We start from the raw sequence: 172,901 nt of genomic DNA, 5'->3' as shown, positions 1-172,901 counted from the left end.
ACAGTGGGAACACCCGGAGGTATTCAACGTCGTTGGTCCCCGGTATCTAGAGCAAACCCGAAAGCTTGTCAACACCGTTTTGCATTTTCTTGTTCTTCGGCAAACCCGAAACCAGAAAACCCGAACCAGCAAATAACCCTGCCCGCTCAGTCCCTTACCGCAGTGCGCCGCGCCGGTGGGCGCCTCGCTCTGCAGCGGTGATCGGGGATATAAGCGACCCCATCCCAACCGTCAACACGCTAAATGACAAAACTGTCGTGCCGGTTCCCCGCTGTGGAAAACTCTAGTGCAGGTAGCCGCCCAGTGGCTCGTCAGGCTGCTTGCCGGTGCCATTCCTTGCTAGGCCCACCCGCTCTCCTAGTTTCGCCGCAATTTTTGCCGACTGGAGGTGGTGCCTGCTATAGCTTCAGGAAAGGCCGATTTGGCATTGGCTGCTTTGCGTAGGGCTTTAGATGATCAAGCACCAAGGGATGGGGCGTTGAACGCCACACATAACAGCCGGCATGCGGCACTGCTCAAGGCAACCGGGTTTGAAGACAGCCCGGCCCTCACGGTGCAGTCAACCGAGGGCGAAATTCCGCATGGCCGTGAGCTGAGCTTTGCCTGGCTAACCGGCACGGTGATGACCGGGTTGACCAGCGTGCTGCTGATGGGCGCTGCACTATATGTCTCCTTTCAAGGGCAAGACACCTTTTCCACCGCCTATGAGGCACTACAGCTCGCCCCCTCCAAGCGCGACGATGTTACCCCCACCGACACCTCAGCCAAGTCAGCCCGTGTCCGGCCAGTGGCAGCCACCCGTTCCGATCTTGAAGTGATCGAAGCCTCGATCCGCCAAAGCGTGGATGGGCGCGACATCATCCGCAATCAGCCTTTCGTCCGGATTCGCGCGACGCTTGCCACCGCAGCCACCGCACTGTCTTCCGATGTTCCCGATTACGATCCAGTCGCGATCCTCGAGGCCACCCAGCCCATCACTGCCGATACCGACGCTCCCGAAATCAACACCGATGTTTATGGGGCCGAGGTCGAGGGGGAAGTGGCCGTCAGGCTGGCAGCCATGCCCGTTACCTTTGTACCGCCCCGCGCCATCAATGATCAGGCAGCAGCCGAGTTCGTGCGCGCCCTGGCCAGTTCCAACTTCTTTGACGAAGGCTCCCCCACCCTCGCCTATGCCAATCTAAGCGCTTCGGTGCGCGATCTCGGCGCCGCCAGTGATCCCGGCACGCTGAGCGGGGTGGCCGAGAACGTCACCCTCGTGCCCAAGACAGTCTTGTTATCGGAAGGCGGGCTCGGTCGCACGGAACGTTTCCTGACCATCCGGGAAAAAGGCCCACTCGGTGAAACCCTGGCCAAGAACGGCTTCACGGCGACGCAAATCGCCATGGTTGAAAACACGCTGCAGAACCTCGTGCCCGCTTCGGGCATGCCGGCGGGTATCCGCTTGCGTATTCTTTACGGTCCGCTGACGCGCGAGTCCAAAAGCCTTGTGCCGTATCGCATGAGCATATATCGCCCCGCCGGCGGCAAGGAAGGCATCAGCCCTCATATTGCTACCGTAGCGCTGACCGATACCGGCCAATATGTCGTGGGCCTCGAGCCCGATTTTGTCGAGTTTCCCGAGGAAGACGCTGAAGAGATCAACGTCGCCAACCTGCCCAGCGTCTACCGCTCGATCTGGGAAACCGGCCGCAAGCACGATCTGGACGACCCCACGATTGCCCGCATCATCGGCATGTTCGCCTATGACGTCGACATGAACAAGAAGATCAGTGCAGGAGACGGGATCGAGATCCTCAAGAGCGCGCCGGACGCCGAAGGGCGCACTGAACTGCTTTATGTCGGCCTCACTCTCGGAAGCACGACGCGCCAGCTCTACCGGTTCATGACGGGGGACGGTGTCGTGGATTTTTATGACCCCACCGGAGAAACCGGCAAGCGCTTCTTGTCCCGACGGCCGCTTGAAGGCGGCGGCACCTTGCGGTCGCGCTTTGGTTATCGCGTTCACCCGATCTTCAAGAGCCGCCGTCTGCACACCGGCGTCGATCTTGCCGCCCGCTCGGGCACCCCGATCTATGCGGCGGGTGATGGCGTTATCGAGTATGCCAAATGGCAATCGGGCTATGGCAACAAGGTTGAGATCAAGCATGTGAATGGCTATGAAACCGCCTATGGCCACATGTCGCGCTTTGCCGATGGCATGAAGCCGGGCGTGAGGGTGCGCCAGGGACAGGTCATCGGCTTTGTCGGATCGACCGGCAATTCCACTGGGCCGCATTTGCACTTCGAGATCCTGATCAACGGCAATCTGGTGGACCCTCTCAGCGTCAAGCTCCCCCGGGAAAATACGCTGCCAAGCCAGTTTGAAGCGGAGTTCCAGCAGACCATTGCCCAGATCAACGATCTAATGGCGCGTGAACCGGCACCGGTAACGGTCGCAGCGGTGAACTGATCCCGCCGACGCGGCGCCTCACTCCGGCCGTACGACCCAGACGGCCATTTCATTGCCTCCCGGTTCACGGAAGTGAAAGCGCCGTCCGCCAGGAAAGTCGAAAGGAGCGCGAGTGATGGTTCCGCCCGCAGCCCGCACTCGGGCTTCGGCCGCATCGAGATCATCGGTGCGAACAATCGCCATTGTTGAGGCAGAGCGCTCGGGAGCTTGATCCACTCCACCCTCGATCCCCGCATCCTGCAGGGCGGCATAGTCGGAACCAAAAGCCAGGCTGCCCCACCCAAATGCCGCCTGAAAAAAGGCGGTAGTGGCGGCGCGATTGGAAGTCGGAAACTCGATGTAGTCGATGTGGTCGGTCATCGTGCGGCCCCCGTTCAGTTTCCATTATGGTCGCAGCCGGGACAAACGCAAAGGCCGGTCTCTCGACCGGCCTTTACCGCTTTTAGGTTGCTCACGCGGCCGCTTCGGTTGCGGGTTCACCGCCCGGCAGCAAGTGAATACCCTCATCATCCGCATCCACCACTACCCGGTCGCCATCATTGATCCGGCCGGCGAGGATTTCGTCGGCTAGCGGATCTTGCACGGCACGCTGGATCACCCGCTTCAACGGGCGCGCCCCATAGGCGGGCTCGTACCCTTCCCAAGCAAGCCAATCACGAGCACGCGGCGTAAGCTCAAGATCGATGTCACGGTCCTTGACCAGCTTCTTAAGCCGCGCGAACTGGATATCGACAATGGCGCCCATATGCTCACGCCCCAGCCGGTGGAACAGCAGGATCTCGTCCAGCCGGTTCAGGAATTCGGGCTTGAACGTATCCTTGACCCGATCAAGGACGCGTCCGCGAACTAGGTCGACGGGATCGCCATCCTCCAGATCGTTGACCAGGATATCGGCTCCGATATTGGAGGTGAGAATGATTACCGTGTTGCGGAAATCCACGGTACGGCCCTGCCCGTCTGTCAGGCGCCCGTCATCGAGCACCTGCAGCAGCACGTTGAACACATCGCCATGAGCCTTTTCGATCTCATCGAACAGGATCACCTGATATGGCCGGCGCCGTACGGCTTCGGTTAGCACCCCGCCTTCATCATAGCCGACATAGCCCGGAGGAGCGCCAATCAACCGCGCCACCGAGTGCTTTTCCATGAACTCGCTCATGTCGAGACGAACCATTGCGGTTTCGTCATCGAACAGGAACTGGGCCAGGGATTTGGTCAGCTCGGTTTTGCCCACGCCGGTCGGCCCGAGGAACATGAACGAGCCGATCGGCCGGTTGGCATCCTGCAATCCAGCGCGAGCCCGCCGTACCGCCCGCGATACGGCTGCCACCGCTTCAGCCTGCCCGATCACTCGAGCACCCAGGGCTTCTTCCATATGCAGCAGCTTTTCGCGTTCACCTTCCAGCATCCTGTCCACCGGAATGCCGGTCCAGCGGGAGACGACCTGCGCGATATGGTTGGGGGTCACCACCTCCTGAGCCATCACGGCGTCGGGTTGGCCATCCCCATTGCTGTCCTCGGCAAGCTTGATGCGCTTTTCCAGGTCCGGAATAACGCCATAGGCCAGCTCGCCTGCCCGGGCGAGGTCACCCTGACGCTGGGCAATCTCGAGTTGGCTGCGGGCGCTATCGAGCTCCTCCTTGAGCTTTTGGGAGACCTGGAGCCGATCCTTTTCGCTCAGCCACTTGGCCGAAAGCGTTTGGGCCTGTTCCTCCAGCCCACTCAGCTCCTGCTCGAGGCGTTCAAGCCGCAGCTTAGAGGCATCATCCGTTTCCTTGCGCAGCGCTTCCCGCTCGATCTTGAGCTGCATGATGCGCCGATCCAGCTCGTCGAGGGCCTCAGGCTTGGAATCCACCGCCATGCGCAGGCGCGCGGCGGCCTCGTCCATCAGGTCGATGGCTTTATCAGGCAAGAACCGATCGGTTATATAGCGGTTCGACAAGGTTGCCGCGCTCACCAAGGCAGAGTCCGAAATGCGAATGCCGTGGTGCAGCTCGTATTTCTCCTTGAGCCCGCGCAGAATGGAGATCGTGTCCTCCACGGTGGGCTCGTCCACAAATACGGGCTGGAAGCGGCGAGCGAGGGCGGCGTCTTTTTCCACATGCTTGCGGTATTCATCGAGCGTCGTCGCGCCAATGCAGTGCAGTTCACCACGCGCCAAGGCGGGCTTGAGCAGGTTGGAGGCGTCCATCGCGCCATCGGCCTTGCCCGCGCCCACCAGGGTGTGCATTTCGTCGATGAACAGGACGATCTTGCCTTCCGCAGCGGTTACCTCACTGAGCACTCCCTTGAGGCGCTCCTCGAACTCGCCGCGATATTTGGCGCCGGCAATCAGCGCACCCATGTCGAGCGACATCAACGATTTGTTCTTTAGCGACTCCGGCACGTCCCCATTGACGATTCGAATGGCGAGGCCTTCCACGATCGCGGTCTTGCCCACGCCGGGTTCGCCAATCAGCACCGGGTTGTTCTTGGTCCGGCGGCTCAGGACCTGGATCGTGCGACGGATCTCCTCGTCACGGCCGATCACCGGATCGAGCCGGCCTTCGCGCACATCCGCTGTCACATCACGGGCATATTTCTTTAGCGCCTCATAGGCATTCTCCGCTGAGGCGGAGTCAGCGGTGCGGCCCTTGCGGATTTCCTCGATGGCGGCATTCAGGGTCTGCGGCGTGACGCCGGCCGAGGACAGGATCTTGCCCGCCTCATTGTCTTTTTCCACCACCAAGGCGAGCAGCAGGCGCTCGACGGTCACATAGGAGTCGCCAGCCTTTTGGGCAGCGCTTTCTGCGGTATCAAAAACGCGAGCAAGCTCGCGGCTGAGATATAGCTGTCCGGCATCACCGGAAACCTGTGGGATTTTGGCCAGGGCTGCTTCAACGCCTGCCCGTGCCGATTTTGGGTTGCCACCGGCGCGCTCAATGAGACCTGTGGCCATTCCCTCTTCGTCATCCAGCAAGACCTTGAGCAAGTGCAAGGGGGTAAACTGCTGGTGGCCTCTGCCTAGCGCGAGGGTCTGCGCGCTCTGGATAAAGCCACGTGTCCGCTCGGTATATTTCTCGATGTTCATGCAACTCTCCTCTTAAACGTCCGACATTCCTCTGGTGGAGCCTGGCCCAGAAGAAGCGTCGTACGTCAGTGTGCGCCGGCTCCCTGAGGGCAGCGCCATTTCACCAAGGGATATAGGAAGGCCCGCGGCGGGAAAAAGGGGCAGGCGCAAGCTTGGGAGCGGCTTTGGATCAGTGAGCCTTAATGCACTTCATCACGGTCAAATAAAAAGGCCGGGTAAAAACCCGGCCTTTTGATCTTAATGCGCCTTACTCAGCAGGCGTTGGCGTTCCGCCGGTCAGAAACGCGGGGAGTTCCCCGACGCTGCCTTCTTCGGCGCCGCCCGAGGCCTCAGCTCCCGCATCTCCACCGACTGGCCGGCGGCGGCGCGGCCGGCGTTCACGCGGCTTACGCGCCTCGCCTTCGTTTTCTTGAGCCACAACGGGCGCTGCCGGCTCTTCGGTAGGGGTCTCGCTCGCAACCGTCGCGGCTGGCTCAATTGCCGGCTCAGTCCGCTCCACATTCTCAGGCCGGCGCTGGCGCTGCTGACGATCAGGACGATCACCCCGTTCCTGGCGTTCCCCCCGCTCCTGTCGCTCGGGGCGCTCTGCCCGTTCCTGGCGTTCGGGCCGGTCTTGGCGTTCACCGGTTTCGGGTGCGTCTTCGTTCTCGACCTGCTGAGGCTGTGCCGGCTGGGGCGAGGAAAAGCGCGAGTTGATCTCGGGCATATCGTCGTCGTAATCGTCGCTTTCCTGGCCCTGCTGGTCCGGGCGGAAGCTGCTCTGCTGCTGTGCTGCCGCGACGATGCGGAAATAATGCTCGGCATGCTGGAGATAGTTTTCCGCCATGACAGAGTCGCCGGACGACTGCGCGTCACGAGCTAGCTGCATGTATTTTTCCGCGATATGGGCCGCGTTGCCGCGCACCTTTACGTCGGGTCCCGTGCTCTCGAAGTTACGAGAGAGGGGATTCACATGCTTGCGTCCACCGTTGCGGCCGCGCGGACGGTTCTTGTTGTTATTCTGATTGTTGTTGGGTCTCATTGGTCGCTGTTCTAACTCTAGAAGTTAAGCGTCACATTCATGGCGGACCGGCTGCGCCAGGTCAGGCCAAGTCCCCGTTGAAGCCCAAGCTTCGTCTTTGGGGGTTCATCTGGCTTCATGAAAACCGAAAGCCGTCAAGCGGCGGCGCCATCTTGCCCTGGATCACCATGCGTCGCTCCAGCAATCCGCTGGAACCGCGCTGCGCCCTGCAGCTACAATGATCAGGTGGCTATCGCCGCGGCGCCCATGATGCGCCACTGACAACACCAATAAGCTAGCCTGTTTGGCCCGTATTTGCCAGCGCTAATTTGCGCCGTCACAGAGCCGTGCAAGCCTTATCGCCTAGATGGTGCCCGCTTACCACACGATCAAGCCCCGCCAGATCCTTGTGAACTGCCACGTCAACATAGCCGGCGCTACGCAATATTTGAGCGACGGCTTCTCCCTGAGTGGAGCCGATTTCCAGCAGCAAATTACCGCCCGGCTTCAGCCAGTCCTGCGCCCCCGCCGCAAGGATCGGGTACGGTGTCAGGCCGTCATGCCCTCCGTCCAATGCCAGAACAGGGTCATGCTCACGTACTTCGCGCGAGAGCTTGGCTAATTCAGCTGTTTCGATATAGGGCGGGTTGGATACAACGAGGTCAAACTTGCCCCTGCCGTTTTGATTGGCTGCCGCCAGTGGCTCGAACCATGAGCCCTGCAGCAGATCAAGCCGCTCAGCCACTCCATGTCGTTCTGCATTGCCGCGGGCGGCCTCGAGCGCCTCGGGGCTAAGGTCAATCGCCGTGCCTCTCGCATCGGGCCGGGTATGCAGTACGGCAATGGGGATGCAGCCGGTTCCGGTGCCAAGGTCCAATATGGTGCCGTTCCCGGGCAACAGCCCAAGCGCCAGATCCACCAGCAACTCAGTGTCGGCCCGTGGCTCAAGGGTCGCGCGGTTGAGACGGAAAACGAGGCCATAGAACTCGCGTTCGCCCATGATCCGGCCAACAGGCTCTCCGGCAAGTCGCCGCTCCATCACAGCCCCAACGCGCGCAACATCCTCCGGCGCCACGGGCTCTCGCTCGCGTGTCGCGAGGTTGAGGGCGGAAAGGTTTAGTACCCATCCCACCAGCAGCTTGGCATCGATTTGCGCGTTGTCCATCCCTGCAGCAGCCAGGAGGTCACGCCACTGGCGCCAAAGCGTGCCGACTGTCGGGGAGGCGCTCAGCTGTTGTCCTCAAGCGCCGCCAGTTGTCCGGCCTGGTTCTCGGTGATCAAGGCTTCGATCAACTCGTCCAGCGCTTCACCGGCCAGGATCTTGTCTAGCTTATAAAGTGTCAGGTTGATCCGGTGATCGGTTACGCGACCCTGCGGGAAGTTATAAGTGCGGATGCGCTCGGAGCGGTCACCCGACCCCACCTGCCCTTTGCGCTCAGCGGAACGGGCGCTGTCGCGCTCTTCGCGCTGCATCTCGTAAAGGCGCGAGCGGAGCACGATCATGGCCTGTGCACGGTTCTGATGCTGACTCTTCATCGCGGAAGTAACCACCAAACCGGTGGGCAGATGGGTAATACGAACCGCCGAGTCCGTGGTGTTGACGTGCTGGCCGCCGGCGCCTGAAGCGCGCATCGTGTCGATGCGGATGTCCTCGGCCCGAATATCGATATCGATGTCCTCGACTTCCGGCAGAACTGCAACCGTAGCGGCCGACGTATGGATGCGTCCTGAGCCTTCCGTGGCCGGCACGCGCTGGACGCGGTGCACGCCGCTTTCGAATTTCATGCGCGCATAAACGCCCTTGCCACTGACATTGGCGATGATTTCCTTGAAGCCGCCCGCTTCCCCCGGGCTTTCTTCCATGATGGTCACCTTCCACCCGTGGCCGGCTGCATAGCGCTCATACATGCGGAACAGATCGCCAGCGAACAGCGCCGCTTCGTCGCCCCCGGTGCCACCGCGAATTTCGAGGATGACGGATTTTTCGTCGGCCTCGTCCTTGGGCAGCAGCAAAACTCGGATGGCTTGAAACAACTCTTCGATCCGCTCTTCGAGCGGGCCGATCTCGGCCTCGGCCATTTCGGCCATGTCCTTGTCGCTGGACTGGGCAAGCTCGCGCGCCTCCGCCAAGTCCTTGCGGGCTTTCTTGTAGGCGGTGATCTCGCCCACGATAGGCGCGAGTTCCGCATGCTCTTTGGAGAACTTGACGAACTCGTCCGGTCCCGCGCCGCCCGAAAGGGCCGCTTCCACATACTGGAACCGCGTTTCGAGCGCGTCGAGCTTGTCCTGAGGAAGAGAAGGCATGGTAATCCGCGGCTGGTGGCGAGAACCTGCCCGTTACACCGGCAGGTTCTGCTTGTCGATCCACTCCTTGATGAGGTCGCGGATCACAATCCCTTCTGCACCGTCACTTAGGGCTGCCGCAACCGACATGCGGATTGGCTTGAGATCGAGATTGAGTACCAGTTCCTTGATCGGTCCGATCGAGGCCGGGCCCATGGACAGCCGCGTCATGCCGATCGCCATAAGAGCCAGCGCTTCGACCGGTTTTCCGGCCAGCTCGCCACACATGGTCACCGGAATATTGTGCCGACGGGCCGCGTCCACCACCGTGCGGATCGCCCGCAGCCGCGGCAGCCCGACAGGATCATAGTTCTTGGCGACACGGGGATTCCCCCGGTCGGAAGCAGTCAGAAATTGTACCAGGTCATTGGAGCCGATCGAGACGAAGTCGGCCTCGGGGAGCAATTGGTCCAGTTCGAACAACAGGGAGGGCACCTCAACCATGGCCCCGAGCTCAAGGCGCGACGGCGTTGGCTTTCCCGCGCGACGCAGCCGATCAATCTCGCGATGCACGACGAGCCGCACCTGCCGAAACTCGAAGGTCTCGGTCACCATCGGCACCAAGATCTTGAGCGGCCGCCCCTCCGCAGCCAACAATAGCGCCCGAACCTGGGTGCGCAGCAAGCCGGGCCGGTCCAATCCCAATCGGATCGAGCGATAACCCATGGCCGGGTTTTCCTCGGCCATGGAGCGCATATAGGGGATGACCTTGTCGCCCCCGATATCGAGGAGCCGGAACACGACTGGACGCTCGCCGGCAATCGCCATGGCTTGGGAATAAAGCTCAACCTGCTCGTGCAAGCGCGGCAGCTTGGACGCGATCATGAACTGCAGTTCGGTCCGGAACAGCCCCACGCCCGCAGCGCCGGTCTCGTCCAGCATTGGCAGATCGGCGACGAGCCCCGAATTGTGCAAAAGGGTGATCTCAACGCCATCCCTCGTAATCGAGGGCTTGTCGCGTAGCGCGGCATAATGGGCGCGTCGGCGAGCCGACACCCGAACCTTGTCGATATAGGCCTGCTCGATATCGGGCGTGGGCCGGAGATACACAGCGCCAGCTGGGCCATCGATGATGATGTCATCGCCCGTTTCACACATGGACACGATCGATTGCGCCTGCCCAACCGCCACCATCCCTAGCGAGCGGGCGACAATTGCCACATGGGCGGTAGCGCCGCCCTCTTCGAGCACAAGGCCCCGCAACTTGGTGCGGTCATATTCCAGCAGCTCGGCCGGACCCATATTGCGCGCAACCAGGATGGCATTGTCGGGCAACTCCTTGCCCCCCATCGCGGGTCCATCCCCGGTCAGCACCCGCAGCAAGCGGTTGGCCAGATCGTCGAGGTCATGCAGCCGATCGCGGATGTAGGGATCGGTCTGGCGCATCATCCGCGCGCGGGTATCGTTCTGCACCCGCTCCACCGCCGCCTCCGCCGACAAGCCATTATCGATGGCTTCGGACAAACGATGCACCCACCCACGGTCATTGGCGAACATGCGGTAGGTTTCGAGAATTTCGCGATGATCCGAGCTCGGCTGCATGTCGCCATGATCGAGCATCGCATCGATCGAAACGCGCATCTGCTCGAGCGCATGCTCGAGGCGCCGCTGCTCCTGCTCGGTGTCTTCGGCGATGAAGTTGGTCACGACCACCCGTGGGTCGTGCAACACCACGGTTCCTAGGGCCACCCCTTCGGTCAGACTCACTCCGGTGAACATGCGCGGCCGCCTCAGATCGATATCCGATCCTGGCTTGATCAGATTGTCGAAATCGGAAGTAGCAATCATTTCGGCCAGGATCGTGGCCGTGGTGAGCATGGCTTCGGTTTCGTCTTCGCCGTAGTGGCGGCGCTCAGCATTCTGAACGACCAGCACCCCCAAGGTCTGGCCCGCCCGGAGCACGGGAACGCCCAAAAACGCATAATAGGGATCTTCCCCGGTCTCTGGGCGATAAGCAAAGCCGGGGTGACTGGGAGCGTCATCGAGGCTAAGGGGCTCGGCCTGGGCCGCAATCAGCCCTACGAGGCCTTCCCCGAGCCGAAGCGTGGTCATGTGGACCGATTCGGGTGCCAGTCCCTTGGTGGCAAACAGCTCGAGCGCGCCGTCGTCGCGCAGAACATAAAACGAGCAGACATCGGCCCGCATGTTTTCGGCGATCAGGGATACAATCTTGTCGAGGCGCTCCTGGCTGCCGAGCGGCTCGGCCATGCAGGCGCGCAATTGCCGCAGCAGCACGCGTGGCCCGCCAATCGAATTGCCCATATCAGCCCGACGGCCCAAGCCGCCCCTCTTGTACAGGAGCGGCCAAGGCCTCCTCCGTGGCCTCAGGCGTCCTTCTTATCCAATCCGTAATACGTATGGAGCGCCCGAACCGCAAGCTCGGCATATTGCTCGTCGATCAACACCGAGGTCTTGATTTCCGATGTGGTGATGAGCTGGATGTTGATGCCCTTGTCGGCCAGGGCCTTGAACATCGACGAAGCCACGCCCGCATGGGAGCGCATGCCAACTCCGATCACCGAGATCTTGGCGCTGCCCTTGGAGCCAGAAACCTTGGCATAGGCGATCCGCTCGCCGGCATTTTCGAGCGTCTTGAGCGCCTTGTCATATTCGCTGTCGGGAACGGTGAAGGTGATGTCGGTGGTCGCGCCATCGTCAGAAATGTTCTGGACGATCATGTCAACGACAATCCCCGCATCGGCCAGGGCGCCGAAAATGGCCGCAGCCACGCCCGGATGATCCTTGACATCGCGCAGGGTAATCTTGGCTTCGGCCTTGGCGAGCGTCACGCCCGAAACGATCTGCTTTTCCACTATCTCATCCTCATCGCAAACAAGCGTGCCTGGCACCCCCGGCGTGCCATCGGGCGCCAGCTGGGGCGCATCGGGGTCATCGAAAGTGGAGCGGACCAGGAGCGGCACCTTGTGCGCCATGGCCATCTCGACCGAGCGGATCATCAACACCTTGGCGCCGAGCGAGGCCATCTCCAGCATCTCTTCAAACGAGATCTTGGACAGGCGCTGCGCTTTGGGCACGATGCGTGGATCGGTTGTGTAAACACCGTCCACATCAGTATAGATATCACAGCGATCGGCCTTCACCGCAGCAGCTACGGCGACCGCACTGGTATCCGAGCCACCCCGCCCAAGTGTCGTAATCCGGCCGCGCGGGGAAATACCCTGGAAGCCGGTGATCACCGGCACGACCCCGTCGGCCAGATAGGACTCGAGGCGCGTTGGGTCGATCCCTATAATGCGGGCAGCGCCATGCGCGTCATCGGTCTGGATCGGCACCTGCCAGCCAGCAAAGGAGCGCGAGGGAATGCCCATTTCCGCGAGCACAATGGCCATCAACCCTGCGGTCACCTGCTCGCCCGAGGCCACGACGGCATCATATTCACGCGCATCGTGGAGTTTCGAGGCCTCGCTGACCCAGCCCACCAGTTCATTGGTCTTGCCCGACATGGCCGACACGACAACGCAGACCTGGTTGCCGGCTTCCACCTCACGCTTGACGTGGCGGGCGGCCTGGCGAATGCGCTCCACATTGGCAACTGATGTGCCACCGAACTTTACGACGATGCGGGCCAATGAGATCCCCGAGACTGTGCCGAACCCGGCGGTACGCTTCTGATCGGGGGCCGACATGCCACAAAGGGGCGAAGCAATCAACTACGCACATCCCGCCCTGCCGCCCCCGCCCCTGGAATGGGGGCAAGCTTGGATGGGTCTCTCACGCGCCAAGAACCGTCGGTCTTGCCTCCGCCATCTTCCCGAGGCCATATGGGCGACAAAGCGGAGCCAGCCATGACCGACACTACCATCAACAATGCCGAGGTCGCCAAGTTTACCGCGATGGCCGAGGAATGGTGGAACCCGGCTGGCAAGTTCAAGCCCATCCACAAGTTCAATCCGGTACGATTGGGCTTTATCCGCGAGCACGTGCTCTCCCATTTCGGCCGGGATGGCACCTCTGTTCGCCCCTTCGAGGGGCTGCGCATTCTTGATGTCGGCTGTGGCGGCGGCCTTCTCTGCGAGCCTCTGGCCCGGCTTGGCGCCGCGGTGACAGGTATTGATGCTGCCGAGCGCAACATTGCCATTGCCCGGCTGCATGCCGAGCAATCCGGCCTCGACATCGATTATCGCGCCACCACCAGCGAGGCGCTCGCCGCACAAGGTGAGAGCTTCGACATGGTGCTCAACATGGAAGTGGTCGAGCATGTCGACAATGTGCCGCTCTACATGAAGAGCTGCGCCGACCTGGTCCGGCCCGGCGGCATGATGCTGACGGCCACCATCAATCGCACCGCACGCGCCTATGCGCTTGCCGTATTCGGTGCTGAATATGTGCTGGGCTGGCTGCCGCGGGGCACCCATGACTGGAAAAAATTCCTGACGCCCGAGGAGATCCGCACCCTGCTGGTCCGCAACGGCCTTCGCGTCACCGCTGAAACCGGCGTGGTTTACCATCCGATCGGCGATGAATGGCGCCGCTCGCGGGACATGGGCATCAACTACATGATCCTTGCCGAACGCCCGGCCTAGCTTCGCAGGAAGTTCTCGATGATTGTTTGAATTTACCTAGAGGCTTCATATGCGCTCCGCTTCAGCCTTCTCTGCTTTGGCACTGACCTTGCTCTTGGCCGTACCGGCTTTCGCGCAAAGTGAGGAAGCCGTGTTCGAGAGGATCGAAACGATTCAGGGCGACGCAGAGGGTTTTGGCGAGGCATTCGCTACGCTACAGGAAGCATTTCTGATGGGGGATCCGGCGCAAACCCTTGCCGAATTGGCTAACTACCCGTTCGAGATCGCTGCCAATGGCGAACTCTACGACATCTTTGCGCCCGAGGACCTGGTGGACAACTTCGATACGCTGATCAGTGAAGATACCCGCGGCGCTCTCGCCAGTCAGGATTACGCCGATCTGATCGTCACCAGCGAGGGCGTCGGGTTCGGCGATGGCGTGCTGTGGATGGCCAACATCTGCACTGACGAGTCCTGCGACGAGACCTACTGGGCGATCACCCGCATCAACAACTAGCCCATGGCTGCGTCTCCACCGCCTCCAACAGCCACAGCAAGGGGCGTACCGTACGGTACGGTTCACCTTGATCCCGCCTTGGAATGGGTCTATGAAGCGGAAAACCGCCGGGATTAGACGCGCCGGCGCAGCTTTCCGAGGACCGTGATCATGCCCGCTTACCGCTCCCGCACGACTACCCATGGCCGCAACATGGCCGGCGCCCGCGGCCTTTGGCGCGCGACGGGCATGAAGGATGGCGATTTCGGCAAGCCCATCATTGCCGTCGTCAACAGCTTCACCCAGTTCGTGCCGGGTCACGTCCACCTCAAGGACCTCGGCCAATTGGTGGCTCGCGAGATCGAGGCAGCCGGCGGGGTCGCCAAGGAATTCAACACCATCGCGGTGGATGACGGCATCGCCATGGGCCATGACGGCATGCTGTATTCCCTGCCCAGCCGCGACATCATCGCCGATTCCGTCGAATACATGGTCAACGCCCACTGCGCCGACGCCATGGTGTGCATCTCCAACTGCGACAAGATCACGCCCGGCATGCTCAATGCCGCCATGCGCCTCAATATCCCGGTGGTCTTTGTGTCGGGCGGGCCGATGGAAGCGGGCAAGGCCATGCTCAAGGGCAAGCTGCAGGCGCTTGACCTGGTCGACGCCATGGTGATGGCTGCCGACGATCACTATAGCGACGAGGAAGTACAGGCCGTCGAAGAAGCCGCCTGCCCCACCTGCGGCTCATGCTCGGGCATGTTCACGGCCAATTCCATGAACTGCCTGACCGAAGCGCTGGGTCTGTCGCTCCCAGGCAACGGCTCGACGCTCGCCACCCATGCGGACCGCAAGCGCCTCTTCCAGGAAGCGGGCCATCTCATTGTCGATCTCGCCCGCCGCTATTACGAGCAAGACGACGAGACGGTCCTGCCCCGCTCGATCGCGACCAAGGAAGCCTTCGCTAACGCCATGTCACTCGATATTGCCATGGGCGGCTCCACCAATACCGTGCTCCACATCCTCGCCGCCGCTCATGAGGGAGGCGTGGATTTCACCATGGACGACATCGACAACTTGTCGCGCAAGGTGCCGGTGCTGTCCAAGGTGGCGCCGGCCAAGAGCGATGTTCACATGGAAGACGTGCACCGCGCCGGCGGGATCTTCGCCATTCTGGGCCAACTCGACCGCGCCGGCCTCATCAACCGCAGCGAACCCACCGTGCATGCTGCGACCATGGGCGATGCGCTCGACAAATGGGATATCTCGCGCACCAATTCCGATGCCGTGCGCAACTTCTTCCTGGCCGCACCTGGCGGCGTGCGCACCACCCAGGCTTTCTCGCAGGCCAATCGCTGGACTGAACTCGATCTTGATCGCCAGAACGGCGTGATCCGCTCGGCGGAAAACGCCTTCTCCAAGGATGGTGGCCTGGCCGTGCTCAAGGGCAATATCGCGCTTGATGGCTGCATCGTCAAAACCGCTGGCGTGGACGAGTCCATCCTCAAGTTCACCGGGCCAGCCCGGGTGTTTGAGTCCCAGGACATGACCGTCAAGGCGATCCTGTCCAACGAGATCCGCGAGGGCGACGTCATCGTCATCCGCTACGAAGGTCCCCGTGGCGGCCCGGGTATGCAGGAAATGCTCTACCCAACGAGCTATCTGAAGTCCAAGGGGCTCGGCAAAGCCTGTGCCCTCCTGACCGATGGGCGCTTCTCGGGTGGCACGTCGGGGCTCTCCATCGGCCACGCCTCCCCTGAAGCTGCCGAAGGCGGCGCGATCGGGCTGGTTCGCGAAGGCGACATAATCGAGATCGATATCCCCAACCGCACGGTCAATGTGCTGGTGAGCGATGCCGAACTGGCGGCCCGCCGCGTTGAGCAGGACCAGCTCGGCTGGAAACCAGCCCAGCCGCGCAACCGCAAAGTATCCACTGCCCTCAAGGCCTATGCGGCCTTTGTGACGTCCGCGTCCAAGGGCGCAGTTCGCGACGTTGACGCCATCAACAAATTGATGGACTAGGGCCGCATTGCTGACCCCACTCTGCGCCTTCGTTTAGCGCCGCGGTATTATGAATATGGGGTGACAAGGCTGCGCCCCCGGTGCTAACACCCCCTCAGCCATCCAGTCTTCTGCCAAGAGGGCTGTTTGGTCAGGTTCGATGGCGGGGATTCCACCCTCCCCATCGAACCGCTTAATTCCCCCACATCGACAGCAAAAAGCCCCCGCCCCTTGTGGGAGCGAAGGCTTGAATGCGACAGCGGCGCGAGCGCTACTTGCCTTGGCCCACCGCGTCGAGGGTGGCGTAATCCTCGTCGCTGAGCTGGATCGACGCGGCGGCTACATTATCCTCGAGATGCTTGACCTTGCCGGTGCCCGGAATGGGCAGCATCACCGGCGAGCGCTTCAACAGCCAGGCCAAAGCAATCTGGCTGGCGGAGGCGCCATGCTTTTCAATGATCGCGCGGGTCTGCGGATTGCCCTCAACAAGCTTGCCGCCCGCCAGGGGGTACCAAGGGATAAAGCCGATGCCGTTGGCTTCGCAATATTCCAGTACCTCCTCACTCTGCCGGTTGGCGAAGTTGTAGTGGTTCTGGACTGTCGCGACGTTGAAGTACTGCTGGGCTTCCTTGATCTGCGCCACGCTGACTTCGCTCAAGCCGGCATGCCGGATGATGCCTTCCTGTTGCAGCTTGGCGATCTCGCCGAATTGGTCGGCGCTGGGGACCTTGGCGTCAATGCGGTGCAACTGCCACAGATCGATGACCTCGATCTTCAGGCGGCGCAGGCTCAAAATCGCGCCCTGTCGCAAGAACTCAGGCCGGCCGAGTGGCGGCCAGACATCTGGGCCGGTGCGGGTCAAGCCGCTCTTGGTCGCTACGATCGTACCCTTGTCATAGGGCGCCAGCACCTCTCCGATCAGCTCTTCGCTGATATAGGGTCCGTAGCTTTCGGCCGTATCGATGAAGTTGACGCCGATCTCGGGCAGTCGCCGCAAGGTTGCCTTTGCCTCCTGCGGATCCTCGGGCGGGCCCCAGATCCCCTTGCCGGTGATGCGCATGGCGCCAAAGCCCAAGCGATTGACCTCGAGGTCTCCGCCAATGGCAAAGCTGCCCGATTGGGCTGCGTCGAGTGTAGTCATGTTGTGATCTCCGTTGTCGCTGCGCCGGAATGGCGCCGGAATTCTTGCGGCTGATCGACAACGCAGCGAGGCGTGACCTAGTTCTGTTTTTCGGGCAACTCGGGCAACGGCATGAACTCGATACCCTCTTCATGCAGGCTGATGACTTCCTCGCGCGTCGCCTCGCCATAGATCCCGCGCGGCTCGACTTCCTCGAAGTGAATCTTGCGCGCTTCCTCGGCAAAGTGATCACCCACATAGTCGGCTTCGCTCGTCACCTTTTGCCGGAACTGGCGCAGCATCTCCCTGAAGCGCACCATATCGGGGCGCATGCTCGACACCACGACTTTGTCGCTGCCCGCACGGGACACCGCGGGCGCCATCAGCGCTTTGGAGACTTGGGTGGATCCACAAACGGCGCAGCCGACAATGCCGCGCTCCTGCTGCTCGTCAAAGGCAGCCGCGCTCTTGAACCAGGCCTCAAACTGATGGCCCTGTTCACACTGAAGAGAATACTGGATCAATGCTGGTTCCTGGCCCGCAGAAATGCGGCCCTTTCGTTCAAGGATATAGGTTAGCACCGGCCGCGGGCAATCCGCTGCCGACAACAAAGTCTCGGGCGTTCTGCAGCGCCGGAACGCGCCGGCGCGCGTCCTTGACCTGCTCAAGCGCAATCTCGGCCACTGCAACGCCCGGCTGGTCATGCGCCAGTTCAACGAGGATCTTGCCCCATGGGTCGATAATCATCGAGTGCCCGTAAGTGGCGCGCCCATTCTCGTGCTGCCCGCCTTGCGCGGCGGCAATAACATAGGAGCCCGTTTCAATGGCGCGCGCCCGCAGCAGCACTTCCCAATGGGCTTGCCCTGTTGGCACCGTAAAGGCTGCCGGGACCGCAAGCAGATTGGCTCCGGCATTGGCCAGAGCATTGTAGAGCCGGGGAAAGCGCATATCGTAGCAGATCGAAAAACCGAGCGTAAACTCGCCCAGCGGCGCCGTCACCGCCTGCTCGCCCCCCTTGTAGGTAGCGCTTTCGCGATAAGCATTGAGCCCCACGATATCGGCGTCAAAAAGATGGATCTTGTCGTATTGCGCCACCACCTTGCCATCCGGGCTGAACAGCACTGAGCGATTGGCAAAGCGTCCGTCCTCAAGCGGAATAGGCAGCGAGCCGATATGAACATGAATGGCGTGCTTGCGCGCCAATTCGCCCACGCGCGCCAGTTGCGGGTGGCCCTCATAGGGCGCAGCCACTGAACGCAGTTGATCCCGGCTTTCGGGAAAGATCAGCGTGACTTCCGGTGTCAGTGCATATTGCGCACCGGCCTGAACCGCCTCGGACAGAAGCGGTTCGAGCGCAGCAAGATTGGCATCCGGGTCAAGCCCGGACTGCATCTGAATGGCGGCAATTTTCATGATCACTGGGCCAGCAGAGGATCGAGGCCGCCTTGACGATCGAGCGCGGCCATATCGTCATAGCCGCCCACATGGGTTTCCCCGATAAAGATCTGCGGCACGGTCCGGCGGCCATGCGCCCGCTCGGTCATCTTGGCGCGCAGGTCGGGATCGAGCACCGTGATCTCGGTGAACTCGGCGCCCTTTTCACGCAGCAGCGACTTGGCAGCGTGGCAATACGGGCAGGTCGGGGTGGTATAAATTTCAATCTTGGCCATGGGCTCTGGCTCCTAGAATAGTTTCTGTCACCCTTATATGGGCTCTTCCTCGCCAACAACAACGCGTGCGAAGGTGATCACATCCGCCTGCTCGACCCCGGCGCGCAGCAAGACCCGCGTAACCGCTTTGGTCGTGGCTCCGGTGGTATAAACATCGTCCACCAGCACCACACGGCGTCCCGCGAGCCGGACCGGCAGGTCTGGATGAACGGCAAATGCCCCCTGGACGTTGCGCAGCCGCCCAGTGCTGGATAGGCCCACCTGTTGGCGCGTCGGCTTGATGCGGCTGACAAGGCTGAGATCAGCTACAACGCCGGTGAGCCGCGACAAGTGCAGCGCCAGCTCTGCGGATTGATTATAGCGCCGCTCGCGCTGGCGCCGCCGATGCAGCGGCACCGGCACCAGCACTGCTGGCTTCCCCGCCCAGAGTTCGTGCCCGGCACTGGCCATCAGCCGCGCGCAGAATTTTGCCAACTCCGGCCGGTCACCATATTTAAGGCGCGATACCAGCGTGCGCGCCACCTCGTTATAGACTACCGCTGCACGGGCTCGCTCAAAGGGTGGGGGGTCGGCGAGCGCTTCGGCTGAAACTGCGTCGGCGCCGAGGGAAAACTCAAACGGAATTCCGAGCCGCGGGCAAAGCGGCGCGCTGATCGGGCGCAGTTGGGCAAAGCATCCTGCACAAAGGCCATCGCTGTGCGCCGTTGGCGCCTCGCATCGCAGGCAAACGGGCGGGTAGAGCTGATCCAGCACGGCAAGGCCGAGCCAACGCATGCCGGCAACGGCACCTCGCGCCAGCCATTGGCTTTTGACACTGGGCTCCTGGCTCTCCATATAGGCTAGTAGTGCCCCTTCCCGCTCCGGCTGCAAGACCCTCCATGCAAGCGCCTCCGCAGATTTTTGACCCAGGGCTGATCCGTCTGCATCTGGATCGCCGGAACAGCACCGAACCGGACTTCGTCACCACCTTGGTTCTGGGTGACCTGGAGGATCGCCTGGCGACACTGCTGCGCCCGTTCAGCCGGGCCCTCATCATCGGTCCAGATCCTGACAAGCTCCCGGCGTTCGGGCAAAGCGGGCAAGGCAGTTTTTCCTTCCAGCGCTTGCCTGCTTTCACATCAGCCGGAGAGTTGCCCGAAATAGAGGGGGACAACTACGACCTGATCGTTTCGCTGCTGCATCTGCAGTGCGTCAACGACGTGCCGGGATATCTGGCGCGCCTGCGGGCCAAGCTGGCGCCCGATGGCTTGCTGCTGGCTGCCGCGCTGGGCGGGGAAACCCTGACTGAGTTGCGCGAAGCCTTTTTGTCGGCTGACGCCAGCGTGCAGGGCGGCGCCTCTGCCCGAGTAGCGCCGTTCGTCCAGGTGCGTGATGCCGGAGCATTGTTGCAGCGGGCCGGGCTGGCCTTGCCCGTCGCCGATGTGGAAACCCACATTGTGCGCTACCCCCATGCCTTGGCCCTGATGGCCGAGCTCAAGGGCCTCGGTGCCAGCAACCCCCTTGCCGATCGCTCCCGCCTGCCCGCCACCCGAACCCTTTTGGCTGCAGCGGCCGAAGCTTATGCCAGCCGTGATGCCGACCCGGACGGCCGGATCCGGGCGACGCTTGAAATCATCTGGCTTTCCGGTTGGGCTCCGCACGCGTCCCAGCAACAGCCGCTCAAACCCGGCAGTGCGACCACCAAGCTCCGCGACGTCCTCGCCGGGGGAAAATAGCTGCCTAAACAAAAAAGGGCCAGCGCTGGCGCCGACCCTTTCAACTCCAACGCTGCGGCGGATTACGCGGCAGCTTCCTCGTCGCTCGCGTCGGCCGCGTCGCCTGCATCAGCAGCGTCGGCCTTGGTGCGCTTGGGCGACTTGGCAAGATTCTTTTCGATCAGCTGCACCGCTTCGGTCAGTGTCAGGCGGTTCACGGCACTGATTTCACGGCTCATGCGATCCATGGCCTGTTCAAACAGCTGGCGTTCCGAATAGCTCTGCTCGGGCTGTTCTTCGGAGCGATACAGGTCGCGCACCACTTCGGAAATGGCGATCAGATCACCCGAATTGATCTTCGCTTCATATTCCTGGGCGCGACGCGACCACATGGTGCGCTTGACACGGGCCCGGCCGGTTACGGTATGAAGGGCCTGATTGACCATGTCCTCTTCGGCCAGCTTGCGCATGCCAACGGACTTGATCTTGGCTACGGGAACGCGCAAGGTAAGCTTGTCCTGCTCGAAGCTGATGACGAACAACTCGAGAGTGAGACCAGCAACTTCTTGTTCTTCGATCGACACGATCATGCCGACGCCATGTGCGGGATAAACGACATACTCGCCGGTCTTGAACCCCAGCCGCTGCTGTGACTTCTTGGCTACCATATGGTGGAACTCCTTGTTGACGCCCCAGTGGACAGTTCCCGGCGGGAAGGACCGTCCACATTAACTCTGCTTGCCCGCGGCGCAGGCGCTGCAGCAGTCGAGCTCCACGATCGTTCCGGTCCGCTTTGCCGGAACGCCATGCCTCTAGCGATGTAGCCAGAAGTCGTGCCCGCGGGCACGGTTGAAGATGAGCTCAACTGCAGACAAGCAACACCCTAGCACAAAAATTCGGCAAAATCAAAAAGAACGAATCAGTGCGGCAACTAAGCCGCATTGCTTTGTCGATTACCATGTGGCCGAGGGTTGGGACCGTCAGTCGCCTTCGCCGGGCGCTTCAGAAAAGTACTTCTCGAACTTGCCAGCTTCACCGTCATGCTGCTTGGCATCCGCAGGCGGATCGCGGCGTTCCGAGAGGTTCGGCCAGATTGCAGAGAATTTGGTGTTGATCTCGAGCCAGGCGTCCAAGCCACTTTCAGTGTCCGGCTTGATGGCTTCGGCGGGACATTCCGGCTCGCACACGCCGCAATCAATGCACTCGTCGGGATGGATGACGAGCATGTTCTCGCCCTCGTAGAAGCAGTCAACCGGACACACTTCGACGCAGTCGGTATATTTGCACTTAATGCAGTTGTCAGTGACGATATAGGTCATGGAGGCGGGCTTTTCGGAGCGGACACAAGGGTCAACGGAGATCGCCGGCAGGCGTTGCGCCGGTGCTAAACGCTTTTTCCCTACATCGCAAGGTTGGAGGAGAGCAGCCAATTGCCGCTTCCTGGGTGAGCGCGCAAAGCTGTTCCTTTTATTCGTCGGGGTCCTCGATCAGCCGATGGGTATCGCGACGTTCTTTCTTGGTGGGTCGCCCCGAGCCGGCCACCCGCTCTCCCACCGCCCGCTCGAAGGGCGATAGTGCCTCCCGCGGCAACGGGGGAGGCGACAGGTCTTGGTAAAGCTCTGCAGCTTCGCTGGCCGGTCCCCGCCGCTCACCCACATCAAGAATCTTCCAGATCATGATGCGGCCATGCAGGGTCATGGTCAAAACGTCACCCACGCCCACCCGGTGATCACTGCTCAAGGTGCGCTCGGAATTGACCCGCACGGCGCCCGCCTCGATAGTTTTCTGCGCGAGGGTGCGCGACTTAAGGGCGCGCGCAAAAAACAGGAACTTATCGAGCCGCTCCTTGCGGACGGCTGGCTCGATCGGCCCCGCCAAGCGCTAGTCCTTCTTGTTGCGCAACGCCGCCAGCGCTGCGAACGGGCTGTCGGGGTCGAAGGCAACTTCGCGCTTTTCGCGCACGGGCTTGTCAACGCGTGGCGCATCGCTGCGCGGCTTGTCGAAGCGCCTGCCTTCGGGTTTTGGCTTGAGATGCTGGGCCTTGGACAAGTCCTGCACTTCGCCCGCTGGACGACGCTTGGACAAATCCTGGACTTCCCCTTCGGGGCGGCGTCGGGACGGTTGACGCTGACGATCCTGACGTGGCCGGCTCTCCGCTTCCCCACCTTCGGCACCACCGCGACGGCCACCTTGCTGGCGGCGGTTGTCGGGGCGCTTGCCGCCGGGGAACCAGACTTCATCCCATTCAGGCTCGGCAGGAGCGGCATTTTCGGTGTTTGCAGCTTCAGCGATGGGGGCGGCAATTTCGTCGCCCACCGGTGCCGTGGCCTCGATGATGGTGGTATCAGGAATGTCGAGCGCCAGGGGCTCGGGCACGAGCTCAACGGCAGGTTCGGACGACTCGCCGCTAGGTTCCACTTCGCTGGGATTGTCGGCGAGTGTCTGCTCGAGGGCCGGCGCTTCCGCGCTGGCCTCGGCTGGCGTTGCGCTTTCCGTAGGCGCTGCTTCTGGAGCCGCGACCGGCTTGAGCGTCCGGCGCAGGCGATAACCAAGCGACTGCAGGATCGAGGCAAAGTCCTCGCCCGAACAGCCCAGCAGCGAGGTCATTTCGACGGTCACGCGGAAGCCATTGCCTTCCGCCGCGCCGACAGGAACTTCACCCTGGTAATGGCCGGGGTCGATCGCGATCAGCGGGCGGATGATGTCGGCAAGCCGCTCGAGGATGTCGATACGAACGGCGCGCTTGCCCGCGACCTTGAAACCCGCCACCTCGTACAGGCGCGTATCGACTTCCGGGTCCACCAGAAAGGAGGTGCGACCCGACAGCACGATATGCGGGATGTCCGAAACGCCCGGCTGCCTGACGCCGCCATGCTTGAGCGCATAAAGGATCAGCGCCAGCTCCCGTGGAGCAGGCTTGAGCGAAAGCGGCAGGTAAAGGTGATAAGCACCAAACTTGATGCCCAGCTTGCGCAGCTTGCCGCGGACGTCCTGATCAAGCCCCTTGACCTCGTCGCTTACGGCGGAGCGGGGCAGGATGCCGAGATTTTCGAACAGCTGGAAGGCAATGCCGCGGGCGGCGCCTTCAAGATCAGGGGGCGCTTCAAGCGCCATTACGCCTTCAAGCACGGTATTGATGTGGTGACGCAGCCAAAGGTTGAGCCGATCCTGCACACGCTCAAGATCGGGGCCGGTCAGTGTTTCATCGGCCAGCAGCAGGATACGCGGCCGCAGCAGGCTGTCGCCTTCAAGTAATTCGGCGACTAGATCGCCCTTCCAGCGCAGCCGGCCATCCGTGGCCAGCACGATTTCCTCGTTTGGCGCGCCCGCAAGCCGATCGGCACGATTGCGAATTTCGGGCGCCACGGCGTGATCCGCCGCGGCGCGCAGGCCCTTGGCGTCAACATCCCCGTCATTGCGCGCCAGGGTAAAGCGGAAGCCTTCCAGGGTGCCGATCAGGTGGCCTTCAAGGCGCACTTCGCCTCGGTCATTGATCTCGGGAGATACCATGCGTTTGTCTTTCAGATGGCGGAGCAGCACGCTAGTGCGGCGGTCGACGAACCGCTGGGTCAGACGCTCATGGAGAGCGTCGCTCAGCCGATCCTCGATATCACGGGTCTTTTCGCGCCAATGAGCCGGGTCTGCAAGCCAGTTTTTGCGGTTCGCGACAAAGGTCCAGGTCCGGATCTGCTTGATGCGGTTGGAAAGCGTGTCGATATCGCCGCTGGCATTGTCGCAAAACCGGACCTGTTCGGCCAGCCAATCGGCGTTGACGGCGCCGCGGCGCATCAGGTCCGAATAGATCCGCGTGACGATTTCCCCATGCGCCGCCGGAGAAATCCCTTGGTAATCCGGGATTTGGCAGCACTCCCACAGCAGCCGGGCCCCATCGAGCCCTCGCGCCAGCTGCCCCGCCTCGTTGCGCGCGACGAACTCAAGCGCATGCTGGTCGGTGGCTACCGGTACCCGGGTAAGGCTGCGGTGCTCGGGCGCCATTTCGAGGCTATCCCGGAGCGCGGCGATCGATGAGAAATCCAGCCGATTGTTGCGCCATTGCAGCACTTTGATGGGGTCGAAGTCGTGCGTTTCGAGCGCAACGATCATTTCTTCCTCAAATGGCTCGGTGCCGCCGGTGACGCCGAAGGTGCCATTGCGGGCGTGGCGACCGGCCCGGCCGGCGATCTGACCGAGCTCGGCGGCGGTCAGCGGGCGGCTCTGGTGACCATCGAATTTGGTGTCGTCGGCAAAGGCAACATGGTGGATATCGAGATTGAGCCCCATGCCGATGGCGTCGGTGGCGACCAGGAAATCCACATCGCCATTCTGGTACATGTCGACCTGGGCGTTGCGGGTGCGCGGGGACAGCGCACCCATCACCACCGCGGCGCCACCGCGCTCGCGCCGGATCAATTCGGCGATGGCGTAAACCTGTCGGGCCGAGAAGGCGACAATGGCGGAGCGCGTCGGTTGGCGCGAGATCTTCTTGGAGCCGGCATAGGTCAGCTGGGAAAAGCGTGGGCGGTCGATGATCTCGGCATTGGGCAAGAGCTTGCGGATCACTGGCGCCATGGTGGCGGCACCCAGCAGCAGCGTTTCGTGGGTGCCCCGGGCATTGAGGATGCGATCGGTGAACACATGACCGCGGTCGAAGTCCATCGCTGTCTGGATTTCGTCGATGGCGACGCAATCCACGCGGATATCGGTGGGCATCGCCTCGACGGTGCAAACCCAGAAGCGTGGCTTGGCCGGAACGATGCGCTCCTCGCCGGTCACCAGCGCCACGGCCTGCACGCCGACGCGCTCAACGACACGCGTATACACCTCCCGCGCGAGCAAGCGCAGGGGCAGGCCGATCATCCCGGTGGGATGGGCCAGCATGCGTTCGATGGCGAAATAGGTCTTGCCCGTATTGGTGGGGCCGAGAATCGCTTTGAGCGAGGAGGAGGATGAAAAGCTCATTGCCCTGCTATGTAGGGTCTCGCATCGGCGGTTGCGAGGGGTGGGCGCGTGTCCCAATCGGGGACAGGATCGGGCGCGGTTCTAGCCTAGTTTTCGGCTTTCGAACAGTGCGGGAACGAACCGGGCCCGAATCGGCGCGAACGGGGGAATGCGGGTTTGTTCCACACCAGAGCTGGTGGGGATAACTTATCGGGACCCACAAGTGAGATCGGCGGCGGCGCCCAAGTTGCCACAAAGCGTACACAAAGATGAACGGATTATGAACGCGTCCTGAACCGGGGCGGAAGTGACCCGCTCGTTAAGCTCGGCGGGACTAAGAAACTTATCCCCGTAACCATTGGACAGGCGCATTCTGGGCCGTGTGAAAGCCGGCGTTAAGCCTTGGCGCCATTGACTGTCCCAGATTGGGACGGCGTGGGGCAAGGTGCCTGGGGAGATGGAATGTTGGAGAACAATGGCGGGTGGAAAATCGGCGCTGTCCCGATCTGGGACGTTTCGGCGGGGTTTGGACTGGCGGCGCAAGGTGTGAACCATAGCGTGAACGAACAGGGGGAGAATCGCAGCAAAGGCGCGAATCCCGGTTTGTTCACCCCAAGCTATAGACGCTCGGGGCTGGCGGGACACAAGAGTGCGTCGGCACCGGCGAAAAGGATGCTGAATGCCTCAAAAGCGGTTCACCAGTGCTGCTGAGGGGTTAACGGGCTGCAGGAATTGGGGAGTCTTGCGCGATCGTTGCTGCATTTTTTCGCGGAGCGGTGGTGATGTTTACCATTGCGCCCAGGTGGGACGGGCCGGCGGGGAGCAGCTGTTAAGGAAAAAACCGTTGACCGTGCCAGGGCGGGACTGGGCGGCAGGGTGACATGGGCAAGGCTTGGCGAGGGTTCCACCACCTCCCCCCGGTCTAGGATCTCGTGGATGAACCCGGGCTCAAGGCCGGGGTTTACAATCTGGGGTGTGGGAGTGCTGATGGCTTGCCAGGGGCAGCTATACGAGCGGGAGGGGACTAGGGACTGGACCGTACAGGGTGTGAGTGGTGGGGCTGCAGGGGTGAGAGGCGCGGCTTACGCGACTAGCCGGTGCACTTGCCCCCTAGTCCGCCTCCCCAGACGGTGTCGCTCCCGCTTTTGAGCCGGGATCCAGCTTGAGGTGGTGGTTTTGTGCACGGTTGCTGTGGCCGCAATCCACGATCTAGCGGCGCAGTGAGGCATTTCGGGATGGGCCCCGGCTCGAGGCCGGGGTGACAGTGGGGGGCGGAAGGGTTGGTGCACCCATGCCACCGCCAAATGCTGGCCCGCCCGCGTCAGTGGCAGCGGTGCCGTTGCCTTGGCTTAGAAGCGCATGCCGGTGAGGACCATGGAGAGATCGCCCATATTGGTGCCGAGCAGCACGCGATAAGGGATGAAATAGCCGGTGGCGCCGAGGGGAGCGTACCAGATGACGATGCGGCCGTTCTCGGCGAGGTAATTGGTGATCTCGGACGTAGTGAAATGGCCCGAGATGGGAATATAGCGCACGCTGCAGAGCACGACCGGCCCTTGATAGCCGGTACGCGGGGAGGTTGCTTCGTCGGTGCCAGCCGGGGTCATCGCAATATCGAAGCGCTCGACGCCCGTGAAGATGCCGGTACGTCGCTGGCACAGGCTTTTGTCGAGTGTGCCGCCCTTGATCACAAAGGCGGAGAGAAAATCGCCCACACCGCCGAGATGGCTGCGCTCGATCGGGATACGGTCATAGTTGTCGACAATGGCCGGGTTGACCTTGAACGCGGCGACAGCGCCCCGCGCAAAGGAGACATCGACATTGAACAGCTCGCCATTGGCCCGGGTTTCAAGGGCGAACTTGTCCGAGCTCAATTGCGGGCTTGTCGAGCGGCCGGCTGAACTGGCTGTGGCGGTGCCGCTGGCAACGAGCGAGCCCAGGCCGGCGACATTGGCCTTGAGATCAAGGCTGTAGCGGGCACCATCATCGAGCAGGTCGACATCCATCGCGGCGATATTGATGCCTCCCAGCGTCAGCACATAGCTGGCGCGGGCATCCACGGACTGCGACTGCGCCAGGGCGGGCATAGAAAGGACAGCAGACAGGCCAGCAACAACAAGGCCACGAGTGAAGCGAGACAGAAACACGCTGATTAACTCTCCAAGCAGGCATTGCGCCAGCAGCGCAGCGAATCAACACAGGAGTGCAAACTGCCGTGCCCGGGGATGAGGTGCAAGGCGCTCGCGCCGGGTTGAGCCGCGCTTGCCTTGACGCCGGGGGCCCTTTTCTCTAAAGAACCCGCAGATTTCCCGACAATCGAGGCCCGTTGCGGACTGTTCCGCCACGCAGGACCTTTACACAAACAGGATATATCAAATGGCACGTCGCTGTGAACTGACCGGCAAGGGCGTAATGACCGGAAACAATGTTTCCCACGCCCTTAACCGTACCCGCCGCCGCTTTCTCCCCAATCTGCTCAATGTGACGTTGCTGTCCGAAGCACTGGGTCGCCCGGTCAAGCTGCGCATCTGCGCTGCAGCCCTGCGCACCGTCGAGCACCGCGGTGGGCTGGATGCATTCCTGCTCAAGCAGGCCGATGCCGATCTGTCGCCGCTGGCGCTGGGCATCAAGAAGGAAATTCGCGCGAGCCTCGCGGCCGCCTGAGCTTTCGAGCCGAACTGAATTTTTGAACCGCGTCGGGTAAACCCCGGCGCGGTTTTTTGTTGTTTTTGACTTTTGTTCTGCCGGGTGCCTTGCAGCCGTGAGGTTGGGCCGGAGTGACCAAGTGCGCGATGCGCACCTCCCCCTTGACGGGGGAGGATGGGTGGAGGTGCGAGAGGCACCGTACCGGGGCCAACCGCCCCCCTCCCTTGATCCCTCCCCGCGAGGGGGAGGGTGTTGACTGCGAGATCGGTGTTCTCCGCAATTAGTGTTTGGCGCTAGATTTCGCCGCTGGGCCTCCCTCCCCCTTGAGGGGAGGGCTGGGGTGGGGGTCGGTCGGTGCTTGAACCGCATCACCCCCTCCCTTGGTCCCTCCCCTCAAGGGGGAGGGAAGGCCTGACTACGCACGCCAGTTTTAATCGTAGCGATCGAAACGGGCACAAACTGGCCAGGCGCGGGATGCAGCGCCTCCCGCTCGACGGGGGAGGATAGGTGGGGGTGTGGAAGCCGCCTTGCCCGGGCCAGCCGCCCCCCTCCCTTGATCCCTCCCCGCGAGGGGGGAGGGTGTCGACTGCGATGGCCGGTGCAAATCAAGCTCGACTGTTTTTCGGGGTGGCACCGCGGGCTCGGAGGAGGTAGACAGCGCCCTGCCCCGGTCTGTTGCCGGTCAGCGGTTTTTTGAGGTGCATTCCATGCGTGCTCGTTTCTTGGCGGCTGTGGCCGCCATGGTGGCGGTTGTCGCCGCGTCCAATATCCTTGTGCAATATCCCGTCGGGTTCGAGATCGGCTCGGTCAATCTGGGCGATATCCTGACCTGGGGTGCCTTCACCTATCCAGTGGCATTCCTGGTCACCGACCTCACCAACCGCGCCTTTGGCCCGGCGAGGGCGCGGGTTGCGGTGGTCGCCGGCTTTGCAGTGGCGGTGATCCTCTCGATCTATCTTGCCACGCCACGCATCGCCATTGCTTCGGGCACGGCGTTCCTGCTGGCACAGTTTCTCGACATTTCCATCTTCGATCGCCTGCGCAATGGCGCCTGGTGGCAGGCGCCCATCTTCTCCTCGTTGGTGAGCTCGGCACTCGACACGATGATCTTTTTCACCCTGGCGATGAGCCCGGCCTTTGCCGTGCTCGACACGATGTTTGGCCGCGAAGACGGCTCGCTGGGCTTCGGGGCACCGCTGCTCGGCGTCGGGACCGAAGTGCCGCTCTGGGTGTCGCTGGGCCTCGGGGACTTTTTGGTCAAGCTCATCCTCGCGCTGCTGCTGCTCGCGCCCTACAAGACGCTGCGCGGTTGGCTGGCCGGGCGGAGCACGGCGCTGGCTTAAGATACGCACCCGCCGACGAGCAGGGCACCAAGACATCCTCCCCACAGCTGTCATCCCGGCCTTGAGCCGGGATCCATCCTGAGGTGGCGGGCACGGGCAGCTGGCGGCGTGGGGAGAAATCTCGAGATGGGCCCCGGCTCAAGGCCGGGGTGACACCGGGGGTGGGGTGGCGTTGGTGCCCATTTGGGCGAATGGCCGGGCGAAGCTCCGCCTATTCGGGCACGCCGAATTCCAAGAGCAGGGTGCGCTGCCAGTCGTTGAAATTGTTGTCCGAGCCGATGAGGATGCGGGTTTCCCCGTCTGGGGCAGTGTGGACAGCAAGGGCTTCCATGTTGTCGATGGTGCCGCCGCTGGCTTCGAGGATCAGCTCACCCTGCATGACGCTGCCCGGGCGCACCAGTTCGGCCGGGATGCGGCGCAGGCCCATGGTGAAGGCGATAAAGGCAATCCCGCGCTCGAGCACCAGAAGGTCGCCATTAGGCAGAAAGGCACAATCGGTGGGCACGCGGCCGGGGGTGGGGACCAGCGAAAGCGAACCCTTGTCGGTTTGCCCCAAAAGCTCGGCGCGGTGATTGCCCGCCTCATCCATGATGGCTTCGGTGATGAGGAGCGTCGAGCCGGCCACGGGTGACGATGTGGGCGCGATGCACACCGATTCCAGCGTTTCATTGGACCGATTATCGCTGAGCCACTGGGGAATGGTGACTTCCCGCGCCGGCCCGTCGGGGACGCCATCGGTGAGGGCGAAATCGGCGACGCGGGTCAGGTGTTCAAAACTGACGCGCACCGCCACGGGCGCGCCGTCGCGATGCACGGTTTCGACCGATTCCGCATCCCGGGCATATTGGCGGGGCAGCGGCGCGCCGCTGGAATTTTGCATCGGCGCAACCTGCACACCGAGCAGGCCGAGCAGGCGATTGTGGTCGTCATAGGCGAGCTGGCCCGACACGAACTGGCCGCGATCAGACACAAACACCACATGCTGATCGGGGCTGGTGAAGGTGACGCCAGACAGGCCGCCGAAATCGTCGTGCTGGCTAACAAGGGCAATGCCGCCCCGCCAGATCAGCTTGCCGGCAGGCTGGTCGAGTGCGGAATTGCCGAACTGGGCGATCTGCACCGCCCCCACCGTGGTGGATTCCGCAGCCTGGCCCGGTGAGCAGGCCAGCAGCAGCAAGCCAAGCAGCAGTGCCAGGCCTACCCTCAACCCCGGCCCCGGCGGCGGGTTTGGGTGGGCAGTTCCTCGTCAAACAGCGCCGCAAGCTCATCGGTGAGCGCGCCGGCTAGTTCCTCGGCATCGAGCAGGGTGACGGCCCGGCGATAATAGCGCGTCACGTCATGGCCGATGCCCACGGCAACGAGCTGGATGGGCGAGCGCGTTTCGATGTCCTCGATCACCTGGCGCAAATGGGCTTCGAGGTAATTGCCGGCGTTGACCGACTGGGTCGAGTCATCAACCGGCGCGCCATCGGAAATGACCATGAGGATGCGGCGGGCTTCCGGGCGGGCCATCAGGCGCTTGCGGGCCCATTCGAGCGCCTCGCCATCGATATTTTCTTTGAGCAGCCCCTCGCGCATCATCAGCCCGAGATTGCGCCGGGCATGGCGCCAGGGCTCGTCGGCGGCCTTGTAGATGATGTGCCGGATATCGTTGACGCGGCCGGGATTGGCGGGGCGACCAGCTTCGAGCCAGGCTTCACGCGACTTGCCGCCCTTCCAGGCGCGGGTGGTGAACCCCAGGATCTCGACCTTGACGCCGCAGCGCTCGAGCGTGCGCGCGAGAATGTCGCCGCAGATAGCGGCGATGGTGATCGGCCGGCCGCGCATGGAGCCGGAATTATCGATGAGGAGGGTGACCACCGTGTCGCGGAAATCGGTGTCGTTCTCGACCTTGAAGCTCAGCGCCTGCATGGGATCGGTGACGACGCGGGTGAGGCGGGCGGTATCGAGCACGCCTTCCTCAAGGTCGAACTGCCAGGAGCGATTCTGCTTGGCCATGAGGCGGCGCTGCAGCTTGTTGGCGAGGCGCGCGACGGCACCGGCGAGGTTTTCGAGCTGCTTGTCCAGAAGGGCACGCAGTTGGTCGAGCTCGTCGGGCGGGCAGAGTTCGGCCGCCTTGACGATCTCGTCATATTTGGTGGTGAAGACCTTGTAGTTGAACTGATTGGTCAGCTGGGTGCCGGCGTCCTTGCCGGGGGGCGGCATGGGGGCGTCCTCGCCGGCCTGGGCGGCAGCGTCCTCGTCGACGTCGGCCATATCCGATTCAAGGCCCTCAACATCGCCGGTTTCTTCCGATTCCCCGGCAGCCTCTTCCTGCTGGCTGTCGGTCTGCTCGTTTTCGCCTTCGCCCTGTTCGGGCGATTCATCGGAACCCTGGGCCTGGTCGGGCTGGCCCTCGTCTTCGCCGCTCTCGTCGGCGTCGCTGGGGTCTTCCACTTCGCTTTCGGGCACGAGATTGAGGTCGCGCAGCAGCGCCTTGGCGGCCTTGCCGAACTCGTTCTGGTCCTCAAAGCGGGTGAGGAGCGTCGCGAGCGAGGTGCCCGCCTTGCTTTCGATCTCGCTGCGCCACAGATCGACCAGCGCATGGCCCGAGGGCGGCACGGGCACGCCGGCGAGCTTTTCGCGCAGCAAGAGGCCCAGGGCCTCGGCAATGGGGGCATCGTCGCGGGCGGTGACTTCGGCGAAATTGGCGCGGAACAGGCGATCCTCGAGCATTTCCCCGATATTGCCGACCATGCCGGGCATGCGCACGCAGCCCAGCGCCTCGACGCGCGCCTGCTCGAGCGCATCAAAGGCGGCGCGGGCCTGCGGGTCCATGGGGGAGCGCTTGCGGTGCGCTTCGGGATCGTGGCTCGCGAGCCGCATCGCCATGGCATCGCCCTGCCCGCGGGCAATGGCAATGTCGCGCCGGGTCGGCAGGCGGGGCAGATTGGCGAGACGCGCCTTGTCGGCCGTCAGCAGCGGGCGGTCGGCGGTGAAGGTGACCTCAAGATCGCTCTTCCCCCCGATGGCGCGCACGGTGGCGCCCATGGCCGTCTTGAACGCCAGGGTTTGATCGGGCTTGTTGGCTTTGCTGCGGGGCGATTGTGCCATGCTGGTTGCTCGTGGGTTACGGCTGGCGCGGTCGTGTTTGCCACCAAGGTCTGGATTCGGCGCCCTTCCCTAGCCGGCGGGAGGGTGGGGGTGGTTCGGCGATCACCGATGGACCCCCACCCCCGGCCCCTCCCCTCAAGGGGGAGGGGAGCAATCACGGACCCGACGGCAGCCGTCCGGCAGAAAAATCAGGCCGTGACGGCCAGGTTCGCGGAGCTTTCGGGCAGGTCTTCGCCAAACACGCGCTGGTAGAACTCGGCGACCACGGGGCGTTCGAGCTCGTCGCATTTATTGAGGAAGGTGAGGCGGAAGGCAAAGCCGACATCGCCGCCGAAGATCTGGGTGTTTTCGGCCCAGGTGATGACGGTACGCGGGCTCATCACCGTGGACAGATCGCCATTGATGAAGGCCTGGCGCGTGAGGTCAGCGAGGCGCACCATGTTGGACACGAGCTTTTTGCCGCGATCGTTTTCGGCATAGGTTTTGTTCTTGGCCAGAACAATGCCAACTTCCTTGTCATGGGGCAGATAGTTGAGCGTCGTCACAAGGCTCCAGCGGTCCATCTGGCCCTGATTGATCTGCTGGGTGCCGTGGTAAAGGCCCGAAGTGTCGCCCAGACCAATGGTGTTGGTGGTCGCAAACAGCCGGAATGCCGGATGGGGCACGATCACGCGGTTCTGATCGAGCAGGGTGAGGCGACCCGCGACTTCGAGCACGCGCTGGATCACGAACATCACGTCGGGGCGGCCCGCGTCATATTCGTCGAATACGAGAGCGACATTGTTCTGCACCGCCCAGGGGAGGATGCCGTCGCGGAACTCGGTGATCTGCTTGCCGTCCTTGAGCACGATCGCGTCCTTGCCGACGAGATCGATACGCGAAACGTGGCTATCGAGGTTGACGCGCACCAGCGGCCAGTTGAGGCGGGCCGCGACCTGCTCGATATGGGTGGATTTGCCGGTGCCGTGATAGCCCTGCACCATGACGCGGCGATTAAAGGCAAAGCCAGCCAGGATCGCGAGCGTGGTGTTGCGATCAAACAGGTAATCGGGATCAACCGGTGGCACATGCTCGGTGCGCTGGGCGTAACCGGGCACGGTCAGGTCGGTGTCGATGCCGAAAAGATCCCGGGCCTGGTATTGGGTGTCCGGCAGGTTGGTGAATTCACTCATGGCGGGCTCTTGGGCAGATGGAACGGCAAAGGAAGGATGCGGCGGCTCTATAGCAGCATTGTGCCCGAGGCGGTAGCCCGAGCCATGGCGAACTACTTGGCGACGAACCCCGATTTCTTGAGATGGGAATAGGCCGCGATAATGGTGCGCAGCCGCTCTTCGGAGGACTTGTCGCCACCATTGGCATCGGGATGGTGGATCTTGACCAGGGTCTTGTAGGCCCGCTTGATTTCTTCGGATTTGGGCGGACCGATGATCCCCAGGGTTTCAAGGGCGCGCTTGTCGAGCTCATTGGTGGGCTTGACGCGTTCGGCCGCCGGGGTCTGGGCCTGGCGGTGGCGATAACGGGCAAAAACCCCGAACGGGTCGCCATATTTGTCGCCGGGGCGGATACCGGCCGCGCTGGCAGCGCGCGATCCGCGCACACCGGGCTGGCCGGTGGCAAAGCTCGAGCGGCTTTCCGCCTTGGGCGGGGTATGGAGCGCTTCTTCCAGCGCGTCCTTTTCCATGCCGGCAAAAAAGTTGAAGGCCGTGTTGTAGTGACGGACATGCTGCAGGCAGAAATGGTGGTACTGCCCTTCAGCACCATGGCCCTTGGGGGCCTTGTGGGTGCCGGGTTCCTCGCAGCCTTCCCAATCGCAGAGCTGGGCCACGGGTTCGGGCTTGGCTTCGCGACGCGGCCGGATGCGGATGGGGTCGAAGAGCTTGGATTGCGATTTCATTGCGCCTAGTTACTTTGCTTCAAACCAATGGAAACCTCAGCCCGATGTCCTTTAAAGACACCATAACAGCCAAGCTTACCGACCGCTTTTCACCCGAATTCCTCGAAGTGATCGACGAATCCAACAAGCATCGCGGTCATGCCGGTTGGCTGGAGGGGGGTGAAACCCATTTTCGTGTCAGAATCGCGACCCGGCAGTTTGACGGGAAGCCTCGCGTGGCGCAACACCGCGCCGTTATGGAAGCGCTGGATGCCGAGCTCAAGAGCCGGGTCCATGCGCTGGCCATCGAAGTGCTGCCCAGTGATGGAAATCACAAGGGCTAGCATTGTAGCGGGAGGACCCTCCATATGGAAAGGGTTCTTGCGTTTTGAAAGAGCGCTTTGGGGCAAAAGCGCAGCTTTTAGCTTGGAAGTCCCCTCCCCGTCCCTCCCCACAAGGGGAGGGTGAGGGCCAGTGCGCTTGGCACCGGAACGCCCAGCGTTCCGCCGCAACCGGCCACAGCAAACGGGACGCCTCAGCCCCGCATATCGTCCAAAAACTGCGCCACGGCAGCTGGATCAACATTTCGTTCAATGAAGGCCTGGCCGATGCCGCGGGTCAGGATAAAGGTCAAAGCGCCGCGTGAGACCTTTTTGTCCTGCGCGATCGCGGCCATCAGTGTTTCGGTGGAGCCGACGCCCCCGGCGATATCGGCCAAGCGCGTCGGCAGGCCCGCGGACTGCAGATGCGCCTGTACCCGGCCGGTGTCCTGCGACGGCGCGAGGCCCAAACGGGCAGAAAAGGCGTGCGCCAACACCATGCCGATGGCGACCCCTTCGCCATGCAGCAGCCGATCCCCAAAGCCGGTGTCCTTTTCCAGCGCATGGCCGAACGTGTGCCCCAGATTGAGCAGCGCCCGAACGGCCTGCTCGCGCTCGTCCTCGATGACGACGCGGGCCTTGTGCCGGCAGCAGCGCGCGATAGCTTCACCCCGGGCCGCTCCGCCGGCGAAAATTTCGGCGCGGTTGGCTTCGAGCCAGAAAAAGAAGTCTTCGTCGTCGATCAGCCCGTATTTGACGACTTCCGCATAACCGGCGGCAAATTGCCGGGGCGCGAGGGTATCGAGGGTGGAGAGATCGGCGAGCACCAGGCGAGGCTGATGAAAGGCGCCGATCAGGTTCTTGCCGTGGGGCGAATTGATCCCGGTCTTGCCCCCGACCGAGCTATCGACCTGGGCGAGGAGCGAAGTGGGCATCTGGATCAAGTCCATGCCGCGTCGGGCGATGGAGGCGGCAAAGCCCGCGAGATCCCCGATCACCCCGCCGCCAAGGGCGATCACCGCATCGCCCCGCTCGAGCCGGGCGGCAAGAATGGCTTCGGTGACATATTGGAGCTGAGTCCAGGATTTGCTGCCCTCGCCCGCCGGCACGATGATGGGGGTGTGAAGGAGACCCGCTGCATCAAGGCTGCGCTGCAGGCGCGGCAGCTGCGCCTGGGCGACCGTGGCGTCGGTGACGATACCAAAGCGGCGCCCGGCAAAACGCTCGGCGAGAATGGCGCCGGCATCCTCGAGCAGGCGATCCCCGATCAGGATATCATAGGCACGCTCGCCCAGGGCGACATGAACGGTATGGGCGATGGCGGGCATGGCTATGGCTTTTCCTGCAGATAGGCGAGCACGGCTTCCACGAGGTCGCTGGCTACGGTTTCCTGGGGCACATCGCGCGATACCACGGTCACATCGGCCTCGGCATAGATGGGGTAGCGCTCCTCGACGAGCCGCTCCAATGTTTCACGTGGATTGGCGGTTTGCAGCAGCGGGCGGTTGGAGCGGCGCGACACGCGCTGGAACAACAGGTCCGTATCGGCCTTGATCCAGACCGAAACCGCTTCGCTTTTGAGCACGGCCCGGGTTTCGGGATGCACAAAAGCCCCACCGCCCGTGGCCAGCACCAGGTCGGGATGCTTGAGCACCCGGGAAATCACCCTGGTTTCCCCGGCGCGAAATTCGGCTTCCCCGCGTTGGGCAAAAATCTCGGGGATGCTCATTTGCGCGGCTTTTTCGATTTCCTCGTCGCTATCGAGGAACTGGCGGCCCATGCGATTGGCGAGGCGCCGGCCGACAGTGGTCTTGCCTGCGCCCATCATGCCTACGAGAGCCAGGGGCCTGCCATCCAGCAGCTCGACAAGAAGTTGGGCTTGGGCCTGCCGGTTGGCCGCAGTGGATCGGGACAAAAGGGGCTCCCCATGTGGTGGTCGCTATCAAGCGGGCGAGACGGCCGCTGTCAAGAAGCGAGCAACGCTCCCAACCAGATCGAAAGCATTTGCCGGTATTTTCATGTACTGTGCCCGCGCCCAGAACAGATTCCGGACAACCATGCCCACCCTGATCCGCCTCCTTGTTACCCTGCTCATCCTGGTTGGCCTTGCTTATGCAGGCATGTTCGCGCTGGTCCTCAGCGTCAAGCCGGCACCCAAGGAAACCACGATCCGCATTCCCACCAATGAGCTGCTGGGCGAAAGCGCGCCCGGCCTGCCGGGGCAAACCCGCGCACCAGCTCCCGCCCCAGCCGCCGAGCCCGCCCCTGCTGCACCGGCGGATGCTGCACCGGCCGAGGCTGCACCGGCCGAGGCCCCGGCCAGCCCATGAGCGGCACCCATCTGATCGGCGCGTTTCTCGAAATGATGAGCGCCGAGCGGGGCGCGGCACCAAACACGATCGATGCCTATCGGCGCGACCTGTCCGACTATGCCGGCTTTCTGGCCGGCAAGGGCAAGACGCTGCTGACGGGGGAGCGCGAAGAAGTCGCCGCTTATCTCGATCATCTCAAGCAAAGTGGGCTGTCGGCGTCCTCGAGCGCACGGCGCCTATCGGCCATTCGCCAGTTCCACCGCTTCTTGTGCGCCGACAATCTGCGGGCCGACGACCCCACCCGCATTATCGCCAGCCCCAAAAGCCGGCGCGCCCTGCCCAAAGTGCTGTCGATCGCCGAGATCGACAAGCTTCTGACCTTGGCTGAAGCGGAAGCCAACACCGAGGCGTCCGCGCCCAAGCAGGCCGCGGCCCTGCGGCTTTATGTGCTGCTGGAGCTGCTTTACGCCACCGGCATGCGCGTGAGCGAACTGGTGAGTTTGAAGCGCGCGGCGGTGATGCGCGACGCCAGCTTTTTGACCGTGCGCGGCAAGGGCAACAAGGAGCGCGTCGTGCCGCTCAATGATCGCGCACGCGATGCGATCAAGGCTTACCTCAAGACCATTGAGCCGGGCGTGTTCCTGTTTCCTGCGAGCGGCGCCGAGGGATATTTGTCGCGCCAGGTGTTCGCGCGCGATCTCAAGGGGCTGGCAGCGCGGGCCGGGATCAGCGCCAGCCGGGTAGCGCCCCATGTGCTGCGGCACGCCTTTGCCAGCCATCTGCTGGCGGGTGGCGCCGATCTGCGCGTGGTGCAGATGCTGCTGGGCCATGCCGATATTTCAACCACCCAGATCTATACCCATGTGCTGGACGAAAAACTGCGCCATCTGGTGGAAACCCACCACCCAATGGCAGACGGATCGTAAACCTTTCACGGCGTTCCGAGCGGCCCCCTGCTGCGAAGGCGCTTGACTCAGACAGACGCCCTCGCCACTTTCCGGCCACTTTGGGGCGCAACAGCAGCGGCCCATTGGCATGGGTCAAAGATTGACCCCTAACGGGCAGGTTGGATGCAGACTTATCTCGATTTTGAAAAGCCGGTCGCCGACCTCGAGGCAAAGATTGCCGAACTCAAGAATTTGGCAGCGGGCGATCAGGCCGTTTCCATCGACGAGGAAGTGTCGCGCCTGTCGGCTCGCGCCGAAGAAGCGCTGCTCGACATCTACAAGCGCCTGACGCCCTGGCAAAAAACGCAGATCGCGCGCCACCCGCAGCGTCCGCATTTTTCCGATTATACCCGCAGCCTCATCACCGAATGGACCCCGCTGGCGGGCGACCGCAAGTTCGCCGAGGATCCCGCGATCCAGGCCGGGTTCGGGCGCTTCAACGGCCAGCCCGTTGCGGTCATGGGCCAGGAAAAGGGCAACTCCACCGATAGCCGCATCAAGCACAATTTCGGCATGGCGCGCCCTGAAGGCTATCGCAAGGCCGTGCGCATCATGGAAATGGCTGACCGGTTCAACATTCCGCTGATTTCGTTCGTGGATACGGCCGGCGCTTATCCCGGCATCGGCGCCGAGGAACGCGGGCAAGCCGAGGCCATTGCCCGCTCCACCGAAAAATCGCTCGAACTGGGCGTGCCCAACCTCGCCATCATCATCGGTGAAGGCGGCTCGGGCGGGGCCATCGCCATCGCCACGGCCAACCGGGTGCTGATGCTCGAGCATTCGATTTATTCGGTGATCTCGCCGGAAGGGGGCGCTTCGATCCTGTGGCGCGATGCCGCCAAGGCGCAGGACGCGGCCACCAATATGAAGATCACCGCGACGGATCTGTTGGGCTTTGGCGTGATCGACGCCATCGTTCCTGAACCGGCGGGCGGCGCGCACCGCAACCCGGCGGCAGTGATGGATGCGACCCGCACCGCCATCAGCACTTTCCTCAATGATTTCAGCGGTCGCAGCCGTTTGGAAGTGCGCGAACACCGGCGCGAAAAGTTCCTCGCCATCGGCACCGCCCTGTAAGGGGACGATCACGCCGACTTGACCGCAGAGGGCCCCTGTTCGGGCCCTTTGCGGGCGTGGTAAGAACGGGTTAACCATGATTTCTTACCGCGCGGTAACCAAGCAGGCCTAAGGCTAGCCCCGTGTTCCGCTGTATGGGCTGCCTGCTGTGACCGCCAATTTTCTGCGCAAATTCTGCTCCGTCGTGGTGCTGCTCTGGGTGGGTCTCGCGCTCGCCGGCTGCGGCTTCATCAAGGGCGACAACCGCCACAACCAGCCCCTCGCTGCTGCCACCGTCACCGCGCTACGCGCCATAGGCTCCTCGCCCGGCGAAGCCATGGTGGTGCGCATCTTCAAGCAGGAACGTACGCTCGAGGTGTGGAAGCGCACCAATACCGGCCAGTTCGCCTTGTTCAAAAGCTACGAGATCTGCACCTATTCGGGCGATCTGGGGCCCAAGTTCAAGGAAGGCGACCGCCAAAGCCCCGAAGGCTTCTATACGGTCACGCCCGGCCAGATGAACCCGAAATCGGCCTACTACCTTGCGTTCAATACCGGCTTTCCCAACAAGTTCGACCGCGCGCTTGGGCGTAGCGGCTCCAATCTGATGGTGCATGGCGATTGCAAGTCGGTGGGCTGCTACGCCATGACCGATGGCAACATGGCCGAGATCTATGCCCTGGCGCGCGAAAGCTTCAAGGGCGGCAATCCCGCCTTCCAGGTGCAGATCTTCCCGTTCAAGATGACGGCGGCCAACCTGGCCAAGCAGGCCACCAACCAGCACCTGCCCTTCTGGAAGAACATCAAGGAAGGCTATGACTTCTTTGAGTTCAACAAGACGCCCCCATCCTGGGATGTGTGCGAACAGCGCTATGTGTTCAATGCCATGACCAGCGGCCCGCTCGATCCGCTCGGCCCCTGCCCGGTGCTCACCACCCACCCCACCCTGGTGGCCGAACAGCAGGCGGCCGACGCCAAGATCAATGATGCGCTGGCGCTGATCGACAAGCAAGCCGCCGAAAAAGCCGCCATTGCGGCGCGCGGCGAGGCCATTGGCGGCGCCGTGACCGGCTTTTTCGGCGGGGTCGGCAGTGTGCTGGGCGGCGGGGCGGCACCGGCCCAGCCGGCGATTTCGGGCGCTGCGGCACCAGCTCCGCTGACCAAGCCCGCCGGCGTCTAGGCCCCGGCGGGAGCGTGACGCTCCCGTCATGTTTTGGGCACGCTCTTGGCGCATGCCCCGAAGCGATGGGCCACGAAGGATAAGTTACTTGCACGACGATGTTGCCACCCCCGAGCCCGCCGAGCGGCCCCTGCCGCCGGTCCCCGCGCGCCAACGCTTTGGCGGGGAGCGCCTGCTGAGCTTTGTGGCAGGCCTTGTGGCCGTGGGCGCCATCGCCGCCTCCGCCTGGGTTTACACCGATACCCAGCGCGACATCAGGCGCATGTCGAGCGACATCGCCCAGATCCGGGTGAGCCTGGAGCTCTTCAACCAGCAACTGGCCAGCCCGCCGGCGGCTGCAGCAGCCTCGGGGGAAGACCCCTTGGTTGAACTGTCCAACCGGCTGGCGATCCTGGAAGAAGACTGGCGCAACCAAAGCGCGAACACGCCTCCGGCTGGCGCCCTGCCGCCGCTGCCCGACGCCGCGCCCGCCGCCGCCACTGCTGCCTCAGGGGGCGATTGCATGCCCGCGGGCACGCGCTTTTTGGTCACGGGCGGGGACAACTACCCCATTTGCGGCAATGGCGCCGAGGTCAATGTTGCCGCCGTGGAAGCGGGCTATGTGGCGCTGGCGGACGGCACCACCATTCCCAATGGCGGCAATGCCCTGTTGCGCGGCACCACCTGCACCGTCGCGGTGGTGTCCTCGGGCGCCGGTGGCATGACCGGCTACGCCGAATTGCGCGTCAACTGCTGAACTCAGGCTCGGCACGGGTAAAGTCGACGCCGCGAAAGCAGGCTTCGATATTGTTGCCATCGGGATCGAGCACAAAGGCGCCGTAATATTCCCCTGCGCCCTGGCGTGGACCGGGCGGGCCGTGGTCGGTACCGCCGGCGGCAAGGGCCGCGCGATAAAACGCATCCACCATTGCGGGGCTGCGCGCGCGGAAGGCAAAATGCATCTGGTTGAGCCCGGGGCGCGAGCCCTCGGCCCAGTATGACGGCCGGCTGGTGCCGATCCAGAGATAGGGAATGGGCTCCTGCGCGCTCTTGCCGAGCAGGAACGCATTGGGGCCGTTGTCGATGGTGCCCAGCTCAAGCGCCCGGGCGATCGCATCATAAAAGCGCCTGCTGCGGGCAAGGTCGGCAACAACAAAGCCGGAATGGTCGAGCATGGCAAACACTCCTGAGGCTGACAGGCGCGCAAACGCGGTTTTTCGACCGAAGTTCCGGGGATGTGGTGGATGTCTCGGCCCGAGGGCCCCGGCTTCGCATGTGCGGAGAAGCCTGAACCCCCACCCTTGATCCCTCCCCTCAAGGGGGAGGGTGTCGACTGCGGGGGCGGTGCGAGGGTTGAGCGGCCTTTCTGGTGCATGACCCGACGACCCCCTCCCCGGCCCTCCCCTCAAGGGGGAGGGAGGGCGAGAGCCGAGGGGGTGAACTCCGATGGCCCTCTCCACAGATGCATCAGTGTCTTGCCAGTGTAACAACATTACGTTACGTGCGTTATGTTGTAACAGAACAGGAGATAGCGCATGCGTCCATTTTCATTTCTGCTGGCGGGACTGCTGGCTACCGTTTCGTTGCCGGTGCTGGCACAGACCGAGAGCCATTGGCGCTTGTTTGTGGCCGACCATGCCGAACCGAAAATCGCGGTGATCGATATGGCCGATGGCGAAGTGCTGGCAAACTTCGCGGTTGAGGGACCGGCAAGCCTTTATGCCACCGGCAGCAAGGCCGGCGTGTTTGCGGTGCAGGGCAGCGCCGACAGAGTTGCCGCGATCCGCAGCGGCATTGCCCTTGAGGACCATGGTGACCATGGCGACATCGCGGTGGAAGCCCCGGCGCTGGTGCAAGCGCGGGTGACCGGCGACAAGCCGTCCCACTTCGTGGAGCATCACGGCCAGATCGCCCTCTTTTTTGACGAAGAGGGTATGGTGCGCGTGCTCGATGAAGGCGCCTGGCTGGACGGAAAGCCGCAGGCCCGGGAATACAAGGTTGCGGCGCCCCATCACGGGTTGGCCGTGCAGATGGGGGATTATCTGCTGGTCTCTGCCTCCAACCCCGACGATCCCGACAAGCGGCGGACGGGCCTGCTGGTCGTCGATGGGCAAGGCAGCCAAGTGGGTGAGCTACACGACTGCCCCGACCTGCACGGCGAAGCAACATCAGGGAATCTGCTGGCTGTTGGCTGTGCAACGGGCCTGTTGATCGCCAAGGACGCCGCAACGGGGCCAGTGGTCGAGTTCCTGCCCTATAGCGATGCTCTGCCCGAAGGCAAAGCCACTACGCTGCTTGGGGGTGTCGGCCTGCAGTATTTCCTCGGCAATTATGGTGCCGACCAGGTGGTGCTGATCGATCCCAGTGCCGGTGAGGATGCTTTCCGCCTCGTGGACCTGCCGACCCGCCGCGTGCATTTTGCCGTCAATCCAGGCACGCCCAAATTCGCCTATATCTTCACCGAAGACGGGCAGCTGCGCGAACTGGACGTGGTATCGGGCGAGCTGACGCGGTCGCTGCAGCTGACTGAGCCATATTCCATGGATGGGGAATGGGATCTGCCGCGCCCGCGCATTGCCGTGGCAGGCGGTGAAATCGCGGTGACCGATCCGCTGGCCGGCAGCATCCATGTCGTGGATGCCGAGAGCTTCACGCTTGAGCTCGATATCGAGCTCGAAGGGGCACCGTTCAACATCGTGGCGGTGGGCGGTTCAGGCCACACCCACTAGGGCCGACGCAGACGCCGTGAACGAAAAAGGCCCGGACTTGCGTCCGGGCCTTTGGCTTAGAAAGCGCCGTGGCAGTGTTTGAATTTCTTGCCCGAACCGCAGGGGCAAGGGGCATTGCGGGAGACGCCGACCATGAGGGCGGGGTCGAGGGGCTTGAGCGAGGGATCCTCGCCGGTGGCCCCGAGGGAATCATCAAAGGTGTCGTCGCCATCGGCGTCGTTTTCGCCGGTCAGCGGATCGATATGGGTTTCGCGCAAGCCACTCAGATCAGGCGCCGAGACGGGCGGGCGGATCTGCAGCTCGACATGGGAAAGCTGGGTGGTCACCAGTTCGCGCAGATTGGTCAGGAGCGCCTGGAACAGCTCATAGGCTTCCTGCTTGTATTCGTTGAGCGGATCGCGCTGGGCCATGCCGCGCCAGCCCACGACCTTGGAGAGGTGATCGAGGGTGACGAGGTGCTCGCGCCAGAGCCCATCGATGGACTGCAGCAGAATGGACTTTTCGACCTGCCGCATCACGGTCGGATTGGGGGTGCCGGCCGCTTCCATGGCTTCGAGCGTGCGCTGCTCCTTGGCGTCAAAGAAGTCGTCGGCAGCCTTGATCAGGCGCTCGGTGACCGTTTCGGCGTCGATGCCTTCTTCCTCGGCCCATTGGGCGATCGGTGCATCGATGTTGAGATAGGTCTTGGCCGCGGCGGTCAGCTGCTCGACATTCCACTGCTCGGGATAGGAGCGCGGGGGAATGGCCTTGGCGACAATGGCTTCCACCACATCGTGGCGCATGTCGCGCACGGTATCGCTGACATCCTCGGCATCCATCATCTCGAGACGCTGCTCGAAGATCACCTTGCGCTGATCATTCATCACGTCGTCATATTTGAGAATGTTCTTGCGGATGTCGAAGTTGCGCGCTTCGACCTTGCCCTGGGCACGCTCGATGGCCTTGGTGACCCAGGGATGGGTGATGCTTTCGCCCTGTTCGAGCCCGAGCTTGCCCAGCATGGAATCCATGGAATCCACCGGGAAGATGCGCATCAGATCGTCCTGCAGCGACAGGAAGAAGGCGGAATGGCCAGGGTCGCCCTGACGGCCCGAACGGCCGCGCAGCTGGTTGTCGATGCGGCGCGACTCGTGGCGCTCGGTGCCGATCACCATGAGCCCGCCCGCGGCAATGGCTTTGGCCTTGTCTTCGGCGATCTTGGCCTTGATCTCGGCGATCTTGGCTTCGCGCTCGGCCCCTTCGAGACCCTCGGCTTCCTTTTCGATGCGCATTTCCAGGTTGCCGCCGAGCTGGATGTCGGTGCCGCGGCCCGCCATATTGGTGGCAATGGTGATGGCGCCGGGCATGCCGGCATCGGCCACGATCTGAGCTTCCTGCTCGTGGTGGCGCGCGTTCAGCACGTTCATGGCGCCGACATTTTTCTGGCGCAGCAGTTCGGCCAGCATTTCCGATTTTTCGATCGAGGTCGTGCCCACGAGGACGGGCTGGCCGCGCTCCTGGCACTGCTTGATCATATCGGCAATGGCGTCGAACTTTTCGGCCGCGGTGCGATAAATGGCGTCTTCGTCGTCCTGGCGCTGCACCGGCAGATTGGTGGGGACGGTCACCACATCGAGCTTGTAGATATCAGCGAATTCTTCCGCTTCGGTGGCGGCCGTACCGGTCATGCCGGCGAGCTTTTCGTACAGGCGGAAATAGTTCTGGAAGGTGATCGAGGCCAGGGTCTGGTTTTCCGGCTGGATCTTGACGTGTTCCTTGGCTTCGAGCGCCTGGTGCAGGCCTTCCGAATACCGCCGGCCAGGCATCATGCGGCCCGAGAACTCGTCGATGATGACGACTTCATCATTGCGAACGATGTAGTCCTTGTCCTTGCGGAAGAGCTTGTGCGCGCGCAGGGCCGAGTTGGCGTGGTGCACCAGGGCGACGTTTTCCACGTCGTAAAGAGATTCAGATTTCAGCAGTCCGACTTCAGCCAACCGGGCTTCGAGCTTTTCGATGCCGGCATCGGTGAAGGTGGCGGAGCGCTGCTTTTCGTCGAGCTCGAAATCGTCCTCCCCGATCAGCTCCATCATCTCGTCGATCTGGACGTAGAGATTGGAGCGGTCTTCGGAGGGACCCGAGATGATGAGCGGGGTGCGCGCCTCATCGATCAGGATGGAGTCCACTTCGTCGACGATCCCATAGGCATGGCCGCGCTGCACCATCTGGGCGCGCGTATATTTCATGTTGTCGCGCAGGTAATCGAAGCCAAATTCGTTGTTGGTGCCGTAGGTGATGTCGGCGGCATAAGCGGCCTTGCGCTCGGCATCGGTCAGGCCATGCACGATAATGCCGTAGGAGAGACCAAGGAAATTGTAGATCTGGCCCATCCAGGCGGCGTCGCGGCGGGCAAGGTAGTCGTTGACCGTGACCACATGCACGCCCCGGCCGGTCAGCGCATTGAGGTAGACGGGAAGCGTTGCCACCAGCGTCTTGCCTTCACCGGTGCGCATTTCGGCGATGGAGCGGTCATTGAGCACCATGCCGCCGATCAGCTGCACATCGAAGTGGCGCATGCCGAGCACGCGCTTGGAGGCTTCGCGCACGGTAGCAAAGGCGGGCACGATCAGGTCATCGAGATCGGCGCCATTCTGGAGCTGGGTCTTGAACTGCTCGGTGCGCGCGCGCAGCGCCTCATCGGAAAGTCCCGCCAGTTCGGATTCCAGTGCATTGATGGCAGCGACATTGGGATGAAACCGCTTCACATGCCGATCGGACGCGGTACCGAAAAGCCGCCGGGCAAGTGCAGCAAGAGCCATCTAGATCGTCCTTTGTTTGATCATCGTGGCGCGAAGGGCCGTTTGCGGTCCGCGCAGGGGCAAGAAGATCATCTTTTGCCTCTATAGCACGATGTGGAGCCAGCTGGCCCCGAGGGTTTCGCGCATGCGTCATCAGCCATTCTGGCCACCGAAAGCATGCCGTAAAATGCGGCTGAGATGTAAGAGCGCCCCCTTGCCTTGTCAACTTCGGCGAAATCGGCCACATCTGCGCGCGGCTCAGTAAAAACGGGTCCGTCATGGAGCCTTAACCATCCCCGACGCTTCCCCCTTGGGCGGCACATTTTGGCCGCTAAGCCATGACAGGCAGGCGCGCGCCTGATCGGGGCGCCCCCATTGCCGACCACCAGCGGCCATGCCCATGGCATGCGCCCGTCAAGGAGAACCACGCTATGCTGTTTTCATCCAAGCGCCTCGGGCGCACCGTAAGTGCCTTGGCGCTGGTTCTGGCCGCGGGGCTGCCCGCCCTGGCCCAGGACGCGGCTCCCGCGGCTCCAACGACCGAGACTGCCCCCGCTGCCGAGCCGGCTACCCCGGCCCCTGACGCGGTTGTCGCAACAGTGGGTGGCGAGCCCATCACCGAGGCTGACCTCAGCTTTGCGGCCGAGGACCTGACCCAGGAACTGAGCCAGATGCCTCCCGAACAGCGCAAGGCCTTCCTGCTGCGCGTGCTGATTGACATGAAAGTGATGGCCGGCGCCGCCAAGGAAGCGGGCATGGACGCCACGCCCCTGTTCCAGCAGCGGCTGGATTACCTGGAAGAGCGCGCCCTGCGCCGCGCTTATTTTGCCGATGTGATCGCGGCGGCCGTGACCGAAGAAGCTGTGCGGGCCGAATACGACAAATATGTCGCGGAGTTCGAGCCGGCCGACGAGATCCATGCCAGCCACATCCTGGTGCAGACCGAAGACGAGGCCAAGGCGGTCAAGGCCGAGCTCGATGGCGGCGCCGATTTTGCTGAAGTGGCCAAGGAAAAGTCGATCGACCCCGGTGCAGCCAATGGCGGCGATCTCGGCTTTTTCAGCGCCGGCATGATGGTGCCGCAGTTCGAAGAGGCGGCCTTTGCCCTGACCGAGCCCGGCCAGATCAGCGATCCCGTGCAGTCCCAGTTCGGCTGGCACGTCATCCGGCTGGAGGAAAAGCGCAAGTCGAGCCCCGCGCCCATCGAGCAGGTCGCCGGCCAGTTGCAGCAGCAGCTGCTGATGAACGCGTTTGATGCCGAAGTCGCCAAGCTGATGGAAGGCGTCGAGATCGAGATTCCCGATCCCGCGCTGGCCGCAGCTGTCGAAGCCCAGACCGAGCCGGCGGAAGCTGCAGAAGCTGCCGAAGCGGGCGAAGAGGAAGCTGCTCCGGAAGCCGCACCAGAAGCTGCCCCCGCGCAGTAAGCAACCAATCAGGCGCCGGGGGCGAGCAGCCCCCGGACCATCTGCCGGGCCAGTTTGGCGAATTGCTCGGGGTCGCATTCGACCCGGCCCGTCAGCAGCCGGTGCCACACAAAGCCGGCCAGCGCATCGGCGGCAAGGCCCACATCGGTATCGGCCGCGAGCTCGCCCCGCGCCACGCCCCGCTCGAAAATCGCCCCAGTCTGGATCCGCCGCTGCGCCGCATAAGCGCGTAGCGACTGCGCGGCCTGTTCGTCGCGCTGGGCTTCCGCGATCACGAAGCGAAACACATTGCCCGCGCCGGTTTCCCCCCAATGGGTGAAGATACCGGTGAGGAATGCCAGCACATCTCCTTCGGTGCTGCCGGTATCGGTATGCACCGCCGCCGGCTTGTGGCGGTGATAAACATCAAGCAGCAGCGCGGTTTTGCCGGGCCACCACTTGTAGATGGTGGGCTTGCCGGCCCGGGCGCGCTTGGCCACCGCTTCGATGGAAAAGCCGGCGATCCCCTCTTCGGCCATGATGGCTTCGGCCGCCTCAAGGATCGCTTGTTCGGTTTCCGGATTGCGCCGGGCACCGATGGAGCGGCGTCGATCATCGGCCTCGTCTGCTGGGGAAATGCTCATGACGCTAATATGAGCCAGCTCAACCATAAAGAAAAGACTTGATCGAAACGGCGCGTTTCATTATAGAACGAAACGTACCGTTCTGTTGGAGCAGACAAATGCCTTCTTCCCTCGCTTCGCGCCTGCGCATGGCGCTGGTCATGACGCCGGCGGTTTATCCCATCGTCACGCTTTATCTTTACCTGCTGACGCCCCTCACCGTTGGCTGGGACATCTGGCAGCGCAGCCTCGTGCTCGTGCCATTCATGGCCAGCACGATCGTGCTAGTGGTCGTGCCTTTGATCGGCCGGCATTTCGGCGGTTTTATTGCCGGCAGGAAGCGGGCCGCCAGCTAAGGCGGGAAAACCGGCGGGGACGGCGGGCTACCGCGGCCCGGCCGTCTTGCGAATGGGCCATGTTTGAGGCACACCCGGAGCCAGCTTTCCTTGTTCAAAGGCGTTTAGGCATGGCCCATCCGGTTTCCCCGCTTGCCCCTCAATCCTATCCGGAACTGCCGGCCGTCGCCGGAGTGCGCTTTGCCACCGCCGAAGCGGGCATCAAGTACAAGAACCGCACCGATGTGCTGCTGGTGAGCCTTGCCGAGGGGACGACCGTTGCCGGCGTGGTCACGCGTTCGCTGTGCTCGTCAGCGGCGGTGGATTGGTGCAAGGCCAATCTGCCGGCGGGTGTGGCGCGCGGGCTTGTGGTCAATTCAGGCAATGCCAATGCCTTCACCGGCGCCAAGGGGCGCGACAGCGTGGCAGCGACTGCTGATTTTGCCGCCAAGGCATTGGGCTGCGCCCCAAGCGAAGTCTTCCTGGCGTCCACGGGCGTTATCGGCGAGCCGCTCGATCCCAGCAAGTTTGCTGGGGTGCTCGAGGATGCAGCCACCCGGCTGGGCGAGACGCCCTGGATGGAGCCGGCCAAGGCCATCATGACCACCGACACCTTCCCCAAGCTTGCGGGTGCAACGCTCGACCTTGACGGCAGCGCGATCACCATCAACGGCATTGCCAAGGGCTCGGGCATGATCGCGCCTGACATGGCGACGATGCTGAGCTTTGTGTTCACCGACGCGCCGATCGCCGCCGATGTGCTGCAGGCGCTGCTGAGCCAGCATGTGCGCACCACCTTCAATGCCGTAACGGTCGACAGCGATACCTCCACTTCCGACACGCTGCTGGTATTCGCAACGGGACAGGTACCCGGCGTCGAGCCGATCACCAGCCTCGAGGACCCGCGCGCCGAGATCTTCGGCACCGCCCTGCATGACGTGCTGTTCGACCTGGCCATCCAGGTGGTCCGCGACGGCGAAGGGGCTACCAAGCAGGTGAGCGTGCATGTGCAAGGCGCCACCAGCGACGAGAGCGCATTTCGGATCGCCAAGTCCATTGCCGATAGCCCGCTGGTCAAGACGGCGATTGCCGGCGAGGACGCCAATTGGGGTCGCGTCGTGATGGCGGTGGGCAAGGCCGGCGAGCCGGCTGACCGCGACAAGCTGTCGATCCGCTTTGGCGACTTGGTGGTCGCCCAGGCCGGGGAACGCGCGGCGGTCTACGACGAAGCCGCGACCTCCGCTTACATGAAGGGGACCGAGCTGGAAGTGACCGTCGATATCGGGCTCGGCCAGGGACGCGCCACGGTTTACACCTGCGACCTGACCCATGGCTATATCGACATCAATGGCAGCTATCGGAGCTGAAATGGTGCTGCCCGGCGTCCTCGAACTGGAAGAGGCCGGGCTGCAGGCCTGGCCGGGTGTGGAAACCGAATATGACGGCGGCTGGATCCGGCGCGCCGCAAATGGCTTCACCAAGCGCGCCAATTCGGTGCAATGCCTTGACCCCGCAGATGGGACAAACGCCGTGGGGCGGGTTGCAGCGAGCCGCGCCTGGCTCGAACAACGGGGCTTGCCCCCCGTGTTCCGGCTGACGCCGCTGGCGAGCCCTGAGCTTATTGCCGCGCTCGATGCCGGTGGGTGGCGCAGCATCGAGCTGTCCCATGTTTATGCGGCAAGGCTCGGCGCGGTGACGCCTGACAAGCGGGCGCAAGCGACCGACCCGCTCGACCCGGCCTTTCTCGCAGCCCAGGCCCGGCTCCAACCCTATGATGGGCCAACAACCGACAAGTTCATCGCCCTCCTCAAGGCGATGCGCGTGCCCGCCCGGGGCGTCGTGGTTTATGCCGGCAATGGCGAGCCTGCAGCTTCGGCCTTGTTCGCGCTGGCCGGCGATATTGTTGTTGCGGGCAATGTCGTCACCGACCCCGGGCAGCGGCGGCAGGGCTTTGGCCAGGCGGCGATGCAAAGCGGGCTTTATTGGGCCCAACATGCCGGCGCCACGATCGCGGCGCTCAATGTTGCGGGCGACAACCTGGCCGCCAAGGCACTCTACCAGCGCCTCGGCTTTGCGCACCAATATGATTACACCTACCGGATTGTTCCCAGCCCATGAGCGCATACCCCACACTGCTTGTTGTTGCCTGTGCGCTGGTGGATGCGGACCGGCGGGTGCTGATCGCCCAGCGGCCCGAGGGCAAGTCGCTGGCGGGGCTGTGGGAGTTTCCGGGCGGCAAGGTCGAGCCGGGCGAATCACCCGAAGCCGCCCTGATCCGCGAGCTGGAAGAGGAGCTTGGCGTATCCACCAAAACCGCCTGTCTCGCGCCGCTGAGCTTTGCCAGCCACCCTTACGAAACTTTTCACCTGTTGATGCCACTTTATGTGTGCCGGAAATGGCAGGGCCAGCCGCAGGCCAAGGAACATGCCGCTCTTAAATGGGTGCGCCCGCAGGCCCTGCGCGATTATCCCATGCCCCCGGCCGACGAGCCATTGATCGCCGCCCTGTGCGATCTGCTCTAGGGAGCAAGGAGGCGCAGCGCCGATGCCGACCCGGATAGTTCATCGGTTTTTCGCCGAGGAGCGCGGCGCCACCGCCATCGAATATGGCCTGATTGCCGCCCTGATTGCAGTGGCCCTGATCACGAGCCTCGTGGCGCTGGGCGACAATGTCACTGTCTTGTTCGGCGACGGGGTCGGCGGGGCGTCCCGCGCGATCGAGGACGCCATGGAGAGGACGCGCTGACGCCAACGGCGCGGCATCAGCCCCGACGGGGGCGCGCTAGTGCAGCGCGACCACCTTGTATTTTTCCCCGACCCGGATCGGATCGCCGGGGAACAGATCATTGATGATGTAAAACAGCTCGGTGCCGCGATTGAGCCCGGCCATCTGGCGCGCCAGCGATTCACTGGTGTCGCCCGGCTTGGCCGTGACGATCCGCACCGCGACGCGTCGGATATCGGCAAGGTCGGCGGTCGTCGTGCGCCGGAAGCTCTTGAGCGTGGCTTCAGCGCCAGCCGCAAAGCGGGCACTGTCGGACTTGGCCGCAAAGATGAAGCGGTAAACCTGGCCATCAAGCCGCATCACCGACACGCGGAAGAACCACTGATCGGTTTGCGCCAGGCCCGAGGCCATTTCGATGCCGTTGAAGCTCTGCGTGCTAACGGTTTCGCCCTTGAGCCCGGCGATCCAGCCGGACTTGAGATAATCGGCCAAGGGCATGCTGGCATTGACCTCGGCACTGTCGAAGCGCACCGCCTCGCCATCGCCGGCAACGCCCACCACCGCGCTTTGCGAGTTCTGCAGCGTATAGCCCTGCGGCACGGTGAAGGTGAACTTGCTGGCCGGATGCACGAAGCGCCGGCCGATGATCGAGCCTTGCGCCGGGCTGTCGCCGAAGGTCAGGCCCGTGATGCTGGCCAGATATTCCTCGCGCCCGACCTCGCCAATGCCGGCCTGGCCGAACATGGTGGTTGCCGTATCCATCGCCTTCTGGATGCGGGCGGGGGTCGATGGGTGGGAGGACAGGAACCCCTCGCCGGCATTTTCGCCGGCCGAGAAGCTGGCGAACCGGCTCATCACGCCCAGGAACCGCGCAGCGGCGGAGGGGTCATAGCCGGCCTTGCCGGCAAATTTGATGCCTTCGCGATCCGCTTCCAGCTCCTGGCTTTGGCCGAAAGCGGCCATGGATTCGCGCGAACGGTTGGACAATTGATCGGTCGAGCTGTCGCCGCCGAATACGCCCGTGATCACCCGGTCGACAATGGCCGTGGTGCGGGTGCGATCGGTCCGGGCGCGCGCATGGCGCAGCGTCACGTGAGCGATTTCGTGTGCGAGGACCGCAGCGAGTTCGCTGGTGTCGGACGCCAGCGCGAGAATGCCTCTGGTGACATAGATATAGCCACCCGGCAGGGCAAAGGCATTGACCTCGGCACTATCGAGAATGGTGACCTGGAACTGGGCATTGGGCTGGTTGGCCGCAGCCAGCAGCCGGCCGACAATGCGCGCCACCATGATTTCGGCGGGGCGATCGGAATACACCCCACCATAGGCGGCGATGATGCGCGGATGTTCGCGCCGGCCGATCACCACATCCTCTGGATCGGTGCCTTCGGGCACGACCAGGGGAGCGGGATTATCGCCCGTCTGGGTCACCGCAATATGGGTGCCGCTCATTGTGGTGCAGGCCGAAACCACCAGCAACGCGCTCGCGAGCAATGCGAGCCGGACCGGCCGAGCCTTACGCAGATACCCCGTCATTGTGTGGCTAAAACCTCGATCTGCTCGGGATGGGTTACTTCGATGCGTGGACCATCCCGATCATCCACCCATCCTCTGATCCGGACCAGGGCGCCTTCCAGCGCCATTGGATCAAAGCCATCTTCGGCAAACAGCCGCAATGCGGATGCCTCGATAACGGCGGTGAAGTCTTGCTTCCAAAACCGGCCGAAATTGAGATAGACCCGCCCGCCGCTGCGATCGGCCAGCAACACCCGCCCTTCCACCAGTTCATAGTGGCCGGCGCGCGCGAGCAATTCTTCAGGCCGATCTGCCGCCCGCACGCTGTAATAGGGATCGGACCAGATGCCAAGCCCGGCCGCCCGGGCCCGCCCTTCCGCGGCGAGCAATAAATCAAGGCACGCCCGGTTGTCGGGAAAGGAATATACCCGCGCCAGCCCTTGGGCGATCATCGCCTGCTGGGCCCATTGTTCTCCCTCTGGCCCCTCGACAAAGAGGTGGGCCAGGGCGCGCTCATAGCGATCCACTTCCTCCCCGCCGTAGCCCAGCCGCACGGGGCGGTTGAGCGCGAGGGTTTCGAGCGCCGCCTTGGCTTGCGGCGCCAGCGGCCAGGTGGGAAAACCCTCGCGCCCCAAGGGCAGCTTGGGCGCCTGGGTGCCGATCAGGCGCACGACGAGCCCCGAATCAAGCACCACCGTGTCGCCATCGGTGACCTGGACAACCGTGCCGCCGGGCACCATGCGCAGAGCTTCGCACGCCATCGCCGCGGCCGAAACGCTGGACAGCGCTGCAAGCGTGGCGAGCCGAACAAAGCTGGTCTTGAACACGGGGCCGACCTCGGTAAGATTCGGTTCACCATAACGGCAAAGCCTGCAACAAAACCTTACCGAGCCAGTTCACGGCCCCACGAAGCGCACCAGTGAGGCTTTAGCGCAACACCGCACGCTGCGGGTTTTCCCCTAGCTGCTCCTGAAGCGAAAAAGCACGGTCGTTTCGCGCGTTTGCACCCGCCCGCCAGGTTCTGTATAACCCCAAACCGTGTGGTCTCGTAGCTCAGCAGGATAGAGCACAGGATTCCTAATCCTGGGGTCGTGGGTTCGAATCCCGCCGGGATCACCATTTCGCCGCCCGCGCCGCTGTGCAATTTACCCGCGGCATTCACTGGCTTGATTTCGGTCAAGGCCGGCGCGGCGACAGCACCCTAGTTTCGTTCTGACTCAACGCAGTGAGGAACGCATGGACCAGGATTTCAAAGGCAAGGCCGCATTGGTGACCGGGGCAGCGTCGGGGATCGGGGCAGCCATTGCCCATGAACTTGCGGCCCGTGGCGCTTCGGTGATGGTTGCCGATCTCAATCAGGAGGGTGCCGACGATGTCGTCCTGGCCATCCGCGCTGCGGGTGGAACCGCCCAGGCTTACGCGCTGGATGTGGGCTCGGCTCTTGAAGTGGAGGCGCTGGTCGACAATGTCAAACGCAGCTTTGGCGCGCTGCATTACGCCGTCAACAATGCCGGGATCAGCGGCCCGGCGGCCCGCACCGGGGAATACCCGCTGAACGGCTGGGCGAGGGTCATCGACGTCAACCTCAACAGCGTGTTTTACGGCCTGCGCTACCAATTGCCGGCGATCCAGGCTTCGGGCGGCGGGGCGATCGTCAACATGGCATCCATTCTGGGCACGGTCGGCTTTGCCAATTCACCGGCCTATGTGGCGGCCAAGCATGGCGTGGTAGGGCTGACCAAGGCGGCCGCAGCCGAATATGCCGAGCACAATATCCGCATCAATGCGGTTGGCCCTGGGTTCATCGACACCCCGCTGATTTCGGACACGCTTGACGCGCAAACCCTGGCCGGCTTGCGCAATCTGCATCCGATCGGCCGGTTGGGCACCCCGCAGGAAGTTGCGGCGCTCACCGTGTTCCTGTTGTCCCCCGCTGCCAGCTTCATCACTGGCAGCTACCACCTCGTGGATGGCGGCTACACCGCCGTTTGATCGAGAGCGCCGGGCCGTCACTTGCCCGCCAGCTGTCCAGCTGGCGCGGATGGTCGCAACTTGACGGCCATCAAGTCGGGCCGCCGCCAGCGGGATACAACAGCCACCAAGATCCACGGGGGCCAAGCCAAGATGAAGCAGCGGACCACCTATCTGCTGTTGGCGCTGGCCCTGGTCGGGCTCCTCGCGGGCCTTTTGGTCATGTGGCAAGGGCCGGTAAACTGGGCCCACGTCATCTGGACCGCGGCAACCCTGCCCGTGCTGGGTGCCCTGCTGGTCCAGATCTGGACCTCACTGCGGCGTGGGGATGTGGGGCTCGACGTGGTGGCGGCGCTGTCCATGTCGGCAGCCCTCGTTTTCGGGGAACCGCTGGCCGGCAATGTGGTCGCCCTGATGTATGCCGGCGGGCAACTGCTGGAAAGCTACGCCCAGGGCCGTGCGCAACAGGAGATGACCGCCCTGCTGGGCCGAGTTGCCCGCACCGCCATGCGGTTCGAGGGCGAGCACCTCGTGGAAGTGCCGATCGATGAGGTCGCTCCGGGCGACCACCTGCTGATCCGGCAGGGCGAGGTGGTGCCGGTGGACGGCAGCCCGCTTGATGGCGATGCGGTGCTCGATGTCTCGGCGCTGACGGGAGAAGCCAATCCCGCCCGCGTGGCCGCCGGCGGCGAGGTGATGAGCGGCTCGACCTCGCTGGGCCCAGCCTTCACCCTTCTTGCCACTAACCTCGCACGAGACAGCACCTATGCCGGCATTGTCCGGATGGTGGAAGCGGCCCAGCGCAGCAAGCCGCCCATGGTGCGCATGGCCGATCGATATGCGATCTGGTTTCTGGTGCTGACGCTCGCAATGGCCGGCCTCGCCTGGGGCCTGAGCCACGAACCGGTGCGCGCCCTGGCCGTGCTGGTGGCGGCAACCCCCTGCCCGCTGATTCTGGCCGTGCCGGTGGCCCTGATTTCGGGCATGTCGCGCGCCGCCAGGATTGGCGTGATGATCAAGAATGGCGGCGTGTTCGAAACCATGGCACGGATCAAGGTGGTGATCCTCGACAAGACGGGCACGCTCACCTATGGCCGCGCCGCCGTGACGCAGATCACCACCATGGCAGGCCACACCGAAACCGATGTGCTCGGGCCCGCCGCCAGCCTCGAACAAGCTTCCAACCATGTTGTGGCCGAAGCGCTGATTGATGCCGCCGCCGAGCGCAAGCTGCAACTTTCCGCCCCCAGCCACGTCACGGAAACGCCGGGCACCGGCCTTGTCGGCACGGTGGAAGGGCAGCGCGTCGTGGTCGGCGCACCCGATTGGGTGCTGGCGCAAATACCGCCACCGACAGTGCCGCCAGCCCAGCTTGCCACCCCCGAAGAGGCCATGGCCGTGGCCGTCGCCATCAACGACGAGCTTGCGGGGCTCATCATCCTTGCCGATCGGCTGCGCGAGGATGCCGGCCAGGTCCTGCAGGCACTCCGTGCCGCCGGAGTGGACCGGATCGTACTGGCTTCAGGCGACCGGACTGCGGTGGCCCAGGCAGTGGGCGACCGCCTCGGGGTTGACGCTGTGCGGGGGGATCTGAAGCCGGGCGACAAGGTGGCAGCCGTGCGCTCCGAACATGGGTCAGGCTATACGATGATGGTGGGGGACGGGGTCAATGATGCCCCAGCGCTCGCCGCCGCCGATGTGGGCGTTGCCATGGGCGCGCGGGGTGCGGCCGCGTCCTCGGAAGCGGCGGGGGTCGTGGTGCTGGTGGACCAGCTTGCCCCGCTGGCCGAAGCCATCGGCATTGCCCAGCGCTCGCGGGTCATTGCCCTGCAAAGCGTTACGGTCGGGCTTAGCCTTTCGGTGCTGGCGATGACTGCCGCTGCCTTCGGCTTCTTGCCTCCTGTCCAGGGCGCGCTGATACAGGAAGCGATCGATGTTGCCGTGATCCTCAACGCCATGCGGGCGCTGCGCTGATCCGACGCATGCGCCGGACCCCACCATACCCATCAGCGTTGACGGTGATCAAGAAGGGCCAGTGAGCCGATCCTATAGTGGCAGCCAGCCCAGGAGATTCCCGATATGCCGACGCCAGGTGGCTATCCCCTTGAACCGCGGCCTCGACCCACGAAACGCCCTGGGTCCGCGAACCGTGAAACGGCACTTCCCGACCGCCCGTTCTTGCAGGAAACCAGCAAGCTCAGGCGCGCTCTCGATGCGGCCGGGGTGGCGCTTTGGTCATGGTCGCCCGAAACCGACGCTTTCATCATGGACGAACTCGGCTTCGATCTATGGGGCTTGCCGCGCCGCAGCAGGGTGACGCTGGAGGACCTTTCCTCGCGCGTCTACCCGGCCGACCTTGAAATGGTACGGGCCAATCTGCGGGCCACGCGCGCCATCAAGGGCACCTATGAGATCGATTTCCGCATCCTCGTGAACAAGCAGGTGCGCTGGGTGTCGGTCCGGGGCCTCGGGGAAGACGAGCGGCTGCATGACGGGCAGATGGTGGGGGTGTTCCTGGATGTGACCCGACGCCGGCAGGCCGAGGAAAACAACGCATTGCTGGCGGGCGAAATGAGCCATCGGGTCAAGAACCTGCTGGCCATTGCCGAGGGGCTGGTCGACCTGTCGTCGCGCTCGAGCACCAGCGTTGCCGAGATGACCGCCGAGCTCAAGGGGCGGCTGCAGGCCTTGCGCCGTGCCCATGATTTTGTCCGCTCCCTCCCCGGTCATGCGGCGGGCAGCGCTGCGCTCGAGGACCTGATCAGCGTGATCCTGGCGCCCTATGATGCTTCGGGGGATTTCAACCGGATTTATGTCGATGTGCCCCCGATGGAGATCGGCGAGCAATCGGCCACCACCCTGGCCCTGGTGATCCATGAACTGGCGACCAATTCGGTCAAATATGGCGCGCTGTCCGTGGGATCGGGCCTGCTGGTTATTTCGGGGAGCCTTACCCCCGACGAGCTATGCCTGATATGGACGGAACGCGGGGGACCCCGGGTCAAGCCGCCGACCGACCAAGGCTATGGGGGCAAGCTGCTCAACCGCAGCGTCACGGGCCAGCTGGGCGGCTCGATCCAGACCGACTGGTCCGACGAGGGGATCGTCGTCACCCTTTGGGCCAACACCCACCAACTGGCAGTTTGACGCCAGCTGTCCCTTCGGACCCTGGCCGGGCAGGCGACTGCAGGAGTGGGGTTTGGCTGCTTGCCCGATTGGGGCAGCGATGGGGCCTGTCAGCCCCATCTGCTTGCCGGGCGCTCAAAGCCCGGGGCGGAGCGCGCGGGCGGTGACAGCCACATTGCCTTCGGGGCGGGAGGTATGGCCGGGGACGATCACGCCCATTTCGTCGAGCTCGCGCAGCACGAACTCGGGGAGCGAGCTGCAGGAGCAGGCGGCCTCGTGCCTCAGGTGCCAGCCCAGCAATGCCGAGCGCGGAAACAGCGGGCGCGGGTTGTCACGGTGCCATCTTGTGTTGAGCATGGTGCCCTCCAAACCAGGGCCAGGCATTCAACCTGGAGAGTTGTGTCGGTGGTGGTCCCTGATGGCGACGGGCCGACCGGGAACGAACAAAGCGTTTCCCCATCCAAGTCGCATCAGCGGGTCAGGGCGCGGGATCGCTTGCCCCAGCGCTATTGCGGCTATTGGCTTCCAGCTCACCGTCGCGCCGGGAGGCTCCTTCGGGGTGCAAGGGCAGATCAGCCGCGTCCGAGCCTGAGCCCGGATCGAGCGGGGCCGCATTGGCTTTGCCCGCGCCTGTCAAGGGTGCCGCAGAGCGCAAGGCGCTTTGCCGGAACCGAACCCTCGCCGGCACCGCCCGGAAGGAGCGCGTGCGCCGGAAGGGGAGCGTTGTCGCCTGGTGCCGGCAGCTGCCGGGCGCGGGATTGTTCATCAAACCCGCCGATTTCAACCGCAGTCCATCGAGGAACGCTCTGACCTTGCCCGCGAACTGGGCAATGATCGGCGTGGGAGCCGGATCGGGCACACCGCCCCATGATCGTGCGGCCTCGTGCAGCGCCACGCTGGTCTGGGCGGTGTCACCACGCAGTTCGAACTCGAAATCATCGATGATGGGCTGGGTACCAATGCTGTCTTTCACTTGTTTCTCCTTTCCGATCGGGCGCCTTGCGCGTCACCTTGGAGACTAAGAGCTCCGAACTCAGAGGCCTTGACGGGGGTCAAATCTGCTTCATGCCCGCAGATGGCCTCGAGCGTGGCCCGGTCCAAAATCTCGATGGAATGAATGTCGGGGACGCGGATCAGGCCCTGGTCGCGGAACCGGCGCAGGATGCGCGACACGGTTTCAAAACTGACCCCGAGATAGTCGGCAATATCGTTGCGGGCCATGGGCAACTCGATGCGCGAGCCTGCGCCCTGGCGGGCGGCGAGATCGCACAGAAAGGCCGCCAACCGCTCATCGACAATGGTTTTGCCCAGCACCAGCAGATGCTCCTGGAAGCGTGTCAGGCTTTGCACCACCAGCGGAAAAAGCTTGGCTGCCGCCTCGGCATCACGGTTGGGCCGCAACACGCGGATGCCGGTGACCCCGACCGCTTCGGCAAAGAAGCGATGCTCGCGCCCGCACTCCCAGCCAAACACATCGCCGCCAAAGGAAAAGCCGCAAACCTGCCGCTTGCCTTCGGGCGTGAGGCGGCCGATGCGCACACATCCGAACTCAACTGCATAGATCGGGCCGGCAAGTTCTCCCTGGCCATAAATCTCGGATCCAGCCCCATAGGTGGACAGCGCATCCTGGGCCGTTTCCGCCAAGTACATTGCCGGGCCTGACATGGCAGGGGCCGGCTGTAGCAGCATGGTCTGGAAGGTCATGCAGTTCTCCCCGTATCCTGGTTGATCCCTGTCGATGCACCTGATTTCCAACAGTGCCGATGCGAGGTCGCTGGTCGGACATTCCCGCCAGCTATGGGCCTCGCCCGCTTCAAGGAGGGTAGGGAATTGGGCGACGGGCTCGTTGATGGAAATCAAGCACCGGGTTTTATCGGAGATCAAAAAAGCCGGCGGCATCCCCCGGCACCAACAGCGCCGCAACCAAAGGGACCGCCTGTTGCACCCGAAAAAGGCGAGGCCATAGGCGATGGGGGGAAGGAGGAAACACCGGCGTTTTTCGCTCGCCGGTGCTCAGGCACGGGCGTTATCGCGACATCAGCACCGGCACATCACATTTGCTGAGCAGCGCCCGGGTGACGCCGCCGAGCACGCGTTCGCGCAGGCGCGAGCGGCCATAAGCGCCCGCCACCACGAGATCGGCGCCGGATAGCCGCGCTTCGCTCAGCAAGGCCTCGGCGGCGGAACGCCATCCGGCCAGTTCCTTGATTTCGGCATGGATATCGTGGCGGCTGAGATAGCGCGCGATATCGGCGCCCGACGAGGTCTGGGCCTGCTCTTCGGGCTCATCGGTGACCACGGCCAGCACAACTTGCTGGGCCTTTTTCAGGATCGGCAAGGCGTCCTTGATCGCCCGCGCCGCTTCGCGCTGGTTCTTCCAGGCTACCAGCACGTTTTCGAGCTGGAACGATGCCGGTTTCTGGGGCGGCAGGAACAATGCAGGCCCGCCCGAGCCGAACAGCACCCCCTCCTCGTCGCGATAGTTCTTGTCGGGATCACCATATGGACGGGTGCCAATAAAGAGATCCGAGGCCCGCGCTTCGGCCGCGAGCCCCTCCCCCACGGTGTCGGTGACCCCCGAAACGATGCGCAAATCGTTGGGCACAACCATCAGTGCAAAGCGGGCGGCGAGCACCTCCCGGCGCTGTCGCGTCAACGCAGCCGCTTCGTCCATCAAGGTCGGGAGCACATCGGCATAAATGAGGCCAGGCGAGGCGACCAGTTCGGGCTCAAGATGCACCAGCAGCCCCGTCAGATGGGCATCAAACACCCCAGCCAGGGTTTCGGCATAATCGAGGCGCACCCGATCTTCATCTGAGCCGGTGAGGTGAACGACAATATCCTTGATCATGGCGGGCGCTCACTTGCCTTGGGGGTTGGGTTTGTGCTGCGGGGCGGGCTGCAGGGTACCGAGCGCCAGAAAGAAAAAAGAATAGCGCGACGGCCAGCGGAGCGGGCCAGGGGCTTGGTTGGGGTTTAACATGGCGGCTCCTTTTGTTCCCGCGAGCTTCCCACCTCCAGCCCGCCGCGCTTTGACGGAGGTCAAAACCGGCAACAAGCGCACGCCCACCGCTCGGCCCACGGAATGCCCGTCTCTTGATTCCCGTCAACGCAGCTCGGGCAAGGGGGCGTATCCTCCTTGCACGAGGTAAGCAGGACAGGGCGGATGAAGCCGATCTGGATCGCCGTTGCCATCATTTTGCTGGTCTTCGCCGCGATGGGCGCCGCGATCTACCAGACCAGCCCCTGCCAGCGCATGCTGGGCTTTTCGGCGGCAGCATGGCGCGGCCAGATCGTGGTTTGCTCGAGCGTGTCCGAAACCCGGATCGCCGCCCTTCGCGGGAGCGGTTTGGAGCCTGCCGGAGGCTCACTTCCCTACCGGCAGGCGGCCGGCTGATCCTGCGCGTTAGGAGTCGGGAATGTGCTCGAAAAGCCCGGTTGACGGGCGCTCCGGACGCCCAATCGCACCGTTCCTTGACTTTGGTCACCGCGCCATTTGGTCCGCGATTGTAGCCTTGCTGGCATCCTGAGGGATGCAATCGGAAAGGACCAGACCATGACCATGACTGATAAAACGCCTGCGACCACCAACGGCAATGGCCGGATGCCAGCTTCCACGGGCGAGCATCGGCAGATTGACGCGCTTCGCGACCGCATCGAGGAGTTTTTTTATGCCCTGACCCCAGGTTTTCCAACCTCGCTCAGCAGCAGGATGCGCGGCTTCCTCCCCGATGCCGAGTTGCGGCAAACCGATTCCGGTCTGATGCTGTCGCTCGAACTACCCGGGATGAGCGACGAGGACGTCAAGATCACGGTTCAGGATCGCACCGTGACGGTCAGCGGGGAAAAGCGGGAAACCACCGAGTCCCAGGAGGGCTCGGTTTATCGCAGCGAGCGCAGCTATGGCTCGTTCAACCGCACCTTTACAGCACCCTTCGCTGTTGATCCCGAGAGCGTCAACGCCAAGTTCGAGAACGGCGTGCTGACGCTGACCATTCCCAAGCCGGCGGGATATTCCGATACCCCCAAGGAAATTCCCATCCACCATTGACCATGAGATAAGGCCCACCGTGGGGGCGGGCACCTGCGCAGTTTATCGGGTTGGCGGCGTCCCCCGCCAACCCCCGAGCGGCCGAGGTTATCGGCAGTCTCAGCCCTTTCGGCCCTCGCCGGCCCCAGCAGGCACCGGGTCGCCTTGCTCGGGCCATTGCCCAGCATCATTGCTCGCGAGGAGCTCGAAATGAGTGATCAATCCACAGAGCACAAACGCTATGGCGCCTATGTCCTGCTTGCCCGCAGTGCAATCATGCTGGCAGCCGGGATTTATGGCCTCAATGACCCCGAAGCGGCCCTTCGGCTTCTCGTGGTGATTTCCGCGATGCTGCTGGTGGCGGACGGCATGCTTGGGCTGCTGGCCGACATTTTCCGCACCCCCACCATCAACCTGCAATTCAACGATGTCGTGCGCAACGTCCTCGAGATCCTGGCCGGCATCCTGATCTTCAGCAGCCAATATGTCAGCCCGGAAGTGACGCCCAAATTCATCATCACCGTGGTGGGTCTTCTCGGCATTTGCGCTGGGCTGGTGGAACTCTACATCGTTTACAAATATCGCAGCACAGTGGATCGGTTCTGGCCATCGGTGTTCACGGCGCTGGCTCATCTTGGCGTCGGGATCGTGCTGCTGGCGATGCCATCGCAAAGCGCTCTTCAACTGATCAACATCGTTTCCATCCTGCTGATCGTTTATGCCTGCGCCCTGCTGGCGGTCGCCTGGTATATGCTGCGCTCACGCCAGCCCGCAGCGCCGCGCCAGGCTCCGGCCCCCCGACAATAAGCGGCGGGCTAGAAACGCTTTTGGGGGGCGAAGCCCCCCTTTTTTTCGGATACTGATCGGGATGGTGGTCCTGGCCCCTGTGGCCTGAACCCTCGCGCCAGGGGCGAGCTGAGCCTTAGCTGGTCGCCCCAATGGTCCGGTGCGCCATCGCGGGGGCAGTGCCGATCCGCCTTTCATTGGCGAGCCGCGCCCGCTCGCGCGCTGGCGACAGCACCCCCGCGCGCGCGGTGTAGCGCTCGAAGGTCATCGAAAGCACCGCTTCCAGGGTGAAATAATAGCGCAGCATGCGGAAGGCGATATAGGCGGGCAGCTGCAGCAAGTCGCCAGGGCGAAGATTGACGAGAATGGCGATAACTGCGTTGAGCAATGGGGCGCCCATCAGAATGGCCAGCAGCGAGGTGGCGCTGGCCGTGCTTCTGGGATCGGCATGAAGCAGCAGGAAGTTGATCGCGAAAAACAGCAGCGGCCAGCCCATGGCGCGCCGCCCCGTATTCATCAGCATGAAGGGCAGCACGATCTTGCCACGCACCGAGGGGGTAAAACCTGCCAGCAATTGGCGGTTCCGGGCCGCCACATGATAAAGCGAGCGATACCAGCGCTGCCGCTGTTCGCGCAGATGCGCAAAGCTGCGTGGCACCTCGGAGATGAACCGCAGCTGTGGATCAACGATCAGCCGATACCCGGCTTCCCCGATCCGCAGCGCGGCGTCGGTATCCTCGCCGTTCAAGCCATTGGCGAACCCGCCAACCTCCCGCACAACCGCGGTGCGGTAGCAGGCGAACATACCGGGAATGCCGATGATCACGTCCGCAGCGCCGAAGGCGACCTGATCATAGCCCGACTTGAGCAACACCTCGATCTGGCGCGGCCCATCAAAGGCTCCGCCACCTGGCGGCATGGGCATGCCACCGACACAGCCGACATAGGGATGGGCGAAGTGCGCGAGACAATCCGCCAGCAGCTGCGGATGGAGCAGCGTATCGGCATCGAGGCGGGCAAAGAACTCGGTTTGCACCGCCGCAAGGCCCCGGTTCAAGGCACGCGACTTGCCCGGCGTGGGCTCACGCAGCAACTGCCCCGTCACATGCTCGCAGCGCGCAAAGGCTGCCTCGGCCGCCGCCGGCGTATCGTCGCTGGAGTTGTTGTCCACAACGATCAGCGTCACGGCGCCGGCATAATTGCCTGCCGCAATATCGGCCGCCGCGATGGCGGCGGCGATGTTGTGGCTTTCGTTATGGGCCGGAATGAGCAGGGTTATGTCGGGGGCAAAATTCTTGCGGCCCCGGAACAGGTTCTGAAACGCAGCCAGGATGTTGAGAAGAAAGAAAATCAGCGGCACGAACATGAACAGGCCGACGGCGACGCCCCCCAGCAGCGACATCTCGCGCAGCCGGTAAACAATGGGCAGATCAAGCCGCATCACCCAGACGGACACCGCCGCCGAAATCACGATGGTGCTGGCAAGGGTCAGCAGAGAGCCCAGCTTGAACCGCAAGTTGAGCGGAGCATCGTCGCGCTCGGGCATATCGGCGCAGGACAGCATGGTGAGCGAAAAGATGTAAAAGCCCGCGAGACCGGTGATGATGCTGATCGCCTGCAGGGGCAGGCTCGCGCCGGTCAGCGCCAACAACACGCCATTGCAAAGATCGAGCGTGGCACAGAACAGGGCAAAAGGCAGCACCAGCTCCAAGCCAAACAGCAGCCGCGCCCAGCCTGGCGCCTGGATCGTGGTGGCGAAGGCCAGATAGAAGCTCAACACGAAGATGCGCAGCGGCACGGCATAATTGCCGTCATATTGCGAGAAATAAAGGTCGCCGTCCGGGAATATCGCCCGGAGTGCCGGTTGCCGTTCGACCAGGATCAGCAGCACGAACGAGATCAGCGTAGCCAGCGCCAGCACCTGTGGGGCACTGGTGCTGGCTACGGGGCGGGAAAGCAGCGGCGGCGCCGAATCATGGGATCTGTATTGATCCGGCTGCAGCCGATGCTGGAGTGCCTGGCGTTGGGGTGTTTCTACCATGATACAAACAGCGCACCGGGTTGAACAGGATCGGCAGTCCCGCGGTCGCGCCACTCGTCCAAGGGCCAGACGGCAACGCCATCAGGGTCCTGGCCTTCATGGGCAACAACAAGAAAGCCCTGGGAAGCATCGTTGTCGCGCAGCGCCTGGAGCGCGGGCTCGTCCAGCATCTGGATGCTGACCGGCTTTTCCTCGAGGAACGAGGCCGGCACATCGAGGGGCAGGATCAGGTCAAGCAGGCGCTGGGTCTGCAATGTCGCGCCCTGGTCGGCGCTGGCGGGACCGGCAACAAAGACTCCGCCCGAGCCGGCCAGCGCGGACACGAGGACCTGCTTGGCCCCTTCGGGGGTCTGGACGGGATCGAGATAGCTTTCGGGCAGCAATTGCGCGGCAGCTTCGGGCCCGGCCCGGCAGATGCCCTGGTTGGGGGAATTGTCTACCAGGACGATCGCCAGCTGGTTGGACAGGAACTGGGACTGGGCGGGCAATGGCACATCGAGGGTGATGGCGCCATCGGTGCCGGGATGATTGGCGGCATGAACGAGATTGCCATTGAGCAGCACCCGCAGCGACCACTGGTTTGGCTCGACGAGTTGACTCGTCTTGAGCGCTAGATGGAGGCGTGCTGGCGCGAGCCCATCGGGCAGGTCGGCGAGCTTGTAATCGAGCAGCCAGCGGCTCGAGCCGCGGAAGGTATGCGCCGCCAGATCGGGGGTAAGCGCATTGATGGGCAGCGGCCATTGGGCCTCGTAACTGGCGGGCAATGTAGCCCCCTTGATCCGTGCGACCATGTCGAGGGCCTCCGTTCCGGCAAGCGTGATTTGACCGGCGTCGTTCATGCTCAGGGGCTCGGCGGCCTCGGCCACGAGCGAAAAAGATCCGTTCTGGTCCAGGGGGCGCGCTTGGGCCGGAACACCCTGGCGCGACAACCACTGCGTGGCCCAGGCCTGCATCGCCGGCTGGTCGGGCGCCCACAATCCGATCGGCTCGGAGGCGAGCGCGATCCTGGTTTCCACATCGCTGCGGGGCGCATCGAGCTGCAGGGCCAGCCCACTGCTTTCGAGCACCGCGATGGCAGCACCCAGATTGGCGGCATTGGTGGGACAGATCTGGCCCCAATTGGTGGTGCCATTGGCATCGAGGGTGACGAGGATTTCTCCCGCCGCCAAATCTGCCGGCAGCAAGGGATAAGTCAGCTGCAGCGTGGTCGTGCCGCGCATGAGCACAATGGCATCGCGTTCGGTGCCGTTGACGAGGACGGTCAATAATCCATCGCCCTGCTCGACCAGCTCGCTTTGCAGATCCAGCTGCACCTGGCCCTCAACAATGTTGACGCCTTCGGGCAAGGGGAAACGCAGGGTAGTCTGGGCGGGGAAACCCGCCAGACCCATCCAGACGCCGGGCTGTGCCCGAGGAATGCGCACGACTGCCTCGCCCGCGGTCAAGCGGGCCGGAGCTGCCTGTTGTCGACCGGTAGCGGCTGGAGCCGCTTCGGCTTGCGCCGCCGCCGCAGGGGCCGCCGCTTGGCCCTGGGCTGGGGGAGCCCCGGCCGGCGGGCTGTCAGCCTGCGCAAGTTGGATGGGTGCTGCCTCGCCTCCTTCCGAGAAGCCGAGGCGCTCGGTGAGATTGGCGGCAAAGCCGGGGTCGCTGAACAACACGGACAGTGTCGTTACCCCAAAGATGATCACGGCGAACATGACGAGGCGGAGGGCATCACGCATGGCTCAAACTCACTCTTTCACAAGGCCGGGGCGATGGTTTCGGGTCCACAAGGAGCGGGCCGCCACCATTTTGGGGTTGTAGCGCGACTTGAAGCGCTCCACGATTTCCATGGTTTCGCCGAACAGCTGTTCACGCAGCAGGATCGGATCGAGCCCTAAAGATCGGAAAGCCGCATTGGACATGAGCAGATCGTTTTCGGCGTCTTCATTGCGGGGATTGTCGACATAGGCGATGCGCGCGCCGGTCATGGCGGCGATCATCTCGGCCAGGTCCCGCACCCGTTTGGTTTCGGCGACCTGGTTGAAGATCTTGACCCGATCGCCGGGCTGGGGCGGATTGTCGATGGCGAGCTGGACGCAGCGCACCGTGTCCTGGATGTTGATAAAGGCGCGCGTCTGCCCTCCGGTGCCATGCACGGTCAGGGCATGGCCCACCACGGCCTGCATCAGGAAGCGATTGAGCACCGTGCCGTAATCGCCATCATAATCGAAGCGGTTCACGAGCCCGTCGTGCTGGCGGGTTTCCTCGGTCTGCGTGCCCCAAACAATGCCCTGGTGCAGATCGGTGATCGGCAGGCGATCATTGTGGGCGTAGTATTGGAAGATCAGCTGATCCATCGACTTGGTCAGGTGGTAGACCGAGCCGGGACTGGTGGGGAACAGGATCGAGCGCTTCACAAAATCATTGTCGTGGGCCTTGATCAGGACATCGAGATAGCCTTCGGGGATTTCGACCCCGGCGCTGGCATAACCATAAACGCCGGTCGTCCCCAGATGGACGACGTGAATAGACTTGGCAAGATCAACAATGGCCGCCAGCAAGTTGTGCGTGCCACCAATATTGTTCTCCATCGTATAGCGCTTGTGACTTGAATTGGTCATCGAGTAAGGGGCGGAGCGTTGTTCAGCAAAGTGGACGACGGTATCGGGCGCAAATATCTCGATGGCGTCGCGCAGGCTGTGGAAGTCGCGGGCGACGTCGATAAAGAAGTAGTCGATCTGCTGGCCCGATATATCCCGCCAGATGTCGAGCCGCTCCCGAATGGAGGTGATCGGGCTAAGGCTGCCCGCGCCCATTTCGTCATCGATGTGGCGGCGCGACAGATTGTCGATGATGCCAACCCGGTAGCCGCGGGCCGAAAGGTGCAAGGCTGTGGGCCAGCCGCAAAAGCCGTCCCCGCCAAGAACGAGTACCGATCGCATTTTCAACTCCGCACTGGGACATGCATCCGGGAGGACGCTCCTGATAGCGGGGGATCATAGGGGGCACATCGAACAGCTTATTGACATTGGTCAAGATTGCGGAATTGTTCCGGTACAAAGAAGACAATCCGGAACAATAAAGTTAGAGACTTATTCCACTATTTGCTCGCGTGTATTTCAGACTGTCACACAATCTAAATTGCCACGATCGCAGTTCTTCTATGAATCAAAATCCAAGTACTATGGCAACGGAACTAAATATTGCCTCGACGTATTTTGATTTTTGTCAGGACGGCGGTGAAGCTTCTTCAGTTCACGTACCGGCGGACACACTTGATTTTCAAGGAGATGGCAAGGTGAGTGACCTAATAGCGATATCGTTTGACGACGTGAATGAAGCCGACCGCGTGCTCCACGAACTCAATCAACTCCAAAAGGAGTACCTGATTGATCTCGACGATGCCGTGGTGGTGATCCGCCGCCACGACGGCAAGATCAATCTCAAGCAGAGTTACAATGTGGCCGGCGCGGGCGCCGCCTATGGTGGGCTTTCGGGCATCGCCTGGGGCACCCTTGTCGGCCTGTTGTTTCTCAATCCGCTCGCCGGCCTGGCCATAGGCGGACTGCTTGGCGCTGCCACTGGCGCCATTTCGGGGTCGCTCGTCGATTATGGGCTGGATGACACCTTTGTCCGCTCCGTGGCGGAAAAGCTCACGCCCGGCACCTCGGCCTTGTTCATCCTCGTGCGCAAGGCGCAACCGGAAAAGGTTATCGCCGAGCTGTCCAAGTTCAATGGCACGATCCTGAAAAGCTCGCTTTCGCCCGACCAGGAGAAAAAGCTGCACGAGGCAATCATGCGCGCTCGCCAGCAAGACAATCCGGTCGCAGCCTAAGGAGCCATGCCATGCATCTTGCTGCCCCAGACTGACGACCCTCCCGATCAGCAGCGCAATGAACCCTTAGGAGCCAGGCATGAGCCAACATGTTAAGACCTCCAGTGCCGAGGCACCTATCTCCATCTACAGCAATGGCATGAAGATCTACCGGCAAGGGGACCCTTCGGGGTCCCTGTACTCGGTACAGTTCGGGTGCGTCCTCCTGGCCCGCGTGACCTATGGCGGCAATCGCCAGGTCGGCGGGTTCTTTTTTCCCAACGAAGTGTTTGGCTGGGAAAGCGAAAGCGAACACTGTTTCTCCGCTGAATCGGCAGGAACCACCGGTATTCGGGTGTTCGGGCCCACCAAGGACCCCAATGCCGCCGAATGGCGCCACAAGCAACTCCTGCCCAGCCTCACCCGCCTGCGCGAACAATTGTTGATCGTTTCGCTGGGAACGGCCGATGCGCGGCTCGCGGCGTTCTTTTGCGACCTCGTCGAGCGCAACGGCAACAATCTCCTGGCGCTTCCCATGCACCGGCTCGACATCGCCGCTTATCTTGGCATCAGCCCCGAAACGGTTTCGCGGGTCCTGCGGCGGTTCAAGGATGCCGGGATCGTCAGCGTGCCCAGCACCCACTACATCAAAGTGCTGAACCTGCCCGCACTCCAGCAGATTCAGTGATCGGATAGCTCCCGCCCCCTCCCCGCTGGGGGAGGGCGGGCCAGAGCGCCTCAGTGCACCACCAGGCCCTTGGGACACAACCGTCTAAGCAGGCACGGCGCTAGCGGGCCATCAGCACCGGAATATCGGCATGGGTCAGCACATAGCGGGTGGCCCCGCCCAGCACCCAGTCCATGAATTTGGAATGGCCATAGCCGCCCATCACCAGCAGATTGGCCCCGGTGCGCCCGACCTCGTCCAGCAAGGCTTCCCCAGAACCTTCGGTATCGGTGTCGAGCGTCCTGACCTCGGCCGAGATGCCGTGGCGCCGCAGATGGCGGGCAAGATCACCAGCGGACAGGGCGTCCTCATCCTGGCGCAGTGACACGATGATGACCTGGCTGGCTTGCTCAAGAAAGGGCATGGCTTCGGTAATGGCGCGCACCGCCTCGCGGCTGCCATCCCAGGCGACCGTCACCCTATTGAAGCCATTGGTGTGCCGGCCATTCTGGGGCACGAACAAGCACGCCCGTCCCGAGCCGAACAACACGGACACTTCCATGTTCACGTCCTCAGCCGGATCCTCTTCGGGCCGGGCTGCCACAAAAAGGTCGGCGACGCGGGCGCGCGCAGCCATGGCCTGCCCCGCAGCGCCCGACGACACATCGAGCCGGCGCACATCATGGGGGATGCCCAAATCGTCGAACCGGGTTTTGAGCTTTTTGAAGCTTTCATCGGCGCGCGCAGCGGACTGCTCGAACCAGGGTTCCATCCCGGCCATCACGATGGGGTCGAGATCGGAGGTTTCGGGCAGGATATGCACGTAAAGCCCCGTCAGATGGGCATCGAAGCGGTTGCCAATGGATTCGGCTACCCCCAGGCGCGCTTGGTCCTGGTCTGAACCGGTGAGATGAACCACGATGTTCTTGATCATTTTGCAGCCCTTTTCGCCTTAGGATTGATGCGCATCGAGCGCCCCGGCCAGGGGGCGCAATTGCTTTTCCAGCACAACCACTGTGGGATCGCCCGGGCAGGCCCGGGAGGTGAAACCCATCTCCTTTTCGAGACTGATGGCCGACAGATTGGAGCGGTCCTCGATCGACTCGAGCCGCCCAACGCCCCTGGCCTGGGCAAAGCGGCTCACATAGCCCAGCAGCTCCCAGCTCACGCCGCGGCTCTTGAAGTCCTGCCGGATGGAGATGGCGACTTCCCCCACCGCCATGGCGGGATCGCAGGCCAGCATGGCCGTCGCGATCACTGCGTCCGTCTCGGGGTCGATGGCCACGAAATTTTCAGTGCGCTGATGGTCGACCTCGGTCATGGCCCGGAGGCGATCCTGACCCACCTTCTTGACCGTGCTGAGGAACCGGAAGCGCAGATCCTCGGGCGAGACATGCCCGAAGAATTCCTGCAGCGCCGCCGCGTCATCCCCCCGAACAGGCCGGACATGAAAGGTAAAGCCGGTGCGGGTGGTGAGGTCGGTCTCCCATTGAGCCATGGCGGTGGCGCTCCTGCTCGCGCCGACCGGCTTTGCGCCGGGCGGTGGCCCGCACCATGCCCCATTCCCGCAGCAAGGTTTTGACGCTTATCAATTCCCGCGCGTCCTGGCGGGCCGGTTTGCCGAGCGAATGCGCGTGGGGTTTACGACCTCGTTAAGCCCATGCGGGCAAAACCGGGAACATCGCGCCCAACCGCTTCGTTTGCCTGCAAATCGCCCGCCCGCGGGGACCCAGGAAAATCAATCATGTCCGACATCATTTACATTCCCCAGCGCACGCTGGTGGTGGTCGCTGATGGGCACCAGGCCGTGCTACTGCGCACCCATGGGATCAGGGCAAATCTGAGCCTGACCGAAGAACAGCGCCTCACCCCACAGAACCTTGACCGCGAAGGCCCGTCCGGGGTCCGCCCCGAAGAGCAAACGCCCCGCCAGACCGACGAGGCGACCTTCGCCAAGCAACTGGCCGAAGCCCTTTACACAATGAAGCAGGCCAACAAGTTCGAGCATCTCGTGCTCGCGGCCGATCCGCAGACCCTGGGTCAGCTGCGCCAAACCATGCACAAGACCGTTTCGGCCAGCATCATGCTGGAGCTGCCCAAGGAACTCACCAATCGCACAACCACGGAAATCGCCGCCGCCGTCCGCGACGCGGCCGGCTGACGCCGACCGCCTTGTTTTAAGCGCCGCTAGTGCGTCGAGCGCTGGACGGCGACATTGCGGACCGCCTGCAGCAATGCGGCCCGGGTAAAGGGCTTGGCCAGCAGCGGAACATCGGCTGGCCGGCGAGCGACGTCTTCCAGATCGGCGTAGCCGCTGATGATGACGGCCGGCCATAGCGGCCGCTGCGCCCGCGCGGCTGTGATCAGGTCAAGTCCGGACATGTTGGGCATGGCATAATCGGTGACAATGACGTCGAAGCGGTCCGCCCCGCCCCGGATCAACTCCAGCGCCTCGGTGCCGCTCGCCGCGCAAGTGACCGCATAACCGGCATCGCTCAGATGCATCTGGGTAAGATCGCGCAAACCCACCGCGTCATCGACCAGCAAAATCGTTTGCCCGGCGGTGACAGCCAGTTCCGGCTCGCTGATCGCGTCCGAGATCAGGCTGGGGGCGATCTCGGCGCAGCGCGGCAACCAGACCTCCATAACCGTGCCCGCCCCCACAACGCTTGAAGTGAGCAGCGTTCCCCCCGACTGCTGGGCAAAGCCCAGCACGGAGCTTAAGCCCAGGCCTGTGCCCTTGCCGGCATCCTTGGTGGTAAAAAAGGGCTCAAGCACCCGCTCCAGCAGTTCGGGCGGAATGCCGGTGCCGGTATCGGCGACCGACAGCACAACGTAATCGCCGGCCTTGAGGTCCCCTCTGGCAACCGGCAGGTGCCGGTTAACGCCAGTGATGGTCACCGTGCCGCCCGTCGGCATGGCATCGCGCGCATTGATCACGAGATTCATCAGCGCCAGCTCAAGCTCGCCCCCGTCCACAAAGGCGGGCCAAAGCGCCGCCTCGAGTTCCCAGCTCAGCGTCACGAGCCCGCCCAGCACCGGCGCCAGCAGGCCATCAAGCGCCTGCGCCACCGCCTCGATCCGGATCACCTCGGGCTGCAGGTTCTGCCGGCGCGAAAAGGTCAGCATGCGATTAACCAGATGCGCGCCTTGCTGGGCGGCATGGCGCATCATGCCCAAAACCTTGCGACCGCGTTCATCAAGTTCGCTGCGCCGCTCAAGGAGGCCAATCCCGCTCAGCACGGAAGCGAGGAGATTGTTGAAGTCGTGCGCGATCCCGCCGGTCAGCTTGCCGATCGCATCGAGCTTTTGCGATTGCAGCAATTGGTCCTGGAGCCGGCGCTGTTCGGTGATGTCGCGCAGCGTGCCGACATGAATGCCATCCCGCCCGGAAACCGGCACCCTTTGATCCACGAACACGCGATAAGAGCCGTCGCGATGCTGCCAGCGATACTCGCCCGGCTTGAAGGCCTCGCCTGCCGCGTCAGTGCCCCCGTCGCGATCGTCGGGGTGGATGCGCCCGAGCCAAAGCCTTGCGTCCTCGGCAAAGGCCTCGGGGGAAAACCCGGTCAGGCTCTCGATATCGCCGGCAATGAAGCTGGGCGCCCCGGCCCCGGCCTCGACCTGATAAACCGCAAGCGGCAGGGAGCGCAGCAGCAGGGCCTGGCGCTCTTCGGCTTCACGCAGCGCCTGGTCCGTGCGCAGCTTTTCGGCCTGGGCGCGCAGCGCCTGGTGCAGCAGCACCTGCTCGCGCTCGGCATTACGCTCGATCTCGCGGGTTTTTTCAAACAGGCTGACAAAAATCTGCACCTTGGAGCGCAGGATGGTGGGATCGAACGGCTTGAACACGAAGTCCACCGCGCCGCTGTCATAGCCGCGCATCAGATGGGCATCTTCCTTGTTGATCGCGGTCAGGAAGATGATCGGGATGTCGCGCGACTGCTCGCGCATGCGCACGAGCTTGGCCGTTTCATAGCCATCGATCCCGGGCATCAGCACATCGAGCAGGATCACCGCGAACTGCTCCTTGAGCAGGAATCGCAGCGCTTCGGTGCCCGAGGACGCGGTGACGATTTCGGCTACATCCTGGAGCACTTCGCTCAGCGCCAGGAGATTGCGCGGATCATCATCCACCACCAGCACGCGCGGACGCGGCGCCGCCCCGGCCAGGCCGTCGCCAGGGCGGCCCAGTTCCATTCCGCTCAGCTCGGTCAAACCCGCGGTCATGCGCGCGTCGCAGTCATGCCCAATGCCGCGCTCCGTTCCCGCGAACGCGCGACCCAGACCCGCAGCAGGGCCAGCAACAAATCAAGATCCACCGGCTTGGCAATGTAATCGGACGCTCCTGCATCGAGGCATTTCTGCCGGTCCCCCTTCATCGCCTTGGCGGTGACCGAGATCAGCGGAATATGCGCCAGGGCCAGGCGGCCCCGGATCGTGCGCATGGTTTCGTAGCCATCCATTTCGGGCATCATGATGTCGACCAGGGCAATATGGGTGTCGGGATTTTGCTCGAGGATGGCGATGCCCTCGCGCCCGCTTTCAGCATGCAGCACCTCGATGCCGCAGGTTTCGAGCATGCTGGTGAGCGAATAAATGTTGCGGATGTCATCGTCGATGATCAGCACCTTGGTGCCCACCAGATCCTGGGTGGCAGCGCGATCGCTTTCGCCCGGGCCGGACGCTGGCTGGCGCGCGACGAGCTCGGTCAGCTGGGACAGGCTTTCGGCGCGCGGCAGGCCGGCAAGGGCGCTGTTTGCCGCCGAGCCCAGCAGCGCTTCGGCATTGGCGCCAAAGATCACCGTCTTGCCCAGAACTGCGCTCCCGTGGCTGCCAAGCCGCCCAAGAGCGGCCTGGTCGTCCTTGGCGGAGCGGCCAATCGCGACCACGACGTGATCATAGCCATCCAGCGCCGCCTCATCGCTATTGGCCGGCAGCAGCGCCACGGCGGTGACGGCGGTCAGCCCGTCCCGAATCGCCTCGGTGGTGGCCAGGCGCCGCTCGGCGTCGGCGTCTACCACGAGCACACGGCGATGATTGCGCTCCGGATTGCTGCTGATCGCCTCGAACACGGCCGTCAGCTGCTGCGGATCAACCGGCTTGAGCATCACGCTGGCCGCGCCCTTGGCGGTCAGCTCCGCCGCATGCTCGGCGCCCGAAATCACGTGGATCGGGATCGATGCGGTCTTGGGATCGTGCTGCAACAGGTCAAACAGCACCCAGCCATCGATGTCGCTGAGCCCAAGATCAAGCGTGATCGCGTCGGGCATGGTCTTGCGTGCCAATGACAACGTGCCCGAGCCGGCATTGGACAGTACGCCCTTGAGCCCGGCGGAACGGGCGACATCCAGCAGCACCCGGCCAAAGGTCGGGTCGTCCTCGACGATCAGGATCACCTTGTCGCCGGGCTGGATCGTGTTGCGATCGTCGCCATCGGGCGCCTCCCCCGGGCTGGCTGGGCTCGCGGGACTGGGCTCGACCGCAGCGGGGCTATGCTGCAGGCCCAGCGTTTCGGGGCCATCAAGGGGCACGACAAGGGTGAAAGTCGAGCCCTGGCCGGGCGTGCTCTGCACCTTGAGTTCGCCCCCCAGGAGATTGGCGATCTCGCGGCTAATCGAGAGCCCAAGCCCAGTGCCGCCGTATTTGCGGCTGGTCGTGCCATCGGCCTGCTGGAAGGCTTCAAAGATCAGCTTCTGCTTTTCCTCGGGAATGCCGATGCCGGTATCGCTGACGGCGACAGCGAGCATGCGACTCCCGCCTTGGCCGTGCGCATCCACCGCTTCGAGGCCGAAGCGGAGTTTGACCTGCCCTTGTGCGGTGAACTTGAAGGCGTTCGATAGGAGGTTCAGCACCACCTGCTGCAGCCGCTTTTCGTCGGTGCGCATGGTTTCGGGCAGCGCCGGATCGATGTCGATGGCAAAGTTCAGCCCCTTGTCGGTGGCGAGCTGGCGGAAGGTGCGCTCCATATGCTGGCGCAGCTGGGTCAGCTTCACATGACCGATATCGATGGAAACTGTGCCGGACTCGATCTTGGAGAGATCGAGAATGTCGTTGATGAGGTTGAGCAGGTCCGTGCCCGCCGCATTGATGGTGCGGGCGAATTCCACCTGCTTGTCGTTCAGGTTCCCCTGCTGGTTGGAGGCGAGGAGCTTGGACAGGATCAGCAGCGAATTGAGCGGCGTGCGCAGCTCGTGGGACATATTGGCCAGGAACTCGGACTTGTATTTGGAGGTCAGCGCCAGCTGTTCGGCCTTTTCCTCGAGCGCCCGGCGGGCCATTTCGATTTCGAGATTCTTGTTCTCGACCTGCTTTTTCTCGTTTTCGAGCAGTTGTGCCTTTTCCTGCAGCTCCTCGTTGGTGGCGTGCAGCTCTTCCTGCTTTTTCGTGAGTTCGGACTGGCGCGACTGCAGCTCGGCGGTCAGCAACTGGGACTGTTTGAGCAGCCCCTCGGTGCGCATGGTGGCCGCAATGGTGTTGAGCACGATGCCCACCGATTCCATCAACTGGTTGAGGAAGCTCTGATGGGTGTCGTTGAACTCGCTGAACGAGGCGAGCTCGATCACGGCCTTGACCTCTTCTTCAAAGAGAGCCGGCAGGATGATGACATTGGCCGGATCGGCCGAGCCAAGGCCCGAGCTGATCTTGAGGAAATCGGGCGGCACATTGTCGAGCATGATGACGCGCCGGTCAGCGGCGCTTTGCCCGATCAGCCCTTCGCGCAGCGCCACCTGGCTGCGGATCTGGGCGTGGCTTTCCGCCCCATAGCTGGCGGCGAGTTCCAGCCGGGTTTCGCTGTCTTCGCGCGTCGTCACATAGAAGACGCCATATTGCGCGTTCACGAGCGGCGCGAGCTCGCTCATGATCAGGCGCGACACGGTCGAGAGGTCGCGCTCGCCCTGCAGCATTCGCGAAAAGCGGGCGAGATTGGTCTTGAGCCAATCCTGCTCGGCATTCTTAAGGGTCTGATCCTTCAAATTCCGGATCATCTCGTTGATGTTGTCCTTGAGCGCGGCGACTTCACCCGAGGCTTCCACCGAGATCGAGCGGGTCAGATCGCCCTTGGTCACGGCAGTGGACACTTCGGCAATGGCGCGCACCTGGGTGGTGAGATTGGCCGCGAGCTGGTTCACATTGTCGGTGAGGTCGCGCCATAGGCCCGCCGCGCCTGGCACGCGCGCCTGGCCACCGAGCTTGCCCTCGATACCCACTTCGCGCGCCACATTGGTCACCTGGTCGGCAAAGGTCGCGAGGGTTTCGATCATGCCGTTGATGGTTTCGGCAAGGGCGGCGATTTCGCCCTTGGCATCCACCGCGAGCTTGCGCTTGAGGTTACCCTGGGCCACCGCGGTCACCACCTCGGCAATGCCGCGCACCTGATTGGTGAGGTTGGTCGCCATCAGGTTCACATTGTCGGTGAGGTCCTTCCAGGTGCCGGCCACGCCTTCCACTCGCGCCTGACCCCCGAGCTTGCCCTCGGTACCCACTTCGCGCGCCACGCGCGTCACTTCGCCGGCAAAGGAGTTGAGCTGGTCCACCATGGTGTTGATGGTGGATTTAAGCTCGAGGATCTCGCCCTTCACGTCCACGGTGATCTTCTTGGACAAGTCACCCGAGGCCACGGCGGTGGTCACTTCGGCGATATTGCGCACCTGACCGGTGAGGTTCGCCGCCATCAGGTTCACATTGTCCGTGAGATCCTTCCAGGTGCCACCGACGCCGCGCACCTGGGCCTGACCGCCGAGCTTACCTTCGGTACCCACTTCGCGCGCCACGCGCGTCACTTCCGAGGCAAAGGAGTTGAGCTGGTCCACCATGGTGTTGATGGTGTCCTTGAGCTCGAGGATTTCCCCGCGCACCGCCACGGTGATTTTTTTGGACAAATCACCCGAGGCCACGGCGGTGGTCACTTCGGCGATGTTACGCACCTGGCCCGTCAGGTTGGCGGCCATGGCGTTCACATTGTCGGTCAGGTCCTTCCAGGTCCCGGCAACGCCGCGCACCTGCGCCTGACCGCCGAGCTTGCCGTCCGTGCCCACTTCGCGCGCCACGCGCGTCACTTCCGAGGCAAAGGAGTTGAGCTGGTCCACCATGGTGTTGATGGTGTTCTTGAGCTCGAGGATTTCCCCCTTCACGTCGACGGTGATCTTTTTGCTGAGGTCACCCGAGGCCACGGCGGTGGTCACCTCGGCGATGTTGCGCACCTGACCGGTCAGGTTCTGCGCCATCGAGTTCACATTGTCAGTCAGATCCTTCCAGGTGCCGGCCACGCCCTCCACATGGGCCTGGCCACCGAGCTTACCTTCGGTACCCACTTCGCGCGCCACGCGCGTCACTTCACCGGCGAAGGAATTGAGCTGGTCCACCATGGTATTGATGGTGTCCTTGAGCTCGAGGATTTCACCCTTCACATCCACGGTGATTTTTTTGGACAGATCGCCACGCGCCACGGCGGTGGTCACTTCGGCGATATTGCGCACCTGACCGGTCAGATTCGCGGCCATCAGGTTCACATTGTCGGTCAGATCCTTCCAGGTGCCGCCGACGCCCTTCACATCGGCCTGGCCGCCCAGCTTGCCTTCGGTGCCCACTTCGCGCGCCACGCGCGTCACTTCCCCGGCAAAGGAATTGAGCTGGTCCACCATGGTATTGATGGTGGATTTGAGCTCGAGGATTTCCCCCTTCACATCAACGGTGATCTTCTTGGACAAATCGCCCGACGCGACGGCGGTGGTCACTTCGGCGATATTGCGAACCTGACCGGTCAGGTTCGCCGCCATCAAGTTCACATTGTCGGTGAGATCCTTCCAGGTGCCGCCAACGCCGCGCACCTGCGCCTGACCGCCGAGCTTGCCTTCGGTACCCACTTCACGCGCCACGCGGGTCACTTCCGAAGCAAAGGAATTGAGCTGGTCCACCATGGTGTTGATGGTGGATTTGAGCTCGAGGATTTCGCCCTTCACGTCCACGGTAATCTTTTTGGACAAATCGCCCGAGGCCACGGCGGTGGTCACTTCGGCAATGTTGCGCACCTGACCGGTGAGATTCTCGGCCATCAGGTTCACATTGTCGGTGAGGTCCTTCCAGGTGCCGCCGACGCCTTCAACGCGCGCCTGGCCGCCCAGCTTGCCTTCGGTGCCCACTTCGCGAGCCACGCGCGTCACTTCCGAAGCAAAGGCGTTGAGCTGGTCCACCATGGTATTGATGGTGTTCTTGAGCTCGAGCACCTCGCCCTTCACCTCCACGGTGATCTTGCGGCTCAAATCGCCATTGGCGACGGCCGTGGTCACTTCGGCAATGTTGCGCACCTGGCTGGTGAGGTTGGCCGCCATGGAGTTCACATTGTCGGTGAGATCCTTCCAGGTGCCGGCCACGCCCTTGACCTGCGCCTGACCCCCGAGCTTGCCCTCGGTGCCCACTTCGCGCGCCACGCGCGTCACTTCCGAGGCAAAGCTGTTGAGCTGATCGACCATGGTGTTGACCACCTTGCCGATGCGCAGGAACTCGCCGCGCAGCGGACGGCCATCGATCTCTTCCATCATCGATTGGCTGAGATCGCCCTTGGCCACCGCCCCGATCACGCGCGCCACTTCCGCCGTGGGCTGCACCATGTCTTCGATCAGTTCGTTCACCGAGCGCACGCTGGCTTCCCAGCTGCCGCTGGCATTGCGCACATGCGCGCGCTCGCCGATGCGCCCATCCTTGCCCACCACGCGCCCCAGACGGGCAAATTCATCGGTCAGCGCCTCGTTGAGCTCAACGATTTCGTTGAAGCTCTGGGCGATCTCGAAGTCGATGCCGTCGAAATCCCCGTCCAGCCGTACCGAAAAATCGCCGCGCCGGAAGGCGCGCAGGGCGTTGAGGATATGACGGCGATCGAGCTGTTGGGTGGGGGCGGTCATGGTCAAGGTAGTGTGCTCCTCATCGCGGCCAGTCAGCCTCTTGCGGGCGGCCAAAACCCTTCTAGCGCAAGCGCAAACAGATGGCATGGATTTGTTAAAAGCGAAACGAAACTCGCTGTGAGGGTTGATCCATGCGTTGACCGCTCCTACACCGCTGTGCAATGAGCCCGCCCGCGCCATCTGAGTCTGACTTTGTCGAGATGATCGAGAGCTGTCTGGACTCCGTCTGGTCGCTCGAGCTCTTGCTGCTGCTGTATTCCCAGCCCGAGCGTAGCTGGACCACGACAAGCCTCGTGACCGAGCTGCGCAGCAGCGAACTTGTCGTGGCCCAATCGGTGCGGGGCCTGGTTGAGGCGGGGCTGGTGGTGCAACTCGAGCCGGGCAAGCTGCGCTTTTCAGCAGCCTCGCCCGACATTGCCGGCTTTGTGGCAAGGCTCGAGCGCGACTATCGCGCCCGCCCCAACTATATTCGCCGAATAATCGTTGGTCGGTCCAACGCCAAACTGCAATCCTTTTCCGACGCGTTCCTGCTCAGAAAGCCATCCAAGTGAACGAGGCTATTCCGGTTGCCATTTACGTGCTGTGCATGCTGGCCAGTACCGCCTGCACCTGGCTGCTGTTGCGCGGGTTCTGGCGCAGCCGCACGCCCCTGCTGTTCTGGGCCGGAATCTGCTTTCTGTTTCTGAGCCTCAACAGCGTGATCGTCCTGTTTGACCTCTTGATCTTCCCGCTATACGACCTGCGGGCTTGGCGGCATGCCGCTTCCCTGGCCGCGGTCAGCGTGTTGATCTTCGGTCTGGTCTGGGAATCGGAGTAGGCGATGTTCGACTTCGTTTCCGGCCTGATCACGATGGGCTTTGTGGTTTCCGGACTGTTTTTCCTGCGCTTCTGGGTGCGCACCCGCCAATTGCTGTTTGCAGCCTTTGCAGCGGCGTTCTGGCTGCTGGCGGCCAATCAGGCGCTGCTGGCGCTGTCCGGCTTGCCGGCCGAAGAACGCAGCTGGCTTTACCTGCTGCGCCTTTCAGCCTTTGTGCTCATCATCATCGCCATCGTCCTCAAGAACCGACGCTAGGGCCGACATCACCTCGTGCCAAGGCGCGCGGTGGAGCGATCGACTGGCGCAACGCCAGCGGGCAATCCATTTTCATGCGCACCGGCCGCTCCGCCTTGATGACGGCCCCATCAAACAGCGCCCCAACCGCCCAGCGCGCCATCTCGTCATGGGGCAGCACCACGCTCGAAAGCGGCGGCTGCAGATAGCGCACCAGATCCTCGTCGTCGTAACCCATCACCGAAAGATCATCGGGCACGCGCAGGCCCCTATTGCGGATAGCGTCGCAGGCACCCACCGCCATCCGGTCATTAAAGCAAAACAAGGCAGTGGGCGGCTCGGGCAGCGCCAGTAACTGGGCGGTGAGATCGCGCCCGCCCGTCACGGTAAACCCGCCCGCAAGGATGAGGTCTGGGTCCACCGGCACATCCCAGCTCGCGAGGGCCCGGCGATAGCCGAGCTCCCGGTCCCGCGCCGCTTCCATCCAGCTTTCCCCCGCCAGATGCGCAATGCGGCGATGCCCGGCCTTGAGCAGGGCTTCGGTGGCCGCAAAGGCGCCCGCCACATCGCCCGGCAACACTGCAGGAAACCTTCGCTCGCCATCGTGGCAGTTCAACAAAATGGTCGGGATAGCTTTCAGCCGCTCGGGCGGGGTCACCCCCTGGGTCACCAGGGCTGCATAAACCACCCCCTGCAATTGCGTCGCTGCCAAGAGATCAAGTGCCGCTTCTTCCAGCGCCTCGTCGCGCCGGGTACAAAACACCGCGACGATGCAATCATGCAGCGCCGCCTCGTCGCGCGCCCCTTCGATGAACTGGGCGGCAAAGGGGGTCGTCGTCACATCGTCGATCAGCAGCCCGATCACCCGGGCCCCGGTTGGTGAGCGGTGCAGGCGCTGCGTCTTGCGGTACCCGAGCGCATCGGCGGCTTCCAGCACCCGCTGCCGGGTGGCCGCCCCGACCCGGGCATTCTCCACCTCATTGAGCACGAGCGACACGGTGGCTTGCGAAACCCCGGCGTGATTGGCGATGTCGGTCATTGTCGCGCGCTTGCCCATCGCCTTCTCCTTGCCTCAAGCTCCCCCGCACCCAATCTAGGGGTGGGATGGTGCGGCTTGCTTAGCCTCTTGCCGGCGAACTCCGCCAGCGCTAGAGCTGATAATAATATTATCAAACCCCGAGCTGATATTAGCGCAGCCCGGCCGGAGTGCACAACATGACGCAAGCAGCGGTTGAAGCGGGCGAAGGACTGCGGGCAGTTCTGTCGCTTGATGGTGAGTGGAGCTTCACGCACGAGAGCGACGGGCGAACGCGCACCGCTGATGTGCCCAACCCATGGCAGGCCGAGTTCGCCGATCTGCGCTATGCCTCGGGGCGAGCCATTTATGGCCGCAGCTTTTCCGTCCCCGCTGATTGGGACGGCGGCACGCTGGTGCTCTGCTTTGGGGCCGTGAGCTATTTCGCCGAAGTCAGCCTCAATGGCACGCCGCTGGGCAGCCATGAAGGCGGCTACCTGCCCTTTGAGATCGTGCTCCCGCCGGGCACAAGGGGCGAGAACCAGCTCGAGGTCGCGGTCACCCTGCCCTCGGGCGACCGGCGCAACTACCCGGACTTTCCGTTTTCCGAAATCCCTCACGGCAAGCAAAGCTGGTACGGCCCCTTGGGCGGCATCTGGCAGTCAGTCACGCTGGAGCGGCGCGGGGTCGCCCATCTCACCGGCTGCGCCATCACCCCTGATCCAGATACCGGCGCGGTGCTCGCCCGCCTAACACTGTCCGCCCCGGCACAAGTCGCCCTTTCCGTGCTGGCGAACGATGGCACCGTAGTCGCAACCGCAACGGGCGACGCCACGGCCGGGCAAAGCGAGTTCAGCCTTGCCATCACGGACCCGCTGCTTTGGTCGCCGGAGCACCCCCATCTCTACCGCCTGCAAGTCGAGCTCAGCATCCCGGTGGGCGTCAGCGACCGCACCGAGCACAGCTTTGGCTTTCGCAAGATCGAGTCGCGCGATGGCAAGCTGTTCCTTAATGGGGAGCCGCTTTATATGCGCGGCGCGCTCGACCAGGATTATTATCCCGACGGCATCTGCACCCCGCCTTCGCTCGAGTTCATCGAGGACCATTTCCGCAAATCCAAGGAGTTGGGCCTCAATCTCCTGCGCTGCCACATCAAGGTGCCCGACCCGCGCTACTATGAAGTGGCGGACCGGATGGGCATGCTGATCTGGACCGAAATCCCCAATGTTGCGACCCTGACCCTGGCTTCGGCCGAGCGGCTGCGCCAGACGATGAAGGGCATTCTCGAGCGCGACGGCAACCACCCCTCCATCATCTGCTGGACCATCATCAACGAAGACTGGGGCACGCGGCTGGTGGAAAACGCCGACCACCGCGCCTGGCTCAAGGAAACCTTTGATTGGCTCAAGGCGCTCGACCCCACCCGCCTTGTGGTCGACAACTCGCCTTGCATTCCCAATTTCCACATCAAGACCGACCTCAATGACTACCATTATTATCGCTCCGTGCCCGAGCGTCGCACCGAATGGGAGCGCCTGACCGAAGAGTTCGCAGCCGGGGCCGACTGGACCTTTTCGCCCCATGGCGATGCCGAACGCACGGGCAAGGAACCGCTGATCGTTTCGGAATTCGGCGTCTGGGGACTGCCCCGGCCTGCCGAGGTCGCCAACCCCGATGGGTCGGAGCCCTGGTGGATGGAAACCGGCTTTGGCTGGGGCGACAACTCCGCCTATCCCCATGGCCTGCAGAACCGTTTCGCCGCCTACCATCTCGATGAAGTGTTCGGCAGCTTCGATGCCTTTATCGAAAAGGTGCAGTGGTACCAGTTCGACAATCTCAAATACCAGATCGAGGCGATGCGGGCCCGCCAGCCCATCCAGGGCTATGTGATCACCGAGATCACCGATGTGCATTGGGAAGCCAATGGGCTCCTCGACATCCGGCGCAATCCGCGCGTGTTCCACGAGCGCTTCCCCCAGATCAACGCCGATCTCGTGATCGTGCCCAATATCCTGCATTATTCCGGCTGGGCCGGCGAAAAGTTCAGCTTTGGCCTGTCCATCGCCACCGGGGGCACCCGCCTGCCGGCCGGCGCGATCCTCCACTGGTCGCTCGCCGATGGCCCCTCGGGCACCATCCCCGTCCCCCAGGCGGACGCACTGGAAGTGATCGATCTCACCCCAACCGAGCTGCAACTGCCGGGCTATGACAGCAACCGGATCGCGACGCTGTCTTTCGCCTTGCGCATTGGCGAGCAGGAACTGGCGCGCAACAGCGTCGACCTTTCGGTCTTCACCCCGCGCCAATCCCAGCGCGAGCTGCGCCTTCATACTCGGGACGGCAGTCTTGCTGCTTTCCTGCAGGGCCTTGGCTACAGCATCGTATCGGCCGCCCATGCCGATGTGACCGTTGTTTCCATGCTCGACGCCCAGGACATCGAGGCAATGCGCTTTGGCGCGCGTTATCTGGTGCTAGCCCATCCCAAGCTGCAGGAAAAAAAGAACCTGCGCGCCGATGCGCCCCGGCGCGAACCGCCCAACATGCCGGTTGAGGACGAACAGCCGGGCCTGCATATGGGCTTTGAAACCCAGCTGCCCAATATCGCGCTCCACCCGCGCCAGGGCACGATCTGGCGCGGCGACTGGATCGCCAATTTCAGCTGGATCAAGCGCAATGTTGCCTTTGCGGCCTTGCCCGGCGGCCCCATGCTGGACATCGCCTATGACCGGGTCGTCCCCCGCCATGTGCTCGGGGGCATGCGCGACTGGGAATATGACGGCCTCGTGCATGCCGGGCTGGTCGTGGGCTGGGTGCATAAGCCAGCGGCCACCATCATCGAGCGCCGGATCGGGCGCGGCGCGCTGGTTGCCACCACCTTCCGGGTGATGCAGGACCCGCCCGGCGTTGATCCGGTGGCCGCAACCCTGCTCGATGGCATGCTCGCCACCATCGCCCAGCTGGAGCTAAACTAAGCACAAACAAGGGGCCGCTATCGCCGCGGCCCCAGCCCTCAGCCCGCGAGCATGCTGCCCGTGCTCATGCGGCGCTGATGCCAGGACAGTGCTTCTTCCAGCAGATGGGGCGTATGCCCGCCCCGGGCGCTGGCGCGCGTGAAATAATCCTCGAGCTGCGCCCGGTAGTCGGGGTGCACGCAATTGTCGATGATGGCGCGGGCCCGCTCGCGCGGCGCCAGGTCTCGCAGATCGGCGAGGCCACATTCGGTGATGACGACATCGACGTCATGCTCGCTGTGATCCACATGGCTCACCATCGGCACCACCGAAGAGATCGTGCCGCCCTTGGCCATGGATCGCGTCACAAAGATCGACAGATAAGCGTTGCGCGCAAAATCCCCCGAGCCGCCGATGCCATTCATCATCTGGGTGCCGTTCACATGGGTGGAGTTCACATTGCCATAAAGGTCGAACTCGAGCGCGGTGTTGATCGCGATGATCCCGAGCCGCCGCACCACTTCGGGGTGGTTGCTCATTTCCTGGGGCCGCAGCACCAGCCGATCGCGATAACGGTCAAGATTGGTGAAGACGCGCCCCGCACATTCCGCCGTCAGGGTGATCGACGAGGCCGAGGCAAACACCAGCTTGCCGGTATCAAACAGATCAAAGGTGGAATCCTGCAGCACCTCGGAATACATCTTGAGGTGATGGAACGGCCCATCGCCCAACCCCGCCAGCACTGCATTGGCGATGGTGCCGATCCCCGCCTGCAGCGGCTGCAATGACAGATCAAGCCGTCCGGCGGCCACTTCGCTTTCCAGCAAGCCGATAAGCTTATCCGCGATGGCGTTGGTATCGGCATCGGGCCGTTCATTGTTGGACGCGCTGTCGGCAGTATGGGTCAAGACAATCGCCACGATCTTGTCGGGATCGATCGGCACATAAGGCAGGCCCACCCGGCTATCGACGGCAACGATCGGGATCGGCAGGCGCGTGGGGCGCTTGGAGGGGAAATAGATGTCGTGCAGCCCTTCGAGGGCCAGGGGCTGGGCGAGGTTGATCTCGACGATGAGCTTTTTGGCCAGAACGGCAAAGCTGGCCGAATTGCCCACCGAGGTACTAGGCACGATGCCCCCGGTCTCGGTGATCGCTGCCGCCTCCACAATGGCGTAGTCCATCACCCCAAGTTGCCCCGAGCGCAGATGCTCCACCGTTTCGCTCAAGTGCTGGTCGATAAACATCACCTCGCCCCGGTTGATGGCGGCGCGCAGCGTTGTATCCACCTGGAACGGCATGCGGCGCGCCAAAACGCCCGCTTCGGTCAACACCCGGTCGACGTCATGGCCCAGCGAGGCCCCGGTAATGAGGGTGATCGTGAACGGGTCAAGCGCTGCCCGTTCCGCCATGGCCAGCGGCACCGCCTTGGCGTCCCCGGCGCGCGTGAACCCGCTCATGCCCACCAGCATGCCATTACCCAGCCGGTCGGCCGCTTCGCGCGCCGTGCAAATGCGCTCGAGCAGTTCGGGGCGGCGGATCCGGGCGGCGAGTTCGGCTTGGTTCAACACATCAGCACCAGGGTAGTTGGGGGGGAAAAGCGGGCGCGCGGCCCGGGCGTGATTTGCTGCCAGTTGCCCTAGCGGGACATGAACACCGGGATCACCGCTTCACTCAGCAACACCCGGGTGACGCCGCCTAGCAGGCGCTCGCGCATGCGCGAATGGCTATAAGCACCGGCAACAATCAGTTGGGCGCGCAGCTTTTCCGCCTCGTTCTGGATCGCTTCGGCGGCATTGCGCCAGCCGGCGATCTCCCGGAGCTCCACCGCCACCCCATGCCGGCTGAGATAGAGGGCAATATCGCCGCCCTCGACCACGCCGCTGGCTTCACCCGCCTCATCGGTGACCATGGCGACGACGACCCGCCCCGCCAGTTTGAGCAGCGGCAGCGCATCCTTGACCGCTCGCGATGATTCACGTGTGTCTTTCCACGCCACCAGCACCATATCGAGCGCGCTCGCGGCAGCTTTCATCGGCGGCAGCCACAAGCAGCCGGTGCCCGATTCAAACAACACGGCCTCCTCGATCTGGGAATCCTGCGCTCCTTCCCCATAGGGCCTGGTGCCAACGAAAAGGTCGGCGGTCCGCGCCTCGGCCGCCATTTGACTGCCCACCGTCCCGGCAAAACCCGAAACCACGCGCAGCTCGGTGGGCAATCCCATCTTGTCGAGACGATCCTCGAGTGCTGCCTGCCGCTCGCGCGTGAGCCGCTCGGCCTCGTTGATCATTTCCTGCAACATCAAGCCCAGTGACGCTTCGGGCCCGGCAAAAATCTCGGGCCGCATATGCACCAGAAGCCCCGTCAGGTGCGCCTCGAAGCTGCGGGCAATTGTTTCGGCGGTGGTCAGGCGAAACTCGTCCTCGGGGGACCCGGTGAGTTGAACCACAATATCCTTCATCTGCCACTCCCGTTGCGGGCCAGCTCACAGGGCCACCACACCAGACTAGCAAGGCCAAGGCGGGGCGACCTTGACCTCGGTCAAGTCGGCGGGCCACCTCCGTTGCCACGCGGAGCCTTGCTCAAACCATCAAGGCCCGCTAGCGGGTATGCCGATGCAATTGATTCCCGACTTCGACCTGCGACCCTGCAACACCTTTGGCCTGTCAGCCAAGGCGCGCTTTGGCACGACGATCAACACGCCCGCCGATATTCCCGCCCTGCTCGACGCGGCCAAGGATTTGGGCCTGCCGCTGCGCATTCTCGGTCAGGGCAGCAATGTCGTGCTGCGCCCGCGCTTCGAGGGCATTGTCGCGCAGATGGCGATCACGGGCCGCCAGATCATCGACGAAACCGCCGAGCACACCATCATCGAGGCCGGGGGCGGCGAGAACTGGCACGAGTTCGTCGCTCATACGGTCGCGAGCGGCCTGCCCGGGCTCGAGAACCTGGCGCTGATCCCGGGCACGGTCGGGGCATCCCCGGTGCAAAATATCGGCGCCTATGGGCTTGAACTGGCGGACCGCTTCGCGTCGCTCACCGCCTATGACACGCATGAGCAGCGCTTTGTCGAACTCGACGCGGCCGCTTGCGCCTTCAGCTATCGGCAAAGCCTCTTCAAGCGCGATCCCGACCGCTTCATCGTTTCCGCAGTGCGCTTTGCCCTGCCCCGCGCCTGGACGCCCAATCTGGGCTATGCCGGCCTGTCCGAGCTGCCATCCGATGCCAGCCCCCAGGCGGTCATGGATCGCGTCGTGGCGCTGCGCCGCTCCAAGCTGCCCGACTGGACCCAGACCGGCAATGCCGGCTCTTTCTTTCACAACCCGGTGGTGGATTCCTTGACGCTCGAGCGCATTCGCGCCGCCTATCCCGCCGCGCCCGCTTATGCGCAGCCCGATGGGCGCAGCAAGCTATCGGCGGGATGGCTGATCGAGCAGAGCGGCTTCAAGGGCCTGCGCATTGGCGGCGCCGGCGTGTCCGAGCGGCACGCCCTTGTCGTGGTCAATCATGGCGGCGCCACCTATGCCGATATTGCGGAGATCAGCGAACGCGTCCGCGCGGGCGTTGAGGCCGAATTCGGCGTCATCCTGGTGCAGGAGCCCGAAACGATATGAGCGTCACCATCTACCACAATCCCGATTGCGGTACCTCGCGTAACACCCTCGCCATGATCCGCCAAAGCGGCGTCGAGCCGGACGTGGTTGAATATCTGAAAACCCCACCAGACCGCGCCGCGATACGCCAGCTCGTTGCCGATGCTGGCCTGACGCTGCGTGAGGCGCTGCGCCAGAAGGGAACGCCCTTTGACGCGCTGGGGCTTGGGGACCCTTTAGTCGATGAGGAGGCCATGCTGGACGCCATCGCGGCGCACCCGATCCTGCTCAACCGGCCCTTTGTGGTGACTGCCAAGGGCACCCGCCTGTGCCGCCCCTCCGAGCTCGTGCTCGAGATTCTGGAGAACCCGGCGATCGGCCCCTTCACCAAGGAAGATGGGGAAGTGGTGGTCGATGCCGAGGGCCGCCGCGTGGTTTGATCGCGCAGCGCCGGGTCTTGCCCGGCGCCGCAAACGTCAGTTCAGTGCCGCCTGGTAGATGGCCAGCACATCCTCGGCGGTCATCGTGCGGGGATTGTTGTCCATCAGCCGGCGAATGGCATGGGCCTCGACCGCCCAGTCCGGCAAGGCCGCCCCTTCGGCGCCATGGGCGCCAAGGCCCATCTCGACCCCCAGCTGCCGGCAGAACTGCATCGCCCCGGCCAGCACCGCTTCTGGGTTTTCTGCTGCCGGCAGGCCAAGCAAGGCCATGATCTCGGCAGTCTTTTCCGGCTGAGCAGGCTGGTTGAAGGCCAGCACATGCGGAAAAATGATCGCATTGGCGAGGCCATGGGGCAGCTTGAGCCGCGTGCCCAGCGGATAAGCGAGCGCATGCCCAGCCGCCGTATTCACGGGCCCGAGGCAGATCCCGCCATAATAGGAGGCGAGCATCATGCCGGCCCGCGCTTCGGTGTCTGAACCATCGGCCACGGCCCGCGCCAAATAGCGCCCGACCAGTTCGATCCCCAGCCGCGCATAGCCATCGATCAGCGGATGGGCCTTGATATTGGTGAAGGCCTCAACGCAATGGGCCAGCGCATCAACGCCCGTCGCTGCCGTCACCGCCGAAGGCACCGAATAGGTCAGCTCCGGATCAAGAATGGCGAGGTCGGCCAGCATGAACTGGCTTTCGATCGCGAGCTTGGCCAGCGTCTCGGGATTGGTGACGAGCGCGCGGATGCCCGCTTCCGAGCCGGTGCCCGAAGTGGTCGGCACCTGCGCCAATGCGGTGCGCCGGCCCTTGACCTTGCCCGGCCCCACCACATCAAGAATGGTTTCCGAGCTGTCCCACAGGACGGCCACGAGCTTGGCGACATCCATTACCGAGCCGCCGCCCAACCCGATCACGAGATCGGGCTTGAAGGCGCGAGCGGCGGCCAGCACCCGCTCCACCGCCGGCAGGTCCGGCTCGGGCGGCAGGTCGACAAACACTTGCAACTCACCGGCAAGGCCGATCCGCTCGACAAAACCCTCCGTCGGCGGCATTGCCACAACGAAGACGCGGCTGAACGCGCCGGCCCATTCGCCGAGCTTGCTGATCGCGCCGGCGCCGATTTCCAGCCCCGCCGGCTGCAGCAAGGTAATCGGCCGTGCCATGGAAAGAGTGGCTTCAGCCATTGTCCTGCGCCTCAAGTTCGGCCATCTGGCCCCAAACAGTTTCGAGCTGAGCCGCGTCGAGCTCCACCAGCGGCGGGCGCACGCGCGTCCAGCCGGGATGACCGCGCCGCTTGGCCAGCATCGCCTTGATCGTGGGCAGCTGCACATAGGCATTGGAGAGATTGCGCCAGGCCTCGATCCGGCTCTGCGCCCGGGCCACCTGCTCGGCTTGCGCCGGATCGTGCCAGCCATCGAAAACGACGCGCAGATGCGCCCCGATCAAATTGGACGAGGAGGTGATGCACCCCGCCCCGCCCGACTGCAGCAGCGGCAGCATGAAGGGATCGGCGCCCGAGAGCACCGAGAAATTCTGGAAGGCGCCAGCGAAAGCCTGCATGCTCTCGAGCTTGCCCGAGCTGTCCTTGATGCCGACGATCACGCCCGGGAACGCCTCGCGCAGCCGGCCCACCAATTCGAGTGACAAGCCCACCTGAGCGATGGGCGGGATGTGATACAGCACGACGCGCAGCGCATCGCTGCCCACGGCCCCGATCACCTCAGCATAAAAGCGAAACAGACCCTCGTCGCTTACCCCCTTGTAGTAAAAGGGCGGCAGCACCACGACGGCCTTGACCCCCGCATCCACGGCATGGCGCACGAGGGTCACGGTATCGGGCACATTGGTCTGCGAAGTGCCGGGCAGCAGGCGCTGCGGATCGATGCCGCTGCTGATCACCTGCTCGAGCAGCGCCTGGCGCTGGGCAATGGAAAAGCTGTTGGCCTCTCCCGTCGTGCCCAATAGTGCGATGCCGTCGCAACCCTCATCGAGCAGCGCATCGCAATGGGCGGCGAACGCAGCGTGGTCAGGCGTGCCATCCGCCGCAACCGGCGTGGCCGAAGCGCAGAACACCCCATGGATGGGCAGGTTCAGGGCCGTATTCATGTGTTCTTTCCCGCAACAAGGCGACGCGCATAAGCGATCGCGGCATTCATATTGGTGTGGTTGGCCTTGCCGGTGCCGGCAATGTCGAAGGCCGTGCCATGGTCCACCGAAGTGCGGTCGATCGGCAGGCCCAGCGACACATTGACCGCGGTATCGAAGGCCACGAGCTTGATCGGGATATGCCCCTGATCGTGATACTGGGCGATCACGAGGTCGAACCCGCCATTATAGGCGCGGTGATAAACCGTATCGGCCGAGATCGGCCCCTGCACTTCGATGCCTTCCGCACGGGCCATGGCGACGGCGGGAGCCACCTGCACATCGTCCTCGGTGCCGAACAAACCGCCTTCCCCGCAATGGGGATTGATGCCCGCAACGGCAATCCGCGGTTTGGCGTAGCCGATGCGCTTGAGATGCTCGTTGCCGGCGCGGATGGTCGCGAGGATCCGCTCGGGCGTCGCCCGGTCGATCGCTGTTTTGAGCGACACATGGGTGGAGACATGGATAACCTTGAGCCGCTCGGAAGCGAGCAGCATGAAGGCCGACTTTTGCCCCGTCAGGGCCGCGAGCATGCCGGTATGGCCATCATAGTGATGCCCGGCCAGGTTGAGCGCTTCCTTGTTGATCGGCGCCGTCACGATGCAGCCGATGCGGCCGGCTTCGGCATCGCGCACTGCCTTTTCGATGAAGCGGAAGGCGGCGTCGCCGCCGCGCGGATCGAGCTTGCCCCAGGGCAGCGGCCCGCCTTCAATCGGCAGGTCTTCCACCACGCCATCAAGATCGAGCGTCACGCCGGTGGCGGCCAGCGCCAGCTCCAGCGTCGCCCGGTCGCCATAGATGCGGGTGCGCGCCCGGTCCTCGGGGCTCATCTCGCTGAGCGCGCGCACGCTGATCTCGGGTCCGACCCCGGCGGGGTCGCCCATGGTAATGCCGATTACATCGCTCATGCAGCGCCTCCATCGATCCAGCCCTGGGGCAGCCGGACATATTTGATTGCCCGCCGGAAATAAGTGTAGGCGACATGGATCGCCCCATCCTCGCCCTCCAGCAGATAGGGATAGGACAATTCCTTGTTGCGGCCGTCTTCCGAATTGTTGGACAGGCACGTGCCGGGGCTGTCATCGATGACGCGACGAAGGGGCCAGGTCAGCCCGCCATCGCTCGAGACGCAGAGGCTCAGAGGCGCGCGCGGCACGCCCCAGATCGGCTGGCAGCCGCCCGTGGCGTCGGGCCGATCGTCGCCCGCTTCGATCTCGTCATAAAGCGAGACGCGCCGATCGCTTGAAGTGGCCGCGGATGCGGGGTTGCACACCATGGCCAGCCGTCCATCGCGCAGACGCACCACATTGATCGAGGAATTGTTGTTGGGCACATCGGTCGGCTCGGGGGCCGACCAGGTGAGGCCACCATCAAGGCTTTCCGAGCGGTGCACGAAGTCCGACTGCCGGCGGCGATAAAAGGCCACCATGTGCTCGCCATCGAGCGGCACGATGGTCATATGCACCGAGCCGATGGAGCCGGGCACTTCGGTCAGCTGCCAGCTCTCGCCATCGTCATGGCTGACGGCAACGCCCGCGGTATCATGGCTGCCGTTCCAGCGCTGCCCGGGGCGTGGGATGCAGCGGAACACCGGCATCATCCAGGCACCATCGGCGCGGCGCACAAAGCGGGCGCGCACAAACGTACCCAAGGGCAGATCGACCAGCCGCGGCTCGCCTCCGGCGAGGAGGCCATTTTCGAGCGTGATCGGGCGGGCCCGCAGCAGGCACTCGTCCTGGTTGCCAGCGGGCTGGGCGGTGTGGAACAGCTGCCACTGGCCGCGCTCGTTACGCGTCAGCACCGGGTTCTGCTCGGAGCGCTCGGGATCATTGCTCAGCTGCGCCGGCTCGGACCAGCGCTCGGCGCCGGGCGCCAGCGTGCAGCCGAACACGGAGATGTCGGACTTCCCCTCGAGCGTGCCGCCGAACCACAGGCAAGCCAGCGTGCCACCCTCCAGGCGCTCGATGAAGGCGGCATGGTTCTGCACCATGGGCGAAGGCAGATAGGCCTCCAGCAAGCCGTCCTGCCCGGGCAGGATCTCCCCCGTCATGCGAGCGGCGATTTGGTCTGGAGTCATGTCTCTCCCCACGGTTTTGGTTGCCGCAAACTCGGCGGGACAATCCATGTTGTCAAGTTATTATTGCCACATCTCACACGGACAAGTCTAAGGGGTGCCAAGATTGTTGTTTGTAATCAGCGTCTTATATCGGAGAACGGAACGCCGCAGCGGCACTCGCCCAAATTCGTTTGACAACTCCATGACAGCGCTAGATAGTGCCGGCCAACGGCAAGCCGACTGTTATCGGCGCGTCCGGAGGAACGAGCGGGAGCGCTTCGCAGCGGCGTTCATCCATCCGCAAGCTGCCTTAGGGAGGTAGAATTGATCTTCAAACGCATTCTGGTCGGCGTTCTGCTGGCTTCCACCGCGATTGCCCCGGCAATGGCGCAGTCCGATACCGATATCACCGTGGTCTTGAGCGAAGAGCTCGACCTGGTGGATCCCTGCATGGCCACCCGGTCCAATATCGGCCGCGTCGTGCTCCAGAACATCAGCGAAACCCTGACCGAGCTCGATGTGCGCGGCGACAAGGGTCTGATGCCGCGCCTGGCGGAATCGTGGGAAGACAAAGGCGACGGCACCTGGCAGTTCAAGCTGCGCCAGGGCGTGTCCTTCTCGGACGGCACCAGCTTTGACGCTGCCGACGTCAAGCACTCCTTTGACCGCGTGTTCAGCGACCAGTTGACCTGCGAAAGCGCGCGCTATTTCGCCGACACCGACCTGACCTTCACCGTGGTCGATGACAACACCATCGACGTCAAGGCCGAGCCCGCCCAGCCCATTCTGCCGCTGCTGATGTCGCTCGTGACCATCGTGCCCTCCGAAACGCCTATGGAATTTGTGCGTGAGCCGATCGGCACCGGCCCCTATGCCATGACTGACTGGACCGCCGGACAGCAGATCGTGCTGACCCGCCGCGACGATTACTGGGGCGAGGCTCCGGCCGTGACCTCGGCCACCTATGTGTTCCGCTCCGAGCCCGCCGTGCGCGCGGCTATGGTGGAAACTGGCGAAGCCGATATCGCCCCCCAGATCACCGAAGTGGAAGCCACCAACCCGGCGACCGACTTCACCTATCCCAATTCCGAAACCGTCTATCTGCGCATCGACCAGACCGTCGAGCCCATGGGTGACCTGCGCGTCCGCAAGGCGCTGAACGCCGCCATCGACCGCGAGGCCTTCATCGGCACCGTGCTCGCCGCCGGCACTGAACTCGCCACCGCCATGGTCCCGCCGACGACGCTTGGTTGGAACGCCGACCTTGAGCCCCATGCCTATGACCCCGAACAAGCCAAGGCCTGGCTCGCGGAGGCCGAGGCCGAAGGCGTCAACATCAAGGCGCCCATCGAGGTGATCGCGCGCACCGAGAACTTCCCCCATGTCACCGAAGTCGGCGAAGCCCTGGTGCAGATGCTCAACGAAGTGGGCTTCAATGCCAGCCTGCGCATGGTGGAAGTGGCCGAGCACGAGCAGTACTACTCCAAGCCCTATCCCGAAGGCCGTCCTGCCCAGCTGGTTGTCGCCCAGCACGACAATTCGCGCGGCGACCCGGTATTCTCGATGTACTTCAAGTACCACAGCAACGGCACCCAGTCGGGCATCTCCGACCCCAAGGCGGACGATCTGATCGAGCGCGCCACTGCCGCTACCGGTGAGGAACGCGCTGCCCTTTGGTCCGAGCTGTTTGCCTATGTCCATGACGAAGTGGTTGCCGATGCGCTCCTCTTCCACATGGTTGGCCATAGCCGCGTCAGTGAGCGTCTCGACTTCACGCCCACCATCGCCACCAACCAGCAGCTGCAGCTCTCGGAAATCGGCTTCAAGTAAGCCGCCACGACTGCCAACCTCTGCGGTGCCGGGTCCAACCCCGGCATCGTCTTTCGCTTCCAACCGGATGATCGGCCATGACCAAACTGATCTCGCAGCGCGCCATCGCCAGCTTGCTGTCGCTCCTGGGCCTGCTCGTGCTGGTCTTCTTCCTGTCCCGCCTCACCGGTGATCCGGCAGCCCTGTTCCTGCCCATCGATGCGACCGAGGAAATGAAGGCGCAGTTCCGCGCCATCAACGGCCTGGACCTGCCGCTGATGGAACAGTTCGGCCGCTATGTCTGGGATTTCCTGCATCTCGATTTCGGCGAAAGCCTGCGCAAGGCGCGTCCGGCCATCGATGTGGTGCTGGAAGCCTATGCCTGGACCTTGCCGCTGGCGCTGATCACCATGGCGCTGGTTGTCGTGGCCTCCATCATCCTGGGCGCCCTGGCCGCCTTCAATGTCGGCGGGTTCTTTGACCGGCTGGTGTCCATCATCTCCCTGATCGGCGCTTCGGCCCCCGATTTCTGGATCGCCATCGTCGCTATCGTCATTTTCTCGATCAACCTGGCCTGGCTGCCCACTTCGGGCGTCGGCACGCCCTGGCACTGGATCTTGCCCATTGCCGTGCTGTTTGTGCGCCCCTTCGGGCTCATCGTGCAGGTGGTGCGCGGCTCCATGCTCGCGGCGCTGAGCGCCCCCTATGTCAAGACGGCCAAGGCCAAGGGCGTGCGCAACCTCCCCATCATTTTCGTCCATACCCTGCGCAATGCCATGCTGCCCGTGATCACCGTGATCGGCGACCAGGCCGCCGCCATGCTCAACGGCGCGGTGATCGTTGAAACCATTTTCGGCTTCCCCGGCATCGGCAAGCTCATGATCGACTCCATCCTGCAGCGCGATTTCAACGTCGTACTCGCCGCCATCATGGTCACCGCCATCGCCATTTTCCTCATGAACATCCTGATCGACTTCGCCTATGGCCTGCTCGATCCGCGCATTCGGCACTGAGGAGGCGCGCCATGTCGGACCTTTCGACCGTCACTCCCGCCCCCAGCGAAAAACAGCGCCACTGGCCGCTGCTCTCCATGCTCTGGCGCGACAAGCTGGCCTTTGTGTCGGCCATCGTACTGCTGATCATCGTCCTCTTTGCCGTGTTCGGCCCCATGCTGCTCGGCGATCTCGCCTCGAGCCAGAACCTGCGCGGCCGCAACAGCCCGCCCTTTGACCTCGCGCGGGGCTGGGCCTTTGTGCTGGGCGGCGATAGCCTTGGCCGCCCCATGCTCGCGCGCCTCGTTGTCGCGGCGCGCTCGACCATGCTGGTTGCCGCCGGCACCGTGGCCGTCGCCATGCTGGTGGGCGCGGTGCTGGGCCTGCTCGCCGGCTATCTCGGCAAGCATGTCTCCCAGGCCATCATGCGCCTTGCCGACGTCATCATGAGCTTCCCCTCGCTCCTCATCGCGGTGATCGTGCTTTACGTGCTGGGCCCCTCCATCCCCAACATGATCCTGGTTCTGGCTATCACCCGCATCCCCATCTATCTGCGCACGACCCGCGCCGAAGTGCTCGAAGTACGCCAGCGCATGTTCGTGCAGGCCGCCGTGGTGATGGGCGCCTCCAACCGCCGCATTATCCTCCGCCATATCCTGCCGGTGGTTGCGCCCACGCTCGTCACCATCGCCACGCTCGACTTCGCCTTTGTGATGCTGGCCGAATCCTCGCTGTCCTTCCTCGGCATCGGCATCCAGCCGCCTGACATCACCTGGGGCCTGATGGTGTCGCAGGGCCGCCCCTATCTGACCTCGGCCTGGTGGCTGGCCTTCTGGCCGGGCCTGCTGATCGTCATCACCACACTTGCCCTCAATCTCCTGTCCAACTGGATGCGCGTCGCGCTCGATCCCGCCCAGCGCTGGCGCCTTGAAGCGCGGAGCACCACCGATGCCTGAGGCCCTGCTTTCGGTTCACAACCTGTCGGTTGATTTCCACACCGCTCGCGGCACCGTTCATGCCGTGCGCAATGTGTCCTGGTCAGTCAATCGCGGCGAAACCCTCGCCATCCTCGGGGAAAGCGGCTCGGGCAAGTCGGTGTCCGCCTCGGCCGTACTCAACATCCTCGATATGCCCCCCGCCCATATCACCTCGGGCGAGATCCTCTTTGAGGGCAAGAACCTGCTGACGATGAGCAACGAGCAGCGCCGCGCCATCAATGGCAAGCGCATCGCCATGATCTTTCAGGACCCGCTGGGCCATCTCAACCCGGTTTACCCGGTGGGCTGGCAGATCGGCGAGGTGATGACCGCCCATGGCCGCTCGGCCGCCGAAGCACGCGCCCGCACGCTCGATCTCCTCACCCGGGTCGGTATTCCCGAACCCGAAAACGCCGTGCGCAAATACCCCCATCAGTTCTCGGGCGGCCAGCGCCAGCGCCTGATGATCGCCATGGCTTTGGCGCTCAAGCCCGATATCCTGATTGCCGACGAGCCCACCACCGCGCTCGACGTCACCATCCAGGCCGATGTGCTCGCGCTCCTCAAGGAATTGCAGGCCGAAACCGGCATGGGTCTCGTGCTCATCACCCATGACCTTGGGGTCGTCGCCGAAATTGCCGATCGTGTTGTCGTCATGAATAGCGGCCAGATCGTTGAGGCCGGCACGGTCCACGATGTCTACCACAACCCCCAGCACGCCTATACGCGCAAGCTGATCGGCTCGGCCCCCGGCAAGGGCGAGATCCGCCTGCTCGACGCGCAAGCGCCGGTGCTGCTCGAAGCGCGCGACCTCTGCAAGACCTACGGGCAATATACCGCCCTCAAGAGCGTATCCCTGACGCTGGCGCGCGGCCAGACCCTTGCCGTTGTCGGTGAAAGCGGCTCGGGCAAATCCACCCTGGCCCGCTCGATCCTGCGTCTCGAAACCGCCGACAGCGGAGCGGCGTTCTGGAAGGGGCAGGACCTGCTCAAGCTCAGCCCGCGCGAGCTGCTGGGCGTGCGCCGGCAGATCCAGATGGTGTTCCAGGACCCCACCCAGTCGCTCAATCCGCGCATGTCGGTTTACCAGCTGATTTCCGAAGGCTGGGACATCCACAAGCTCATGCCCGACCGCAAGCAGCGTCAGACGCGCGTGCGTGAACTGCTCGAACAGGTCGGCCTCGGCGCCGAGCACGCCACCCGCTATCCCCATCAGTTCTCGGGCGGCCAGCGCCAGCGCATCGCCATTGCCCGGGCCCTTGCGCTCGAGCCCGAACTCATCATCTGCGACGAGGCGGTTTCGGCGCTCGACGTCTCCATCCAGGCCCAGGTGATTGCGCTGCTCAACAGCCTGCGCGAACGGCTGGGCATTTCCTTCCTCTTCATCGCCCATGATCTGGGCGTTGTGCGCGACTTTGCCGATACGGTGATCGTGATGAAGGCCGGCGAGATCGTCGAGCGCGGCCCCACCGAGCAGATCTTCACGGCGCCAACGCACCCCTATACCCAGCGCCTCCTTGCCGCGGCGCTCGATCCCGATCCCGAAGTGCAGGCGCAGCGCCGCGTCGCCACCACCGGCCTGGCATGACCCGGCTGGTTGTGCTCGCCGACGATCTGACCGGGGCGCTCGATGCCAGCGCCCCCTTTGCTATGCATGGCCTCTCGACCGCCGTGGCGCTCGCGCCGGCCGGACTAGGCGAGGCGCTGGCCAGCGGCGCCGAGATCGTCGGCGTATCCACCAATAGCCGCGAGATCGACCCACCCGCCGCCACGGCCGCCGTCCAGGCGGCGCTCGCCGAACTGCCCCGCGGGCTGCCGATCTTCAAAAAAGTCGACTCCCGCCTCAAGGGCAATATCCCCGCCGAACTCGACGCCATCACTTATACCAGCGCCCTGGTAGTTCCCGCGATCCCCGCCTTTGGCCGCTGGGTGCGCGACGGGCAATTGGGCGGCTTCGGCCTCGCTGAACCCATCAGCGTCGCGAGCCGCCTCGGCGGCCATGCCGGCAGGGCCGCTATCCCCGACGCCGTCACCCAGGCCGATATCGCCGCCGCGCTCGCCTGCGGCGGGCATGATCTGCTGGTGGGCGCCCGCGGCCTTGCGGAAGCGCTGGCCCAGAGCTGGTCCACCGCAAACGAGCCGCACCTCGCCGCAGCGGCACCAGCGTCAACGATCTGCGTCATCGGCTCGACCGACCCCATCACCTTGGCGCAGATCGAAGCCCTGCGGGCACGCCGGCCCGACCTGGTTTATCTCGCCGCCCCGCTCGGAATCGCGCCGGCGCAATTGCCTGCCGCCGCGCCCCTCACCCTGTTGCAGGCGATGCCGGGCACCGAGCCGGCAGAACCGGCCCGCGTCGCCGCCAATCTGGCCGCGTCCCTTGCCCGGCTGGCCCCCGCGCCGGGCACCCGCCTCGTGCTTTCGGGCGGCGCCACCGCCCATGCCATTCTCGAGGCTATGGGCATTGGCGTGCTGTTCCTTGACGGCGAAGCCTTGCCCGGTCTGCCCCTTGCCCGCGGCGGCGGCTTCACGATAATCACCAAATCGGGGGGCTTTGGTGACAGCGACACGCTGCTGCGTCTGCTTGCCTCCCCGGTTGCGGGGCAAGGGGAGTGACACGAACAGCTATGTCCGATGGTCTCCAGGCACGGCGCAGCCTTTCCGACGCGGTTTTCGACCGCATGTTGCGGGCCATCAAATCGGGCGCCTATGGCGTCGATGAGCGCCTGCCCACCGAGCATACGCTGGCGGCCGAATTCCAGGTTTCGCGGCCCGTCGTGCGCGACGCCCTGCAGCGCCTGCGCGACCAGGGCCTGATCTATTCGCGCCGTGGCGCGGGCAGCTTTGTGCGCGACCATGGCCTGCGCGAGCCGCTGGGCTTTGGGCAGATGGAGAACCTGTCCGATCTGCAGCACTGCTATGATTTCCGCCTCACCATCGAGCCCGAAGGGGCGGCAATGGCCGCAAGGCGCCGCACCGATGCGGCGCTCGCCGAAATCCGGGGCGCGCTGGATCTGCTGCGCGACGCCACCAACCGGCAGGCCCACCGTGCCGACGCCGATTTCATGTTCCACCTGGCCATCGCCAAGGCCTCGGGCAATCCCTATTTTTCAACCGCCATGCAGGCGCTGGAAGAACATATCGCCGTGGGCATGCGCTTTCATGGCATGTCGTTGCGCAGCACCAGCGATGGGCTCGCGCATGTATTCACCGAACACACCGCCATTTACGACGCCATTCGCGCAGGCGATGCCGAGGGCGCGCGCCAGATGATGAAAACCCACCTCTCCGGCTCGCGCGATCGCTTGTTCGAGCCACGCCGTTAGCTACTGCGCCTCGACCATCGCGTCGGTGACCTGGCGGCCGGTATGGCGCGGCGTGATCAGCTTGCTGAGGTCAAAGCCCTGCCGGCGTGCTTCCGCGAGATAATCCTCGAGCACCGCCTCGGGCAGTTGCGGCTCACGCGCCAGCACCCAAAGATTGTTGCGGTCCGGGCCGCCCACCAGCGCCACCTGGTAGTCGGGATCGAGCTTGAGCACCCAGTAATCCCCGCTGGTGAACGGCAGCCAGCGGATGAACCCCGGCAGAAACGTCACCTTGAGCTTGGCCTTGCTGTCATCGACCGGTGTGGCTTCCCCCAGAGCCTGGCTCGGCTTGCCTTCCGCATCAAAGCAGCGATTGTCCACCCGCACCTTGCCCCCATCGGTCAGCGAATAGGTCGCGGTGATGTCGGTGGCGGTCTCGTCCTCCCATTTGAGCGGCAGCCGGCAGATTTCATACCAGCGGCCGAGATAGCGGTTGAGATCGAGCTTGGGGATCGTGGTTACATCACTCATGGGACACTCCTTGCCCGGTCCAACGCCACCCCGCCGGCAACGTTCCCCCTGCGACAAACCGGCCACTTTGCGGCCCTTAGCGCGCCAAACCGTTGCCGCAAAACCTCACCTTTCCCCCATCTGCCCCTAAAGAGCACACGATCGTTTGAGGGGCCTGCCCTTTGCGCTGCGTCAACAGTACTGACCTTTCTTTCCATCCGGGTCAGCCCCGGCAAAACCACAAAGAACCAAGGATGGTCCAATGACGAGCCCCGTATTGAGCAGACGCAGCTTTCTGGCCGGAGGTGCAGCCCTTGCCGGGCTGGGACTGGCGGGATGCACCAGCTCTGCCCCGGGCCTCGTTGCCGCCTCTGCAATCAGCGCCCCCAATGCACCGCCCGCAGCCAAGCCCCTGCCCACCAGCGTGCCCCCTGACGTACAGGCCATGTATGGGGCCATCACCGATGACCTTTACCCCGTTCGCGCGGCGCGCATGGAACTGGTGCCAGCCGTTTATTGGCGCCAGGAGGTGGACGATCCCACCGGGGAAAAGCCCGGCACGGTGATTGTCGATACCACCGATCGCTTCCTTTACCATGTGGGCGAAAACGGTCGCGCCACCCGTTATGGCGTGGGCATCGGTGCTGCTGGCTTTGAATGGTCGGGGCGTGCCCATATCGCCTATAAGCGCGCCTGGCCGCGCTGGACGCCGCCGTCCGAAATGATCGATCGCCACCCCGAACTCGAGCAATACCGCCACGGCATGGAGCCGGGACCGGACAATCCCCTCGGCGCCCGCGCGCTTTATATCCACCAGGGCAACCGGGACACGATCTACCGCATCCACGGCAACCAGGACGAGACGACGATCGGCAAGGCCGTATCCAGCGGCTGCGTCCGCATGCTGCCTCAGGACATCATCCATCTCTATGATCATGTTCGAAGCGGCGCCCCGCTCGTCGTCGCCTGATCCCCGCAGCATGGGGCTGCCGCCTGGCGCAGCCCCTTAGCCGGCGGTCTGGTCGGCCCGGAGCGCCGCTTCCCAGCGGCGCTCCTCCAACTGCTCGAGCAGGTCGGGAACCCGGCTGGCGGGAATGGGCCGGGAAAACAGATAGCCCTGGCCAAGATCGCAGCCGCGCTCGTGCAGAAATTCGGCCTGCTCGCGCCGCTCGATGCCCTCGGCCACCGTGGTGATGCCCATGCTGCGGGACATTTCCAGCACCGCATTGATCACCGCCGTGTCGCGCCGCTCGCTCGAGCCGATCAGCTCCACAAAAGAGCGGTCGATCTTGAGCACATCCACCTTGAACTGCTGCAAATGCGTGAGCGAAGCATAGCCCGTGCCGAAATCGTCGAGCGCAATGGTGACACCCGCCTGCTGCAGCTTTTCAAGCGTGCTGACATGCCCGCCCATCTGGCTGATCAGCACGGATTCGGTGACTTCGAGCTCGAGCACACTTCCCGGCAGTCCCGCATTGTCGAGCCGCCACAGCACCCGTTCCGCCAGTCCCCGCTGGCGCAGATCCGCCGCCGACAGGTTGAGCGCCACCCGGCCAACCTCCAGCCCACCTTCACGCCACGCCACGCAATCGGCCAGCACCCGGTCGAGCATGCGATCGGTGATCTCGACCGAGAGCTGGGCATCATCGAATGCGGCGGCAATGCTGGCCGGCGGCTGCAACCCGGATTGGTCATGCCAGCGCAGCAGCGCCTCAAAACCGGTCACCTGCCCCGAGCGCAGGCACAGCTTGGGCTGATAGAACGGCACGATAGCGTCGGTATCGAGCGCCTTGCGTGCATTGGCCAGCGCCCTGGCTCGCGCTTCGGAGGCCTGCAGCATCTGCGGCTGGAAGCCCCGGATCGTTCCGGGCAAATCCGCCTTGGCGGCATAAAGCGCCAGATCCGCCGCCCGCAGCAGCTCGCCCGCGCTTTGCGCATCCCGGGGAAACACCGCGCCTCCCGCGCAATAGCTGACCGCGATCTGCAGCCCGTCAATGGCAACGGGCTGGTCAAGCGGGCCAAGCCGCTGCCGCGCCACTTCCATGCGCAGATCCTCGGCCGCAAGGCCCGGTGAGATGACCGCAAATTCATCGCCGCCCAGCCGCGCGACGGTTACCCCCTCAGGCGCTGCGGCTACCAGCCGGCTGGCGATCTCCTTGAGCAGCCGATCGCCCGCGGCATGACCCATCGTGTCGTTGAGCGTTTTGAAGTTGTTGAGGTCAAACACCAGCAAGCCCACCATCTCGCCGGTGCCACGCGCCCGCTCCAGCGCCGCATCGAGCCTTTGGGCATACAGCGCCCGGTTGGGCAGCCCCGTCAGCGGATCATGGAACGCCGCCCATTGCAGCTCGGTCTCGGCCTGCTTGCGCGCGGTGATATCGAGCATGGAGCCAACGAACCGCACGGGCTTGCCAGAAGCATCGGGCACCAGCACCCGGCGCGAGGAGACCCAGATATAATCCCCATTCACCGCGCGGAACCGGTATTCCTGGGTATTCTGCCCTTGCCCGTCCCGCCCGAGCGGCTTTTCCATCCCCACCAGCGCACCGCGATCCTCGGGATGCACCTTGTCGGCCCACCAGGCGATAGTAGTGCCTTGCGCCAGTTCGGGATAACCCAGAACCTTGCCCGCAATCCCGGTCCAGGTGGTGCGATCGCGCTCTACGTCATAATCCCAGATGATGTCGTTGGTCGCTTCGGACGCCAGCCGATAGCGCTCTTCGCTGCGGCGCAGCGCCATTTCGGCCGCCACCTGATCGTTTATATCCTCGAGCGAGCCATACCAGCGCAGCACCGTGCCGGCTTCGTCGCGCAGCGGCCGGGCCCGGGCCCGAAACCAGCGATAGCTGCCATCGCGAAACCGCACGCGATAGCGCACATCGGCAATGCTCCCGTCGCCAGTGCGAACCGCCCGCGCCCACAGCGCGCGCACCGGCTCGCGGTCATCGGGATGCATGGCATTGAGCCAACCCTCGGTAATACTTTGCTCGCGCGACACCGCCACGCACTCCCACCAGCGCGGCCCCATCTCGAGCACCCGTCCATTGGCATCGGACAGCCACTGAATCTGGGAATTGAGCTCGATATAGGCCCGGTGATGGGCTTCGCTGCCCCGCAGCGCCTCGAGCGCCGAGGCCAGCCGCTTGCCATCGGCAGCCGTGACATCCGCCAGGCGCCGGTGATGAAACACCAGCGTCAGCGCCGAAGCGAGCAGCAGCAGGCTCCCTCCAACCAGCACCCCTCCGACACCCGCCAGCTTCAGCTCCGGCCGGGCCGGCAGCCCCGTCAATGGGGCCAGCTCGATGCCCGCACTGGCAACAAAATGGAGAAACAAAACCCCCAGCGCCAGGGCCGCACCCGCGGGCCAGGCCAGCGTCGCCTGGGCGAAGCGCTGCAGCAGCGGGCCCGCAAGCGCGGTGATCGCGATGCCCCCGATCACCGCCATCGCCAACAAACCGTAATCAATCCGCACGATCTCGGCGCCATGCAGCGCTGTCATGTCAAAGAAATGGGCGATCGCCAGTCCCGCGCCGATCAGCACGCCCGCCAGGAGACCACGTGCCCGCTGCGGATTGGCAAAACCAACAATCCAGCCCAGCATCGTCAGCACCAAGCAGAGCCCGACCGAAACCAGCGCCTCGCGCGGATTGAAATGCAATCCTGCCTGCGGCAGAAACCCGAGCATTGCAGTGAAATGGGTGGTCCACACCCCCGCGCCGGTGACCACGCCCGCCGCCAACAGCCATAGAACGCGGTCCTGCCCCTTGGCGCCGATGGCCCGCTGGGCCAGGCCGACAGCAGTGAAACTGCTCAGGATGCAAATAATGGCCGCGAGCGCGACATAGGCCGGATCATGATTGTCGACGATACCGGAATAGACGCGCAACATTGAGCTTAACTGGCCCCTCAAGCACTCCCTTCTAGTGCAAAGCCATTGCAAAACCCTGAATCCAAATGTCGACTTCGGCGGCAACTTGGATCGGCGGGCGGACAATTATAGATGTTTCAGTGGGATAACTAAACTGTCACGGCTTTGTTACTGCGAGCAGCGCTCGGGCGCGCGCAATAACTGGCGCGTCGATCATGCGGCCATCCAGCGCAAAGGCTCCACTCTCCTGTTCAGCGGCCACGACGACGCGCTGGGCCCAGGCCAGCTCCTCGGCACTCGGGGCGAAACCCGCATTGAGCAAGGGCACGACGCCCGGATGCACGCAGGTGGCGCCATCAAAGCCATGCTCGCGCGCTTCGCGCGCCGCCGCGCTGATCCCCTCATGGTCGGTGTAATCAGCCACGCTGCGCAGCATCCCCCAGGAGAGCAATCCCTGTGCCTTGGCGGCGTAATGCACCAGCAGCTTTGGCAACCGCAGCACGTCGGGCGTGGGCTGGCCGCCCAGCGCCAGCGCCAGATCCTCCCCGCCCGTCGCCAGCGCCAGCAGCCGGGGCGCGCGCGCAATAGCCCGTGCCTCAAGCACAGCGCCGGGGTCTTCCAGAATGGCCACGAGGCTCATGGGGCTGCGCCCGAGTTCACGCTCCGTCGGCTCTAGGGCTTCACCCAGCCGCTCCAGATCTGCCGCGCGCTCCACCTTGGGGACCAAGAGGCCCACTGCTCCGGCCCTGCACGCTGCGAGTGCATCTTCGATGCTTGCGGCATTGATACGCACGAACACCTGCGCGCCCGCCTGCCCGACGCTGGGCACGCTCGCCCCGAGCCCTTCGCGGGCGGCAAGCTTGTGCTCGGGCGGTACGGCATCCTCGAGATCAAGGATGATGGCATCCGCTTGGCGCTGATGCGCCTTGGCGATGAAGCGCTCGGCATGGGCCGGCACATAGAGCAGCGAGCGGATCACGGCGTCACCGCTGCAGCAATCGCCGCCTCGTCCAGCCCCGCTTCGCGCAGGATTTCGGTGCTGTGCTCGCCAAGGCCTGGCGCCGGCCGCCGCCACACGCCCGGCGTGCCGGAGAGGCGCGGCACGATATCGTGCATGGGCAAATGGCCGAACTGCTCGTCCTCCACCTCGACGATGATTTCGCGCTTGGCAAAATGCGGATCGGCCATGGCATCGGCAATGTTGAAGATGGGCCCCACCGTCGCGCCGGACTGGCGCATGACCGCGAGCGCTTCTTCGCTCGGGCGCTGGGCAAACCAGGCACCCACCGCCTCGTCCACCAGGGCGCGGTGCTTGACCCGCTCGGAATTGTTGGCAAAGCGCGGATCCTCGTTCATATCGGCCCGCCCGATGATCTCGAAAATTCGCCGCGCCACCGCCGGGGTCGAGCCCGACAGCGCCAGATACTTGCCGTCGGCGCATTGGTAGACATTGCGGGGCGATGCGGTGTTGGAGGCGCTCCCCACCCGCTGCTTGATCTTGCCCGTCACCGCATGAATGGCCGCTTCCGGACCAAGCACCGAAAACATCGGCTCGAGCAGACTAAGGTCGATGACCTGCCCGCGCGCCGTTCCGGCCTGACGCGCATAAAGCGCCATGGTCGTGGCCGAAGCCCCATAGATGCCAGCGATCATATCGGCCAGCGCCAGCGGCGGCAGCACCGGCTCGCGATCGGGAAAGCCCGTCCGGTCGGCAAAGCCGCTCATGGCTTCCACGATGGTGCCAAAGCCGGGGAACTGCGCATAAGGCCCGGTCTGCCCGAACCCGGAAATGCGCACCACGATCAGGTCGGGATTGCGCTCCAGCAGCGCCTGGGGCGCCAGCCCCATCTTTTCCAGCGTTCCCGGCCGGTAGTTTTCGATCAGCACATCAGCCGTTTCGATCAATTTCCACAATGCCGCCATTGCCGGCGCCTGCCGCAAATTGAGCGCCACCGAGCGCTTGTTGCGCCCATAGGTCTTCCAGAACAGCGAATGTCCGTCATCACGCCAGTCGCGCAGCGGGTCCCCTTCTGGCGGCTCGATCTTGACCACATCGGCACCAAAATCGGCCAGTTGCAGGCTGAGCATATTGCCCGCCATCAACCGCGACAGATCCAGCACCCGGATGCCGTCGAGCGGCCCGGTTGCTGTTGGGTCAAAGGCCTTTTGCGCATGCGTCATCAATTCAACCAATCTAACTGAGCCCTCACCGGGCCCGTCGTCTTTCTGTCTCCGGCGAAGGGTAACCCCCACCCAACTCCCGGCTCCTGCCCTCCCCTCCCCTCCCCCTTGAGTGGAGGGATCAAGGGTGGGGTCGCCGGGCCGACCACTGATGCCTCCTCCAACCCTCTCCCCAAGGGAAGGGAGGTCCAAGCACCCACCCGCGTGCGTGCTGCCCTGAACTTACCGCAACCGCAGCCCGGTTTTGGTATCGAACACAAACAGCTTGGCTGGATCGATCACCAGCTGCACCACTTCGCCCGGCGTCAGCAGGGGATGGTCGCGCACCACCACCGAAACGTCTTCCTCGCCCACCCGCGCCAGCACTTCCTGCGCGTCGCCGGTGGGCTCCACCACCAGTACCTCGGCCGGAACGCCGCTCGCGCCCAGTGTGATATGCTGGGGCCGCACGCCATAGGTGATCGCAGTGCCCGCCGACACGTCGAGGGCGGTGCCGAGCGGCATCGACTGGCCGCCCTTGATCGCGATCTCGGTGCCGCCGGTGTAAGTCGCCTCAAGCAGGTTGATCTCGGGCGAGCCGATAAAGCCCGCGACAAAGAGGTTAGCGGGGTTGTTGTAGAGCTCCAGCGGCGCACCGGCCTGCTCGATCCGCCCGCCATTGAGCACCACGATCTTGTCGGCCATGGTCATGGCTTCGGTCTGGTCGTGGGTCACATAAACCATGGTCTTGCCCAGCCGCTGATGCAGCCGCTTGATCTCGCCGCGCATTTTTACGCGCAGCTTGGCATCGAGATTGGAGAGTGGCTCATCAAAAAGGAAAGCGCGGGGGTCGCGCACAATGGCCCGGCCCATGGCCACGCGCTGGCGCTGCCCGCCCGACAGCTCGCGCGGCAACCGGTCGAGCAGGTTTTCCAGCCCCAAAATCTCGGCTGCAGCGGCGACGCGGCTCTTGATCTCGGCCTTGGAGGTACCCGCCAGCCGGAGCGAGAAACTCATATTGTCCGCCACCTTCATATGCGGATAAAGCGCATAGCTCTGGAACACCATGGCGATGTCGCGTTCCTTGGCCGGCATGTTGTTGACGATCTTGCCGCCAATGGTGATCTGGCCCGCCGTGATATCCTCCAGCCCCGCAATCATGCGCAGCAGGGTGGATTTGCCGCAGCCGGACGGGCCCACGAGCACGACGAATTCGCCATCCGCCATTTCCAGCGAGATGTCATTGAGCACGGTGACATCGCCATAGCGCTTGCCGACATGCTTGAGTTCGATTTCCGACATGCGGTCTCTCCTTGAGATTCCCCTGGCCCGGCGCTCACTGGGAGCGCACGGGCCAAAGCCTTGGCAGGATTAAACCCCAGCCACGGGGCAGACACCCTCCCCCACCCGGGGAGGGTTGGGAGGGGTTCCTTACCCCTCGACGATCTCGAAACGGCCCACGCTCATCCGCCCGGCCGAAGCCAGCCGCAGCCCGGCCATGCCATAGGCATAGTCAGCGTCGGTTGCGGTCACGAGCTGCTGCCCGTCAACGGCAAGGCTGAGCTGGTCGCCGTGCACGGTGAATGCGATGTCGTAGCTCTTGCCCGTTTCCGCCTTGAACGGCGCCCGCGCCAGCACCGTGCTGCCGAAATCCTCCTTGAGGATCACGACCTCGTCGCCCTCGAGACCCGCCGCATAGAACCGGCCGGTGCCCTGCACCCGCGCGCTCACCAGCTGCGAGATGCCCGACAGGCGCTGGATATCGGCCTTCACCGTCACGTCGCGGCTATAATAATGGCCGGTCCACATATCGGCATCACCCGCCGTATGGCCCTGGATGCGGCCAAAGCTCTTGGTCCAGTGCCCCCTATTATAGGTGAAGCGCGAAATGGCACCCCATTCCTGCACTTCAGTTTCCGGCTCGATCACGGTGTGACCCGCACCACCAACGCTGAAATCGGCGAGGAACAGGCGACCCAGGAATTTGAGCCGGCCGAAATACTCGATGGAAATGCCGATCTCGTCGATCGCCTCGACCCCCTCGGGCACCGCAAAGCTGTAATCCTGCCAACCGGTGGCCGATGGCACATCCCAGGCGCCCACTTCCTCGATCGCCCCGCTCATGGTGCGGCGCACATAAGGCACCACCCGCAGATTGCCGTCGCCATTCCAGGGGTCGAGCCAAAGCTTGAAGCTGACCGTCTGGCCACCATCCACCACCGGCGAGAACATCGGGCGATAGCGCTCGTCGTCGAAATCCGTGCGCCGATAAAAAGGCTTCCAGAATACGCGTCCGCCCTGCCCGCGCTCGAGGCGATCGAGCTGGATTTCAAGCGAACCGCGCGAGCCCTCGACGTGACGCTCAGCGGAATGCTTGACCGAGATCTGGTTGGTGCCATCGCTGCGGAAGCCATGGGTCGAGCCGGGCAGATCGAAGTCAAAGCGCAACCCGCGCCGCGTCATGTCCTCGATCCAGAGCTCGGGCACTTCGCGGCCGGCCAGCTGCAGCGCCAGCACGGTCAGCTCGCGGGCAAAGCTCGGGATATCGACAATGTTGATCGTGCCCACAATGCCCGAGGCAACAAGGAAATCGTTGATGGGCTTGCGATATTTGTCCCAGCCCTCATGCAGGCCCTGGAAGGTCGCAACGATCGCCGCCGCATTGCCCGCATTGCAGTCGGTGTCCCAGCCCGCCATGGTCGCGATTTCGGCCGTGCGCGGCAGGTCGCCCTTCCCGTAAAGGATGGCCATGATCGTCACGCCGGCATTGGGGATGATGTGGCAAACGCCCGGATAGCGGTCATAGCCCCATTCGGCTTCCAGCATCTCGCGGCAGGCGCGCCAGTTGTCCGGGTTGGCGCGGTGGAAGTCGATCACCGCCTGGCACACCCGCGCATAAGTGGAAGCCGGATCAATCGTGGACATCGCCGCCGCGATGATCTCGTCGATGCTCTTGGCTTCGAACGCCGCCGCAATCGCTGCCGCGCAGAACCGCGCGCCGTTGAGCCCGTCGCCATCATGGGCCACCGAAGCGGCCATGGCCGACATGTCGGCTGCGCGCTGCGGATTGCCCGGGTTCACCCAGCCCCAGCTATCGATAAAGATCTGCCCGCCGATCTGCTCGGCCACCGTCGTGCCGTTTTGGGCAATCGAGCCCGATTGCGGCGCAGGGATGCCGGCCCGCAAATTGCGATAAGCGGTGTGCTCGGTGGACACGCCAAACCCGCCCCACCAGTACATGCCATGCTCTTCGGCGGCATAATTGAGCCAGGTCTTGCCCACATCCGCGGCCGTTGCCCTGAGCCCGTAATCGCGCAGCGCCCGGATGAAATACACCGGGCCATTGGTGTCGTCGTCGGCGGCGAAATTCTTGAAGTCGCGCAGATATTGCGTCACCTCGCCATAGGTCTTCTGGATGCGCTCATAGCTCCAGATCGTGGGCTCGACGGGCGCGCCCAGGCGCACGCCGATGGCCTTGCCGATAAAGCCGGCATAGATCTTTTCGAGGATTTGCGTTTCGGACAGCATGCTTGAACTTTCGAATACTGAAGAGACTGGATGAGATGCTCAACCGCGGCGCGCGGCGAGCCGGACAGAGTTCACATCAGGCCAAACCCAGTTCCGCCCTGGCCACCCAGCGCGCCTCCATTGCTTTTCGGTCCGCCGCCAGCATGTCCTCGACCACGGCGGCGAACGCATCGGCGGCCGCAAACAGGTCGAGCCGGTTGGCCAGGTCGAGCTGCGCGCGGTCCTCGGCCTCGATCACCGCTTCGCCATGCATCGCGCCCAGGATCGCCCCGGCCATCACCCCGATGGAATCGGTGTCCCGGCCCGAATTGATCCCGTCCTCGATCGAGGGGCGGAACGCGCCGTTGTTGAGGAGGCAAAAGCCCAGCGCCAGCGGCAGCTCTTCGATTGCCTGCAGCCGCGAGGGGCGATAGGCATCGCTCAGCCGCCCGACCTTGGCGGCGCTGTGGTTGACGTCGTCACCCATCACCGAATAGCGCGCAATTGCCCCATGAAAGGCGTCGCACACTGCCGCATGATCTGCGCCAGTGCCGCGCAGCTGGCGCGCCAAGGCGGCAATATCGATGATGGCATCGCGCGTGCCATCCTTGGCCAGTCCGATCACGGTATCTACGATCGCATCAATCGTCGTGCCCGGCACGAAGGCGGCCGCCACTGCGGCTGCCACGACGCCCGCGGCCTCCAGCCCATAGCTTTCCTGGTGCCCGGCGGCAAAGGCGATCGCCTCGTCATAGGCGCCCTTGGGATCGGCGGCATTGGCGACCCCGATCGGGGCGATATACATCGCGGCCCCGCAGTTCACCATGTTCCCGATCCCGCCTTGGCGTGGATCGCAATTGGACAGCTGATGGCGCTGGAAAATCCACTTTTCCGGATAAAACAGCCGGTCGATCAGCATGGCTTCGCGCTGCAATTCGGGCACCCAGCGTGGGGTCCAGGCAATCTGGCGCACCATGCCGTCGGCCATGTCCCAGGCATCGAGATGCCGGCGCTCCTCGGCATAGATCTGCATCACCGCCAGGGTCATCAGCGTATCGTCGGTGACGATCCCGTCCCCCCGCACCCGGTGATTGCGCTGCTCGGGCGGCAAATCCATCTTGTGCCAGCGCGTCATCACCGAAGTGACCCGTCCATAGCGTTCGCGGATCTGCGCGGCCGAAAGCTTTTCCACCGGCGCCCCGAGCGCGTCGCCCAGCGCCACGCCATGCAACATGCCGCGAATACGCGATTGGAGGGATTTGGTCATTTGTTTGGGCACTTTCAGTTGAAGTCTTCTACGAGGCCGGGGCGGCGCCTCCCTCCCTCTTGAGGGAAGGGATCGAGGGTGGGGGTTCGGGCCAATCCGAAGGCCAGGAAGGTTGCGGGAGCAGCAGAGCCCCCGCCCCAACCCCTCCCCCTTGAGAGGAGGAGGGCTCAAGTTGCGCCGGGCTTACTGACCCAGCACCGTCGCGGCATATTCAGCCATGCGCTGGCCGCCCGCGGCATTGTATTCCGCCACAAACTGGTCCCATTGATCGAGGCTCGCTTCGCCGGTGATGAACTTGGCGACCCAGCCGCGATAAACCTGCTCGGCCGCGTCCACATCGGCGGCATATTCAGCTGGCCAGACAAAGGCGTTGTCCGGGGTGAAATTGCCCTTGATCGTGTCGAGCGCCGTCTGCGCCGTGGGCGAAAGCAGCGGGGTCGCGGGCGTCCAGTTCGCGGCATTGAAGAAGCGCGCATACCAGGTCGAGATCTGATCGGTGAAGGTCACCGTGCCGTCGGCGCCCACAGTATGGTGCACATCGGCAAAGCCCATGCGGTCGATATCCTGACCTTCCTTGCTCGCCATGAAATCGAGCACGGCAAAGGCTTCTTCCTTGTGCTCGGACAGGGACGAGATCGCCCAGCCGCGCGCTTCCTTGGACACGTCAACCGCTGCAAGGCCCTTGCCGCCCGGGCCTTCCGGTACTGGCAGCACGGTCAGCGTGATCTCCTCGCCCGGATGGGCCTGGCGCATCTTGCCCGAATAGATGTCGATCACCTCTGGCGAAGAGCCAAAGATCACCCCGGCCCGGCCGGTATAGAACTTGTCTTCCTTCACATCGAAAGTGTTGGTGACATATTCCTTGTCGTAAAGACCCTTGCTGGCAAGGCGCGCATAGAATTCGAGCTTGGCGCGCTCGGCATCGGTGACGCGCGAATTAACCCAGGTGCCATCGGCATTTTTCATCCAGGTGGCGCTGACGCCAAAGGCCTGGTTGAAGATGGAATCGAGTTCGCCAGTATTGCCGAACCCCGTCAGGCCCAGCGTATTGCCCGGCGTGCCGTCGCCATCGAGATCGGCATCGTGGATGGCCTGGAACAGCGCTTCATAGTCCTCGACCGTGGTCGGGGGCTCCATGCCCAGCTCGTCGAGCCAGTCCTGGCGCATCACCGGCTGAGGCGCGCGCGAAGGGTACACGTAGAGCAGATAAGGGTAGTTCGCGAGGCGCTCCACATTGTGCGGCCACAGCGCATCCTTGATGAACTCGGACTTTTCGATCCAGGGCGTGAGGTCCTCGAGCACTCCCTGCTCGGCCATTTTCTGGTCGCCACCCTGGAAATACATGATGTCCGGGATATCGCCCGAGAGCAGCATCACGCCCAGCGCATCGGCATAGCCCGAGCCCGGCAGGTCGACGATCTGGATATCGACATCAACGCCGCGCTCCTTGAGCGCCGCTTCGATCGCCTCGATCTCCTTGACGTCATCGGGATTGCTGTTGAGCAGATCCTTGCTCACAAGGCGCAGCGTGGTTTGCGCCATTGCCGGCGCAGCGAGCGCCCCCAGCATTGCCATGGCGGTCGAGGCCAGCAGTAGTTTCTTCAGCATCAGACATTTCCTCCTTGGATTGTCGTTTGTTTCGTCATTGGCCGCAATTTTGCGGTTCTTGTGGAAAGGTTGGAAAAACGGGATCTCGGAGCCTGGCCTCCCTCCTTCTTGAGGGGAGGGCCGGTTTGGGGGGCCATCGGCGAGCCCCCCAAGATTGTGTCGTCCCAATCATCCCTTGAGCGCTCCCGACATCGTCCCCTTGGTGAAGAATTTGAGGATCAGCGGATAGATCGCGAGAATGGGCAGGATGGTGATGAGGATCATCCCCGCCTTGAGCGCGCGGATATTGATCTGCGCCAGCCCGATATTGTTGGCGGCATTGTTGGCCCCGACGATGGCGAGCTTGTCGCCCTCGATGACGAACTGGCGCAACACCACCTGCAGCGGCCATTTGGTCTGGTCGTTGAGATAGATCATCGCCCGGAAAAACTCGTTCCAGTGCAGCACGAGATAAAACAGGGCAATCGTCGCCAGCGCCGGCTTGGCCAGCGGCAGCACCACCATGAAAAAGGTCTGGAACGGATTGGCGCCGTCGAGCTCGGCCGCTTCCAGAAGCTCCTGCGGAATCTCCTCGAAGAAGCGGATCAGGATGATGAGATACCAGGCGCTGATCGCCTTATACATGATCACCGACCAGGGCGTGTTGAGCAGGCCCATGCGTTTCATCAGGAAATAGTCGGGAATGATCCCGGGCTCGAACACGATGGTGACGAGCACGAGCAGGAAAATGATCCGCCGTCCGGGCAGGCCCGGCCGCGACATACCCCAGGCCATCAAGGCGGTGCCGAAGACGCCGATGCACACGCTGGTGGCGGTCATCCACACCGAGTTGAAAATGCCGCGCTGCACATTGGGATGCTGCAGCAGCAGCATCCACACATCGGGCGAAAACCCGTCGGGGATGATCGAGAGGCCCGAAAAACCGGCGACCTTGCTGGGCTCGGACAATGACAGGGCCAAAAGGTTCAGCAGCGGCTGCAAGGTGAACACCACCAGCAGCAGGAGCGTTGACACGATCAGCACATATTCGACCCGCTCGAGCGGCGTCCGGCGCGATTGACCAAACATCACCACACTCCCTTGCCGGTAAGGCGCTTGCTGACGAGATGCGAGGTCAACACCAGGATCATGCCAATCACCGCCTTGAACAGGCCGGCGGCCGTGGCCAGCGCATATTCACCGGTCGAAAGGCCCATGCGGTAGACATAGGTGTCGATGATATCGATGGTGGAAGCGTTGACCGCGTTCTGGAAATTGATGACCTGGTTGAGGTCGGCCGACAGGAACATGCCCATATTGAGGATGAACAGCGTCGCAATTGTCGGCACGATCCCCGGAATGGTCACATGCCAGATCTTTTGCCAGCGATTGGCGCCATCCATTTCGGCGGCTTCATATAGCTGCGGGTCGATGGCAAAGATCGCGGCCAGATAAAGCAGGCTGTCCCAACCCGCCGAACGCCAGATTTCCGATACCACCAGCACCCAGCGGATCGTGCCGGTATTGGTCAGGTAATTGGTGGTGCCAAAGCCCATGGACTGCTGGACCTGGTTGACGGCACCATCGGTGGGCGACAGCAGCGCGATGAACACGCCCGCGATCACCACCCAGCTCAAGAAGTGCGGCAGGTAGATCGCCGACTGGATCGCCCCGCGCAGCTTGCCATTGCGCACTTCATTGAGCAGCAACGCCACCATGATCGGCACCGGGAACACAAAGAGGATCTTCATGCCCGAAATGATCAGCGTGTTGAGCAGAACCTGATGGAAGATGGGCGAGGAAAACAGCACGCCGAAATTCTTGAGCCCGACCCAGATATTGGGCGGGATGATGCGAACCTGCTCGAAAGCCATCTTGGCTTCCCAGATCGGCACGTAATGCCAAACGAAAAAGAACAGCAAGCCCGGCGCCATCATGGCGTAATAGGGCCACCATTGGCGCAAACCGAAGCGGAAGCGCTCAAGCCTGTTCATACCCTGTTCAGCAACATGGCGCGATTGCGGCCCCGCTTCGGGCAAAACGCCTGCGGCATGTCCGTTTACGGGAACGTTCCCACTCGCCACTGCGGCGCCGAGCTGCTCTTCCGATGAGCCAACCATCAATCAGATACTCCTTAGCTCGCGGCGCGTCGCTGCGCGGCCTGCGCCGACAGTTCGGCAATCGAGCCGCGCTCAACCAGCCGGCACGGCATGTAAATGCGCCGGTGGTCCGGCTTGTGTTCGATTTCGTCGAAGAGCCCGTCCACGGCGCGCTCGCCGATATCGCGCCCCGGCTTGGCCACCGTGGTCAGCCCCGGCCAGGCGAACTCGCCCGAGGGAATGCCGTCAAAACCCATGATTGAAACGTCGCGGGGGCATTCGAGCCCGGCATCGCGCACCGCCATCATCGCGCCCAACGCCATCATGTCATTGGCCGCAAACACAGCCAGGTGCCCGACGCGCGGGCGCTCCAGCAGCCGCGCCATCGCCTCGCGCCCGCCCCTGACGGTATATTCCCCGTCCTCGATCGGCAGCACGGCAGGATCGACGTCCCGCTCGACGCAATGCTCATGCACCGCGCGCAAGAACCGTGCCCGCGCCAAGCGCGATTTCGGGCCAAGCAGGAGGCTCGGCGCCGGATGGCCCTTTTGCACGAAATGGTCCAGCCCGAGCCGTACCGCCTGGGCAATGTCCGAACCGACGCTGGAAATATTGGGAAAGCGCTCGGCGCTCGAGCCGATGAAAACGCAAGGCAGGCCGAAGCGGTCGAGATCGTCAAAACTGTCGGCCACCGGGTTGATGATCGCCCCATCGACCCGCGCCCGGCGCAGCGCGCCCAGATGCGCCGCTTCCGCCTTGGGGTCCCAGTCGGAAGAAAAGATCAGCAGTGACGCCCCGCTGCGCGAAGCACGATCCTGCGCCCCACGCGCCACATCGCCCCAGAACGGGTTGGTGATATCGGGGATCACGAGGCCCAACAGACCGCTGCGGCCCGAGCGCATCCCCACCGCCAGGTGATTGCGTTCATAGCCAACGGCGGCGGCGGCCCGGATCACCCGGTCACGGGTTTCCTCGGTGATGTTGGACGAGCCCGTCAGCGCGCGGGCCGCGGTGCTCTTGGACACCCCGGCGCGCTCGGCAACATCAACAATGGTTGGTCGGCGATCGCGGCTGTTGCGCATGAACCATCCCTTGCAGCCGGTCCGCCCTGCCACACCGCGGGAACGTTACCGCGAATACCAGCAATGTCAATACTGCAACCCTCGACAGCTCGCCGCAGCCACCCCAAACCAGGGGATTACTTATTTTCGAGAGAAACTCGCCTCACCGCGGCGTATGCACGACATCAAGGAAGATCGGATCGAACTGCCCCACATCCTGCAGGCGCTTCCAGTCGATCACCCGCACGCGCTTGGTGTCCCAGGACACCAGATCCTGGCGCCGCAGCTCCTGGAGCGTGCGGTTCACATGCACATTGGAGAGCCCCAGCGCATCAGCGAGCTCCTGCTGCGTGATCTCGAAGGGAAAGCTCATATCGTCGGCCAGCCCCACGGCCTGGGCGCGCACAAAATGCTCGCAGAACAGATGCGCCATATGCGCAATCGCGGTCAGCCGCCCCATCGCCACCAGCCATTGCCGGTGGATCGCCCCATCCAGCAAGGTCGAGAGCCACAGCAGCCGCGTCAGGTGCGGATAGTCCTCGGTGATCTGCCGCAAGGCATCATGAGGGAACTCAACCGCCGCCACGGCGGACATCGCGCTCACATCATGATCCAGCTTTGACAGCAGGAAGGCATGCAGATCCACGAAATCGCCCGCGATGTGAAAGGCCGTGATCTGCTGCTGGCCGCTTTCCACCGTGTTTTGCCGGGCAGCCATGCCCTGGATCAGCAGCAGGCTCTTGTTCGGGCTGCTGCCATAGCGCGCCATCAACTCGCCCGGAGCGAAATGAACGGTCTGGCCGGCCGCCGCTGAAAGCGCATCCCGTTCTGCTTGTCCTAGGGTATCACGCACCCGCAGGCGGCGAAAAAATCTATCAAGACGCTGATCGTCCATGGTGGGCCTTGGTACCGGACCTTCGCGCACAAACGTGCGCGGGTCACTGTAGTTGCTTCTTTTCTTGCCAATCGCTGTTCGCGAACCAGGTTTGTGGCGCGGCCAAACGCCCCGACCCAGAGGAGGATGCGCCCGCAAAGGCCGGCACCCACGCCCGTCCTTGTCCCCCCGCCGATATGGTCGTTGTGCTTGCGGCCTTGGCGCTTGCAGGCAAACGCGCCATGTCAGCTTTAATGCCGCTAAGTCGCTGATCCGCGCACTATCGTATGTTAGTCAAAGCCAGAATGCGGAGCCAACCCGATCTCGCCAAGTCACCGGCGCTGCCGGCAAGATGATCCGCCCAGCGAGCACTGACAGCTTGCTCTTGCCGATCGAAACGGCGCTGGAAGTGCAGCATCAGGCCTGGCGGTGCAAACATGTAGGCCATCTGGAGCTTTTACCGACTTGGTTTCACCTGACCTTCATCTTTCTAGCTGACCTTTGCCGCATAAAGGATCAAGCCAGCGATGAACATGAAGTTGTACCTGTCCCTGCTCACCAGCGCCGCGATGATTGTCTGCTCCACCTTGGGTGCAGTGGCGCTTGATGTGCCAACAGCTCAGCCCATCCTGACCGTATCCGGCAACATCACCCAGACCAATCAGGACGGGGTGGCGGTGTTTGACCGCACGATGCTCGAGGCGCTTGGCAACGCCGCCATTGTGACCCGGACGCCCTGGTTTGACGGGGTGAGTACCTATGAAGGCGTGCCGCTCGAGGCGCTGATGGATGCCGTGGGCGCCGAGGGGCACACCGTCACTGCCATTGCGCTCAATGACTACGTCACCACGATCCCACTCTCGGATTTTGCCGATTTCGGACCCATTTTGGCGCTGCGCCATAACGGGCAATACATGACGGTGCGGGAAAAGGGCCCGCTCTTTATCATCTATCCCTTCGACGAAAACCCGGACCTGCGCACCTCGACCTATTATGGGCGGGCCGCCTGGCAGGTCAAACAGTTGATCGTGGAGTAACCAGAGCTGTGCAGGCCGCGTCGGTCAAGTTCATGCAGCGCGCCTTGGCAGTCATCGTGTGCTGCCTTGTGGTCGCGACCTGCTACACCTCGCTGGTGATTGCCCAGCGCCAGACCGCATTGCAAAACCTGTCGCGCTACAATGTTGCCTGGACTGTCAGCCAGTCCCTTTCCGAGTTCACCCGGCTCGAGCAGAGCCTGGCCCTTTACGCGCTCGACGCCACGCCAGAGCGGCTGGCCGAAGCCATGCTGCGGCTCGACATCATGTTCAGCCGGGTCGAGATGTATGAAGCTGGCCCGGCTTCCAGTGAAAACTCGCGCACGCTGCGCATCTTTATCGAGGCCGATCCGGCCAATCAGGAAACCGTTCATGCTGTGCGGGGCGCGCTTGAAACGGTCGATGGCCTGCTCGCCTCCGAACCCCATACGCGGGCCAAACTGCTCGAGGGGCTTGCGGCCCTTGCCCCGTTGGACGCGCGCCTGACCGCTCTTGCCTCCGCGGCCGGCGCCTATGGAGCCGCACGCACTGCCGCCGATCGGGCCGAACTGCAGCGCCTGCACTGGATCTTCACTGGCCTCGCCTGGGGCCTGATCCTGTGCGGTGTCGCTTTGACGCTGCTGCTGTTCCGCAACAATCGGCTGTTGCAACGCGCCTACCAGGATGTCAGCACGCTCGCCGCCCAGTTGGGGGCAACCTCCAAGACCTTGCGGGCGCAGAATGACCGGTTCGATGCTGCCCTCAACAACATGTCCCATGCGATCTGCACCTTCGACGCCGATGGCAAGCTCGTCGTGTTCAACCAGCGATTTGCCGAACTTTGCGGCCTGCCGCAGAACCTGGAGCCTGGTCTCACCGCCACCCAGATGGAGGAAAGGGCGGCCGAGCAAGGCGCGGACACCGCCTATTACAGCATCCTGGCCCGCCAGCTCCCGATGATCTGGAACCGCACCGGCAAGGTGTTCACCTCCGAGCTACCCGATGGCCGCGCCTATGCGGTTTCCCATACGCCGCTACCGGATGGCGGATGGCTCGCCACCTATGAGGACATCAGCGAGCGCCGCCGCGCCGAGCTGCGCATCGCGCATATGGCCCACCACGATGCCCTGACCAATCTGCCCAACCGCGTGCAGTTCAGGCTGCAGCTGGACCAGATGTTGCTGCGCTCGCGCAAGCATGACCTCAGCTTTTGTGTGTTCCTGCTCGATCTCGATGGCTTCAAGGACGTCAATGACACCTTCGGCCATCATCTGGGCGATCAACTGCTCAAAGTCGTGGCCCAGCGCCTGCAGCAGGGCAGCACGACCTACCACGCCGTGGCGCGGCTGGGCGGCGACGAGTTCGCCACCGCCTGCTGGATTGAAGGCGATGCCGAACAGCAGCGCCGGATCGGCGAGCGGCTGATTGCCGATCTGTCCCGGCCCTATTTTCTGGAGGGGCGCGAACTGTCCGTCGGCGCCAGCATCGGCGTGGCGCAGTTCTGCCCCAAGACGCCAGTGGAAACCGAGGAATTGCTGCGCCATGCCGATCTGGCGCTTTATGTCGCCAAGGCCGATGGCAAGGGCCGGGTGCGGTTTTTCGAGCCGGAGCTCGACCAGCAGCTGCAAACCCGCAAGACGCTGGAAGCCGATCTGCGCAAGGCGCTGGATCGGGGCGAGATGGAAGTGCATTACCAGCCCGTTCTCGTGGCCGAAACGCGCCAGGTGTGCCGCTACGAGGCGCTGCTGCGTTGGCGTCCGGGTGGGGATCGGCTCGTGCCGCCCTCGACCTTCATTCCCCTCGCCGAGGCGACGGGCCTGATCAACGAGATCGGCGCCTGGGTGCTGCAGCAGGCCTGCGCCGAAGCGGCCTGCTGGCCCGGAGACATGGGCCTGGCGGTCAATTTGTCTGCCGTTCAGTTCAAGAGTGGCGAGCTGGTCAGGACCATCGGCGATGCCCTCGCCGCATCGGGGCTGGACGCGCACCGGCTGGAGCTGGAAATCACCGAATCCGTGCTGCTGCAGGGCGACGAGCAAACCCTGTCCGCCCTGATGCGCCTCAAGGACATTGGCGTGCGCATCGCGATGGACGACTTCGGCACCGGCTATTCCTCGCTCAGCAATCTGCGTCGCTTCCCCTTTGACACCATCAAGATCGACAAGTCGTTCGTGGCCGATCTGACCAATCGCGATGACGCAGTTTCCGTGGTGCGACTGATCATTCAGCTCGGTGAAGTGCTGGGAATGCAGACCACCGCCGAAGGCGTGGAAACCGAGGAACAGTTCCACCTGCTCCAGCAAGCCGGCTGCACCAATGTGCAGGGCTTCCTGTTCGATCGCGCCAAGCCGGCGAGCGAGATAGCCCATCACATCGCCGCAGCTCACGCGCCCCCCGCAAAAGTCGATTCTGCAGCCGATCCACTTGCGGAACGTAAATCGGCCTGAAACCTCCCCCATCTCTCCCCCGCGACGCCGTGATCTTGTGGCGCCACCGCGCCCGCAAGTATAGCAAGGGCGCAGCTAAGGGACTGAGTTGATGCGTTTTCTGCCTGCAATCGCGCTTGCATCCGCGCTGGTGACGAGCGTCGTTCCCGCGGGCGCTCAAAGTTGGGGCTTGCTGGATCGGGCCCTTGCCGACGCCGTGCAGACCTTCGCCAAGGCGCAAGGCGCACTTGGCTCATCCAGCATGGGGGTGCCGACCACGGCTTACGCGCAGGCCTTGCGGCAGTTGCGCTTTGTCCCGTCCAGCGGATCGGGGGAGGTGCAGGTGGCCTTTCAGGCGCAGGGCGAAGGCGATAAAGCCTGCACCCGCTTTGCCGCTTATGTGATCCCGAACCCGGCCGCAGATACGATAACCATCAATCTCTGCTCGCAGTTCTTTGACTCCGGCACCGATGCCCTGCGCCAAACCACTATCCTGCATGAAATGGTGCATGTGGTCGCCGGGCCCGGCGAATGCATGGCCATGGCCTATACCGCTCAGCTCCAGTTCCTCGCCACTGGCGCGTTTCAGCCGGTCACCAATTACTGGCGCCAAAGCGGCTGCGGGTCCTCGGCCTATAGGCTGCCGGGATAACGCGCCGCTAGGAGCGCTTGTCCCGCCGCCGCATTGCGCCCAGCGCCAGTGAAGCCGGCACTGCCAGGGCCAGGGCGCCCAGGGAATGCTGCCGCCGTGGGCGCAGCTGCGCCGCTGCGGCCCGGTAACCGGCCTGCCATTCCGGGCTTTTGCCTGAAATATCGTCGGTGGGTTCCCCGCCTTCCTCGCGGGACTTGCCTACCGTGTCGGCTGCCGTGGCGTTGCGATGACCGAGCGGATCGCTGCTGCCCACGGTGGAATCGCGCCGCGTCTGCCGCTCGGCCTCCGCATTAAGCTCGGCACCCACGATCAGCATGGTGACCGAGATCCACATCCAGGTCAGCAGGGCAATGAGCCCGCCCAGCGAGCCATAGGTCTTGTCGAAATTGGCGAAGTTCGCCGCATACCAGGAGAACAGCAGCGACACGACGATGATCCCGACCACGGCAAGGAGAGCGCCCGGGGTAACCCAGCGCCATTTCGGCTGCTGCCGGCTTGGGCCGAAGCGATACAGAACGGCAATACCCAACAGCAAGACCACGGCGAGCAGCAGGTAGGAGCCGATCTTGAGCACCCATTCCAGCCCACTCCCCAGCCCGAGGAAATTCAGCACCGCTGGCACCACCACGGCCACGCCAATCATCACCACCGCGCCAACGACACCGGCAAGGGTAAACACGAGGGCGGTGGCGTTCAGAACAAAGAAATTGCGCTTTTCGCGCTCGTCATAGGCGATGTTCATTGCCTCAAACAGCGTCTTGACCCCCGAACTGGCGCTCCAAAGCGCAATGGCGATCGAGATGATAAGGGCAAAGCTCAGCGTCGATTCCTGGCTCGAGGTCAGGCGCTTGAGTTGTTCATCGATGATGGCCATGCCTCCTTCGGGCACCACCGCGGACAGTGCCCTGACATGCTCGGTCACGGTGGCCGGGTCGGTGAACAGGCCATAAAGGGACACAAAGGCCGTGAGGGTGGGGAAGATCGCCAGCAGCAGGTAATAGGTCACCGCCGCCGCGATCAGGGTCACCCGATCATCATTGATCTCGGCATAGGTGCGCCACAGGATGTCCTTCCAGCCCTTTGCCGGTACCTCCGTTGGCGCATCCGCCTCACGACCATGATCCTGCTCGGCACTGCGGTTTTGGACTGTTGCCATCTGCTTTGTTCCCTTGCCTTGGGAGGGGCAACGACAAAGCGCCAGCGTGGTTGCAGGCCACCAGCCTGCGAGACCCAGCAAACAGCAGGCCCCGCTCCAAAAAGGAGCGAGGCCCGCTTTGCCCGCTTGTGCCCGTGAGCTTAGTTGGGGTCGACCACGAAAAGGGTCAGGCCCGTATCTCCCTGGGTCACGGTCACCACATCGACCGGCCCGACCCCGGACTGCGCCAGGGCTGCCCCGAGGGCCTCGTTGGCGGCAACGGCATTGCGCAGCTCCTCGGCTGCGGGGATCGGCAGACCGGCGGAGCCGCAACCTTCCAGCAGCACCAGGGAGGCATCGCCCGAACCCGCGGCAAGAACATCGGCAGGCTCGGCCGCATCGCCTGCGGCGACCGCTTCGGCCGCCCCGGAACACCCGACGGTGCGAAGCGGAAGGGCAAAGGCTTCGACTTCAGCCGTCAGCACCTGAGCGGAGGCTGTTGCGGCCAACGGAACGCCGCCCGGCAACGCGCCGGCCTGGTCTCGGGCGCCCGTTGCACCATCACTGCTGCCGTCGGAGCCAGCCGTGTCCACATCGCCGGAGGCTCCGCCGCCGGTCGCGCCATTATTGGCGCCACCAGCATCATCGGGCGCCGCACTGCCGTTATCCGTGTCCGGACCACCTGCATCGCCGCTGGCATCATCGCCAGTGCCATCGGCTCCATCACCGGCACCATCGCTGCCTGCCTCGTCCGCAGGAGCCGACCCGCCAGCCCCCGTGACGCCTCCTGCGGCGCCATCACCGCTGTCGGCAAGCTGGGCCTGCGTATCAACCAGGAGCCGCACCTGCCCGGCGCGGCCGGCGCGAACCGCGACTACGGCTTCGGGCGCAATCCCGGCATCGGCCAGCGCCTGCGTGAGGGCAAGATTGGCCTCAACCTCGGCGAGGGTCTCATCGTCGCCACTGCCGCCGAGCGTTGCCAGCACATCGGCCTGTGCGGCCTCACCCAGCAAGGCATCAAGATCGAGGATGGTGATCTCGCCGCCGCCCGCTCCGCTCGCATCGCCCTCCGTGCCCAGAATGCGCAGCACGGCATCCACACGCTGCTGCTCATCGGGAAGCAGCGACAAGTCCAGCGCCGCCAATTCCTCTTCAGTGAGGGCGGCGATGTCGAGATCGGCAAGGTCTCCGCTTGCGGCGCCCTCCCCGCCAGCCTGGCCGTCACGGGGCAGGATGGCGACATCGGCGGCGAGTTCACCCGAGCCGGCGCCCAGCTCGGCATCGACCACATCGATGCCAGCCGCGTCCACTTCCGCCACCAGGGCCTCGGGGGCCCCGCGCACCAACACTTCGGTCAAGCCATCGGCCCCGACCTCGATCGCGAGCACATCTTCCAGCGCCACGCCTTCGCGTTCCAGCACCGAGCTCAGCACCGCGCTGTCTTCAAGAACCGCGAGCAAATCCGCCCGACCCTCGGGATTGTCGCCGATGGCGATCTCGATCTCCGCCAGCGCCGCCTCGGACAGCACCTCGTCCACCCGGACCAGCGCGATGCGGCGATCATCGATGCTGGCATCAAGGTCGATCTCGGCCAATCCTGGATCGGCGATCAGCTCGATCAGCGCCTCGGTCCGCGCCGTTGGGCTGCCCAGCGCCAGCAGCCTGGTGCCACCGTTTACCGTTTGCGTGGGATCGATTGTCGCTGTTTGCTGGGCTCCGATCTGCACATCGGCATCTACTGCCGCGCCGGAGCGGGAACCCGAGCCGAGATTGACATCGGCGCTGACCGGAGCGCCCTGGATCACGTTGACATCGGTGTCGAGCACATTGGCGCGGGGGCTGCCGTCGCCGCCCAGCACCGTGCCGGACACCATTTCGCTGTCGCCGGCCTCGACGCCGACATCCACGGCCGCGTCCCCGCCTATCTCGGCATCGACGCCCAGACCATCATCACCACCAACATCGACGTCGGCATCGACCGCCGTATCGCCACCAAGGCCCACATCGGCATTGATGCCGTTATCGCCACCAAGCCCCACGCCGGCATCCAGCCCGCCATCGCCGCCGCCCACCCCGACATTGAGGCCATCATCGCCCCCCACCGAGATGTCGACACCGCCACTGCCAATGTCGGCATCAAGCAGCTGGGCAGAAGCGGGGGATGCTGCCAAGGCAGCCGTCAAGGCAAGAACAGAAATGCTGGATCGAAGGAACATAGACATCTCCTAAGCCGAAATGATTAGTTCCGATCAACGGAGGGCCGAGGCGGCGGTTTCTTGCCTTTGCCCCCACTTTACTTGGCGTCCTTGCCGACCCGAAAAGCAATTGATGTCAATTTTACTGACCGGCGCTCCCCCGCCTGGCCGCAACGCCTGGGGAGAGGCCTGCAAAGGGTAAGCAAACCGTCAACGCGCTGGCTGAAAGGTGACCTTAAGCGCCACATAAAGGCCCCCCACCCGCCGGTTCAACGGTGTATAGGGGAGCATTCCGCCCTTCATCCGTGCCTTTGCCGAAGGAAAATCCATGAGCGCCATTCGCCGCCGTACCGCCATTTTGCTCCCCACCCTTGGTCTTCTTGGCGCGGTCCTGCTGTCCGCCTGCAGCCCCTTTGGCAACACTGGTGGCTCAGCCGGGACCCTGTCGCCCGGCCTGTCCGCCCGCATGGACCAGCCAGGGGCCAGCCTCGACCGGGCCCAGGCCATCGGCATCATCAATGCCTATCGCGCCACCAACGGCCTGCCGGCCCTGGCGCTCGATACTGGCCTCAGTGGCACCGCCCAGGCGCTCGTCAACCAATATGCCTCCACCGGCACCCCGCCCAAGACGCCCAATGGCGTCACGGCGCTCAAGCTCAGCGCCGGTTACGCCACCTTCGCCGAAACCTTCTCGGGCTGGCGCAACAACCCCGCCGATGCGGCTGGCCTGCGTGCCAATGCCGGCAAGGCCGGCGTCGCGGTCGCCTTCAATCCGACCTCCAATTACGGCATCTACTGGGTGCTTATTCTTGCCGACTGAGCCGACACTGATTGACGCGCGGGGGCTCAAATGCCCCCTGCCGGTGCTGCAAACCGAAAAACGGCTGGCCCAACTGCCAGCCGGCGCCCGGCTCGTCGTGCTGGCCACCGACCCGATGGCGCGCATCGACATCCCGCTCTATTGCCGCCAGAACGGCCATGACTGCACGGTGACGGATGCCGGCGATCACCTGCGCTTCGAGCTAGTGCGCCGCTAAAGGTTCGGGCGCGGCCGTGGCATGGGTACCGGCCCGGTGGCAGTTGCCGCCATACCAGGCCGCAGCTCCGCCTCGATCCCTACGACATCGCTGGCGATCGGGAAGGCCGGCGCGTGATCGGGACGCGGACGCGGCAATTCGATCCCCACGCGCACCCGGCCCAGATTGGTCGCCACATAGGACTGCGCCGGTATCGCATCATTGAGATAGCTCGGCTGCCCCTTGAGGCCCATGGGGAAGGCCGCTTCCTGCGCCTTCACATATTCCGGTGCTTGCTGGCCGCAAATGCGCGCGCGCATATCCACGGGCGCGGCGCTTGGATTGTTGGCCAGCGCCAGCAGCGACTGCCCGGCCGGCCGGGCCGCGCCTGACAGGCCGCGCAACACCAATTCGGCCGCCCGCTCATTGCGATCGCGCGCCGATGAGCCGCCCAGCACGACCGCCAGGAGCCGCCGCCCGTCGCGCTCGACGGTCACCACCATGTTGAGCCCCGAAGCACAAACATAGCCAGTCTTCATGCCGGTAGTGCCGGCAAACTTGGTCAGCAGGGCATTATTGCTTTCGAGCTTGGCCTTGCCAAGCTGCACAAATTCGGTGCCGAACATCTCGGCATATTGCGGGAAGTTCTGCCGCAAATACAGCGACAGCACCGCCAGATCGCGCGCCGAAGTTTGCTGGGCCGGGTCATGCAGCCCATGCGGATTGACAAAGCGGGTTGCCGACAGCCCCATCCGCGCCGCCGTCTCGTTCATCTTGGCGACAAACTGGGCTTCGCTGCCCCCCACGGTTTCGGCGATCCCCATGGCGATGTCATTGGCCGACTTGACGATCATGATATAAAGCGCGTCCTGCAGGCTCAGCGCGCTATCCACCGGCAGCCCCGACTTGCTGGGCGCCTGGTTGATGGCATTGCGCGACAGCACCACCGGCGTTTGCAGCGTCACGGTGCCCTTCTGGATTTCCTCGAAAGCCACATAAGCGGTCATCAGCTTGGTAAGCGACGCTGGGTGCCAGGGCTGGCCGGCATCTTCCTCATAAAGCACCGCAAGATTGTCCATATCCACGAGCAGCATGGGATTGGCCTGGACCACTGCAGCACCCGCCCACAGGCAGTTAAGGACAATGGCAATGATGGCTGAGCGCAAGGATCGAGCTGACGGCACGAGAGCGAGCTCCGGGACTGATAAGGGGCGCGCGTTCTTAACAGCCACCTTGCCCAAGCTCAATGCACGGGCCCTCCCACCCACGGGCTTTTGAACCCCCAACCTCCTGACATCCCTTGACGAGGGGTCGCGGCACAACCGCAATTTCCACCTGGAGAACGCCCATGACCACCATTGTTACCGTCCTCACCCCCGGCTTTGCCGATTGGGAAACAGCCCTGTTGAACGCGGCCAGTGCCGGCCATCTCGGCATCACCACCCGCTACGCCGCCCCCGGTGGGATCCCGCTGGCCTCCGCCGGCGGCCTGCAGGTCACGCCTGACCTGCCTGTCGACAATATCGATCCCGCCGGCATTGATGCCCTTGTCATCTGCGGTGGCGCGGCTTGGTCGCAACCCGGAGCACCCGACCTTACCCGCCTGCTGCAAGCGACGGCGGCAGCCGGCAAGGTGGTCGGCGGCATCTGCGATGGCACCCTGCCCCTTGCCCGCGCCGGCCTGCTCGACACCATCCCCCATACCAGCAACAGCACCGACAACCTCGCCCCTACCGGTTATGCCGGCGCCCGTTTCTACCGGGACCAGCCCCGGGCCGTCCGCGCCGGTGCCATCATCACCGCCCCCGGCACCGCCCCGGTCAGTTTCATGGCCGAGATGCTCGAGGCCCTGGGCTATGGCAGCGACGATCTGCGGTTTTACTATGGGCTGTTTGCCGCCGAGCACCCGCCGGCACAAACTGCACCCTAGGCACTGAAAGGAACCATCTCTATATTGAGGGCCAACCAACCCCGCAGGTCGCCCATGTCGCTCCAGGACACCGCCAATCGCTCCAACTGCACCGCCATGTCCGATGTGCTCAACCGCATCGGCGACAAGTGGAGCGTGATGGTGGTGGGCATTCTCGCCCGCCATGACACCATCCGCTTCAACGAACTCAAGCGCTCGATCAATGGCGTGTCGCAGCGAATGCTGACCCTCACCCTGCGCAATCTCGAGCGCGATGGCCTGGTCACCCGCACCATCTATCCCGAGGTGCCGCCCCGGGTTGAATATGGCCTGACCGAACTGGGCAAGACGCTGACCAACCCCATTCAGGCGCTGTGGGACTGGTCGGCCGAGCATCATGGCGCCATCATCGATGCCCGCACGGTCTACGATCAGCGTGCCATCGCCGTTGAGGCCGAGCAGCCGCGCAAGATCGCTTACGCCAGGGGGTAGCTGAATGCCCTCGCCCTCGCCCTGGACCCGACCGTCCCTCGCTGGGCAGTTGCAGGACCTGGGCCTCGGGCCCGGCGATGCCGTGCTGGTGCACGCGGCGCTACGCCAGGTCGGCCCTATTCTGGGCGGCCCCGACGCGCTGATCGACGCCTTCACTGATGTGCTCGGCCCCGAGGGCACGCTCCTGGGTTATTGCGACTGGCAAGCCGAGGAAGACGCCTTTGCCGATCCCGCGCTCCGCCCCCATGTGCCGCCGTTTGATCCGGCGCGCTCGCGCTCGATCCGCGACAACGGCGCCTTTCCCGAATTGCTGCGCACCACCCCCGGGGCCCGGCGCAGCGGCAATCCCGGCGCCTCTTGCGCGGCCCTGGGCGCGCAGGCCGATTGGTTCACCGCCGATCATGCCCTCGATTATGGCTATGGCAGGCAATCCCCGCTGGGCAAGCTGGTCGAGGCAGGCGGCAAAACGCTGATGCTGGGCGCCCCGCTCGACACCATGACCCTCCTCCACCATGGCGAGCACCTGGCCCGCTTCCCCGACAAGCCGGTTAAGCGCTTCGAGGTCCCGCTGCTTCTAGATGGCGCCACTCACTGGCGCTGGTGCGAGGAGTTCGACACTGCCAACGCCCCGCCTGGGCTCCCCGAAGATTATTTCGCCACCGTGGTGCGCGATTTTCTCGCCACTGGCGCCGGGCAAACGGGCCGGGTCGGCAATGCCGATTGCGTCCTCGTTGCCGCGCCCGAGATCCTTGCCTTCGCCGTTCACTGGCTCGAACAGCATTACCGCGCGGTGGGAAACTGATCGGCTCCGCGCTAAAAACCTGCGCACGCACCCTATCGCACCCAGTTGCGGCGCACAGCGCCTTGCGCTAGACACAGCCCGTGCCCCTCTGGCGGAATGGTAGACGCAGAGGACTCAAAATCCTCCGCCGCGAGGCGTGCCGGTTCGAGTCCGGCGGGGGGCACCAGTTTCCTTCAGCTTTGGCGTTCCACAGTTGCTCCCGGCAATGCCGGTGACCTCTGGCTGGGTTTGCATGCCTGCTGGCAAGCAAGACCAGGCACCTGCGCCAGTCAGCCCAGTGGCGCAAGGCGGCCGCAAAGCCGACCCACTGGCAGCAGCAGAACCTTATCGACCTAAATTTGCTGACCGTGCTGGTCGTATCCCCATTCACCGCGCTTTGCTCTCCATCAGCCGCCAGCGGCAAAGGGGGAAAGTTCCCCAACTAAGCTCTCAGATTTTTGTGACCAGCAAACCGCACAACATGGCGCCGTTAACCAAACGGCTTACCGCGCTATTAAGACTCTCTGCGCAATTTGCAGGGACATCTTTATACGAGGTTTATCATGAAGCATGCAGCGATCATCTTGGGCGGAGCGCTTCTGCTGACGGGTACGGCCAACGCCGCCGACCTGTCCTGGAACAGTGGCGCGGCCGCGACGCCGTTCTATTCGTCATCCTCCGCCTTCAACTGGTCCGGCTTTTATGCCGGCGTGAACGGCGGCTACGGCTTTGGCGAAACCACGCAGGAAGCATCTGGCGGCGGCCCCGAGATCGACACCAATACCGATGGCTGGTCGCTCGGCGCCCAGGTCGGCTACAACATGGACATGGGCAGCGGCTTCATCGTCGGTGTGGAAGCGGACGGCCAGTGGTCCTCGATCGGCTATGAAGAAGATATCGGCCCAGGCACCACTTTCGAATCGGGCATCGATGCCTATGGCACGCTGCGTGGCCGCGCCGGCATGGCGCTGGATCGCGTGATGCCCTATGTCACCGCCGGTGTCGCCGTCGGCAAGGGCTCGATGAGCACCACGGACGCGGCCAATGTCGTGACCTCGCAGTCCACCACCCATCTGGGCTGGACCGTGGGCGCGGGCCTCGAAGCTGCCGCCACCGACAACCTGACCCTCAAGGCCGAATATCTCTATGTGGACCTGGGCACCCAGACCTATTCCGGCCTGCCCGGCGGCTCGGTCGACTCCACGCAGCGCTTCAGCGTGGTGCGCGCCGGCATGAACTACAAGTTCTAGTCCAGCGGCAATGTCCCAACCATGACCATCAGGACCGGAACGGCAGGCTGGGTGTTCGAGCCTTGGCGCGGCACGTTCTATCCTGATGGTTTGGTGCAGAAGCGGGAGCTCGCCTATAGCAGCTCCCGGCTCGGCACCATCGAGATCAATGCGACCTTCCGGGCCAACCAGAAGCCCGCGAGCTTTGCCAAATGGGCCGCCGAAACCCGCGATGGGTTCGTGTTTGCGGTCAAGGGCGCCCAGCTCGTCACCCATATCCGCCGCCTCAAGAACTGCCGGCCTGAACTCGCCAATTTCTTGGCCTCGGGTCCCCTGGCACTCGGCCCCAAGCTCGGCCCCTTTGTCTGGCAGCTGCCGCCCAACCTGGCGCTGGACCTCGGCGTGCTGGAAGACTTCCTCGCTCTCCTGCCCCGCACGGCGGACGACTATCTTGCCCTCGCCGCGCAAGCCGATGAGCGCCTCAAAACCCCGCCTTTTCTTGATGCCACCGGTGTCGGCCCAATCCGCCACGCCATCGAAGCGCGCCACCCCAGCTGGGATGACCCTGCCGCCCGCGATCTGCTCGCCGCACACAACACCGCCCTGGTGATCAGCGACACCGTCCAGCAGCCCGCCCGCGTTCTCACCGCCGATTTCGCTTATTGCCGCCTGCAGGGCCCTGCCCGCCCCGATGCTGCCGGCTACACTCCTGACGACATCGCCGATTGGGCTAGCCAGATCCGCGATTGGGACGCCGCGGGGCACGATGTTTTTGCTCTTTTTGTGCATGAGGACAAGCTGCACGCCCCCGCCAATGCCATCGCCCTGCGCCAGGCCCTCGGGATCAGCCTGCCCGGCGATTAGCATCAAATCGCCGTTCCGCTCTGGTTTTTACCGGCTTGTGCGGCTATCCCACCCGCACCCACAAGCGTCACTCCGGAACCCGCCCATGGCCGCCTCGCTTCGCTCTCCGCTCGACAAGATCAGTGCGGCCCTTGCTTTTGCGCTCGGCCTGCTGGCGATTACGCTCGCCTGGGCGTCCGAGCTGATCGGCGGTCTCGTGCCATGCGATCTCTGCCTTGAGCAGCGCCTCGCCTATTATTTCGGCCTGCCCATCCTGTTCCTGGTGCTGCTGTTCTGGAACCGCATGCCGCTGGCGCTCTGGTACCTCGCCATGGCCGTGGCCACCGCCATCTTCGCCTGGGGCGCCTATATGGGCATCTACCATGCCGGGGTGGAATGGGGTTTCTGGCCCGGCCCCACTGCCTGCACCGGGGTAGGCGCCGGCGTGAGCTTTGATGCGCTGAGCGATCTCAACGCCGCCCATGTCGTGGGCTGCGACGTCGTGCAGTTCCGCTTCCTTGGCCTGTCACTGGCGGGCATGAATGCCTTGGTCAGCCTGGCTATTGTCGCGCTGCTGCTGGTCTCGATTGTCGCCCAGCGGCGCAACAATCCGCGCCTCGCCTAAGGCTCGAGCTCGATATCCCAGTAGAGATAGTCGAGCCAGCTCTGGTGCAAATGGTTGGGCGGGAACGCCCGGCCATTATTGTGCAGGTCATAGACCGTGGGCGGATAAGGCGACTGGCGCGGGAACATCTTGATTTCCGAAGGCATCCGATTGGCCTTGCGCAAATTGCAGGGCGCGCAGGCCGCCACCACATTTTCCCAGGTGGTCTGCCCGCCCTTGGAGCGCGGGATCACATGGTCGAAGGTCAGATCATCCTTGCAGCCGCAATATTGGCACTGGAAGTGATCACGCAAAAACACGTTGAAGCGCGTAAAGGCGGGATGGCGCGCCGGCTTCACATAATCCTTGAGCGACACGACGCTGGGCAGCCGCATCTCGAAGCTCGGTGAATGCACCACCATGTCGTAGTGCGACACGATATTGACGCGCTCCAGGCACACCGCCTTGATGGCGTCCTGCCAGGACCATAGCGACAGGGGATAGTAACTGAGCGGCCGGAAGTCGGCGTTCAGAACCAGGGCGGGACAGGCCTCAGGCGACACGTGGATCGTCACTTGAGTCTCCCGAAACGGGAATCGAAGGAGTCCATATCCTCCTTATACTAAGCCCTTTGTATCAGTCCTGTGAAGGCTGCTCGTGCAGAACTGCGTTCCCGTTGTTTTGATTGATCTTGCGGATGAATTGATCAACAAACGCCACCCCGTCGGGCGCAATCCCATGCGCTACCCCAGGCGAGACATGGTAGTGCACCTCGATCCTGGCTTCCTTAAGCTTGCGCGCGGCTTCGGCGCTGAAGCGCGGCTCCACCACCCCGTCGCGATCCCCATGCACGAGGCATACCGGCGGCGTGCCCAGCTTGCCCTCGCCAAATCCCGGCGGCGGCGCCAAGGCTCCGGCAATGGCGACAATGCCCATCAGCCTCTCGGGAATGGACAGCCCGGCATGCAGCGCCACCATCGCCCCCTGGCTAAAGCCGGCCAGCAGCGTGTTCTCGGGCGCAATCCCGGTCTCGTCCCATAGCTCGCGCAAATAGCGCACCAGCGTTTCGCGCGCCTCGGTCGCCCCGCTCCAGCTCACCTCGCCCCCTCCGAAGTAGATGGGGAACCACTGGTAACCCGGCGAGCCCGGGCAGGGCTGGGGCGCATTGGGCGCAATGAACATCGCCTCGGGCAAGCCATCCTGCCAATAAGGGGCCAGCCCGATCAGGTCGGCCCCATCCGAGCCATAGCCATGCAGCAACACAGCCAGCTGGCGGGGCGCGCCTCCGCTCTTGGGGGGCACGCTGGGGCCGGTGAGAATACTCAAAGCGCAATTCCTTCCTTGTCGCGGATCGCCGCGAAATACCGCCAGAACAGCAGCGCTGCCGCCGAGCGATGCGGTGTCCAGCCGGCGGCAATGGCTTCCATCTGCTTGATGGTGGGGCGCACCTCAAGCTCGAGCCCCCAATGCACCGCCTTGAGCAGCGCTAGGTCCCCCGCGGGAAACACATCGGGATGGCCCGCGCAGAACATCAGGTAAACCTGCCCCGTCCAGGGGCCGATCCCCTTATGTGCCGTGAGATAATCCACCGCCGCCTCGGCGGGCAATGTTTCGAGATGGGAAAAATCGAGCGCCCCCGCCACCACCGCTTCGGCGATCACCCGCACGGTGCGATATTTGCCGCCCGAAAAGCCGGTGGCCCGCACCTCCGCTTCACTGAGGGCGAGATAAGCGCGGGGATCATGCGCCCCCGGCAGTTGGGCAAAGCGGCTCCAGATCGCATTGGCGCTCGCCACCGATAATTGCTGGCCACAGATCACCCGCGCAATGCCGGCAAATCCCGCCTCGGTGATCCGCGGCCGCACGATCCCCGCGCGCTCGCGCACCGGGGCGAGGCGCGGATCGAGCCGCACCAGGGCGTCTAGATGGGCGTCCACCGCCGCTTGCGTATCGAGGCGCGGTGACGCCAGCGCGTCGTTCATGTAGTGTGCCGCTGTGTCGAACTCACCCAATCGTCCCCTGTTGCGTTTCGCCCCCAGCCCGAATGGGCTCTTGCATCTGGGGCACGCCTTTTCCGCCCTTTACACCTGGGCTGCGGCCGCCGCCTTGCGCGGCACCGTCCTTTTACGGATCGAAGACATCGACTTCGAGCGGTGTAAACCCGAATTTACCGACGCCATCTTTCGCGACCTGCATTGGCTGGGCCTCGACTGGCCTGAACCGGTGCTGCGGCAATCTCAGCGCTTCGACCACTATGCCCAGGCGGGCGAGCGGTTGCGTGACCTCGATCTGCTATATCCCTGCTTTTGCTCGCGCAGCGAAATCGCCGCTAAATCCACCGGCACGGACCCCGACGGCGCCCCGCTTTACCCCGGCACCTGCCGCCACTTGAGCGCCGCCGAACAGATCGAGCGGCTCGAGCGCGGCGATCCCGTGCAGTTCCGTTTGCGCAATGATCGCGCCCGCGCCATGACCGGCCCGCTGACCTTTACCCTTGTCGGCCCGCTTATCACCGATCGCCCGCAGATCCGCTATGCCCGCCCCGAACGCTGGGGCGATGTGGTGCTCCAGCGCAAGGGCACCCCCACCAGCTATCACCTGAGCGTCGTTGTCGATGACGCCGCGCAAAACATCACCCATGTGACCCGTGGTCGCGACATGGAAGCCTCGACCGATATCCATGTTCTCGTGCAGTTCCTTCTCGGCCTGCCCTCGCCCATCTACCATTTCCACCGCCTCATCCTTGATGGAGAGGGCAACAAGCTCAGCAAATCGCGGAACTCGCAATCCCTTGCGGCGCTGCGGCAGGCCGGCTGGAGCCCCGACGATGTCAGGCGCGAACTCGGCTTTGCGCCGCGCCAGCTCAATTGAGGCTCAAGCGCGTGAGCCAGCTTGGATGCGGGGAAAGCACCCCGGCAGTTCACCTGCAGCAAGATTTATGGCATGCAGGCCCCGCTTGCCGCTGCCGTTTGCATCCCGTCAGCGGCTCGCCCATTTAGGGATCATCATCCCCGGCAGGAACTCATGGAAAACCTTCTCAATATCGTCACTGCCCTGGTCATGCTGTTTGTAGTCGGGGTGCTCCTGCTGGGCTTTTGGAACATGCTCAAGGGCGGCTCGGGCAATACCAGCCAGCGCCTGATGCGCCTGCGCGTGATTGGCCAGGCGGTCGCATTGCTGCTGCTGCTGGCCGCATTGTTCTTCTTTGGCGGATCGAGGGGCTGAACCATGGTCAAACTGAATTCCATCTATACCCGCACCGGCGATGACGGCAGCACCGGCCTCGTGCGCGGGCCGCGCCGTCCCAAATATGATTTGCGGGTTGAGGCTTATGGCACGGTCGATGAAGCCAACAGCTTTATCGGCCTCGCGCGGCTGCAAACCGGCTCCATGCCCAAGATCGACACCATGCTCGCCCGCATCCAGAACGATCTCTTCGATGTCGGCTCCGATCTCGCCACCCCCGGGCAAGACGCGCCCGATGCCGAGCACCCCTCCCTGCGCATCACTGCCGCCCAGACCACTTGGATCGAAAAGCAGATCGACAGCTACAATGCCGATCTCGCCCCGCTCAAAAGCTTTGTCCTCCCCGGCGGTACGCCCTTGTCCGCGGCCTTTCACGTGGCACGTACGGTGACGCGCCGTGCCGAGCGGCTGGTGGTGGAACTGGCCGCGGCCGAGCCCGACACCAATCCCGAAGCTGTTCGCTACCTCAATCGCCTGTCGGATCTGTTCTTTGTGCTGGCGCGCGTTGCCAACAACCAGGGCGCCAAGGACGTGCTCTGGGTGCCGGGCGGTTACGGGGACGCCCGCAGGGGCAGCTGAACGGGGGCGGATCGGCATGTTCCTGCCCCTGCATGACACCAACCCGATCCGCCACATTGCCTTTCCCTGGGTCACTTATGGCCTGATGGCGTTCACCGCCCTTGTTTTTGCAGCCCAGTCGCTCCTGCCGCCAATCGGCTTTCTTCAGGCCGCGATCCAATGGGGCATGATCCCGGTGGTGGTACGCGACATCTATCCCCAGCCCCTCCCCTGGCTGCCCGATTGGGCGACGCTCTTTACCTATGCCTTCCTGCATGCCGACTGGCTGCATCTGGGCACCAATATGCTGTTTCTCTGGGTGTTCGGCGACAACATCGAAGATGCCCTGGGCCATTTCCGCTTCGTGTTGTTTTACCTCGGCTGCGCGGCCGGCGCGGCGCTCCTCCACCTCCTGCTCGATCCCAACAGCACCACGCCGCTGATCGGTGCTTCGGGCGCCGTCGCCGGGGTGATGGGGGCGTATTGCCTGCTTTATCCCCATGCCCGGGTTTATGTGCTGGCGCGCATCGTCATTCCCATTCCGCTGCCGGTGCCCGCCTTCTGGATGCTTGGCGTCTGGATTGCCGTCCAGATCTTCAATGTGGTGATGGGCTCGCTGGAGCCCGTGTCATGGTGGGCCCATCTTGGTGGCTTTGCCACCGGCATGGTGTTGGCCGCGATCGGCAAGCGCTCGCAAGTGGCGCTGCTGGGCGGGCGCTAGGGCTTTGTTTACCCGCCCCTCTCTATGATCCCGCCTGGAACGGGAGCGCCCTTATGAACACCGACCTTGCCATGCAGATGGTCACCACCCGCGCCGCCGCCACTCAGCAAAGCGTGCAGCTGGCCGTGCTCAAGAAATCCCATGAGATGGAAGCCAGCCTCATCAACATGGTCGCCCAAGCCGTGCAGGCCGCGCCACCACCCGGTCAGGGCCTCGTGATCGACAAGCGCGCCTGAGGGTCAGGCACCAAGCCCGATCAGCGCTTCCACCACCGCATGCCCGTCCGGCGTGTCCCATTCCGCCGGCCCCTGCAGCACGCCCAGTTCGCACCCGTTTTCGTCCAGCACCAGCGTCACCGGCAGCCCCACCGCCACCGCTTCGCGCTTGAGCCGCTCGAAAGCGGCAAAGCTCGGATCCGCAAACAGCGGCAGATTGGCGAACTGGCCTTCGGCCAAAAACGCGCGCGCCTTGCCGAGCCCGTCTTCCCCGATATCGAGATTGATCGGCAGCACCGCGAAATCGTCCGAATTATATTGGCTCGCCAGCGCATCGAGCGCGGGCATTTCTTCCCGGCACGGCACGCACCAGCTGGCCCAGAAATTGACCAGCAATTTCTTACCCTTGAAGCTCGCAATGCTCATCGGCGCACCCGCATCGTCCTGGAAGGCAAGCGTCGAATAGCCCCGCCCTTCCCCCGTGCCATTGAGCGCAGCGAGTTCCCCCACTGCGGCAAAGTCGATCGCCTCGGCCGCCTCGGCTTGCACCGGGCATTCGCGTGCCTGCCCGGCATTGCCCAGCCACGCCCACGCCGTTATAGAAAGCGCCACCACACCAACTCCAAGTCCCAGCAGCAACCGGAACCGATGGCGAGCTTCGGGGCGGACGGGGCTGGATTGAGTCATGGGATCTCCGGAGAGCAGCAATGAGCAACAAGATGTGGGGCGGCCGGTTTGCATCGGGCCCCGACGCCATCATGGAAGAAATCAACGCCTCGATCGGCTTCGATCAGCGTCTTTTCCCCCAGGATATTGCCGGCTCGATAGCCCATGCCCGCATGCTTGCTGCAACCGGCATTCTGACGCAGGCCGATGCCGACAGCATCACGGCCGGTTTAACCGAGGTGCTGGGCGAGATCGAGAACGGCACCTTCACGTTCTCGCGTTCGCTGGAAGACATCCACATGAATGTGGAATCGCGCTTGCGCGAAAAAATCGGCGATGCCGCCGGGCGCCTCCATACCGCCCGCTCGCGCAATGACCAGGTCGCCACCGATTTCCGCCTTTATGTGCGCGACACCATCGATACGCTCCTCGTCCAGATCCGCGGCCTGCAGCTTGCCCTCGTCACCAAGGCCGAGGACGAAGCCGAAACCATCATGCCCGGCTTTACCCATCTGCAAAACGCCCAGCCGGTGACCTTTGGCCACCATCTCCTGGCCTATGTGGAAATGCTCGGGCGCGATGCCGGCCGGCTCGAAGACGCCCGCAAGCGCCTCAATGAAAACCCACTAGGCTCGGCGGCGCTGGCCGGCACGCCTTATCCCATCGACCGGGACATGACCGCGCAGGCCCTCGGCTTTGATCGCCCCACCGCCAATTCGCTCGATGCCGTGTCCGATCGCGATTTCATCCTCGAAACCCTCGCGGCCGCCGCGATCTGCGCCATGCATCTCTCCCGCTTTGCCGAGGAACTGGTGATCTGGAGCTCGGCCCAGTTCGGCTTCATCAAGCTGTCCGACAAATGGACCACCGGCTCGTCCATCATGCCGCAAAAGCGCAACCCCGATGCCGCCGAACTGGTGCGCGCCAAGGTCGGGCGCATCATCGGCGCCCTGTCGAGCCTTCTCGTTGTCATGAAGGGCCTGCCGCTGGCCTATTCCAAGGACATGCAGGAAGACAAGGAAGTCGCCTTCGACGCCCTCGATGCCCTCTCGCTGTCCCTCGCCGCCATGACCGGCATGGTGGGCGATCTCACCGCCAATCGCGAGCGCATGCACGCGTCGGCCAGCGCCGGCTTTTCCACCGCGACCGACGTCGCCGACTGGCTGGTGCGTCAGGCCAATATCCCCTTCCGCGATGCCCACCACATCACCGGCCAGATCGTCGCCCTCGCCGAAGCCAAGGGTTGCGGGCTCGAGGGCCTCACCATCGAGGATTTCAAATCGGTCGACGAGCGCATCGACAGCCGCATCCACAAGGTCGTGACCGTTGAAGCCTCCGTTGCCGCCCGCAGCAGCTATGGCGGCACCGCGCCAGGCAATGTGGTAACGCAAGCCGCCCGCTGGAAAACCCTCCTCACCGGCCAGCCCGCCGAGCCGCGGGCCCTTGCCAAGAAGAAGGCGCATGGCGGCCATGGCGATGGCGGGGTTGAATAGCAGGGTAAACTGAACCAGTCTTTTACCATCTGAGCCGTTTCCCCGGTCCTGCCCCATCCTGATGGGCGAGCCGGGGAAACCGGCAGGTGAAAGGACCTGGAATGCCCCAAAAACTCCGGCAGATGCGCCTGACCGAGCGCCATGTCGGCTATCTGCAGCCCCCTGAAGTCACCGACATCCTGCCGCCCCCGCCCGAGGGCATGTGGGAAGCCACCCCCGAGGATCACCGCGCCACCCTTGGGCGTCTCCTTGCCGAGCGCGAGGACACCGACGAAATCTGGTTCTTTGCCTATGGCTCGCTGATCTGGCGCCCGGCCTGCGACTTCGTGGAAATGCGCAAGGGCCTGGTGCGCGGCTGGCACCGGTCCTTTTGCCTCGGCTGGAACAATCGCCATCGCGGCAGCCCGGAAAATCCCGGCCTCATGCTGGCGCTCGATCGCGGCGGCTCATGCAATGGCGTGCTGTATCGCCTGCCCCCCGATGCGGTTGAGGCCAATCTCATCAAGTTGCTCGAGCGCGAAATGGCCTGGCTGCCCTCAGCGTTTCCGCCCCGCTGGGTGCGCGCCAAGAGCGGCGAGCGCACCATCACCGCGCTGACCTTTTGCATCGATCGCCATTCCGGCCGCTATGTGAGCGGGCTCTCGGACGAGGCCATTGCCGATGTGCTGGCGCGCGCCGTCGGCACCCGCGGCTCCATGGCCGAATATCTCTTTGCCACCGTCCGGCACCTCGAGGACATGGGCATCCACGACCCCCATCTCTGGCGCCTGCAACACCTCGTCGCCGACCGGATCGAAGCGGTGTACGAAAGCAACGGCTAGGCGCCTTTAGCCCTCGAGCGCCAGCAGCTCCTGCACGCTCTGGCGGCGCCGGATGAGACGCAGCGCCCCATCATCCAGCAGCATTTCCGGGGCAAGCGGACGCGTATTGTAGTTCGACGACATGCTCGCGCCATAAGCGCCCGTATCCCGGATGATCGCAAAGTCTCCCACCGATGGCAGGGCCATGTCGCGGAACTCCACATAGCCCCCATCGGACTGGGTGAAGACGTCGCCTGATTCGCAGAGCGGCCCAGCCACCGCCGCGGCGCCCGCTTCCCCGGTGACAAGGCTGCCATCCCGCCTGACAAAAACGATGTCGTGGTGGCTGCCATACATTGCCGGCCGCGCCAGGTCGCTGAACCCCGCATCGATCAGCACGAAATGGTTGTTGGCGACCTTTTTCACGGCCCGCACTTCGGCAACCAGCACCCCGGCATTGGCGACCAGAAACCGCCCCGGCTCCAGTTCCAGCCGCAGCTTGCTGCCGGTGATGGCCTCGGCTTGCTCGCGCGCCTTGTCCCAGGACGCGTAATATTCGGCAATATCGATCTCGGGCTCACCAGCACGATAGGGCACGGACAGCCCACCCCCGGCGGAAATCGCCTGGAGTGGTCGGTTGGCGCGGCGCACCGCATCGACCATGCTGTCGCACACCCGGTGTAGATGCTGATAGTCGACGCCCGAGCCGATATGCATGTGCAGGCCCACGAGCTTGAGCTCATATTGGTCGACCAGCCGCAGGCACGCTTCGAGCTCGTCATGCCAGATGCCATGCTTGCTCGACGGCCCGCCGGTATTGGTCTTGCGGCTATGGCCGTGCCCGAAACCCGGATTGAGGCGCAACCAGATGGGGTGCCCAGGGCTGGCCTCGCCCACTTGCGCGATCATGTCGGGCGAGCCGCAATTAACCGGAATGCGCAGCTCGATCACCCGCGCCAATGTGGCCGCATCGATGATATCGGCGGTAAAGACGATTTCTTCGGCTTGGGTGCCCGGCTCAAATCCTGCGTGCAGCGCCCGCTCGATCTCGCCCAGCGACACGGCATCCACCATCACGCCCTCGTTGCGCAGCAGGCGCAGGATATGGGTATTGCTGTTCGCCTTCTGGGCAAACCGGATGGTGTCGAATGCCCGCAACTGGGCAACCCGCTGCCGGATCATCTCGGCCTCATAGAGCCAGACCGGAGTGCCCACCTCCTCAGCCGAACGGATGGCAGCCGCGATCAGCTGGGGCGGCAAAGTGTCAGGTCTGGTCACGTGAGGTCTTCCATCTGGCGGGATGGAGCCTGTCTAAACCACGAATGCAGCGCGCGAAAGGGCCCGCCTGCCTTGCCGCTAGCCCACGATCCCGCGGCGAGCGATGCTGACCACTTCCACCGGCTTGCCCGCAAGCGCGTCATCGACCTTGGCCAACAGATCGGCCAGCGAAAACGGCTTGGTAATCACGTCATAGATCAGCGCATCGAGCCCATGGGCCCGTTCGCGCTGATCGGCAAAGCCGGTCATCAAGACGATAATGACCTGCGGATATTGCGCCGCCACCTGCAGCGCCAGCGCGATCCCGTCCATGATCGGCATCTTGATGTCGGACAAAAGGAGGTCGAACCGCCCCCCTTCTTCTTCCATCGTCTCGATCGCCAAACCCCCATCTTCGGCCGCGACCACGTCGTGTCCCTTGATCTCGAGGGCACTAACCACAAAAGCGCGCACCGAAGGATCGTCTTCAGCAACCAGGATTCGGGCCATCAATGCTGCTCCACTTCATGTGCCGGCTCGGCGGCTGCTGCCGGCTCGGCGGCCGCCGCCACCGGACGAGCATCGTCGCCATCGGCCCGGCCGCTGGCAAAGCTCAGCCGGACGCGCTCCGCTTCTGCCGGCGGCACGGTTAACAAGGTTTCCACCAGCGTTTGCTCGCCAGCCTTGAGCATGGGCGCATTTGCCGCCACGCTCCACTCATAAATGCCCGCGCCCGCCCCATTCAGCAGGGTAACCACCAAAGGCGGCACCGGGACCGCGCGATCGCTGGTGCCGGCAATCTGGGCTGAAACCAGCAACACTTCCTTGCCCCCTTGCAGGGTGCGCAGGGTTTTGACCTCACCAAATTCGAGACCAACCACATTCACCGGCAGCCCGGCGGCGCTATAAACCCCGGCGAGCGACGGATACCGCTTCACGATTTCGACGCGCCCCCAAACGGCAAACACCGCCAGCCCTGCCAGCGTCAGCACGCCCAGCACCCGCACCGCGCGGCGCAGCCTGGCCAGTGGCAATTGCGCGTTGACCGCACTTTGCCGCTGGGTGAAATCGCGCTGCCTTTGCCGGATCACGGCGGGATCCACCGCGCCCGCCGGCTCCGACCCCGGCCACTTCCGCCGCTTGGCGCCAGCGGGCATGGGGCTCGCCTCGCGCTCTTCGGCCTCTATGGCCTCGTCGAGCCCGTCTTCGGTCAGGGGGTCGATCGCCACCGGTTCGGGCTCGGGGGACGGCGCCTGGAGCGGCACCTGCCGCCAAGCCTGCTGGCACTGGGCGCACTGCACCTTGCGGCCGGTCGAGCCAATGGCCTCGTAGGTCACCTGGTATTTGGTCTGGCAATGGGGACAGGTGATGATCATGCGGCCGTGATTCTACGGGCAGGACGCCCGCCCCCAACCTAGAAGACGGGGGTTAAGAACCCTCAAACCTTCCACAGGCCCGCCTCCCTTCACATTTGCGCCGCTTTCCTGCCGGCAAAACCCTCCTCGTCTGCGCCATCATGGGGTTAGCCCTGTTATGGTGCGCTAACAGCTGATTCGGCGCGCGCGCCAAAGCCACAGCATTTTTGAACGGTGGGAGCCTGCCGACTTGATCGAGTTTTCCGATGTTGGACTGCGCTACGGCAATGGTCCGGAAATCCTCAAGGACCTCACCTTTTCCATCGAGCCGGGCTCGTTCCATTTCCTGACCGGCCCTTCGGGCGCGGGCAAGACCTCGTTGCTGCGCCTGCTGCTGTTGTCGCTCAAGCCCTCGCGTGGCCGCGTTACCATGTTCGATCAGGACGTGTCAGACTTGACCCAGGACCGCCTGCTGCAGATGCGCCGCCATATCGGCATCGTCTTTCAGGAGTTCCGCCTGCTCGACCACCTCACCACCTATGAAAATGTCGCGCTCCCCCTGCGCGTCCTGGGTCAGGCCGAAAGCGAATACCGGCCCAATGTCACCGAACTGCTGGAATGGGTGGGCCTGGGCGAGCGCATGGACGCGCCCCCCTCGCTCCTCTCGGGTGGTGAAAAGCAGCGGGCCGCCATTGCCCGCGCCGTGATCGCCCGCCCCAAGGTCCTCCTCGCCGACGAGCCCACCGGCAATGTCGATCCCGAGCTCTCGAGCCGGCTGGTGCATCTGTTTGCCGAGCTCAACCGCACCCTTGGTACCACCATTATCCTGGCGACCCACGAACTGCCCCTGCTCGACCAGTTCCCTTATCCCCGCATGCTGCTCTCCAAGGGTGAGTTGGTGATCCATGATTGAGCGCGTCCTGGCCTTCCTGCCCCGCCGCGTTCGTGTCGGTGCTGCCCCCATTGTGCCCGAACGCAGCGTCGCCGGCCGCACGCTGCTGCTCCTCATCACCATCATGAGCTTTTTGTCCGCCGTCACCCTGGGCGGCGTGGTGCTCGTGCAAAAATCGGCCATCGCCTGGTCATCCGATGTGGGCCGCGAAGTCACCATCCAGATCCGCCCCGTCGAGGGCGAGGTGATGGAAAGCAATCTGCGCACCGCCGTATCCCTCGCCCAGGCCACGCCAGGCGTATCCAGCGCCCGCGCCCTCACGCTTGAGGAAAGCCAGAAGCTGCTCGAGCCCTGGCTCGGCGCCGGCCTTGACCTGACCGCCATCGAAGTGCCGCGCCTCGTTGTCGTGCAGCTGGCCGACCCGGTCGATGCCGATGTGGAAAAACTCGCCCGCGACTTGCAGGCGATCAAGGGCGCGAGCCTTGATACCCATGCTGCCTGGCGCCAGCAGCTCAACACCATGGCCGGCACGATCGTTTTTTCCGGCCTGATGATCCTGACGCTGATCGGCGTTGCCACCGTGCTCGCCATCATCTTTGCCACACGCGGCGCCATGGCGACCAATCGCGAAATCGTCGATGTGCTCCATTATATTGGGGCCTCCAACCGGTTCATTGCCGGCGAATTCCAGGGGCGCTTTTTGTCCATTGGCCTTCAGGGCGGCCTTTTGGGTGCCGTCGCCGCAGTGCTGTTTTTCCTGCTGATCGGCACCGCGGCGGGCAATATGATGTCCAACCAGGCCAGCGCTCAGTTCGGCGTCCTGTTCGGGCGCTTTGCCCTGGGCTGGGACGGCATCATCTTCATCATGCTCGTCGTGCCCGTTATTGCCGCGCTGACCGCGGTTACTTCGCGCCACACAGTGCGGCGCTATCTGAGCCAAACCTCCTGATCCCCGCCGCCGCTGCCTAGCGCAGCGGCCGGGATGGACTAGGGGCAATGGAGGCCCCTTTCGCATGGTTATCATCCAGGCACTTCGTTCGGCGCTGTTCTACCTGCTGTTTATCGGGCAAACCGTCCTCGTCGCCATCAGCATCGGCACCATCGCGCTGTTCAACGGGCTCAAGCGCACCCCCGCTGGCTGGGCGCTCGCCAAATACTGGTGCCGCTCCAATCTCGCCATGCTGCGCTGGATCGTCGGGGTCAAAACCGAGGTCACGGGCGCCGAACACATTCCGGCCGGCGGCTGCATCATCGCCGCCAAGCACCAGAGCGACTGGGATGTGTTTGCCATTTTCCCCTATACCGGCCGGCCCGCTTATATCGTCAAGAAGGAGCTGATGCGCATCCCCTTCTTCGGTTGGGCTGCCCGCTCGCTCGATTGCATTGAAGTCGATCGCAAGCGCGGCGCCGAAGCTATTCCTCTGATGATGGCGCAGGCCCACGCCGCTGTCGGCCGCGGCTGCCGCATCGTCATCTTCCCCGAAGGCACGCGACGCGCTCCCCTCGATCCCGCGCAATATCGCCAGGGCGTCGTACGGCTCTACAACGAGCTCAAGGTTCCGGTTGTGCCCGTGGCGCTCAATTCGGGCCTGTTCTGGCCGCGCAACAGCTTTTTGATCTGGCCCGGCACTGCCCAGGCCCGCTTTCTGCCGCCCATTGAAGCGGGACTGCCGCCGGCTGAATTCATGGAGCGACTCAAAATAGCCATCGAGACCGATTCAGATGAACTGATTCTCACGGCGGTCGATCAAGGACTGTCCCGTCCGATCGATCCAGAACTGCGCCGCCGCGTCAACGCGCGCAAACCGGAAAAATCCTGAGGAACCCCAGATATGGGGCCTTTCAGCGTGACAGGACTATATCTAGAACCGATACTGCGAGAGCATTGACTTGACTAAAGTTTTGTTCTAATTTTGTTCTTGTCGCAGCTAAGGACATCGTCCAAATGGCCCCGTCCGCCGAAATCACTGTTCTGGGTGCAGGCTTTGGCCGCGCCACTTACTGGCAAGGCCGCTCGGGCCGGGTTTACGACCTGCTGAGCGAAAATCTCGAGCATTTTTCGGTGGCTGACGACGACCTGTTTTTGGTCGCCAAGGGCGGTCACGCCCTTTGGGTTGGCTCCAGCGAAGACCTCGTCAATGACCCTATGAGCCGTACGCGGTTCCGCCTCGCGCTCGATTGTGCCGATCGCGCCTTCCGCGTGCGCAGCTCGGGCGCCGCAAATGAACGGCTCAGCACGGTTTGGGACCTCGAAGGCGCCGCTCCGCTCCAAACCCGCTCGGCTGCTTAACTCTGCTCAGGCGCGTCCTCGCGCGCCAGCAATTCGGCCAGCGCCATCACCTGCCGGTCCTTGATCCCCAGTTCCGCCAGATGCCGCGCAGTATTGAGCACATAATCGATATTGCGCCCGGATATTCCTGAACTGCGCCGTACCATTTCGAGCTGCCGCTCCAGCGGCAGCCTGCCGGCATATTGCGCATGCCGCTCATCCACCACAAATGCCAGCGCCTGCACCACGCGGCCATCCTCGAGCCGCACCGGCCGGAACACGTCGCGATAAACGCTGGTGACCTGTTCGCGCTCATGCAGATAGGCGCGCACACCGGCCCAGTCCGCCTGCGCAACCTCAAACACCATGCCCCGGCACGAACCACCCCGCGCCAGCCCGAAGACGAGTCCAGGCTGTTCGGGCGTGCCGCGATGGTGAAAGGAATAAATCGACAGCGCCCGATGCGCGCCCCCCAACAGCCCGCCCTGGCTGGACACAAACGGAAAACCCGGGTTCCAGATCAGCGAGCCATAGCCAAAAACCCATTGGGTCGGGGAAGCATTGTCCATGCCCATCCGATTGCACCCGCCTTGCGGCGCAGTCAACGCCCCTCGCGCAAAACCGAGAACTTCGCTTGGGCCTTTACCGGACCGGAGCTAGAAAGGCTCCTATGAGCAAGCGAATCAAAATTCTTCTGGTGGTCGTGGTCGCCGTTCTCCTGATCTGGAGCGTCGCCTGGTACATCATTGCCGGCCAGGTGCGCACCCAGGTCGCGGCCCTCGCCCAGGCCGATGGAGTCACCACCCCGCGTGTCGTTTGCGAAAACCTCAACGTCACCGGCTACCCGTTCCGCTTCGACGTGGATTGCAGCCCCGCCCGCATCACGATCGAGGATGTGAGCGCTGACATCGCCGGCATTCGCGCTAGTGTCCTCGTTTATCGCCCCACCCATGTCCTGGCCTCCGCGCTTGGCCCCCTCAGCGTCAGCGATGCCTTTACCGGCTCGCGCAATGCGCTGGATTGGTCGGGCCTCGAAGCCAGCCTCCGGCTCGATGACTGGCGCATTTCGCGCCTCTCGGTCTCCGCCCATGATTTGGTCTGGACCAATCCCCTCATGGGTGAAGCACCCATCGCCACCGCTACGCTCAGCGAGTTGCACCTGCTCGACATTCCCGAGCAGCACGATCCTGATCGCCATCTGGCTTCGCTCGCCGGTTATGCCCGCACGCAGAACCTGGTTTACCCCGCCCTCACCCTCACCGACACCAACAGCGAAATCCAGCTGGAGCTGACGGGCCTGCCCGATGATGTCCGGATCTGGAACGATCCGCTGCTCTTGCGCACCATGCAGGCGGTGGACGCAACCTTGCGCATCGTGTCGGCCCGCGCCACGGACGGCGCCTCGACCCTGACGGCGGAAGGCGAAATCCAGCTCGATCCGCAGGGCCAGCTCGAAGGCCAGATCAGCATCAATTCCACTGGTGTCGCCGAACGGGTCGGCCCCTATCTGCAGGAGCCCATCCGCACCCTCGTCCTCGGCACCCCGGCGGCCGATGGCAGCCACACCAATATTCTCAGTTTCCGTGCCGGCGGCGTGTTCTCGGGCCTGATACCGATCGGGGCCGTGCCGCCCCTCTTCTGATCAGGCCTTCTCGTCGCCCTCTGCCGCTGGCGGCGCCTCATGGGGCCGCCCGAAATCGGGCGCCGCGGTTTCCTGCCCCGCCGAAATGATCGAGCGCCGGATGGCGCGGGTGCGCGTGAACATGGCCTCGAGCGCCGGACCGTCCCCGGTGCGCACCGCCCGCTGCAACACGGCCAGATCCTCGAGAAACCGCCCCAGCATTTCCAGGACGCCATCGCGATTGGTCAAGAACACGTCGCGCCACATCACCGGATCGGAAGCGGCAATGCGGGTAAAATCGCGGAAACCGGACGCCGAGAACTTGATCACTTCCGATTTGGTATCGGCCTCGAGGTCAGCAACGGTGCCCACGATATTGTAGGCAATGAGATGCGGCACATGGCTGGTGATCGCCAGCACCATGTCATGATGCGCCGCATCCATGCACTCGACCTGGCTGCCCATGGCGCGCCAGAATGCCGAGAGTTTTTCCACCGCGGCCGGGTCCACTTCGGGCCCCGGCGTCAATACGCACCAGCGCCCGGCAAAGAGCTCTGGAAAGCCCGCCGAGGGGCCGGAATGCTCGGTGCCGGCAATCGGGTGCCCCGGGATCAGCTGCACCCCTTCGGGCAAGAGGGGCTGGAGCACCTTGACCACATGTTCCTTGACCGAGCCGACATCGGAAAGAATAGCGCCGGGCGCCAGCGCCGGCGCAATCGCCTCCATCACGCTCTTATAGGCGCCGACAGGGGTGCAGAGGATCACGAGATCGGCGTCGCGCACCGCTTCGGCGGGGTCGAGCGTATAGCTGTCGCCCAGCTGCAGCGCTTCGGCTTCCGCCAGGGTTTCGGGCTTGCGGGTGGAAATGGCGATGTGATCGACCAGCCCCTGCCGCCGCGCTGCCAGCGCAATGGACGAGCCGATCAGGCCAATGCCGATCAGGGCGAGTTTCTTGAACTTCACGCTCATTGCGCCGCTCCCGATTTTAGCACTGCCGCCACGTCGCGCATCGCCTGCTCCGAACCAATGGAAATGCGCAGGCCATTCTCGATGCCATAGGAGGCGCCGACCTCGCGTACGATATAGCCGGCCGCCGCCAGCCGCTCGAAACCGCTGGCCGCTTCGGCCGGCGTTTCGAAGAGGACGAGGATGAAATTGGCCTGGCTCGGCACCACCCGCATGGCATTGCCGGCCAGCTGGGCGCTGAGCCACTCGCGCCACTGGGCATTGTGCTCGCGCAGCCGCTGGGTGAATTCCACGTCGCGCGTTGCCGCCGCCGCCGCCACCTGCCCCGGCAGGTTCACATTGAACGGCCCGCGAATGCGGTTGATCGCGTCAATCACATGCTCGGGCCCCACCATCCAGCCGACCCGCACGGCCGCCAGTCCCATCTTGGAGAAGGTGCGCACCATCACGACATTTTCGTGTGCCGCCACGAGATCCATCCCGACCGAATAATCCGCCGCCGTCACATATTCCGCATAGGCGCTGTCGATCACGAGCAGGATGTCGGGGCGCAGGCCGGCATGCAGCCGCCCCACCTCGGCCGTGTTGAGATAGGTGCCGGTGGGATTGTTGGGATTGGCCAGCCAGACGATCTTGGTGCGCGGCGTAACGGCCGCGAGGATCGCGTCCACATCGGCGCGGTACTCGGGCTCGTCCACCGGCACGATCCGCGCCCCCGCGGCCCGGGTGATGATGGGATAAACCGAAAAGCCATAGCGGTTCATCACCGCCTGGTCGCCCTCACCCAGATAGATTTGCGCCAGCAGATGCAGCAGATCGTCCGAGCCATTGCCACACACAATGCGCGCGGGATCGATGCCATGCACCTCCCCCAGCGCTTCGCGCAACAAGCGCGACGAGCCCTCGGGATAGATCTCGGGATGGCTCACCGCCTCGCGCAGCGCTGCCACCGCCTTGGGGCTCGCGCCCAGCGGCGATTCATTGGCTGAAAGTTTGATGGCCTTGCTGCCCGGCGCGCCGGATTTTCCCGGCAGATAAGGCGCAATCTCGAGAATGCCGGCTTGCGGCGTGGGACGGATGGGATCGGGCATGATTTCGTCTTGGCTGAATTGGGGCGGACCATATGCGCTCGGGCCCCAAAGGCAAAGGGGGCATTGCACCGCAAGCCGAACCTGCTTGGCTACGGCGCGCGGGCCGTCGCGGGGTTGAGCACCGGCACCTTGACGAAGCGTTCCTCGCGCTTGCGCCGCGGCACGGCGGGAAAGGCTTCCTTTCTCGCGCGCACGCAGATCACCCCCGACATTGCGGGTCCCAACAGCCGTCCCGCCCCCTCGAAGAACCGGGTGGATTTGAGCACCAGCGAGGATTGAATGGGCGGCAAGAACAGCCCGTCGCGCCACGCTTCAGGCACGAAGCTGTGGTCCCGCAGCAGTTTTTCCAGCTGACTGCCTGAATAGGGATTGCCCGTACCGAACGGGGTGGTGTCACGCTGCGCCCAGATCCCCCGCCGCCGCGGCACAACGAGGATCAATTCCCCATTGGGCGCGGTGATGCGCCAGAGCTCACGCATCAGCTCTTCGGCATCGGCAATATGCTCGAGCGCATGCACGGCAATGGTCAGATCGATCGCCGCATCGGTCAGCGGCATTTCCAGCGGATCGCACAGCACCGTGCAGCTCGGCCCCTCCCGTGGCCAGGCAGAAGCGCCCTGCCGCGCCGGCATGAAGGCCAGCACCCGCTCGGCCCGCTCCAGCGCAAAGCGCAGATAAGGGGTGGCAAAGCCCAGCCCCAGCACCCGCTTGCGCTCCACCTGCCCCGCCAGCGCAACGACATGTTCGCGCACCAGCGTCCGCGAAATGCGGCCAAGCGGGGATTTATAATATTCGATCAGGCGCACAACATCGCTGGTCATGGGCCCAACTGTGCCAAACCCCGGTGGACTTGTCTAATCGGAGGTTGCCTTCCCCAGCGCGGCTTCCTAGCTAAGGGCACCAGCAACAAGGAGCGGCACCATGGGTTTGATTGTCGAGGTATTTCCGGCACGCGACGACAATTACGGCTATCTGGCCCACGACACCGCCACCGGCCGCACTGCCGCCATCGATGCGCCCGAGGCCGGCCCGATCAAGATGGCGCTGGCCCGCCGCGGCTGGACCTTGTCCGATATCTTCATCACCCACCACCATATCGACCATGTGGAAGCCATTCCGGAACTCAAATCCGAGTTCAACGCCCGCGTCGTTGGTCCGCGCGCCGAAGCGGGCAAGATCGAAGGGCTCGACGAGCTGGTCGAAGCCAGCGACACGGTAACGCTTGGCGAAACCCGGTTCGACGTTTACGCCGCGCCCGGCCATACGCTCGGGCATATCGTCTTTCACGATGCCAAGAACGGTCACCTGTTCAGCGGCGATGCGCTGTTTTCGCTAGGCGTCGGGCGCATGTTCGAAGGCACGCCCGGGCCGATGTGGGAAGGCGTCAAGGCGCTGCGCGACCTGCCCGCCGACACCCTCGTTTATTGCGGCCATGAATATACCGCGAGCAATGCCCGCTTCGCCCTCTCGATCGATCCGGACAACGAAGCGCTCAAGGCACGGGCCGCCGAAGTGACGCGCCTGCGCGAAGCGGGCCTGCCCACCATCCCCTCGCGCCTAGGCGACGAGCGGCTGGCCAATCCGTTCCTGCGCGCCGACGAGCCGGTGCTCGCGCGCTTTTATGGGCTCGAAGGCGCCAGCCCCGGCGAAGTCTTTGCGGCCATCCGCAAGGGCAAGGACAACTTCTAAACGGCTCTAGACTTAACCAAGCCGAGGAAAACCTCCGCTCGCGTGTTAAGAATTTGTTTACCTCTGCGCCGGGCTCTGCGACTTTATTGCCGCAGGGTCGTTGTCCTTCTTGAGAAGAGGACGATCCCAAGCGGGAGGCGCGCAATGGCACTGGGCGAGGACAGCGAGAGCACTTTCGAGATTGCCCCGGGCATGCCGGTCCTGATCGGCCCGCCCGCGCCCCGGCCCTCGCTCGAGCGCACCGCCACCACTGCCGCCTTTGTCAGCCAGCTCCTCGCCGAACGGCACCATCTGCCGCCCCAGCGCTCGCGCCGGCGCGGCTCGGTGGAAGGCGCGCTCCACGCCTATGCCGACAGCGCCCGCATGGCCGTGCGCCGCTTGCCCCAGGGCTACCGCAAGACCCTCGTGGTTTGAAAAAAGCTGCGGGGCCCCGCAGGGCCCCCAACCATGTTCCTTACTTCTTGAGCTGGATCGGCCCGACCATGCTTTCGGGCTTCACTTCCGCGTCGAACTCTTCGGGGGTCAACAGCCCCAGCGACACCGCCGACTCCTTGAGGGTCGTGCCGGACTTGTGCGCGTTCTTGGCGATCTTGGCGGCATTGTCATAGCCGATCTTGCGGTTGAGCGCGGTCACCAGCATCAGCGAATTGTTGAGATGCTCGTTGATGCGCTTGCGATCAGGCTCGATGCCGATGGCGCAATTGTCGTTGAACGAGCGCGCCGCATCGGCCAGCAGCCGCACCGATTGCAGGAAATTGTAGGCGATCACGGGCTTGAACACATTGAGCTCGAAATTGCCCTGCGAGGCGGCAAAGCCGATCGCCGCGTCATTGCCCATCACCTGCACCGCCACCATGGTCATGGCTTCCGACTGCGTCGGATTGACCTTGCCCGGCATGATCGAGGAGCCCGGCTCGTTTTCCGGGATGGTCAGCTCCCCCAGCCCCGAACGGGGACCCGAGGCGAGCCAGCGCACATCGTTGGCAATCTTCATCAGCGCCGCCGCCAGCTGCTTGAGCGCGCCCGAGGTGCCCACAAAGGCGTCGTGCCCGGCCATGACGGCATATTTGTTGGGCGCGGTGACAAAGGGCTGCCCCGTCAGCGATGCGATTTCGCCCGCGACCGTTTCGGCATATTCGGGATGGGCATTGAGCCCGGTGCCCACGGCCGTGCCGCCCAGCGCCAGCTCATAAAGCTGGGGGAGCGTCGCGCGGATGGCCTTGAGCGCGAGGTCGATCTGGGCGACCCAGCCGCTCATTTCCTGGCCCAGCGTCAGCGGGGTGGCATCCTGCAGATGGGTGCGGCCGATCTTGACCACATCCATGAATTCTTCCGACTTGGACGCCAGCGTATTGCGCAGCACTTCCACCCGCGGGAACAGATAGTTCGCCAGCGCCTCGACCGCCGCGATATGCATGGCGGTCGGATAGGTGTCGTTGCTCGACTGGCTCATATTGACGTGGTCATTGGGGTGCACCGGCTTTTTGGAGCCCATGGTCCCACCCGCCAGCTCGATGCCGCGATTGGAGATCACCTCGTTGACATTCATGTTGCTCTGCGTGCCCGAGCCGGTCTGCCACACCACCAGCGGGAAGTGCTCGTCGAGCTTGCCCGCGATCACTTCGTCAGCGGCCGCGACGATCAGGTCGCGCGTTGCCTCGTCGAGGAGCCCGAGCTTGTGGTTGGCCAGCGCCGCTGCCTTTTTGAGGATACCGAAGGCGACCACGATCTCCTTGGGCATCTTTTCCCCGCCAATATCGAAATTGGCGAGGCTTCGGGCCGTCTGCGCGCCGTAATACTTGTCGCCGGGCACATTGATGGTGCCCATGGAATCCGATTCAACGCGCATGCTCATTGGGAAAACTCCGGTGGTCCTTGGTGCCGCCTTCGCGGCAACTGCAAACGAAAAACGGCCGATCCCCGGAGGAATCGGCCGCAAAAACTCTCAGACAAGCCAGCGCAAGGCGCCGCTCGCCGTTACTTCTTGACGTCGAGGATCTGCCGGCCGCGATACATGCCGGTCTTGAGATCAACGTGGTGCGGACGACGCAGCTCACCCGAGTCCTTGTCTTCGACATAGGCGGGTGCGGCCAGCGCATCGGCCGAACGGCGGAAGCCACGCTTCATCGGCGAGGTCTTTCGTTTTGGCACTGCCATGGCAAAAACTCCAATATTCGATATCGTTGCGCCGCCAGAAGCGGCCCAGAGACGTGTTGCTCTCTGCGGGATTGACGGGCTCTATAAAGCAAGTCCGCGGGCTTGCCTAGCCTTTTTCGCAAGCCCGCTGGCGCATTCCGCGCTCACAGCGCCAGCTGCCCGCCCTCCCCCACACAGGCCGCCCGCTCGCCAAATTGCTGTGCCCGCTGCTGCACGATCCCGGCGATGCGCACCATGCCCCGCGAGGGCTTGCCGGGCTGGCGCAGCATGGGGTTGGGCAGTGCCGCGGCGAGCAGTGTCGCCGTGCGCCAATCAAGGTTTTGCGGTGCCCGGCCAAAGGCGCGCTCCGCTCCCGCCGCCACCCCGAACTGCCCTTCGGGCCCCCATTCGGCAATATTGAGATAAATTTCCATGATCCGCTTTTTAGGCAGGACCAGGTCGAGATACAGCGCCAGCGGAATTTCCAGCACTTTGCGCACTGGGTCGGGGTCGTTCCATAAAAAGAGGTTCCGCGCCACCTGCATGGACAGGGTGGACGCGCCCCGCGCCGGCTTGCCGTCAAGGAAATTGTCGACTTCGGCCCGCAGCGCGCTCACATCCACGCCCCCGTGCCGGCAGAACAGCCCGTCTTCCGACAGGATCACCGCGGCCTTGAGCCGGTCGGAGATATCATCGATCGGCCGCCATTGCCGCACCACCGGTCGCCCGGTGAGATAACGCTCCAGCATCGGCACCGATACGGGATCGATGAACCGATAGACCGGCGTCAGCAGCAGCGGAATGGCCACGAGCACGGCGAGCGCTGCGCCTCCCAAGCGCAGCACTCGCCGCCAGCCTTTTGCTTTGCGCGCACTTGCCATAAACCCTGCCTTACCCAAGACAGGGCCGTGGGCAAAGCCTTTGCGGCCTGGGCGCGGCTATTTGGCCTTCTGCGCCTTGCCGGCGCGGTAGTAGTAATTGGCGTCCTTGCCGAGCACCACCGAGCGCACCAGCTTGCGAATAGCCTCGCTCTTGCGGAAGGGCGACACCACCGCATTGACCGTGCCGAACACCGCCAGCTTGGCGGCATCGAGCGCCGGCTGCTTGCCGGGCGCCTGTTGCGGCAGGCCGCGGCCACGCAGCATGGAATTGAATATGTAAAGATCGTTGCGGCGCTTCACCGCCGCGGTCTTCCAGGTGATTGCCACCGAAATGGAATAGCTGTCCTTGGTGCGCACCCAGTGCGGCCAGAGATAGGGCACGAACACCCCTTCGCCGGGCTTGAGCGCATTGAGCATTTCCTTGCTTACGAACCGCTCCTCGAATTTGAGATTGCGGTGCTTGGTAATGCAATGCTCGATCTGGTCCTCGCTCGCAATGGAGCGATCCTCGTTGTCGTAGACGGCAAATTCCTTGTCGCCATGGATCTGCACAAAGAAATTGTCTTCGCTGTCGAGATGGAAGGGCGTCGTTGAATTGGGCGAGGACACGAACAAGAAGCCCTGGATGTCGGAAAAGCCGGCATCGGCAAGGCTCTTGTGCCCCTGCGCTGATGCCACCGACATCAGCGCGTCCTCGAGCAGCGCCTTATAGGCGGGGTGATGCTCGATGCGCTTGAGCACCATCCAGGCACCGGCGGTTTCGATCTGGCTGATCACCTCTTCGGGGTCGAGTTCCACCAGCGGGGTGGTGGACGGATCCTGGCTCACCGCCGCCTTGCCCGAATTATATTCGATCCGGTCGCGCGGCAGCGCTTTGACGAGTTCGAGGATCGCCGGCAGCGTCAGCCGCGGATCGCCCACAAGGCCATGGGTGATGCGAAAGGGCTTCAGCGGAAACAGCGATTGGAAGGCAGAGTTAGGCGCAGTCAAAAGGCTGGTCATAAGCGTTTCTCCTTGCGGTTTCGAAGAGACAACAGAAGCGATTTGGCCCGCTCGCGGGCGCGGCGGCGCCCGATCACGAGCCGGGAAATACCGGCAGCGAGGGGATCATTGGGGCGGGTTGCAATCAGCAGGTCGCCCACGGCCAGCCGCTCGCGCCAGATATGGTCGATCATCGGGTGCCCGGCGGCGGCGGTGGAGTCGACAAAACTGATCTCGGGGTTCTCGGCAAAGCGCCGCGTCATCTCGAGCGTCAGCTGCACGCCCGGAGACACCCGCCCCATGCTTTCGTCATAAGCAATCTTGAAAAACAGCGCCTGGCCTGCACCCTTGAGCACCAGCCCTGCCGCGATCGTGCGTCCATCCAGCTGCAGTTCCGCCACTTCAAAGCCACCGCGCGCACCCATATCCAGCGCCGCCAGTTCGACAAAGCGCGCATCGCCCTGCGCTTGCGCGAGGCCGGTGCCCTGCTTGCCCTTCCAGCCGCTGGCTTCAAGCGCAAGAAAGCGCTGCACCGCCGGGGCAATGGTGTCGGGCCGGTCGGCAACGGTGAACGCTACCGCGCCTTCATCGTCCAGCCGGTGGCGCAACCGGCGCATTTCCTTGAGCCGCTTGGCCCCCATGCCGCCGCGCAGATAGCTCTCGACGTCGCCCGTCGATGCATAGGCGGCGCGCTCATGGGCATTGTCGACCTCAGCCGGCGCAATGCCCCGCCGCGCCAAGGCCTCGGCGATCGCGTCCGCCGTCGCTCCTTGCAGCCGGGCAAAAGGCAACACCAGCAGATGGGCGCCCGCCCCTGCCGCACCATCGATCAGCGCCCCGGCGGCTTCCACCGCCCGCTCAGGATCAAGCAGCGGGCTCGACAAAACTGTATAGGGTTGCCGGGCCACCAGCGCCGGCACCGGTAGGCGCAGCGCCGCCCAGGCGCTCACCACCGGCAGGAAAGCCAGCATACGCCCCTGGCTGGCGCCATCAAACGCCACCAGCGCATCATTGCCCCGCCCGTTCCAGGCATGGCGCGATGCCGCCTGGGCAAAACCATGATCGAAAAATCCATTGGGCTCAAGGCTGCGGCCGCCAAGCGCCTCCCAGGGCGCGCGCGGCACCTGCGCCACCGGCAGGCGAAGCACATGCTGGGCATGGCTGTGCCGCCGGGCACCGGCGCGCGTGAGCAGTTGGGGCGCCATTGCTCGCCCGCTCACTCCAGCTCTCCCTGGCAGTTAACCATCGCGCCTGCTCACCATCCGCCAAACGGCTTAGTTCCGACGCCCGCCTTTTATCGCAAAAGGGTGAGCGTGACGCGCTTTGGCTGCTTGCTTGGTTAAGCCGATCTTGCGGTAAACCCTTTTAAATTCAATCTTAATTGTAATAATCGGCCCTCAGGCCACCTCCATTGCCCGCCCTGGTCCAGACATGGCGCCGCACTGGCAATTTGCCGCCCGATCCGCCATATAGGGCCCTGCAACAACACTGGGCAGCGAGGCCGAACGTGGACGGCGTGCCGTTTTGGAAAATGAATGGGCTGGGCAACCAGATCATCGTGGCCGATTTGCGCGGCCGCGCCGGCCGCATCACGCCCGAAGCGGCCATTGCCATCAACGCCACGCCCGGCACTCGCTTTGATCAGATCATGGCCCTCCATGATCCCCGCATCCCCGGCACCGCGGCGCTGGTCGACATCATCAATTCCGATGGCTCGCGCGCCCAGGCCTGCGGCAACGGCATGCGCTGCGTCGTTCAGGCGCTCTCCGCCAAGACCGGCACCACGAGTTTCGTGTTCGAAACCGTCGCGGGCCTCCTCACCGGCGACGAACATCCCGATGGCTCGATCACCGTCGATATGGGCACACCCAAGCTCGCCTGGTACGAAATCCCCTTGGCCGAGGAATTTGCCGATACCCGCAAGATTGAGCTGCAGATCGGCCCGATCGATGCGCCCGTGCTCCATTCCCCTTCGGTCGCGTCCATGGGCAATCCCCATGCGACCTTCTGGGTGCATAGCGATGTCTGGGGCTTTGCGCTCGACCGCTTCGGGCCCATGCTCGAAAACCACCCTATTTTCCCTGAGCGCTGCAACATCTCCATTGCCCAGGTCCTCGCGCCCGATCGCATCGTGCTGCGCACCTGGGAGCGCGGCGCGGGCCTGACCGAAGCCTGCGGCACCGCCGCCTGCGCTGCCGTGGTCAATGGCGCCCGCACCCGCCGCACCGCCCGCAAGGCGACCGTCACCCTGCCCGGCGGCGATCTCGTCATCGAATGGCGTGGGGACGATCATGTGGTGCTGACCGGCCCTGCCGAAACCGAATGGGCCGGCACCCTCGATCCCGCTACCGGCGCCTGGACGCGCAGCGAGGCCGCCGCCTGATGGCAGTTCAAACCCTCACATTTGGCTGCCGCCTCAACGCCTTTGAAGCCGAGGTGATGAAGACCGAAGCGCAAAAGGCCGGGCTCGATAACGCCGTGATCGTCAACACCTGCGCCGTCACCGCCGAAGCCGTCCGCCAAGCCAAGCAGGCCGTGCGCAAGGCGCGGCGCGACAATCCCGATGCGCGCATCATCGTCACCGGCTGCGCCGCACAGACCGAAGCGCGCTCGTTCGGCGACATGCCCGAGGTCGATCTCGTAATCGGCAATGCCGACAAGCTCGAGGCCAAAAGCTACGCGCCCATGGTCTTTGGCACCCCGCTCAACGACAAGGTCCAGGTCAACGACATCATGAGCGTGCGGGAAACTGCGGGCCATCTGATCGAGGGCATGGATGGGCGCGCTCGCGCCTTCGTGCAGGTCCAGAACGGGTGCGACCACCGCTGCACCTTCTGCATCATCCCCTTTGGCCGCGGCCCTTCCCGTTCAGTTCCCATGGGCCTCGTCGTCGATCAGTGCAAAAAACTCGTCGCCAATGGCTACAAGGAAGTGGTGCTGACCGGGGTCGACATCACCTCCTATGGCGGCGACCTGCCCGGTACCCCGACCCTGGGCAAGCTCGCCCAGGCCATTTTGCGCCATGTGCCCGACCTGCCGCGCCTGCGTATTTCCTCCATCGATTCCATCGAGGCCGACGAAGCGCTTTATGACGTGGTCGCCGGCGATCGCCGCCTGATGCCCCATCTGCATCTGTCGCTGCAGTCGGGCGACGACATGATCCTCAAGCGCATGAAGCGCCGCCACAGCCGCGCCGATGCGCTCGCCATCGTCGACAAGCTGCGCAGCCTGCGCCCCGACATGGTGTTTGGCGCCGATATCATCGCGGGCTTCCCCACCGAAGACGACGCCATGTTCGCCAATACGCTGGCCATCGTGGCCGAGGCGGGGCTGACTTATCTCCACGTCTTTCCCTATTCCCCGCGCCCCGGCACCCCCGCCGCGCGCATGCCCCAGGTGAGCAAAGCCGTGGCGCGCGAACGCGCGGCCCTCCTGCGCGCCGCCGGCGACCGGCAATGGGCCGCGCTCGCCGCAGCGCGGGTCGGCCAGATCGAGCACGTGCTGGTCGAGCGCGAGGGCCTCGGGCGCACCGAGCAGTTCATGCCCGTCGCCGTCCCTGGCACGCAACCGGGCGACCTGCTCGCCGTTCGCATCACGGGCACCACGCCCGAAGGTCTGGTTGGCGAGGCGCTGCAGGCCGCTGCCTGAGCGCCCGACGCACTCGCCTGCCCCCGCATCCTGCGCCTGTCGCAGCCTGCTGCCGCACAAGAAAAAGCTTGAGGAGCAACAACAATGGCACAAGAAAAACCCGGCTTCTTCAAGCGCCTGTGGGGCGAAATCATCGGCGAGGAACCCAAGCCCACCCCCGCCGAGCCCATCCCCGCGCCCCCCGAAGCCCTGCCCGAGGACCCTGAACCCACGCCCGAGCCCGAGCTCGAGGCCCCTGCCCCCGAGCCGGTGCCGCCGACGCCTGAACCTGAACCCGAGCCCGACACCACTGCACCTGACGAGCTCCTCCCCGGCCCGCCCGAAACCACCCCCGCCTATGTGGAGGAGCTCGAGGAGGAAGCCGAAGCCGCCACCGCCGCCCATCTGGCCGAAGGCGTGCCCGAGGCCGTGCCCGTCGTGCCCGCGCCTGCCACCGCCGAGCCCGTGCGCACGGGCTGGTTTCAGCGCCTGTCGAGCGGGCTCAAGCGCTCCTCGGACCAGCTCACCTCCTCGATCACCGGCGTCTTTACCAAGCGCCGGCTCGATGCCGCCACGCTCGATGAACTCGAAGACGTGCTGATCCAGGCCGATCTGGGCATCGACACCGCCACCGCCATCACCGACACCCTGCGCCGCGACCGCTTCAACCGCGAGGTCAGCGGCGATGATGTGCGCGCCGTGCTCGCCGCCGAAGTGGAAAAGGTCCTCGCCCCGGTCGCCGTGCCCCTCCACATCGATCCCACTCACAAGCCCTTTGTCGTGCTGATGGTGGGCGTCAACGGCTCGGGCAAGACCACCACCATCGGCAAACTCGCGCAAAAATGGACGGGCGAAGGCCGCTCCGTGCTCCTGGCCGCCGGCGACACTTTCCGCGCTGCCGCCATCGAGCAGCTCCAGGTCTGGGGCCAGCGCACCGGCTCCCCCGTCGTGTCGCGCCCCGCGGGCTCGGATGCCTCGGGCCTCGCCTTTGATGCGGTCACGCAAGCCAAGGCCGAAGGGCGCGACATCCTCATCATCGATACCGCCGGGCGCCTGCAGAACCGCGACGAGCTGATGAACGAGCTCGAAAAGATCATCCGCGTGATCAAGAAGGTCGACCCCTCCGCCCCGCACGCCACGCTCCTGACGCTCGATGCCACCACCGGCCAGAACGCCCTCAAACAGGCCGAGATCTTTGGCACCCGCGCCGGCATCACCGGAATCGTCATGACCAAGCTCGATGGCACCGCCCGCGGCGGCATTCTCGTCGCCATTGCCAGGCGCTTCGGCCTGCCCGTCCACTTCATCGGCGTGGGTGAAGGGGTCGATGATCTCGAGCCCTTTGCCGCCACCGATTTCGCGCGCGCCATAGCGGGCCGGGAATAATCCGGCCCTCAGCCTAATTATCACCATGCTTAGGTCCTAGTGATCCCTTGCCGTTTCGGGCAACTCACCCCAGACTGCTGCGCAAGTAACAAGAGTTATGCAACAATGCCCAACCAAGCCGAACCCGAGATCGCCTGGGACGAACTTCGGCCTCAGATGATCAAGCTCGGTCTCGAACTGGGGCCGCTGGTCGTTTTCTTTATCGTCAACAGCCGCGCCGATATCTTCGCCGCCACCGCCTGGTTCATGGGAGCCATGGTCGTTTCGCTCCTTGCCTCCTGGCTGATCCTGCGCAAGATCGCGGTCATGCCACTGGTCACGGGCGTGGTCGTCTTGGTGTTTGGCGGCCTGACGCTCTGGCTGCAGGACGAAACCTTCATCAAGATGAAGCCCACCATCACCAATGGCCTGTTCGCCGCGGTGCTGCTGGGCGGCCTCCTCTTTGGCCAATCGCTGCTGAAATACGTCTTTGGCGACGTCTACAAGCTGCGCCCCGAAGGCTGGAGCAAGCTGACCCTCAACTGGGGCCTGTTCTTCCTCGTCCTTGCCGTCATCAACGAAGTGCTCTGGCGCAATTTCTCCACCGACTTCTGGGTCACCTTTAAGGTCTGGGGCGTGATGCCACTGACTGTGCTGTTCTCCCTCAGCCAGCTCAGCCTCCTCAACAAATACGCCCCCTCGAGCGAGCCCACCCATGTCCCCCCGGTGGTCGTCGAAACCTAGTTTTGGTCACTTGGCCTCTGTGACACGGCCTGGGGCCAAGCGCACCGGGCGCAAGGTCCCGGCCCTCCCTCCCCCTTGAGGGGCTTCGAGCCGTCCGCGAAGGCGGCGGAGCGCTCCAGTGGAGCGCTCCGAGGTGAGAAGGCAATGAGAGCTATGCTCGAATGGCCAAGGGGTGGGGGTCCATCAGCCCACCCACAAGCCTATCCAAACACCCGATTGTCACCCCGGCCCCAAGCCGGGGCCCATGCCGAGATTTTTCCGCGCGCCGCCAGCAGTGCGAACCTGCCGCCTCAGCGCTCCCAAAAGCTTAGCAATAATCCCGCGGCTCCCGCCTACCCCCCTTGAGGGGCGGGTGTGAAGGCCCACCCGCGCGCGTGATGGCTGAAAAACTACAACCCACCCATCCGGCAGATCAGCTCCCATTCCTCGGGCCGCACCTTTGACACCGACAGCCGCGACAGCTTCAACAACTCGATCTCGGCCAGCTCGGGCGTCTGCTTGATCGTCGCCAGCGTCACCGGCCGCGGCAGCGGCTTGACCGCTTCCACATCCACGCATTCCCACACCACCTCGCCCTTGGCATTGAGCTCGGCCGTATCGTCGGGATGGGCCAGCGCGATCACCCGGATGATCCCCACGATCTCCTTGCCGATATTGGAGTGGTAGAAAAACGCCTCGTCCCCGATCTGCATGGCCCGCATATTGTTGCGCGCCGCATAATTGCGCACGCCATGCCAGGCTTCGGGCTCGCCGCGCGCCGTCTTGGCCATCATGTCCTCAAACGAGAACACATCTGGCTCCGACTTCATCAGCCAATAGGCCACCGGGTCAGGCCTTGGGCGACATGTGGTCGAACGCCACGCGCCAGGGCTTGATCTCGTAGCTGCCGAAAATCCCCGCCTTGATGAAGGGATCGGCCATGAACATCGCCGTGGCGGCCTCGAGGCTCTCGGCTTCCACCACCATCAGCGAGCCCTCGGGCTGGCCGGCTTCATCGAGCAGGGCACCGGCGAGCCGCAGGGTCTGCCCAAGGCTCTCCAGATGCTCCAGATGCACCGGGCGCGTCGCGAGCCGCTGCTCCATCGTACCCGGCTTGTCCTTGGCGATCATGGCGTAAAGCATAGTTCAGTCCTCTCGTTTGAGCGGCCGGGACATCAGGCCCGCCACCACATCTTCAATTCCGGCGTGTTGATTGAGCACCTGGTCCACCGCATCCACCAGCGGCGCATCGACACCCAGCCGCCGCGCCAGCGCTGCCGCGACGGGCGTCGTTGCCACCCCTTCGGCCAGCTTGGCGCCCGCCCCCTTGATTTCGGCGACCGTGCGTCCCTGCCCCAGGGCAATGCCGAAGAGGTAATTGCGCGATTGCGGCGAGGTGCAGGTCAGACAGAGATCGCCCAATCCAGCCAAGCCGGTCAGCGTGCGGGTCGAGCCGCCCATGCCCACGACCAGCCGCGACATTTCGGCATAAGCGCGCGCGATCAGCGCCGAACGCGCCGACAACCCCAGCCCCGCGCCCTCGACAGCGCCACAAGCCAGCGCATAAATATTCTTGAGCGCGCCCGCCACCTCGACCCCGATCCGGTCATCGGCCGCATAGGGGCGAAAATGCGGGCCGGCCAGCGCTGCGGACAGCGCCGAGCTGTCCCCCGCATCATCCCCCGCCAGCGTCACCGCGGTCGGGCGCCCCGCCGCCACATCGGCAGCAAAGCTGGGGCCCGACAGCACGAACGGCACCGCCTCGGGCGCCACCTCCAGCAAAACCTCGCTTTGCCGCTGCAGGCTCCCCGCTTCCAGCCCTTTTGCACTCAGCACCACCGGCTTGCCCGCGAGCAGCGCGGGATCCAGCCCGCGCAAGGCGGCGCGGGTCGCCTGCGCCGGCACAGCCATGATCACAAAGTCTGCCGGCTGGGCGGTCATCACTGCCCGCAATCCGGGCAGCAGCGCCTGCTCGCCCAGGTAACGCCCATTGGTGTGGGCGCTGTTGATTTCCTCGGCCTGCGCCGCGTCCCGCACGAGGAGCGTCACGCCACGACCCGCCATGGCGGCGGCCTGCGCCAGGGCCGTGCCCCAGGCGCCGCCCCCGACCACCAGGGCTGTTTCAAGCCGCATCGGGCGTCACCTTCATGTCGGGCAGATCCAGCGGCCAGCGCGGACGCGCTACCGCATCAAGCCCGTCGCGCACGCCCAGCGCAAACCGCTCCGCCCCGGCCCAAGCCACCATCGCCCCGTTATCGGTGCACAGCGCAATCGGCGGCACCACCAGCTGCGCCCCCGCCTTGCGGCAAACCGCGTCCAGTGCCGCGGCGATGCTGCGATTGGCTGCCACGCCCCCCGCTACCACCAGCACCGGCGGGGCACTCGGCAACTCGGCCGCAAACCGCTCCAGCGCCTGTCCCGCCCGCACTGCGACCACCTCGGCCACCGCGGCCTGAAAGCTCGCGGCAATGTCGGCCACATCCTGGTCGCTCAGCGGCGCCAGCGCTTCGGCCTGCAGCCGCACCGCGGTCTTGAGCCCGGAAAAGGAAAAATCGAGCCGCGCTTCGCGCAGCAGTGGCCGGGGAAAGCGGAACCGCTTGGGATCGCCCGCGAGCGCCGTTTGCTCCACCGCCGGGCCGCCGGGATGACCAAGGCTGAGGAGCTTGGCCACCTTGTCGAAGGCCTCCCCCAGCGCATCGTCGATGGTCGTGCCCCAGCGCTCATAATCGCCGACGCCCCGCACCAGCACGAACTGGCTGTGCCCGCCGGACACCAGCAGCATCAGATAAGGAAACTGCACCCCATTGGTCAGCCGCGCCGTCAGCGCATGGGCTTCGAGGTGATTGACCGCCAAGAAAGGCTTGCCCAGCGCGGCGGCCAGCGCCTTGCCGGTGGTCAGCCCCACCAGCACGCCCCCGATCAGGCCCGGCCCGGCCGTTGCCGCAATGGCATCCACCTCATCGAGCGCTATTCCCGCCTCGCGGCAGGCCTGCGCAATGATGTGGTCGAGATAGGTCACATGCGCCCGCGCCGCCAGTTCGGGCACGACCCCGCCAAAGGCTGCATGTTCATCCAGTTGCGAGCGCACGACATTGGAACGAATGACGCCCTTGCCGGATTGCTCGCGCACAACCACGGCTGCGGCGGTTTCGTCGCAGCTGGTCTCTATGCCCAATATGGTCGCTTGCGCTTGCCCGGTCACGTTGAACTGGTCTACTCCCTCGGGAGCTTCTGCCTACTATAGGACGCCAAGAAATTGCAATCGTCCCAGTTCTTCCTCCGGATCGGTACCCGCGGCTCCCCGCTGGCGCTCACCCAGGCGCGTCTGGTGCGCAGCCGGCTGGGCGCGCTGCACCATATTCCCGAGGAGGAGATCGCCATCGAAGTCATCTCCACCGCCGGTGACCGCACCCAGGCCACCAATCGCAGCCTGCTCGATATCGGTGGCAAGGGGCTTTTTACCAAGGAGATCGACGACGCCATGCTCGATGGCCGCGTCGATATCGGCGTGCATTCCTCCAAGGATGTGGCGACGCGCCTGCCCCCGGGCATCCGCATCGCCGCCTTCCTCGAGCGCGAGGATGTGCGCGACGCCTTCATCTCGGTCCATTATGCCGGCATCGATGCCCTGCCCGAAGGCGCCAAATTCGGCACCTCCTCCATTCGCCGCGCCGCCCAGGTGCTGCGCCAGCGTCCCGATCTCGACATTGTCCCCTTCCGCGGCAATGTCGGCACCCGGCTCGAAAAGCTCACCAATGGCATCGCCGATGCCACCATGCTGGCCCTTGCCGGTCTCAACCGCCTGGGCGAAACCCATCGCGCCACCGCGCTGCTTGATCCCGATATCTACATGCCCGCCCCCGCCCAGGGCGCCATCGGCGTAGCCGTGCGCAGCGACGATGCGCGCGCGGCCGAGCTCGTTGCCCCACTCGATCACCTCACCACCCACCGCGCCGTCGAGGCCGAACGCGCCATGCTCGCCGTGCTCGATGGCTCCTGCCGCACACCTGTTGGCGCGCGCACCGTCTGGGATGGGACCACCTTGACCCTCAAGGGCCAGATTCTCAGCCTTGATGGCACCATGGCCTTTGACAGCGCCGCCACCGGCACCGATACGGCCGAGCTTGGCCGCGCCGTGGGCGAAGACCTCGTCGCCCAGGCCGGCACTGAATGGCTCGCGCAATGGGCCCGCTCATGACCACCATGCTCGTCACCCGCCCCGAGCCCGATGCGCAATCCACCCTGCTGCGGCTCGAAGCGCTAGGAATAATCGGGCTCGTTGCCCCGCTGATGACCCGGCTGACCCTTGATTCCAGCCTGCCGCCGCAGGATGGCTTTGCCGCCATGGCCGTCACCTCGGCCAATGCCCTGCGTGCCCTCGACGATCGGGGTGCCCTCGAGCACTATATTCACCTGCCCGTCTTTGCCGTGGGCGACCGCACCGCCTGGGAAGCCCGCCAGATGGGCTGCACCGACGTGGTCAGTGCCGATGGCACCGCAACCGAGCTGGTTAATGCCCTGGTGCGCGCGCGCCTTGATGGTCCGGTGTTTTATCCCGCCGGCAAGCATATGAGCCACGACCTCGGCAAGTCCTTGGCCCCGTTCGGGCTCATGGTGGTGACCACCCGCGTTTATGACATGGTCGCGGTGGATGCCCTGCCCGAGCCGGTGATCAGGCAGCTTGCCGATGGCAGCATCGATGCGACGCTGCTTTATTCCCGGCGCACCGCCGAAATCTTCGTTGAGCTGCTCGAAGGCAAGCTCGACCACAAGGAGCGCAGCGCCTCCACCATGCTGTGTCTTTCGGAAGCCGTGGCCGAGCCCTTGATCTCGGCCCATTTCAACCGCATCGGGCTGGCTGATCATCCGAGTGAAGAAGCCATGATGGCCCTGGCCCTGGCTTTCACCCGCGAGCAAACTGCGCCATGATCGGACAACCACAGGGAGCCTGCTGATGGCCGACGATACCGACCCCAAGAACGGCACTGCCAATCCGGCCGATCCCGCAGCCAAGGATGCCGGCTCCCCCAACGCTGCGCCCCAGGACAGCAAGCCGGCCGAAACCCGCACCGGGCCTGTGAAGCCGCCCGTGCTCGACCTCAAGGCGCGCCCCGGTGACAGCGACAGCGGCAAGGCTGAGCGGCCCCAACCCGGCCCGACGCCCAAATCCTCGTCCAAGTCCTCGCCCTTGGGCTCGTCCCGCGACGCGGCTCCTGCCCCCACAACGGCCGGGTCGGGTTCCCGCACCGGCGCCACGGCCGGCGCTGTTGTTGGCGGGGGCCTGCTCGGCCTTGCCGCCGCTTATGGCCTCGCCTTTGCCGGCCTCTGGCCCACCCCCGATCTGCCCACGCCCCCGCCGGCGCCCGAGGATCCGCGTCTCGCCCAGTTCGCCAGCGCCATTCCCGAGCTCGAAACCGTCACCCAAACCACCCAGGCCGAGCTGGCAGCGCTCCACAGCCGCATTGCCGAACTGGAAACGGCCGAGCCGGCCGCCCCCGAACCCGCTGCGGCACCGGTGGACCTGAGCGGCATCGAAACCCAGATCGCCGCCCTCCAGACCCGGATCGACGAACTCGACGCCCGCCCCGCCGCTCCCGCCGCTGCTCCCGGAGCGCCTGCTGCACCCCCTGGCGCTGCAGTTCCGGCCGATCCGGCCGCCCTCGAGGCGCTCCGCACTGACCTTGCTGGCCTCGCCGATCGGGTGGACCAGCTCAGCACCCTACCCCAGCAGGTCGAGCAACTTAGTGCCCTGCCCGCTCAGGTCGAACAGCTCAGCGCCCTTCCGGCGCAGGTTGCCCAGCTTGAAACGCTCCCGGCCCAGGTCGACCAACTCAACGCCCTGCCGCCGCGCGTTGACGAACTGGCCGCGCGCCTCGGCACCACCGAAGCCAATCTGCGCAATCTCGACACCGCCGTCGCGCAAACCACCGCGACCCTCGCCGGCCAGCCCGAGGATATCGGCGCCGTGCTGCAGCTGCCCCTGATCCTTTCGGGCCTCGAAGCCGCTTTCAGCACCGGTCGCCCCTATGAGGCCGAGCTGGGTGCCCTGCGCGCCGCGCTGCCGGCCGTCTCCATCCCGCTGCCCATTGCCAACGGCGCTGCCACCGGTATTGCCCGCCCCGATCAGGTGGCGCAGCGCTTCAACGAGGTTTTGCCCGCCATTCTCGCCGGCCGCCCCGCCGACCCACAGGCCGGCTGGGCCGAGGGCGCGCTGGATTGGCTGCGCTCCGCCGTCGCCATCCGTCCGGTGGGCGAGCGTGAAGGCGATGACCCCGAAGCCATCGTCACGCGCCTCGAAGCCGCGATCGCCCGTCGCGATTGGGCCGCTGCCGAGGCGCTCTTTGCCCAACTGCCCGAGCCGATGCGCGCCGCCGCGGGCGACGTGCCAACCCTGGTTGCAACCGAAGCGGAAGCGGCCCGCTTCCTTGATACCCTGCGGGCCCAGGCGCTGAGTGGCGAGGCCGCATCATGATCCGACTTGCCTCCTGGATTGTCGCGAGCCTCCTGATCACCGCCGGCATCGCCTGGCTGATCGCCTTGCCCGGCACGCTGACCCTTGAAGTCGCGGGCTATCGCATGCAGCCCCAGTTGGGCGCCGCCATCTTCATGCTGCTCTTGGTGGCCGCGCTCATCATCCTCGTCTGGTCGATCGTCAGCCGCGTCCTGGCCACCCCCGGCTCCCTCGCCCGCCGGGGTCGCGAACGCCGCAAGGAGCAGGGTGTCGACGCACTGTCGGACGCCTTTATCGCCCTGCAGTCCGGTGATCCCGCCCGCGCCCGCTCCCTGGCGCGCGAAGCCCAGGCGCGCCTGCCGGGCAATGCCGCCGCCCAGCTGCTCGAAGCGCGCGCCGATCTCGCGCTCGGGGACATGTCCGCCGCCCGCGAGCATTACCGTGCCCTCATCGCCAGCGAAAAAACCGCCGTGGCGGCCCTGACCGGCCTTTACGACCAGGCCCGCGCCCAGAACCGCTCGGACGCCGCCCTCACCTTTGCCCGCAAAACCCTTGCCCTCGCGCCCGCCAGCGGCTGGGCGGCCTCCGCCGTGTTCGATGATCTCACCCGCAACGGCCAATGGGCGGAAGCCGTGGCCATGGTCAATGCCGAGCCCGTCGCCAATAGGGAGGAACGCGCTGTCAAGCGCCGCCGCCAGGCCGTGATCGAAACCGCCCGCGCCCGCGAAGCGGAAAACTCCGATCCCCTGCTCGCGCTCGACCATGCGCTGACCGCCCTCAAGCTCCTGCCCGATTTCGTGCCCGCCGCCCTCATTGCCGCGCGCATCCACATCAACCGCGGCGAAACCCGCAAGGCCATGAGCCTCTTGCGCCGCATCTGGCGCGCCACCGGCCACCCCGATGCCGCCGCCCTTTACGCCCACGCCCAGCCCGGCGCTTCCGCGCTCGAGCGCCTCAAGCGCGTGCGCGAACTCATCGAAACCCCGCCCACCACCCGCGCCGCCGCCATGGTGCTCGCCCGCGCCGCCATCGATGCCTATGACTGGCCGCTGGCCCGCAATGCCCTTGCCCCCTTCAACGGCCCCGATGCCACCCAGGGCGTTTGCACCCTCATGGCCGAAATCGAGGAAGGCCAGAATGGCGATCAGGGCAAGGCGCGCGAATGGCTCGCTCGCGCCGTGCGCGCCCCGCGCGATCCGGTTTGGACCGCCGATGGCATCACCTCAGACGAATGGGAGCCCATTTCCCCCGTTTCGGGCCGCCTCGACGCCTTTGAATGGAAAGTGCCCGTCACCGCCGTGCACCGCCCGACCGTTGAAACCGCACCGAGCCAATTGCCCGCCGTCGCCGCCGATCCCCTGCCCCTGCCCCAACCCGCGAGCCAGTAAGCGACCGCCACCGTCCCGCCCAGATCGGGGCTGAGGATGGCCTCCCGGCGCCGCCCCGCTCCGACGTCAGTCGGGGCTTGATGGGCCCGCCCCATGGGAGCATCGGGCTTATGAGTGCATCGCGGCGTCAGTTCCTTGGGGGCGCCGGTGCCCTTGCCACGCTTCCCTGGCTATTCGGCCCCGCCCGCGCAGCCGCGCCGCCCGCTCCCGCGACCCTGTCTTTCCTCGCTCTGGGGGATTGGGGCCAGCCCCGCGCCCTCGCCGATGCCACCACCGTCGCCGCCCAACTGGCGCAGGAAGCCAGAACCCGCGCCGCCGCCTTCATCATTTCCACCGGCGACAATTTCTATGATCGCGGCGTCGCCGACACCGCCGATCCGCTCTGGCAGGCGGCCTTTGAAACCATCTATGCCGATCCGGCCCTCCAGGTGCCCTGGTATGTGGTGCTCGGCAATCACGATTACGGCGGCCAGCCCGATGCCGAGCTCGCCTATGCCCTGCGCAGCGACCGCTGGACCCTGCCCGCCCGCTATTATGTCGAGCAATACCGCCTCATCGACGGCACTGGCGCCGATTTCTTTTTCCTCGACACCACGGGCCTTGTGAACCTCAACTTCGCCAATCGCTGGTTTTTCACCGGCGCCGCCGCCCGCGCCCAGCTCGATTGGCTCGATACGATGCTGGGCGCCAGCACCGCCCGCTGGAAGATCGTGGTCGGGCACCATCCCGTATTTTCCCACGGCGCCCATGGCGATAGCCCTGCCCTCGTCGAAGGCGTCCTCCCCATCCTGCAACGCCACCGCGTCCAAATCTATCTCAACGGCCACGACCACAATCTGGAACACGCCGAACGCGACGGCATCCATTTCCTCACCAGCGGCGGCGGCGCCGAACAGCGCCCCGTCACCCCCGTCGAGCCCCCAGGCTTTGCCGCCGCATCCCTCGGCTTTCTATCCGCAACCCTCGCCCGCGACCGCCTCGAGATCACCTTCATCGACCAAACCGGCACCCCCCTCCACCAAGCCACCATCCCCGCCTGATTTTTTTGGTCACTGCAACGCAACCCTCGACCCTCGCTCTTCGCCTGGGGGCCTTGCTCGAGCGGCTGTCCGGGATGGTATCCGCCCTGCCTCCGCACCATCCAAAAACTCCCTTTTCCACCAGAGCCGCAGGCGAAACCCTCCCCCTTGTGGGGAGGGATCAAGGGAGGGGGTTCCCTCAACACCCCACGAGGGCCGCCGCCTCCGCCACAGGGCCTTACTGAAGCAAAACGCGACGAAAGCCCCGATCCCCACCCTCCCCCTCGCGGGGAGGGCCGGGGAGGGGGCCGTTTGGCCCCGAGCCATCCCCCAGTCCCACCGTCCCCTCCTGAGAGAAGCAGGAAGCAAGAAGTCCCCCCGTCCACCCCGCCCCGCTGCTGCAACGCCGCAACACGGCCGCGCACAGATCCTGCCCGCCCCCCACGCAGCAACCCTTGCAAACCCCCGCGCCCCCTGCTATCTCCGCCTGCGTTGCCGCTTTAGCTCAGTTGGTAGAGCACATCATTCGTAATGATGGGGTCAGGTGTTCGAGTCACCTAAGCGGCACCAGATTTCTCAAGCACTTAGCTCAGTCCGCAAGAACCTTGGACGCCTCTGGTCACAAACCAGTCACAGGCGGCGCTTCTCCATGGCTACAATTCGCAGGCGGAACAACAAGTGGCAGGTCCAAATACGACATGCGGGACATGCACCGGTAAGCCGAACTTTCACAAACAAAGGTGATGCCACAACTTGGGCAAACACTCAGGAGCACCTTTATCATACGGGAGATTTGCGGCCCCGCGACAGGACTGGCCGCACGCTAAACGATGTATTGGATCGCTACGAGCAAGACGTCATCCCGATGAAACGGGCGGATAGTACTGAAACTTTCATGCTCAGAGTTTTGCGCCGACATGAAATGTCTACCAAATTGCTTACGCATCTCAAGGCACAAGACATCGCCAAGTTCAGGGATGAGCGTTTGTTGGTAGCAAAACCCTCTACGGTGGTGCGCCACTTAAGCGTGTTGCGACATGCTTTGAAGGTAGCGCATACTGAATGGGGCTGGAGCTGCCCCGTGCAGGAAGTGGAGAAGGTGCGGTTTCCAAGCGTGCCCATTGGCGCAACGGACCGACTTTCCGAATTCGATATCCAGAACGTACTTGCAGCTGCACAGACGCAATCAAACGCCTCTGTTCCCACTGCAATTATGCTCGCGCTAGGGACCGGGATGCGACGTGGCGAACTGTTGAGCCTCAAGTGGAAAGATGTGGACCTATCCCGCTGCTCGATCACTATTCGAACAAGCAAGAATGGGAGGGCTCGGACCATACCGATTACAAGAGAGATAGCGGAGCTACTCAGATCGCTCCCTCACGACTCGGAATTCGTGCTCTCATTAACGGCCAATTGCCTCAAACTGGCATTCGCGCGAGCTCGTAAAAGGGCCGGGGTGACTTTTCGGTTTCACGACCTCCGCCACGAGGCGATAAGCAGGTTTTTTGAGGTGGGACTCACGATCCCAGAAGTACAACTCATTAGTGGGCACCGCACCTTGAGTCAGTTGGGAAGGTATTCTCATCCAGACGTAGCACGAGTAGCGGCGAAGCTGGCTTGCTAAGTAAACTTCTAGTCAGCAAGTTTGTACCTATAGAGATGGGAGCGGCGGGTTGCGCAAGTTCTCCCGTTCCGATCCAATGCTTTAACGCTCTCGTAGGTTGGTAGGCCGATGTGCACACCACGGGTGCGCGATGGGGAGCTTTCTTCAGCGATGTGTCGGAAACAAAGAAACTGGAAGGAGACAACTTGGGCCGGGCACATGAATTTCTGGAGCTTGTCGGGCGCCTAAGTTCGGCTGAAATCAACCGAAGCGAGAATGATCTCTCATCGAACCTAAAGAACGCTTTCACTGAATTTGGCGTGACCGGAGTGCTCGACACGGGAGCAGGGAGCAACCACCGCAAGCGTCCAGACATTGCGCTATATGCCGATTTGGCCTCAGCTGAACTCGGTATTGCAGCCGAAGTGGTGATCGAGTCTAAAAAACCGGCCGAACTTTCCGCCTTCACAAGCCTTACGGCCGCGCTTGTGCAGGACAACCTCTGGTACGATAAGTTCGTGCCATACGTGCAGGCACACGCTGTTCGCGTGCAGTACTTCATGCTCACCACTTTTGAGCAGTTGCTGGTGGTCCCGATAACGACGTCGTTGCGGCGGCTAGTACTAGAAAATGCCCTAGCAACACCCGAAGCACGCTACACCGCGATACAGGATAGTTTCGACTTCGATCTACGCAAAGACGGTGGGAAGGATTGGCTCAGCTGGGTGGAAAGCCACCTCACGCCTGATGCCCTTATCCCACCTCCTCTGTCTACGATTCTAGATGTTCGAGTGCTGGGCGGCGCCGATGACTTGGATAGTCTAGCAAGTGATTTAGCGGACCTTGTTGTAGGTCCAGAGGGTGGGGCAACGCACAGTACTGTACTCGCCTCAGCAAGTCTTGATGCACATGAGATTGGCGAATTACCCCCCGCCGCGCGCAGCGCGCTCATGGTTTTCACTATGTCTGCGCACGGTGGAATGTCTGCACAGGCGGCAAACGAGCACTTACAAACGCATTTCGCCGAAGAACTTGAGGGCTTTGTCTCTGCTAGTATTCATTCCCTGATTGGACGCTTGTTTGCGGTAAAGACAATTGAAGACAGTTTCTGCATTGACGTAGACCCCCCCCTTATCCCGGAAGCGGCGTGGGTTTTTCATAGCGACCAATTTGATAACACACCTCCAGAGCTGCTACCTGCATCCTTTTTCGCCGCATTGGCGAGATTAGGACAGTCAGAAAATCTCGCCGTGCGCGACCTAGCCGCCACCGGAAGGTTTTATGATTGGCTTGCGCCACTTGTAGACCCAACCATCTTTAGGCGCCTCCTAGAGCTTTTCTTCTCGAACAGTTTCGCCGTTCTTGATGGCGATTTATTGGGCCGCTTCTTCGAGATTTACGCGCAACGGGTAGACCGCCGCAAGCGTCGTGAGCTTGGGCAATACTATACGCCAATGCCAATCGTTCGATATATGTGGCGCGTAGCAATGCAGATCGCGCTCGAGAAGAGTCCTGCAAGCGAGCTGCTGGTACTTGATCCAAGTGTTGGTTCCGGGACGTTCCTAATCGAGGGAGCTCGCCAGCTCAAAGCTGCAGGACTGACGAAGTTCTGGGAGAGCCTTAATGGCTTTGATATTGCGCCGCAGGTAATTGGTGTCGCGCAAGTGAATTTGTACTTGGCTGCTCTGGGTCTTCTCGACCGGAAGGAGGCTGATCAAGTAGGAACGCTCAACCTGTACCCCACTGATGCTTTAGATCCAAGAAATGGCGCTCACCTAAGGAGTCTGCTGCATCTGTTTGTCGATGAAGGAGTGAAATCCTTTCTGTTGAAGAGGATCGAGCTAAGCGAGAAGGTAAAGCAGCAGTCTCGCTTTCCATTGATCATTGGCAACCCTCCTTACAAGCACAACTCCAATCGCACATTACGTCAGATGGCGGAGGAGTTTCCACCTTTACTTCGTTCCTCTACCTTGAACGCGCGGGCTCAAGAAAACGCTATTCGCGAGGACTATGCTTGGTTTTTTGCTGCTGCTGATCACTACCTTCGCGACCAAGGATTAATCGCGTTCGTGGTATCTGACAGTTTTTGCTACGGGCCCTCATTTAGATATTTCCGGGAGGATATCTTACGCCGCTACCGCGTGAGGAAGCTCGTTCATTTAGGGAGGTTTATATTTCGGGACGTAGGTCCACGCACCTCTTTTGTGATCATTGTGCTTGAGCGCCTCACCGAAAACTTGGAGACGGCTGAAGAAGCTGACCCGATCCAGTATGTCGATTTGCGGCCGTTGATAACGGGGGAAGATCGACTGCTCGGAACAGAAGCTGATCCGCGGTTTGCTGTGCTCATTAGTGGTGAACTGGGAGACTTTGCCCCTCATCAACCAACACGGAACCGTCAGTTCAATTTCTTGCCAGCTCGGGAAGTTGTATCCCTGGTTTTGAGAGCACCGGTTGGTATGATCGATGCTCCGCGACGCGTATTTGTCAAAAAGTGGCCCGGCGTCGTTACAGGTTTTGACAAGCTCTTGAAGAATGCCGACAGAGCGGTAATTGCCGATCGTCTGCAACGAGTTTTTCGCGCTGCAGCCGGCGGTTCTCGTGCAGAGCAAATCCTTGATGGTATCGCGCAGGATATCCGAGCCAATGAGGCCGAACGGGGCAAGCTCGATGCGGTAGTTCAGTGCATCGTGGACAATGCGCTCGTCTTTGATGATGGTAAGTTCGTTCAGGCGATAACCGGTTCGGCACCACGCGCGAGTGCATGGTACCCAGACGCCAGAATGACCAAATGGATTTACTACGAACCCGCTTTTACCTTTGAGCGAGCTGTTCATGATGGCCGCATGGCTGGTTGGGGCACATCTAACCAATGGCGTGACGCGGCTTCTCACGGCATCTCGCCGAAGCTGGTATTCACTACCTCAACTAATCCTGAGGCAGGCCTCAAGGCGTTCGTGCTGACCGAACGTTGGTTGGTTTTAAAAGCTGCTGGGACACGGCAACAGCTGAACTATACCGGCGTAACCATACCTAGCGACGGTGGATTGTTCGGCGGGTCCCTTAATCTAGGCAGGGAGGCGCAATCACTCTTTAGACGTCTAGAACAGGAAGGGCTGAACGAAGAAGATTTTCTCTTGTACGTCGCTGCCATCTACAACTCCTCCACCGCGAACGAGTATCTTATAGGTGGCGGTTCAAACTCGATGAATATCCCTCTTGATCATGACAAAATGGATATGGACGTTGTGCTGAGCTTAGTGGACGACGCTCGCACCATGCGGGACCTAACGCGTCTGGGCATATTGGCGGAGTCTGGCACGATTTTGGAGGAGACCGAGTTCTCCGATGAGAGTCGCCATCGCATGGCGGAACTTGGTTTTGAGAGGCAAGCGGCGACGGGTGGTCGATTCCGGCAGGATATTCGATGGACTGCTGGTGCCGATACACAGGTGAGAATATCAGAGCGCCGTGCCGTCCTACAAGCGAAGCTCGATGCTGCCGTATCCTCAATCTACGCAGGCCTAGAGAGCGCGAATGAAGAAGCTTAGCGGTTAAGTGGGAGTCCCTTTAGGGAGGAACGAGCGCAACTGGGGTTGTGTGGGCGCCTGCGAATTGTAGCCATGGAGAAGCGCCGCCTGTGACTGGTTTGTGACCAGAGGCGTCCAAGGTTCTTGCGGACTGAGCTAAGTGCTTGAGAAATCTGGTGCCGCTTGCGTGACTCGAACACCTGACCCCATCATTACGAATGATGTGCTCTACCAACTGAGCACTGCTTAGCGGACCTGCTGAACCCTTGATCTGCCTCAATTTCTTGAAGTTAGCATCTCGTTCTTTCCGTCACAACAGCTGGCTGTGT

At 63.7% G+C, this 172,901-nt stretch carries 157 protein-coding genes, 3 tRNA genes and 1 pseudogene; 80 read left to right on the top strand and 81 right to left on the bottom strand.

Annotated features, from left to right (window positions below; genetic code table 11):
• Window positions 1-478 precede the first annotated feature (478 nt).
• The gene (locus HRQ64_RS19195) at window positions 479-2,452 is read left to right on the top strand and encodes a M23 family metallopeptidase (protein ID WP_172125719.1); all 1,974 of its coding nucleotides are present in this window, start codon (window positions 479-481) and stop codon (window positions 2,450-2,452) included.
• A gap of 18 nt (window positions 2,453-2,470) precedes the next feature.
• Here the strand turns inward: HRQ64_RS19195 and HRQ64_RS19190 are convergent, their stop codons facing one another.
• The 7 genes from HRQ64_RS19190 to HRQ64_RS19160 all read right to left on the bottom strand — a co-directional run bounded on the left by HRQ64_RS19190 (window position 2,471) and on the right by HRQ64_RS19160 (window position 12,455).
• The gene (locus HRQ64_RS19190) at window positions 2,471-2,812 is read right to left on the bottom strand and encodes a VOC family protein (RefSeq protein ID WP_172125717.1); all 342 of its coding nucleotides are present in this window, start codon (window positions 2,810-2,812) and stop codon (window positions 2,471-2,473) included.
• Between the two features lie 91 nt (window positions 2,813-2,903).
• Complete coding sequence (clpB, locus tag HRQ64_RS19185) at window positions 2,904-5,522, bottom strand: ATP-dependent chaperone ClpB (RefSeq protein ID WP_172125715.1); 2,619 nt, start codon at window positions 5,520-5,522, stop codon at window positions 2,904-2,906.
• A 247-nt stretch (window positions 5,523-5,769) separates the two neighbouring features.
• On the bottom strand, window positions 5,770-6,543 hold the full coding sequence (locus HRQ64_RS19180) for a DUF4167 domain-containing protein (protein ID WP_127754566.1): 774 nt from the start codon (window positions 6,541-6,543) through the stop codon (window positions 5,770-5,772).
• A 316-nt stretch (window positions 6,544-6,859) separates the two neighbouring features.
• Window positions 6,860-7,753 carry a peptide chain release factor N(5)-glutamine methyltransferase gene (gene prmC, locus HRQ64_RS19175; protein ID WP_282567769.1) on the bottom strand — a complete coding sequence of 298 codons (894 nt, stop codon included), beginning with the start codon at window positions 7,751-7,753 and terminating at the stop codon, window positions 6,860-6,862.
• The gene (gene prfA / locus HRQ64_RS19170) at window positions 7,750-8,826 is read right to left on the bottom strand and encodes a peptide chain release factor 1 (protein ID WP_172125711.1); all 1,077 of its coding nucleotides are present in this window, start codon (window positions 8,824-8,826) and stop codon (window positions 7,750-7,752) included. Before prfA ends, prmC begins: the two co-directional genes overlap by 4 nt.
• 33 nt (window positions 8,827-8,859) lie before the next feature.
• Window positions 8,860-11,127: a phosphoenolpyruvate--protein phosphotransferase gene (ptsP, locus tag HRQ64_RS19165; RefSeq protein WP_172125752.1), complete on the bottom strand. Its 2,268-nt coding sequence runs from the start codon at window positions 11,125-11,127 to the stop codon at window positions 8,860-8,862.
• 62 nt (window positions 11,128-11,189) lie between these two features.
• Window positions 11,190-12,455, bottom strand: coding sequence for an aspartate kinase (locus HRQ64_RS19160; protein WP_172125751.1), 1,266 nt, complete (start codon window positions 12,453-12,455; stop codon window positions 11,190-11,192).
• Between the two features lie 216 nt (window positions 12,456-12,671).
• Between HRQ64_RS19160 and ubiG the strand changes: the two genes are divergently transcribed.
• From ubiG to ilvD, 3 genes are all read left to right on the top strand, one after another.
• Window positions 12,672-13,409, top strand: coding sequence for a bifunctional 2-polyprenyl-6-hydroxyphenol methylase/3-demethylubiquinol 3-O-methyltransferase UbiG (gene ubiG, locus HRQ64_RS19155; protein ID WP_172125709.1), 738 nt, complete (start codon window positions 12,672-12,674; stop codon window positions 13,407-13,409).
• Window positions 13,410-13,458: 49 nt separating this feature from the next.
• A complete protein-coding gene (locus tag HRQ64_RS19150; RefSeq protein ID WP_172125707.1) occupies window positions 13,459-13,905 on the top strand; it encodes a hypothetical protein in 447 nt (148 codons plus the stop codon).
• 150 nt (window positions 13,906-14,055) lie between these two features.
• Window positions 14,056-15,909 carry a dihydroxy-acid dehydratase gene (ilvD, locus tag HRQ64_RS19145; RefSeq protein WP_172125705.1) on the top strand — a complete coding sequence of 618 codons (1,854 nt, stop codon included), beginning with the start codon at window positions 14,056-14,058 and terminating at the stop codon, window positions 15,907-15,909.
• Window positions 15,910-16,159: 250 nt separating this feature from the next.
• Here ilvD and HRQ64_RS19140 read toward each other — a convergent pair whose 3' ends face one another.
• From HRQ64_RS19140 to HRQ64_RS19120, 5 genes are all read right to left on the bottom strand, one after another.
• Window positions 16,160-17,029, bottom strand: a complete 870-nt coding sequence (locus tag HRQ64_RS19140) for an aldo/keto reductase (protein ID WP_172125703.1) — start codon at window positions 17,027-17,029, stop codon at window positions 16,160-16,162.
• 77 nt (window positions 17,030-17,106) lie between these two features.
• Window positions 17,107-17,532 (bottom strand): DUF1178 family protein, encoded by a 426-nt coding sequence (locus HRQ64_RS19135; RefSeq protein WP_172125701.1) that lies wholly within the window; start codon window positions 17,530-17,532, stop codon window positions 17,107-17,109.
• 37 nt (window positions 17,533-17,569) lie between these two features.
• Window positions 17,570-18,421, bottom strand: coding sequence for a carbon-nitrogen hydrolase family protein (locus HRQ64_RS19130; RefSeq protein WP_172125699.1), 852 nt, complete (start codon window positions 18,419-18,421; stop codon window positions 17,570-17,572).
• A gap of 2 nt (window positions 18,422-18,423) precedes the next feature.
• The gene (gene grxC, locus HRQ64_RS19125; protein ID WP_127754576.1) at window positions 18,424-18,678 is read right to left on the bottom strand and encodes a glutaredoxin 3; all 255 of its coding nucleotides are present in this window, start codon (window positions 18,676-18,678) and stop codon (window positions 18,424-18,426) included.
• Window positions 18,679-18,711: 33 nt separating this feature from the next.
• The gene (locus HRQ64_RS19120; RefSeq protein WP_248307135.1) at window positions 18,712-19,548 is read right to left on the bottom strand and encodes a ComF family protein; all 837 of its coding nucleotides are present in this window, start codon (window positions 19,546-19,548) and stop codon (window positions 18,712-18,714) included.
• An 8-nt stretch (window positions 19,549-19,556) separates the two neighbouring features.
• Between HRQ64_RS19120 and HRQ64_RS19115 the strand changes: the two genes are divergently transcribed.
• The gene (locus tag HRQ64_RS19115) at window positions 19,557-20,393 is read left to right on the top strand and encodes an SAM-dependent methyltransferase (protein WP_172125697.1); all 837 of its coding nucleotides are present in this window, start codon (window positions 19,557-19,559) and stop codon (window positions 20,391-20,393) included.
• 62 nt (window positions 20,394-20,455) lie between these two features.
• Here HRQ64_RS19115 and HRQ64_RS19110 read toward each other — a convergent pair whose 3' ends face one another.
• The 5 genes from HRQ64_RS19110 to HRQ64_RS19090 form a co-directional block, all read right to left on the bottom strand.
• Complete coding sequence (locus HRQ64_RS19110; protein WP_127754578.1) at window positions 20,456-21,040, bottom strand: CarD family transcriptional regulator; 585 nt, start codon at window positions 21,038-21,040, stop codon at window positions 20,456-20,458.
• Between the two features lie 312 nt (window positions 21,041-21,352).
• On the bottom strand, window positions 21,353-21,691 hold the full coding sequence (gene fdxA, locus HRQ64_RS19105; protein WP_172125747.1) for a ferredoxin FdxA: 339 nt from the start codon (window positions 21,689-21,691) through the stop codon (window positions 21,353-21,355).
• Between the two features lie 148 nt (window positions 21,692-21,839).
• Complete coding sequence (locus HRQ64_RS19100) at window positions 21,840-22,250, bottom strand: RNA-binding S4 domain-containing protein (protein WP_210258719.1); 411 nt, start codon at window positions 22,248-22,250, stop codon at window positions 21,840-21,842.
• A gap of 3 nt (window positions 22,251-22,253) precedes the next feature.
• Complete coding sequence (locus HRQ64_RS19095; RefSeq protein ID WP_172125695.1) at window positions 22,254-25,331, bottom strand: helicase-related protein; 3,078 nt, start codon at window positions 25,329-25,331, stop codon at window positions 22,254-22,256.
• 1,328 nt (window positions 25,332-26,659) lie between these two features.
• Window positions 26,660-27,457: a DUF3108 domain-containing protein gene (locus HRQ64_RS19090; protein ID WP_127754580.1), complete on the bottom strand. Its 798-nt coding sequence runs from the start codon at window positions 27,455-27,457 to the stop codon at window positions 26,660-26,662.
• Window positions 27,458-27,686: 229 nt separating this feature from the next.
• On the opposite strand from HRQ64_RS19090, the gene rpmB reads away from it, so the two are divergent.
• Both rpmB and HRQ64_RS19080 read left to right on the top strand, forming a co-directional pair.
• Complete coding sequence (gene rpmB / locus HRQ64_RS19085; protein ID WP_127754581.1) at window positions 27,687-27,974, top strand: 50S ribosomal protein L28; 288 nt, start codon at window positions 27,687-27,689, stop codon at window positions 27,972-27,974.
• Window positions 27,975-28,663: 689 nt separating this feature from the next.
• A complete protein-coding gene (locus HRQ64_RS19080) occupies window positions 28,664-29,299 on the top strand; it encodes a VUT family protein (protein WP_127754582.1) in 636 nt (211 codons plus the stop codon).
• A gap of 211 nt (window positions 29,300-29,510) precedes the next feature.
• Here the strand turns inward: HRQ64_RS19080 and HRQ64_RS19075 are convergent, their stop codons facing one another.
• From HRQ64_RS19075 to HRQ64_RS19060, 4 genes are all read right to left on the bottom strand, one after another.
• Entirely contained in the window at window positions 29,511-30,506 is a 996-nt protein-coding gene (locus HRQ64_RS19075; RefSeq protein WP_172125693.1) for an esterase-like activity of phytase family protein, read from the bottom strand.
• Entirely contained in the window at window positions 30,503-32,392 is a 1,890-nt protein-coding gene (gene cobT / locus HRQ64_RS19070; RefSeq protein WP_127754584.1) for a cobaltochelatase subunit CobT, read from the bottom strand. Before cobT ends, HRQ64_RS19075 begins: the two co-directional genes overlap by 4 nt.
• A 188-nt stretch (window positions 32,393-32,580) precedes the next feature.
• A complete protein-coding gene (cobS, locus tag HRQ64_RS19065) occupies window positions 32,581-33,564 on the bottom strand; it encodes a cobaltochelatase subunit CobS (protein ID WP_127754585.1) in 984 nt (327 codons plus the stop codon).
• Between the two features lie 92 nt (window positions 33,565-33,656).
• Window positions 33,657-34,286, bottom strand: a complete 630-nt coding sequence (locus tag HRQ64_RS19060; RefSeq protein WP_127754586.1) for a DnaJ domain-containing protein — start codon at window positions 34,284-34,286, stop codon at window positions 33,657-33,659.
• A 44-nt stretch (window positions 34,287-34,330) separates the two neighbouring features.
• On the opposite strand from HRQ64_RS19060, the gene HRQ64_RS19055 reads away from it, so the two are divergent.
• On the top strand, window positions 34,331-34,609 hold the full coding sequence (locus HRQ64_RS19055; RefSeq protein ID WP_127755353.1) for a BolA family protein: 279 nt from the start codon (window positions 34,331-34,333) through the stop codon (window positions 34,607-34,609).
• A 191-nt stretch (window positions 34,610-34,800) separates the two neighbouring features.
• On the opposite strand, the gene aroB is transcribed toward HRQ64_RS19055, so the two are convergent.
• Both aroB and HRQ64_RS19045 read right to left on the bottom strand, forming a co-directional pair.
• Window positions 34,801-35,913: a 3-dehydroquinate synthase gene (gene aroB / locus HRQ64_RS19050; protein ID WP_172125691.1), complete on the bottom strand. Its 1,113-nt coding sequence runs from the start codon at window positions 35,911-35,913 to the stop codon at window positions 34,801-34,803.
• A 2-nt stretch (window positions 35,914-35,915) separates the two neighbouring features.
• The gene (locus tag HRQ64_RS19045) at window positions 35,916-36,500 is read right to left on the bottom strand and encodes a shikimate kinase (RefSeq protein ID WP_172125689.1); all 585 of its coding nucleotides are present in this window, start codon (window positions 36,498-36,500) and stop codon (window positions 35,916-35,918) included.
• 142 nt (window positions 36,501-36,642) lie between these two features.
• On the opposite strand from HRQ64_RS19045, the pseudogene HRQ64_RS19040 reads away from it, so the two are divergent.
• From HRQ64_RS19040 to HRQ64_RS19020, 5 genes and pseudogenes are all read left to right on the top strand, one after another.
• Window positions 36,643-36,777, top strand: a pseudogene (locus HRQ64_RS19040) (histidine kinase); the annotation flags it as partial.
• Window positions 36,778-36,911: 134 nt separating this feature from the next.
• Window positions 36,912-37,823, top strand: a complete 912-nt coding sequence (gene xerD / locus HRQ64_RS19035; protein WP_127754589.1) for a site-specific tyrosine recombinase XerD — start codon at window positions 36,912-36,914, stop codon at window positions 37,821-37,823.
• Between the two features lie 144 nt (window positions 37,824-37,967).
• Window positions 37,968-38,921, top strand: a complete 954-nt coding sequence (locus HRQ64_RS19030) for an acetyl-CoA carboxylase carboxyltransferase subunit alpha (protein ID WP_127754590.1) — start codon at window positions 37,968-37,970, stop codon at window positions 38,919-38,921.
• A 148-nt stretch (window positions 38,922-39,069) separates the two neighbouring features.
• The gene (locus HRQ64_RS20530; protein WP_206524653.1) at window positions 39,070-40,080 is read left to right on the top strand and encodes a murein L,D-transpeptidase family protein; all 1,011 of its coding nucleotides are present in this window, start codon (window positions 39,070-39,072) and stop codon (window positions 40,078-40,080) included.
• 88 nt (window positions 40,081-40,168) lie between these two features.
• On the top strand, window positions 40,169-40,816 hold the full coding sequence (locus HRQ64_RS19020) for a hypothetical protein (protein WP_172125687.1): 648 nt from the start codon (window positions 40,169-40,171) through the stop codon (window positions 40,814-40,816).
• Here HRQ64_RS19020 and HRQ64_RS19015 read toward each other — a convergent pair.
• A complete protein-coding gene (locus HRQ64_RS19015; protein ID WP_172125685.1) occupies window positions 40,806-41,234 on the bottom strand; it encodes a VOC family protein in 429 nt (142 codons plus the stop codon). The two genes, HRQ64_RS19020 and HRQ64_RS19015, sit on opposite strands and share 11 nt — an antisense overlap.
• Window positions 41,235-41,594: 360 nt before the next feature.
• On the opposite strand from HRQ64_RS19015, the gene aztD reads away from it, so the two are divergent.
• Window positions 41,595-42,788, top strand: a complete 1,194-nt coding sequence (gene aztD, locus HRQ64_RS19010; RefSeq protein ID WP_172125683.1) for a zinc metallochaperone AztD — start codon at window positions 41,595-41,597, stop codon at window positions 42,786-42,788.
• 56 nt (window positions 42,789-42,844) lie between these two features.
• On the opposite strand, the gene secA is transcribed toward aztD, so the two are convergent.
• Window positions 42,845-45,586 carry a preprotein translocase subunit SecA gene (gene secA, locus HRQ64_RS19005; protein WP_127754593.1) on the bottom strand — a complete coding sequence of 914 codons (2,742 nt, stop codon included), beginning with the start codon at window positions 45,584-45,586 and terminating at the stop codon, window positions 42,845-42,847.
• 410 nt (window positions 45,587-45,996) lie between these two features.
• On the opposite strand from secA, the gene HRQ64_RS19000 reads away from it, so the two are divergent.
• Entirely contained in the window at window positions 45,997-46,989 is a 993-nt protein-coding gene (locus HRQ64_RS19000; RefSeq protein WP_172125681.1) for a peptidylprolyl isomerase, read from the top strand.
• Between the two features lie 8 nt (window positions 46,990-46,997).
• On the opposite strand, the gene HRQ64_RS18995 is transcribed toward HRQ64_RS19000, so the two are convergent.
• Entirely contained in the window at window positions 46,998-47,612 is a 615-nt protein-coding gene (locus HRQ64_RS18995) for a TetR/AcrR family transcriptional regulator (RefSeq protein WP_172125679.1), read from the bottom strand.
• Between the two features lie 98 nt (window positions 47,613-47,710).
• Here HRQ64_RS18995 and HRQ64_RS18990 point away from each other — a divergent pair, with 98 nt between their 5' ends.
• The 5 genes from HRQ64_RS18990 (at window position 47,711) to HRQ64_RS18970 (ending at window position 50,671) form a co-directional block, all read left to right on the top strand.
• Window positions 47,711-47,947, top strand: a complete 237-nt coding sequence (locus HRQ64_RS18990; protein ID WP_172125677.1) for a hypothetical protein — start codon at window positions 47,711-47,713, stop codon at window positions 47,945-47,947.
• Window positions 47,948-48,057: 110 nt separating this feature from the next.
• Window positions 48,058-49,293, top strand: a complete 1,236-nt coding sequence (gene argJ / locus HRQ64_RS18985) for a bifunctional glutamate N-acetyltransferase/amino-acid acetyltransferase ArgJ (RefSeq protein ID WP_172125675.1) — start codon at window positions 48,058-48,060, stop codon at window positions 49,291-49,293.
• Complete coding sequence (locus HRQ64_RS18980) at window positions 49,274-50,044, top strand: GNAT family N-acetyltransferase (protein WP_172125673.1); 771 nt, start codon at window positions 49,274-49,276, stop codon at window positions 50,042-50,044. Before argJ ends, HRQ64_RS18980 begins: the two co-directional genes overlap by 20 nt.
• The gene (locus tag HRQ64_RS18975; protein WP_127754599.1) at window positions 50,041-50,448 is read left to right on the top strand and encodes a (deoxy)nucleoside triphosphate pyrophosphohydrolase; all 408 of its coding nucleotides are present in this window, start codon (window positions 50,041-50,043) and stop codon (window positions 50,446-50,448) included. The genes HRQ64_RS18980 and HRQ64_RS18975 overlap by 4 nt, the downstream gene beginning before the upstream one ends.
• A 22-nt stretch (window positions 50,449-50,470) precedes the next feature.
• A complete protein-coding gene (locus HRQ64_RS18970) occupies window positions 50,471-50,671 on the top strand; it encodes a Flp family type IVb pilin (RefSeq protein ID WP_172125671.1) in 201 nt (66 codons plus the stop codon).
• Window positions 50,672-50,707: 36 nt separating this feature from the next.
• On the opposite strand, the gene HRQ64_RS18965 is transcribed toward HRQ64_RS18970, so the two are convergent.
• Together HRQ64_RS18965 and HRQ64_RS18960 are read right to left on the bottom strand one after the other, a co-directional pair.
• Complete coding sequence (locus HRQ64_RS18965; protein ID WP_127754601.1) at window positions 50,708-52,186, bottom strand: M48 family metalloprotease; 1,479 nt, start codon at window positions 52,184-52,186, stop codon at window positions 50,708-50,710.
• Entirely contained in the window at window positions 52,183-52,992 is an 810-nt protein-coding gene (locus tag HRQ64_RS18960; RefSeq protein ID WP_349236752.1) for a thermonuclease family protein, read from the bottom strand. The genes HRQ64_RS18965 and HRQ64_RS18960 overlap by 4 nt, the downstream gene beginning before the upstream one ends.
• 215 nt (window positions 52,993-53,207) lie before the next feature.
• Between HRQ64_RS18960 and HRQ64_RS18955 the strand changes: the two genes are divergently transcribed.
• From HRQ64_RS18955 to HRQ64_RS18940, 4 genes are all read left to right on the top strand, one after another.
• Window positions 53,208-53,284 (top strand) — tRNA-Arg (locus HRQ64_RS18955).
• A gap of 117 nt (window positions 53,285-53,401) precedes the next feature.
• Complete coding sequence (locus HRQ64_RS18950) at window positions 53,402-54,157, top strand: SDR family oxidoreductase (protein WP_172125669.1); 756 nt, start codon at window positions 53,402-53,404, stop codon at window positions 54,155-54,157.
• 132 nt (window positions 54,158-54,289) lie between these two features.
• Window positions 54,290-56,110 (top strand): heavy metal translocating P-type ATPase, encoded by a 1,821-nt coding sequence (locus tag HRQ64_RS18945; RefSeq protein ID WP_172125667.1) that lies wholly within the window; start codon window positions 54,290-54,292, stop codon window positions 56,108-56,110.
• Between the two features lie 204 nt (window positions 56,111-56,314).
• Window positions 56,315-57,283 carry a sensor histidine kinase gene (locus tag HRQ64_RS18940; RefSeq protein ID WP_248307136.1) on the top strand — a complete coding sequence of 323 codons (969 nt, stop codon included), beginning with the start codon at window positions 56,315-56,317 and terminating at the stop codon, window positions 57,281-57,283.
• Between the two features lie 114 nt (window positions 57,284-57,397).
• Here the strand turns inward: HRQ64_RS18940 and HRQ64_RS18935 are convergent, their stop codons facing one another.
• From HRQ64_RS18935 to HRQ64_RS18920, 4 genes are all read right to left on the bottom strand, one after another.
• Window positions 57,398-57,619, bottom strand: a complete 222-nt coding sequence (locus HRQ64_RS18935) for a hypothetical protein (protein WP_127754605.1) — start codon at window positions 57,617-57,619, stop codon at window positions 57,398-57,400.
• Between the two features lie 121 nt (window positions 57,620-57,740).
• Window positions 57,741-58,235, bottom strand: coding sequence for a hypothetical protein (locus tag HRQ64_RS18930; protein ID WP_172125663.1), 495 nt, complete (start codon window positions 58,233-58,235; stop codon window positions 57,741-57,743).
• The gene (locus tag HRQ64_RS18925) at window positions 58,232-58,966 is read right to left on the bottom strand and encodes a helix-turn-helix domain-containing protein (RefSeq protein ID WP_127754607.1); all 735 of its coding nucleotides are present in this window, start codon (window positions 58,964-58,966) and stop codon (window positions 58,232-58,234) included. The genes HRQ64_RS18930 and HRQ64_RS18925 overlap by 4 nt, the downstream gene beginning before the upstream one ends.
• Window positions 58,967-59,288: 322 nt before the next feature.
• Window positions 59,289-60,113 (bottom strand): universal stress protein, encoded by an 825-nt coding sequence (locus HRQ64_RS18920; protein WP_127754608.1) that lies wholly within the window; start codon window positions 60,111-60,113, stop codon window positions 59,289-59,291.
• A gap of 315 nt (window positions 60,114-60,428) precedes the next feature.
• Between HRQ64_RS18920 and HRQ64_RS18915 the strand changes: the two genes are divergently transcribed.
• The 3 genes from HRQ64_RS18915 (at window position 60,429) to HRQ64_RS18905 (ending at window position 62,099) form a co-directional block, all read left to right on the top strand.
• Window positions 60,429-60,659 carry a hypothetical protein gene (locus HRQ64_RS18915; RefSeq protein WP_172125661.1) on the top strand — a complete coding sequence of 77 codons (231 nt, stop codon included), beginning with the start codon at window positions 60,429-60,431 and terminating at the stop codon, window positions 60,657-60,659.
• A 159-nt stretch (window positions 60,660-60,818) separates the two neighbouring features.
• Window positions 60,819-61,313 (top strand): Hsp20/alpha crystallin family protein, encoded by a 495-nt coding sequence (locus tag HRQ64_RS18910; RefSeq protein WP_127754610.1) that lies wholly within the window; start codon window positions 60,819-60,821, stop codon window positions 61,311-61,313.
• Between the two features lie 189 nt (window positions 61,314-61,502).
• Window positions 61,503-62,099 carry a DUF308 domain-containing protein gene (locus HRQ64_RS18905; RefSeq protein ID WP_172125659.1) on the top strand — a complete coding sequence of 199 codons (597 nt, stop codon included), beginning with the start codon at window positions 61,503-61,505 and terminating at the stop codon, window positions 62,097-62,099.
• Window positions 62,100-62,214: 115 nt separating this feature from the next.
• Here HRQ64_RS18905 and HRQ64_RS18900 read toward each other — a convergent pair whose 3' ends face one another.
• The 3 genes from HRQ64_RS18900 to HRQ64_RS18890 are packed head-to-tail and all read right to left on the bottom strand — an operon-like array spanning window position 62,215 to window position 67,043.
• Complete coding sequence (locus HRQ64_RS18900; protein WP_172125657.1) at window positions 62,215-64,119, bottom strand: glycosyltransferase family 2 protein; 1,905 nt, start codon at window positions 64,117-64,119, stop codon at window positions 62,215-62,217.
• Window positions 64,113-65,840, bottom strand: coding sequence for a cellulose biosynthesis cyclic di-GMP-binding regulatory protein BcsB (locus HRQ64_RS18895; protein WP_172125655.1), 1,728 nt, complete (start codon window positions 65,838-65,840; stop codon window positions 64,113-64,115). The genes HRQ64_RS18900 and HRQ64_RS18895 overlap by 7 nt, the downstream gene beginning before the upstream one ends.
• A gap of 9 nt (window positions 65,841-65,849) precedes the next feature.
• The gene (locus HRQ64_RS18890) at window positions 65,850-67,043 is read right to left on the bottom strand and encodes an NAD-dependent epimerase/dehydratase family protein (protein WP_172125653.1); all 1,194 of its coding nucleotides are present in this window, start codon (window positions 67,041-67,043) and stop codon (window positions 65,850-65,852) included.
• Between the two features lie 221 nt (window positions 67,044-67,264).
• On the opposite strand from HRQ64_RS18890, the gene HRQ64_RS18885 reads away from it, so the two are divergent.
• Both HRQ64_RS18885 and HRQ64_RS18880 read left to right on the top strand, forming a co-directional pair.
• Window positions 67,265-67,936 carry a DUF1269 domain-containing protein gene (locus tag HRQ64_RS18885; RefSeq protein ID WP_248308282.1) on the top strand — a complete coding sequence of 224 codons (672 nt, stop codon included), beginning with the start codon at window positions 67,265-67,267 and terminating at the stop codon, window positions 67,934-67,936.
• Window positions 67,937-68,015: 79 nt separating this feature from the next.
• Entirely contained in the window at window positions 68,016-68,603 is a 588-nt protein-coding gene (locus tag HRQ64_RS18880; RefSeq protein ID WP_127754616.1) for a helix-turn-helix domain-containing protein, read from the top strand.
• 100 nt (window positions 68,604-68,703) lie between these two features.
• Here HRQ64_RS18880 and HRQ64_RS18875 read toward each other — a convergent pair whose 3' ends face one another.
• Together HRQ64_RS18875 and HRQ64_RS18870 are read right to left on the bottom strand one after the other, a co-directional pair.
• Window positions 68,704-69,516 carry a universal stress protein gene (locus HRQ64_RS18875; protein ID WP_172125651.1) on the bottom strand — a complete coding sequence of 271 codons (813 nt, stop codon included), beginning with the start codon at window positions 69,514-69,516 and terminating at the stop codon, window positions 68,704-68,706.
• An 18-nt stretch (window positions 69,517-69,534) separates the two neighbouring features.
• Window positions 69,535-70,080, bottom strand: coding sequence for a GNAT family N-acetyltransferase (locus tag HRQ64_RS18870; RefSeq protein ID WP_127754618.1), 546 nt, complete (start codon window positions 70,078-70,080; stop codon window positions 69,535-69,537).
• Between the two features lie 246 nt (window positions 70,081-70,326).
• Here HRQ64_RS18870 and HRQ64_RS18865 point away from each other — a divergent pair, with 246 nt between their 5' ends.
• The gene (locus HRQ64_RS18865; protein ID WP_210258718.1) at window positions 70,327-70,743 is read left to right on the top strand and encodes a host attachment family protein; all 417 of its coding nucleotides are present in this window, start codon (window positions 70,327-70,329) and stop codon (window positions 70,741-70,743) included.
• Between the two features lie 26 nt (window positions 70,744-70,769).
• Here HRQ64_RS18865 and HRQ64_RS18860 read toward each other — a convergent pair whose 3' ends face one another.
• Together HRQ64_RS18860 and HRQ64_RS18855 are read right to left on the bottom strand one after the other, a co-directional pair.
• Window positions 70,770-72,809 carry a response regulator gene (locus HRQ64_RS18860; protein WP_248308281.1) on the bottom strand — a complete coding sequence of 680 codons (2,040 nt, stop codon included), beginning with the start codon at window positions 72,807-72,809 and terminating at the stop codon, window positions 70,770-70,772.
• Complete coding sequence (locus tag HRQ64_RS18855) at window positions 72,806-78,481, bottom strand: HAMP domain-containing protein (protein ID WP_172125735.1); 5,676 nt, start codon at window positions 78,479-78,481, stop codon at window positions 72,806-72,808. The genes HRQ64_RS18860 and HRQ64_RS18855 overlap by 4 nt, the downstream gene beginning before the upstream one ends.
• A gap of 200 nt (window positions 78,482-78,681) precedes the next feature.
• On the opposite strand from HRQ64_RS18855, the gene HRQ64_RS18850 reads away from it, so the two are divergent.
• The 3 genes from HRQ64_RS18850 to HRQ64_RS18840 are packed head-to-tail and all read left to right on the top strand — an operon-like array spanning window position 78,682 to window position 79,553.
• Complete coding sequence (locus tag HRQ64_RS18850; protein WP_127754619.1) at window positions 78,682-79,032, top strand: hypothetical protein; 351 nt, start codon at window positions 78,682-78,684, stop codon at window positions 79,030-79,032.
• The gene (locus tag HRQ64_RS18845; RefSeq protein WP_248305167.1) at window positions 79,029-79,298 is read left to right on the top strand and encodes a DUF5985 family protein; all 270 of its coding nucleotides are present in this window, start codon (window positions 79,029-79,031) and stop codon (window positions 79,296-79,298) included. The genes HRQ64_RS18850 and HRQ64_RS18845 overlap by 4 nt, the downstream gene beginning before the upstream one ends.
• A gap of 3 nt (window positions 79,299-79,301) precedes the next feature.
• The gene (locus HRQ64_RS18840; protein WP_172125649.1) at window positions 79,302-79,553 is read left to right on the top strand and encodes a DUF5985 family protein; all 252 of its coding nucleotides are present in this window, start codon (window positions 79,302-79,304) and stop codon (window positions 79,551-79,553) included.
• On the opposite strand, the gene HRQ64_RS18835 is transcribed toward HRQ64_RS18840, so the two are convergent.
• On the bottom strand, window positions 79,537-80,589 hold the full coding sequence (locus HRQ64_RS18835) for a LacI family DNA-binding transcriptional regulator (RefSeq protein WP_248308280.1): 1,053 nt from the start codon (window positions 80,587-80,589) through the stop codon (window positions 79,537-79,539). The genes HRQ64_RS18840 and HRQ64_RS18835 overlap by 17 nt on opposite strands.
• A 158-nt stretch (window positions 80,590-80,747) precedes the next feature.
• Between HRQ64_RS18835 and HRQ64_RS18830 the strand changes: the two genes are divergently transcribed.
• The gene (locus HRQ64_RS18830) at window positions 80,748-83,519 is read left to right on the top strand and encodes a glycoside hydrolase family 2 TIM barrel-domain containing protein (RefSeq protein WP_172125647.1); all 2,772 of its coding nucleotides are present in this window, start codon (window positions 80,748-80,750) and stop codon (window positions 83,517-83,519) included.
• Window positions 83,520-83,557: 38 nt separating this feature from the next.
• On the opposite strand, the gene HRQ64_RS18825 is transcribed toward HRQ64_RS18830, so the two are convergent.
• Window positions 83,558-85,063, bottom strand: a complete 1,506-nt coding sequence (locus HRQ64_RS18825; RefSeq protein ID WP_172125645.1) for an acetyl-CoA hydrolase/transferase family protein — start codon at window positions 85,061-85,063, stop codon at window positions 83,558-83,560.
• Between the two features lie 71 nt (window positions 85,064-85,134).
• Window positions 85,135-85,956, bottom strand: a complete 822-nt coding sequence (locus HRQ64_RS18820) for a universal stress protein (RefSeq protein WP_172125643.1) — start codon at window positions 85,954-85,956, stop codon at window positions 85,135-85,137.
• A 154-nt stretch (window positions 85,957-86,110) separates the two neighbouring features.
• Between HRQ64_RS18820 and murB the strand changes: the two genes are divergently transcribed.
• Both murB and arsC read left to right on the top strand, forming a co-directional pair.
• Window positions 86,111-87,109, top strand: a complete 999-nt coding sequence (murB, locus tag HRQ64_RS18815; protein WP_210258717.1) for a UDP-N-acetylmuramate dehydrogenase — start codon at window positions 86,111-86,113, stop codon at window positions 87,107-87,109.
• Window positions 87,106-87,528, top strand: coding sequence for an arsenate reductase (glutaredoxin) (gene arsC, locus HRQ64_RS18810; protein ID WP_172125639.1), 423 nt, complete (start codon window positions 87,106-87,108; stop codon window positions 87,526-87,528). The genes murB and arsC overlap by 4 nt, the downstream gene beginning before the upstream one ends.
• Before the next feature lie 36 nt (window positions 87,529-87,564).
• Here the strand turns inward: arsC and HRQ64_RS18805 are convergent, their stop codons facing one another.
• From HRQ64_RS18805 to HRQ64_RS18790, 4 genes are read right to left on the bottom strand one after another with little or no spacing between them, the layout of a single operon-like run.
• The gene (locus HRQ64_RS18805) at window positions 87,565-88,704 is read right to left on the bottom strand and encodes an iron-containing alcohol dehydrogenase (protein WP_248308279.1); all 1,140 of its coding nucleotides are present in this window, start codon (window positions 88,702-88,704) and stop codon (window positions 87,565-87,567) included.
• Entirely contained in the window at window positions 88,697-89,626 is a 930-nt protein-coding gene (locus tag HRQ64_RS18800; protein WP_172125637.1) for a dihydrodipicolinate synthase family protein, read from the bottom strand. The genes HRQ64_RS18805 and HRQ64_RS18800 overlap by 8 nt, the downstream gene beginning before the upstream one ends.
• Window positions 89,623-90,573, bottom strand: coding sequence for a 4-hydroxythreonine-4-phosphate dehydrogenase PdxA (gene pdxA / locus HRQ64_RS18795; RefSeq protein WP_172125635.1), 951 nt, complete (start codon window positions 90,571-90,573; stop codon window positions 89,623-89,625). Before pdxA ends, HRQ64_RS18800 begins: the two co-directional genes overlap by 4 nt.
• Window positions 90,570-91,742 carry an exo-alpha-sialidase gene (locus HRQ64_RS18790; RefSeq protein WP_172125633.1) on the bottom strand — a complete coding sequence of 391 codons (1,173 nt, stop codon included), beginning with the start codon at window positions 91,740-91,742 and terminating at the stop codon, window positions 90,570-90,572. Before HRQ64_RS18790 ends, pdxA begins: the two co-directional genes overlap by 4 nt.
• Window positions 91,743-92,105: 363 nt before the next feature.
• On the opposite strand from HRQ64_RS18790, the gene HRQ64_RS18785 reads away from it, so the two are divergent.
• The 6 genes from HRQ64_RS18785 to HRQ64_RS18760 all read left to right on the top strand — a co-directional run bounded on the left by HRQ64_RS18785 (window position 92,106) and on the right by HRQ64_RS18760 (window position 98,825).
• Window positions 92,106-93,551 (top strand): ABC transporter substrate-binding protein, encoded by a 1,446-nt coding sequence (locus HRQ64_RS18785; RefSeq protein WP_172125727.1) that lies wholly within the window; start codon window positions 92,106-92,108, stop codon window positions 93,549-93,551.
• Window positions 93,552-93,628: 77 nt separating this feature from the next.
• Window positions 93,629-94,543 (top strand): ABC transporter permease, encoded by a 915-nt coding sequence (locus HRQ64_RS18780; RefSeq protein ID WP_172125631.1) that lies wholly within the window; start codon window positions 93,629-93,631, stop codon window positions 94,541-94,543.
• Window positions 94,544-94,554: 11 nt separating this feature from the next.
• The gene (locus HRQ64_RS18775; protein WP_172125629.1) at window positions 94,555-95,478 is read left to right on the top strand and encodes an ABC transporter permease; all 924 of its coding nucleotides are present in this window, start codon (window positions 94,555-94,557) and stop codon (window positions 95,476-95,478) included.
• On the top strand, window positions 95,471-97,087 hold the full coding sequence (locus tag HRQ64_RS18770) for an ABC transporter ATP-binding protein (protein WP_172125627.1): 1,617 nt from the start codon (window positions 95,471-95,473) through the stop codon (window positions 97,085-97,087). The genes HRQ64_RS18775 and HRQ64_RS18770 overlap by 8 nt, the downstream gene beginning before the upstream one ends.
• Entirely contained in the window at window positions 97,084-98,115 is a 1,032-nt protein-coding gene (locus HRQ64_RS18765; RefSeq protein WP_172125625.1) for a four-carbon acid sugar kinase family protein, read from the top strand. The genes HRQ64_RS18770 and HRQ64_RS18765 overlap by 4 nt, the downstream gene beginning before the upstream one ends.
• A gap of 11 nt (window positions 98,116-98,126) precedes the next feature.
• Window positions 98,127-98,825 carry a FadR/GntR family transcriptional regulator gene (locus tag HRQ64_RS18760; protein WP_172125623.1) on the top strand — a complete coding sequence of 233 codons (699 nt, stop codon included), beginning with the start codon at window positions 98,127-98,129 and terminating at the stop codon, window positions 98,823-98,825.
• Here HRQ64_RS18760 and HRQ64_RS18755 read toward each other — a convergent pair whose 3' ends face one another.
• On the bottom strand, window positions 98,826-99,335 hold the full coding sequence (locus HRQ64_RS18755) for a lipocalin family protein (protein ID WP_172125621.1): 510 nt from the start codon (window positions 99,333-99,335) through the stop codon (window positions 98,826-98,828).
• A gap of 241 nt (window positions 99,336-99,576) precedes the next feature.
• Between HRQ64_RS18755 and HRQ64_RS18750 the strand changes: the two genes are divergently transcribed.
• Entirely contained in the window at window positions 99,577-100,284 is a 708-nt protein-coding gene (locus HRQ64_RS18750; protein ID WP_172125619.1) for a L,D-transpeptidase, read from the top strand.
• Between the two features lie 36 nt (window positions 100,285-100,320).
• On the opposite strand, the gene HRQ64_RS18745 is transcribed toward HRQ64_RS18750, so the two are convergent.
• From HRQ64_RS18745 to HRQ64_RS18695, 11 genes are all read right to left on the bottom strand, one after another.
• The gene (locus HRQ64_RS18745) at window positions 100,321-103,203 is read right to left on the bottom strand and encodes an EAL domain-containing protein (RefSeq protein WP_172125617.1); all 2,883 of its coding nucleotides are present in this window, start codon (window positions 103,201-103,203) and stop codon (window positions 100,321-100,323) included.
• Between the two features lie 136 nt (window positions 103,204-103,339).
• A complete protein-coding gene (locus HRQ64_RS18740) occupies window positions 103,340-104,161 on the bottom strand; it encodes an aldolase/citrate lyase family protein (RefSeq protein ID WP_172125615.1) in 822 nt (273 codons plus the stop codon).
• Window positions 104,158-105,363 carry a CoA transferase gene (locus tag HRQ64_RS18735; protein ID WP_172125613.1) on the bottom strand — a complete coding sequence of 402 codons (1,206 nt, stop codon included), beginning with the start codon at window positions 105,361-105,363 and terminating at the stop codon, window positions 104,158-104,160. Before HRQ64_RS18735 ends, HRQ64_RS18740 begins: the two co-directional genes overlap by 4 nt.
• 222 nt (window positions 105,364-105,585) lie before the next feature.
• The gene (gene ugpC / locus HRQ64_RS18730; RefSeq protein ID WP_172125611.1) at window positions 105,586-106,644 is read right to left on the bottom strand and encodes a sn-glycerol-3-phosphate ABC transporter ATP-binding protein UgpC; all 1,059 of its coding nucleotides are present in this window, start codon (window positions 106,642-106,644) and stop codon (window positions 105,586-105,588) included.
• 129 nt (window positions 106,645-106,773) lie between these two features.
• On the bottom strand, window positions 106,774-108,870 hold the full coding sequence (locus tag HRQ64_RS18725) for an ADP-ribosylglycohydrolase family protein (protein ID WP_172125609.1): 2,097 nt from the start codon (window positions 108,868-108,870) through the stop codon (window positions 106,774-106,776).
• A 76-nt stretch (window positions 108,871-108,946) separates the two neighbouring features.
• Window positions 108,947-110,116 (bottom strand): ADP-ribosylglycohydrolase family protein, encoded by a 1,170-nt coding sequence (locus tag HRQ64_RS18720; protein ID WP_172125607.1) that lies wholly within the window; start codon window positions 110,114-110,116, stop codon window positions 108,947-108,949.
• Window positions 110,117-110,299: 183 nt separating this feature from the next.
• A complete protein-coding gene (locus tag HRQ64_RS18715) occupies window positions 110,300-111,724 on the bottom strand; it encodes an extracellular solute-binding protein (protein WP_248305169.1) in 1,425 nt (474 codons plus the stop codon).
• 168 nt (window positions 111,725-111,892) lie between these two features.
• Window positions 111,893-112,792, bottom strand: a complete 900-nt coding sequence (locus tag HRQ64_RS18710) for a carbohydrate ABC transporter permease (protein WP_127754643.1) — start codon at window positions 112,790-112,792, stop codon at window positions 111,893-111,895.
• Complete coding sequence (locus tag HRQ64_RS18705; protein ID WP_248307139.1) at window positions 112,792-113,823, bottom strand: ABC transporter permease subunit; 1,032 nt, start codon at window positions 113,821-113,823, stop codon at window positions 112,792-112,794. Before HRQ64_RS18705 ends, HRQ64_RS18710 begins: the two co-directional genes overlap by 1 nt.
• A gap of 14 nt (window positions 113,824-113,837) precedes the next feature.
• Window positions 113,838-114,884 (bottom strand): LacI family DNA-binding transcriptional regulator, encoded by a 1,047-nt coding sequence (locus HRQ64_RS18700; protein ID WP_127754644.1) that lies wholly within the window; start codon window positions 114,882-114,884, stop codon window positions 113,838-113,840.
• A 142-nt stretch (window positions 114,885-115,026) separates the two neighbouring features.
• Window positions 115,027-115,758, bottom strand: a complete 732-nt coding sequence (locus tag HRQ64_RS18695; RefSeq protein ID WP_172125605.1) for a Crp/Fnr family transcriptional regulator — start codon at window positions 115,756-115,758, stop codon at window positions 115,027-115,029.
• Window positions 115,759-116,264: 506 nt separating this feature from the next.
• Between HRQ64_RS18695 and HRQ64_RS18690 the strand changes: the two genes are divergently transcribed.
• From HRQ64_RS18690 to HRQ64_RS18680, 3 genes are all read left to right on the top strand, one after another.
• Window positions 116,265-116,774, top strand: coding sequence for an oxidoreductase (locus HRQ64_RS18690; protein WP_172125603.1), 510 nt, complete (start codon window positions 116,265-116,267; stop codon window positions 116,772-116,774).
• 8 nt (window positions 116,775-116,782) lie between these two features.
• Entirely contained in the window at window positions 116,783-119,194 is a 2,412-nt protein-coding gene (locus HRQ64_RS18685) for an EAL domain-containing protein (RefSeq protein ID WP_172125601.1), read from the top strand.
• 91 nt (window positions 119,195-119,285) lie between these two features.
• Window positions 119,286-119,825: a hypothetical protein gene (locus HRQ64_RS18680; RefSeq protein WP_172125599.1), complete on the top strand. Its 540-nt coding sequence runs from the start codon at window positions 119,286-119,288 to the stop codon at window positions 119,823-119,825.
• Between the two features lie 7 nt (window positions 119,826-119,832).
• Here HRQ64_RS18680 and HRQ64_RS18675 read toward each other — a convergent pair whose 3' ends face one another.
• Window positions 119,833-120,981 carry a YihY/virulence factor BrkB family protein gene (locus HRQ64_RS18675; RefSeq protein WP_172125597.1) on the bottom strand — a complete coding sequence of 383 codons (1,149 nt, stop codon included), beginning with the start codon at window positions 120,979-120,981 and terminating at the stop codon, window positions 119,833-119,835.
• A gap of 140 nt (window positions 120,982-121,121) precedes the next feature.
• Window positions 121,122-123,176 (bottom strand): hypothetical protein, encoded by a 2,055-nt coding sequence (locus HRQ64_RS18670; protein WP_172125595.1) that lies wholly within the window; start codon window positions 123,174-123,176, stop codon window positions 121,122-121,124.
• 307 nt (window positions 123,177-123,483) lie between these two features.
• Between HRQ64_RS18670 and HRQ64_RS18665 the strand changes: the two genes are divergently transcribed.
• Window positions 123,484-123,975: a CAP domain-containing protein gene (locus HRQ64_RS18665; RefSeq protein ID WP_172125593.1), complete on the top strand. Its 492-nt coding sequence runs from the start codon at window positions 123,484-123,486 to the stop codon at window positions 123,973-123,975.
• Window positions 123,965-124,192 (top strand): sulfurtransferase TusA family protein, encoded by a 228-nt coding sequence (locus HRQ64_RS18660; protein WP_248307140.1) that lies wholly within the window; start codon window positions 123,965-123,967, stop codon window positions 124,190-124,192. Before HRQ64_RS18665 ends, HRQ64_RS18660 begins: the two co-directional genes overlap by 11 nt.
• Here HRQ64_RS18660 and HRQ64_RS18655 read toward each other — a convergent pair.
• Window positions 124,189-125,355, bottom strand: a complete 1,167-nt coding sequence (locus HRQ64_RS18655) for a D-alanyl-D-alanine carboxypeptidase family protein (RefSeq protein ID WP_172125589.1) — start codon at window positions 125,353-125,355, stop codon at window positions 124,189-124,191. The genes HRQ64_RS18660 and HRQ64_RS18655 overlap by 4 nt on opposite strands.
• A gap of 164 nt (window positions 125,356-125,519) precedes the next feature.
• On the opposite strand from HRQ64_RS18655, the gene HRQ64_RS18650 reads away from it, so the two are divergent.
• From HRQ64_RS18650 to HRQ64_RS18620, 7 genes are all read left to right on the top strand, one after another.
• Complete coding sequence (locus HRQ64_RS18650; RefSeq protein WP_172125587.1) at window positions 125,520-126,101, top strand: DJ-1/PfpI family protein; 582 nt, start codon at window positions 125,520-125,522, stop codon at window positions 126,099-126,101.
• Between the two features lie 54 nt (window positions 126,102-126,155).
• Entirely contained in the window at window positions 126,156-126,572 is a 417-nt protein-coding gene (locus HRQ64_RS18645; protein ID WP_127754655.1) for a helix-turn-helix domain-containing protein, read from the top strand.
• Window positions 126,573-126,576: 4 nt separating this feature from the next.
• Window positions 126,577-127,374: an aminoglycoside 3-N-acetyltransferase gene (gene aac(3), locus HRQ64_RS18640; RefSeq protein WP_172125585.1), complete on the top strand. Its 798-nt coding sequence runs from the start codon at window positions 126,577-126,579 to the stop codon at window positions 127,372-127,374.
• 82 nt (window positions 127,375-127,456) lie between these two features.
• A tRNA-Leu gene (locus tag HRQ64_RS18635) sits at window positions 127,457-127,540 on the top strand.
• 376 nt (window positions 127,541-127,916) lie between these two features.
• Window positions 127,917-128,603, top strand: a complete 687-nt coding sequence (locus tag HRQ64_RS18630; RefSeq protein WP_127754657.1) for an outer membrane protein — start codon at window positions 127,917-127,919, stop codon at window positions 128,601-128,603.
• Between the two features lie 21 nt (window positions 128,604-128,624).
• Window positions 128,625-129,446: a DUF72 domain-containing protein gene (locus HRQ64_RS18625; protein WP_172125583.1), complete on the top strand. Its 822-nt coding sequence runs from the start codon at window positions 128,625-128,627 to the stop codon at window positions 129,444-129,446.
• Between the two features lie 85 nt (window positions 129,447-129,531).
• Window positions 129,532-130,050, top strand: coding sequence for a disulfide bond formation protein B (locus HRQ64_RS18620; protein WP_172125581.1), 519 nt, complete (start codon window positions 129,532-129,534; stop codon window positions 130,048-130,050).
• Here the strand turns inward: HRQ64_RS18620 and HRQ64_RS18615 are convergent.
• The 3 genes from HRQ64_RS18615 to HRQ64_RS18605 all read right to left on the bottom strand — a co-directional run bounded on the left by HRQ64_RS18615 (window position 130,047) and on the right by HRQ64_RS18605 (window position 132,011).
• A complete protein-coding gene (locus HRQ64_RS18615; RefSeq protein ID WP_172125579.1) occupies window positions 130,047-130,604 on the bottom strand; it encodes an HNH endonuclease in 558 nt (185 codons plus the stop codon). The two genes, HRQ64_RS18620 and HRQ64_RS18615, sit on opposite strands and share 4 nt — an antisense overlap.
• Before the next feature lie 61 nt (window positions 130,605-130,665).
• Window positions 130,666-131,355, bottom strand: a complete 690-nt coding sequence (locus tag HRQ64_RS18610) for a phospholipase (protein WP_172125577.1) — start codon at window positions 131,353-131,355, stop codon at window positions 130,666-130,668.
• A complete protein-coding gene (locus tag HRQ64_RS18605; protein WP_172125575.1) occupies window positions 131,352-132,011 on the bottom strand; it encodes a DNA-3-methyladenine glycosylase 2 family protein in 660 nt (219 codons plus the stop codon). The genes HRQ64_RS18610 and HRQ64_RS18605 overlap by 4 nt, the downstream gene beginning before the upstream one ends.
• Window positions 132,012-132,024: 13 nt before the next feature.
• Between HRQ64_RS18605 and gluQRS the strand changes: the two genes are divergently transcribed.
• The 5 genes from gluQRS to HRQ64_RS18580 all read left to right on the top strand — a co-directional run bounded on the left by gluQRS (window position 132,025) and on the right by HRQ64_RS18580 (window position 134,790).
• Window positions 132,025-132,900, top strand: coding sequence for a tRNA glutamyl-Q(34) synthetase GluQRS (gluQRS, locus tag HRQ64_RS18600; protein ID WP_349236751.1), 876 nt, complete (start codon window positions 132,025-132,027; stop codon window positions 132,898-132,900).
• A 153-nt stretch (window positions 132,901-133,053) separates the two neighbouring features.
• On the top strand, window positions 133,054-133,254 hold the full coding sequence (locus HRQ64_RS18595; protein WP_127754664.1) for a twin transmembrane helix small protein: 201 nt from the start codon (window positions 133,054-133,056) through the stop codon (window positions 133,252-133,254).
• 3 nt (window positions 133,255-133,257) lie between these two features.
• On the top strand, window positions 133,258-133,854 hold the full coding sequence (locus tag HRQ64_RS18590) for a cob(I)yrinic acid a,c-diamide adenosyltransferase (protein ID WP_127754665.1): 597 nt from the start codon (window positions 133,258-133,260) through the stop codon (window positions 133,852-133,854).
• Window positions 133,855-133,870: 16 nt separating this feature from the next.
• Window positions 133,871-134,554: a rhomboid family intramembrane serine protease gene (locus HRQ64_RS18585; protein WP_127754666.1), complete on the top strand. Its 684-nt coding sequence runs from the start codon at window positions 133,871-133,873 to the stop codon at window positions 134,552-134,554.
• A 53-nt stretch (window positions 134,555-134,607) separates the two neighbouring features.
• Window positions 134,608-134,790 carry a hypothetical protein gene (locus tag HRQ64_RS18580; protein ID WP_172125573.1) on the top strand — a complete coding sequence of 61 codons (183 nt, stop codon included), beginning with the start codon at window positions 134,608-134,610 and terminating at the stop codon, window positions 134,788-134,790.
• A gap of 3 nt (window positions 134,791-134,793) precedes the next feature.
• Here the strand turns inward: HRQ64_RS18580 and HRQ64_RS18575 are convergent, their stop codons facing one another.
• The gene (locus HRQ64_RS18575) at window positions 134,794-135,456 is read right to left on the bottom strand and encodes a TlpA disulfide reductase family protein (protein WP_172125571.1); all 663 of its coding nucleotides are present in this window, start codon (window positions 135,454-135,456) and stop codon (window positions 134,794-134,796) included.
• A gap of 20 nt (window positions 135,457-135,476) precedes the next feature.
• Between HRQ64_RS18575 and argH the strand changes: the two genes are divergently transcribed.
• Together argH and HRQ64_RS18565 are read left to right on the top strand one after the other, a co-directional pair.
• The gene (argH, locus tag HRQ64_RS18570; RefSeq protein WP_172125569.1) at window positions 135,477-136,928 is read left to right on the top strand and encodes an argininosuccinate lyase; all 1,452 of its coding nucleotides are present in this window, start codon (window positions 135,477-135,479) and stop codon (window positions 136,926-136,928) included.
• A gap of 101 nt (window positions 136,929-137,029) precedes the next feature.
• Window positions 137,030-137,749 carry a gamma-glutamylcyclotransferase gene (locus HRQ64_RS18565; protein ID WP_172125568.1) on the top strand — a complete coding sequence of 240 codons (720 nt, stop codon included), beginning with the start codon at window positions 137,030-137,032 and terminating at the stop codon, window positions 137,747-137,749.
• Between the two features lie 6 nt (window positions 137,750-137,755).
• Here HRQ64_RS18565 and lysA read toward each other — a convergent pair whose 3' ends face one another.
• The 3 genes from lysA to HRQ64_RS18550 all read right to left on the bottom strand — a co-directional run bounded on the left by lysA (window position 137,756) and on the right by HRQ64_RS18550 (window position 140,361).
• A complete protein-coding gene (lysA, locus tag HRQ64_RS18560; RefSeq protein WP_172125566.1) occupies window positions 137,756-139,006 on the bottom strand; it encodes a diaminopimelate decarboxylase in 1,251 nt (416 codons plus the stop codon).
• A gap of 78 nt (window positions 139,007-139,084) precedes the next feature.
• On the bottom strand, window positions 139,085-139,495 hold the full coding sequence (locus HRQ64_RS18555) for a response regulator (protein ID WP_127754672.1): 411 nt from the start codon (window positions 139,493-139,495) through the stop codon (window positions 139,085-139,087).
• Window positions 139,495-140,361 (bottom strand): zinc-ribbon domain-containing protein, encoded by an 867-nt coding sequence (locus HRQ64_RS18550; RefSeq protein WP_172125564.1) that lies wholly within the window; start codon window positions 140,359-140,361, stop codon window positions 139,495-139,497. Before HRQ64_RS18550 ends, HRQ64_RS18555 begins: the two co-directional genes overlap by 1 nt.
• A gap of 229 nt (window positions 140,362-140,590) precedes the next feature.
• Here HRQ64_RS18550 and ftsE point away from each other — a divergent pair, with 229 nt between their 5' ends.
• From ftsE to HRQ64_RS18530, 4 genes are all read left to right on the top strand, one after another.
• Window positions 140,591-141,253: a cell division ATP-binding protein FtsE gene (gene ftsE / locus HRQ64_RS18545; protein WP_127754674.1), complete on the top strand. Its 663-nt coding sequence runs from the start codon at window positions 140,591-140,593 to the stop codon at window positions 141,251-141,253.
• On the top strand, window positions 141,246-142,181 hold the full coding sequence (locus HRQ64_RS18540) for an ABC transporter permease (RefSeq protein WP_127754675.1): 936 nt from the start codon (window positions 141,246-141,248) through the stop codon (window positions 142,179-142,181). The genes ftsE and HRQ64_RS18540 overlap by 8 nt, the downstream gene beginning before the upstream one ends.
• Before the next feature lie 64 nt (window positions 142,182-142,245).
• Window positions 142,246-143,052: a lysophospholipid acyltransferase family protein gene (locus HRQ64_RS18535; RefSeq protein ID WP_172125562.1), complete on the top strand. Its 807-nt coding sequence runs from the start codon at window positions 142,246-142,248 to the stop codon at window positions 143,050-143,052.
• 125 nt (window positions 143,053-143,177) lie between these two features.
• Window positions 143,178-143,522 carry a hypothetical protein gene (locus tag HRQ64_RS18530; protein ID WP_127754677.1) on the top strand — a complete coding sequence of 115 codons (345 nt, stop codon included), beginning with the start codon at window positions 143,178-143,180 and terminating at the stop codon, window positions 143,520-143,522.
• Here the strand turns inward: HRQ64_RS18530 and HRQ64_RS18525 are convergent.
• The gene (locus HRQ64_RS18525; RefSeq protein WP_248307141.1) at window positions 143,519-144,070 is read right to left on the bottom strand and encodes a gamma-glutamylcyclotransferase; all 552 of its coding nucleotides are present in this window, start codon (window positions 144,068-144,070) and stop codon (window positions 143,519-143,521) included. The genes HRQ64_RS18530 and HRQ64_RS18525 overlap by 4 nt on opposite strands.
• Before the next feature lie 101 nt (window positions 144,071-144,171).
• On the opposite strand from HRQ64_RS18525, the gene HRQ64_RS18520 reads away from it, so the two are divergent.
• Window positions 144,172-145,143 (top strand): DUF2125 domain-containing protein, encoded by a 972-nt coding sequence (locus HRQ64_RS18520; RefSeq protein ID WP_172125558.1) that lies wholly within the window; start codon window positions 144,172-144,174, stop codon window positions 145,141-145,143.
• Here the strand turns inward: HRQ64_RS18520 and HRQ64_RS18515 are convergent, their stop codons facing one another.
• The 3 genes from HRQ64_RS18515 to HRQ64_RS18505 form a co-directional block, all read right to left on the bottom strand.
• Window positions 145,144-146,091: a prephenate/arogenate dehydrogenase family protein gene (locus HRQ64_RS18515; protein WP_172125556.1), complete on the bottom strand. Its 948-nt coding sequence runs from the start codon at window positions 146,089-146,091 to the stop codon at window positions 145,144-145,146. It lies immediately after the preceding gene.
• Complete coding sequence (hisC, locus tag HRQ64_RS18510; protein ID WP_172125554.1) at window positions 146,088-147,179, bottom strand: histidinol-phosphate transaminase; 1,092 nt, start codon at window positions 147,177-147,179, stop codon at window positions 146,088-146,090. The genes HRQ64_RS18515 and hisC overlap by 4 nt, the downstream gene beginning before the upstream one ends.
• Window positions 147,180-147,268: 89 nt before the next feature.
• Window positions 147,269-148,000: a methyltransferase domain-containing protein gene (locus HRQ64_RS18505; protein ID WP_172125552.1), complete on the bottom strand. Its 732-nt coding sequence runs from the start codon at window positions 147,998-148,000 to the stop codon at window positions 147,269-147,271.
• A gap of 100 nt (window positions 148,001-148,100) precedes the next feature.
• Between HRQ64_RS18505 and gloB the strand changes: the two genes are divergently transcribed.
• Window positions 148,101-148,868 (top strand): hydroxyacylglutathione hydrolase, encoded by a 768-nt coding sequence (gene gloB, locus HRQ64_RS18500; protein ID WP_172125550.1) that lies wholly within the window; start codon window positions 148,101-148,103, stop codon window positions 148,866-148,868.
• Window positions 148,869-149,012: 144 nt separating this feature from the next.
• The gene (locus tag HRQ64_RS18495; RefSeq protein ID WP_172125548.1) at window positions 149,013-149,282 is read left to right on the top strand and encodes a hypothetical protein; all 270 of its coding nucleotides are present in this window, start codon (window positions 149,013-149,015) and stop codon (window positions 149,280-149,282) included.
• Between the two features lie 40 nt (window positions 149,283-149,322).
• Here HRQ64_RS18495 and fumC read toward each other — a convergent pair whose 3' ends face one another.
• The 5 genes from fumC to HRQ64_RS20525 form a co-directional block, all read right to left on the bottom strand.
• A complete protein-coding gene (gene fumC / locus HRQ64_RS18490; protein WP_172125546.1) occupies window positions 149,323-150,723 on the bottom strand; it encodes a class II fumarate hydratase in 1,401 nt (466 codons plus the stop codon).
• Between the two features lie 122 nt (window positions 150,724-150,845).
• Window positions 150,846-151,025, bottom strand: coding sequence for a 50S ribosomal protein L32 (rpmF, locus tag HRQ64_RS18485; RefSeq protein WP_127754686.1), 180 nt, complete (start codon window positions 151,023-151,025; stop codon window positions 150,846-150,848).
• 143 nt (window positions 151,026-151,168) lie between these two features.
• Complete coding sequence (locus HRQ64_RS18480) at window positions 151,169-151,849, bottom strand: transglycosylase domain-containing protein (RefSeq protein ID WP_349236750.1); 681 nt, start codon at window positions 151,847-151,849, stop codon at window positions 151,169-151,171.
• A gap of 93 nt (window positions 151,850-151,942) precedes the next feature.
• Window positions 151,943-152,887 (bottom strand): cupin-like domain-containing protein, encoded by a 945-nt coding sequence (locus HRQ64_RS18475; RefSeq protein WP_172125542.1) that lies wholly within the window; start codon window positions 152,885-152,887, stop codon window positions 151,943-151,945.
• Complete coding sequence (locus tag HRQ64_RS20525; protein ID WP_172125540.1) at window positions 152,884-154,086, bottom strand: GNAT family N-acetyltransferase; 1,203 nt, start codon at window positions 154,084-154,086, stop codon at window positions 152,884-152,886. Before HRQ64_RS20525 ends, HRQ64_RS18475 begins: the two co-directional genes overlap by 4 nt.
• A 311-nt stretch (window positions 154,087-154,397) precedes the next feature.
• Here HRQ64_RS20525 and dapF point away from each other — a divergent pair, with 311 nt between their 5' ends.
• From dapF to HRQ64_RS18450, 4 genes are all read left to right on the top strand, one after another.
• The gene (gene dapF / locus HRQ64_RS18465; protein ID WP_172125723.1) at window positions 154,398-155,249 is read left to right on the top strand and encodes a diaminopimelate epimerase; all 852 of its coding nucleotides are present in this window, start codon (window positions 154,398-154,400) and stop codon (window positions 155,247-155,249) included.
• Entirely contained in the window at window positions 155,249-156,514 is a 1,266-nt protein-coding gene (gene mtaB, locus HRQ64_RS18460; RefSeq protein WP_172125538.1) for a tRNA (N(6)-L-threonylcarbamoyladenosine(37)-C(2))-methylthiotransferase MtaB, read from the top strand. The genes dapF and mtaB overlap by 1 nt, the downstream gene beginning before the upstream one ends.
• Before the next feature lie 84 nt (window positions 156,515-156,598).
• Complete coding sequence (gene ftsY, locus HRQ64_RS18455; RefSeq protein WP_172125536.1) at window positions 156,599-157,879, top strand: signal recognition particle-docking protein FtsY; 1,281 nt, start codon at window positions 156,599-156,601, stop codon at window positions 157,877-157,879.
• Between the two features lie 105 nt (window positions 157,880-157,984).
• Entirely contained in the window at window positions 157,985-158,602 is a 618-nt protein-coding gene (locus tag HRQ64_RS18450; RefSeq protein WP_172125534.1) for a septation protein A, read from the top strand.
• A 389-nt stretch (window positions 158,603-158,991) separates the two neighbouring features.
• Here the strand turns inward: HRQ64_RS18450 and HRQ64_RS18445 are convergent, their stop codons facing one another.
• From HRQ64_RS18445 to tsaD, 4 genes are read right to left on the bottom strand one after another with little or no spacing between them, the layout of a single operon-like run.
• A complete protein-coding gene (locus HRQ64_RS18445) occupies window positions 158,992-159,426 on the bottom strand; it encodes an EVE domain-containing protein (RefSeq protein ID WP_172125532.1) in 435 nt (144 codons plus the stop codon).
• Window positions 159,427-159,430: 4 nt separating this feature from the next.
• Complete coding sequence (locus HRQ64_RS18440) at window positions 159,431-159,724, bottom strand: YciI family protein (RefSeq protein ID WP_127754694.1); 294 nt, start codon at window positions 159,722-159,724, stop codon at window positions 159,431-159,433.
• Between the two features lie 3 nt (window positions 159,725-159,727).
• The gene (locus HRQ64_RS18435; RefSeq protein ID WP_172125530.1) at window positions 159,728-160,714 is read right to left on the bottom strand and encodes an NAD(P)H-dependent glycerol-3-phosphate dehydrogenase; all 987 of its coding nucleotides are present in this window, start codon (window positions 160,712-160,714) and stop codon (window positions 159,728-159,730) included.
• Window positions 160,704-161,759, bottom strand: coding sequence for a tRNA (adenosine(37)-N6)-threonylcarbamoyltransferase complex transferase subunit TsaD (gene tsaD, locus HRQ64_RS18430; protein WP_172125721.1), 1,056 nt, complete (start codon window positions 161,757-161,759; stop codon window positions 160,704-160,706). The genes HRQ64_RS18435 and tsaD overlap by 11 nt, the downstream gene beginning before the upstream one ends.
• 78 nt (window positions 161,760-161,837) lie before the next feature.
• On the opposite strand from tsaD, the gene hemC reads away from it, so the two are divergent.
• The 7 genes from hemC (at window position 161,838) to HRQ64_RS18390 (ending at window position 172,593) form a co-directional block, all read left to right on the top strand.
• Window positions 161,838-162,779 (top strand): hydroxymethylbilane synthase, encoded by a 942-nt coding sequence (hemC, locus tag HRQ64_RS18425; RefSeq protein WP_172125528.1) that lies wholly within the window; start codon window positions 161,838-161,840, stop codon window positions 162,777-162,779.
• Entirely contained in the window at window positions 162,776-163,510 is a 735-nt protein-coding gene (locus tag HRQ64_RS18420) for a uroporphyrinogen-III synthase (RefSeq protein ID WP_172125526.1), read from the top strand. The genes hemC and HRQ64_RS18420 overlap by 4 nt, the downstream gene beginning before the upstream one ends.
• 25 nt (window positions 163,511-163,535) lie before the next feature.
• Entirely contained in the window at window positions 163,536-165,053 is a 1,518-nt protein-coding gene (locus HRQ64_RS18415; RefSeq protein ID WP_172125524.1) for a hypothetical protein, read from the top strand.
• Complete coding sequence (locus HRQ64_RS20410) at window positions 165,050-166,420, top strand: heme biosynthesis HemY N-terminal domain-containing protein (RefSeq protein WP_172125522.1); 1,371 nt, start codon at window positions 165,050-165,052, stop codon at window positions 166,418-166,420. Before HRQ64_RS18415 ends, HRQ64_RS20410 begins: the two co-directional genes overlap by 4 nt.
• A gap of 110 nt (window positions 166,421-166,530) precedes the next feature.
• The gene (locus tag HRQ64_RS18405) at window positions 166,531-167,460 is read left to right on the top strand and encodes a tartrate-resistant acid phosphatase type 5 family protein (protein WP_172125520.1); all 930 of its coding nucleotides are present in this window, start codon (window positions 166,531-166,533) and stop codon (window positions 167,458-167,460) included.
• Between the two features lie 473 nt (window positions 167,461-167,933).
• Window positions 167,934-168,009 (top strand) — tRNA-Thr (locus HRQ64_RS18400).
• Between the two features lie 1,164 nt (window positions 168,010-169,173).
• On the top strand, window positions 169,174-172,593 hold the full coding sequence (locus tag HRQ64_RS18390) for an N-6 DNA methylase (RefSeq protein WP_172125516.1): 3,420 nt from the start codon (window positions 169,174-169,176) through the stop codon (window positions 172,591-172,593).
• The last annotated feature ends 308 nt before the right edge of the window (window positions 172,594-172,901 follow it).

Source organism: Devosia sp. 919 (assembly GCF_013185965.1).
Classification (GTDB): domain Bacteria; phylum Pseudomonadota; class Alphaproteobacteria; order Rhizobiales; family Devosiaceae; genus Devosia.
Note: the sequence above shows the minus strand (reverse complement) of the source record. Positions and strands in the feature narration are given on the sequence as shown.

Coding starts and splice junctions, on each gene's coding strand:
- HRQ64_RS19190 (WP_172125717.1), bottom strand. CDS start 2,812: ATGACCGACCACATCGACTACATCGAGTTTCCGACTTCCAATCGCGCC.
- clpB (WP_172125715.1), bottom strand. CDS start 5,522: ATGAACATCGAGAAATATACCGAGCGGACACGTGGCTTTATCCAGAGC.
- HRQ64_RS19180 (WP_127754566.1), bottom strand. CDS start 6,543: ATGAGACCCAACAACAATCAGAATAACAACAAGAACCGTCCGCGCGGC.
- prfA (WP_172125711.1), bottom strand. CDS start 8,826: ATGCCTTCTCTTCCTCAGGACAAGCTCGACGCGCTCGAAACGCGGTTC.
- ptsP (WP_172125752.1), bottom strand. CDS start 11,127: ATGGGCAATTCGATTGGCGGGCCACGCGTGCTGCTGCGGCAATTGCGC.
- ubiG (WP_172125709.1), top strand. CDS start 12,672: ATGACCGACACTACCATCAACAATGCCGAGGTCGCCAAGTTTACCGCG.
- HRQ64_RS19150 (WP_172125707.1), top strand. CDS start 13,459: ATGCGCTCCGCTTCAGCCTTCTCTGCTTTGGCACTGACCTTGCTCTTG.
- ilvD (WP_172125705.1), top strand. CDS start 14,056: ATGCCCGCTTACCGCTCCCGCACGACTACCCATGGCCGCAACATGGCC.
- HRQ64_RS19140 (WP_172125703.1), bottom strand. CDS start 17,029: ATGACTACACTCGACGCAGCCCAATCGGGCAGCTTTGCCATTGGCGGA.
- HRQ64_RS19130 (WP_172125699.1), bottom strand. CDS start 18,421: ATGAAAATTGCCGCCATTCAGATGCAGTCCGGGCTTGACCCGGATGCC.
- grxC (WP_127754576.1), bottom strand. CDS start 18,678: ATGGCCAAGATTGAAATTTATACCACCCCGACCTGCCCGTATTGCCAC.
- HRQ64_RS19115 (WP_172125697.1), top strand. CDS start 19,557: ATGCAAGCGCCTCCGCAGATTTTTGACCCAGGGCTGATCCGTCTGCAT.
- HRQ64_RS19110 (WP_127754578.1), bottom strand. CDS start 21,040: ATGGTAGCCAAGAAGTCACAGCAGCGGCTGGGGTTCAAGACCGGCGAG.
- fdxA (WP_172125747.1), bottom strand. CDS start 21,691: ATGACCTATATCGTCACTGACAACTGCATTAAGTGCAAATATACCGAC.
- HRQ64_RS19095 (WP_172125695.1), bottom strand. CDS start 25,331: ATGAGCTTTTCATCCTCCTCCTCGCTCAAAGCGATTCTCGGCCCCACC.
- rpmB (WP_127754581.1), top strand. CDS start 27,687: ATGGCACGTCGCTGTGAACTGACCGGCAAGGGCGTAATGACCGGAAAC.
- HRQ64_RS19080 (WP_127754582.1), top strand. CDS start 28,664: ATGCGTGCTCGTTTCTTGGCGGCTGTGGCCGCCATGGTGGCGGTTGTC.
- cobT (WP_127754584.1), bottom strand. CDS start 32,392: ATGGCACAATCGCCCCGCAGCAAAGCCAACAAGCCCGATCAAACCCTG.
- cobS (WP_127754585.1), bottom strand. CDS start 33,564: ATGAGTGAATTCACCAACCTGCCGGACACCCAATACCAGGCCCGGGAT.
- HRQ64_RS19060 (WP_127754586.1), bottom strand. CDS start 34,286: ATGAAATCGCAATCCAAGCTCTTCGACCCCATCCGCATCCGGCCGCGT.
- HRQ64_RS19055 (WP_127755353.1), top strand. CDS start 34,331: ATGTCCTTTAAAGACACCATAACAGCCAAGCTTACCGACCGCTTTTCA.
- aroB (WP_172125691.1), bottom strand. CDS start 35,913: ATGCCCGCCATCGCCCATACCGTTCATGTCGCCCTGGGCGAGCGTGCC.
- xerD (WP_127754589.1), top strand. CDS start 36,912: ATGAGCGGCACCCATCTGATCGGCGCGTTTCTCGAAATGATGAGCGCC.
- HRQ64_RS19030 (WP_127754590.1), top strand. CDS start 37,968: ATGCAGACTTATCTCGATTTTGAAAAGCCGGTCGCCGACCTCGAGGCA.
- HRQ64_RS19015 (WP_172125685.1), bottom strand. CDS start 41,234: ATGCTCGACCATTCCGGCTTTGTTGTTGCCGACCTTGCCCGCAGCAGG.
- aztD (WP_172125683.1), top strand. CDS start 41,595: ATGCGTCCATTTTCATTTCTGCTGGCGGGACTGCTGGCTACCGTTTCG.
- secA (WP_127754593.1), bottom strand. CDS start 45,586: ATGGCTCTTGCTGCACTTGCCCGGCGGCTTTTCGGTACCGCGTCCGAT.
- HRQ64_RS19000 (WP_172125681.1), top strand. CDS start 45,997: ATGCTGTTTTCATCCAAGCGCCTCGGGCGCACCGTAAGTGCCTTGGCG.
- HRQ64_RS18995 (WP_172125679.1), bottom strand. CDS start 47,612: ATGAGCATTTCCCCAGCAGACGAGGCCGATGATCGACGCCGCTCCATC.
- HRQ64_RS18990 (WP_172125677.1), top strand. CDS start 47,711: ATGCCTTCTTCCCTCGCTTCGCGCCTGCGCATGGCGCTGGTCATGACG.
- argJ (WP_172125675.1), top strand. CDS start 48,058: ATGGCCCATCCGGTTTCCCCGCTTGCCCCTCAATCCTATCCGGAACTG.
- HRQ64_RS18980 (WP_172125673.1), top strand. CDS start 49,274: ATGGCAGCTATCGGAGCTGAAATGGTGCTGCCCGGCGTCCTCGAACTG.
- HRQ64_RS18975 (WP_127754599.1), top strand. CDS start 50,041: ATGAGCGCATACCCCACACTGCTTGTTGTTGCCTGTGCGCTGGTGGAT.
- HRQ64_RS18970 (WP_172125671.1), top strand. CDS start 50,471: ATGCCGACCCGGATAGTTCATCGGTTTTTCGCCGAGGAGCGCGGCGCC.
- HRQ64_RS18965 (WP_127754601.1), bottom strand. CDS start 52,186: ATGACGGGGTATCTGCGTAAGGCTCGGCCGGTCCGGCTCGCATTGCTC.
- HRQ64_RS18950 (WP_172125669.1), top strand. CDS start 53,402: ATGGACCAGGATTTCAAAGGCAAGGCCGCATTGGTGACCGGGGCAGCG.
- HRQ64_RS18945 (WP_172125667.1), top strand. CDS start 54,290: ATGAAGCAGCGGACCACCTATCTGCTGTTGGCGCTGGCCCTGGTCGGG.
- HRQ64_RS18935 (WP_127754605.1), bottom strand. CDS start 57,619: ATGCTCAACACAAGATGGCACCGTGACAACCCGCGCCCGCTGTTTCCG.
- HRQ64_RS18925 (WP_127754607.1), bottom strand. CDS start 58,966: ATGACCTTCCAGACCATGCTGCTACAGCCGGCCCCTGCCATGTCAGGC.
- HRQ64_RS18920 (WP_127754608.1), bottom strand. CDS start 60,113: ATGATCAAGGATATTGTCGTTCACCTCACCGGCTCAGATGAAGATCGG.
- HRQ64_RS18915 (WP_172125661.1), top strand. CDS start 60,429: ATGAAGCCGATCTGGATCGCCGTTGCCATCATTTTGCTGGTCTTCGCC.
- HRQ64_RS18910 (WP_127754610.1), top strand. CDS start 60,819: ATGACCATGACTGATAAAACGCCTGCGACCACCAACGGCAATGGCCGG.
- HRQ64_RS18905 (WP_172125659.1), top strand. CDS start 61,503: ATGAGTGATCAATCCACAGAGCACAAACGCTATGGCGCCTATGTCCTG.
- HRQ64_RS18900 (WP_172125657.1), bottom strand. CDS start 64,119: ATGGTAGAAACACCCCAACGCCAGGCACTCCAGCATCGGCTGCAGCCG.
- HRQ64_RS18895 (WP_172125655.1), bottom strand. CDS start 65,840: ATGCGTGATGCCCTCCGCCTCGTCATGTTCGCCGTGATCATCTTTGGG.
- HRQ64_RS18890 (WP_172125653.1), bottom strand. CDS start 67,043: ATGCGATCGGTACTCGTTCTTGGCGGGGACGGCTTTTGCGGCTGGCCC.
- HRQ64_RS18885 (WP_248308282.1), top strand. CDS start 67,265: ATGAATCAAAATCCAAGTACTATGGCAACGGAACTAAATATTGCCTCG.
- HRQ64_RS18880 (WP_127754616.1), top strand. CDS start 68,016: ATGAGCCAACATGTTAAGACCTCCAGTGCCGAGGCACCTATCTCCATC.
- HRQ64_RS18875 (WP_172125651.1), bottom strand. CDS start 69,516: ATGATCAAGAACATCGTGGTTCATCTCACCGGTTCAGACCAGGACCAA.
- HRQ64_RS18870 (WP_127754618.1), bottom strand. CDS start 70,080: ATGGCTCAATGGGAGACCGACCTCACCACCCGCACCGGCTTTACCTTT.
- HRQ64_RS18865 (WP_210258718.1), top strand. CDS start 70,327: ATGTCCGACATCATTTACATTCCCCAGCGCACGCTGGTGGTGGTCGCT.
- HRQ64_RS18860 (WP_248308281.1), bottom strand. CDS start 72,809: ATGACCGCGGGTTTGACCGAGCTGAGCGGAATGGAACTGGGCCGCCCT.
- HRQ64_RS18855 (WP_172125735.1), bottom strand. CDS start 78,481: ATGACCGCCCCCACCCAACAGCTCGATCGCCGTCATATCCTCAACGCC.
- HRQ64_RS18850 (WP_127754619.1), top strand. CDS start 78,682: ATGATCGAGAGCTGTCTGGACTCCGTCTGGTCGCTCGAGCTCTTGCTG.
- HRQ64_RS18840 (WP_172125649.1), top strand. CDS start 79,302: ATGTTCGACTTCGTTTCCGGCCTGATCACGATGGGCTTTGTGGTTTCC.
- HRQ64_RS18835 (WP_248308280.1), bottom strand. CDS start 80,589: ATGGGCAAGCGCGCGACAATGACCGACATCGCCAATCACGCCGGGGTT.
- HRQ64_RS18830 (WP_172125647.1), top strand. CDS start 80,748: ATGACGCAAGCAGCGGTTGAAGCGGGCGAAGGACTGCGGGCAGTTCTG.
- HRQ64_RS18820 (WP_172125643.1), bottom strand. CDS start 85,956: ATGAAGGATATTGTGGTTCAACTCACCGGGTCCCCCGAGGACGAGTTT.
- murB (WP_210258717.1), top strand. CDS start 86,111: ATGCAATTGATTCCCGACTTCGACCTGCGACCCTGCAACACCTTTGGC.
- arsC (WP_172125639.1), top strand. CDS start 87,106: ATGAGCGTCACCATCTACCACAATCCCGATTGCGGTACCTCGCGTAAC.
- HRQ64_RS18805 (WP_248308279.1), bottom strand. CDS start 88,704: ATGGCTGAAGCCACTCTTTCCATGGCACGGCCGATTACCTTGCTGCAG.
- HRQ64_RS18800 (WP_172125637.1), bottom strand. CDS start 89,626: ATGAATACGGCCCTGAACCTGCCCATCCATGGGGTGTTCTGCGCTTCG.
- pdxA (WP_172125635.1), bottom strand. CDS start 90,573: ATGAGCGATGTAATCGGCATTACCATGGGCGACCCCGCCGGGGTCGGA.
- HRQ64_RS18790 (WP_172125633.1), bottom strand. CDS start 91,742: ATGACTCCAGACCAAATCGCCGCTCGCATGACGGGGGAGATCCTGCCC.
- HRQ64_RS18785 (WP_172125727.1), top strand. CDS start 92,106: ATGGCGCAGTCCGATACCGATATCACCGTGGTCTTGAGCGAAGAGCTC.
- HRQ64_RS18780 (WP_172125631.1), top strand. CDS start 93,629: ATGACCAAACTGATCTCGCAGCGCGCCATCGCCAGCTTGCTGTCGCTC.
- HRQ64_RS18775 (WP_172125629.1), top strand. CDS start 94,555: ATGTCGGACCTTTCGACCGTCACTCCCGCCCCCAGCGAAAAACAGCGC.
- HRQ64_RS18770 (WP_172125627.1), top strand. CDS start 95,471: ATGCCTGAGGCCCTGCTTTCGGTTCACAACCTGTCGGTTGATTTCCAC.
- HRQ64_RS18765 (WP_172125625.1), top strand. CDS start 97,084: ATGACCCGGCTGGTTGTGCTCGCCGACGATCTGACCGGGGCGCTCGAT.
- HRQ64_RS18760 (WP_172125623.1), top strand. CDS start 98,127: ATGTCCGATGGTCTCCAGGCACGGCGCAGCCTTTCCGACGCGGTTTTC.
- HRQ64_RS18755 (WP_172125621.1), bottom strand. CDS start 99,335: ATGAGTGATGTAACCACGATCCCCAAGCTCGATCTCAACCGCTATCTC.
- HRQ64_RS18750 (WP_172125619.1), top strand. CDS start 99,577: ATGACGAGCCCCGTATTGAGCAGACGCAGCTTTCTGGCCGGAGGTGCA.
- HRQ64_RS18745 (WP_172125617.1), bottom strand. CDS start 103,203: ATGTTGCGCGTCTATTCCGGTATCGTCGACAATCATGATCCGGCCTAT.
- HRQ64_RS18735 (WP_172125613.1), bottom strand. CDS start 105,363: ATGACGCATGCGCAAAAGGCCTTTGACCCAACAGCAACCGGGCCGCTC.
- ugpC (WP_172125611.1), bottom strand. CDS start 106,644: ATGTCGGAAATCGAACTCAAGCATGTCGGCAAGCGCTATGGCGATGTC.
- HRQ64_RS18725 (WP_172125609.1), bottom strand. CDS start 108,870: ATGCTGTCCGAAACGCAAATCCTCGAAAAGATCTATGCCGGCTTTATC.
- HRQ64_RS18720 (WP_172125607.1), bottom strand. CDS start 110,116: ATGACCAAATCCCTCCAATCGCGTATTCGCGGCATGTTGCATGGCGTG.
- HRQ64_RS18715 (WP_248305169.1), bottom strand. CDS start 111,724: ATGCTGAAGAAACTACTGCTGGCCTCGACCGCCATGGCAATGCTGGGG.
- HRQ64_RS18710 (WP_127754643.1), bottom strand. CDS start 112,792: ATGTTTGGTCAATCGCGCCGGACGCCGCTCGAGCGGGTCGAATATGTG.
- HRQ64_RS18705 (WP_248307139.1), bottom strand. CDS start 113,823: ATGGTTGGCTCATCGGAAGAGCAGCTCGGCGCCGCAGTGGCGAGTGGG.
- HRQ64_RS18700 (WP_127754644.1), bottom strand. CDS start 114,884: ATGCGCAACAGCCGCGATCGCCGACCAACCATTGTTGATGTTGCCGAG.
- HRQ64_RS18695 (WP_172125605.1), bottom strand. CDS start 115,758: ATGGACGATCAGCGTCTTGATAGATTTTTTCGCCGCCTGCGGGTGCGT.
- HRQ64_RS18690 (WP_172125603.1), top strand. CDS start 116,265: ATGAACATGAAGTTGTACCTGTCCCTGCTCACCAGCGCCGCGATGATT.
- HRQ64_RS18680 (WP_172125599.1), top strand. CDS start 119,286: ATGCGTTTTCTGCCTGCAATCGCGCTTGCATCCGCGCTGGTGACGAGC.
- HRQ64_RS18675 (WP_172125597.1), bottom strand. CDS start 120,981: ATGGCAACAGTCCAAAACCGCAGTGCCGAGCAGGATCATGGTCGTGAG.
- HRQ64_RS18670 (WP_172125595.1), bottom strand. CDS start 123,176: ATGTTCCTTCGATCCAGCATTTCTGTTCTTGCCTTGACGGCTGCCTTG.
- HRQ64_RS18665 (WP_172125593.1), top strand. CDS start 123,484: ATGAGCGCCATTCGCCGCCGTACCGCCATTTTGCTCCCCACCCTTGGT.
- HRQ64_RS18650 (WP_172125587.1), top strand. CDS start 125,520: ATGACCACCATTGTTACCGTCCTCACCCCCGGCTTTGCCGATTGGGAA.
- HRQ64_RS18645 (WP_127754655.1), top strand. CDS start 126,156: ATGTCGCTCCAGGACACCGCCAATCGCTCCAACTGCACCGCCATGTCC.
- HRQ64_RS18630 (WP_127754657.1), top strand. CDS start 127,917: ATGAAGCATGCAGCGATCATCTTGGGCGGAGCGCTTCTGCTGACGGGT.
- HRQ64_RS18625 (WP_172125583.1), top strand. CDS start 128,625: ATGACCATCAGGACCGGAACGGCAGGCTGGGTGTTCGAGCCTTGGCGC.
- HRQ64_RS18620 (WP_172125581.1), top strand. CDS start 129,532: ATGGCCGCCTCGCTTCGCTCTCCGCTCGACAAGATCAGTGCGGCCCTT.
- HRQ64_RS18605 (WP_172125575.1), bottom strand. CDS start 132,011: ATGAACGACGCGCTGGCGTCACCGCGCCTCGATACGCAAGCGGCGGTG.
- HRQ64_RS18595 (WP_127754664.1), top strand. CDS start 133,054: ATGGAAAACCTTCTCAATATCGTCACTGCCCTGGTCATGCTGTTTGTA.
- HRQ64_RS18590 (WP_127754665.1), top strand. CDS start 133,258: ATGGTCAAACTGAATTCCATCTATACCCGCACCGGCGATGACGGCAGC.
- HRQ64_RS18585 (WP_127754666.1), top strand. CDS start 133,871: ATGTTCCTGCCCCTGCATGACACCAACCCGATCCGCCACATTGCCTTT.
- HRQ64_RS18580 (WP_172125573.1), top strand. CDS start 134,608: ATGAACACCGACCTTGCCATGCAGATGGTCACCACCCGCGCCGCCGCC.
- HRQ64_RS18575 (WP_172125571.1), bottom strand. CDS start 135,456: ATGACTCAATCCAGCCCCGTCCGCCCCGAAGCTCGCCATCGGTTCCGG.
- argH (WP_172125569.1), top strand. CDS start 135,477: ATGAGCAACAAGATGTGGGGCGGCCGGTTTGCATCGGGCCCCGACGCC.
- HRQ64_RS18565 (WP_172125568.1), top strand. CDS start 137,030: ATGCCCCAAAAACTCCGGCAGATGCGCCTGACCGAGCGCCATGTCGGC.
- HRQ64_RS18555 (WP_127754672.1), bottom strand. CDS start 139,495: ATGGCCCGAATCCTGGTTGCTGAAGACGATCCTTCGGTGCGCGCTTTT.
- HRQ64_RS18550 (WP_172125564.1), bottom strand. CDS start 140,361: ATGATCATCACCTGTCCCCATTGCCAGACCAAATACCAGGTGACCTAC.
- HRQ64_RS18540 (WP_127754675.1), top strand. CDS start 141,246: ATGATTGAGCGCGTCCTGGCCTTCCTGCCCCGCCGCGTTCGTGTCGGT.
- HRQ64_RS18535 (WP_172125562.1), top strand. CDS start 142,246: ATGGTTATCATCCAGGCACTTCGTTCGGCGCTGTTCTACCTGCTGTTT.
- HRQ64_RS18530 (WP_127754677.1), top strand. CDS start 143,178: ATGGCCCCGTCCGCCGAAATCACTGTTCTGGGTGCAGGCTTTGGCCGC.
- HRQ64_RS18525 (WP_248307141.1), bottom strand. CDS start 144,070: ATGGACAATGCTTCCCCGACCCAATGGGTTTTTGGCTATGGCTCGCTG.
- HRQ64_RS18520 (WP_172125558.1), top strand. CDS start 144,172: ATGAGCAAGCGAATCAAAATTCTTCTGGTGGTCGTGGTCGCCGTTCTC.
- HRQ64_RS18515 (WP_172125556.1), bottom strand. CDS start 146,091: ATGAGCGTGAAGTTCAAGAAACTCGCCCTGATCGGCATTGGCCTGATC.
- hisC (WP_172125554.1), bottom strand. CDS start 147,179: ATGCCCGATCCCATCCGTCCCACGCCGCAAGCCGGCATTCTCGAGATT.
- HRQ64_RS18505 (WP_172125552.1), bottom strand. CDS start 148,000: ATGACCAGCGATGTTGTGCGCCTGATCGAATATTATAAATCCCCGCTT.
- gloB (WP_172125550.1), top strand. CDS start 148,101: ATGGGTTTGATTGTCGAGGTATTTCCGGCACGCGACGACAATTACGGC.
- HRQ64_RS18495 (WP_172125548.1), top strand. CDS start 149,013: ATGGCACTGGGCGAGGACAGCGAGAGCACTTTCGAGATTGCCCCGGGC.
- fumC (WP_172125546.1), bottom strand. CDS start 150,723: ATGAGCATGCGCGTTGAATCGGATTCCATGGGCACCATCAATGTGCCC.
- rpmF (WP_127754686.1), bottom strand. CDS start 151,025: ATGGCAGTGCCAAAACGAAAGACCTCGCCGATGAAGCGTGGCTTCCGC.
- HRQ64_RS18475 (WP_172125542.1), bottom strand. CDS start 152,887: ATGACCAGCCTTTTGACTGCGCCTAACTCTGCCTTCCAATCGCTGTTT.
- dapF (WP_172125723.1), top strand. CDS start 154,398: ATGAATGGGCTGGGCAACCAGATCATCGTGGCCGATTTGCGCGGCCGC.
- mtaB (WP_172125538.1), top strand. CDS start 155,249: ATGGCAGTTCAAACCCTCACATTTGGCTGCCGCCTCAACGCCTTTGAA.
- ftsY (WP_172125536.1), top strand. CDS start 156,599: ATGGCACAAGAAAAACCCGGCTTCTTCAAGCGCCTGTGGGGCGAAATC.
- HRQ64_RS18450 (WP_172125534.1), top strand. CDS start 157,985: ATGCCCAACCAAGCCGAACCCGAGATCGCCTGGGACGAACTTCGGCCT.
- HRQ64_RS18440 (WP_127754694.1), bottom strand. CDS start 159,724: ATGCTTTACGCCATGATCGCCAAGGACAAGCCGGGTACGATGGAGCAG.
- HRQ64_RS18435 (WP_172125530.1), bottom strand. CDS start 160,714: ATGCGGCTTGAAACAGCCCTGGTGGTCGGGGGCGGCGCCTGGGGCACG.
- HRQ64_RS18420 (WP_172125526.1), top strand. CDS start 162,776: ATGACCACCATGCTCGTCACCCGCCCCGAGCCCGATGCGCAATCCACC.
- HRQ64_RS18415 (WP_172125524.1), top strand. CDS start 163,536: ATGGCCGACGATACCGACCCCAAGAACGGCACTGCCAATCCGGCCGAT.
- HRQ64_RS20410 (WP_172125522.1), top strand. CDS start 165,050: ATGATCCGACTTGCCTCCTGGATTGTCGCGAGCCTCCTGATCACCGCC.
- HRQ64_RS18405 (WP_172125520.1), top strand. CDS start 166,531: ATGAGTGCATCGCGGCGTCAGTTCCTTGGGGGCGCCGGTGCCCTTGCC.